The following is a 221,458-nucleotide window of genomic DNA, read 5'->3' on the forward strand; positions in this document are numbered from 1 at the left end:
GGGTGACGCCGGAGCGGGTGCTGCCGGTGGCCGAAGCGAAGGCGGCGCTGGCGCTGGCGGCCGATACCTTGTCGGCCTGCGGGGTGGGCGCGCGGAGGCAGTGAGGCGGCGCGGCGGTCCTTTCGACAACACACTTGCCGCCAATCGCCAACCGCCAACCGCCAACCGCCAACCGCCAACCGCCAACCGCCAACCGCCAACCGCCAGGCAAGGAGCGTGGGACTCGGCCTCGTTCGCCCCGGGGCTCTCCGGCTGCCCTCAGGCAAGGCGCCGTCGAAGCCCGCCCGCAGCAATGCCGCCGGCAAACACGACCGCGGCCAGTGCGGCGAAGCTGCTACCCCGCTGGACTCCGCCGCCCACGCTGGGTGCTGTCTTCACACCTTCACCACCTGCGGCTGCCAGGCCAGGGCGTAGGCGCTGATCAGGTGCTCGCGGGTGGCCTTGTAGCGGTCCCAGTCGAAGCCGGCGAGGAAGGCGCGGGCGGTTTCGGCGCCGCGGCGGAACAGGTCCAGCTTGCCGGCGTCGTCCATCTCGAAGTTCAGCCAGTCGTGGTCGGCGGTGTCGATGTAGGCCACCAACTGCTTGAAGTCCGGGTTCTTGCGGATGAACTCGTAATCCAGGCAGTGGCGGGCGGAGTTGAAGGTCTGGGTGATGAGCTTGGACAGCTTGCCGATCTCGTGGCTGCGGTCGTCCCACTGCAGCTTGGCGCCGAAGGTGGGGCGGCTGGGCACCTTGTAGGTGTTGTGGAAGGCGTCGATGGGGAAGTTGGAGAGCACGCCGCCGTCGATGAAGCAGGCTTGCGGCGGCGGGAAGGGCGGGGCGCGGTCGGGCCGCAGGTCGCCATCGTTGAGGCCGGCCTGTTCGCACCACTGCGCCAGGTGGGCCGGGTCGCGGATCTTCAGCGGCCGGTGGAAGGGGCGGAAGAAGACCGGGATGGACATGGAGCAGCGGGCGTAGTCGGCCGGGTTCACCGCCTCCGGTTCGTCCCAGTACAGCCCGGCCATGCGCGGGAATTCCACCTTGGTCTCGGTGGCGATGTCGGCGGCGACGATGCAGAGGTAGTCCTTCTCCGCGTCCAGCGCGGGCAGCTGGGCCTTGCCGTCCAGCTGCGAGGCGCGCTGCGGGCTGTCCTCGCGCAGATGCCAGCCCGGCGGGGTGGCGGCCATGCGGGCGCGCAGCTGGGCGGTGCTGTGGATGCCGGCCCCGGCCAGCACCTGGGTGAGCCAGGCATGGAAGCGGTCGCCGCGGTTGAGGCCCATCATCTCGTCCAGGTTGTCCAGGATCTGCATGCCTTTCCAGAAGCCCTTGATGAGGCCGGGGCGCTTCAGCATGGTGTTGATGAAGTCGGGCGCGTCGTCGTCGCCGTCGTCCTTGCCGTCGATGAAGCTGGCCATCGGCATGTTGGCGACGACTTCGATCAGGGCATCGCTCTTCGCCTGCGCCGGTTCGTCCAGCGCCGCCAGCGCCAGCGCGGTGATGGAGCCGGCGGAGGCGCCGCCCAGGCAGACGAAGCGCAGCCCGGCCTGCTCCAGTGCGTAGATGTAGCCCAGCAGGGCGACGCCGAGCACGCCGCCGCCTTCCATCACCAGGTCGACGTACTGGTGGCCGGCGCCGTCCAGCACATCGCTGTAGCGCCGCTGGTCCAGTCCTTCCGCCTTCAGGCGCTCGATCACCGGCGCCGCCACCGCATGAAAATCCGCTGCCTTCAGTCCCATTTCCCGCTCCCAGGGTGTCCATGTTCCGCGGAAGTCTAGTTCCACGTCATGGATAGGCAAGGCGGCGTTTCCCCGGCGCTGGCGGTCGGCGCGGAAACGCCGCTGCGGGATTCAACGCGGCTCGATTAGAATCGCCCCTCCCGCCCTGGCATCGCGCCCTCATCTTGCACTCCAGTCCCTATTTCGAGTTGATCGTGCCCATAGGCTTCGGCCTGCTCGGCATCGTCCTGCTCGCTTGCTGGGGCGTGCTCAGGCAGCAGCGTTTCCTGCCCTGGATGGCGGCCGGCTATGTGCTGCCGGCGTTGGGGCTGGCGCTGCAGAGCGCGATGAGCAACGCCGAGCTCGCGCGCTGGTCGCTGTTCGCCGGCCTGCTGCACATGAGCGGATGCTGGTCGCTGGCGCGCGGCCTGACGATGCGGCGCGGACAGGGCCTGCGGCTGTGGCCCGGCCTGCTGATAGGCGCGGCCACGCTGCTGGCGTTGTTCCATTACGGCTGGGTCGACGACCGCATCGGCCAGCGCGCGCTGTGGCTCTCCGCCGGCGTGGCGGCGATGTTGATGCTGCCGCTGGGCAGCGTGATGCGGGGCGGCACCGGCGGCGATCCGCTGGAGCGGCTGCTGAGAATCTTCTACGTGGTGCTGCTTGCCTACAGCGTGTTGCGGGTGGGGCTGGTCGCCTGGGTGATCCCCTTCGAGGAGATTCCGCGCCTCACCCGCTCCGGCTACTGGCAGGTGCTGCTGGCGGGCACGCTGGTGTTCGGCATCGGTTTCATGTGCATCCTGGTGGCCTGCGCGGTGCGCGACGTGATCCGGGTGCTGCGCAAGGAGCGCGACCACGACAGCCTCACCGGCCTGCTCAACCGCCGCGCCTTCACCGAGATTGCCAGCGCCCGGTTGCAGGACCGCCGGTTGGCGCCGTGGACGCTGCTGGCCTGCGATCTCGACCACTTCAAGCAGGTAAACGACGCCTGGGGCCATGCCGCCGGTGACCAGGTGCTGCAGACGGTCGCCCGGGTGCTGCTGGAGCAGGTGCGGGAGGACGACCTGGTTGCCCGCTTCGGCGGCGAAGAGTTCATCCTGCTGCTGGGCCGCGCCGGCCCGGAAGCGGCGGTGGAGGTGGCGCGGCGCATCCAGGCAGAACTCGCCCGGCACCACTTCGACGCCATCTCCGGCGGGGTGACCGCCAGCATGGGCCTGGCCCCGCTGGCCTCGGCGGCGGAACTGCAGCAGGCGCTGGTGGAGGCCGATGGCCAGCTGTACGAAGCCAAGCGCGCCGGCCGCAACTGCATACGCGTGTTGTCGCCGGCCACGGCGTCGCCGGCGGTGGAGATGCACGGCGCCTGAAGTCCGCCTGCCGCGCCTGCGCCGCCTTCCAGTGAGGAGATCCACTTCGGCATGAAATGCCTGGTCGTCATCGCCCATCCGCTCAGCGACAGCCTGTGCCAGGCGCTCGCCCGCAGCGCCATCGAAGCGCTGAGCGCCGCCGGCCACGAAGTGGTGGTCGAGGATCTCTACGCCAGCGCCTTTCCGCCCGCACTGAGTGCCCAAGAGCGGCGCAGCTACTACGCCGCCGGCTTCGACGCCCGGGCGGTGCAGACCCAGGCGGAACGCCTGCTGGCGGCCGAGGCTGGTGCTGGTCTTTCCCACCTGGTGGTTCGGCTTCCCGGCCATGCTCAAGGGCTGGTTCGACCGGGTCTGGGCGCCGGGCATCGCCTACGACCACGCTCGCGATCTCGGCGCCATCCAGCCGCGCCTGCTCAAGCTGCGGCGCGCGCTGATGATCACCAGCCTGGGTTCGCCCTGGTGGGTGGACCGCCTGGTGCTGCGCCAGCCGGTGAGGCGGGTGCTGAAGACCGCGCTGCTGGGCACCTGCGCGCCGGCCTGCCGGCTGCAGGCGCTGTCGCTGTACAAGGCGGAGCGCCTGGACGACGCCAGGGTGGAGGGCTTCCGGCGGCGTATCCGGCGCACCCTCGCGGGCTGGCGGGGGTGATCGCCGTGCCGGTTGCCCATGGGCGTGAAGTCGGGAAATTTCCCGGCATTTGAGATTCCTGCCGAGGATTTCCCCGCCCTGTGCCTGGTGCTGCTTTCCATCAGGCAGGGCCGTGACGGGCTCACCCCGCCTTCGGTGTCGTCGCCGTGCTTGCCGACAGCGCGGCCAAGCTCACCGTCAGCGGCCATACCCTGAGCGCCCCGACTGCTGGCAGTGGCTACGTCCTTTACGGCAACCAGTGGACCGGCTTCGCCGGCGGCTCGGTGGGTCTCAGCAACATCTCCTGTCAGCAAGACGCCGTTCTCGCCCGCGGCGGGGGAAGGACGATGGCTGCACGGCGCGCAGGCGGGAGGTGCCGCTCGCTCTCCGTTGGGCCGGAGTTCCCTGCAGGGAGCGGCTTCCGGCGGAAGAGGACCGGCGCTGATGGCGTGGTTCCTCCCGGACGGGGGCTGCAGTAGATTGGAGGGCTGCCATGCGTGCAGCTGTTGTTCGGCAGGGCGGCAGGGCAGCCAAATACCAAGACCAAGGGGAGAACCGATGCAACAAAAAACAATGACGAAAGAACTGTTCAGGCGCGGCACGCTGTGCGCCGCCCTGGGCGCCCTGTTCCACGCGCCGGCTGCCCTGGCGGTTGCATGCGATGTGACCGGGACGGTCATCACCTTCAGTTGCGACGCCACCTCGGTCAACGTCCAGGCCGAGTCCGCTTCCTCGTCGCTGACGCTGACGGACTTCAGCACCGCCAGCCTGTTCTTTGCGCCCCGCCCCGCCGGCTACGCGAGCCAGCCGTCCTTCGACCAGGTGCTGAACATCCTCGGCAGTTCGGTCATCAACAATTCGGCCGGGGTGGCGATCAACGGCCAGAGCTTCGATCAGGCCAACCGCAACATCGTCGTCAACATCGGCGCCGATGCGCAGATTTCATCCATCGGCGGCGACGGGGCGGTGTGGATACGCAACGACGTGTCCGGCGACATCACCATCGACAATGAAGGGACGGTGGATTACACCGGCAGCGGCGCCGCGATCAGTGCCACCACCAACGATGGCAACGTCACCCTGAGCAACGCCGGCGTGGTGACCGCAACCGGCGGCGCCCGCGGCGTCTATGCCGACGGCGGCTTCAATAGCAGCAGCGCACTGGTGAGCATCGTCAATACCGGTACCGTCACCGCGGATGCGGCCGGGCTTCGCGCGGTGAACTACAACGGGCTGGCCAGCATAGACAACAGCGCCTCCGTGTCCTCGACCGAGCGCCAGGCGCTGGTCGCATGGTCGAGCGATGGGCCGGTGAGCATCACCAACTCAGGCTCGGTTTCCTCGACCGCCGACATCGCCGTGCAGGCGGCGTCCGAATACGGCGACATCACCGTCACCAACAGCGGCCTGATCAATGCGCCGGCGGATGCCGCCGCGGCGGCGCTGGCGGGGCGTTCCGCCATGGGCATCTCCGCGGTGGTGGACATGGTGCCGGCCGACTGCTCCGACTGTTACGGCAATGTCAGCGTGACCAACACCGCCAGCGGCGAGATCAATGCGCTGGGCGATTACGGCATCGAAGCGCAGACGCCGGACGGCAACATCGTGCTGAACAATGCCGGTACGGTGCGCGGCGCTTCCGGCGTCTACCTGAACTCGCTGTCAGGCACGGTCAACGCGACCAACACTGGCAGCATCTACGCGCTGGACGGCGGCGGCAGCGCGCTCCATGTCGAGGGCGCGGACAGCGGTACGGTGAGCAACAGTGGCTTGCTCTATGGCGTGAACACCGCAGTCAGCGTGGCCAGTGGCGCCACGATCACGGTGAACAACGCCGCCGCCGGCCGCGTAATCGGCGGCCTGAGCATGGCCAGCGGCAGTTTCAGCAACAGCGGCCTGCTCGCGCTCAAGACCGGCGTCGATGCAAGTGCCCTTTCCTCCACCGGCAACGTGACTCATGCCACCGTCGCCGGCGACTTCGTGCAGACCGCCAGCGGCACGCTGATGATCGCGGCGCAGAGCGCGAATGCCTCCACCGGTTACAGCACGCTGAGCGTCGGCGGCAGCGCCAGCATCGCCGGCACCCTGTACGTGGACGTGAAGGCGCTGAATTCGCTGGCGGCCGGCGAGACCCTCACCAGCGTGGTCAGCGCCGGTAGTCTCAGCGGCAACTTCGACAGCGTGGTGGACAACAGCGCGATGTTCAATTTCCTCAGCGTTGCCACCACCGGCAGTGGTGGCCATATCGACCTCGCGGTGGTGAATACCCTTACCGCGGAGCAGGCGGTTACCGGCCTGGGTGCGACGCCGGCTATCGGCGCTGCGAGAGTCCTCGACCAGATCATCCAGAACAGCGGCAGCCACCCCGGCATGAGCGGCGTCATCCAGGCGCTGGGCAGCCTGGAGACGGCGGTCGAGGTAGGCGCGGCGGTGTCCCAGACCGTGCCGTTGATGACGGGTGGCACGATGCAGGCGACGCAGGGTGCGCTGGGCGGCATCAACCGCATCGTCCAGGCGCGCATCGACAGCAATCGCGGCTTGTCCTCCGGCGACGGCTTCGTCAGCGACGGCAACATCTGGGCCAAGACCTTCGCCTCCTGGGCGGACCAGGGCGAGCGTGACCGCGTCGAAGGCTACAAGGCCACCACCTACGGCTTCGTCTTCGGTGCCGATGGCGTCGTCTCGCCCACGCTGCGCCTGGGAGCCGCCTTCGCCTACGGACGCAGCGATATCGACGGCAAGTCCTCCACTGCGCCGCAGAGCGCGGATGTCGATATCTACCAACTGATCGGCTACGGCAGCCTCAGCCTGGACGAGCGCACCGAACTCAACTTCCAGGCCGGCATCGGCCGCAACAGCAACGACGGCCGCCGCCGCATCGGCTTCATGGGCGTTACTGCCGACGCTGACTACGACAGCGACACCGCGATGCTGGGCGTGGGCATTGGCCGGGTCTACGCGCTGGATGCCAAGAGCAGCCTCACGCCCTCGGTCCGGCTGGACTACACCTGGGTGAAGGACCATTCCTACCGCGAGAGCGGTGCGGGGGCGCTGAGCCTGGATGTGGATAGCCGCAGCACCGAAGCGCTGGTCATCTCGGCCGAGGGCAAGCTGGCCCACCAGCTGAACGAGCGCACCGCGCTGACTGCCAGCCTGGGGGCCGGTTATGACACCATCAACAAGCGGGCAAGCATCGTTTCCGCCTTTGCTGGTGCGCCCGGCGCGGCCTTCGTCACCCGCGGCGCCCGGCAGGATCCCTGGCTGCTCCGGGGCGGCGCGGGGGCGACGTACAAGACCGCTTCCGGCGTCGAGCTCACCGCGCGCTACGACGCCGAGTACCGCGATGACTTCCTTAACCAGACCGCGTCGGTGAAGGCTAACTGGCCGTTCTGAACCGCACCGCGATTGCGGATTCGCAGGGAGGCGGACTGCACAGGATGCGCAACATTGGCTTTGACTACGACGAGCTGGTGTTGCGCCTCATCAAGGCGCCGGCGAGAAAGCGGAACCTGCCGGCTTTGTGTGCCAGCCTGTTTCGCTTGCGGCGGCGGTGCTCATATGGCGCGGCTTGTTCCTCTGGGCGAAAGTGATTCACATCCCCGACTGAATCTCAGCCCTACCGGCCCCGCTCCTGTTTCCTTCCTGCCTTGCATTTCTCTGCCTGCTGCCGGCCGCATTGCTTGCGGATGAACGGGTGGCAGGGGGCGCGACTGTCGCCCTGGCGGTACTGTTGGCGCCCTTGGTGCTGCTTGCGGCGCATGCGCTGGAGGTAGGGAACCAGGGCGACTCTCTGCTGGGCAACATGGCTTTCCAGTACTTCTGGATCGTTCTGTTCTTCTGCGCCGTCCCGGTGGTTCTTGTTCTGTTAATCCGCGTAGTCACTGATAAGCGCAAGCGGCGGGCCGATGGTGCCGGCCCCGTCTGACTAGGGGGCGTCGGCCGCTGCTCCCGCGCGGCGGAAGGCCACCGGCCCGGGGACTTCGGCTCGTTTGTCCGCGGCGTCGGCGTCCCACACCAGCGGCAGGCTGCCGAAGTGCAGCTGCTCCTTGCCGGATTCGCCGCCGAGCCAGGCGCGCTCATGCAGGACGGTGCCGGCGGCGGCGAAGCGGAAGGCGGTGCAGCGCCGGCCGCTGACCTCGCGGGCGATGCCTGTCTGCCAGTCGCCCAGGCCGCAGCCGATGCTGTCCGGTCTGGCGTTGTACTGGGCGGCGACCCCGGCGTCGATCAGCGTCAGGCTGATCGCGGCGATGCGGTGTTCCAGGGCGTAGCGGCCATCGCCTTCTGCGCGCACTTCCAGCACAACGCCCTGGTAGCGTGCTTCGGCATTCGGCCGGGTGCAGGCGGGGTCGGCGTACAGGGTGGCGCGTGCCTGCACGCTGGCCGGGCTCAGCGCGACGCGGGTCAGGAGGCCGTGGCGGCCATCGCGGCCAACCGGGTGGCAGTCGCTGATCCACTCGCCGGCGATCGGTGTTTCGGTGGCGGTGGCCCTTATCGGCAGGCAGGCCACGGTGAGCAGGCATAGGGACAGCAGGTGGCGGACGGGCAGGGCGGTGACGTGCATGGGCGGACCTCCAGGGGAGGATGAAGGGTTGATGACGGAGGCGAGCCGGCATCATAGCCAGCCGCTGTACGCTTGCGGCTCCTGCCGCGGCAGGCCCAGGGGCGGGATGGTCGGACCGCGGATTGGGCGGTGTCTGGCTTGTCCGGCCACCGCTGGCGCGGCTAAAATCGGGCCCGGGTGTCAGCCGCATGTCGCGGTGGGACAGGTTAAAGATGATGCGCGGTCGGGCCGCCGCGCGGAGTGAATCAAAAACCATGTCCCGACATCCGTCCCGGCAGGATCTGCCGCGCGCGCAGATTCTGGCCGAGCGCGCCTTTTCCACCCTCGAGCGTTTCCTCCACATCGAAGCCTTCAGCGGCGTCGTGCTGCTGCTTGCGGCCGCCATCGCGCTGATCTGGGCGAACTCTCCCGCGGCGCACAGCTATCACGCCCTGTGGCATGCGCCGGTCACGCTGGGCATAGGCGATTACGTCTTCACCCAGACGCTGCATTTCTGGATCAACGATGCGCTGATGACGGTGTTCTTCCTCGTCGTCGGCATGGAGATCCGGCGCGAGATCCACGAAGGCGCCCTCGCCAGCCTCCAACTCGCCGCGCTGCCGCTGGCGGCGGCGCTCGGCGGGGTGGTGGTGCCGGCGCTGATCTTCCTCGCCCTCAATGGCAGCGATCCGCTGCAGCGCCAGGGTTGGGCGGTGCCCACCGCCACCGATATCGCCTTCGCCGTCGGCGTGCTGGCGCTGCTGGGCAAGTCCATCCCGGGCACGGTGCGGGTCTTCCTGCTTGCCCTGGCCATCATCGACGACATCGTCGCGGTGCTCATCATCGCCCTGTTCTACTCCGGTGGCCTGGATTACTCCGGGCTGCTGGTGGCGGCAGTCGGCATCGCCATGGTGGTGGGCCTGCAGCGCATCGGCGTCGGCAGTGCCTACGCCTACGTGGTGCCTGGCGCGGTGCTGTGGGTGGGCCTGCTGCAGACCGGCGCCCATCCCACGCTGGCCGGCGTGGTGCTTGGCATGATGACGCCGGTGCTGCCCGGCTTCTCGCGGGAACGGCCGGTCGATGTCGTCGGTCGCGCCATCAAGGACATCTGCGAGCGGGCGGAGGACACCAGCGCCGGCCCGCAGCCGCTGTTGGAGCCGCTGAAGCAGCTGCGCCGCGCCCAGCGCGACCTGATGCCGCCGGTGACGCGGGTGCAGATGGCCCTGCACCCCTGGGTGGCCTTCGGTGTCATGCCCTTGTTCGCGCTGGCCAATGCCGGCGTCAGCCTGGGGGGCGTGAACCTGGATGCCAGCGGCGCCTGGAGCGTGCTGGCCGGGGTGATGGTGGCGCTGGTGCTGGGCAAGCCGGTGGGCGTGATTGCCGCCAGCTGGCTGGCGGTGCGGCTCGGCTGGTGCCGGCTGCCGGCGGGCGTGAGCTGGTCGGGCGTATGCGTGGTTGGCCTGCTGGCAGGCATCGGCTTCACCATGTCGATCTTCATTGCCATGCTCGCCTTCACCGACGAGAACCTGCTCGGCGCAGCCAAACTGGGCGTGCTGCTGGGCTCGCTGGTCGCCGCGGTGATCGGTATCGTCTGGGGGCGGGTGTATGCGCGGCGTCTGCGGGAGCAGGCGGGGCGGGCCGCTGCGCCGGCACCGGTGGCGGGCTGAGCGCACCCTTCAGGGCTGTTCCTGCAGCCACGCCAGCAGGGCGGCGGCGGCCGGTTTGTGGCGGCCGGCGGCGCTGAGGCGCCCGTGGTACTGGCCGGCTTCCTGCTGCCAGGGGTGGATGGCGCACAGGCGGCCTTGCGCCACCAGCGGTTCCGCTGCCAGCGCCGGGGCGAGCAGGGCACCGGCGCCGGCGAGCGCCGCCTCCATCGCCGCGATGGGGTCGTCTACCTCCAGCCCGCCGGGCGGCGTCAGGCCGGTGCCCAGCGCGCCGCGCAGCCAGCGTTCCCAATTCAGGCCGTGGGCATGGATCAGCGGCAGATCCGTCAGCCGGCCCGCGGCCAGCAGGACGCTGCAGCGTTCCGCCAGGGCGGGCGCAGCATAGGCACCGATGCGCAGGGGCTGCAGCGGTACGCCATCGGCGCGGGGATTGGTTTCCGGGTGGATCATCAGGTCGGCCTCGGCCAGCGGCGCCGGTGCGACCTCCAGAACCAGCCGTGGATGCTGGCGGCGGAAGGTGGCCAGCCGCGGCAGCAGCCAGCGGCTGCCGAACAGCGGAGCCACCTCGATGCGCAGGCGTTCGCCCTCTGCCGTGCGCAGGGTGGTGGCCTGCTGCCGCAGTGCGGCCAGCTGCGCCGCGACCGCCGCGGCATGGCGGGCACCGGCGGCCGACAGGCTCACGCGCCGGCCGCGGCGTTCGAACAACGCGACTCCCAGCTTGGCCTCCAGCTGCCGTACCCGGTGGCTCACTGCCGACTGGCTCAGCGCCAGTTCGCCGGCGGCGGCGGCAAAGCCGCCCAGGCGGGCGGCGGCCTCGAAGGCAATCAGCTCCGGCAGCGGCAGGCGGTGCAGCAGAGGCTGCCTTGAGGCAGGAGTCGAGGCAGGAGTCGAGGCGGAAGCGGGATGGCGGCTCATGATGGCTCCGGGGTTCCAAGGGGATTATCGGCCGCGGCGATTGCGGCGTCATGGTCTGCGCTGCGGCTGTCCTTGCTGTCATGATTGCGGCCGGAGGAAACCGATGGACGCCCGCCTGCCCGAACCGCTGCCGCCTCTGCATGCCCTGCTCGCTTTCGAGGCGCTGGGCCGCTTGCGTTCGGTCGCTGCGGCCACTCGCGAGCTGCGTGTCAGCCGCGCCGCCCTGAGCCGTTCGATCATGCTGCTGGAGCACAGGGTGAAGCTGCGGCTGGTCCTGCGCTATTCGCCCGCGGTGGCATTGAGTACCGCCGGCGAAGCCTATTTCCGCGCGGTGCAGCGCTTCGCGCTCGGACTGGCGGACGAGCTGCAGGCGTTGTCGCCCTCGGCGGTCGCCGAACTGCGGGTGGCCGCCACCCCTGGTTTCGCCCGCTTGTGGCTGGCACCCCGCCTGGCCGGGCTCGCGCACCGGCTGCCGTGGCTGCGCCTGCGGCTGTCGGTGTCGGAGAACCTGGCGGACCTGGCAGGCGGGGAGGCGGAACTGGCGATCCGTTACTGCGAGGCGGTCGACCCGCCTTTCGAAGCGCTGCCGTTGTGGCGCGACGAGGCGATTGCCCTTGCCTGCCCGACGCTGGCTTCCACTGCCCGCTTGTTGTCGCCCGCCGCCTTGGTACGCGAGCTGCCGCTGGTCGCGCATCCTTCCTTTCCCTGGCGCGATTTCGCGCCGGAGGCGGAGGGGCGCCCCCTCCTGATCTGTCACGACCTGGTTTTCGTGCTGGAGGCGGCGGCCCGCGGCGATGGCATCGCCCTGGTGCCCGGCCGCCTCGCCGCTGACTTTGGCCGCGCCCACGGTCTGGTGCAGGCACATGAGCGCCGCGTGCCGGCGCGCCGCTACCAGCTGGTGGCGCCCGTTGGCGCCCTGCAACGGCCGGCGGCTCGTGCCTTCTCCGGTTGGTTGCTGGAGGAGGCGGCCAGCACCATGGCGGAGTGAGCCGGGCGGCCACGCGCATTGCCGGGTCGGGCATGGATTGCCGGGGAGCTTGCCCAGGCCCGGTTCTTCGGTTCATGGGATCTGCTTTCCCGGAAAAAAGAAGGGCTCCCGCCGGGGAGCCCTTGCAAGACGGTGGACGTCGCGGATGAGAGAGGAAGGGCGCCACACCGCCAGGCCGCGAATAAGGCGGCAGGGCAGAGTCTGAACCGTCACGCCCGAGTGCTGGCGAAGCGCGCTTGACGGCCGATACGCAAGAATTCGCCAGCGCGGCGGCGGGACGACGGAATAGTGCAGATGACGGCCGCCTTCATCGGCCGGGAGTCCGCCGATGACTGTCGTCCTGCCGCTGCTCGACCTGACCGCCCTGCCAGTGGAAATCCGCGCAGACGGCGCGGTGCGCCTGATACGCGCCAGCCGCGCGGCCGGGCTGGAACGCCTGGGTTGCATGCTGACCGAGCTTGCGCCCGGCCATGCCGCCTGGCAGCGCCACGCCCACCGCAACAACGATGAACTGGTCTACGTGCTCGCTGGCCGCGGCGAGGCGGAGTACGGCGAGCGCGGCGAACGCCGCATCTCCATCGCCGCCGGCGATCTGCTGTGCTTTCCCGCCAGCGCTGCGGCTGGCGCCCACCGCCTGGTCAATACCGGTGGCGAGATCCTGCGCTACCTGGCGGTCAGCTCCATGCTGGCGCCGGACGTCGTCGAGTATCCGGATGGCGGCAAGCTCGGCCTCTACCTGGGTGCGGCGCCCGGCGGTTCAGCCGAAAGGCGGCAGGAAACGCTGTACTTCCGCCGGCGCGATGCGGTGGCGTACGAGGATTGAGGACGCCTCGCCGGCGCCTGGGTAGTTCGCCATGAATCCCGTTCCCCCCGCCGCCGTTCTGCAGACAAGGGCCGCAGCCGGGCCAGTGCGCGCGGCGCTGGGTTTCCTGCGGCCGACCGACTTGCGCCTCTATCACCATCTCTACCGCCCGCCGGGCGGCCTGCCGCGGCACAATTTCGCCTCGGAGCAGCGGCTCTGCGACATCCGCGACGCGCGCCGGTTGCAGCCCGGCCCGTCGATAGAAGTGGAGGGCTTCGAACTGGTCCGCGGTTGCAGCCCGCCGCCGGATTGCCGGGACGCCGTCGCCCTGCTGCTCGACTACTACCCCGCTTGCGAGGGCTTGCTGCGCCGCCGCCTGGGCGCATGCCGCGCCATCGTCTTCGAACATCGGCTGTGGCAGTGGGGGCTGGCGCGCGGTCTGGCTGCTGCAGACGGCGGGGAGGTGACGCTGGCCGCTCTGGCCCGGTGCGACTGCAGCGAGACCTCCGGCCGCCGCCGCCTGCACTTGGTGCTGCCGCAGGAGGCGGCTTCATTGGCGCGTCGTCGCCACGCCATCGTCAAGCTCTGGCGCCCGCTGGGCGGGCAGGGGCTGGATGCCTCGCTGGCCTTGTGCGATGCCGGTAGCCTGCAGAGGGACGCACTGGTGAGTTGCGATATCTACTCTCCGCGGCCTACCGAGCAGATCTTCCTGCTCACCTGGAGCGCCGGACAACGCTGGTTCCATTGCCCGCAGATGCAGCCGGACGAAGCGCTGATCTTCAAGTGCTTCGATTCCGCCAGCGATGGCCGGGCCCGCTTCACCCCGCATGCGGTTTTCGACCACCCGCGGGCTCCAGCCGATGTGCCGCCTTGCCCCAGCCTGGAGGTGAGCTGCCTGCTGTTGTTCGACTGAGGTGATCGGCGAAGGCGGCAGTGCGGCACCGCCACAGTGCAAGGCGCACCGAAAGCGGGCAGGGTGTGGCCGCCGCCGCCGGCGCTCTGGCATTCGTTCCAATGAAAACAAGGGCTTGAGATGTAGCCTCTGGCTGGCACGGTAATCGCTTTTCTTGAATGCGATCTTGTATTCAAGAAGGTGCACATGAAAACCACACCCGCCCAGCCCCTGACGATAGCCGCCCTGCAGCAGGCCTACCGCGAGGGCAGCCTCGACCCGGTCGAAGTCGTCGACAGCCTGTATGACCGCATTGCCGCCGAGGAAGGCGGCGAAGCCTGGATCCTGCTGCGTGAGCGCGCCGCAGTGCGCGCCGAGGCTGTCGCCAGCGCCGCGCTGCTGGCCGATCCGGCTGCGCGTGCCGCCCGGCCGCTGCTGGGCATTCCCTATGCGGTGAAGGACAACATCGACGTCGCCGGCCTGCCGACCACCGCCGCCTGCGCCGAATTCGCCTACACCGCCGAGGCCGACGCCGAGGTGGTGGCGCGGCTGCGCGCCGCCGGCGCCATCCTCGTCGGCAAGACCAACCTGGACCAGTTCGCCACCGGCCTGGTCGGCACCCGCTCGCCCTACGGCGCGGTGAAGAACCCCTTCGACCCCGCCTATATGACGGGCGGCTCCAGTTCCGGCTCGGCGGCGGTGACCGCCCGCGGCTGGGTGGCCTTCGCCCTGGGCACCGACACCGCCGGCTCCGGCCGGGTGCCGGCGGGCGCCTGCAACCTGGTGGGGGTGAAGCCGACGCCGGGGCTGGTGAGCAGCTACGGCGTGGTGCCGGCCTGCCGCAGCCTGGACTGCGTGTCGGTGTTCGCCCACACGGTGGAAGACGGCTGGACGGTGCTGAGCCTGCTGGCCGGCGCCGACGAGCGCGATCCTTACTCCGCGCCGCCGCCGCCGCTGGGCCCGGTGAGCCGCGAACTGGTGCTGGGCGTGCCGACCGCGCTGGAGTTCTGCGGCGACGCGGTGGCCGAAGCCGCCTGGCGCGCCGCCTTCGACGCCGTCGCCGCCCAGCCCGGCGTGCGCTTCGTCGAGATCGACCTCGGCCCCTTCAACGACGTCGCCCGCCTGCTCTACGACGGCCCCTGGGTGGCGGAGCGCCGCATCGCCGTCGGCGCCTTCATGGACGAGCATGCGGAGCGCATGGAGCCGACGGTGCGCGCCATCATCGGCCGCGCCGACGGCATGCGCCCCACCGACACCTTCCGCGGCCAGTACGCGCTGGAAGGGCTGCGCAAGCGCTGCATGGCCGAGCTGGCCAAGGCCGACCTGCTGCTGGTGCCCACCGCGCCCACCATCTACAGCCACGCGCAGATCGCGGCGGAGCCCATCGCCCTCAACAGCACCCTGGGCGCCTACACCAACTTCGTGAACCTGCTCGGCATGGCCGGGCTGTCCATTCCCGGCCCCTTCCGCGCCGACGGCCTGCCGGCCGGCATCACCCTGCTGGGTGCCGCCGGTTCCGACCACCGCCTGGCCGAGGCTGGCCGCCGGCTGCAGGGCTGCCTGCATCAGCGCTTCGGCATGAGCCTGGCGCAGCCGCCGCTGGCGCAGGCCGCGCTGGCGCCGCTGCCGGCCGCCGAACCCACGGTGGAAGTGGCGGTGGTCGGCGCCCACCTCTCCGGCCTGCCGCTGAACTGGCAGCTGGTGGAGCGCGGCGGCCGCCTGCTGGAAACCACGCTGTCCGCGCCCGACTACCGCCTCTACGCCCTGCCGGGCACCGTGCCGCCCAAGCCCGGCATGGTGCGCGTGGCCGAAGGCGGCGGCGCGCTGGAGGTCGAGGTGTGGGCGCTGCCGCTGCGCAACTTCGGCAGCTTCGTCGCCGAGATTCCGGCGCCGCTGGGCATAGGCACGCTGACCCTGGCCGATGGCCGCCAGGTGAAGGGCTTCATCTGCGAAGCCGCCGCCGTGGCCGGCGCGGTGGACGTCACCGCCCACGGCGGCTGGCGCGCCTACCTCGCCAGCCAGCGCCCGCTGGAGGCGGCCGCCTGAGTTTTCCCGCCGATCAATGCACGCCCAAGCCCTTTTTCACTCCCCCCGCCCGACAACATCCGAACGGAGAACCGCCGCATGAAACCCCTCAGAAACCTGCTGCTCCCGCTGGCCGCCGCCCTTGGCACCACGCTGCTGGCCACCGCCCCGGCCCTGGTCCATGCCCAGGACAAGCGCCTGGAAACCCTGGTCGTCGCCAACGAATTCGGACCCAACATGCTGGACGTGCAGGGCGTGGGCGCCAACCGTCCGGCCTACGGCGTGTCCTGGATCGTGTATGACCGCCTGATGAGCTACGGCCGCAAGCAGCTGGCCGACGGCACCTACAGCTACGACTTCACCAAGCTGGAGCCGGAGCTGGCCGAGTCCTGGGAAGTCGCGCCCGACGGCATGAGCGTGGTCTTCCACCTGCGCAAGGGCGCCACCTTCCATGACGGCAGCCCGGTGACCGCCGAGGACGTGAAGTGGTCCTTCGAGCGCGCGCTGGCCATGGGCGGCTTTCCCACCTTCCAGATGAAGGCCGGTTCGGTCGAGAAGCCGGAGCAGTTCGAGGTGGTGGATGCCCAGACCTTCCGCCTGAAGTTCCTGCGCAAGGACAAGATGACCCTGCCCGACCTCGCGGTGCCGGTGGCCTCCATCTACAACGCCAAGCTGGCCAAGCAGCACGCCACCGCCGACGACCCGTGGGCGGCCAACTGGCTGAAGACCAACGCGGCCGGCGGCGGCGCCTACAAGGTGGCGTCGTGGAAGCCGGGCCAGGAGATCGTGTATGACCGCTTCGACGCCTGGAAGAACGGCCCGCTGCCCAAGCTCAAGCGCGTGATCCAGCGCGACGTGCCCTCCGCCGGCAACCGCCGCGCGCTGCTGGCCCGGGGCGACATCGACATCACCTTCGAGCTGCCGCCCAAGGATTTCAACGAGATGGCGCAGGAGAAGGGCAACGTGAAGGTGGAGAGCACACCCATCGAGAACTCGATGTGGTACCTCGGCATGAACAACGCCAAGCCGCCCTTCGACAACCTGAAGGTGCGCCAGGCGGTGGCCTGGGTGGTGCCCTACGACAAGATCATGCAGAACGCCTTCTACGGCCGCGGCGTGCCGCTGTTCGGCGGCAGCGGCGTCAAGGACGGCAGCTGGATGCAGCCCACCGCGTTCAAGACCGACCTCGCCAAGGCCAGGCAGCTGATGAAGGAGGCCGGCTACGAGAACGGCTTCGAAACCACCATCTCCTTCGACCTCGGCACCGCCACCGTGTCCGAGCCGGCGGTGATCCTGATCCAGGAGGCGCTGGCGCAGATCGGCATCAAGGCCGGCATCGAGAAGGTGCCCGGCTCCAACTGGCGTGCCGCCATCACCAAGAAGGACATGCCGATGATCTTCAACCGCTTCGGCGGCTGGCTGAACTATCCGGAGTACTTCTTCTTCTGGGCGTACCACGGCCAGAACGCGGTGTTCAACACCATGGGCTACCAGAACGAGAAGCTGGACAAGCTGGTGGAAGCGGCCCGCTTCGAAACCGACGCCAAGAAGTACGACCAGGAGGTGAAGGGCTTCATCGACATCGCCTACACCGAGGTGCCGCGCGTGCCCATCGTGCAGCCGATGATGGACGTGGCGATGCAGAAGAACGTGCACGGCTACACCTACTGGTTCCACCTGCAGCCGGACTATCGCCAGATCTACAAGCAGTAAGCCGTACCCGCCGGCCCGGCACCTGACCGGGCCGGCAGCACCAGACGGCAGACGGCGGCAGCCACGGCTGCGTCGCCCGCCAACGCCGCCCCGCCGCCCCCCGCGGCGGCGGCGCGCAACCGGAGTCAGCAGCCATGATCCAGGCCATTCTCAAACGTTTGCTCGGTGCCGTGCCCGCCATCATCGGCGTGGTCATCGTCACCTTCGTCCTCACCCGCGCCCTGCCGGGCGACCCGGCGGCCTACTTCGCCGGCCCCGCCGGCTCCACCGAAGCCATCGAGGAAATCCGGGTGAAGCTCGGCCTCGACCGAAGCCTGCCGGAGCAGTTCGTCTCCTACGTCGGCGACCTCGTCCGCGGCGACTGGGGCAACTCCCTCACCACCGGCCAGCCGGTGCTGGCCGAGATCGCCGACCGCCTGCCGGCCTCGCTGGAACTCACCCTGGTCGGCCTGTTGCTGGCGGTGGTAGTGGCGATTCCGCTGGGCGTGCTGGCCGCCACCCGGCCGGGCTCGTGGATAGACCACCTCTGCCGGGGCATCACCACCGCCGGGGTGTCGCTGCCCACCTTCTTCACCGGCCTGCTGCTGGCCTACGTCTTCTACTTCCTGCTCGGCTGGGCGCCCTCGCCGCTGGGCCGGCTGGACCCCTACGCCACCGCGCCGGACTTCGTCACCGGTTTCTACCTGATCGACAGCCTGATCGCCGGCGACCTGGAGACCTTCGCCTCCGCCGCCAAGCAGCTCATCCTGCCGGCCATCACCCTGGCGCTGTTCGTGCTGGCGCCGCTGGCGCGGATGACGCGCGCCTCCATGCTGGGCGTGCTGTCGGCGGACTTCATCCGCACCGCCCGCGCCTCCGGCCTGCGGCCCACCACCGTGCTGTTCACCTACGCCTTCCGCAACGCCCTGCTGCCGGTGCTGACCACGCTGGGCATGGTGTTCTCCTTCCTGCTCGGCTCCAACGTGCTGGTGGAGAAGGTGTTCGCCTGGCCCGGCATAGGCTCCTTCGCCATCGAGGCGCTGGTGGCGTCCGACTACGCGCCGGTGCAGGGCTTCGTGCTTGCCATGGCGCTGCTCTACGTCTTGCTCAACCTGCTGATCGACGTGGCCTACGGCCTGGTCGATCCGCGTGCCCGCCTGGAGGCCTGAGATGAGTGCCACGCCTTCCGCCGCCACCACGGCCACCCCGGTGGCCGCGACCCAGTCCGGCGCCGTCGCCCTGTGGTGGCGCAACCTCTGTTATGTGTTCGGCGAGAACCCGCTGTCGGCCATCGCCGCCGGCCTGTTCGTGTTCTTCATCCTGCTGGCGGCGCTGGGGCCCTGGCTGGTGCCTTACGACCCGCTGGCCTCGCATGTGGGCGATCCACTGTCGCCGCCCTCGGCCGCGCACTGGTTCGGCACCGACGCCCTGGGGCGCGACATCCTCTCCCGCGTCGTCATCGCCACCCGGCTGGACCTGGGCATCGCGGTGGCGGCGGTGGCGCTGTCCTTCGTCGTCGGCGGGCTGATGGGCGCCTTCGCCGGCTACTTCGGCGGCTGGTTCGACCGCATCAGCACCCGGGTGTCGGACACCATCATGGCCTTCCCGCTGTTCGTGCTGGCGATGGGCATCGTCGCCGCCATGGGCAACACCGTGGCCAACATCGTGCTCGCCACCGCCATCATCAACCTGCCCTTCTACCTGCGGGTGGCGCGGGCCGAGGTGCGGGTGCGGCGCGACGCCGGCTTCGTCGAGGCCGCCCGCCTGGCCGGCAACGGCGAGCTGCGGGTGCTGTTCCACCACCTCATCCCCAACATCCTGCCGCCGATGATGGTGCAGATCTCGCTCAACATGGGCTGGGCCATCCTCAACGCCGCCGGCCTGTCCTTCATCGGCCTGGGCGTGCGGCCGCCGGAAGCGGAGTGGGGAATCATGGTCGCCGAGGGCGCGCAGTACATCGTCTCCGGCGAATGGTGGATCGCCCTCTTTCCCGGCCTGGTGCTGATGCTGGCCGTCTTCTGCTTCAACCTGCTCGGCGACTCGCTGCGCGACCTCATCGACCCGCGGAGAAGAACATGAATGCGCTTTCCAACCCCTTGCTGGAAGTGGACCGCCTGGCGGTCGAATTCCGCACCCGCGGCGGCACCGTGCGCGCGCTGGAGAACGTCAGCCTGGCGCTGGCCGAGGGCGAAACCGTGGGCCTGGTGGGCGAATCCGGCTCCGGCAAGTCGGTGCTGTCCTTCGCCGCCATGGGCATACAGGACGCGGCGGCGCGCATCACCGCCGGCGCCATCCGCTTCGCCGGGCAGGACCTGCTGGCGAAGAAAGGCGCGGCGATGAAGGCGCTGCGCGGCCGCGAGATGGCGATGATCTTCCAGAACCCGCGGGTGGCGCTGAACCCCATCCGCCAGGTCGGCCGCCAGATCGAGGACGTGCTGGCGCGCCACACCGACCTGCTGCCGGCGGCCCGCCGCGCCCGTGCCATCGAATGCCTGGCCGAGGTGCGCATCCCCGACCCGGAGCGGCGCTACGCCGCCTATCCCTTCGAACTGTCCGGCGGCATGTGCCAGCGGGTGATGATCGCCATTGCCCTGGCCTGCAAGCCGCGCCTGCTGATCGCCGACGAGCCCACAACCGGGCTGGACGTGACCACCCAGGCGGCCATCATGCGGCTGGTGCGCGAGCTGTCCGCCGAGCGCCGCATGGCCACGCTGCTCATCACCCACGACCTCGGCATGGCGCGCGAGTACTGCGACCGCATCGCGGTGATGCACGCCGGCCACATCGTCGAGGTCGGCCCCACCGAGGCGCTGTTCGCCGCGCCCCGCCACCCCTATACCGAGCGCCTGATCGCCGCCACGCCGGTGGGCGCCGCCTCGCTCGCCGAACTGGCCGCCATCGACGGCAACCTGCCCGACCTGCGCCGCGCCGACCTGCCGGCCTGCCGCTTCGCCGAGCGCTGCCCGCGCCGCGGCGCCGAGTGCGAACGGCCGCTGGCGCTGGCGCCGGCCGGGGCGTCGTCCGCTACCCATCTCATCGCCTGTCACCGCCCGCTCACCGCCGCTGCCACGGAGGCCCGCCATGCCGCATTTGCTTGAGGCGATTTCGCTGAAGCGCCTGTTCCCGGTCAAGAAGGACGGCCAGACCCGTCAGCTGCACGCGGTGGATGGCATCGACTTCCACATCGCCCCGGGTGAAACCGTGGGCCTGGTGGGCGAGTCCGGCTGCGGCAAATCCACCCTGGTGCGCCTGCTCACCCGCACGCTGGACCCGAGCGACGGCCAGGTGCGCTTCCGCAACCGCGACATCGGCCTGGTGCGCTCGCGGGCGATGGCGCTGCACCCGCAGCGCAAGGACATCCAGATGGTGTTCCAGGACCCGACCGACAGCCTCAACCCACGCTACACCGCGCGCCAGACCATCGCCGAGTCGGTGCGCCTGCTGTGCGGCCTGCGCGGCGCCGAGGCCGCCGCCCGGGTGGAAGAGGCCGCCGGCTGGGTGGGCCTGCCGCTGGCCTTGCTGGACCGCTACCCGCACCAGCTCTCCGGCGGCCAGAAGGCGCGGGTGGGCATCGCCCGCGCCATCGTCAGCCGGCCGGCGCTGCTGGTGCTGGACGAACCCACCGCGGCGCTGGACGTGTCGGTGCAGACGGTGATCCTGCAGCTGCTGGAGCGGCTCAAGCAGGAACTGCAGATGAGCTTCCTGTTCGTCTCCCACGACCTCAACGTCGTCCGCCTGCTGTGCGACCGGGTGCTGGTGATGTATCTCGGCCGGGTGGTGGAGGCGGGGCCGACGGATGCGGTATTCCATGCGCCTGCTCACCCCTATACTCGCGCCCTGATCGCTTCCTTGCCCGGTGGTCTCGCCGGCGGCCAGGCCAGTGCCGCCGACCTGCTGGTGGGTGGCGATCCGCAAAGCCCGATAGACCCCGACCCTAACCGCTGCCGCCTGCTCGGCCGCTGCCCGCGCGGGCTGGCCCGCTGCGGCGAGGTCGGGCCGCAACTCGAAGACATCGGCGGCGGCCGCCAGGTCGCCTGCCACTATCCCGCGGTGGTGCAACATGTCCGACAGTAAATCCGCCGCCGGCAAGGCCAACGCCCTGGCCGGCCAGATCTACCAGCGCCTCAAGGACGACATCTCCAACTTCGCCCTGCTGCCGGGCGACCGCTTCACCGAAACCGAGATGGCCGAGCGCTACGGCGTTTCCCGCACGCCGGTGCGCGACGCCCTCTACCGGTTGGAGCGCGAAGGCTATCTGCAGGTGGCCTTCCGCAGCGGCTGGAGCGTGCGCCCCTTCGACTTCCACCGCTTCGACCAGCTCTACGACCTGCGCATCGTGCTGGAGCTGGCGGCGGTGGCGCGCATCTGCGAGGCCGAGCAGCCGGCCGATCTCTCCGCGCTGCAGGCCATCTGGTCGTTGCCGCGCGAGCAGCGCCTCACCGACGGCAAGCAGGTCGGCGAGCTGGACGAAGCCTTCCACCAGGGCCTCATCCTTGCCACCGGCAACCTGGAGATGGCGCGGGTGCACCAGGAGGTGACCGACAAGATCCGCATCGTCCGCCGGCTGGACTTCACCCGCGCGCCACGCATCGACCTCACCTACGACGAGCACCAGGAGGTGCTGCGCCTGCTCACCCAGCGCAAGGCCGCCCAGGCCGCCATCAACCTGCGCTCCCACATCGAGGCCAGCAAGGCCGAGGTGCACAAGATCACCCTGCACATGATCTACGAGGCGCGCCAGCGCGGGCTGGTGGGCGCGGCGGGCTGAGCGCCGCCGTCGCAGTCTGCGCCTGGGGGAGGGCGGCACGCCGTGCAGGCGGCGTGCCGCCGTCGAACTGCGCCACACCACGTGAAGGCCGGCTGGGCCACGGGCCGCGCCCACGCAGCATGACGCCTGCGCGGCAAGACGCCATGCCGCGCCGGAGCCGCAGCGCATCGGATATCGGGAAGACTGGAGCGCGCAGGACTTTGGCGCGGGGCGTGACGGTAGGCCCGCCTATGAGCGCCCGGCAGAAGACGCCGGGCCAGGCGCGGAGGCCGTTGGCGAACTGCCCATCTGCACCACGGCCATGCCCAGCAGGATCAGCGCAATGCCCGCCACCCGCCACCCGCCGGCAGGCTTGGGCGCCAGCCCCATCAAGCCATAGTGGTCGATCAGCAGCGACGCCAGCATCTGGCCCGCGATCACGCTGACGATGAAGCCGGCTGCGCCCAGCCTGGGCGTCAGCATGAGTGCGGCGGTGACATAGGCCACGCCAGCCACGCCGCCCAGCCACCACCACGCTGGCCCCTGCGCCGCAGTACCCAAAGCCGGCGCCGGGACGCGCATCAGCATCATCAAAGGCAGGACGACGAGCACGCTGACACCCAGCGAAGCCAAGGTGGCCCACAGCGGATGCCCCAGTGCCCGTCCCAATGCGGCGTTGCTCGCGGCTTGGAAGGGCACGGCAGCCCCCGCCGCCACGGCAATCGCCATTGGAAACACGGCGGGAAAAGAAGATGGCCCTTGCATACGAGAACGCCTCACTGCAGATGAAAACATGGCGCATGCTCAGGTATTTTTATAATGAATGGAAATTCTTATTTTGACTGTATATCATTCGTTTCATGGATGATCTACGGCGCATTGACCTCAATCTGCTGCTGACGCTTCATGCCTTGCTGGCGGAAAAGCACGTCACCCGGGCAGCGTTGCGGCTGCACAAAAGCCAGCCGGCGGTCAGCCATGCGCTGGCGCAGTTGCGGGAGACCTTCAAAGACCCCTTGCTGACCCGGCGCGGCGCAGGCATGGCGTTGACGCCGCGCGCCCAGGATTTGCTGCTGCCCTTGGAGGCGGCTCTCCAGCAGCTCAACGGGCTGCTGCACGAGGGGGCTTTCGACCCTGGCCAGGCGGTGCGCCGCTTTCGCCTTGCCATGTCCGACTATGCGGCCCACCTCGTTCTGCCCACGCTGGTAAAACGGTTGCGCGATCAGGCGCCCGGCATCGACATGGTTGTATGCCAGGCCAGTCGTGAAGCCATGCTGGCCCAACTCGCGGACGGCGAGATCGACCTGGGCCTTGGCGTATTTCCGGACACTGCGAGCGGCATCGTCGTCGAAACCCTGTTCGAGGAGCATTTCGTCAGCGTTGCGGACAAACGCTCGCTGCCGCCGCGCGGCAAGCTGGCGCTGGACAAATGGCTGGCGCGTCCGCATGTGCTGGTTGCCACGAGGCCGGACACCGAAAATGAGATCGACGCTGCGCTGGCCGCTCAAGGGCGGCACAGGCGCATTGCGCTGGTCCTGCCGCATTGGCGCGCTTCGACCGAAGTGCTGGCGGGTACCGATCTGATCCTGACCGTTGCCAGCCGCACGCTGGACCATCTGCCTGATGAGCAAGGGCTGACGCGCTTCACGCCGCCGTTCGAACTGCCCGGCTTTGCATTCCAGCAAGCGTGGCATGTGCGCCGAGAAGCCGATTCCGCACATCACTGGTTCAGAAGCGTAGTCATGGATTGCAGCCGGCCCATCCAGCAGGTCGCGAGGAAATAGGCGGCCTCATAAGGGAGGGCCGCGCTGGCACCCCATCTCCCAGGGAGAGCCGCCACCGCGCGCTGTCGCGGCAAGCTGCTTGCCCAGCCGCTGTTCCATCGCCGGCCGCCCAGGCACCCGACCGGGCCTATTCCCATGACGCTGGCGCGGCTATCACTCAAACGATTTTTTGACAAGTGAAAAGTGGCGATACTATGATCCAGATCAAATTTTCAGAGTTTTTTGAAATTTGAAAAGGACAAGAAATATGTCGCCACTGATCCAGTCTTTCGTCCTCCACTTCGGTGAGATGGGCAGCCGCTGGGGTATCAACCGCACCGTCGGCCAGATCTACGCGTTGCTCTACGTCTCGGAAAAGCCGCTGAACGCGGACGAGATCGCCGAAGAGCTGGCCTTCTCCCGCTCCAACGTCAGCATCGGCCTGAAAGAGCTGCAGGCGTGGCGGCTGGTGAAGCTGCAGCACTTCCCGGGCGACCGCCGGGAGTATTTCTCCACCCCGGAAGACATCTGGGCCATCTTCCGCCTGCTGGCGGAGGAGCGGCAGAAGCGCGAGGTGGAGCCGACGCTGACCATGCTGCGCGGCGCGCTGATGGAATCCCCGGCCAATGCCGCCGAGCGCCACGCCCAGGCGCGCATGCAGGCGATGTACGACCTCATCGAACTCATCACCAGCTGGTTCGCCGAGATCCAGAAGCTGGACGCCGAAACCCTGCAGCGGCTGATGAAGCTGGGCTCGCGGGTGCAGAAGCTGCTGCAGATCACCCAGTCGCTGGCGCGCTTCACCCACCGCGACGGCGGCGACAAGGAGGCGAAGGCGGAGAGCCGCGCCGCCCGGCCGGACGACGACGAGCCCGGCACCGGCGGCAACGAAGGGGAGGCACGCTGATGGACCTCGATCCTGTCGTTCTGGCGCGCATCCAGTTCGGCGCCAACATCACCTTCCACATCCTCTTCCCCACCATCAGCATCGCGCTCGGCTGGGTGTTGCTGTACTTCAAGCGCCGCTACGACCGCAGCGGCGACGAGGCGTGGATGGACGCCTACGGCTTCTGGGTCAAGGTGTTTGCGCTCACCTTCGCCCTCGGCGTGGTCAGCGGCATCACCATGAGCTTCCAGTTCGGCACCAACTGGCCGGGCTACATGCAGACGGTGGGCAACATCGCCGGGCCGCTGCTGGCTTACGAGATCCTCACCGCCTTCTTCCTGGAGGCCACCTTCCTCGGCGTGATGCTGTTCGGCCGCCGCAGGGTGTCCAACCGGGTGCATACGCTGGCGACGCTGCTGGTGGCGCTGGGCACAACCGCCTCGGCATTCTGGATCCTGGCGCTGAACTCCTGGATGCAGACGCCGGCCGGCTTCGAAATGGTGAACGGCCAGGCCATCATCACCGATTGGTGGGCGGCGGTGTTCAACCCCTCGCTGCCCTACCGGCTGACGCACATGCTGATCGCCTCCGGCCTCACCGTCTCCTTCCTCGTCGCCGGCCTGTCGGCCTATCGCCGGCTGAAGGGCGATGAATCCGGCGGTGTCACCCGGGCGCTGCGCACCGGCGTGTTCGCCGCCGCCCTGCTGATTCCGCTGCAGATCGCGGTCGGCGACTTCCACGGCCTCAACACCCTGCATCACCAGCCGGCCAAGATCGCCGCGGTGGAAGGGGTGTGGGAGACCGAGCGCGGCGCGCCGCTGACGCTGTTCGCGCTGCCCAACGAGGCCGGGCGCCGCAATGACTACGCCATCGTCGTGCCCAAGCTCGCCAGCCTCATCCTGACCCACGAGTGGGATGGCGAGATCCGCGGTCTCAATGAATTCGAGGGCGCCCATCCGCCGGTGGCCAAGGTGTTCTGGGCCTTCCGGGTGATGGTGGGCGTGGGCGTGCTGATGCTGGTCTGTTCCTGGTTCGCCGCCTGGCAGCTGCGCCGTGGCGGCCTGTCGCGCGGCGGCCTGCGGCTGCTGGTGGGCATGAGCTTCTCCGGCTGGGTGGCGACGGTGGCCGGCTGGTACGTCACCGAGATCGGCCGCCAGCCCTGGCTGGTGCAGGGCGTGCTGACCACCGCCGATGCCGCCGGCACGGTGCCCGCCGGCATGATCGCCACCTCGCTGGCGATGTACCTCACCCTCTATGCGGCGCTGCTGCTGGCCTACGTCTCGGTGCTGTTCCACCTCGCCCGCAAGGCCGGCAAGCCGGACCCGGCCGCCGCCCGCTACCTCGCCAAGGAGATGCCACAATGACGCCCGAGTACTGGTTGCCGGTGGTGTTCGCCGGCCTGATGGCCATCGCCCTGCTGGCCTATGTGATCCTCGACGGCTACGACCTCGGCGTCGGCCTGCTGCTGCCGCTGGGCGACGAGGAGGAGAAGGATCTGATGATCGCCTCCATCGGCCCCTTCTGGGATGCCAACGAGACCTGGCTGGTGCTGGGCATCGGCCTGCTGCTGGTGGCCTTTCCGCTGGCCAACGGCATCATCCTCGGCGCGCTCTACCTGCCGGTGGCGGCCATGCTCGCCGGCCTGATCCTGCGCGGCGTGGCCTTCGATTTCCGCGTCAAGGCGCAGGACAGCCACAAGCCTTGGTGGAACGCCACCTTCGCCGCCGGCTCGCTGATCGCCGCGCTGGCGCAGGGCGTGATGCTGGGCCGCTTCCTCACCGGCTTCGCGCCGGGCGCCGCCGCCTGGGCCTTCGCCGCCCTGGTCGCCATCGGCCTCACCGCCGGCTATGCGCTGCTGGGCGCCGGCTGGCTGGTGATGAAGAGCGAAGGCCGGCTGCAGGCGCGGGCGCTGGCCTGGGCGCGGCCGGCGGTATGGGGCGCGGCGCTGGGTGTGGCGGCGGTGTCGGTGGCGACGCCGCTGGTGAGCGAGCGCATTGCCGCCAAGTGGTTCGAGCTGCCGGAGTTCTTCCTGCTGCTGCCGGTGCCGGCGGCCACGGTGGTGCTGTTCGCGGTGCTCGTCGTCAGCCTGCCGCGGCTGGCGCGGCGCCAGGCGGCGGGCAACGACAACGGCTGCTGGCTGCCTTTCGCCGCGGCCATCGGCATCTTCCTGCTCGCCTTCCACGGGCTGGCTTACAGCGTATTTCCGCAGATCGTCATCGACCAGCTCGACATCTGGCAGGCTGCCGCCCATCCGCAGGGGCTGAAGGTGATCCTGGCGGGCGCGCTGGTGGTGCTGCCGGCCATCTTCGCTTACACCGCGTTCGCATACCGGGTGTTCTGGGGCAAGACGCGGGAACTCTCCTACCAGTAGAATCGTCAGTTGTGAAAACCGGGGGCGGGCTCCACAAGAGCTCGCCCCCGGTCGTTTTCTTCGTCGCCGCGGACCTTGTGAAATGCCGCCCGCCGCGCGCCGCTGCCGGAGACTTGTGCCGTGTTTGCCTGGTTCGAAAAGCTGGTCGATCCCTATCCCGATACCCCGCCGGCGACGCCGCCCAAGGGCTTCTTCGCCTTCCTGTGGGCGGGCACCGAGGGCGTGCGCCCCTTCATCGTCGGCATGACCTGCTTCACCGCGGTGGTGGGCGCTTTCGAGGCGCTGCTGTTCGCGGTGCTGGGGCGGCTGGTGGACTGGCTGGCGGCGGTGCCGCCGGCTGAACTGTGGTCCACCCGCGGCGGCACGCTGCTGCTGATAGGCGCGGTGGTGATGGGCAGCGTCGCCCTGGTGGCGATGCAGACCATGCTGAAGCATCAGACGCTGGCGGGCAATTTCCCGATGCGGCTGCGCTGGAACTTCCACCGCCTGATGCTCGGGCAGAGCATGAGTTTTTACCAGGACGAGTTCGCCGGCCGCGTCGCCGCCAAGGTGATGCAGACCGCGCTGGCGGTGCGCGACACCTGCATGACCATGGGCGACATCCTGGTCTTCGTCATCATCTACTTTGTCACCATGGCGGCGGTGGTGGGCGGCTTCAACGCCTGGCTGCTGCTGCCCTTCCTCGGCTGGCTGGTGCTCTACGTGGCGGCGCTGCGCTGGTTCGTGCCGCGCCTGTCCAAGGTGGGCAGCGCCCAGGCCGACGCCCGCTCGCTGATGACCGGGCGCATCACCGACGCCTACACCAACATCGCCACGGTGAAGCTGTTCTCCCACGCTGGCCGCGAGGCGGGTTACGCGCGCTCGGCGATGCGCGAGTTCATGCGCACGGTGCACGCGCAGATGCGGCTGGTGAGCGGCATCGAGATCGTCAACCACACGCTGAGCATGGGGCTGATCCTGAGCACCGCCGGCGTCACCCTGTGGCTGTGGACCCTGGGCGAGGTGGGCGTGGGCGCGCTGGCGGCGTCCACCGCGATGGCGCTGCGGCTGAACGGCATGTCGCACTGGGTGATGTGGGAGCTGGCCGGGCTGTTCGAGAACATCGGCACCGTGCAGGACGGCATCAACACCCTGTCGCAGCCGCACACCGTGGTGGACCGCGCCGACGCCCGGCCGCTGCAGGTGAGCCGCGGCGAGGTGCGCTTCGACAAGGTGCGCTTCGATTACGGCGGCGAAAGCATGCGCCCGGTGGTGGACGCGCTGACGCTGACCATACGCCCCGGCGAGAAGATCGGCCTGGTCGGCCGTTCCGGCGCCGGCAAGTCCACGCTGGTGAACCTGCTGCTGCGCTTCCACGACGTCGGCAGCGGCCGCATCCTGATCGACGGCCAGGACATCGCCAGCGTCACCCAGGAGAGCCTGCGCGAGAAGATCGGCATGGTGACGCAGGACACCTCGCTGCTGCACCGCTCGGTGCGGGACAACATCCTCTACGGCCGGCCGGACGCCACCGAGGCCGACATGGAAGCCGCCGCCCGCCGCGCCGAGGCGCACGACTTCATCCTCGGCCTGGCCGACCCCACCGGCCGGCGGGGCTACGACGCCCACGTCGGCGAGCGCGGGGTGAAGCTCTCCGGCGGCCAGCGCCAGCGCATAGCCATCGCCCGGGTGATGCTGAAGGACGCGCCCATCCTGCTGCTGGACGAGGCCACCAGCGCGCTGGACTCGGAAGTGGAGGCCGCCATCCAGGCCAGCCTGTACCGGCTGATGGAGGGCAAGACTGTGGTCGCCATCGCCCACCGCCTGTCCACCATCGCGGCGATGGACCGCCTGGTGGTGCTGGACCACGGCCGCATCGTCGAGGAGGGCGATCACCGAAGCCTGCTCGCCCGCAACGGCCTCTACGCCCGGCTGTGGGCGCACCAGAGCGGCGGCTTCCTCGGCGAGGAGGCGGAGGATGATGCGACGGAGGCGTCGGCCGAGCCGGCTTGAGGCGGGCCGCCGCCCGGGCTTGGCGGGGCGGCTTCAGCCCAGCAACAGCGCGTCGTCCGACACCTTCTCGCCGCGGGTGCGCTCGAACATTTCCAGCAGGTCGGGCACGTCCAGCCCGGCGCGCTGCTCGCCGGCCACGTCCAGCACCACCTGGCCACGGTGCAGCATCACCGTGCGGCTGCCGTAGTCCAGCGCCTGGCGCATGCTGTGGGTCACCATCATCGTCGTCAGCTTGTTCTCCTCGACGATGCGGGCGGTGAGTTCCAGCACGAAGGCGGCGGTCTTCGGGTCCAGCGCGGCGGTGTGCTCGTCCAGCAGCAGGATGCGCGAGGGCTGCAGCGAGGCCATCAGCAGGCTCACCGCCTGGCGCTGGCCGCCGGAGAGCAGGCCGATGCGGTCGGTCAGGCGGTTCTCCAGGCCGAGATTGAGGATGGCGAGCTTGTCGCGGAACAGCTCGCGGTCGCCACGGCCGATGGCGAAGCGGAAGCCGCGGCGGCGGCCGCGCGCCATTGCCAGCGCCATGTTCTCCTCGATGCTCAGGGCCTCGCAGGTGCCGGCCATCGGGTCCTGGAACACCCGGGCGACGAGGTCGGCGCGCTGCCAGGCCTGCAGCCGGGTGACGTCGCGGCCGTCTATCTCCACCTTGCCCTGGTCCACCAGCAGGTCGCCGGAGATGGCGTTGAGGAAGGTGGATTTGCCGGCGCCGTTGGAGCCGATCACCGACACGAACTGGCCGGCGGGGATCTCCAGGCTGAGGCCGCGCAGCGCCGGGTTCTCGATCGGCGTGCCGGGGTTGAAGGTGATGCGGAGCTCTTGCGCGCGCAGCATCAGCGGCCTCCGTTGCCGCGCAGGCGGCGCTTGAGGATGGGCAGCACCAGCACCACGGTGACCAGCGTCGCCGCCACCAGGTTGAGGTCCTGCGATTTCAGCCCGATGAGGTCGCTGTTGAGCGCCAGGGCGATGAAGAAGCGGTAGAGGATGGCGCCCAGCACCACCGCCAGCGTCAGCACCACGATGCGGCGGCCGGGCAGGATGCTCTCGCCGATGATGACCGCCGCCAGGCCGATGACGATGGTGCCTATGCCCATGGAGATGTCGGCGCCGCCCTGGCTCTGCGCGAACAACGCGCCGGCCAGCGCCACCAGCGCGTTCGATAGCGCCAGCCCGGCCAGCACCGAGCGCCCGGTGGCCACGCCCTGGGCGCGCGCCATGCGCGGGTTGGCGCCGGTGGCGCGCATCGCCAGGCCGGTCTCGGAGGAGAAGAACCAGTCCAGCGCCAGCTTGGCGGCGATGACGATGACGATCAGCACCAGCGGCCGCTCGATGTAGTCCGGCATCATCTCCGGCAGCAGCATGCTGAAGATGGTGGGCTCGGTGATCAGCGGCACGTTGGGCTTGCCCATGATGCGCAGGTTGATGGAGTACAGCGCCGTCATCAGCAGGATGCCGGCCAGCAGGTCCATGATGCGCAGGCGCACGTTGAACCAGCCGGTGAGCAGGCCGGCACAGGCGCCGGCGGCGAGGGCGGCCAGCGTGGCGAGGAAGGGATCGGTGCCGAGGGCGATCAGCGTGGCGGCGACGGCGCCGCCCAGCGGGAAGCTGCCATCCACCGTGAGGTCGGGGAAGTTGAGGATGCGGAAGGAGATCAGCACCCCGAGGGCGACCAGGCTGAAGATCAGGCCGATCTCCAGCGCGCCCATGAAGGAATACAGGGTCATGTGGATGGCTGCCGCGGCGCCGGGGGGCCGGCGCCGGCGGCTTTCTTACTGGAGGACGGTGGTGGCGGAGGAGAGGAACTCGGGCGCCAGGGTGACGCCCTGCTTCTTCGCCGCGGCGGCATTCACCACCAGCTCCAGCTTGTCGCTGGAGCTGGACGGGATGGCGCCCGGCTGCTCGCCCTTGAGGATGCGGGCGACCACCTTGCCGGTCTGCCGGCCCAGGTCCAGGTAATTCACGCCCAGCGCCGCGATGGCGCCGCGCTTGACGCTGTCGGTGTCAGAGGCGATCAGCGGGATGCGGGCGTCGTTGGCCACCTTGACCAGCGCCTCGTAGGCGGAGACGACGTTGTTGTCGGTGTTGGTGTAGATCACATCCACCTTGCCGACCAGGCTGCGGGCGGCGGCGCCGACGTCTACGCTGCGCGGCGCCGAGGCCTCCACCAGCGTCATGCCGGCGGCCGGCAGCAGGGTCTTGAACTGGTTCACCACCACCGTGGAGTTGGCTTCGCCCGGGTTGTAGACCATGCCGACGCGCTTGGCATTGGGCACCACCTTCTTGATCAGCTCCACCTGCTTGTCCAGCGCCAGCATGTCGGACACGCCGGTGACGTTGGTGCCGGAGGGCTTCCAGTCCTTCACCAGCTGGGCGGCCACCGGGTCGGTGACGCCGGAATACACCACCGGGATGGACTTGGTGGCGGCCACCACCGCCTGCGCCGACGGCGTGGCGATGGCGACGATGACATCCGGCTTGTCGCCGATGAACTTGCGCGCGATCTGTGCCGCGGTGCCGGTGTTGCCCTGGGCGCTCTGGTACTCCCACTTGAGGTTCTTGCCAGCCTCGAAGCCCTCGGCCTTCAGGGTCTCCTGCACGCCGTCGCGGATGGCGTCCAGCGCCGGGTGTTCGACGATGGCGGTGACCGCCACCGACTTGTCCGCCGCCAGCGCGGGTGCGGCGGCCGCGGCGGCCAGCAGGAGGGCGAGTGCGTGTTTGCGCCAGCCTTGCGCGGCGGTGTTCTTGGGCGATTGGGTCGTCATCTTGTTGTCCTCCTGATCGCAAGGAAGGGCCGGCTGCGGCCCCGCGTGCCTATGGTGTCGGTATGTCCCGCAAGTGCGGCTTGGTCGGCCGCCCGCCGGCAAAAGTTCGCGGCAGCCCGCATTTCAGCATCAAACGCCAGGGCTGGGTACACCTGGTTTGCCGCAGGCGGGGCAGATGGGTGTCATGAGGATGCGGCGGCGGACGTGGGGACGCTTTCTCCCCTCTTCCCGCATGCGAAACCTCCCGCTCCGCTTCAGTCTTCCAGCAGCCGCACCCGTATGCGCTTGCCCTTGATGCGGCCTTCGCCCAGGCGGCGGGCGGCCTGCTCCGCGACGTCCGCCGCCACCGCGACATAGGAGACGGCGTCGGCGAGGTCGATGCGGCCGATCTGCCCGCGGCTGCAGCCGGCTTCGCCGGTGAGCGCGCCGAGGATGTCGCCGGCGCGCAGCTTGTCCTTGCGGCCGGCGAGCAGCTGCAGGGTGCGCATGGCGGGTTGCAGCGGGGCGGGGCCGGTGGCTTCGGTGATTTCCAGTTCGGCCAGCGGGTGCCATTCCAGGGTGAAGCCGTGGGTGGCGGCAAGGGCTTCGACCCGGCGGCGTTCGCGCGGGCCGACCAGGCTGAGCGCCCAGCCGTCCGCGCCCCGGCCGGTGCGGCCGATGCGGTGCACATGCACCGCCGGCTCGGGCGCCACATCCACATTGATCACCGCTTCCAGGCCGGCGATGTCCAGGCCGCGGGCGGCGACGTCGGTGGCTACCAGTACCCGGCTGCTGCCGTTGGCGAAGCGCACCAGCACCTGGTCGCGCTCGCGCTGCTCCAGTTCGCCGTGCAGCGCGAGTGCGGCGATGCCGTCGGCTTCCAGCCGGGCGACGAGGTCGCGGCACTGCTGCCGGGTGTTGCAGAAAACCAGCGCGTTCGCCGGCCGGTAGTGCAACAGCAGGCGGGAGACCGCCGCCAGCCGTCCATCCTCGGCGACTTCGTAGAAGCGCTGGCGGATGCGGCCCTCGGCGTGGCCTTCGGCGAGGCGGATCTGTTCCGGCTCGCGCAGGAAGCGGCCGGCCAGCTCGGCGATGCTGGCCGGATAGGTGGCGGAGAACAGCAGGGTCTGGCGGTGGGCGGGGCAGGCGTCGGCGACCGCGGCGATGTCGTCGCGGAAGCCCATGTCCAGCATGCGGTCGGCCTCGTCCAGCACCAGGGTGGAGAGCGCTTCCAGCGCCAGGTTGCCGCGCTGCAGGTGGTCCAGCAGGCGGCCGGGCGTGCCCACCACCACATGGGCGCCGTGGGCCAGGCTGGCGGCCTGCGGCTTCAGCGTGGCGCCGCCACACAGGGTGAGCACCTTGATGTTGTCCTCGGCGCGGGCGAGGCGGCGGATCTCCTTCGCCACCTGGTCGGCCAGCTCGCGGGTGGGGCACAGCACCAGGGCCTGCACTCGGTTGTGGGCGAGATTGAGGCGGCCCAGCAGCGGCAGGGCGTAGGCGGCCGTCTTGCCGCTGCCGGTGCGGGCCTGGGCGATGAGGTCGCGGCCGGCGAGGGCGACCGGCAGCGCGGCGGCCTGGATGGGCGTCATCGCCAGGTAGCCCAGGCGCTGCAGGTTGTCGAGCACGGCCGGCGAAAGGCCCAGCGTGTCGAAGCCGGGGGATGGGGGAGCGGCGGAGTCGGGCGCCGGGGAGGTGTCGGGCGCGGGGGCGTGAGGTGCGGAGGTCATGCCCGATTATAGGCGGTGGGCGGAGCGGGGCTGGAGGGTGGGAGAAATAGGGGTGGGAGGCGGAGAGAGGGGCGTGCTCCCTCCCCCCTTGCGGGGGAGAGCTGGGGAGAGGGGGCGCCCGCCAGGGCGTTGAGGGGGCTCAAGCGCCGTAGCCCCCTCTCCCCCGGCCCCGCTCCGCGCCCCGGCCCAGCGACCTGTCGGCCGCTGGGCGAAGCAGCGCTTCGCTCTTTCCACCTACGCCCCGCGAGGGGAGAGGGGAGAAAACCGCTATGCTCGGGGGGCGTCGAGCCCGTATCGCTCTCCGCGCCCAGCCTCAGCGCTGCGCCTGCGCACCCTGCGCTTCCTTGTAGATGGCTTCGATCACGTCCTTGCCGACGCGGCTGGCCATTTCCTTGTGCACCGGCAGCATGGCCTGGCGCCAGCTCTCCCGTTCGGCGGCGGTGAGGGTGATGACCCTGGTCTTGCCGGAGGCGGCGATCTTCTTCAGCGCTTCGTCGTTCTCCTGCTGGGCGATTTCGTTCACATAGCGGGTGCTGTCCTTCATCGCCTGCTCGAGCAGGGCGCGGATGTCGGGCGGCAGGCCGTCCCAGAACTTCTTGTTGGTGATCACCGCGTAGCCGATGTAGCCGTGGTCGGACACCGTCATGTCGCTCTGCACCTCCGAGGTCTTCTGCGTCCAGTAGTTGGAGGTGGTGTTCTCGGTGCCGTCGACCACGCCGGTCTGCAGCGCCTGGTAGACCTCGGAGAAGGCCAGCATCTGCGGCAGGGCGCCGACCGCGCGCATCTGTGCCTCCAGCACCTTGCTGGACTGGATGCGCATCTTCAGGCCGCGCATGTCCTTTACCTCGCGCAGCGGGCGGTTGGCGCTCATGACCTTGAAGCCGTTGTCCCAGTAGGCCAGGCCGGTGATGCCGCGGGTTTCCAGCTTCTTCAGCAGGGAGGCGCCCACCGGGCCTTCGGTGACGCGGGTCAGCACTTCGGCGTTGGGGAAGATGAAGGGCAGGTCGAAGACTTCGAATTCGCGCACGCCCAGCGGCCCGAACTTGGACAGGGCGGGCGCCAGCATCTGCACCGAGCCCAGCTGCAGCGCCTCGATTTCCTCCTTGTCCTTGTACAGCGTGCTGTTGGGATAGACCTCGACCTTCACCTTGCCGCCGCTGCGCTCTTCCACCAGTTGCTTGAAGCGGTCGGCGCCCTTGCCCTTGGGCGTGTCGGCGGTGGTGACGTGGCTGAACTTGATGACGATGGGGCCGCTCTGCTCGGCGGGCTGGGCGCCGGCCTGGCCGGGCAGCAGCGCCGCGGCGGCGATCGTGGTGATGGCGCCGGCGATGGCGAGCGCACGGTGGATGTGACGGACGGTGTGCATGGTGCTGTCTCCTCCAGTGGAGTTTTATGGGTGCTGCGGAATCGGCGGTGGGGTCGGGGGCAGGGTTGATCGAAGGGTGGAGGCGGTGGCTGGCCTCAGCCGGCGGCGGCGCGTATGCGTTCGGCGCGGGCGATCACCGGCGCATCCACCATGCGGCCCTCCACCTGCACCGCGCCGCCGCCGGCCGAGGCAGCGGCGCTCAGCACCGCTTCGGCCCAGGCGCGCTCGGCGGCGCTGGGGGCGTAGGCGGCCCGGGTGGTGGAAACCTGGGCGGGGTGGATCAGCAGCAGCGCGCCGAAGCCGTGGTTGCGGGCGCGGCGGGCGTAGCGGGCGAGGCCGGCGCTGTCGCCGATGGCGGTGAACACGCCATCCACCGGCAGCGGCAGGCCGGCGCGGCGGCTGGCGAGGGCGAGCATGGCGCGGTAGGGCAGGAAGACCAGCTCTTCGGCGTCGTCCTCGTCCGGCACCAGGTCCAGCTCCACCGCCAGGTCCAGCTTGCCGAACACCAGCCGGGCGCAGCCGGGGGCGGTGGCGATGGCGTCCACCGCGCCCAGGCCGGCGGCGGTTTCCAGGATGGGCAGCACCGCGGTGGCGGCGCTGGCCTCGTGGGCGGCGGCGACGCTGGCGGCGGATTCGGCCTTGGGCAGCATCAGCCCGATCACGTCCGGATGGCGGCAGAGGACGAGGTCGGCTTCGTGCCAGGGCGTGCCGGCGGCGTTGATGCGCACCGCCAGCGCGCTGCCGGGGTGGTGGGCCAGCCAGGCGGCGAGGTGGGCGCGGGCGGCATCCTTGTCGGCCGGCGGCACCGCGTCTTCCAGATCGACGACGACCACGTCGGCGCCGCTGGACAGGGCCTTGGCGATGCGCTCCGGCCGGCTGGCGGGCACGAACAGGAAGCTGCGGGCGGCGGCGAGGCTGGCGGTGGCGTGGGTCTGCATCACACCACCCCCGCGTCGCGCAGTTCGCCGAAATGGCTGGTGTAGCCCAGCTCGGCGAGGATGGCCTCGGTGTGGGCGCCCAGCGCCGGGATGGGCGCCATGCGTGCCGGCCGCTGCGGGCCCATGCCCGGCGGCTGCAGCGCCGGCAGCGGGCCGGCGGGCGAGTCCACCGTGGTCCAGCGGCCGCGCGCCTGCAGCTGCGGGTGGCGCCACAGGTCGGCCATGGTGTTCACATGGGCGTTGGCGATGCCGGCGGCCTCCAGCCGGTCTATGACCTGCTCGGCGTCCAGCGCGGCGAAGCTGTCCTCGATCAGCGCATGCAGGGCTTCGCGGTGGATGTTGCGGGCGGCGTTGTCGATGAAGCGCGGGTCGGCGCGCAGCGCCGGCTGGCGCAGCACCTGGTCGCAGAACAGCGCCCATTCGCGCTCGTTCTGCAGGCCCAGCATCACCGTGCGGCCGTCGCCGGCCTTGAACGGGCCGTAGGGGTAGATGGTGGCGTGGGCGGCGCCGGCGCGCACCGGCGCCGGCTGGCCCTGCCAGGCGTAGTACATGGGGAAGCCCATCCACTCCACCATCGCGTCCAGCATGGCGATCTCGACGCGGCGGCCGCGGCCGGTGCGGCCGCGCTCGATCAGCGCGGCGAGGATGCCGGAGTAGGCGTACATGCCGGCGGCGATGTCGGCCACCGAGATGCCGGCCTTGACGTTGTCCTCCGGCGTGCCGGTGACCGAGAGGAAGCCGCTCTCGCTCTGGATCAGCAGGTCGTAGGCCTTCTTCTCGGTGTAGGGGCCGTCGTCGCCGTAGCCGGAGATGTCGCAGACGATGAGGCGCGGATGCCGGGGCGCCAGCTCCTCGTGGGCGAGGCCGAGGCGGGCGGCGGCGCCGGGGGCGAGGTTCTGCACCAGCACGTCGGCCTGCTCCAGCAGCGCGGCGAGGATTTCCCGCGCCTGCGGCTGCTTGAGGTCCAGCGTGAGGCTTTCCTTGGAGCGGTTCACCCAGACGAAGTGGGAGGCCAGGCCCTCCACCCGGCGGTCGTAGGCGCGGGCGAAGTCGCCGACGCCGGGGCGTTCGATCTTGATGACACGGGCGCCGAGGTCGGCGAGGTGGCGGGTGGCGAGCGGGGCGGCGATGGCGTGTTCCAGCGACACCACGGTGATGCCTTCCAGCGGCAGCGGGCTTTTCGTCGTCATGGCGGGCCTCAGAAGGAGCGCGGCAGCTCGAGCAGGTGCTCGGCGACGTAGGACAGGATGAGGTTGGTGGAGATGGGCGCCACCTGGTACAGCCGGGTCTCGCGGAACTTGCGCTCGACGTCGTATTCGCAGGCGAAGCCGAAGCCGCCGTGGGTCTGCAGGCAGGCGTTGGCCGCTTCCCAGGAGGCCTTGGCGGCGAGGTGCTTGGCCATGTTGGCAGCCGGGCCGCAGGGGAGACCGGCGTCGAACTGGGCGCAGGCGCGCCAGCGCATCAGGTTGGCGGCCTCGATCTCCATGTAGGCCTCGGCCAGCGGGAACTGCACGCCCTGGTTCTGGCCGATGGGGCGGTCGAACACCACCCGGTCGCGGGCGTAGGCGGTGGCGCGGTCGATGAACCAGTAGCCGTCGCCTATGCACTCGGCGGCGATCAGGGTGCGCTCGGCGTTGAGGCCGTCGAGGATGTAGCGGAAGCCGCGGCCCTCCTCGCCGATGAGGTTCTCTGCGGGAATCTCCAGGTTGTCGAAGAAAAGCTCGTTGGTCTCGTGGTTCACCATGTTGGGGATGGGGCGCACGGTGAGGCCCTTGCCCACCGCCTCGCGGAGGTCCACCAGGAAGATGGACATGCCGTCGGTCTTCTTCGCGCACTGTTCGCGCGGCGTGGTACGGGCGAGCAGGATCATGTAATCGGAATGGCGCACCCGGCTGATCCACACCTTCTGGCCATTCACGACGTAGCGGTCGCCCTGCTTCACCGCGGTGGTCTTCAGCCGCGAGGTGTCGGTGCCGGTGGTGGGCTCGGTGACGCCCATGGACTGCAGGCGCAGCTCGCCGGCGGCGATCTTCGGCAGCAGCGCGCGCTTCTGCGCTTCCGAGCCGTGGCGCAGCAGCGTGCCCATGTTGTACATCTGGCCATGCACCGCGCCGGAGTTGCCGCCGCAGCGGTTCACCTCCTCCAGCACCACCGAGGCTTCGGCCAGGCCGAGGCCGGAGCCGCCGTATTCCTCGGGAATCATCGCCGCCAGCCAGCCGGCGGCGGTCAGGGCGCCGACGAAGTCGTCGGGAAAGGCGCGGGCTTCATCCACCTTGCGCCAGTACTCGTCCGGGTAGTGGCTGCAGAGGTCGCGCACCGCGTCGCGGATGTCGGCATGGCTGGCGTCCAGGCGGGCGTCCAGCGGTGGAAAGGTGAAAGTGGCGCTCATGGTGGCTCGTTGTCGATATGCGTTCGGGTTTATGGGAGGCGTGTCGGGGTCGGAGGCGCGTCGGCGGGCTTTCAGGTGTTCAGGGCAAAGGGAAGGCGGCGGTGCGGGCGGTGGCGGGCAGGCTGTACTCCACCTCGGCGCGCATGCCGAGGCGGCCGCCGATGTCGGTCCACAGTTCGCTGCGGCCGCGGGCGTCGTCGCGGCCGCAGAAATCCACCGTTTCGCCCGCATGCAGCGGGCCGAGCGCGCGGAAGGCGAAGCGCTCGACCCGGCGCGCCGGATGCGTCTGGCGGTAGGCCTGCAGCAGCAGGGTGGCGGTCAGCGGGCCGTGCACCACCAGGCCGGGATAGCCTTCTTCGCCGGTGGTGTAGGGCTGGTCGTAGTGGATGCGGTGGCTGTTGAAGGTGAGCGCCGAGTAGCGGAACAGCAGCACCGGGTCCGGCACCCGGCGGATGCGGTAGTCGGCGCCGTCCGGCGCGCTCTCGCCAGCCGGGCGCTGGCCGCTTTGGCCAGGCTGGCGATAGACGATGTCCTGCTCTTCCTCTATGGCCGGGCCTTCGGCATCGGTAATGGTGTGGGCGACGGTGACGAACACCAGCTCGCCGCTGCGGCCCTGCTTGCGTTCGCAGCGCAGGATGCGGGAGCGGCGCTCCACCTCGGCACCCAGCGCCAGCGGCCGCAGGAAGCGGAGCCGGCCGCCGGCCCACATGCGGTTGGGCAGCGCCACCGGCGGCAGGAAGCCGCCGCGCGCCGGGTGGCCGTCGCGGCCCAGCTCGGCGCTGCGGGTGAGCGGGGTGAAATGGATCCAGTGCCACAGCGGCGGTAGCACGCCCTCGGCGAGCACCGCTTCAGGGGCCAGGTCCAGCGTGGCGGCCAGGGCGGCGGTGGGGCGGTGGTCGAGGCGGTCGGCGCGGCTTTCCTCGCGTCCCACCCAGTCGGCCAGGCCGGCCGGCGTCGTCTCTTGCATGTTCTCTCCTCGCGGCTTCTGTGGCCGGTGGTGGTGAGCCCATGGTGGCCACGGCAGGGGCGGCGAACAATTCGCCATTGCGGTAGCCCGCCTTCGGCATTGCCGAATCGCAGTGCAGCATTCGGGGGCTTCGGCGGGCTGGGCGCGCGGCGGGGTCGGCGCGCGGAATGCGGCGGAAAGGCGCGCCGTTCAAGGGGATGGCCGATGCCGGCGGGGGTACGCAGGGCAGGCCGGCGGGCGGAGCGGGTGAAGGCTTGGCCGCAGCGGAAGGCTCGCGAAGGCGCGGACGCTGGAAAAGACGAGGGCGGAAGGCGGCCTGTCAGCCGCCTTCCGCCCTCGGTCCGGGGCGTGCTCAGAGTGCGGCGGGTACCAGCGTGGGGCCGTCCGGCAGCGCTGGCTGCTCCAGCAGCACGCTGGCCAGGTGCAGCTGGAAGGCGCGGCGGGCGGCTTCGTCCGCCTCCACCCGCAGGCTGATGCCGTGGCGCTCCGCCTCGCTGCGCATGACGAAGAGGGCGCCGAGCAGGGAGGCATCCACCCGCGTGCCGGAGGGGATGAGGACATCTACCGCGGTGCTGGTGGGCAGCGCCTCGGCCAGCCGGCTCATCAGCGCGCCGCGCTGGGCGGGGGTGAGCACGCCGCGCAGGGTGATGTTGAGATGGCCGCCGCTGCCCACTTCCAGCGTGGAGGGCACCACTGCGCCGCTACCTCGCTTCCTCGCCGCCAGCGCGGCGGGCAGGGCGTGGCCGGCGAGCAGGCGCAGCAGGGCGTAGCCGTCGTCGGCGTAGCGGCGCAGCAGCTTGGGTTCTTCCTTGATGCGCCACAGCCATTCCAGGCCGGTGCGCTGCATCCACGCCGGCGCGCGGCTCACCGAGCCGGCGACGAAGTTGATGACCGCGCCCAGGTGGCTGATCACCGGCGCTTCCAGCTGGGCGCGGTTGTGCTCTATCCAGGCCTGCCCCTTGGCCGCGCCCAGGGCGACGACGACGAAGTCGGCGCCGCTGGCGTTGATCTCGGCGATGCGCTCCGGGCTGCTCATCTCTTCCACCGTGCCGAAGCCGGGGCAGTGCTGGCCCACGCATTGCACCGGTCCGCCGAGCGCGGCGAGGCGCGCGGCGGCGCGTTCGCCGACGCCGGGTTCGCCGCCGAAGAAATACACCTTCACCGGTCCGGCGGCGCCGGCCATCAGCGCCTCGAACAGATCGGAGCCGGCCACCCGCTGCGGCACGGGCGCGCCCAGCAGGCGGGCGAGCCAGACGATGGGCATGCCATCGGCAATCGAGAGGTCGCTGTGCAGCACTGAATCCTGGAAGGCGCGCTTGCGCTGGCTGGCGATGAGGAAGTTGAGGTTGGGCGTGGACAGGAACAGGCGCTGGCGCTCCCGTATCGCCAGGGCAATGCTGCGCAGCGCATCGTCGCGCGTCACCGCGTCGAAAGGCAGGCCGAACAGCCAATATACCGGGCGCATGGTTTTGTTCTGCATGGGCGGGGGACTCCGGGGGGAACGCCCGATGCTATCCCATCGCCCCTGCCGGCTTCCACGCCCGGCGGAATGCATTGGAAAGAAATTGTTATGGTTGGTGCGGCGTCCCGGCGTCCCGGCGTCCCGGCGTCCCGGCGGCCGGGTGTGGTGGCGGCGCATAATCGGCCTATCGTCTTTTCCCCCGGCCCACCGCGCCATGCACTTCGATCTCACCGACCTGCGCCTCTTCGTCCACGTGGCCGAGAGCAAGAGCCTGACCAAGGGCGCCGAGCGCAGCCATCTCTCGCTGCCGGCCGCCAGCGCGCGCATGAAGGAGCTGGAGCGCCAGGCCGGCGTGCGCCTGCTCTACCGCGCGCCGCGCGGGGTGGCGCCGACACCGGCGGGGCAGAGCCTGCTGCAGCATGCGCGCACCATGATGTCGCAGATCGAGCACCTGAAGAGCGACCTGCAGCGCTTCGGCCAGGGGGTGAAGGGCCACATCCGCATCTTCGCCAACACCACCGCCGTCACCGAATTCATGCCCGAGGTGCTGGCCACCTTCCTGGCGGAGCATCCGCAGGTGGACGTGGATCTGCAGGAGCGCCAGACCGGCGAGATCATCCGCGGCGTGCTGGACGGCACCACCGACCTCGGCATCGTCGCCGGCCCGGTGGATGTGGACGGCCTGGAGAAATACCACTTCAGCACCGACCGCCTGGCCCTGGCGGTGCCGCCCGGCCATGCGCTGGACCGCGCCGGCGCGGTGCACTTCGCCGAAACCTTCGCCCACGATTTCATCGGCCTGCACCAGGGCAGCACGCTGCAGCGCTTCCTCGACGGCCTGCTGCAGGGCGCCGGCGGCCGCCTCAACACCCGGGTGCAGGTGAGCAACTTCGAATCGGTGTGCCGCATGGTGGAGGCGGGCGTGGGCATAGGCGTGGTGCCGGAGTCCGCCGGCCTGCGCCACAGCCGCACAATGAAGATCGTGCTGAAGGCGCTGGACGAACCCTGGGCGGTGCGCGAGCGCTACATCCTCACCCGCCGCGGCGACTCGCTGCCGGCCTTTGCCCAGGCGCTGATCGACACGCTGTTCCGGCACCCGGGGCATGCGGCGTCGCTGGGCGTGCGGAGCGGGGGGAAGCGCAAGCGGGGGGTGTGAAAGAGGGGCGGGGAGGGGGTAAGGCGCGCCTCTTCGGCGTGATCAGTTGCCCTGGAGAGGAGGAGAAGCGGCGGCCACCTCCGCCACCTCGCCGATATCGGCGAACAACTCGCCCGCAGCCAGTCGCAGGTCCACGCTGGCGAACTCCACCGCTTCCTCGCCGGCATAGGGATGCAGCACCCACAGGCCGTCGCTGCCCTTGCGATAGACGTCGGTGGCGCGGCGGTCGATGTCCACCAGCACGTATTCGCGCAGGCTGGCCAGGCGGCGGTAATGGGCGAACTTGTCGCCGCGGTCGTAGTTGCCGGTGGCCGGCGAGAGCACTTCGACGACCAGTAGCGGATGCGCCTTGAACAGGCGGCTGGCCTGGTCGGCCGGGTCGCAGGTGACCATCACGTCGGGATAAAAATAGGCCTTGGCGGCCTCGACGTGCAGGCGCATGTCGCTGATGTAGGTCTGGCAGGCGCTGCCGCGCAGGTGCTGGCGCAACGCCATGGCGATGTTGAGCGCCACGGTGACATGGCGATCCTCCGCGCCGGCCATGGCGAAGACCTCGCCGTGGAGGTATTCGTGGCGCTGCTCCTGGGTTTCTTCCCAGGCCAGGTATTCGGCCGCGGTCAGCGGCGAGCCTTGCTGTGCGTATCCCATGGTCGGCCTCGCGGGCGTGGTGCTCGGGTGATTATGCGGCAAGTGGCGGCCGGGCCGCAGCAGGGGGGCAGCCGCTCAGGCCGTGCCCTCGCCGCCGCAGGCCAGGCCCTCCGCCTCCACCGGCACATACACCAGCAGGCGCTCGCCGTTGCGCGGGGCAGACCACCAGTTCATCTGCTGCAGCTCGACGAAGCTGCCGTCGGCGCGGCGGAAGCGCTTGCGGTGGTTTTCCACGCTGCGGACTTCGTAGCGCTGCCAGGTCTCGCGGAATTCGTCGGAGATGGCGAGGTAGCGCTGCAGATCGGCGTTCCAGACGGGGTCGTCCAGGTGGTCGGCCATGGCGGCGCGGAAGGAGGCGACCAGCTGCGGCATCACCTGCTCCCAGTCGGCGAGGTGGGCGCGCCAGGCGGGGTTGGTGAAGGCCAGGTAGATGCAGTTGCGCTCCTCCGCCGGCACGCTGGCGAGGTCCACCCCGACCAGCTCGCAGTAGGCGGCGTTGAAGCCGAGGATGTCGTAGCGCGGGTTCTGGATCACCGCCGGCAAGGGCTGCAGGCGGTCGAGGATGACCCGGGCGGCGGCGGAGAGCCGGGTGCATACGCGGCTCTTGGGCAGGCCGGCCTGGGGGAAGCCGGCCAGCGACAGCAGGTGACGGGTCTCGGCCTCGCTGCATTGCAGGGCTTCGGCGATGGCGTACAGCACCTGCATCGAGGGATTCACCGGCCGGCCCTGTTCGAGCCAGGTGTACCAGGAGGCGCTGACGTTGGCGAGCTGGGCCACTTCCTCCCGCCGCAGGCCGGGCGTGCGGCGGCGGCCGATGCGCGGCAGGCCGACGCGCGCCGGTTCCAGGTTCTCGCGCCGGGCGCGCAGGAAGGCGCCCAGCTCGTGGTTGCGGGGGGTGATTTCCGTGGCGGCCGACGGGGTGGCCGCGCTGGAAGAAGAGGCGGGCTGGGAGGCGACGAGGCTCATGGCGGTGGTCCGTATGAATGAGCGTGGGAGGGAGACGAGCCCGCGAAGACCCTGGCGATTGATGCGCTGTTCCGGCTGGGTTTCGCGGCCTGCATCGGCTCCATCGCAGCGCTGACTGGTAGTGCCAGTCCTAGGATGGACAGAGACTGGTACCAGTTTACCGCGCCGCGCATACTCCAGGCCATCTTGCCGGAAACGGCATTCCGAGTTCGCCGCCATGTCCCGAATCGCCCCCACATCCACGACTGCTCAGGCCGCCGCGACGCCCGGCCTGAGCATGGCCGGCCTGACCGTGCTGCTGGCCGGCCAGCTGCTGCCGCAGATCGACTTCACCATCGTCAACGTGGCGCTGGACGCCATCGCCCGTTCGCTGAACGCCGACGCCACCGGGCTGGAGCTCATCATCGCCGCCTACGGCGTGGCCTTCGCGGTGTGCCTGGCGATGGGCGGCCGGCTGGGCGACAAGCTGGGGCGGCGGCGGGTGTTCGAGTGGGGCGTGGTGCTGTTCTTCGTCTCCTCGCTGCTGTGCGGGCTGGCGCAAGCGGTGTGGCAGCTGCTGGCGGCGCGGGCGCTGCAGGGCGTGGCGGCGGCGCTGATCGTGCCGCAGATCCTCGCCACCATCCATGTGACGCTGCAGGGCCATGCGCACTCGCGGGCGCTGGGTTACTACGGCGCCATCGGCGGCCTCTCCTTCATCGTCGGCCAGGTGCTGGGCGGCTTCCTGATTTCGGCCGACGTCGCCGGCCTGGGCTGGCGCAGCGTGTTCCTGATCAACCTGCCGCTGTGCCTCGGCGTGCTCGCCTGCAGCCGGCGCTGGGTGCCGGAGACGCGGCGCGAGGGCTGCGCTGCCATCGACTGGCCGGGCACGCTGCTGCTGGCGACCTTGATCGTCTGCCTGCTGCTGGCGCTGACGCTGGGCCCCGGCCTGCGCTGGTCCTGGCCCTGCCTGGCCTTGCTGGCGGCGGTGCTGCCGCTGCTGGCGGCGCTGTGGCGGGTGGAGCAGGAGCAGGCGCGCCGCGGCGGCCATCCGCTGCTGCCGCCGGAGTTGCTGCGCCTGCCCAGCGTCGGCTTCGGCCTGCTGGTGGCCGTCCTGTTCTTCTCCGGCTGGAGCGGCTTCATGTTCGCGGTGGCGCTGACGCTGCAGAGCGGCGCCGGGCTGTCGCCTTTCGAATCCGGCAACGCCTTCATCGCGCTGGGCGCCTCCTACTTCGTCTCTTCGCTGCTGAGCGCGCGGGTGTCGGCGCGGCTGGGGCAGGTGCGCACGCTGATCGTCGGCTGCCTGATCCAGATGAGCGGCCTGCTGGCGCTGATGCTGACCTTCGAGCTGGTGTGGCCGCAGCCTGGCGTGTTCAACCTGATGCCGGCGACCTGCCTGATCGGCTTTGGCCAGGCCTTCATCGTCGGCAGCTTCTTCCGCATCGGTCTGTCGGACGTGCCGCAGCAGCAGGCCGGCGCCGGCGCGGCCATGCTGTCCACCGTGCAGCAGGCGGCCTTCGGCCTGGGCGCGGCGCTGATAGGCGCGGTGTTCGCCCAGGTGTTGCACGGCGGCGGGGACTACCGCCAGGCGGTGTTGGCGGCGCTGGGCAGCGAGCTGGTGTTGATGCTGATGCTGGTGAGCAGCGCGCTGGTGTTCCGCGGCCGGCGCAGCCGCCGCTGCCTGGCCTGAGCTTCAGCTTTCCGCGATGTCGGCCAGCAGCGCCGCCAGCGCCTGCGGTTGCGACATGAAGGGCGAGTGGCTGGCGTCCAGCGTGTGCACCCGGGTGGGATGGGCCGGCACGAAGGCGTCGGCGGCGGCGATGAAGCGCTGCTGCAGCGCCGGGCGTATCGCCTGGTCCTGCAGGCAGCGGATGTAGTGCCGCGGCACCGCGCCCCAGCGCGCGGCGGTGGTGGCGACCGGCGTGGCGAAGGGCGCGACCGGCACGTCCGGTGTCAGCAGGTTGGCGACGGCGGCGTAGGCGATGTCGTCCACATCGCCGTAGAAGGCCGCCTTGCTGGCGGCGCGGTAGGCCTCGTCGGCGCTGCGGTGGTTGATGCGCAGCGCGCCGACCGCGCTGGGGTCGGCCACGAACAGGCCGCCGACCCGCTGGCCCTCGTTCTCCGGCGCATCGATGTAGCTCACCGCCGGCACGCCGGATTCCGGCATGAAGGCGGTGAGATAGACCAGGTGGGCGATGGCCTCCGGTGCCCGCTCCGCCACCGCGCTGGCGACGATGCCGCCCATGCTGTGGGCGACCAGCACCACCTTGTCGTAGCCCAGGCCGCGCAGGCGCTGCAGCGTGGCGAGGGTGGCGTCCACGTAGTCGTTGAGCGTGACGCCGGCCACCGGCGAGGTTTCGGTAGCGAGCTTGGCCGGCCGCTGCGGCTGCTCCAGGTAGGTGGCGGGGAAGCGGGCGTTGAGGCCGTGGGCCGGCAGGTCGCAGGCGACGGCGGCATGGCCGCGCGCGGCCAGCAGCGGGATGATGCGCTCATAGGTCCAGGCGCCGTGCCAGGCACCGTGGACGAGCAGGAAGGGCAGGGCGGAAGAAGGGCGGCGGGTATCGCTCATGGTTTTGTCTCCTGTTGTCGTCGGCCTTGTCGGTGGCCGCTGGTGTGACAGCAGGATAGCCCCAAGCAGCGCCGCGGTGCATCGCGGCGCGTGCTCACACCGCCAGCTTGCGGCTCCAGCGCTGGTACAGCCGTTTCATCACCGCATGCATGGCGGCGCTGCGGTTGTCGGCGTCGCGCAGGGTTTCGGCGCGGCTGCTGACCGCCGGGTTGCCAGCGGCGAGTTCGCGGTCGATCTCATGGCCGTTGCGCTCCACCGACAGTTCGATGAGGGCCGGCGTCATCTCCAGGTGGCATTGCATGCCGAGGTGGCGGTCGCGGGCGACGAAGACCTGGTGGGGGCAATCGGCGCTGCTCGCCAGCAGAACCGCGCCCGGCGGCAGCTCGAAGGTGTCGCCATGCCACTGGAACACTGGGATCTCGGCGCCGGCGTCGCCGCCGAACCATTCCGCCGCGTAGGGAACGGCGGCAACCTTGATGCGCTGCCAGCCGATTTCCCGCCGCGGGTTGCGCCGCACCTGGGCGCCCAGCGCATGGGCGAGGATCTGGCTACCGAGGCAATGGCCGGCCACCGGGATGCCCTGGCGGTCGGCTTCGCGGATCAGCTGGAACTCCTGCTCCATCCACGGCAGGCCGTCGTTCACGCCCATGTAGCCGCCCATGAACACCAGGCCGGAATAGGCGGAGGGGGACTCCGGCACCGGCGCGCCATCCACCAGCGGAATCACCACCGAGGGGATGCCGAGCTGCTCCAGCACCGCCGGCAGCGCGCCGGGCGCGCCCACCTCGGTGTGCTGAAAGATGGCGACCGGCTTCATGGCTGGCCTCCCCGGCGAACGGATTGCTGCGACATCAGGCGAACCCCATCAGTTGATTCAGATGGTCCGGATTGTGCAGCAGAGTGTCGCTGGCGCCGTCGTAGATGATGCGGCCGCGGTCCATCACCACCGCCTTGCTGGTCAGCTCCAGCGCCTGGCGGGCGTGCTGCTCGACCAGGATGAAGGAGAGGTCGCGGTCCAGCGTCATCTGGCCGATGGCGCGCACCAGCTCCTCCACCACCACCGGGGCCAGGCCTTCCAGCGGTTCGTCCAGCAGCAGCAGGCGGGGGTTGAGCAGCAGCGCGCGGGCGATGGCCAGCATCTGCTGTTCGCCGCCGGAGAGCTGGGTGCCCATGTTGTCCTCGCGTTCCTGCAGGCGGGGGAAGAGTTCGTACACCCGCTCCAGCGTCCATTTGCCCGGCCGGGCGGTGACGGCGAGGTTCTCGCGCACCGTCAGCGAAGGGAAGATCCAGCGTTCCTGCGGCACCCAGCCGAGGCCGGCGGCGGAGCGGCGGTGCGCCGGCACGGCCACCAGGTCGCCGCCGCGCCACTGCATGCGGCCGCCGCGCAGCACGGTGGCGCCCATCAGGGTGGCGATCAGCGTGCTCTTGCCGACGCCGTTGCGGCCCAGCAGGGCCAGGGTTTCGCCCTCGGCCAGGGTGAGGTTGATGTCTTCCAGGATGACCGCGCGGTCGTAGCCGGCGCTCACGCCCTCCAGGCGCAGCAGCGGCGTGTCGCCGGCGGCGCTTGCCGCCGGCGCGGGGGAAACAGCGGTGCTCATCAGGCGTGGCCCTCCGAATTGCCGAGATACACCGTGCGCACCTCGGGATTGGCCATGATCTCGGCCGGCGTGCCTTCGGCCAGGATGCCGCCGGCCACCAGCACGGTGACGCGGCTGGCGAAGCGCGACACCAGGTGCATGTCGTGCTCGATGAAGAGCAGCGAGATGTCTTCCGGCAGTTCGGCGATCACCTCGAACAGCTCGGCGCTCTCGCCGGAGGGAATGCCGGCGGCCGGCTCGTCCAGCAGCAGCACCCGCGGCCGCAGCGCCAGCGCCACCGCCACTTCGACGATGCGCTGCTGGCCGTAGGGCAGGGTGCGGGTGAGCAGGTGGCCGACGTGGCCCAGGTGCAGCCGCGCCAGGATTTCCGCGGCCTCGTCCAGCGCCGCGCGGTGCTCGCCGGTGCGCTTGTACCAGCGCGCGGTGAGGCCCAGGCGCTCGCATACCGCCAGCGTCACCGACTGCATCGGCGTCAGCTCCGGGAACAGCGAGGTGACCTGGAAGGTGCGCGCCAGCCCGCGCTTGACGCGCTGGTCCGGCCGCTGGCCGGTGATGTCCTCGCCCAGCAGGGTGATGCTGCCGCTGGTGGCGGGCACGGTGCCGGTGAGCAGGTTGATGAAGGTGGTCTTGCCGGCGCCGTTGGGGCCGATCAGCGCATGGCGGGCGCCCACCGGCAGGCTGAAGTCCACCGCGCGGGTGACCTGCAGCGCGCCGTAGTTCTTGCTCAGACCGGCAGTGGTGAGGGCAATGCTCATGCCGCACCTCCCTTGGTTGCCGGGGTGGCGGGCGCCGCTTTGGCGGTGCTGGTCCTGGCCACCGGCAGCAGGCGCTGGCGCAGCGAGCGCAGGATGCCGAGCACGCCGCCGGGGGCGAACAGCACCACCAGCACCATCACTCCGCCGACGCCGAACTGCCAGTACTGCGGGTTGAGGTCGGACAGCAGGTCGCGGGCGATCACGAACACCGCCGCGCCCACCAGGCCGCCGTAGCGGTGGCCGGCGCCGCCCAGCAGCAGCATGATCAGCACCTCGGCGGAGAGGCCGAAGGACAGCGTTTCCAGCGCCACGAACTGGCTGGTCTGCGCCATCAGCGCGCCGGCGATGCCGGCGAAGACGGCGGCGAACACATAGGCCTGGCGCAGGCGGGCGGCGGTCGGCGTGCCGATGGCCGCCATCCGCTTCGGGTTCTCGCGCAGGCCTTCCAGGGTGAGGCCGAAGGGCGAGTCTATGACCCGGGTGGCGACGATGAAGCACAGCGCCAGCACCACGAAGGTGTAGAAGAAGGCGGTCTGGCCGAACAGGTCGAACTCGAACAGGCCCAGCACCGGCGATACCACCATGCCCTGCAGGCCATCGTCGCCGCCGGTGAGCCAGCGCGCGCGGTTGGCGGCCTCGAACACCAGCAGGCCGAAGCCCAGCGTCACCATCAACTGCGCCAGGTGCTGCACCCGCACTACCGCGAAGCTGGTGATGAAGCCGACCAGGCCGGCTACCAGGGCCGCAATCAGCAGGCCGGAGATGGGCTCGCCCCAGCCGTGCACCGCCAGCAGGCCGGCGGTGTAGGCGCCGATGCCGAAGAACATGGCGTGGCCCAGCGACAGCAGGCCGGCGTAGCCCACCAGCAGGTCCAGCGACAGCGCGAACAGGCCGAGCGCGGCGACGTGGGTGGCGAGCAGGTAGTACTCGGGGAGGAACAGGGCGACCGCGAGCGGTACCGCGAGCCACAGGGCGATCTCGCCGCCGCGCCGCCGCAGCCAGCCGGCCTCGGCGGTGGAGGGGGGACAGGATGGGGTCACGATTTCTTTCCCAGCAGGCCGTGCGGACGCCACATCAGCAGGGCGACCATGACTGCGTAAATGATGAAGGAGCCGATTTCCGGCAGGAAGTACTTGGTCATCATGTCGATGACGCCGACCACGCAGGCCGCCAGCAGCGCGCCGCCGACCGAGCCCAGGCCGCCGACCGAGACGACGATGAGGAAGAGCACCAGGTACTTCAGCGGGAAGGCCGGGGTGAGGCCGAGGATCTGGATGCCCAGCGCCCCGCCCAGGCCGGCCAGGCCGCTGCCGATGGCGAAGGTGAGGGCGAACACGCCGCCGACATTGATGCCCAGGCCGGTGGCCATCACCGGGTTATCCACCGCGGCGCGGATCTTGGCGCCGAAGCGGGTGCGCTCCACCCCCAGCACCACCGCGGCGGCGACCAGCAGGCCGACGGCGACCAGGAACAGGCGGAAGATGCCCACTTCCAGGCCGAAGAGGCTGACCTGGCCCTGCAGGAAGGCGGGCAGCACCACCGGTTGCTGGCTGGGGCCGTAGAACCAGGTGATGCCGGCCACCGACATGAAGGTGAGGCCGACGGTGAACAGCACCTGGTCCAGCGGGCCGCGCCGGTACAGGCGCTGGTACAGCAGGCGCTCGACGACGATGCTGGCGAGCGCCACCAGGGCGAAGGCGACGGGCAGGGTGACCAGGAAGGGCACCCCGGCCCGCTGCATCAAGGTGGTCGCGACATACCCACCGAACATGGCGAAGGCGCCATGGGCGAGGTTGACGAACCCCATCATCCCCATCGTCACGGAGAGGCCGATGCTGATCAGGAACAGCAGCATCCCGTAGGCCAGACCGTCGAACAGGACGGTGAGCAGTATCGCAAGCATCTGGTGCGTGCCTCCGTATGACGGTTACTGGGCTTCCTTGGCCGGGTCCTTGACCCGCTCGAACTTGTCGAACTCGACGTTCACCAGTTCGCCGTCGACCTTCTCCACCTTGCGGATGTAGACCGTCTGCACGATGTCGCGGGTGGCGGCGTCGATCTCGATCGGGCCGCGCGGGCTTTCCAGCTTCAGGCCCTTGAGCGCTTCCATGACCTTGTCGCCGCTAACGTCGCCCTTGGTCTTCTCCAGCGCGCCGGCGATGGCGGCCATGCCGTCATAGGCGCTGACGGCGAAGTAGCTGGGGCGCATTTCCTTGCCGAAGGCGGCGTAGAAGTTCTTCACGAACTTCTTGTTCAGCTCGGACGGGTGGGCGTAGGAGTAGTGGTGGCTGGTGATGAGGCCCAGCGCCACGTCGCCGGTGGCCTGCAGGTAGCTGTCGTCGGTGGCTTCGCCGGTGGCGAAGAGCTTGATGCCGGCTTCGTCCAGGCCGCGTTCCTTCCAGGCCTTGAGGAAGGCCGGGGGCATCACGCCGGAGGGGAAGAAGAAGAACACCGACTGCGGCTTCTCGTCCTTGATGCGCTGCACGTAGGCGGAGAAGTCCGGGTTGTTCATCGGCGTGCGTACGCTGCCGACCACCTTGCCGCCGCCGGCGGCGAAGGCTTTCTCGAAGGCATTGTGGGCGTCGGTGCCGGAGGCGTAGTCGGCCACCACCACATAGGTTTCCTTGATGCCGTTCTTCAGCATCCACTGCGCCATCGGCGCGGAATCCTGCTGCACGGTGAAGGATACGCGGGCGATGTAGGGCGAGCTGGTGGTGATCGCCGAGGAGGAGGCGTTCATCACCACCGTCGGGATCTTGGCCTGGGTGACGATGGGGGCGATGGCGTAGGCGTTGGGGCTGAAGTCCAGGCCGGTGATGAAGTTCACCTTGTCGCGCACGATCAGCTCCTGGGCGAAGCGCTTGGCTGCGTCCGGGCCGGGGCCGGCGGTGTCCTTCTTCACGACCTCCACCTTCTTGCCGGCGATCTTGCCGTCATGTTCCTTGAGGTAGAGCTGGATGCCGGCGTCGAACTGACGGCCGTAGTCGGCGTAGGGGCCGGAGAAGGTTGCGATGACGCCGATGCGGAGAGGATCGTCGGCGGCAACGGCAACGTTCGCCAGGCTCGCACCCGCGAGCGCGAGGGCGGCCAGCAGGCCTGCTTTCTTCATCATGGGAATCTCCACTTCATGATGCCCCTATCTCTGTGGGGCGGGGGTTGGCGGCCCGGCGGAGGTCTTCCGCCGGTACATCGTCCTGCGCGCTAGCGTGGCGGCAGGATCGCTTGTTCCCTCGTACCGGCGCGCCTCAGGCGAGCAGGGACTTGAGATCGAAGGATTCGTCTGCCAGCTGCGCTGCGCTGGCGCTGGCGCTGGCGCCGGCGGCAACCAGCTTGCGGCCCAGCATGTGCTCGGCCGGGCGGCTGGCAGTATGCACCGCCGCCATGCGTCCCTTGCGCAGGCAGAACACGGTGAAGCGGCCGCCGGCGGGATCGCCGCGGACCACGACTTCGTCGTCCGCCGCCATCAGGCCGGCCATCTGCAGCTTGGCGTCGTACTGGTCGCTCCAGAACCAGGGCACCGCGGCGTAGGGCTGTGGCGCGCCCACCAGCAGGCTGGCGGCGGCGCGGGCGAGGTCGTTGGCGGCCTGGATGGATTCCAGCCGTATCGGCAGCGCCGGATCGGGCGCATAGGGGTTGGGGAAGGCGGCGCAGTCGCCGGCGGCCAGCACGCGGGGCGCGGAGGTCTGCCCCAGGCCGTCGGTGAGGATGCCGTTGGCGCAGGCGATGCCGGCGGCTTCGGCCAGCCCGGTGTTGGGAATCACGCCGATGCCGACCACGACCAGGTCGCAGTCGATGCGCTCGCCGCTGGCCAGTTCCACCGCACACACCTTGCCGTTGTCGCCTTGCAGGGCGGAAACGGCCTGGCCGAAGGCAAAGCGGACGCCGTTGCGGCGGTGCAGGTCTTCGACGAAGGCGCTCATCTGCGGCGTGACCGCGCGGGCGAGCAGGCGCGGCAGGGCCTCGACCACGGTGACGTCCAGCCCGCGGCCGGCGAGGGCGGCGGCGACTTCGAGTCCAATGAAGCCGCCGCCGATGATACAGGCGCGGCGGGCGCCGCCCGCCGCGGCATCCAGCCGCAGCGCGTCATCCACCGTGCGCACTTCCAGCACGCCGGCGAGGTCGGCGCCGGCCACCGGCAGCGGCCGGCAGCGGGCGCCGGTGGTGAGCGCCAGCCAGTCATATTCCAGGCGGCTGCCATCGTCCAGCGCGACCTGCTGCCGCTCCGGCGCCAGCGCGGCGACGCGGCGGCCGAGCAGCAGTTCGATGCCGCTCTCGCGGTAGAACGCCTCGCTTTTCACCGGCAGCGATTCCACCGTGCTCTTGCCGGTGAGCAGGCCCTTGGACAGCGGCGGGCGCTGGTAGGGCGGCAGGGCTTCGTCGCCGATCATGACGATGCGGCCTTCGAAGCCGAGGTTGCGGGCGCTGGCGGCCAGCTGCAGGCCGGCATAGGAGGCGCCGGCGATGAGCAGGGCGGCACGTGCGTTCATGGCGGTCTCCACGGGGCGTCGCCGTTCAGGCCTGGGTGGCAGGCACGGTGATGATGATGCCGTCCAGCTCGGCGCTCATCGGCAGCTGGCAGCTCAGGCGGCTGGTGGGGCGGCGCTCGGCGGTCACGCCTTCCAGCAGCTCCTGCTCCATGTCGTCGGCCGGCGGCAGGCGGTCGAGGAAGGCCTCGTCTACGTACACATGGCAGGTGGCACAGGAGCAGCAGCCGCCGCATTCGGCGTCGATGCCGCGGATGTTGGCGCGGATGGCGGCTTCCATGACGCTGAGGCCGGCGGGCGCATCCACCGCGCGGGTGCTGCCGTCCTTGAGGATGTAGTTGATCGTGGGCATCAGAACATCTCGAAATACTCGCGGTGCTCCCATTCGGAGACCTCGAGGTTGAATCGGGCGATCTCGGCGTGCTTGATGTGGCACAGGTAGTCCACGAAGCGCTGGCCGAGTTGTTCGCAGAGGTAGGCGTCGGCGCGCAGGCAGTCGAGCGCGTCGCCCAGGGTGCGGGGCAGCTGCTCCGCCGGGGTTTCGTAGGGCGCGTCCGCCGAGGGGCCGGGGTCCAGCCTGCGTTCCAGGCCGTCCAGCCCGGAGAAGAGCTGGGAGGCGAGGTAGAGATAGGGATTGGCGGTGGGTTCGCCGATCCGGTTCTCGATCCGGGTGCCGGCATCGCCGACGCCGCCCAGCACCCGCAGCATGGCGCCGCGGTTGTCCCGGCCCCACACCGCGCGGTCGGGCGCCAGGGAGAAGGGGCGGTAGCGGCGGTAGCCGTTGATGGTGGGGCTGGCGAGCGCGGCGGAGGCGCAGGCGTGCTTGAGCAGGCCGCCGAGGTAGTGGCGGCCGGCGTCGCTCAGGTCCTGGCCGGCGGCTTCCGGGATGAAGGCGTTGGCGCCGCTGCTCTTGTGGCGCAGGGACTGGTGCAGGTGCCAGCCGCTGGACATCACGTTGGGGATCTTGGGCCGGCACATGAAGGTGGCGTGGTAGCCGTGGCGGCGGCACACCTGCTTCACCGCGCTGCGCAGCAGCACCATGGCGTCCGCCGGGGCGAGGCCGACGGTGGGGCCGAAGGTGAGCTCGAACTGGCTGGGGCCGAATTCGATCTCCAGGGAGCGCAGCGGCAGGCCCAGGCCCTGCAGGTTGGTGCGCAGCAGTTCCATCACCGCGTCCACATCGTCGTAGCGCTGTTCGGTGAGGTACTGGTGGCCGTGCGACAGCAGCGACACCGCCGGCGGCGTGCCGGGCTGGCCGGAGTCGGCCAGGTTCATGCGCTTGTCGTCAAGGCGGAAGACGTGGAATTCCACCTCCAGCCCGGCGACGAACTCCAGCCCGTGGGCGTCCAGCCGCTGCACCGCGCGGCGCAGGATGTTGCGGGTGGACAGCGGCGAGGGCCGGCCGTCGCTCATGAACATGTCGCACAGCAGCCAGCCTGTGCGGTTGGCCCAGGGCAGCACCTTGAAGGTGGCCGGGTCGGCCACCATGGTGAAGTCGGCGCCGCCCTGCATGCCCTCGAAGTCGAAGCCGCCGCCGGTGGCGAACACCGGGAAGACGGTCTTGTGCGAGGTGTCCTTGGCGAGCAGCGTGGTGGTCATGTTCACCCCGCTGCGCAGGGCCGACTTGGCCTCCGCCGCAACCAGGGTCTTGCCGCGCAGCACGCCGTGCTGGTCGGGGAAGGCGAAGCGCACGAGCTCCAGCCCGTCGGCGTCGATGCGGCGGATGACTTCATCCGCCGCGGCCGCCTGCTCCGCCGTCCACACGTCGAATCGATCGACAAAGCTGGCCATGCCGGCTCCTTACTTCGCCAGCCGCGCAGCGGCCCAGGTGGATTCCCGGCGGCGCTTGAGGTCGGCCTCGCGCCAGTAGGTTTCCGGCTCGCTGCCGCTGGTGTTGACGCCGTCGATGGAGGGCGGGCCGCTGAAGGTGGCGGCCTGCGCCTGGTCGATCAGCATGGGCACGCTGTCGCCGGCCTGGGTGCGCTCGATGGCATCCACCAGGATGCGGCGGTAGGCGATGATGCCCTTGTCGGTGGTGCCCAGGTGCTCGCGGGTGCGGTCCTGGATGGTGCCCTGGGATTCGATCGCCCACTGGTCGTGCACATTGATGTCCATGCCCATGCCGGTGTAGGTCTGGGTGTTCTGCTCGGCGACGCTGTAGCCGTAGTTGTTGCGCTTGTTCTGGCGCGAGGTGTAGTCCGGCAATTCGTACAGCTTCAGGCGCTGCTCGCGCATCTGTTCCTTGTTCACCGGGCCGGTGAAGCTGGTGAAGATGGCGTACCAGTAGCAATTGTGGTCATCGACCGGTACATGCCACTGGGAGATGGTCATCTCCGAGCTCATCGGGATCACGAAAGCCTGCGGGAAGACGACGTTGGTCACCCGCACGTGGGTGGTGTTCTCGTTCAGCTCGCGCAGCGTGGTCAGGCGCAGGCCGTAGTCGGTGCTGTCCACCTTGATCTCGGGGCGGTCGTACTCGCGCAGCACTTTGGTGATCGGGATCTGGGAGTCGGCGGAGGCGCCGCGGAACTGCTTGCCGTAGCTCTCGTCGGTGCTTTCGTCTTCGAAGAAGCGGTGCAGGTAGGAGGCGTGGGCGGGGTCGATGCCGACTTCCAGCGCCTGCAGCCAGTTGCACTCGAACAGGCCCTTGAAGGCGAACACATGGCTGTCCGGGGCGACGAAACAGTCGAACTCCGGGAAGGCCGGCGGCTCGCCCTCGCCCAGGTAGGCGAAGATGATCCCGCTCTTCTCCACCACCGGGTAGGCGGACTGCTTGATGCGGGTGCACAGCTTGCTGCCCACCGGCTCGGCCGGCGTTTCCAGACAGGTGCCCTTGGTATCGAACAGCCAGCCGTGGAAGGGGCAGCGCAGGCCGCCACCCTCGAGGCGGCCGTAGGCCAGGTCGGCGCCGCGGTGCGGACAGTCGCGGTCCAGCATGCCCAGCTCACCCTTCTCATCGCGGAACAGGACGAAGTCCTGGCCCATCAGGCGCACCGCGCGCACCGGGCGCTCGCCCGCCAGCTCATCGGTGAGCGCTACCGGCTGCCAGTAGCGGCGCAGCAGTTTGCCGGCGGGCGCTTCAGGCCCGACGCGGGTGATCAAATCATTCTGTTCGGCACTGATCATGGTGTTCTCCAGCGTTGGTCATGTACTGCATGCAATTGCATGCAATGATAGACAGCACTTGATCCAGGTCAACAAAAATTGCATTTTCGTGACTGTCGGCTATCAGGTATACACATGACCGGATATCCTGCGGCACAGTCGGGAATGGGCTTGCCTCTGGCGTAAATGCTCGGTTTTCCCGGGATTTTGCTGAGGCGCTTCCTTCCAGTGCAGCGTTTGCTTGCATGTTGTTGCATGCAAAATCCAAGCCAGTGATTCTCCGTGCTGTATGCTTGCATGCAAAGACGATGCGCAAGGCTTGCAGCTGGCTGAAAACGCGGGCCTTGTGGCGACTTGAGCGCTTGTATGCAATGGCCTGCAGCGCGGCTCGGGCAGGCGCTGGTGGCTGCACCGCCGTGGGGCATGCCGGCACCCGGCCGGTGCGGTGAAATGCGGGCGGGGCGGCCGGCGAGCGGCAGGGCGAGGGCCGGGTAGAATCCGCCGCTGGCTGCTGCCGTGGCCAGCGTACGCGAGGCGCGGGCGCGGCCTTCCGGTCCGCGTCGGGCGGTAGTGCCCGGATCGTGCTTCGTGGAGCCGATCCGGCGGGCCGCGGCCCGCCGGGCATGTCCGGTAACCATGAATCCCAGGGAAGAAATCCCATGATGCAGTCTCAGCAGTCCCGCGTTCTGGTGCAGTTGCGCGATCTCATCCTCAAGGGTGCGTTTTCGCCCGGAGAACGCTTGGCGGAGATCCCTCTGGCCGAGCGGCTGGAATCCTCGCGCACGCCGGTGCGCCTCGCGCTGGCCACGCTGGAGCACGAAGGCTTGATCGAGCCGCTGGCCGGCGGCGGCTACCAGATGCGCCGCTTCACCGCCCAGGAGGTGGCCGACGCCATCGAGGTGCGCGGCATGCTGGAGGGCATGGCGGCGCGCCTGCTGGCCGAGCGCGGCGCTTCCCGCCAGCTGATGCGCGAGTTCGAGGAATGCCTGGAACAGGGCGACGAGGCGGTGAACAAGCCCACCATGGATTTGGACGACTACGCCATCTACCAGGAGATGAACAACCGTTTCCACGAGCTGCTGGTGCAGGGCTGCGGCAATTCCGCGCTGATCCGTACCATGGACACGCTGAACGGCTTGCCCTTCGCTGCCGCCAGCGCCACCCTGCCGATGCAGTCGGCCTACAACGAGGAGGGCCACCAGTGGATGCGCTACGCCCATCGCCAGCACCACGGCATCATCGATGGCATCAGGCGCAACCAGGGCGCGCGGGTCCAGGCGCTGGCGCAGGAACATGTGCAGATCGCGCGCATGAACGTGGATGAGGCGCTCGAGCGGCCGGAGCGGGTGGCGGACGTGCTGCCGGGCATCCGCCTGATGGCCGAGGTCGGCCGCCTGCCGCGGCCGTGAAGGAGGCGCGCATGACGATCACGCGTTGCAGCTGGGCCGGCAGCGACCCGCTCTACATCGACTACCACGACAAGGAATGGGGCGTACCTGAGCGCGACCCCGCCAAGCTCTTCGAGCTGCTGCTGCTGGAAGGCGCCCAGGCGGGCCTGTCCTGGATCACCGTGCTGCGCAAGCGCGAGCACTACCACAAGGTGTACGACGGCTTCGACATCCAGCGCATCGCCCGCTGGGACGACGCCAAGCGCCAGGCGCTGCTGGCCGATCCCGGCATCATCCGCAACCGCGCCAAGGTCGAGGCGGCCACGCTGAACGCCCAGGCGTGGCTGAAGATGCAGGAGGCCGGCGTGGATCCGGCGCAGTGGCTGTGGAGCTTTGTCGACGGCAAGCCGCTGCAGCGCGAGGTGGGCGGCACGGCCGGCCTGCCGGCATCCACGCCGGTATCCGATGCCATGAGCAAGGCGCTGAAGGCGCGCGGCTTCAAGTTCATCGGCAGCACTATCTGCTATGCCTTCATGCAGGCCAGTGGCATGGTCAACGATCATTTCGAGTCATGTTTCCGCTGCCGCGAAGTCGCCATGCTGGGTAGGTGAGGGGGGCGACGCCCGGTGTGCGCCGCCTGCAAGGGCGGGCCCGCTTGCAGCGCGCGATGACGCGCGCCGGGGACGGTGTTAGCATCAGGCCCCAGTAGTGCGCGCTGTGCCGTTCAGGCCGGCCGCCGGGCCGTCCGGCCCATTCGAGCAACCTAGCGGACGAGGAGATGCGTGGAGCAATCGGGTAGGACCGTCGTGTTCGCCGACCTGACCGGCAGTACCGGTCTGTTCGAGTCGGCTGGCAACGTCGCTGCCACCCACGTGGTCACCCGCTGTACGCAGGCCGTGGGTTCTCACCTGGCGCGTTCAGGCGGGCGCGTGGTCAAGTATCTCGGCGACGGCGTGCTGGTCCTTTTCGACGACACGGTTGCGGCGGTGGACGCCTGTGCCCGGGTGCAGGACGTGCTGCGCGACCTCAATTTCGGCGAACTCCGCTCCGCGCCGCTGGGCTTCAAGGTCGGCATCGAATATGGCTCCATCGTCGAGCACGACGGCGACAGCTACGGCGACGCGGTGAACGTGGCCGCCCGCTTGTCCGACCGGGCCGAGGCCAACGAGATCCTGATCGGCGAATCCGCCTTCAATCGCCTGCCCGAGTTCCGCCGCATCGCCTGCCACAGCCTGGACCGCATCAAGGTCAAGGGCAAGGCGGCGCCCATCCGCGTCTGGCGCATCGATTGGGCGCGCACCGCCGAGAGCACGCTCACCATCCCGATCGAGTTGCTGGAAGCCCAGAGCCAGCTGCGTTCCATGCAGCGGCTGGACCTGGACCGCCTCGACCAGCACCTGGAACTCGCCCCGCCGGATGGCCCGCTGGTGCTGGGGCGTGGCGAGGGCGCCGGCTTCATCGTCAACGATCCACGGGTGTCGCGCCGCCACGCCCGCATCGAGTGGAGCGGCGGCCAGTGCGTGCTGACCGACTTCAGCAGCAACGGCACCTGGGTGCGCTTCCCGGCCTCGCCCACCGCGGTCATGCTCAAGCGTGACAGCTGCGTGCTGCATGGCCAGGGCGAAATCGGCCTGGGCGCGACGCCGGACGACTTCACCGCCCCCACGCTGACTTTCCAGGTCATCAACGACGTTTGATCCCGCTTCATGCCACCGCCGCGGGGAAAGCCACCGCGGCTGGGCATCGTTTCCCGTGGTCCCCCGTGCCACGCCAGACAAGGAGAACCCGCATGAGCCGAGCCTGCCGCTTCCTGCCCCAGGCTATCGCCTCCACCCTCGCCCTGCTCGCCGGCCAGGCGCTCGCCGCCGGCCCGGCGCCCGGCCACTACGCCGCGGTGCTGCCCTGCGCCGACTGCCCCGGCATCGAGGTACAGCTGGATATCGCCGCCGACGGCAGCTACGCGCTGCGCGAGCGCTACCGCGACCGCGAGGAGGCCGGTCGCGATCACATCGGCCGCTGGATCATGGCCTCGGACGAACGCACGCTGGTGCTGCGCGGCGGCCACGAGCAGCCGCTCTACTTCGCAGTGGAGGACGATCGCACCCTGGTGCAACTGGACCGCGAGGCTCAGCCCATCGTCTCCAGCCTGGACTATCACCTGCGCCGCGACGACGCCCTGCCGCCGCTGGTGCCGCGGTTGACGCTCACCGGCCTGTTCCACCGCGGCAAGGGGCCGGCCACTTTCCAGGAATGCGGCATCGGCCAGCCGCTGCCGGTGGCCGGCGCCGAAGGCTATGCGGCACTGGAGCAGGCTTACGCCAGGGCCAAAGGCCCTGAGGACGTGGCGCTGATGACCCAACTGCGTGGCCGCATCGAGCCGCGCCCGGCGGCCAACGGCGGCGCGGCGGTGCCCACGCTGGTGGTCGAGGCCTTCGACAGCTTCCGCCCCGGCGTCAGCTGCCTGCCGCCGCTGGCGAACGCGCCGCTGGCCGGCACCCACTGGAAGCTGACCCGCCTGGGCGATACGCCGGTGCAGGAAGGGCTGACACAGGAGCCGCACGTGGTCTTCGACCCCACCGGCCGCGTCATCGGCGCCACCGGCTGCAACCGCCTGGTGGCGCGTTACATCACCGAGGGGCGTTCACTGCGCATCGAGTCCGGCTTCACCACCCGCATGGCCTGCGCCCAGGGCATGGAAGTGGAGAAGAGCATGATGGCTGCGCTGGCTGCCGCCCGCAGCTGGCGTGTCGCCGGCGGCATGCTGGACCTCTACGACGAGGGCGACCGCTTGGCGGGCCGCTTCATGGCGGTGGCGGAAGAGAGAAACTGAGCTTCGCAGGCGGGCGGGAACGCCCACCGCCGGCGAGTGCCAGGAAAGCAAAAGGCCCGCGGGATACGCGGGCCTTTTTTCTACGCCTTGTGGGCGAAGCCGGCGGACGAAGCCGCCTTGAAACGGTTGCTGCTCAGCGAGCTGCCAGCTTTTGCTGAGCCAGCGCGGTGTTGGTGTCCTTGTGCAGCGCGTTGCGAACCGCGCGCTTGAGTGCATTCCAGCCGGCGCTGATCATGTCGCCGGTCGCTTCGGCACGCAGGCCGCGGGCTTCCATGATGAGGGCGGTGAGGTCGTTGGCGTTGAAGTCGTCTTTGCGCATTTTTGATGCTCCTTGAATCGGCTGGCCCGTCGTGGGGGTACGGTGCTAATGTAGGAGTATTGTTGCGTCGCAACAAACGACGTTTTATCACGCGACGAAAGAGAAAAATTCATTCATGGCCTACCGCCTCCCCCCACTGAATGCGCTGCGCGCTTTCGAGGCTGCCGCCCGACACCTGAGCTTCAAGCATGCCGCCGAAGAGCTCTCGGTGACGCCTACCGCGATCAGCCACCAGATCCGAGGCCTGGAAGAAGCGCTGGGCGTGCCCCTGTTCCGCCGGCTGACGCGGGCCCTGGAACTGACGCCGGAAGGCGAGGCGATGCTGCCCAAGATCACCGCTGGGCTGGACTGCTTCGCTGCCGGGGTGGAAAAGGTGAGGGAGATGGCCGGCACGCCCGGTGGCCGGCTGGACGTGATTGCGCCGCCGTCCTTCGCCTCGCGCTGGCTGGTGCCACGGCTGCACCGTTTCTATGCGGATCATCCGGCGGTCGAACTCCACCTGGCGAGCGCGCTGCGCGCCATCGACGGCTCTGCCGGCCGCGATGGCCCGGGGGAAGACTTGCGCGGCGAGCGGCCGCAGCTGTGGATACGTTTCGGCGCCGGCCGCTATCCCGGTTTCCGCACCGAGTTGCTGTTCCGCCCCGGCTACACGCCGGTGTGCAGCCCGCGCCTGCTGCACGCCCGCACGCCGCTCAAGGAAGCGGCCGACCTGCGCTTCCACAACCTCATCCATGACGACACCATTCTCGACCTGCGTGAGCGTCCGTCCTGGGCGGAATGGTTGAAGGCGGCGGGGCTGGAGGAGGGCATCGGTACCCGCGGCGGCCTGCACTTCACCGACCCGGCGCTGGCGATCGCCGCCGCGATGGATGGCCTGGGCGTGGCGCTGGTACCCAAGCCCATGGTGTCGGCCGAGCTGGCGGACGGCCGCCTGGTGGCGCCTTTCGATGTGGCGCTGGCGAGCTCGGCCGGCTACCACCTGGTGATGCAGCATTCCGCCGCCGAACTGCCGGCGGTGAAGGTGTTCCGCGAGTGGCTGCTGAACGAGGTACATGCCGACGCCATCGCCATGGAGGGCGCCGGCTTTTAGCGGCGGCGAACTGGCCGGGCTTCCGCCGCGCGGCTTCATTCCGCCTCAGTAGGCCACGCTGAAGCGGCGGCGGCCGTGGGCGGGGCGCTCCAGTTCGTCGACGAAGGCGATGGCGTAGTCCGCCACCGACACGCGGCTCTTGCCTTCGGCGTCGGTCAGCAGGCTGTCGCCGCCCAGGCGGAAATGGCCGGTGCGCTCGCCGGGGAAAATGTCTGCTGCCGGCGACAGCATGGTCCAGTCCAGGGTCTGCTCTTCCTGCAGCAGCTTCAGCGCCGCCCGCGCGCCTTCCGCGGTGCCCTTCCACTGCGCCGGGAATGCCGGCGTATCCAGCAGTTGCACGCCCGGCGCCACTTCCAGGCTGCCGGCGCCGCCGACCACCAGCAGACGCGGCACGCCGGCCTTGCGGGTGGCATCGATGATGTTGCGCATGCCAGCGACGTAGTAGCCATAGACGTCGGCCTGGGCATGGCCGCTGAAGGCGCTGAGCACCGCGTCATGGCCAGCGAGCACGCCGGCGAGGGCGGCGGCATCCTGTACGTCCACCGCCTGGGCGCTAAGGCCGGGCTGGGCGGGCAGTTTCTCCGGGTGGCCGACCAGCGCAGTGACCTGGTGGCCGCGGGCGAGCAGCTCTTCGCGCAGGCCGGAGCCGATGTAGCCGGAAGCGCCGATGAGTGCGACTTTCATTTGATTCTCTCCACTGAGGTTGGGACGCCGTTCGGCGTTGGTGGGGAGATCATGCGCTTCGGAATTGAGGCGATAAACGCGTAAATGGATAATGGATTGTTATTCATTCAAGAACAAACCCGGCCGGAGCCCTCTCATGAACAAGCCCACCACGCTGGACCTGAACGCCTTGCAGATCTTCGCCGCCGTGGCCGAGGCCGGCGGCTTCACCGCGGCCGCGCTGCGCCTGGGCATGACCAAGGGCCAGTTGAGCCTGCAGGTGCGGCGGCTGGAGGCGCGGCTGGGCACCGCATTGTTCACCCGCACCACCCGGCAGGTGGCGCTTACCGCCGCCGGCCAGTCCCTGTTCGAGGAGTGCGGGCCACTGCTGGATCGACTGCGGGAGGCGGTGGACCGGATTGCCGCCGGCGAGGCGGAACTGGCCGGGCTGCTGCGCATCTCCACCTCGGTGGACCACGCCGCCCAGTCGCTGGCGCCGGCGGTGGCCCGTTTTGTTGCCCAGCATCCGGGCGTACAGGTGGAAATCCGCAGCAGCGACAAGGTGGTGGACATGGTGAAAGAGGGCATAGACCTCTCCATCCGCCTGGGCTGGCTGCGGGATTCGTCCCAGCGCGCGCTCTACTTGCGCGCCTTCGACCAGTACATCGTCGCCGCGCCGGCCTACCTGCGGCGCAAGGGCATGCCGATGCAACCGATGGATCTGGCGGAGCATGAGTGGATCGCGTTGACCCTGCTGCCAACGCCGCTGACCTGGACGCTGGAGCAGCGGGGCGGGGAGCCGGAGACGGTGCAGGAGACAGTACAGGTGAGCGCCCGCTTGAAGGTGGATTCCCCGGCGGCCCTGCGGGCGCTGCTGGTGGAGGGCGCCGGCATCTCAGTGCTGGACGAAAGCTCGGCGATGCCGGAGCTGGCGGCCGGCAGATTGCAGCGGGTGCTGGAGGGCTGGCAACTGAAGCGCGGCGGCATCCATGCCGTGCTGCCGCCGGGCCGCCATGTGCCCGCGCGGGTGCGGGCCTTCATCGAGTTCTATCGCAACTGGCTGGGGGCGGCCGGCTGAAGCGCACGGCGCCGCTGCACGGACGCTGCGGCTGCCCGCCCCGCCGCCGGCAGGGCAAGGCAGCCGGGCGCGGCATCAGGCGCTGACGGTGATGCTGGAGCCGATCAGCTTGTCCGTCGCGTTGGCGCCCATGGTTCCATAGGAAGACGCGAGTTGCAGCAGGCGGGCGAACAGCTGGCCGTCGCTGCTGCTGCCGCTGGTGCTGGTGCCGGTGGCGGCCGCGCTGGCGCTCTGGCTGGTGCTGCTGCCGGTGGATTCTCGGTAGGCGGCGGCTTCCGAGGCGGTGACACGGCCATCGCCGTTGGCGTCCGCCGCTTCGAAGTTGGTGGCCAGCGTGCTGAACAGGCTGCTGGCGGCGCTGTCGCTGGCCTCGCTCGCCATCGCGCTCAGCTCGTCCTGGGTGAAGCCGGTGTCTTCCTCGCCGGAGCCCTGGGGCGGCGGCGGGGGCGGCATGCCGCCCTGTTCCATGCGCATGCGGTTGAATTCGCCGTCCAGCTGCTGGCTCAGTTTCTCCAGCGTGGCGCTCATCTCGTCCTGCGTCACCTTGCCGTCGGCGTCGCTGTCCATAGCGTTGAACAGGTCTTCGGCGCTGGCACCCTCGGTGCCCAGGCTGGCGATGGCGGACTCCAGGTCGCTCTGTTCGATGTAGCCCTGGCCGTCGGTGTCCAGTGCCGAGAAGAGGTTCTCGGCCATCTTGGAAGCCCGGCTGCTCGAGGATGAGCTGCCCCAGGCGGTGTAGCCGTAGCTACTGGCGCTGCTGATCGAGGTCATGATGGTGCTCCTGAACGGTGGTGGGCGCCCGTCGGAGACAGCGGCGGACGATACGCGCGCACTTTAGGCCCACTGCCGTGTCAGGGTTTGTCCGCTTGGTATCGTGCTGGATACACAGGTTTTTCAGCTTTGGCGGGGGAGTGCCAGGCGGGCGATGAGGCCGCCTTCCGCGGCGTTGCGCAGCACCAGCTCGCCGCCATTGCGCCGCGCCGCATCGCGGGCGATGGACAAGCCCAGGCCGACGCCGCCGGAGTTGCGATTGCGCGAGCCTTCCAGCCGCACGAAGGGCTCCATGACCTGGGCGATGCGGTTCTCCGGGATGCCGGGCCCCTGGTCGCGCACCTCGACGACGAGCTGCGTGGGCTGGTCGTCCAGCACGATGGTGGCGCGCTGGCCATAGCGCACCGCGTTGTCCACCAGATTGTCCAGGCAGCGGCGTAGTGCGGTCGGCTGGCCTTGTATCGGCCGCGCGGTGCCGCGCACCTCCACTTCGGCGCCATGCTCGCGGGCGTCTTCCGCCACCGAGTCGGCCAGCGCCTGCACGTCCAGCAGCTGCCAGGGCTCGCTGTGGGCTTCGCCGCGCAGATAACCCAGGGTGGCGTCCAGCATCGCGGCCATCTCGGCGATGTCCTCGCGCAGGCGGCCGCGGTTTTCTTCGTCCACCGGCGCTTCGATGCGCAGCTTCATGCGGGTGAGCGGCGTGCGCAGGTCGTGGGAAACGGCGGCGAGGAAGCGCTCGCGTTCTTCCAGCTGGGCGCGGATGCGGTTCTGCATGTGGTTGAACACCCGCGCCGCCTGCCGCGCCTCCTCCGGGCCTTGTTCGGCCACCGGCGGGCTGTTGAGGTTGTCGCCGAGGCGGGCGGCGGCGTTGGCCAGCTGCTGGATGGGGCGGGCGATCATGCGTGCGCCGATGCCGGCGGCCAGGGTGACGGCGATGAACTGGATGGTGAGCCCCACCCACAGGCCCAGCGGCGCGCCGGGGAGGGCGCGCGGCGGCCCGTCCGGGTCGAAGGGGCGGGGTTCGGCGCCATCGCCGCCGCGCGGGCCGGGCGGCTGGCCGTCCTGGCGCGCTTCCGGCGGGCGCATGTCGCTGCCTTCGAAGCGCGGCGGCGGGCCGCGGAAGGCGGGCGGGGCGATGAAGACCAGCAGCGCGGCGGCGATCAGGTGGCTGGCGACCAGCGCCAGGGTGACGAGCCCGAACAGGCGGCCGAACACCGAGTCCGGCAGCAGCCGCCGCATCAGCGCGTCACCTCGGCGTCGAACAGGTAGCCCTCGCCGCGTATGGTCTTGAGCAGGCGCGGCAGGCGCGGGTCTTCACGCAGCTTCTGGCGCAGGCGGGAGACCAGCAGGTCGATGCTGCGGTCGAAGGCTTCGGCGGCCTTGCCGCGGGCGGCGTCCATCAGCTGATCGCGGTTGAGCACGCAGCGCGGGCGCTGGATGAAGGCCCACAGCAGGCGGAACTCGGCGTTGGACAGGGGCACCGCCAGCTTGTCGGGCGAGGTCAGCAGCCGGGTCAGCGGGTTGAGGCGCCAGCCGTCGAAGCGGATGTCGCCGCTCTGGGGGTCCTGCCCGGCGGCGTGCGGCGACTTGCCGTTGGCGCGGCGCAGGATGGTGTGGATGCGGGCGACCAGCTCGCGCGGGTCGAAGGGTTTGACCACGTAGTCGTCCGCGCCCAGTTCCAGGCCGACGATGCGGTCGGTGATCTCGCCGCGGGCGGTGAGCATCACGATGGCGATGTCGCTGCTGGCGCGCAGCTTGCGGCACAGGGCGAGGCCGTCCTCGCCCGGCAGCATGAGGTCGAGGATGACGAGGTCGGGCGGGCGTGCCGCCATGCTGGCCTGCATGGCCGCGCCGTCGGCCGCTTCCGCGGTGTCGAAGCCGAAGCCGCTGAGGTAGTCGCTCAGGAGGCGGCGGATCTGCGGGTCGTCGTCGACGATGAGGATGCGATGGGGGGTGTTCAAGCGGGCTCCTGCGCGGTGCGCTGCTGCTCAGGGAGCGGATTGTGGTGCGGCGGCGGCGGGCTGTGTTGGCGGCTTTGTGCCTTGTATTAGGCTTGATACAAATCGCCATACATGGCGAAAGCCCGGGCGCCAGGAGGGGCGCGGCGTGCGCGGGGGTGGCGCTCGCGGCCGCCCGAGCAAGGTTTACCTGAATTTACTCGGCCGGCTGTATCTCGGTGACGATGAAAGCGCCGTCCACCCTGTCGGCGCGGAACTTCACCCTGGCGCCGACGGCGGCGCGCTCCAGCAGGGCGGGGTCGGCGGCGGTGAACACCATGGTCATCGCCGGCATGCCGAGGTTGGCGAGCGGGCCGTGGGCGATGGTGATCTTGCCGGCGCTCTTGTCGATGCGGCGCACGGTGCCTTCGCTGAGGGGCTCGCCTGCTTCGCCGGCCGCAGCGGGCGGCTGAGCCGCGCCGTGGTCGTGCATGGCGCCGTGGCCGCCGTGGTCGTCATGCTGGGCGAGGGCGGGGAAGGCGAGCAGGGCAAGGGTGGCGAGTGCGGCAAGGGAAGCGGTGCGGGCCATGGTTTCTCCTGGGGCGGGTGTCTGTTTGGTTTTGAAGGGGCGAGCCGGCCGCGCTCAGCGCGGCACTACTTCCACCGTGCCGCTCATGCCGGCTTCGAAGTGGCCGGGCAGCAGGCAGGCGTAGGTGTAGAGGCCGGGGCGGTTGAAGGTCCACACCAGCTCGCCCTGGTCGCCCGGGGCGAGATGCACCGCGTGGGCGTCGGCATGCGCCATGGCGGGGTTCTGCCGCATGGCGGCGGCGTGCTCGCGCAGGCTGGGCTCGGTGCCCAGCACCAGCTCGTGCATCACCTTGCCCTCGTTGGTCAGCTTCAGGCGCACGGTTTCGCCTTCGCGTACTTCCAGCCGCTCCGGCGAGAAACGCATGCTGTCGTGCAGGCCGATGGCGATCTCGCGGCTCACCGCGACGGCGTCGCCGGCGATGCCCCAGGCTTGCTGGGCGGCGGTGGCCGCGCCGCCGTGGCCGGCGTGGTCTTCATCGCCGTGGGCGAGGGCGGCGGCGGGCGCCAGCGCAGCGGCCAGGGCCAGCAGCAGGGCGGGGTGGGAAAACAGTGGCTTCATGGTGGGTTCCTGTCTGGTGGACCGGCGCATCTGCGCGGGCCTGCGGGCCTGCGGGCCTGGGGCGTGGGCTCAGTGGCCCTCGTGGCTGCCGTGGCCCTGCGGCTTGCGTACCTGCATTTCCACCTTGCGGCCGTCGGTGGATGAGCCGGATTGGGCCGGTGCGCGCGGCGCCGGGGCGGGCTCGCCGGTCCATTCGCGGGCGACGGTGCCTTCCGGGTGGCGGTACCAGCCGGGGTCGCTGTAGTCGCCCGGCTTCTGGTCGCGGCGCACCTTCAGCACCGAGAACATGCCGCCCATCTCCAGCGCGCCAAAGGGGCCGCGACCGGCCATCATCGGCAGGGTGTTCTCCGGCAGCGGCATTTCCATCTCGGCCATGTCGGCCATGCCGCGCTCGCCCATCACCATGTAGTCCGGCACCAGCTTCTGGATCTTCTCCACCAGGCCGCGGTGATCCACGCCGATCATGGTCGGCACCTCGTGGCCCATGGCGTTCATGACGTGGTGGGACTTGTGGCAGTGCAGTGCCCAGTCGCCCTCCTCGTCGGCGATGAACTCGATCTGCCGCATCTGGCCGACGCCGACGTCGGTGGTCACCTCCGGCCAGCGCGCGGCCCGGGGCACGGCGCCGCCGTCGGTGCCGGTGACTTCGAACTCGTGGCCGTGCAGGTGGATGGGGTGGTTGGTCATGGTCAGGTTGCCGATGCGGATGCGCACCCGGTCGCCGCGCTGCACGTTGAGGGTGTCGATGCCGGGGAAGGCGCGGCTGTTCCAGGTCCACAGGTTGAACTCGGTCATGGTGTTCACCCGCGGGACGTAGCTGCCCGGCTCGATGTCGTAGGCGTTGATGAGGAAGCAGAAGTCGCGGTCCACCCGGGCGATGTCGGGGTTGCCGCCCTTGGGGTGGGTGATCCACAGGCCCATCATGCCCATCGCCATCTGCACCATTTCGTCGGCGTGCGGGTGGTACATGAAGGTGCCGGGGCGGCGGGCGGTGAATTCGTAGACGTAGGTCTTGCCCGGCGGGATCTGCGGCTGGGTGAGGCCGCCGACGCCGTCCATGCCGTTGGGCAGGCGCTGGCCATGCCAATGCACGGTGGTGTGTTCCGGCAGGCGGTTGGTGACGAAGATGCGCACCTTGTCGCCCTCCACCACCTCGATGGTGGGGCCGGGCGACTGGCCGTTGTAGCCCCACAGGCGGGCGACCATGCCGGGGGCGATCTCGCGCTCCACCGGTTCGGCGACGAGGTGGAACTCCTTCACGCCGCCGTTCATGCGCCAGGGCGCGCTCCAGCCGTTGAGGGTGACCACCGGGTCGTAGGGCCGGCCGGTGGACGGCCGCAGCGGCGGCGCGGTGGCGGCGCCCTGCTGGCTGGCAGGTTCGGGCAGGGCGGCGAGGGCACCGCGGCCAACGGCGGCGGAGGCGGCCGCGGCGCCGATGAGGCCGGCGCGGGCGAGGAAATGGCGTCTGGCGTTGCTCATGCGGGCGTCCTGTGTCAGTGGCCGGCGGCGGCTTCGGCCGGCGCCGCCGCGGTGGTTTCGGTTTGCGGCAGCAGCGTGGGCGCGCCCAGGCGCTCGGCCTGCAGCGCCGCGTCGGCGAGCCAGAAGTCGCGCTGGGCGTCCAGGGCCTGGGCGACGGCGGCCACCTGGCTGCGGGCGTCGGCGAGCAGCTCGAACACGCCGATCAGCATGCCGTTGTAGGCGTAGGCCATTTCTTCCGACACCCGCTTGCGCAGCGGCACCACTTCGTCGCGATAGTGGCGCGCCAGCTGCCAGTTGCTGCGGTAGACGGCGTAGCTTTCGCGCAGGCGGGAATGGGCTGCCACCGCGGCCTGGGCGTTGCGGTTGAGGGCGGCGAGGTAGCGCGCCTCGGCGCCGGCGCGGCGGGCGTCGCCGAAGTCGAACAGCGGCAGCGGCACTTCGACTTCGTAGCCGCGCTGGGTGGGCTTGCCGGTTTCGTCGTTCACCGCGCCGCCCAGGGTGAGGCCATCGACGATGCTGGTGACGCGGCTCACGCCGGCGTCGCGGGCGATGCGGTCGAGGTCGGCGCGCAGGATGCGCAGGTCCAGGCGCTGGTCCAGTCCGGCCTGGCTGCTTTCCTGCTCGCTCGCGATCTGCGCCGGCAGCTCGGGCAGGCGCTCCGGCAGGCGCAGCCGGGCGGCCTGTTCCGGCGGCAGGCCGAGCAGGCGCACCAGGGCTTCGCGGGCAGCCAGTGCCTGCTGGCGGGCGCGGGTGGTCTCCGCCACCGCCTCGGCATGGAAAGCCTGTTCGCGGGATTGCTGCAGCAAGCTGAAGCTGCCGGTGGCGCGCATGCGGCGGGCGAGTTCGGCACCGGCCTCGGCGGCCTCGCCCACCTGCTCGCGGTAGCGCAGCGCCTGCTCCGCCGCCACCGCTCTTACCCAGGCCTGGCGGGCATCCGCCGCCTGCATGACGAGGGTGGCGGAGAGCTGGGCACGCAGGCGGCGCTGGGTGGATTCGGCCTGCTTCATCCGCGTTGGCAGCAGCACCAGGTCGAGCAGGGAAACGGACAGGCTGCGGCCGATGTCCAGCTCCGCCTCGCCGCCTTCGCGCCGTACCAGGCGCTCGAAGGCGAACACCGGGTTGGGCAGGCGGGCGCCGGCGGTGGCGTCGGCCGAGGCGGCGGCACTGTCGGCCAGCAGGGCCTGGAAGGCCGGGCTGTAGCCGAGAGCGATGCGCACCGCGTCGTCCGCGCTCAGCGGCTGCGTCAGCATGCGGTCCACCGCGGCGGCGGCGTCGTGGCGGCTGGCGTCGCCGCGCAGCCAACGGGCTTCGGTGCCGCCGTGTTCGCGGCTGAAGCTTGCGGCTTCGTCGAAGTTGTCGTCCAGCGTCAGCGAAGCGCAGCCGCTGGCGAGCAGGGCGGCGGCGAGGGCCAGGGCGAGGGCGCGCGGCGTGCGGCGGCTCGGCTTGGGCGTCATGGGCGGGCCTCGTGGTCGTGGTGGGCATGGCCGCTGCCGTGTGAGCCGTGCGCGCCGGGCGCAGTGGCGTCGTCGGCCGGAGCCAACTGGCCGGCGTGGCCGCCGAGGCGGCCGGCTTCGTCGTTGGCGGCGCGCCAGTCCTGCAGCGGGGCGTCGGCCGACCAGCTGCGGTAGTTCTCCAGCGCGGCGCCGGTCTGCGTCGTTGCGGTGGCTGAGGCAGGCGAGCCCGCATGGCTGTGGTCGTGCTGCTGGGCGGCTGCCGGCAGGGCCAGCGCCAGGGCGGCGAGCGGCGGCAGGAGAAGGGCGGACTTCATGCGCGGCGGACCTTGCGGAAGGAGATGGGGCGATGATGGCGGCCACCGGCAAACCGCATCCTGACGCAGGGATTACATCTTTGTAATCTTGTCGCCCCCGCCGGCGGCGGGGGCAGAATGGCCGCCAACCGCCCGCTGCCGGGCAAGCGAGATGAAAGCGTGAAGATCCTGATCGTCGAGGACGAACCCAAGACCGGCGACTACCTGAAGCAGGGCCTGTCCGAGGCCGGCTTCGTCGTGGACCTGCTGCGCGACGGCATAGACGGCCGCCATGCGGCGCTGAGCGAGAGCTGGGACCTGCTGATCCTGGACGTGATGCTGCCCGGCGCCAGCGGCTGGGACATCCTGCGCGCGGTGCGCGCCGCCGGCCGCGATCTGCCGGTGCTCTTCCTGACCGCCCGCGACCAGGTCGAAGACCGGGTGAAGGGCCTGGAGCTGGGCGCCGACGACTACCTGGTGAAGCCCTTCGCCTTCGCCGAACTGCTCGCCCGGGTGCGCACCCTGCTGCGCCGGGGCAAGGTCCAGGCCACCGACGTGCTGCGCGCCGCCGATCTGGAACTGGACCTGATGCGCCGGCGCGCGGTGCGCGGCGGCCGCAGGGTGGAACTCACCGCCAAGGAGTTCGCCCTGCTGGAGCTCTTCATGCGGCGCCAGGGCGAGGTGCTGCCGCGCTCGCTGATCGCCTCCCAGGTGTGGGACATGAACTTCGACAGCGACACCAATGTGGTGGAGGTGGCGGTGCGCCGGCTGCGGGTAAAAATAGACGATGGCTTCGAGCCCAAGCTAATCCGCACCCTGCGCGGCATGGGCTATGTGTTCGAGGCGCCGGAGGGCGTATGAGCGGTGCGCTCCTGCTGGGCGCGGCACGCCGGCCGCTGTCCCTCACCGCGAGGCTGGCGCTGGTGTTCGCCGCCTTCGCCGCCAGCCTGCTGCTGGTGGTCGGCCTGGTGCTGGGCAAGGCGGTGGAGGACCACTTCGACGAGCTGGACGACCACGACCTCTCGGCCAAGCTGGCGATGATCGGCCACCTGCTCGGCCAGGTGGATTCCGAGGCCGCGCGAGAGGCGCTGCCGCGGCGGCTGGATGATGCCCTGGTGGGCCATGACACGGTGTCGGTGGAGCTGCTGGATGCCGCCGGGCAGGTGTTCTACAGCGCCCGCGCCGAAGGTTTTGCCGCCCAGCCGCATCAGCACGGCGCGGATACCGGCTGGCGCAGCGCGGACCACCGCCTGATCGGCCGCGAGGCGGTGTTCACCATGCCGCTGCCGCAGCCACAGGCGGTGACGGCGCGGGTCGGGCTGGACATCTCCCATCACCTGCATTTCCTGGAGGCGGTCCGGCTGCGGCTGTGGTTCGGCATCTCGGTGGCGGCGCTGTGCGCCGGCGCGCTGGGCTGGCTGGCGGCGCGCAAGGGGCTGGCGCCGCTGGGCCGGGTGACCGCCACCGCGCGCGGCTTGTCGGCCCAGCGCCTGGGCGAGCGCCTGTCCGAGCGCGACGCGCCGGCCGAGGTGCTGGCGCTGGTGGAAGCCTTCAACGGCATGCTGGACCGCATCGAGGCGGCTTTCCGCCGGCTGTCGGAGTTCTCCGCCGACCTCGCCCACGAGCTGCGCACGCCCATCTCCAACCTGATGACCGAGACGCAGGTGGCGCTCAGCCGCAGCCGCGGCGCCGACGATTATCGCGAGGTGCTGGCCTCCAACCTGGAGGAGTTCGAGCGCATCGCCCGCATGGTGGGCGACATGCTCTTCCTCGCCCAGGCGGAGAACGGCCTGCTGCCGCGACCGGCCGAAACGGTGGAACTGGCCGACGAGGCGCGGGCGCTGGCGGACTTCTACGAGGCGTTGGCGGAGGAGCAGGGCGTGGCCATCGCGGTGGCGGGCGCCGGCCGCGTCACCGGCGACCGCTTGATGCTGCGCCGCGCGCTGTCCAACCTGCTGTCCAACGCCCTGCGCCACGCCGAACGCGGCAGCACGGTGGAGATAGGCATCGCCGAGGCCGGCGGCCGTGTCGCGCTGGCAGTGCGCAATGCCGGCGACACCATCCCGCCCGAATTGCTGCCGCGCCTGTTCGAGCGCTTCCACCGCGGCGGTGCTGCGCGCGAGCGCCACGGCGAGGGCGCCGGCCTGGGGCTGGCGATCACCCGCTCCATCGTCCAGGCCCACGGCGGCGAGGTGGAGGTCGAATCCGCTGCCGGCCTCAGCACCTTCCGCCTGCTGCTGCCAGCGGTCGGGAACTCCGCCGCCGGCCGCCCACCCAATCCCGTGATCAGCCCAGACGAGGCCCCGCCATGAAAACCGCTTTCCGTTCCCGTGCCCTTGCCGTGCTGCTGTGCGCCGGCACTGCGCTTCCCGCCCTCGCCGCCGAAACGGTGACCATGTACAAGGACCCCAACTGCGGCTGCTGCGGCAAGTGGGCGGAGCACATGCGCGCCAACGGCTTCGAGGTGAAGGAAGTGGCGAGCAGCCAGATGGCGGAAATCAAGCAGACCGCCGGCCTGCCCGCCAAGCTGGCTTCATGCCACACTGCAAAGGTTGGCGGCTACGTGGTCGAAGGCCACGTACCGGCGGCGGATGTGAAGCGCCTGCTGGCGGAGAAGCCGGCGGTGGCGGGCATATCAGCCCCCGGCATGCCGCAGGGCTCGCCGGGCATGGAAGGTCCGTACCCGGCGGATCGCTACGAGGTGGTGAGCTTCGACCGCGACGGCAGGCAGGCGGTGTTCGCGCGGCACTAATTTCCGTCATCGGGGTCCGCCACTGACGCACTCATCGTCGAACAGGAGGCCTTTATGTTTGCGCTCTCTCCCCGCCGCGTGCTGCTGCACACCTGCGCCGCGGCCCTACTCTCGGCAGCCGCGGTGGCGCCGGCGCTTGCGCAGCAGGACGACACCGTGACCGGCGACCGTGGCGGCGACATGGTGGCCGACCTGGTGATCGTGCGCCCGGTGGGCCTGGTCGCCAGCGTGCTCGGCACCGCCGGCTTCGTCATCTCGCTGCCCTTCACCCTGCTCAGCGGCTCGGTGGGGGAAAGCGCGCATGAGCTGGTCGGCAAGCCCATCGAGTACACCTTTGCCCGCCCGCTGGGCGACTTCGACCACTGCGGACGGGAGCGGAGACCCTGCGGACAACGCTGATATCCGCTTCCCGCCCTTCGCACCGCCAGGAAATCGCCCCGCCAGGGGCGATTTCCGTTTCTGGAAGCAATTTGTCACCGTGTATACGACTTAAGGCTGACTCTCCTGGTCAGGCCGTGATCTATGGCGCGGTCCGCCACCCGGCTTTCCGCGATCATGCGATCGCCTGCAAAGTCTGGCGACGTGGGCACCGGCGCACCGGGCCATGCGTCCACCGTCCCGCCCCACGAGGGCGGGCGGCCCCGGGTATGGCCACGACGGCCCAGCGGATGCACCGCGCCAACCTGATCGGATAACGATGAACACCATGCCTTCCCGGCCCCGCTGCGGCGGCGGCCGGCCTGCCGGAGTGGCGCGATGAGCGCGCTCGACACCTTCTTCGTCTTCGAGCCGATCGCCGCCGACCGCCTGATCGACCCGAGCTACTCGCCATGGCTGGTGCTGCTGTCGCTCGCCATCGCCACCTTCGCCTCTTGGATGGCACTGCAGACGGTGGGGCTGGCGCGGCGCTCCACCAAGGGCAGCGTGCGGGCCGTCATGCTCGCCACCGGCAGCTTCGCCCTGGGCGGCGGCGTATGGGCGATGCACTTCGTCGGCATGCTGGCGGCGGATCTCTGCGTCACCGTGCATTACGACTTTGCTGTCACCCTGCTGTCCGCCCTGCCCAGCATGCTGGCCTCGGCGGTGGCGCTGAACCTGCTGGTGCGCTCCGAGATCAACCGTGCTCAGCTGCTGTACGGCGGCCTGCTGGTGGGGGCCGGCATCGGGGCCATGCACTACAGCGGCATGGAAGCGATGGACATGGTGCCGGTGCTGCGTTACGACCCCTGGTTGTTCCTGCTTTCCATCGCGGTGGCCGTCGTCCTTGCCACCCTGTCGTTGTGGCTCAAGTTCCGCCTGCGCAGCCTGAGCCGGCGGGTGGGCGACAGATGGGTGGTCATCGCCTCCGCCGTCGTCATGGGCATGGCCATCTCCGGCATGCACTACATGGGCATGGTGGCGGCGCGCTTCATCGGCGTGCAAGAAGCCAGCGCCACCGTGTCCGGCAACGCCAACTTCCTCGCCATCATCATCGCCATGGGCACCATCCTGCTGACGGTGAAGGTGCTGGCGGCCAACGCGCTGCTGCGCCACCGCGAGATGCTGGCCGAGGTGGGCGACCGCGAGCTGCGTCTGCGCGCCATCATGGAAACCGCGGTGGACGCGGTGGTGACCATAGACGCCGCCGGCCTCATCCACGAGTTCAACGCCTCCGCCGAGCGCATCTTCGGCTGGCGGGCGGAGGAGGTCATCGGCCGCAATGTGAACCTGCTGATGCCGGAGCCTTTCCGCGCGGGCCACGATGGCTACCTCGCTTCCTACCTGCGTACCGGCGAGGCCAAGATCATCGGCAAGGGCCGCGAGGTGGTCGGCCTGCGCAAGGACGGCAGCACGCTGCCGATGCGGCTGGCCATCGGCCACGCCCGCCTGCCGGGGCAGGATCTGTTCGTCGGTTTCATCAGCGACATCACCCAGCGCAAGCAGATGGAGCAGGCGCTGCGGGCGAGTGAGCAGCAGTACCGCTCGCTGATCACCAACATGCCGGGCATTTCCTACCGCTGCCGCTTCGATCATGACTGGAGCATGGTCTTCATCAGCGATGCGGTGGAGACGCTCACCGGCTATCCGGCCGCCGATTTCGTCGGCGCCGCACGCCAGCGCAGTTTCAACGAGCTCATCCACCCGGAAGACCGCGAGAAGGTGCGGCAGGAAGTGGATGCCGCGCTGCGCCGCGGCCGCGACTTCGTCATCGAATACCGGCTGGTGCACCAGGACGGCAGCGTGCGCTGGATGTGGGAGCACGGCAGCGCCGAGAGCACCATCGACGGCAGCGGCTCCGTCTGGCTGGACGGCGTGATCCTGGACATCAGCGCCCGCCGCGAGATGGAAGAAGCGCTGCGCCACGCCAAGGTGGCGGCGGAGCATGCCGCCGCGGCAAAGTCCGCCTTCCTCGCCAACATGAGCCACGAGATCCGCACGCCGATGAACGCCATCATCGGCTTCACCGAAGTGCTGCTCAGTGGCGAGCTGGCGCCGGAGCAACGCCGCCAGCTCGACATCGTGCGCGATTCTTCGCGCTCGCTGCTGCGCCTGCTCAACGACATCCTGGACACCGCCAAGCTGGAGCGCGGCGTGGTGGAGCTGGAGATGCTGGACTTCGACCTGCCCGAACTGCTGGCCCAGCTGGTCGCCAGCCTGGGCGTGCAGGCGCGCGGCAAGGGCCTGGAGCTGGAACTGGTGCTGGACCCGGCCCTCGCCACTCATTACCGCGGCGATTCGCTGCGCATCCGCCAGGTGCTCACCAATCTCATCGGCAACGCCCTGAAGTTCACCGAGCGTGGCCATGTCATCGTGAGGGCGGCGGCCTGCCCTGGCAGCGTGCGTTTCGCCGTCGAGGACAGCGGCATCGGCATCGCGCCGGAGCGCCTGGCGCGCATCTTCGAGCCCTTCACCCAGGCCGACGCCAGCATGAGCCGCCGCTTCGGCGGCACCGGGCTGGGCACCTCCATCAGCAAGCAGCTGGTGGAGCTGATGGGCGGCCGTATCGAGGTGGAGAGCATCCAGGGCAGGGGCAGCGTGTTCAGTTTCACCCTGCCGCTGCAGCCGGGTTCCGATCTGCGGCCTGAGGTGGTGGAAGAGGTGACGCTGCCGCCCTCGCGCATCCTGGCGGTGGATGACGTGCAGCAGAACCTGGAACTGCTCGCCACCCTGCTGCAGCGCGCCGGGCACGAGGTGGTCACCACCGCCGACGGTGCCGAAGCGGTGACGATGGCGTGCACCCAGCACTTCGACCTCATCCTGATGGACCTGCACATGCCCGGCACCGACGGGCTGGAAGCCACCCGCCGCATCCGCGAAGACGAACGCCGCATGGGTCGGCCGCGTACGCCGGTGATTGCGCTGACCGCCAGCGTGCTGGAGGAGGACCGCCGCGCTGCCTCCAGCGCCGGCATGGACGGCTTCGCCGCCAAGCCGATAGACCTCGACCAGCTGTACGCGGAGGCCGCCCGCCTGATGGGGCTGGCCACCACCGTGCGCCGCACCCTGGTACCGGCTGCGCGGCAGGAGAGCGCCCTGGATGTGGAGCGTGCGCTGCGGCTGTGGGGCGACATTGCCTCCTATCGCACCGCGCTGCAGCGTTTCGTCGCCGACAACGCCATGTTGCCCGCGCAGCTGCAACAGCACCTGGACCTGCAGCAGGCCGAGGCGGCCGGCCAGCTGGCCCATCGCGCCCGCGGCGTGGCCGCCAACCTGGGGGCGGACGCCGTCGCCCGCCTGCTCGGTGACGTCGAGCGCGCGCTGCGACTGAAGGAAAACGCCCCCTTCGGCACCTGGCTCGCCGAGCTGGAGCGCCTGCTGCGCCAGCTCGGCCGCGAGGTGGTGGAACTGGAGGAAGACAGGCCGGCCGCGGCCCCTGCGGGCGAGGCGCCTGACGTGGCCGGACTGATGCCGCTGCTCAAGCGCCTGCGCGACGAACTGAAGCGCGGCGCGCTGGACGATGGTCTGGTCCGCCGCATCCGCGAAGGCATAGGCGGACACGCCTGGGCGAGCGACTACGCGGTGGTGGAATACGACATGAGCGATTTCGATTTCGATCGCGCCGCAGAAGGGCTGGAGAGGATGTTGCAGCAGATGGGTGAAGCCGCCGGGAGCAGGGCGTCATGACGACTTCTTTTGAAACCCGGGACGAACGGCCGGTGCTGCTGTGCGTGGACGACGAGCCCGCCAACCTCCAGGTTCTGCGCCAGGTGCTGCAGCAGGATTACCGCCTGCTGTTCGCCCGCGATGGCGCCCGCGCGCTGGAGCTGGTGGCCGCCGAGCGGCCGGCGCTGATCCTGCTCGACGTGATGATGCCGGGCATGACCGGCTACCAGGTCTGCAGCGCCCTCAAGGCGGATGCCGCCCTGGCCGCCATCCCGGTCATCTTCGTCACCGCCCTCAGCGAGATGGACGACGAGGCGCGCGGCTTCGAGGTCGGCGCGGTGGACTACATCGTCAAGCCGCTGCGGCCGGCCATCGTCCGCGCCCGGGTGCGCACCCACCTCTCGCTGGTGCGGGTGGAGGAGCTGCGCGAAACCCGCCTGCAGATCATCCAGCGCCTCGGCCTCGCCGCCGAGTACAAGGACAACGAGACCGGCCTCCACGTCATCCGCATGAGCCACTACAGCCGGCTGCTGGCGCTGGCCTGCGGCTGGTCGGAGGCGCGCGCCGACGATCTTTTCCATGCCGCGCCCATGCACGACATCGGCAAGATCGGCGTGCCCGACAACATCCTGCGCAAGAACGGCGCGCTGACGCCGGAGGAGTGGGACGTGATGCGCAGCCATGTGGACATCGGCGCCCGCATCATCGGCGAGCATGATGGCGGCCTGCTCGCCATGGCCGCCGTCATCGCCGGCTCCCACCACGAGAAGTGGGACGGCAGCGGCTACCCGCAAGGCCTGGCCGGCGAGGCCATCCCCATCGAAGGCCGCATCGTCGCGGTCGCCGACGTGTTCGACGCCCTCACCAGCGTCCGCCCCTACAAACCGGCCTGGACGGTGGAGGATGCCTGCGCGCTGCTGCGCGACCAGCGTGGCCGCCACTTCGATCCCGCCCTGGTGGACCGCTTCCTCGGCTGCCTGCCGGCGGTGCTGGAGGTCAAGGCCCGCTGGGCCGAAACGGAGGCCTGAGGTCCGCTCCGCCGCGCTGCAGCGGCCGTCGTGTGCGTTTGTCATGCGGGGCAGGCGGATGCACTTCGCCGCGGTTTGCAGGTGGGCATGGCGGGGCCTAAAGTCAGACGTAAGGCCGCCGCCATCCGCTGGCGGCCAGTCTCTAGAGGCGAGGAAGCGAAGCTATGTCCGCCATGGCCGGGTTGCGCGTTTTCCACTTGCCGCGGCTGGCGCTCGGCACCGCCCTGCTGCTGTTCTGCATGGCTGCTGCCGCCGAGGTGCGCGTGGCGGAGTCGGCGACGGCCGCCTCCCCGTGTGGCGCCGGCTCTTCCGCCTGCCTCACCCAATCCGCCCACACAGCCGCCAGCGCGGCCAGCGGGCTGACGCCGGCGGACGCTCCCGCCGCCGCCGTATGGCGCGGCACGCCGCTGGCCGGCCTCGCTCCCCTTCAACCGATGATGGCGCTCGATGAGGCCGCGCCCAGCCTGGGTGGCAGCATGCTGCCATCCGGCTGGCTGGCTGAAGGTGTGGCTTCACCGCTGCCGGTGTTGCTGCCCTTGGCGCTGCTGGGTGTGCTGGCGATTGTCGCGGCGCTGGGCTACGCCGGTTGGCGCCGGCGCCGCCAGGCCGGCAACCTGCCGCCGCTGCCGCTGCCGGCCCAAGGCCTGGTCGCGGCGATAGGGCGGTCGGTTGAGATGGCTGACCGCCAGGAGCAGACCCTGGAGACGCGCCGCGCAGAGATCGCCGGCGCGGCGGCGGAGCTACGGGAGCTCGCGGCGCAGACCCGGCTGATGGCCTTGAATGCCCGCACCGAAGCCGCCTGTGCCGGCCCCGGCGGCCTGCCGATGGCACGGGCGGCGGAGCGGGTGGACCGGTTGGCCTGCCAGGTGGCCCGCACCGCGGATGAAATCGGCCAGGCCATCGCGGTGCTGGATGGTGAGGGCGGAGAGCCGCCGGAGACGCCGGGCAAGGCCAGGGCCAGCGAAGGCTGGCCGGCCGGAATCGCGCTGGCGCGGGTGCACGAAGCTGCGCTGGCAACCCGTGAGCAGGGCGGCGGCAGCGAGGTGGCGGCGCGCAAGCTGGAGAGCGTCGCCCACGTCATTGAGCAGGTCGGCGCCTCCCTGCGCCAGACCGCCGCGGTGCTGGATGAAACGATAGGACAGGCGCGGCATTGACTGGGGCCGGGGGCGCATAGCGGGCTCCGGTATCCAGCCCAAGCGCCCATGCTCTGACGGGCGCCCCTCTTTCCAGCCACACTCTCCAGCCCGGCTGTGCGCCGACCCTGCGGCCTGCCGCGTCGCCAGGGCGCTCAGGCGGGCCGGGCTTCGCTTTTCCACCAGGCCCCGCGCAGGGAGTAAGGGTATTGCTGCGGATGCGGGCTGTAAGGCTGGCTGGGAGCGCCGCCTGCCCAGCCGATCCGGCTCACCCGGCGGCGACGGTATCCGTCTGCCGCTTCAGCAGCGCGGCCAGCCAGCGCTTGGCGTCCCGCTGGGTGCGCTCCTCGGTGAGGCGCTGGCACAGCGAATCGGCCACCTCCTCGAAGCTCAGCATGCGCTCCGGGCTGATGGCATCGCAGCGCACCAGGTGGAAGCCCAGCTCGGATTCCACCGGCGCCGACAGCTCCCCCGGCCGCAGTGCGAACAAGGCCTCGTCCAGCTCCGGGTAGAGATGGCCGCGCGGCACCTCGCCCAGCAGACCGCCGTTGAGCGCGGTGGGGCATTCGGAGTGCTTGGCCGCCTGCTCTTCGAAGCGCTCCGGCTTGTTGCCCAGGCGGCGGGCGATCTCCTTGATGCGGTGCTGCACCCGCTCGCGGGTGTTGTCGGTGTAGTCCTCGTTCACCGTGATCAGGATGTGGCGGGCGGTGCGGCGCTCCGGGCTGTGGAAGCGCTCGCGGTGGTTGAGGTAGAAGATCTCCGCCTCGGTGCGGCCGACCTCGCCGGCGCGCGAGCCCACGCGGGACAGCACCGCCTCCACCAGCAGGTCGCGCTGCAGCGCGGCGCTCAGGGCGGTCTCGTTCAGGCCGACCGCGTCCATCGCGGCGTTGAAGGCCTCCACCTCCGGGAAGCTGCCGCGGATCTCCTCCAGCGAGCTGGTGACCGCGTCGGGCGCCAGGCACACGCCCTGGGCTTCATCGCTGGCGAGGACAACGGCCTCGATCTGCACGTAGCGCCGGGCAACGGATTGCACCCGTTCCCGGTCGGCGCCTTCCAGCGAGCTGGCGTCGCGGCCGAACAGGGCGAGGGCGGCTTTCAGTTCGTAGTAGGCGGTGTTGCTCATGACCTCATGCTCCCGGAACTTGCCGTACTGCCGCCGTACAGGCGGCGGGGTGAAGAAGGGTGTTCATGCGCTTTCCTCTTCGTCGGCGTCCGCGTCGTCCTGGGCCGAGAGCTGGCGCTTGCGCACCGGCGGCGCCGGCAGGGGTTCCAGCGAGGCTTCGGGAATACAGAGGAAGCGGTTGGGGAAGGAGACGTGGTAATGCACGCCGCCGGGCATGTCGCGCAGCACGCGGATGACCTCGCCCACCGTGCCCTTGGGCACGACCACCTCGCCATCCACCGCGAAGCTGCGGCCGGCGAGCACTTTCTCGCGCGACTCGTAGCGGCTGGGGTTCCACGCCTCGTCGGCGCCGATCAGCTCTTCCTGGCGGCAGCCGACGATGCGGTCGATCTCGAGGAAATGCACGGTGTAGATGATCTGGTCCTGCAGGAAGGTGCCGATCTCGATCACCGTGCCTATGCTGCCGCGGCGCACCAGCAACTCGCCCACGTCCATGCCGGGGAAGGTGCCGTCGTCGCGCACATTGCGGGTGACGCGGACGCGGTCGCCGTAGTCGAACTCGGGGCGCATGGTCGGCCGGGCTCCTGTGTGTGCCTTGCGGGGATCAGCGCTTGACGTCGCCGAGGGAGACGAAGGCGGTGCCGCTGGCCTTCTTGAACACCGCGAAGACCTTCTCGGTGACCGCGTCGGACACGGTGAAATCCTGGTAGGCGAGTTCCAGGAAGCGCTTGTTGTGGGCGCGCACCGTGTCTTCGTCGTCCGCCTCGGGGGCGTTGTGGGCGAGGTAGTCGTGGAAGCGCTGCAGGATGTGCAGGCGGTTCACATGCACCACCGCCGGGTCGTAGTCGACGCCGAAGTAGTTCAGGAAGTCTTCGGCGGACGACAGTTCTTCCATTGCTTCGTCCAGGGTGAGTTCGTCCATGAGGGGCTCCGCTTGGCTGTCAGTTGACGGGGGCGACGATAAGGGGTGGATCGATTTCGGCGGCGCGGGCGATGTCGAGCAGCGCCTTGCCGCCCATGCGGTCGGCGTCGTCCACCCGTACCAGGGTTTCCAGCAGGCCGACGGCGTCGTGGATCTGGCCCAGCCGCAGCTTGATGTAGGCGGCGGCCTTGAGGGCGGAGAGGTAGAAGCGGGTCAGCGTCATCGACTCGCGGGCGGCGGCCACGATCAGCGCTTCGTCCAGGCCCTGGCCGTCGGCCGGCAGGCCGACGCGGGCGCCGCTGACGGCGATGGAGCGCCAGACGATGGCTTCCGACTTGTCCATCTGGTGGCGGTAGAAGTGGTAGCGGTAGAGCGCCACCAGCACCATCAGGTGGTCCGGTGCGGCCTCGGCGGCCCGGGCCAGCAGGCCCTCGGCCTCCGGCTCGCCGTAGCAGGCGCCGGCGCCTTCGATCAGCTCCAGCACGCCGTCGGGCAGCGGGTCGTCGAAGTACAGCGGTTGCGGGTCGAAATGCAGCAGGTCCATCACTTCACCTCGGCGGTCTCGGGTTGGCAGGCACAGGTGGGACAGGCGCCATCGGTATTGGCGTTGCAGTCGATCGCGCCTTGCGCCAGCAGCGGCACCACCGCGTGGGCGGCCGGCGCCGCGGCGGCGGCGCGCAGCCCGGCCAGCTCGGATTCCAGCGACTTGATGCGGTCCACCAGGCAGTTCAGCGTGTGCCCGACCGGGTCCGGCAGCAGGTGATGGTCGAGGTTGAGTTCGTCGGTGGCGGCCAGGATGGGGGCTTCGCGCCTCACCACCCGGGCGGGGATGCCGACCACCGTGCGGTCGGCCGGCACGTTCTTCACCACCACCGAGTTGGCGCCCACCCGCACCCGCGGGCCTATGGTGATGGCGCCGAGGATCTTGGCGCCGGCGCCGACCACCACATGGTCGCCCAGCGTGGGATGGCGCTTGCCCGGGTTCCAGGTGGTGCCGCCCAGGGTGACGCCGTGGTACAGGGTGACGTCGTCGCCGATCTCGGCGGTCTCGCCCACCACCACGCCGGCGCCGTGGTCGATGAAGAAGCGGCGGCCGATGCGGGCGCCGGGGTGGATGTCCACATTGGTGAAGACGCGCGCCAGGAAGCTCACCAGCCGCGCCGGGTAGCGCCAGCCGCGGCGCCACAGGGCATGGGCGATGCGGTGGGACATCACCGCATGCACGCCGGGATAGGTGGTGAGCACTTCCCAGGCGGTGCGGGCGGCGGGGTCTCGGCCGAAGACGCAGCGCACGTCCTCGCGCAGCAGGGCGAACAGGCCCGGCTCGGCGGTTTCTCCAGTCATGGCGGCGGATTTCGTGTTCATGGCGTCAGGCTCCGGCCAACGGCAGACCGTCCGCCTCCAGGCGGGCGTGCAGGCCGGGCAGCAGGTCGGCGGGCCGGGTGCTGCTGGCACGCAGCTCGGCATGGAAGGCGAGCAGGTCGGCGCTGTCCGGCGTGCGCTTGGCCTGGCTGGCGAAGTCGCGGATGCGGGCCAGCAGGCAGGCGGTTTCGGCGTCGTTCAGGGCGATGCCCAGCGCGGCGTAGGCGGTGACCACGCCACGGCCGCCGGAGTGCTTGCCCAGCAGCAGGCGGTGGCTGCGGCCGAGCAGGGCGGGGTCTATGCCCTGGTAGTTGGCCGGGTCCTTCAGCAGGCCGTCCACATGGATGCCGGCCTCGTGGGTGAACACGCCCTCGCCGACCACGCTCTTGTGCCAGCCCACCGGCCGGCCGGAGGCATGCGCCACCGCCTGGGAGGCATCCAGCAGGCGGCGAAAGTCGATCAACTCGCCGACGCCGTGGAACTGGCGCAGGCCGAGGGCGACTTCTTCCAGCGCGGCGTTGCCGGCGCGCTCGCCCAGGCCGTTCACCGTGGTGTTCACATGGGTGGCGCCGGCCCGCACCGCCGCCAGGGTGTTGGCGGTGGCCAGCCCGAGGTCGTCGTGGGCATGCATCTCCAGCTCCAGCGTACAGGCGGCGCGCAGGGCGGCGATGGCTTCGAAGGTGGCGAAGGGGTCCAGCACGCCCAGGGTGTCGGCGAAGCGGAAGCGGCGGGCGCCGGCGGCCTCGGCGGCCTGCACGACTTCGGTGAGGAAGGCCGGATCGGCACGCGAGGCATCCTCGCCGCCGACGCCGACATCGAAGCCGGCCTCGCGCGCCACGGGCACCCAGCGGGCGATGCGCGCCAGCACCTCGTCGCGGTCGGCGCCCAGCTTGTGGCGGATCTGCTGGTCGGACACCGGCACCGACAGCTCCAGCATGTGTACCGGCAGGCTGCGGCAGGCGTCGATGTCCTTGCCGGTGAGCCGGCCCCAGACGATGAGCCGGGTATCGTGGCCAGCATCGGCCAGGGTGGCGGCCATGGCGCGGATGTCACCGGCCTCCTCCGCGCCCATGGCGGGGATGCCGATCTCCAGCTCCGGCACCCCGATCTCGGCCAGGATGCGGGCGATCTCGCACTTCTCGGCGCGGGTGAAGGCTACCCCGGCCGATTGTTCGCCGTCGCGCAGCGTCGTGTCGTCGATCACCACTGTGGCAGCCATTGCCGCTTCCTCCTGGGCGTGGGTCAGGCGTAGGTGGGGGCGAAGGCCTTTTCCGGGTCCGTCACCGGCCCGTTCTCGCCCCAGTAGGGCGACAGCTTGCGCAGCTGGGCGATGATGGGCGGCACCGCGGCGATCACGCGGTCGATCTCCGTCTCGGTGTTCTCGTGCGACAGCGAGAAGCGGATGGTGCCGTGGGCGGCGGTGTAGGGAATGCCCATCGCCCGCATCACGTGGGAGGGTTCCAGCGAGCCGGAGGTGCAGGCGGAGCCGGAGGAGGCGGCGATGCCCTGCTTGTTCAACAGCATCAGGATGGCTTCGCCTTCCACGTATTCGAAGGCGATGTTCAGCGTGTTGGGCAGGCGGTTGTCCACATCGCCGGTGGCGAAGGCGTGCGGCACGGCGGAGAGGATGCCGGCCTGCAGCTTGTCGCGCAGGGCGCGCACATAGGTGTTTTCCAGCTCCATGCGCTCCAGCGCCAGTTCGGCGGCGACGCCCAGGCCGATGATGGAGGGCACGTTCTCGGTGCCGGCACGGCGGCCGCGCTCCTGGCCGCCGCCGCGCAGCAGCGGGCGGAAGCGGGCGCCGCGGCGCAGGTAGAGCGCGCCTATGCCCTTGGGCGCGTGCAGCTTGTGGCCGGACATGGAGAGCATGTCAATGGCAGAGTTGGCCAGGTCCAGCGGGATCTTGCCCACCGCTTGTACCGCGTCGGTGTGGAACAGGATGCCGGCGGCGTGCGCCATCTCGGCCATCTGCTTCACCGGGAAGTAGGTGCCGGTCTCGTTGTTGGCCCACATCACCGACACCACCGCCACTTTGTCGCTCAGCAGCGCGGCGTACTCGTCCAGGTTCAACCGGCCCTTGCCGTCCACCTTCAGGCGGTGGATGGTGTAGCCCTCTTTTTCCAGCTGGTCGCACAGGTGCAGCACCGCGTGGTGCTCCACCGTGGTGGTGATGATTTCCTTGCGCTCCGGGTTGGCCTTGAGCGCCGACAGGATGGCGGTGTTGTCCGCCTCGGTGCCGCCGGCGGTGTAGATGATCTCGGAGTCGTACTCCGCCCCCAGCAGCTTCTGCAGCGAGGCCCGGGCGCTCTTCACCGCGTGGCCGACCTTGGCGCCGAAGCTGTGCATGGACGAGGGGTTGCCGAACTGCTCGGTGAAGTAGGGCAGCATGGCCGCGACCGCTTCCGGCGCGCAGCGGGTGGTGGCGTTGTTGTCGAGGTAGATCGGGGTCGGGCTGGGGATGCTCATCATGCTCTCCGCTGGGCTGCGCCGCGCCGGTCCGGGGTGGCCGGCCAGTACGGTGCAGAGGCTGTGTCGCTGGCGGTCGCGGTTGGCGCCGCCGGTGTCTGGCCTGCCCCGCCCGCCAGGGGTGGGGCAGGGGGAGTCGGTCAGGCGGGCAGGGTGTTGGGGGCGAACTTGGCGGTGGCCTTCACCGGGATGACCTTCACCAGCTCACCCAGGGCTTCGACCATCTGCGCCTGCACGCCGCCCAGCGTGGCCGCTTCCATCTGGCAGCCGGCGCAGGCGCCCTTCATGGACACGTAGATGTTCTTGCCATCCACATCCACCAGCTCGATGTCGCCGTGGTCGCGCTGCAGGTTGGGGCGGGCCTTCTCGATGACCTGCTCGATCTTGCGGATGCGCTCCAGCGTGGTGAGCTTGCCCGGCACCTTCTTCTCCGGCGGCGGCGCCGGCTTGAAGTCTTCGCCGCGCTCGGCCAGCACCTTGGCGAGGATTTCCTCTATGCCTTCGTGGCAGGAGGAACAGCCGCCGCCGGCCTTGGTGTAGTTGGTCACCTGCTCGACGCTGCACAGGTTGTTGGCGCGTATGGTCTCTTCGATCATCACCGCGTCCACCGCGAAGCACTTGCAGATCAGCGCGCCTTCCTCGTGGTCGTCCTTCCATTCCTCGCCGCGGTAGTTGGCGACGGCGGATTGCAGGGCTTCGCGGCCCATCACCGAGCAGTGCATCTTCTCGGGCGGCAGGCCGCCGAGGAAGTCGGCGATGTCCTGGTTGGACACTTCCAGCGCCTGCTCCAGGGTCTTGCCCTTGATGATCTCGGTCAGCGCCGAGCTGGAGGCGATGGCCGAGCCGCAGCCGAAGGTCTGGAAGGAGGCGTCGAGGATGGTTTCGTTGGCCGGATCCACCTTCAGCATCAGCCGCAGCGCGTCGCCGCAGGAGATGGAACCCACCTCGCCGATGGCGTTGGCATCCGGCAGCGGGCCGGCGTTACGCGGGTTGTAGAAGTGTTCCTTGACGGTATCGGAGTAGTCCCACATGGCGTTCTCCCGGTATCAGGCGGAGAAGGACTGGCCACAGGCGCAGCCGCCGGTGGCATTCGGGTTTTCGAACTTGAAGCCGGAGCCGGACAGGGAGTCGACGAAATCGACGGTGACGCCGTCCAGCATCGGGGCGGAGTAGGGATCGACCAGCAGGGTCACGCCGCCCATCTCGACGACCATGTCGTCTTCTGCCTTCTCGGCTTCCAACTTCATGCCGTACTGCAGGCCGGAGCAGCCGCCGCCCTGCACATGGATGCGCAGACCGGCAACCGGGTCGGCGGAGGTGGAGATGAAACGGCTGACAGCCTGCAGCGCGCTGGGGGTGAGGTTGATCATGTTCGGTTCTCCTGGGGAAGAGGGTGTGTCGCCGAACATGGTGCAAAGGCTATGCCATCGCGAAGGAAAACGTATCTAGCTGGTTTTAAAGGATTTGTCGTGCTCGTGCCATGTCGCGAAGGGGACGCGCTCCGGCCATTGTCGGTTTTGTGACAAGCAGGCGAAAAACCCTTTTGTCAGCATGCCTTATGGCTTCCGCCAGCACACTAGAATGTGGCCACGCAGTCGCGCCGGAAACGAATCGCCGGCGCTTCGTACAAACAATAAACAGCCGGCGGCCGGGCATCCTGTTTGCGGCAGTAGTGTCCGAAAAGGTAATACGTAATACGCTGACCGCCTGGCAGTGGAGGGACGACCTATGGTTCTGCTCGACATGATGGGTGGGGTGGCCCTGCTGCTGTGGGGGCTGCACATGGTCCACAGCGGCATCGTGCGTGCCTTCGGCGCCGACCTCAGGCGCGCGCTGGGCGGCGCGCTGCGCAACCGCTTCCAGGCGCTGGCCGCCGGCCTCGGTATTACCGCATTGCTCCAGAGCAGTACCGCCACCGCGCTGATGCTGACTTCCTTCGCCGCCGGCGGCGTCATCAGCCTGGTGCCGGCGCTGGCCACCATGCTGGGCGCCAACATCGGCACCAGCCTCATCGTCCAGCTGCTGTCCTTCAACGTCTCCGCGCTGGCGCCCATCCTGCTGGTGGTGGGGGTGGTCGCCTTCCGCCGGGGCGCGCGCACCCGCACGCGGGATCTCGGCCGTGTCGCCATCGGCCTCGGGCTGATGCTGCTGTCGCTGCACCTGCTGCTGAATAGCCTTGCGCCGGTGGAGCATTCGCCGCTGGTGCGGGATGTGTTCGCCGCCGCCACCGACGAGGCCCTGGTCTGTCTGGTGATAGGCGCGCTGTTGACCTGGGCGGCGCATTCCAGCGTGGCGGTGGTGCTGCTGGTGATGTCGCTGGCGCAATCCCAGCTCATCGGCGTGGAGGCGGCGCTGGCGATGGTGCTGGGAGCAAACCTTGGGGCCGCCCTCAACCCGCTGTTCGAAGGTGGTGCCGCCGGCAACCCGGCTTCGCGCCGCCTGCCGGTGGGCAACCTGCTCAACCGCATCGTCGGCTGCCTGTTGCTGCTGCCCTTCCTCGGCCCGGTGGCGGACTGGCTGGCCAGCGTCGATCCCCAGCCGGTGCGGGTGGCGGCGGACTTCCACATTCTCTTCAATCTGGCGATGGCGCTGCTCTTCCTGCCGCTGCTCAACCCGCTGGCGCGGCTGCTGGAGCGCTTCCTGCCGGAGCGGGCGGCGCCCGCCGACCCCGGCACGCCGCTCTACCTGGATGCCGCCGCCCTCGACACGCCGGCGGTGGCGCTGGCCTGCGCCGCCCGCGAGACGCTGCACATGGGCGACGTGGTGGAAGGCATGTTCCACCGCGGCATGAACGCCCTGCTGAGCAACGATCGCAAGCTGGTGGCCGAAGTGTCGGCGATGGACGACGCAGTGGACCGCCTGCACGAGGCAATCAAGCTCTACGTGATCCAGCTCACCCGCGGCAGCCTGGAGGAGCACGAGGGCCAGCGGGCGATGGAGATCATGTCGCTGTCCATCAACCTGGAGCATGTCGGCGACATCGTGGACAAGAACCTGATGGAGCTGGCGGCGAAGAAGATCAAGCACCGCCTGGAATTCTCCCGCGAGGGCGCAGCCGAACTGGAGGCCATGCACCAGCACATCGCTGCCAACTTCAAGCTCGCCGCCAGCGCCTTCCTCACTGGCGACGCCCGGGTGGCGCGCCAGCTGCTGGAGGAGAAGACGCGGCTGCGGGAGATCGAACAGGCCGCCGGGGAGAGCCACATGGCGCGCCTGCGCGAGGGCCGGCCGGAGAGCCTGGAGACCAGCTCGCTGCACCTGGATGTGCTGCGCGACCTCAAGCGCATCCACTCTCACCTGTGCGCCGCGGCCTACCCGGTGCTGGACGCGAGGGGTGAGCTGCGGGACAGCCGGCTCAAGCCGGCAGCGAAGCCGAGCGGGGAGCCGGTGGCCGCGGAGGAACTGCGGCCGCATTCGTCGGGTTGAGGGGTTGGGGGTTTCTCCCTCTTGCGGGAGAGGGGGAAGCCGGCGGCGGGATCAGCGGGATTGCAGCGTGATCGACCCATCCGCGGCGTATTCGGCGGGACTCCAACAAGAGTCCGGAAGCCTTTGCCTCCACTCTCCAGCCTTGCTTCAAAGGACTGCTCCGCATCCTTACTCTCACCCGAGGATGTGCTCATACACATCCCGCATCACGTCCCGCTCGGTATCCGGGATGCCCGCCAGCTCGGTCAGCAGCGCGAAGCGGCCGCCGGCTTTGTCCACCGCCTCGAAGGGCGGGTCGGTGGCGGTGAGTTCGCCCAGCCACACGGTGGCACTGCCTTCCGGCATCAGCATGCGGGAGCGGAACTCCGGATCGACGCGCAGACCACCTACCGGCAGGCCGAGGCGGCTGGCGGCCTGGTTGACCAGCGGGCCGGGGTGCGGCGAGACGATGGCCGGGTCGCCCTCGACCTCCAGGCTGGCGGCGATCACCGATTGCGGGAAGCGGACGAAGCGCAGGCGGGCGCTGGTGGCCTGCTTGTGATAGACGATGAGGGTGAGTAAGCCCATGGCATTCCATGCTGAGGCAATGCGGGAAAGGCGACCGGCGCGAGGGCGCGGTCGCCGGGAAGGTGCGGCGAGGCGGGTGTGGCGGCGCCGGGGCCGGCGGGGGCTGGTCCTGGCGGGCGCTGACGGCTCCGGCGGCACTGCGGAGGGACGCGCGCCGGCGCGCCCCCTGCCGCGCCCGCCGCTCAGGCGGTGGCAGTCGCCGCCGACAGGCGCTTGCTGGCGTCCGCCCAGGCCTTGCAGGCGTCGTAGGTGGACTGCGCGATGCCGGGAATTTCCTCGTAGCCCGCCGGTAGGCGGTCTTCGACCAGGTCGTGCAGCTGCGAAGCCCATTCCTGCGAAATGCGCTTCAGCTTCTTCACTTCCTTCTCGAGGTCCTTGATTTCCTCTTCCGTCATGGTGGTCTCCTCCGTGATCAGAGCCCGGCGACTTCCGGGTACTTGCCGATGAGTTCCAGCGCGACCGACAGGAATTTGTCGGCCTCGTCCTTCATCTTCGAGTAGCTGTCGAAGCCGAAGCGGTGCACATCGCGCAGGGTGCGGTCCAGCACTACCAGCTTGCCGACGGTGATCACGCCGCGGCCGAAGCCTTCGTGGGTGATGTTGATCATCGGCACCGCCATCAGGCCGCATTCCTTCTCGATCAGCGCGGCGATGGCGTTGTGGAAGGCCTTGACGCGGGAGATGGTGACGTCGTCCGGGTCGCCCACCACCGGGATCTGGCGGCGTTGTTCCTTGGTCAGGATGTAGGGTGCCAGCACCTTGTCGGTGGGCCAGCCGTCGTAGGTGCCGTAGCTGTCCAGCGCGCGGGTCTGGCGGTTCATCTCCTTGATGAAGTCGGTTTCGGCCAGGTCGGGGCTCAGCTCGGCCGCGGGGGCGGTGTTGGTATCGATGGTGATCATCGTGGCGACTCCTTGTCGTCGGGTTCTGTTGCAGCGGTTGGGATTTGTTCCAGCAGCGCAGGCTGCGGACGCAGGCCGGGCAGGCGGGAGAGGCGGCGCGAGAGCAGGAAGCCGGCGCCCAGGCCGCCGAAGCTGGAGAGCGCGATCGCACTCTCGGCCAGCGCGAGCTGGGAGGCGATGGCCATGCCCAGCAGCAGGCCGGCCAGCGGCAGCAGGTAGGCCACCGCGATGGCGCGGTAGGTGGTGCCGCTGTCCAGGTTCACCTGCACGGTTTCGCCCACGCGGTGGGCCTGGGCGTCGCTGGCGGGGACCACCAGTTCGGTGGCGTTGCTGCCGGCGCAAACGTGGGAGGAGCGGCAGTTGCCACAGGCCGAGGCGCGCTCGAAGCGCACCACCAGGCTGTGGTCGGCGATGGCGATCACTTCGCCGCTGCGCGTCATCATTCCTGCCAGCCCTCGGCTTCCATGGCGTCGAAGCGGCTGCTGTCCACCGGCTGGCGGGCTTTCACCGCCTTGGCCAGCCAGCCGCCGGGGCCGCTGGCGAGTTCGCCTTGCAGGTCGCCGATCAGCCGGTCTATGCAGGCGCCTTCTTCCACCCGTATCGGTTGCACGCCGGAGGCCAGCAGCTGCTTCACCGCCGAGGCGCCGACCGCCAGGCAATACACGGCGGCGCAGCCGCTGAGGGTGGCGATCTTGGCCGGCAGCTTGTTCTCGTTGCCGTCCTGCGCGGTGTCGAGGAACTCGGTGACTTCCACCAGCTGCGAGGAGCCGGGGCCGATCTCGTAGATGGCGAAGGCTTCGGTGGCGCCGAAGTGCTGGTTCACCGTGCTGCGATCGGTGCTGGCGAAGGCGACGCGCACGCCGTCCATGACCGGGGCCGCCACGTCAGTGCCCACCAGCCGCAGCTGCCGCCGGCGCGGGGTCGTTTCGCAGGTTGTATCGAGATCGATGGGGAGCGATGGACTCATGATGTTGCAACACCAGGTTGGCCAGATCGAACAGGGCTTGCCGGGTACCCCGGTAGCCCACCCATGTCTTGCAGTAGCCGCCGACCAAGTCGTATTGCGGCATGCCGGCGCGCAGCAGCGGCACGCCCAGCCGCTCGGCGGTGGCGGCTGCGTGTGAATTGGCGATGATGAGTTCTGCCTGGCCGGCGCGGGCCAGGTCTTCCAGGTCTTCCAGGTCGCCGATGTGGGCCTGGGTGGCCGGCAGGTCGGCGAGGCAGGGCGCCTTCACCGGCGCCACCGCGGCGACGATCTCGCTGCCCATGCCGTGGACCAGGGTGGCCAGCTGCAGCAGCAGGTCGGCGTCGGCGGCGATGGCGACGCGGCGCAGGCCGGTCATGAAGTGGGTGTCCACCATCGCGTCCTGCAACTGGGCGCGGTGGCGCTCCAGTTTCTCCGGCACCGGCACGCCTGCGATCTCGGCCAGCAGCGCGGTGAAGCGGTCGCAGGCCTCCAGCCCGACCAGGCCGTCGAAGCGGTGGTCGGGCACGCCGGTGCGGCTGGCGAGCACATCGGCGGCGGCGTTCAGCGAGCGGCCGACGACGATGGTGGCGCGGGCCTCGCCCAGGGTCGGCAGTTCGGATACCGGCGTGCCGCCCAGGGTCACCGGCGTGGTGTCTTCCGGGATCAGGTGGCCGTCCAGCGAGTCGGCGAGGTCGGGCACCGCCACCGGCCGCAGGTTGAACAGCTCCACCCATTCCTTGATGGCCTCGACGTCGCCCGGCGTCAGGTGGCTGCCCAGCAGCAGGTTGATCTGGCGCGGGCGGCGGCCGACGATGCCGGTGCCGGCGGTGGTGGGCACGGTGGCCTCCAGCATGCCCTTCACCGCGGCGGCGTAGCCGGTTTCCAGGCAGCCGGTGAAGTCCGGCGTGTTCACCGCCGCCACCGGGATGTGGTCGTACTGCGGGTAGCGGCTGCGGAAATCCTTGACCAGGCGATGGATGTCGGTGCCCTGGGTTTCCGACAGCGCGGTGGTGGCGAGGCCGACCAGCGCCGGCTTGCTCTTGCCGCACACGGTGGCCAGCGCCTGCACCACGTTGTCGTCGGCGTTCATCACGGTGGCGACCTGGTCCATCGCGGTGGTCTGCAGCGGCACCGGCTCGCGGAAGTGGCGCACGAAGAACACCTTGGCGAAGGCGGTGCAGCCCTGCGAGCCGTGGAAGATGGGCATGCCGCGGTTGATGCCGAGGAAGGCCAGCGCCGCGCCGGCGGGCGCGGAGGACTTCAGCGGGCTGACCGACAGGGCCTTGGGGTGGCGGACGATCTCGGCCATCGCGGCGTCCTCAGGCGGCGGCGCCGGCGGGCGCGTGGTGGTGATCGTCGTGGTCGTGGGCGTGCTCGTCCGGGCCATCGCCGGCATCCGGGCTGTCGCCCATCTCCGGCCCGGCGATCACCATGGCCTTGTTCGACCACGGCGCCGGCTTGCGCACCGCGTCCCACACCGGCGATTCCAGCGTCAGCGCCAGCTGGCGCACCAGCTCCTTCATGCCCTCGTAGCCGGCGTAGCCGAATTCCCGTTCCTGGTTGATGTCGAGGAAGGGCAGGCGGGCCTTGAGCGCGGTGTAGAGGTTGCGGCCGCCGGCGATCAGGATGTCGGCCTTGAGGTTGTACACCGCGTTCAGCAGGTCGCGGGCGCCCTCGCTCTCCAGCATGATGGTGTTGTCGCCCATCAGCTCCAGGATGCGGGCCTTGTCTTCCTCGGTGGATTTCTTGGTGCCGCTGGCGACCACGTTCATGCCCAGGTCCTGCAGCGCCGAGACCACCGACCAGGATTTCACCCCGCCGGTGAACAGCAGCACCCGCTTGCCTTCCAGCCGCGGCCGCCACACGTTCAGTTCGCCGCGCACCCGGGCCTCCTCGCGGGCGATCAGCTTCTCGGTGCGGTCGATGAGGTCGGCGTCGCCGATGATGCGGGCGATGTCGCGCAGCGCCTGCGAGGTGTCGGTGATGCCGTAGAAGCTGCCCTCGAACCAGGGCACGCCATACTGCTCTTCCATCTTGCGGGCGACGTTGATCATCGCCTTGGCACACACCAGCATGCTCACCTCGGCGCGGTGCATGGTTTGCACCTCGTGGAAGCGGGCGTCGCCGGACAGGGTACAGAGCACCCGCAGGCCCAGTTCCTCGAACAGCGGGGTGAGGTACCACAGCTCGCCGGCGATGTTGTATTCGCCGATGAGGTTGATGTTGTGGATCTTGATGCCGGGCGGGATGGCCTCCGGCGGTACCGGCTCCGGCTCGCGGGTGCCGATGACGTGCTTCACCATGGCTTCGCCGGCGATGCGGTTGCCCAGGTTCTTGGTGCCGTAGAAGCCGGCGCAGTCGATGGGCACCACCGGCACGCCCCAGCGCTCGGCGGCGGCCTTGCACACCGCCTCGATGTCGTCGCCGATCAGCGCCGGCACGCAGGTGTTGTAGACGAACACCGCCGGCGGCTGGTAACGCTCGATGGCCTGCTTGATGCCATGGAACAGGCGCTTTTCCGCCTTGCCCATGATGATGTCCTGCTCGGACAGATCGGTGGTCATGCCGATCTTGAACAGCGTGGGGCCGGACGAGCGGGTGCCGCGGTTGTCCCAGGAGTTGCCGGCACAGGCGATGGGCCCGTGCACCACGTGGGCGACGTCGGCGATGGGCAGCAGGGCGATCTGCGCGCCGTCGAAGGCGCAGCCGCCGGCGGAAGCGCCGGGCTTGGGCCGTGCGCAGCCGGATTTCTCCTTCTTGTTGTGCGCACAGGCGGGTTCGTCCATCAGGGCGGCGATATCGGAGGCTTTCATGTCGGGGGACTCCGTCGGCAGTAGTGGAGGTCGATGTGCAAGCTCCGTGCCGCCTCGATGCTTGTTCCTAAGTGGATGAAAAGAAAAAGCTATTCATGCTAGGGCGGCTGTCGCGAAGCCGACAATGTGCGGCCGGCCACACGACAGCCGCGGGGCTTACAGCGCGTAGGGCTCGTGCATCCACTGCCGCACCAGCGCGGCATCGCGTTCCGGCAGGTAGGCCAGGCCGTCTTCCAGGTCGGCGAACACTTCGGCCGTCAGGTTGCGCGGCACCCGGCGGCCGGCCAGCAGGTGGAAGTACCAGGCGAAGCCATAACCGGCGGCGCGGTCGAACTCGTGCAGCTGCTGTGCCAGCGCGGTGCCGCGGCTGGGGGTGGCGGGCGCGCTCCAGGCCGGCGCCTGGACGGCCACCGGCGAGGCGGCGTAGCGGGTCTGGCGGTAGCGGTCCAGGTGCTCGGACAGGGCCAGCACCCAGCGATCGCAGAAGCGCGTCTGCTGGCCGGCGCTGCTGGCCTGCCATTCGCCGAGGAAGCGCAGCACCGGTGCCGGCTTGCCGCTCTGTTCGGCCATGCGGCCGAGATAGGCAGCGATGTCGACCAGGCGGCGGAAGTTGTAGCGGGAGGGGCCCAGCGGCAGCGGTGGCGGGCTGTCGGCCGGGCGGTCGAGCAAGGCCTCGGCGGTGGCCGGCGTGTCGGTGATGGCGGTGAGGCGGTGGCTGGCGACTTCCTGCAGCTCCTCGATCTCCAGCTGCAGGTAGTCTGCCGGGCCGCTGCCCCAGGGGGCGACGAAGTAATGGCTCACGCCCTGCTCCAGCGTCACCGTGAGGCCGGCGTCGACATGGCGTTCGAGGAACACGTCGCCATCCTCACCGCACTCGGCCCAGGCCTGCTCCAGCCAGGCCAGCGCATCGTCGGCCACCGTGGCGCCGCTGGCGTCCAGGATGCGGCCGGGCCGGAACCAGCCGCCGCGCGACAGCCGCGGCACGAACTCCGGGCCGCCCTCGCGCCGCAGGGCGTCGAGCAGGGCGGCGTGCCCCGGCACCGGGGCAACGGTGGCGCTCAGGCGGAACACCGTCTCGGTCAGCGTGGCGGGAAACTTGCCGCTGTCGGCCGCGGTGGCGGAAACGGGCAGGGTGGCGGGGGCGTCGGTCATGGCGCGGTCCTCGGTTAGGCGTGGTGCATCGGAAACGGGTGGGGCGCGGGCGCCCTCAGGTCGGGCCGGCGGCGAGGCGCTCGGCGGCGAGCAGGCGGACGTCCGGTTCGGGGTCGTCCAGCACCGCGGAGAGCGCCTCCAGCGGGGCCTGCTGCACGGCGGCGGCGCGTACCAGCCACTCCGGGTCGGCGAGCAGCTGGGCGGCGTCGGCCGGCAACATGCGGCTGGCCGCCAGGGCGCGCACTTCCGGCTCCGGGTCGGCGGCGAGCTTGCTCAGGGCGAAGGCCGGCAGGCGGCGGGCGATCTCCTTGCGCACCGCCGGATCGGGGTCGTCCACCATCTGCGGCAGCTGGCCGTGGGGCAGGCGGCGGGCGACATGGATGCGCACGCCGTAGTCCGGGTCGTGCAGCATGCGGGCGAGGCCGGCCGGCGGCATGCGGGTGGCGACGGTGATGCGCACCTCGCGGTCGGGGTCGCGCGCCATGCGCTCCAGCACCGCGCCTTCGGCCCGCACCGCCACCGCGCGGCGCACCACTTCATCCTCGTCGCGCTCCAGCCGCATCGCCGCGTCCTGCGGCGCATAGCGCACGGCGATGGCGCGCCGCTCCCAGAAGGGATCGTCCAGGCAGAACTCCGCCCATTCGGGATTGCGCGCGAGGAAGCGGTCGATCTGGCGCCCGCTGTAGACGAACAGACAGGCGTCGCCCGGCCCGCAGCGGCCCTTGGGCAGGGTGTCCTCGCGCAGCTCGCACTGCGTACAGGGGTTGGCGGGGGGCGCGTAGTCGCCGTGGCCAGCCGGCGGGGCGTCGGATTGGTAGTCCAAGGCGATGGGGAGCGTGCGCTCTGCGTAGGTGGGTTGACGTTCGCCGATGCCAGCCGCAAGCGGCATGCCAGCTGCGATAAGCCTTTGTCCTTCAAGGTTTGGCCACCTGCCGGCCGATGGTTTTGGGGGAATTGCGACAAAGCGCGGGGTGGATTGTGGCGATTGCGCTAGAGGCGGCCTGCCGCCGGTGGCGAACGTGCCAGCCCGCGACGCCGGCCGGCCGCCGCTGTCCGATTCTCGGACGCCCGCTTTGCCTTCTCCGCCCGGCGACGGCTGCCCAAGCCGCGCCGGGCCTGGGCCTGCGCCCCCGCTTCCGGTTTGGCGCGGCCTTTGCAATGGTAGGAGCAAGCGCTGCCACAGGCGCCGTCGATTCCACAGGAGACTGCAATGCGATCAGCGCTTTCGCGCCAAGGCCGGCCGGGCGGGGCAAGGCCATGACGGACATCAGGCTGCGGGGGATTCCCGCCTTCGACGACAACTACATCTGGTTGATGAGCCTGGGCCGGCAGGCGGTGGTGGTGGACCCCGGCGACGCCGCGCCGGTGCTGGCGGCGCTGGAGGGCGGCGGGCTGAAGCTGCGGGCGGTGCTGCTCACCCACCACCATGCGGACCATGTCGGCGGCGTCGCCGGCCTGGTGGCGGACCACCCGGTGCCAGTGTACGGGCCCGCGCTGGAAGGCATTTCCACGGTTACCCGGCCGTTGAAGGACGGCGACCGGCTGGCGCCCTTCGACGGCCACGCCGGCTTCGAGGTGCTGGCAGTGCCCGGCCATACCCGCGGCCACATCGCCTATTACGACGGCGCGCGCCTGTTCTGCGGCGACACCCTGTTCCCCTGCGGCTGTGGCCGGGTGTTCGAGGGCACCCTGGCGCAGATGCATGCCTCGCTGGCGCGGCTGGCAGCGCTGCCGCCGGCCACCCAGGTTTACTGCGCCCATGAGTACAGCCTGGCCAACGCCCGCTTCGCCCTCGCGGTGGAGCCGGACAACCGTGCGCTGCAGGCGCGCCAGCGCTGGATGGCGGCGCGGCGCGAAGCCGGCCTGCCCACCGTGCCCTCGCTGCTGCACGACGAGCTGGACACCAACCCCTTCCTGCGCTGCGGCGCCGCCTCGGTACGCGAGCGGGTGGCCGCCCGCGGCGGCCGCATGCCGGCGGATGAGGCGGAAACCTTCGCGCTGCTGCGGGAGTGGAAGAACGTGTTCTAGGCCGGCGGGCCGCGTCGCGTTTTCGGACAGCGCCGCGGCATCGCCGCCGCCGGGGCGTCCGATTCTCGGACAGGGCGGCCGGGCTTCCCGTCAGCTGGCAGCGATCCGTCAAATAAAGTCATTTAAATACAGTTGGTTGTTTCATCTTCTCCTCGCCTGCGCGGCATGGCTTGGAAGTTGCTGAGCAGGCGGCACAGCGCAGTCCATGCGCGGGAGGAGACGATGAAAGCAGCCAACAGAGAGGCGGCGGGGGCGGGCATCCCCGCCGGGGCCGGAGTGCGGCCATGCTGAGCGCGGCCGAACTGGCGGAATGCAGACCGCATGCGCTGGACCTCGCCGGCCGGGCGCACTGGCGGGTGCGGCTGGTGGCGGAGCTGGTGGAGATCAACGCCATGCATCTGCGCGCCGAAACCCGCCGCGCCGGCGCCGACATCGAGCTGCAGGGGGCGCTGGAGCAGGGCTCGCTGCTGCGCGGCGCCGGCGCGGTCACCGAGTTGCGCCAGGCGCTGAGCGCCGCCGAGGCGCAGCTGGACGCGCTGGAACAGCAGCGCGAGGAACTGCTGGCCATGCTGGATGCGGTCAATGCCGCCGAGGCCGGCGGGAGGCTGTCATGAGCGCCGCGCCGGAGCGCCTGCCGGTCACCGTGCTCACCGGCTTCCTCGGCGCCGGCAAGACCACCCTGCTCAACCACCTGCTGCGCACTAGCGGCCGGCGCTACGCCGTCATCGTCAATGAGTACGGCGAGATCGGCATAGACGGCGAGCTGGTGGTCGGCGCCGAGGAAGAGGTGCTGGAACTCAACAACGGCTGCATCTGCTGCAAGGTGCGCGGCGACCTCATCCGGGTGGTCGGCGGCTTGCTCAAGCGCCGCGGCCGCTTCGACGGCATCCTGATCGAGACCACCGGCCTGGCCGACCCGGCGCCAGTGGTGCAGTCCTTCATGGCGGACGACGAGATCCGCCAGTCCGCGCGGGTGGATGGCGTGGTCTGCGTGGTCGATGCCCGCCACTTCCTCGCCAGCCTGGCGCGCACCCGCGAGGCCGGCGTGCAGCTCGCCCACGCCAGCTGCGTGGTGGTGAACAAGGCCGAGCTGGCGGAGGCCGACACGCTGGCGGCGGTGGAGGCGGAGATCGCCCGCCTCAACCCCGGCGCCAGCCTGCTGCGCAGCGTGGGCGGCGCGGTGCCGGCGGCGCAACTGCTGGACCAGGGCGCTTTCGAACTGCCGCGGCTGGCGCTGCCGGCCGGCGGCGAGCGCTACTACCGGGCGGTGGCGCCCGGCCGCCACAGCGCCGGGCTGGAGTGCGTGTCGGTGGTGCTGCAGCGGCCGCTGGAGCGCCAGCGCTTCCTCGGCTGGCTGCAGCGGCTGGTGGCCGAATGCGGCGACCGCCTGCTGCGCAGCAAGGGCATCGTCGCCCTCGCCGGCGCGGAGCGGCGCTTCGTCTTCCAGGGCGTGCACATGATGATGGACAGCGACTTCGACCGCCCCTGGCACAGCGGTGAGGCGCGCGACAGCCGGCTGGTGTTCATCGGCCACGACCTCGCCGGCCTGGCGCTGCAGGCCGGGCTGGACGCCTGTCAGGTGGCGGCATGAACGCGCCCGCCGCAATGCCGCCGCTGCTGGAGCTGCTGGGCGAGCGCTGGCGGCTGGAGGTGCCGGTGGTGGCGCTGGCCTGGGCGCGCCGGGGAGGCCGGGTGGCCTTCGCCCTGGGCGACGGCGCGGTGGCGCTGGGCGGCCCGCTGCAGCCGCGCGGCGGTCGGCCGCCGGCGGTGCCGCGCGAGCTGCAGCGCGTTCCCGCCCATGAGGGCGCCTGCCTGGCGCTGGCGGCCGGCGCCGACGGCTGCTTCCTCAGCGGCGGCGACGATGGCCGCCTGCTGCGCATCCTGCCGCCGCGCGCCTACGCCGAGGAACTGGCGCGCCATCCCGGCGAGTGGCTGGACCGGGTCGCCGCCGGCGCCCGCGGCCTGCGCGCCTGTGCCAGCGGCAAGCGGGTGTGGCTGCAGGGGCCGGAGCTGGAGGACGAGGTGATCGAGCTGGCGCTGCCCAGCGGTGTCACCGCGCTGGCCTTCGATCCTGCTGGCGGCAGGCTGGCCATCGCCGGCCACGGCGGCGTTTCCCTGTGGTCGGCGGCGGACCGCTCGCTGCGCCGGCTGGACGCGCCCGGCTATCACCGCAGCCTGGCCTGGAGCGCAGACGGCCGCTTCCTCGCCAGCGGCCTGCAGGAGAACGCGGTGGGCTGCTGGCGGCTGGGCGACGGCCGCCATTTCCTGTTCGAAGGCCACGCCGGCCAGCCGCGCGGCCTCGCCTTCGCCGCCCGCGGCCATCTGCTCGCCGCCGGCGGCGGCCCCATGGTGGCCGGCTGGGATCTGGACCAGCGGCGGCCGGCCGCCGGCCGCATCGAGTTCGGCTACCCCAGCCGGGTGCCGGTCACCGCGCTGGCCTGGCATCCGGTGCGGGCGGTGGCGGCGGTGGGCTACCACAACGGCGCGGTGCTGCTGTGCCGGCCGGGCGGGCAGCACAGCAGCCTGTTCGTCAAAGGCTCGGGCGGCGGGCCGGTGGACGCGCTGGCCTGGGCGCCGGATGGCGGCGCGCTGGCGCTGGGCACGCAGCAGGGCGAGGCCGCGGTGGTGGCGGTACCGGCCGAAATCCTGACCATGGCCCGCGCGGCCTGAGGCGGTGCGGGCCGGACAAGACAACAAGTCACACCCATAAGAAACCAAGAGGAGACAGCGATGGACAAGCAGACCTTCACCCCCGGCGCCCAGGACATGGCCGAAGCCGACGCCAAGGACGCCTTCTTCGAGCAGGTGGCGGCGATCTCGGAACAGATGATCGCCGCCTACGGCCGCGACTTCGCCATGGGCGTGCTGCTGCTGGCGGCGCGCTACATCGCGCAGAACCGGCCGGCCGAGGCCGAGCCGCCGCAGATCGTCACCCAGCCCTGAGGACCGCACCCCGCGCAGCCGCGGGGCCGGCCGAGCACGGCGCGAACCGGGAGACAGCGCGCCGGCCCCGCAGAGGGCCGCGCCGCATCGCGGGTGGCTACGCCTGCCCGCGCACGCCAACAGCTAGAGGAGTCGAAGATGGCTATACACAGCCAAGGGGAAGTCATGCCCGGCGCGCGGCGCACGCTGGAGCCTGGCGGGGGATCGCCGGGCCGGCCGGCGGCGGGCGCGCTGGGCGCCGCAGCGCGTGCCGCCGGCCTGGCGGCGGGCCTGGCCGCGGCCAGCAGCGGTGCCTGGGCGCTGGAGATGGACGCCGGCGACGATACCGCGCTGCCGGAAGGCACCAATCTGGCGGTGCTCTACTACCAGCATGTGGAGCGCGACCGCCTCTATGTGGACGGCGACAAGGCGCCGGGCCGCAACAAGCTGGATTCGGACATCGGCATCGCCCGCTTCGTGCACTACACCAAGTTCGCCGGCATGACGATCAACCCCCAGTTCCTGCTGCCCTTCGGCCGCATGCACCTGGGCGGCGACCTTTCCGGCAGCGCCAGCGGCGTCGGCGATCTCATCCTCGCCTCGGTGTTCTGGCTGGTGGAAAAGCCGGAGAGCAACACCTACTTCGCCATCACGCCCTACGTCTACCTGCCCACCGGCAACTACGACAAGAACGATGCCCTCAACCTCGGCGAGAACCGCTGGAAGGGCACGCTGCAGCTGGGCTACATCACCGGCCTCACCGACAAGCTGCTGCTCGACCTCTATGCCGACGTCACCGTGTTCGGCAACAACAACGAGTACGGCCCCAACTCCGCCACGCTGAAGCAGGACCCGCTGTACCAGGTGCAGGGCTGGCTGCGCTACAAGCTCAGCGACGCCTGGGACGTGCGCGCCGGCTACTTCCACACCTGGGGCGGCGAAACCAAGGTGGATGGCGTATCCAGCGACGACCGCGTGCGCACCTCCAAGTACCAGGTGGGCACCGCCTGGTTCTACGAGCCTAAGGGTCAGCTGATCTTCACCTACGGCCAGGACGTGGCGGTGGAGAACGGCTTCCGCGAGCGCAGCCGGCTCAACTTCCGCTGGCTGAAACTGTTCTGAGGCGAGCGCTGGCCGAGACGATCCCGTTCGCGCCCCGGGTGGGCGCCTGGTGCCGGGGCAGCCGCCCCGGCGCCCTTTTTCTTCCGCTTCCCTTTCCGCTTTTTTCCGCCACGGCCCCAGGGCGCCGCCGGCGCATGCCAAGGAGTTCCGCAATGTCCCGACTCGCCGCTCTCTCGCTCAGCATCGGTCTGCTCGGCGGTTTCGCCACCTGGCTCTTCCTCACCGTGGGCGGGGTGCTCATCTGGGCCGCCTTCGTCGCCTGGGGCTGCTACTTCCAGGCCGGCGGCAACGCTCAGGCGCTGCGCAGCACCCTGGTGTGCAACACCTTCGGCGCCGCCGTGGCCTGGCTGGCCGCCATCGTCATCCTCGCCGTGCCGCTGGGCGAGCTGCTGACCCCGCCGGGCTGGGCGGCGGCGGTGGTGTTCGCCACCGCCTGGCTGGTGTGCATGGCCGCCGGCATTCCGGCGCTGGCCACCATCCCCGCCAGCTTCTACGGCTACGCCAGCGCCTTCGCCTTCCTGCTGCAGACGCCGGAGAAGATGAACCTGGCGGCGCTCACCAGCCCGGGGCTGGAGAACGCCTTCATCGTCACCGCCCTGTCCATGGCCCTGGGCGCACTGTTCGGCTACGCCTCCGGCCGCCTGGGCGGGGCGTTGATGGCGCGGGCGGCCTGAGGCGCGGCGCATGGCTACCCGGCTGCGTCCCAGAATCGGTCAGCGCCGGCCGGCCGGCGTCCCAAAGCGGGACGCGGCAGCGGCCGGGGCGTGGCCGTTCTGGCTCGTGTCCGGGCTGCCCTGCAGCCTGCCCGCGGCCCCGCAAGCCCGGCGGCGCAAGGCGAAGGGGCGCTGGGTGATGTGAGCAGGGGCGCCGCGGCCATCGCGCCGCCGCCCTGGTCCGCCTCTTGCGATGGCGGCGGAAAAACGTGGCCCGCCCGCTGGAGGCGAGTCCGACCGGAGGAGAGCCGAGCATGCTGCGCTTGTGGTGCTGCGTCCTGTTCTGTCTGTCGCTGCTGGCGCCAGCCTGCCGTGCCGCGCCACCGCTGGAGGTGGTGACCACGCTGGCGCAGATCGCCGAGCCGCTGGGCTGGATCGCCGGCCCGCGCGCCCGCGTCAGCAGCCTGCTGGGGGCGGGCGTCGATCCCCATCTCTATCGCCCCACCCGCAGCGACGTCGCCCGCCTCGCCACGGCCGACCTGGTGTTCTACAACGGCCTGCACCTGGAAGCGCAGATGGAGGGCATGCTGCAGGCGCTGGCGGCGCGCAAGCCGGTGGTGGCGCTGGCGGACGGGGTGGAGGCCTCGCGGCTGCGCGGCGCCGGCGCATCACCCTCCGCCGCAGCGCGCGATCCCCACCTGTGGATGGACCCGGCGCTGTGGCGCAGCGCGCTGGAGCATGCGGTGGCAGCGCTGATCGCCGCCGATCCGGCCGGCGCCGAGGGCTACCGCAGCCGCGCCCGCGCTTACTTCCTGCGCCTGCAGCGGCTGCAGGCCTACGTCACCCGGGTGATGGCGACGGTGCCGGCGCAGTCGCGGGTGCTGGTCACCGCGCATGACGCCTTCGGCTACTTCGGCCGCGCCTTCGATCTGGAAGTGCTGGCCATCCAGGGCCTGAGCACCGAGAGCGAGGCCGGCCTGCGCCGCATCGAGGAGCTGGTGGAGGTGCTGGTCAGCCGCCGCATCGCCGCGGTGTTCGTCGAAAGCTCGGTGTCGCCGCGCAGCGTGCAGGCGCTGATAGACGGTGCCGCCGCCCGCGGCCACCGGGTGCGCATCGGCGGCGAGCTGTACTCGGATGCCATGGGGCCGCCCGGCGACTACACCGGCAGCTACCTGGGCATGCTGGATCACAACGCCTCCACCATCGCCCGCGCCCTGGGCGGCCGGGTGCCGGCCGGCGGCCTGCGTGGCGAACTGGCGGAAATGGCCGGCGCGGCGCCGCCGGCCGCCGCGCGCTGAGCCGGAGCCCCGCCCATGGTGGCCCTGCTCAAATTCAGCCCGCGCCGGCCGCCACCGCCGCCGCTGTCGCGCAGCCCGCTGGCGGTGCAGGGCCTCACCGTCGCCTATGGCGGCGAGCCGGTGCTGCGCGGGGTGGATTTCGTTGCGCCGGAGGCGGCGCTGGTGGCGGTGGTCGGCCCCAACGGCGCCGGCAAATCCACCTTCCTCAAGGCGGTGCTCGGCCTGCAGCCGCGGCTGGCCGGCCGCATCTCCTGTTACGGCTACCCGGTGGAGCGCCAGCGCCGCCTCATCGCCTACGTGCCCCAGCGCAGCAGCGTGGATTGGGATTTCCCTGCCTCGGCGCTGGACGTGGTGGCGATGGGCCTGTACCGCCGCATCGGCTGGTGCCGGCCGGTGGGCGCCCGCCACCGCGAACAGGCGCTGGCCTGCCTGGCGCAGGTGGGCATGGCCGACTTCGCCCGGCGCCAGATCGGCCAGCTCTCCGGCGGCCAGCAGCAGCGGGTCTTTCTCGCCCGCGCGCTGGCGCAGGACGCCCGCCTCTACCTGATGGACGAGCCTTTCGCCGGCGTGGATGCCGCCACCGAGCGCGCCATCATCGAGGTGCTGCGCAGCCTGCGGCAGCGCGGCCGCACCGTGCTGTGCGTGCACCACGACCTGCACACCGCGCCGGACTACTTCGAGCACCTGCTGCTGCTCTCCGGCCGGGTGGTGGCGGCCGGCGCCATGGCCGAGGCCTGTACCGCGGCGGCGCTGGAAGAGGCCTACGGCGTGCGCCTGCCGGCCGGCGGCGCGGCCGTGGGGCGCGCAGGCTAGGGCGGGCGCGGCGGGAGATGAACATGACCGCCCGGCTCGTCGATCTCCTGCTGCTGCGCGCCGGCTACAACAGCGCGGTGGTGGTGGCCGGCGCCGCCGCGCTGGGGCTGGCGGCCGGCGTCGTCGGCAGCTTCGTGCTGCTGAGGCGACGGGTGCTGGTCAGCGACGCCATCGGCCATGCGGCGCTGCCGGGCGTGGCGCTGGCCTTCCTCGCCGGCGTGGCGCTCACCGGCAGCGGCCGCCATTTCGGCCTGTTGCTGCTGGGCGCCGTCGCCTCCGGCACGCTGGGGGTGCTGCTGGTGCAGGCGATACGCGACCACACCCGGCTGCCGGAAGACAGTGCCATCGCCACCGTGCTCAGCCTGTTCTTCAGCGTCGGCGTGGTGCTGCTGTCCCACATCCAGACCCTGCCGGCCGGCGGGCAGGCCGGCCTCAACGCCTTGCTGCTCGGTTCGGCCGCCACCATGAGCCTGGACGAAGCCCGGCTGGTGGGCGGCGCGGCGCTGGCGGTGGTGGCGGCCTGCGCGCTGCTGACCAAGGAATTCGGCCTGCTGTGCTTCGACGCCGGCTACGCCGCCGCGCTGGGCTGGCCGGTGCGCCGGCTGGACTTGATGTTGTCCCTGCTGTTGCTGGCGGTGGTGGCGATAGGGCTGAAGACGGTGGGCCTGATCCTGATCGTCGCGCTGGTGGCGCTGCCGCCGGTGGCGGCGCGCTGCTGGACCGACCGACTGGGGCGGATGGCGGCGCTGTCCGGCGGTTTCGGCGCGCTGGCCGCCTGGCTGGGCGCGGCGGCTTCCTCGCTGTGGCCGCGGCTGCCCACCGGTGGCCTCATCGTGCTGGTGGCCGGCGGCCTGCTCATGCTCTCGCTGCTGTGCGGGCCGGCGCGCGGGCTGTCGGCGCGGCGGCGGAGCCGGCCGCCGTGAGCGCCACCGAAGCCTTCCTGAGCATAGACCTGCCGGCATTGCTGGCGGCGATGCTGGCGGCGCTGGCCTGCGCGCTGCCGGGCAACTTCCTGGTGCTGCGGCGGCAGGCGCTGATGGGCGACGCGATGTCGCATGTGGTGCTGCCGGGTATCGTCTGCGCCTATCTGGCGGTGGGGGACATCCTGCCGCTGGCGATGGTGGCCGGCGCGCTGGGCGCGGCGCTGCTGGCGGTGGCGCTGATCCACCTGCTGCAGCGCCTGGGGGGGCTGGAGCCGGGCGCGGCGATGGGCGTGGTGCTCACCCTGATGTTCGCCGCCGGCCTGGTACTGCTGGAGCAGAGCGGCGCCAGCGGCGCCCACCTGGACGTGGAGCATGCGCTCTACGGCAACCTGGAAGGCACGCTATGGCTGGGGCCGCGCCAGTGGGCGGACCTGCTGGACCCGGCCAGCTACCGCAACCTGCCGCGGGTGCTGGGCACGCTGGCGCTGGTGGCGGCGGCGATGGTGGTGCTGGCGGTGCTGTTCTTCAAGGAGCTGGCGGTGACCACCTTCGACCCCGGCTTCGCCGCCGGCCTGGGCATCTCCAGCCGGGCGATCAGCCTGGGCCTGCTGGGCATGACCGCGCTGGCGGCGGTGGCGGCCTTCGAGGCGGTGGGCTCCATCATCGTCATCGCCATGTTCGTCTGCCCGGCGGCCACCGCCCGCATGCTCACCGACCGCCTGTCGCGGCAGCTGTGGCTGAGCGCGTTTTTCGCCCTGCTGGCCGGTGCCGGCGGTTACTGGCTGGCGGCCTTCCTGCCGCCCTTCCTGGGCCATCCGCAGGCGCTCAACGCGGCCGGCATGGTCGGCGCTACGGCTGGCGGCATGCAGTGCGCCGCCATGCTGCTGGCGCCGCGCTACGGCGTGCTGCCGCGGGCCTGGCGGGCACACTGGCGGAGGCAGGCGGCGACCGCCGCGGAGCGGGGGCGCGCGGGATGAGGATCGCCGTCGTGGCCGCGCCGTTTGCCGTGCCGCGCGGTGGCGCCGCAGCCCTTTCCGCCCTTCCTTTCGCGGCCGCCAGCCGCATTTCCGCCGCCGGTTTTTCCGCCCGTGCTTTCCGTTTCCCGGCAGCAGGAAAAGCCCGCTGGGCGCCCGTCCCAAAATCGGACGAGGCCCGTTGCGGCCGAGTCGCAGAACACAACATGCTGCAGTGCATGAAGCCGGCTTTTGGCCGGTTTTTCGCCGAAAAAGCCTGCAAAACGGCCCGGATGCGAGCTGGCACGCATGTCGCTAAAGAAGTTGCAGCTCGATCGGCGACGGTTGCGCGGGCCAGGGCGGCAGGAGGCTCCGGCGGCGATCGGCACGCTGCGCGTTCCCAGCGGACGCCCACACCAATACGAGAGTGAAAGGAGACTGGAATGACTGCTGGATTGACCCTGAACAAGATCACCTCCCAGCGGGGTGTGAGCATCGGCGAGGCGGCCCGCCGCATCGCCGACCTCGGGTGGAATCCGTCCTACGTGCAGGAGGCGATGACCTTCCCGACCGACTACAAGATCGGCCGGCAGCCCAAAGATCCGATGAAGCAGGTGCTGCGCTCCTACTTCCCGATGCAGGAGGAGAAGGACAACCGCGTCTATGGCGCGCTGGACGCAGCGCTGCGCGGCGACATGTTCCGCAACGTGGAGGCGCGCTGGGTGGAGTGGATGAAGCTCTTTCTGGCGATCATCCCCTTCCCGGAGATTTCCGCCGCGCGCTCCATGTCCATGCTCGCGCGGCTGGCGCCGGGCGAGGAGCTGCGCACCGGCTTCACCATGCAGATGATCGACGAGTTCCGCCATTCCACCATCCAGATGAATCTGAAGAAGTGGTACATGGAGAACTACATCGACCCCGCCGGCTTCGACATCACCGAAGCCGCCTTCGGCAAGTGCTACGCCACCACCATCGGCCGCCAGTTCGGCGAAGGCTTCCTGACCGGTGACGCGGTGACCGCGGCCAACGTCTACCTGCAGGTGGTGGCGGAAACCGCCTTCACCAACACGCTGTTCGTGGCCATGCCGTCCGAAGCCGCCCGCAACGGCGACTACGCGCTGCCCACGGTGTTCCTGTCGGTGCAGTCGGACGAAAGCCGCCACATCGGCAATGGCCACTCGCTGCTGATGTCCATCCTCAACGATCCGGACAACCACCTGCTGCTGGAGCGCGACCTGCGTTACGCCTTCTGGCAGAACCACTGCATCATCGATGCGGCGGTGGGCACCCTGATCGAATACGGCACCACCAACCGCGATAAGAGCAAGGAGTCCTACGTCGAGCTGTGGCACCGCTGGATCTACGAGGACTACTACCGCACCTACATGCTGCCGCTGGAGAAGTACGGCATCAAGGTGCACCACGACGACGTCGCCGCCGCCTGGGACCGGCTGGTGAAGAAGAACTACCACCACAAGGTCGCCCAGTTCTTCTCCGTCGGCTGGCCGGTGAACTTCTGGCGCATCGAGGCCCAGACCGACAAGGACTTCGAGTGGTTCGAGCACAAGTACCCCGGCTGGTACGCCGAGTTCGGCGACTACTGGCGCTGGTACGGCAAGAAGAGCGTGCCGGGCGAGACGCCGATGCTGTTCGACCAGGAGAACGGCTATGTATATCCGCACCGCTGCTGGAGCTGCATGGTGCCCTGCCTGATCCGCGAGGACTTCGTCGTCGATGAGGTGGACGGCAAGCTCTACACCTACTGCTCCGAGCTGTGCCGGTGGACCCACAAGGTGGCCTTCAGCGCCGAGTACGAGGGCCGTTCCACCCCGGCGATGGGCCGCTTCAGCGGCCGCCGCGAGTGGGAAGAGTGCTACCACGGTTGGGACCTGGCGGACTGCATCAAGGACCTCGGCTTCGTCCGCTCCGACGGCAAGACGCTGGTGCCGCAGCCGCACCTGCGCTTCGACGACAAGGAGATGTGGACCCTGGACCACGTCAAGGGCAACACCATCCAGAGCCCGCTCGTCTTGCTGCGCAACATGACGCCGGAGCAGCGCGAGAAGCACATCGCCGACTACCGCGCCGGCTTCACCATCCGGCCCTTCCAGTAAGCAAGCCCGAAGGGCACGGGCGCAGCCGCGTCCGTGCCCCCAAGCCCGCCCCTCGCCCGCGGCCTGCGCGCCAGCGCCCGGCCGCGGGCGGAGAGGAAGAACACGGAAGAACAGCAAGGAAGATCAGCATGTCCGAAACCCCTGTACACATCGTCCGCTTCGAACCGGTCGGCGTCGAGATGGAGGTCGCCGAAGGCGAGACCGTGCTCGACGCCGCCTTCCGCCAGGGCGTGGCCGTGATGCACGGCTGCAAGGAAGGCCAGTGCAGCAGCTGCAAGGCGCTGCTGCTCGAGGGCGACATCGAGTTGCTCAAGTACTCCACCTTCGCGCTGCCCGACTATGAGCGCGACTCCAACCGCGTGCTGCTGTGCCGCACCCTGGCCTACAGCGACATCACGGTGGAGCTGCTGAACTACGACGAAGACCTGATGCGCCGCTCCATCGCGGTCAAGGACTTCGCCGCCAAGGTGGTGGGCATACAGGCGCTCACCCACGACATCCGCCGGCTGGAGGTGGAGCTGGACCAGCCCATCCGCTTCTGGGCCGGCCAGTTCGTGGACGTCACCCTGCCGGAGAAGGGCATCACCCGCTCCTACTCCATGGCCAGCGTGCCCAGCAGCCCCGGCCGGGTGTCCTTCATCATCAAGAAGTACCCGGACGGCGCCTTCTCCAACGAGTTGGACCACGGCCTCAAGCCGGGCGACCCGGTGCGCATCAAGGGCCCTTACGGCGGCTGTTTCCGCCGCGAGGAACGGCCTGGCCCGATGGTGCTGGTGGGGGGCGGCTCCGGCATGTCGCCGCTGTGGTCCATCCTCAACGACCACATCGAGAGCGGCGAGCGCCGGCCGGTGCGCTTCTTCTACGGCGCCCGCACCCGGCGCGACCTGTTCTACCTCGAACAGTTCGCCGAGTTCGAACGCACGCTGCCCGACTTCCGCTTCATCCCGGCGCTGTCCGCCGCCGAGCCGGAAGACGCCTGGAACGGCGAAACCGGCTTCATCCACGAGGTGCTCGCCCGCCGGCTGCGGGAGGAAGGCTTCGACGGCGAGGCCATAGACGCCTACACCTGCGGCCCGGCACCCATGATCGACGCGGTGACCCCGGTGCTGCAGATGGCCGGCGTGCCGCCCGACCAGATGTTCTTCGACAAATTCACCCAGGCCGTGCGCTGAGGCCAGGGCAGCAGGGACCGTCCCGCAGCACCCATCCACACCGCAATACCAGGAGACTCACGTGAACGCATTCACCCAGGAAGCCATCGCCCAGCCCCCCCGATCCGGCGCCGCAGGCGCCGCGCAGTTCGCCGGCTGGGACAGCCGCAAGTACACCTACTACAAGCCCAAGGGCCGCCACGCCACCCACTACGAAGACGTGACGGTGGACGTGCAGCCGGACCCGAAGCGCTACCTGCTGCAGGACTTCATCATCTCCTTCCCCGACGGCACGCCGACCTACTCCGAGAACTGGACGGCCGCCAAAAGCTCGGACTGGCACCAGTTCCGCGCGGTGGACGAGGAATGGGAGCGCACCCACTACCAGCGCCAGTCCACCATCTGCGGAATGATAGGCAACGTGGTGGAGAACGCCCGCCGCGCCGGCGCCCCCAAGCGCCTGGACCGCACCTGGGTGAAAGTGCTGGAGCAGTACCTGGGCGCCTACAAGCACGCCGAGTTCGGCCTGGGGATGGCGACCATGCACGCCCAGCGCTACGGCTACACCCAGATGATCAACAGCGCCATCCTCACCAACTCCTCCTACAAGCTGCGCTTCGCCCAGGACCTGACCCTTTACCTGGCCGAGCTGGCGCTGGACCTGCCGGAGATCAACCTCGACCTCGGCAAGCAGCACTGGCTGGAGAACCCGGCCTGGCAGGGCACCCGCGAGGCGGTGGAAGCCATCAACGGCACCAGCGACTACCTGGAGAAGTACTTCGCGGTGAACCTGGTGTTCGAGCCGCTGGTGGCCGAGCTGGTGCGCAGCGGCTTCTTCATGCAGGTGGCGGCGGCGCAGGGCGACTTCACCACGCCGACGGTGATCTCCGCCGCCGAGGGCGACTACCAGCGCAACCTCGCCAACACCGCCGAGCTGGTGCACATCCTGAGCCAGGACGCGGAGCACGGCGCCCACAACCGCGCCCTGTTCAACCGCTGGCTGGCCGAGCACGGCAAGCGTGCCCTCGCCGCCGCCCGCCAGCTGCAGCCGATGTGGTCGCTGCCCCACCACAAGGTCGCCCAGTTCCCGGAAGCGCTCAACCGCGCGCTTGAGCGCATCCGCAGCATCACCGGCGAACTCGGCCTCGAACTGCCGGCCGAGCTGAAGGCCGCCTGAGCGCCTCGCAAGCCGGGCCCGCCGGCCCGGCGCCTCCCTTTCTCCCCTCCCTTATCGAGGACAGAGCATGAGCACCTATCACAACGACAACATCTTCCAGTCCCTCAAGGACGTGAAGTTCAACCAGACCATCTCCCACCAGTGCGGCGTGACCATGAACGACAGCGTGGAAGCGCGCGCCATCGCCGAACTGATGGCGACCAAGCCGGGCATCAAGGTCACCTACCTGCCGGCCATGATCCGCATCGACGGCGAAGGCAAGATCGAATTCAGCATGCCGGAGATCACCGAGGCCTTGGGCCGGGAGATGACGCCGCACATGTTCGAGATCTTCACCTCCACCCACTACGGCCGGATGGTGATGCTGGACGACGACACCGTGGTGCTGTTCGGCGACATGGACGCCGCGCTGGCCTACGAGTAAGCGCCGCCGCGCCCCGCGTCCGCCCTGGCGCGCGGGGCCGCCGCGGACAATGCACCGGATAACGCAGCCAGCAAGGCTGCGACCGAGGAGGAGAGAGACATGCCCAACATCATGCTGCATGACGACGAGGCCCGCGCCGCCCTGGCGCGCGGCGTCGCCAAGATGGCCCGCGCGGTGCGCGGCACCCTGGGGCCGCGCGGAATGAACGCCATCATCGACCGCCCCATAGGCACGCCCATCATCTCGCGCGACGGCGTCAGCATCGCCGCCGAGATCGAACTGGAAGATCCCTTCGAGAACATCGGCGCCCAGGTGCTGCGCGAAGTCTCGCGCCAGACCAACGAGGTCGCCGGCGATGGCACCACCACCGCCACCGTGCTGGCCGACGCCCTGGTGCAGGACGGCCTCGCCTGTGTGCAGGCCGGCGCCCGCCCGGTGGAACTGGTGAAGGGGCTGGAGCTGGCGGTGGAGGAAACCATGGCGGTGCTCAAGGCCATGGCGATCCCGGCGCGCGGCCGCGACGACGTGTTCGCGGTGGCGGTGGTGGCCGCCAATGAGGAAAGCACCGGCGCGCTGGTGGCCGAGGCGCTGGAGCGGGTGGGCCAGGACGGCATCGTGGACGTGGAATACGGCACCACGGTGGAGACCACGCTGGAGGTGCTGGACGGCATGGCCTTCGACCGTGGCTACCTCTCTCACCACATGGTCACCGACGTCGAGAAGATGCAGGTGGTGCTGGACGAGCCCTACATCCTGATGACCGACCAGCGCCTGCAGAGCCAGGAGGAAGTGGCGCTGCTGCAGCGCCTGCTCGCCGGCAGCAAGCGGCCGCTGCTCATCATCGCCGAGGAAGTGGCGCCGGCCTGCGTGGTCAGCCTGATGGCCTGGCGCGAGAAGAGCGGCGTGCCGGTGGCCGCCATCCACCCGCCGGAGTACGGCCACTGGCGCAAGTCCATGCTGGAGGACATCGCCATCGTCACCGGCGGCAAGGTGGTGGCGCGCGACCTCGGCGGCATGCTGAGCGACGTCACCCTGGCCGACCTCGGCAGCGCCCGGCAGGTGCGCATCTCCGCCAACCAGACGGTGGTGTCCGGCGGCGGCGGCAGCCACGAGGCCATCGCCGCCCGGCGCAAGCAGGTGCAGCGCCAGTACGAGCTGGCGCCGCAGAACATCGAGCGCGACAAGTTCCAGGACCGCCTCGCCAAGCTCACCGGCGGCACCGCGCTCATCCTCGCCGGCGGCGCCACCCCGGTGGAGCAGAAGCGCCGGGTGCTGCTGATCGAGGACGCCATCCACGCCGCCCGCGCCGCCATCGCCGAAGGCATCGTGCCCGGCGGCGGCACCACCCTGCTGCAGGCCGCCGGCCGGCTGGAGGAACTGGCGGCGCGCACCAGCGGCGGCGTGCAGCAGGGCGTGAAACTGCTGCAGCGCGCGCTATCGCGGCCGCTGTACCACATCGCCGCCAACGCCGGCCTGGATGGCCGGCAAGTGGTGGACCAGGCGATGCGCGCCCAGCCCGGCCACGGCCTGGACGTGCGCAGCGGCGACTTCGTCGATCTGATCGCGGCGGGGGTGATAGACCCGGTGCGGGTGAGCTACACCGCGGTGCGCAACGCCGCCTCGGTGGCCGGCCTCATCCTCACCACCCAGACCCTGGTGGCGAAGAAGCCGGAGGTGGTGGACCCGACGGCTGGACCGGCCACGGGTGGCGGCGCCGAGCACTACGGACGCGACTGAGCTGGCACGCGCCCTTCGCGTTTCGTTCCCCGGGGAGAACCGCGAGCTTCCCCCCGGGGTCTTTCGTGCAAGCTTCCGGGAGGCCGCCATCATGAAGCCGACGACCCACCGCCGCCCCCGCGCGGCCCTGTGTTCCGCCTTCGCCTGTCCGCGCAGCCCCCTACGCCGCATGCAGCGGGCGCTAGGGCTGCTGATCTCCACCGCCGGGCTGCTCATCTGGCTGTCCGGCAGCATGCCCGGCTGAGCGCCGTCTCCCTGCGCAGGGCGGGTTCCACTACGCAATGCGGACTAGGCCGGCCGACATACCGGCGGGGCGAAGGGGTATATGATCCGACAGCTGGCGCAGGCCGGCGAGATGCACTTCAGATGCATTGAGCAAAATAAAGGAGGGCGGACAGGCCGACGGCAGATCGACCAAAGTCCACCCGCTCCAAAGGAGTGAGACATGCGGGAGCTTTCCTACCGAAAGTCCGGCGCACCGTTTCCGGCGGAGGTCGGCCAGGCCGGCCTGCTCGCCGGGCGCGTGGGCGGCGCGGTCGACCGCGCCACCTACGACGCCTGGGAGCGCTTCGTCACCGGTGAGCCGGTGGCCGCCAGCGCCGTCGAGGAGCCGGTACTCGATTCCTGGCGGCGCAGCCGCGCCGCTGGCGTTGACCCCATAGGGCGGGCGGCACCGGTGGCGGCCGACGGCGACGACATGGAGCGCCTGCGCAGCCGCCACCGCGAGCTGATGGCCGCCGCCTCCAACCTCTTTGCCCACACCGGGGAGCTGATGGCGGGCTCGCGCTCCATCGTGCTGCTCACCAGCCCCGACGGCGTGGTGCTGGATGCCGCCGGCGACATGGTCACGCTGGATGCGGCGCGCGACATCCACCTGATGACCGGCGGCAACTGGCGCGAGGAAGTGGTCGGCACCAACGGCATAGGCACGGCGCTGGCCACCCGTCGGCCGGCGCAGATCCACGGCGCCCAGCACTTCTGCGAAGGCATCAAGGGTTGGACCTGTACCGCCGCGCCCATCCTGGAGCCGGGCACGCAGGAGATCCTCGGTGTGCTCGACATTTCCGGCCCGCCGCAGACCTACCAGCGCAACAACCTGCTGCTGGCGGTATCGCTGGCCCACCAGATCGAGATGGTGCTGTCGCAGAGCGAGCTGGGCGAACGCCTGCGCCTGCTCGAACAATGCATGGGCCGGCTGTCGCTGGCCGACGCCGCCGGCATGGTGGCGATAGACCGCCGCGGCCGGCTGATCCATGCCACCGGCCGGGTGCCGCTGGCGGCGGGCGTGGGCGAGCGCCTGCCCGGGCTGCGGCCGCATGCTGACATCGAGGAATGGGCGCGCAACCTGCCCGAGGGCCTGCGGCCGGAATGGCTGCATCCGGTGGTGGCCGGCGGCCGCACGGTGGGCGCGATGGTGCTGGTGCCGGCAGCCGGCGCCGGCCGCGGCGGGCGGGCCACGCCGGTGACGCGGCTGGCGGAGCAGAGCTCCGAGGCCGACCCGCGGCGCTCCTGTTTCGACAACATCCTCGGCCGCAGCCCGGCGATGCGGGAGGCCACCGAGCTTGGCCGCCGCCTCGCCAGCAAGCGGGTGCCGGTGCTGGTGGAAGGCGAAACCGGCGTCGGCAAGGAACTGTTCGCCCGCGCCTTGCACGGCGGCGAGCACCTGGGCGGGCCCTTCATCACCTACAACTGCGGTGCCGCCTCCAAGGAACTGATCGCCGCCGATCTGTTCGGCCATGTGCGCGGCGCCTTCACCGGCGCCACCAGCGAGGGCCGCCCCGGCCGCTTCGAGCTCGCCCACGGCGGCACGCTGTGCCTGGACGAGATCGGCGAGATGCCGCTGGAGCTGCAGCCGGTACTGCTGCGGGCGCTGGAGGAGGGCATCGTCTACCGCCTGGGCGATACCCAGCCGCGGCGGGTGGATGTGCGCCTGATCGCGATGACCAACCGCAACCTGCGCGACGAAGTGGCGGCCGGCCACTTCCGCCGCGACCTCTACTACCGCATCGGCGTCACCCGCCTGCGCATCCCGCCGCTGCGCGATCGCCATGGCGACATGGCGCTGCTCGCCAACCATTTCTGCGACCAGCTGGCCGAGCGCCACGGCGTGGTGCGGCGCCAGCTCGGCGCCGACGTGCTGGAGGCGCTGGAGGCCTACGACTGGCCGGGCAATGTGCGCGAGCTGCGCAACGTGGTCGAGTCCCTGCTGCTGATGTCCTCGGCGCCGCAGGTGAGCGTGGCCGAGCTGCCGGAGGAGATCCTGGGCGCGCTGCCGCAGCGGGCGGCGGCAGCGCCCATCGCCGGCCTGGTGCCGGAATGCCCCAGCCTGGAGGCGGCGGAGCGCTGCGCCATCCAGCGGGCGGTGAGCAACTTCCAGGGCAACCTCGCCCAGGCGGCGCGCCAGCTCGGCATCTCGCGCAGCACCTTGTACCGCAAGGTGGAGCGCTACGGGCTGGAGGACTTCGTGCGCGCCGCCGGCGGCAGCATGGAGGCGGAGGGGCCGTTGCCGCCGGAGTGAGGCCAGCGGGCTGTGCAGGCTGTTTGTCACCGGCCGCCGGGGCTTCTCCGGCGGCCGTTTTCATTTCCGGCCGGATAGCGGTGGATGAGGTGTGAAGGGCGCGCGGATGGCCTGGGGATGGGGCCCGCGCGGAACCGCGCTGCGGCTGTCCCAATATCAGTCGCGCTGCGCGGCGCGCTCCGGCGGTGGCGTCCGATCTTGGGACGGCGCTCGCGGCAGGTGTCCCGGAGGTATCGCGCCACGATCCATTAAGTGTATTCAATTCAATGGCTTGATGCGTATTCCCCTATGCCGGCCAGCTTTGGCACAGGCGTTGCAATAAGGCTGGCTGCAAGCGCCGTGGCGCGCCGGGACGGTCTCTCCTCCTTGCTGCGCATCCGCCGCGTCCGGTGCTTGCTCCCACACCCACAGAGGGAGACGCCCATGCCAAAGCCAAAATTCATCCACGCCATGATCCGGGTGCTGGACCTGGACAGATCGCTGGCCTTCTACCGCGACGCCTTCGGGCTGGAAGAGAACTACCGCCTCGACTTCCCCGACTTCGCCCTGGCCTACCTGCGCAACGCCGAGAACGACTTCGAGCTGGAACTCACGCTCAACAAGGGCCGCAGCGAGGCCTACACCCACGGCAGCGGCTACGGCCACCTCGCCGTCTGTGTGGACGATCTCGAAGCCGAGCACCGCCGCATGAGCGGGCTGGGCATCGCGCCCACCGACATCAAGCGCTTCGCCGACGGCGACAGCCTGATCGCCCGCTTCTTCTTCGTGCAGGACCCCGACGGCTACAAGGTCGAGGTGCTGGAGCGCCACGGCCACTACCAGTGATTGCCGCGCGGGCCGGCCGCAACTGCCCGCATCCATACCAATAAAGGAGAGAGACATCATGTCCGAACACCCCGTATCCCTGGGCGCCCTGGCGCAGCCGCGGGTGAGCCGGCGCGCCTTCCTCAAGGGCAGCGGCCTGCTCGTCGGCACCCTGTGGGCCAGTTCCAGCGTGTTGCTGGCGCTGGCGCCCAGCCCGTCCTGGGCGCTGGAGCTGAAGAGCCTGGACCAAGCCAGCGCCACCGCGCTGCTGCAGTTCTGTCGCCGCATCTTCCCCCACGACAAGCTGGACGATGCCGTCTATGCGCTGGTGGTGAAGGAACTGGACGAGGCGGCGGCCAAGAGCGCCGAGACGCGCACCCTGCTGACCGAGGGCGTTGCCGGCCTGAACCGCGCGGCCGGCGGCAACTGGGCCGCGGCGCCGGTAGAGAAGAAGGACGCCGTCACCGCCAGCCTTGCCGGCACCCCCTTCTTCCGCAAGGTGCAGGGCACCGCGGTGGTGGCGCTCTACAACAATGAAATGGCCTTCGCCCACTTCGGCTACGAAGGCAATGCCTTCCAGCACGGCGGCGGCTACCTGATGCGCGGCTTCAACGATCTGAAGTGGCTGCCCAACCCGACCGTCCAGGCCAGCCCGGCCGCTTTCGGCGTCTGACCCCGCGGAGACCAAGCAAATGACGAGCTACAAGCACGACGACAACTCGGTGGTGGTCATCATCGGCTCCGGCGCCGGCGGCGGCACCCTGGCCAACGAGCTGTGCCAGCAGGGCGTGAAGGTGGTGCTGCTGGAGGCCGGCAGGCGCCAGTCCATCGGCACCTTCATCAACGACGAATGGGCCGCCTTCAGCCAGCTGACCTGGAACGACAAGCGCACCACCTCCGGCTCCTGGCGGGTGGCGCGCGACTTCCCCAACCTGCCGGCCTGGATCTGCAAGACGGTGGGCGGCACCACCACCCACTGGGCCGGCGCCTCGCTGCGCTTCCAGGAGCATGAGTTCCGCGCCCGCAGCGTGTATGGCGGCCTGGCCGGCGCCAACCTGCTCGACTGGCCGCTGACGCTGCAGGAGCTGGAGCCCTACTACGCCCGCGCCGAAGACAAGATGGGCGTGACCCGCACCAACGACATCCCCGGCTTGCCGGGCAACAACAACTTCAAGGTGTTCTACAACGGCGCCACCAAGATCGGCTACGGCGCCACCACCGGCCGCATGGCCATCAACAGCCAGCCGCGCGCCAACCGGGCGTCCTGCCAGCAGTTCGGCTTCTGCTTCCAGGGCTGCAAGACCGGCGCCAAGTGGTCCACCCTCTACACCGAGATCCCGGCGGCGGAGGAAACCGGCAGGCTGGAACTGCGCGAGGGCTGTCATGTGGCGCGTATCGAGCACGATGCCGCCGGCAAGGCCACCGGCGTGGTCTATTTCGACGCCAACGGCAAGGAGCAGCGGCAGAAGGCCAGGGTGGTGTGCGTGGCCGGCAACGCCATCGAGACGCCGCGCCTGCTGCTGATGTCGGCCTCCGCCAAGTTCCCGGACGGCCTCGCCAACTCATCCGGCCAGGTCGGGCGCAACTACATGCGCCACACCACCGGCTCGGTGTACGCCACCTTCGAGCAGCCGGTGCACATGTATCGCGGCACCACCATGGCCGGCATCGTGCAGGACGAAGCCCACCTCGACACCAAGCGCGGCTTCGTCGGCGGCTACGAGCTGGAGACGCTGTCGCTGGGCCTGCCCTTCATGGCCGCCTTCCTCGACCCGGGCGGCTGGGGCAAGGGTTTCGCCGAGGCGATGGACAACTACGTCAACATGGCCGGGCTGTGGATCGTCGGCGAAGACATGCCGCAGGAGTCGAACCGCATCACCCTGCACGCCACCGAGAAGGACCAGTGGGGGCTGCCGGTGCCGGACGTGCATTACGACGACCACCCGAACGACATCGCCATGCGGCGGCACGCCTACCGCCAGTCCACCGCGCTGTACGAGGCGGTGGGGGCGAAGAAGGTGTACGAGGTGCCGCCTTACCCCTCCACCCACAACCTGGGCACCTGCAGGATGAGCGCGCGCCCGCGCGATGGCGTGGTGAACAAGTGGGGCCAGACGCACGACGTGCCCAATCTCTTCATCTCGGATGGCAGCCAGTACACCACCGGCGCGACGGAGAACCCGACGCTGACCATCGTCACCCTGGCGATCCGCCAGGCGGAGTACATCGCCCGGCAGATGAAGTCGCGTTCGCTGTGACCGCAGCCGGCGGGCCGCGCTGGTCCGCCGGCGAGGTCATTGCCCATCGAGCTTTCGATCGCAGAGCAGGGGGCCTCCCTCCTTGGCGCCGGTGTCGTCCGGCGCTCTTTTTTTGCGGCGGCCACTCGTGGGCAAGGAGGGAAAAGGGCGCCGCAAAAGAAAAGGCCAGATCCGGAGATCTGGCCTTGGTATTTTGTGGTGGGGGCACAAGGATTCGAACCTTGGACCTACTGATTAAGAGTCAGCTGCTCTACCAACTGAGCTATACCCCCGATGCCTTTGCAGGCTGCTGCCGGCGGTTTTTCTGGGTGCCGTTCAGCAAGAGGCGCGCATAATAGCGCGCCGTTTTTGCTTGCGCAAGTCAGAGCGAAAGAATTCTTCCGGCGCGGCGCCGGCCGCCCACGCCGGCCATGCCGCCCAGGCCGCGCCCGCCGTGGGCGTGGCAGATGGCGCAGGCGAGGGCGTCGGCCGCATCCGGGCTGGGGTTGCCTTCCAGTTCCAGCAGGCGCTGCACCATGTGCTGCACCTGTTCCTTGGCCGCCTTGCCGTAGCCCACCACTGCCTGCTTCACCTGCAGCGCGGTGTATTCCGCCACCGGCAGATCGCAGGACACCGCGCCGCAGATCACCGCTCCGCGCGCCTGGCCGAGCAGCAACGTGGATTGTGGATTGACGTTGACGAAGACCTTTTCCACCGCGACCGTGTCCGGGGCGTAGGTCTGCACCACCTCGCGCACGCCGTCGAGCAGGATCTTGAGCCGACCGGGCAGCTCGCCCTCGCCCGTCTTGATGCAGCCGCTGGCGACGTAGCGCAGCTGGCTGCCGAGCACGTCGATGAGGCCGAAGCCGGTGATGCGCAACCCCGGGTCCAGGCCGAGGATGCGGGTGGCGACGATGCTGCCTGCGCTGCTCACTGGCCAGGGCTCCCCGCGCCGTGGGCGCCGGCGGCTTTCGCGGAGACGCTCAAGCCGTCACCACGGCGGTGCCGCTGACGCACACCATCAGCATGCCGTTGTCGTTGCCCAGCACCTCGTAGTCGATGTCGATGCCGACGATGGCATTGGCGCCCAGCCGCTGCGCCTGCTCCTCCATCTCCTCCATCGCCACCTTGCGGGCGTCGGCCAGCGAGCGCTCGTAGGCGCCGGCGCGGCCGCCGACCACGTTGCGGATGGAGGCGAACATGTCCTTGAGGATGTTGGCGCCGATGATGGCCTCGCCGGTGACGACACCGAGGTACTGGCGGATCGGCTGGCCTTCCAGCGTGGGCGTGGTGGAGAGTTGCATGGCGGCGTGCTCCTTCGCGGTCGGGAAGGCCGATTCTAGCCCTTGCGCGCCAGCCACACGCCGGCCACCGCCACCGCCATGCCGAGCAGGGCCAGCGGCGTCAGCGTCTCGCCGAAGGCGGCCCAGGCGATCAGTGCGGTGGTGGGCGGCGTGAGGTAGAACAGACTGGCGACATTCACCGCGCTGCCGCTGCGGATCAGCAGGTTGAGCAGGCTGATGGCGCCCACCGACAGCACCACCACCAGCCACAGCAGGGCGAAGACGAATTCGCCGCTCCAGTGGATCTCCAGCGTTTCCGTCTGCGCGGCGAGCAGCAGGGTGAGGATCAGCGTGGGCAGGAACTGCACCACCGAGCCGGTGCGCAGGTCGAAGCGCGGGCAGAAACGCTTCTGGTAGAGCGTGCCGGCGGTGATGCCGGCCAGCGCCGCCAGCGCCGGCGCCAGCATGTGCGGCAGATCTTCGCCCTGGCCATCACCCAGCGTGGCCTTGCTGCCGACCACCAGCACGACGCCGGCCAGCCCCAGCAGCAGCCCCAGCCACTGCGCGCGCGACACCCGTTCGCCCAGCAGCAGGCCGGCGCCCAGCGCGGTGAGCAGCGGCTGCATGCCCACCACCAGCGCGGTGATGCCTGCCGGCAGACCGTGGCTGATGGCGACGAAGACGCCGCCGAGGTAGACCGCCTGCATCAGCACGCCGGTCAGGCCGATGTGGAACCACTCCCGCGGCGTGCGTGGCCAGGGGGCGCGCATGGCGAGCGCCACTGCCGTCATCAGCAATACCACCAGCACGTAACGCGCGCTGAGGAAGGTCAGCGGCCCCGCGTAGGGCAAGCCGTACTTGGCGCCGATGAAGCCGGTGCTCCACAGCACCACGAACAGCGGCGGCGTGGCGCGGCGGGCGAGGTCGGGGAAGGGCATGGGCGTCCCTGCGTGTTGTTATGGGGGAGCGGCAAAGAAAAAGCGGCGCTGGGCGCCGCTTCATCTTCCCGGCCGGGCGAGGGGAGCTTACTCGCCGATCACCGCGGAGGTGTAGACCTCCTGCACGTCGTCCAGGGATTCCAGCGCGTCCAGCAGCTTCTGCATGCGCGCCGCGTCATCGCCGGTCAGCTCGGTCTCGTTCTGCGCTTTCATCGTCACTTCGCCGAACTCGGCGGTGAAGCCGCCCTTCTCCAGCGTTTCCTTGACGGAGGTGAATTCCCACGGCCCGGTGATGACTTCGAGAGAGCCGTCGTCATTGGCGATCACGTCTTCGGCGCCGGCTTCCAGCGCGGCCTCCATCAGCGCGTCCTCGTCGGTGCCGGGGGCGAACAGCAGCACGCCGCAGTGCTTGAACTGGAAGGCGACGCAGCCGTCGGTGCCCATGTTGCCGCCGTACTTGGAGAAGGCGTGACGCACGTCGGCCACGGTGCGGGTCTTGTTGTCGGTGAGGCAATCCACCATTACCGCGGCGCCGGCGATGCCGTAGCCCTCGTAGCGCGCTTCCTCGTAGCTGACGCCTTCCAGCTGGCCGGTGCCGCGCTTGATGGCGTTCTCGATGTTGTCCTTGGGCATGGACTCGGCGCGTGCCTTGTCGATGGCCAGGCGCAAACGCGGGTTCGCGTTCGGGTCGCCGCCGCCCATCTTCGCGGCGACGGTGACTTCCTTGATCAGCTTGGTGAAGACCTTGCCCCGCTTGGCGTCCTGACGCCCTTTGCGGTGCTGGATGTTGGCCCATTTGGAATGACCAGCCATATACCCCTCGATGCAGCCGTAAGCGATTGAAAATCGCGCCATTATACAGGTGGGGCGAGTGTCTGCCCCGGGCGCCTCTGGTAGATTCCGCCATCATGGTGGCGACCGGGAGAGCGGGATGAGGCGATGGATGCGGGCCCTGGCGGCCGGTCTGCTGGCGATGCTGACGGCGGCCGGCGTGCAGGCGCAGGAGGAGGAAACCCTGTACGGCGGCTGCACCGATGCCCGCGGCGGCAAGGTGATGACGCTGCGCACGCCCGGCCTGCAGGCGGTGGTGGCATTGAGCGTGGAGGGCGGCCAGGCGGTGATCCGCTACGACGACCAGGCCCTGCCCCGGCTGCTGCCGGAGAGCCGGCTGTTCCTGTTCGCGCGGACCTGCGCCCGCCTCAACCTCGGTTATTCCGCCCAGGGCGAGCTGGACGAAACCCAAGCCCGCCGCGCCGACTGTGCCGGCCTGGCGATGCTCAGGCGGGCCGGCCAACTGGGCAACGTGACGCCGGCTGCACTGGAGGCGGATCTGCGCCTGTCCGACGCCGAATCCGCCTGGCTGCCCGGTCCGCGCCGTGCCATCACCTTCGCCGGCTGCGCCGACCCCCGGCCGCGCGGCAACCTGGCGGTGCGGGACGAAGGCGAGCGGCCAGGCTGGAATGCCTGCATCCGCGCCTGCGCCGCGCCGCTGTACCAATGCCAGTCGCGCTGCGCCGCTGGTGCCTGCGGCGAATGCGAAAGCCGCTACCAGGCCTGCAGCCGCGGCTGCGAGGCGCAACGCTAGGCCGCCGACCCCGCGGGCGGCGCCAGGCGCGCTGCTAAACTCATCCCACTCCATCCTCGCCCTGCGCGTGCCCAAATGACCGAACCCATGCTGATCGCCAAGAATGCGGACAAGGAGCTCTTCCTGCTGCCGCGCCTTGCCAACCGCCACGGCCTCATCACCGGCGCCACCGGTACCGGCAAGACGGTCACCCTGCAGAAGATGGCGGAATCCTTCGCCGCCATCGGCGTGCCGGTGTTCCTGGCGGACGTCAAGGGCGACCTCTCCGGCATCGGCGCCGCCGGCGTCGCCAGCCCCAAGCTGCTGGAGCGCCTGGCCGCCATCGACATCCACGACTTCCAGCCGCGCGCCAACACCGCGGTGTTCTGGGATGTGTTCGGCGCTGGCGGCCACCCGGTGCGCGCTACCATCTCCGACATGGGGCCATTGCTGCTCGCCCGCCTGCTGAACCTGAACGACACCCAGGCCGGCGTGCTGCAGCTGGTGTTCAAGATCGCCGACGACGACGGCCTGCTGCTGCTGGACCTGAAAGACCTGCGCGCCATGGTCCAGTACGTGGGCGAGAACGCCAAGCGCTACACCACCGAGTACGGCAACATCTCCGCCGCCTCCATCGGCGCCATCCAGCGCAACCTGCTGGCGCTGGAGGAGCAGGGCGGCGACGTGTTCTTCGGCGAGCCCATGCTGGACATCGCCGACCTGATGCAGACCGATGCCGAGGGCCGCGGCGTCATCAACGTGCTGGCGGCGGAGAAGCTCTACCACTCACCCAAGCTCTACTCCACCTTCCTGCTGTGGCTGCTGTCCGAGCTGTTCGAACACCTGCCCGAGGTGGGCGATGTGGACAAGCCCAAGCTGGTGTTCTTCTTCGACGAAGCCCACCTGCTGTTCGCCGATGCGCCCAAGGCCCTGGTGGAAAAGGTGGAGCAGGTGGTGCGGCTGATCCGCTCCAAGGGCGTGGGCGTCTATTTCGTCACCCAGAATCCGCTGGACGTGCCGGAGACGGTGCTGGGCCAGCTCGGCAACCGGGTGCAGCACGCGCTGCGCGCCTTCACCCCGCGCGACCAGAAGGCGGTGAAGACCGCCGCCGACACCATGCGCGCCAACCCCGCCTTCGATGCGGCGGCGGCGATCACCGAGCTGGGCGTGGGCGAGGCGCTGATCTCCTTCCTCGACGAGAAGGGCCGGCCGGAAATGGTGGAGCGGGCGGCGGTGATCGCGCCCGCCTCCCGCCTCGGGCCGCTGACGCCGGAGGAGCGCAAGGCGGCGATCACTGCCTCGGTGCTCTACGGCCACTACGAGGCGGTGGTGGATCGCGAGTCCGCTTACGAGCGCCTGCGGGCTGCCGCCCAGGCTTCGGCGGAGGCGGCGCCGGCTGCCGGTGGGGGTAGCAGCGCCGGCACACCGGCCGAGGGCAATATGGTGAACGACATCCTGTTCGGTTCCACCGGCCCGCGCGGCGGCCGCCGCGACGGCCTGGTGCAGATCGCCGCCAAGACGGTCACCCGCACCATAGGCAGCACGCTGGGCCGTCAAATCGTGCGCGGCCTGCTCGGCTCCCTGCTGGGGGGCGGCAAGCGGCGCTGATTCCTTCGGGCCGGGCCCGATTCAGTCCGGCGGCAAACCCACCACCGCGTCCGCATAGCCCGGCTGCAGTGCCTTGCAGTCCTCTCCTGCGTCCCAGGGCAGGAAAGTGCGGACCTGTCCGACGCCCAGGTCGGCCAACTGGCGGGCGACGCCGTCGCCGCCACGCAGGTGGCCGTTGCCGATCAGCGCCACCACCAGCGTGCCCGGGCGGGCGTCCAGCACGCCGCGTATGCCCTGGGCGAAGGCGCGGTCCCATACCAGCTGGGCTTCGACGAAGCGGGCGGCGGCCTCCGCATCCGGCTTGCCGCCGTGGGCGCTGGCATGGCTGGCGTGGATGGCAGCCAGCCAGTCGCGGTAGGCGCCGCTGGCCGGCGCCGGCGCGCTCAACCCCTCGCGGGCGTCTTCCTCCACCCGGGCAAAGCCTTCGCGGGTGACGCGGCGTATCAGCTCGCGGTCCACATTCAGCGCCTGCAGCGGCAGGCGGGTGTCGCGGGCATAGCGCAGGATGGGCAGGTAGAGCCCGGCATCCATGCGCCACACCGTGTTCCAGTTGCTGCGCTCCAGGAAGGCCGCTTCGTCCAGCTCGCCTGCGACCCAGGCTTGCAGTGCCGGCTGAGCGCGGCGGGGGAACATCTCCAAGGCCAGCGTGAGGTCCGGCCGTCTTGCCCGCAGTGCCTTCAGCGTCTCCAACTGCCAGCGGTGGTGAGCGTGGCTGTCATGGCGCTCGCCGAGCAGCACCACCTGGCCGGCCGCCGCTGCGGCCAGCGCTGCATCGGCGGCCACCGCACCCTTGCCGGGCACCAGCCAGGTTCCCGGCGGTACGCAGGCGGCCTCTTCGGCTGCCGCCGGAAAAGGCAGCAAGGCCAGGGCGAATACGCCCGGCAGGCGGTTGAGCAGGGTGCGGCGGGAGATGTAGTTGTTTGTCATGGTCGCGGCCTGCTGCGGGGGAAAACCATATTGGATGCAAGGACTTGGCTGCCGTTCCCCGCCACCTGGGAGCGCTTTGTATCCATATTGACCACAACATGCCCCCCCTCTACCATCCTGCGCCATGGACGCCGAACTCACCCAGCTCGAAACCCAGGTCGAACAACTCATCGGCCTCTACGAAAGCCTCAAGGCGGAGAACCGCGAGTTGCGCGCGCGCGTGGGCCGGCTGGAGGCCGACAACCACAGCCTTTCCGACAAGGTCAAGCTTGCCGCAGACAAGCTCGAAGCCATGCTGGAAAAATTGCCCGAGGCCTGAGGACCTGTAAATGGAATCACTGGACATCATGCTGCTGGGCAAGGAGTACCGCGTCTCCTGTCGTCCCGAGAACCGCGAGGGACTGCTGGCCGCGGTGGCCTATCTGGACGACAAGCTCGTCGAACTTGCAGAGAAAACGCACTCTTCCGGCGAGAAACTGGCGGTCATGACCGCGCTCAACATCGCCCATGAATTCCTGCAGCACCAGCGTGGCAACGGGTTTGACATGCCTGCCGCGAAGCGTAGAATCGAACTCATGAAAGCGCGCCTCGACGGGGTGCTCGGCCAGCAAGAAAAGCTCTTCTGAGGCCGGGCCTGGGGCGCCAGGATCAATCCCCTGCAGTGTTCGTCGAAGTCGTAGATTCCTTGAACCAATAGTCGAGAGACTCGGTTGCCTACCTGATACGCCGCTGGTGTGCACGCCCCTTGCCGGGTGAGCCTGATGCGGAAGGAAAGCGACCTCCCTGAACCCTAGGTTCAGGATGCCCGACGGAGACGGCACAGGCGGGGGGCCATACAAAGGCGCGGGAAGCCGCGCCTTTTTCTTTCGCCGCAGCGGCGGAAGGCCAAAAGGGCGACCGGCGCAATGCACCGGTCGCCCTTTTCTTTGCGCCTGCTTGCCTGCACTCCCCGGATATCGGCGCCGTCCCCGGCTCGTGGGTGGTGGTTCTCCATTCTTCCGTGTTTCAGCAGTAGCGTTTGCCGCCCTCCGGGCTTTCGCTTCGCTTGCGGTGCTCAGCCGTCGACGAACTGCAGTCCTGCAGGGGGAACTGCACCATATGCAATGGTCAGGTCGGCGGCGCGGACCTGGGGGCTGAGCAAGGCCGCGAGGAGCATGCCGGCGGCGAGGCCGAGTGTGCGGATGAATCTCATCTTGTCTTGTCTCCGTCTGTTGTTGTTTGTTGTCATGGGCCGGGCTGCCGGATAGGCGCGGATCTTGTGTCCCTGCGACCCGGGGAGGACTTTGCGCCTGCTTGCGCATGGCAAGCCATTCGCGTTTGCCCGTATCGGGGATCAGGGAGAAGTCTGCAAGAGATGGACAGACGGGCCTCGGGGAAGTGGCGACAATGCGGCTGACCGGGGCCCGCGACGGGCCGCCTCCCGAATGCACTTTCTGTCTGATTCCGTGCGAGGAGCTAGCCTATGACTGCGACCCGAGCGGGCGTGCGAGCCCGTATGGATGGCCTGCTGGCGGTGGCCCGCTGCCGAAGTATCGAGGCGCTGCAGGGCGAGTGCCTGGATTACCTGCGGAGCCAGTTGCAAGGCCCGGCGGCCGGCGCGCCGGCCGCCGGTTTCTACCTCTTCGGCTCCGATGCCTCTGCGCCCATGTGTCGGGCCGTGGGGGTGGAGGACGGTTTCCTGCACGAGTACGAGGATGAGGTGCGCCGTGCTGATCCTGTGCTGCAGCGCCTGGTGGCGGAGCGCCGCTGCCTGACCGGGAGGGGCGTCCTCGGCGCAGACTGGCCTGCCAGCCGCGCTGGCGCCCATCTGCGGCGCTGGGGTTACGGTCATAACATTCAGGGGCCGCTGGTGGTGGACGGCGGGGTGGCGGGTACGCTGAACGTGGCGGCCGCGCGGGGCGCAGGGGCTTTCCGGCCGCAGCAGATACAGCGCCTGGACTGGCTGTGTGCCGCCGCATCGGCCGCGCTGGCCGGCATCATCGAGCGGGATGCGCTGCGCGACGCGCTTGCCCAGTGGCGGGTGGCGCTGGATGTGCTGCCGGTTCCCGTCGTGGTCAGCGATGCAAAGGGTCGGGCGACCTTGCTCAATCGTCTGGCGCTGGCCCGGCTAGCACCCGGCGGTGCCCTGCCACGCGCCCTGTCCGCCTATCTGGAGGCGGCGGCCGCCACGGGAGAGCGGCCGGTGCCCGCATTGCCGGTGGATGCGCCCACGCTGACGGTGCCGCTGGCCGATCTGGACGACCACTTCCTGAGCGCCTGGCTGCCGCAGGCCGGGATGACGGCCCCCCGGGCGGAGCCGCTGCCGCCCCGCGCGGCGGCGGTGGCCCGTCTGCTCTGCGCAGGCGCCTCCAACAAGGCCATTGCCCGTGCGCTCGGCATTTCCGAACACACCGCCAAGGAGCATGTCGCCCACCTGTGTCGCCGTCTGGCGGCGCGCAACCGCACGGAGCTGGTCAGCAAGCTGCTCGCCGGCTGAGCCATCCCCCCGGATGGCGGGATTGTTCCTCTTTCGCTGCCTTCCTACATTGGGCCGGACCGCCGATGGCGGTTTCCCGACCCACGAACAGGAGAGCACGACAATGAGCGCAGCCCTGGCAGCAGTGTCCACCACCGAGACCAAGGACCCGGTCCAGCACTGTAGGTTGAACGACGGAGGCTTCATCACCCGTACCGAGCAGATCCCCTGGACCCGGCTGAACAAGCCCGGCCTGGAAGGCATCTGCTACAAGATCCTCAATTTCGATGAGAACCGCGGCTACATGGTGGTGCTGAACACCTTCGACCCCGGTTCCCGCTTCGTGCCGCACAAGCACCTGGGCGCGGTCGAGATCTTCATGCTGTCCGGCTCCTTCTTCTACGACAACGGCCAGGTGTTCACCAACGACTTCATGCTGGAAGCCGGCGGCGTCACCCATGCGCCGGGTTCGGACGAGGGGGCGCTGATGCTGGCGATCTTCCACGGCCCGCTGCAGGTGCTGGACGGCGAAGGCAATGTGCTGGTCACCGTCGGCATCGACGAGATGTACGAACTCGCCAAGGAGGCCGGCGCGGTTGCCCACCTGCCCAAGACCGAACACCGGGTGGCGCTCACCGCCGGTCGCTGATCCCGCTTTCGCGGCGTGGGGATGGCGGGCAAGCCGCCAGCCCATCCTGCCGCCCGCCCCGGCCGGGCAGGGACGCCCCTTCGCCGGCCGGGCGCGTTAAGCTTCGCTCCCTTGGCGCGTTCGCGCCGCAAGTGCTGCCGTCATACCCTGCGGCCGCGGAGGGAGCAAGCAATGCGCTACTGGCTGATGAAGTCCGAACCGGACGATGTTTCCATCGACGATCTCGCCGCCCGGCCCGGCGGCACCGTGCCCTGGTATGGGGTGCGCAACTACCAGGCGCGCAACCTGATGCGGGATGCGATGACGGTGGGCGATCCGGTGTTCTTTTACCACTCCAGCTGCGCCGAGCCGGGCATCGCCGGCATTGCCCGGGTCGCCAGCGCCGCCTACCCGGACGCCACCCAGTTCGATGCCACCAGCCCCTACTACGACGCCAAGGCCACGCCGGAGACGCCGCGCTGGCTGAATGTGGATGTGCAGTTCGTGCGCAAGACCCGGCTGATCGGCCTGGCCGAGTTGCGAGCCCAGGCGGAACTGGCCAACATGCGTGTCCTTGCGCGCGGCAACCGGTTGTCGATCACCGAGGTCGAGCCGGCCGAGTGGCGCTACATCACCCGCGAGCTGATGGGTTTGCGGGAGGACTGAGCGGCGCGGCGGCGGCGGCTGCCAAGGCCGATCGGCGGAAAAGAACCAGGGAGGAAACAGGGTGGAATTCGATCTGTGGTGGCTGAGCTATCCCCTGCTCGGCGCGGTGGTGGGTTTCTTTGCCGGCCTGCTCGGCGTAGGCGGCGGCGGTATCACCGTGCCCATCCTCACCAGCCTGTTCGTGGCCCAGGGCTTCCCCCACGAGCAGGTGGTGCACCTGGCGCTGGGCACCTCGATGGCGGCCATCGTCATGACCTCCATCTCCAGCATGCGCGCCCACCACGGCCACGGCGCGGTGCGCTGGGACGTGGTGCGCAATATCACGCCGGCAGTGCTGGTTGGCACCTTCGGCGGCACCTTCGTCGCCTCGGCGGTGGATACCGTGCCGCTGGCCATCTTCTTTGCCCTGTTCATGAGCTATGTGGCGGTGCAGATGTTGCTCAACGTCAAGCCCAAGCCCAGCCGCTCGCTGCCCGGCGCGGTGGGCATGAGCGTGGCGGGGCTGGGCATAGGCGGGGTGTCGGCGCTGGTCGCCATCGGCGGCGGTTCGCTGTCGGTGCCCTTCCTCACCTGGTGCAACGTCAAGGTGCACAACGCCATCGGCACCTCCGCCGCCATCGGCCTGCCGATCGCGGTGGCCGGCGCCGTCGGCTACCTGGTGAATGGCTGGAGCGTGGAAGGGCTGCCGCGCTACTCCGCCGGCTTCGTCTATCTGCCGGCGCTGGTGCTGATCACCGCGGTCAGCACCTTCACCGCGCCGGTCGGCGCCCGGCTGGCCCATACGCTGCCGGTGGCGACGCTGAAGAAGGTGTTCGCCGGTGTCATCGTGCTGCTGATCGTGAAGATGCTCTATGGCCTGCTGGGCTGAGCCAGCGCCGCGGCCGCGACGCCGGCATCGGCCGAGGCGGCGGCACCTTCCACCAGCTGCATGCGCGAGGCCGGCAGCGAGACGGCGATGCCTTCCGCGTTGAGGTGGCGCAGCAGCTCGAGGTTGATCGCCTGCTGCACGTCCATGTAGCGGTTGAAGTCGGCCACCAGCACGTAATACACCACCTCGAAGTTGAGCGCGGCGGCGCCGAAGCCCTGGAAGTGGGCGCGGTCGAAGCGCACCTCGTCCTGGCTTTCGACGATCCGCCGCAGCACCTGCGGCAGGCGCGCCACCTTGTCCGCCGGGGTGTCATGGCCGATGCCGAAGTTGAACACGATGCGCCGTTCCTGCATGCGCTTGTAGTTGCGGATGCGGCTGCCCAGCAGGTCGGCGTTGGACATCACCACCTGCTCGCCGGACAGGCTGCGGATGCGGGTGGTCTTGAGGCCGACGTACTCCACCGTGCCCAGCACGTCGCCGACGATGATGAAGTCGCCGACGACGAAAGGCTTGTCCAGCGCGATGGAGAGCGAGGCGAACAGGTCGCCGAGGATGTTCTGCACCGCCAGCGCCACCGCGACGCCGCCTATGCCCAGCGAGGCCACCAGCGCGGTGACGTTGAAGCCGAGCTGGTCCAGCATCAGGATGAGTACCACCGACCACAGCGCCAGCCGGGCGATGAAGCCGAGCAGGGCCATGGAGGTGATGCTGTCGCCATCGCCCCGTTCACGCTGCTCCTGCTGGCGGCGGCCCAGCCAGGCGCGTACCGCGCCGTTGCCCCACAGGCCGCACTGCAGGAACAGCAGCGCCATCACCACCCGGCTCAGCAGCGTTTCCAGGCTGCCCGGCAGATCCAGGTTCATGCCGGCGACCAACACTGACACGGCGGCCAGCATCCAGCCGCGGGTGGCGGCCAGCAGTTCCACCACCAGGGCATAGAGGCGGTAGCTGCTTTCGCGTGCGCGGGCGGCGAGGCGGCTGCGGATGAAGCGCCGCAGCGTCACCAGCAGCAGGAAGAGGCCGCCGCCCAGGGCGAGGGCGAGCCAGACGGTCTCGGCGGAGTTGTGGGCGATCAGATGCTGGAAGAAAGGCATGCCGGATGGGTCTCCTGGAGGGGGTGAGGGCGGGCGCCGGCCCGCCGCAAACGATGGAAGGAAGTGAGGGCGCTACCGGCGTGTAGTGGACATGCTCGTGCCCCCTGCCTTTTACGAGGTCACTGGCTGCAGATGGTTCAGGCCGGTGTGCAATCGGGCGGGCGGGGCGCGTGCCGGACGACGGCTGGGCGGCCTGGAACGTTGGCGCGATGCTTGCTGTGGCAGGCATGCACTTCAACCAAAAACCAGCCAGAACCCCATCCCCATGAGCCCGGTACCCAATCTCCACGATCTCCTCGAACTCGCCACCACCGATCTGCTGACGCTTACCGAAGGCCTGGACGCCGGTGAGTTGGCCGGCAGCCGGCTGACCCGCGCCGAAACCGAGAAGCGCCTGCGCCGTGTTGCCGCCATCGCCGTCGGCCTGCCGGAAGAGGCGCGTGCCGCCTTGCCGGAGCTGAACTGGCCGGCCTGGCGGCAAGTGGGCGCGGAGCTTGCCGCTGGCCCGCTGCCGGCCGAGGCGCTATGGGCGGCAGCGCGGGAGCTGGCCACCGAAACGCTGCAGTGGCTGCGGGTCTATCGCGAAGCCAATCCCGCCTGGTGGCAGTCGGCGGCCTGAGCGATGGTGAAGGACGACATTGTCGGGAAGACGACAGCGCCAACCGTGAGCGGCAGCCTGCGTACGCAACTGGATTGGTCGGCCTACGAAGGGGGTGGCTTCGGCGACAGTTTCGGCGATCCCTTCGGCGGTTTCGGCATGCCGGCCGCGACCGCCAGCCCGGGAGCCGACAACGGCTACCTCCGCGCGGCGGCGCTGTGCCAGGGCAAGGGCCAATGCCAGCGCAAGGATGGGGCCGGCGTGATGTGCCCCAGCTTCCGCGCCACCGACGATCCGCTGCATTCCACCCGCGGGCGGGCGGCAGCGCTGCGTGAGTTGCTGGAGATGGAAAGTGGCGCGGGGGAGGGGATCGACTTCGCCTCGCCGCGGGTGGCGGAGGCGATGGCGCTGTGCCTGGGCTGCAAGGGCTGCAAGCGGGAGTGCCCGAACGGGGTGGACATGGCGCTGCTGCGCACCGAGTTCCTCGCTCAGCGCGCGGCCCGGTTGGGCGTGCCACGGCGGGATCGCCTGTTCGCCGGCATCGCCCGCCAGGCCAGGGGGCGGGCCTTGCTGCGGGCCATCGTCGCCCTGCGCAACCGCCTGCCACTGCTGGCCGGGTGGACGGAGCGCCTGTTCGGCATCGCCCGCGACCGCAGCCTGCCCCTGCCGGCGGCCCGGCCCTTCACGCCGGCTGCGTCCGCGGCCGCAAGCGATGGCCGCGAAGTGCTGCTGCTGGTGGACAGCTTCAACCGCGGCTTCGAGCCGGAAGTGGCGCAGGCGGCGCTGGAAGTGCTGCAGGCGGCGGGCTATGCAGTGCGGGTGCTGGCGCCGGCGGCCGACGATGCCGAGCCGCGGCGGTCATTGTGCTGCGGCCGCTCGCTGCTGTCCTACGGCCTGGTGGAAGAGGCGCGGGCGGAAGCGCGGCGGATGATGGCGGCGCTGGCGCCGGCGATTGCCACCGGTACGCCGGTGATCGGGCTGGAGCCCTCCTGCCTCTACATGCTGAAGGACGAGTACTTCAGCCTCGGTCTGGGCGAGGCGGTCGGTAGGCTGACGCCGCAGGTCTTCCTGCTGGAGGAGTTCCTCGCCAGCGAGCAGGCGGCGGGCCGCTTGAAGCTGGCGCTGAAGCCGCTGCCGGGGCCGGCGGCGCTGGTGCACGGCCATTGCCACCAGAAGGCGCAAGGCGGCATGGAAGCGGTGCAGGCGGTGCTGGGCTTGATCCCGGGTTTCGAGTTCAGGCTGGCCGAGGCCGGCTGCTGCGGCATGGCCGGCAGCTTCGGGCTGGAGGCGGAGCATGCGGCGCTGTCACGGCGCATCGGCGAGGCTGCCTTGCTGCCGGCGGTGCGGGCGGTGGCGCCGGGTGCGCCGGTGCTGGCGGATGGTTTCTCCTGTCGCCACCAGATCCGCGACGGTGCTGGCCGGCGAGCCGAGCATGTGGCGCTGCTGCTGCGGCGGGCGCTGGCGTGAGCATCCCGGCGGTGCCGGAATGAAAACGGGGCGCCTGGGGAAGGCGCCCCGTGCGGGGATCAGGCTGACGACCGGGGCTTAACGCGCTTCGTAAGGCAGCAGGGTGGGTGCGCTCTGGTCGGCGCCGGTTGCGGCGGATCTGGCCGGATCGGAATCCAGGCTGGCGTCGAAGCCGAACAGGCTGCCGGCCCACAGGAACACCAGCCACACCAGCAGGCCGAAGGGCATGTAGCCGAAGTAACCCAGCAGCGGCATCTCGGCGAAGATGTGGATGACGTTCACGTAGGGGATGTCATACACCCAGTAATTCGGATTGGTGGCCGGCACCGGGTTGGGATTGGCGCTGCCCCAGTTCCACAGCTCCCAGAAGAAACCGTTGCACAGCGAGGCGAGCGCGATCAGCACCAGCGGCGTCCAGTTGCCCTGCGCCAGCGTAGTGAAGGGCGTCCACACGCCCTTGCGGATCAGCTGGCCGCCGATGACCACCATGGGCCCTATCCACAGCACCCAGAACAGCGGCAGCGGCAGGAACACCATCAGCACGATCAGCGCGAAACCGGCCACCAGCAGCAGCGTGCCCGGCAGCGGCAGCCTGGGGCCGTTGGCATAGCGTGCGCCCAGCTTCGGGAAGGTGCGCAGCAGCGAGTACCACTCGAAGATCGCCGGCCACACGGTGGTGTAGGCGATCAGGAACAGCAGCACCACGGTGGAGTGGGCGAGCTCCGGCATGTGGCCGTTGGGGTAGTACCAGTTGCTGAAGACGAAGTAGTTGTAATACTCGAAGTAGTACCAGCCGCCGACCGACACCAGCGCCGACAGCAGCAGCGTCTTCGGCTTCTTCGCCAGCAGCGAGTTGCCGTTGGAGCGGCGGTAGGCGATGCCGTCCAGCACCAGGATGAAGCCCCACCACATAGGGCTGAAGGCGTAGTAGACGAGGTCGCCGAAGGGCGTCACCCGCGCCCACATCAGCCACCAGAAGAACAGGGTGAACACCAGGCCGAGCCAGAACCACGCCGGGAAGGGCGCCTTGGGCGAGGGCGCCGGCGGTGTCACCGGGCGGAAGCCGAACAGCCGGGGGAAGAGCAGCAAGGCGCCCACTGCCAGCTCGGCCAGCAGCACCGCGAGGAAGTAATAGAGGTTGAAGGCCGGCTCCTGGGTGACGAACTCCGGCGGGAACACGCCGAACTTCGGCGGCAGATGGGTATCCGGGTAGGCGAACCAGGCGGCGACCAGCGGCAGCACGATGGTGGCGAGCACCGGCCACAGCAGGCTCCATTTGGATGGCGTATGCATCTTGGGCTCCGAGGGGTGGAGCTGGATTATCTGTTCCGGGTTATGTCGGGTGTCTAGTCGGCTTTTGGGTCGGATGTCGAATAGATCACGGTGCGGTTCCGGTGAGGCCGTCGGCCAGGCCATCGCGCAGCTTGCGCCGCCGCTTGTGCTCGTACATCCGCATGTCGGCCAGCTGCTTCAGCTCGTCCTTGCCGGGGTTCTCCAGCACCCGCACCGAGCCGTAGCTGGCGCCGCTGAAGACGAAGCCGCTGTCGCGCAGTCCCTCGGCGGTGGCGCCTATCAGGGCTTCCACCCGGACGAAATCCCCGTCGGGCGCGGTGATGGCGAACTCGTCGCCGCCCAGGCGATGCAGGGTGGCTTCCTCGCCCAGCCGTTCGGCGAGGCTCACGGCGAACAGGCGGATCAGTTCGTCGCCGCGGTGGTGGCCGAAGGTGTCGTTGTAGCGCTTGAGACCGTCCAGGTCGACGAAGGTGAGGCTGCCGGCGGCCGGCAGTTCGGCCATCGCCAGTTCCAGCGCATAGCGGTTGGGCAAGCCGGTGAGGGCGTCGGTATAAGCCACCCGCAGGTTCTCCTCGGCACGCACCAGCGCCTCGTCCTTCTCGCGGTGCAACTGGGCGAACTGGTAGGACAGCACCAGCGCCAGCAGCAGCACCTCGATGGCCACCGCCAGCAGGCCCAGGTGTTCCACGTAGAAGGCTTCGTAACCCTCCAGCCGCAACAGGGTGATGGAGGTGACGCCGGGCATGAAGAAGGCGATGTTGGCCACCAGATAGAGGCGGGCGGAGGGATTGCCGCGCAGCGCGCAGACGCTGCCGGCGCCGAGGCCGTACAGCAGGAACAGGCCGACGCCGTAGCGGTCCAGCTCCAGCGACCAGTTCGGGCGGAAGGCTGCCGCTACCACGAACATCGCCAGCACCATCAGCAGGATGCGGCTGAGGCGATGGAGGTGGGGATGGTTGTCGCGGCGTATCTCCAGCAGCGCCCGCACGAACAGGATGTAGGCGATGTTGGAGAACAGGATGGGCACGCTGATGAGGTAGAACCAGCGGATGCCGAACAGGTCCGGGAACACCAGCAGCGCGCTGCCGTTGTAGAGCAGGTTGCCGAGGATGAAGAGGGCGTACATGCCTTCCACCGCGCGGCGGCGGGCGACGGCCAGGCTGGCGTAGTACAGGCCCAGGCCGAGGAACACGCCCAGGCACGCCAGGGTGAGGGCGTTGCCCGGCTTGATCGATGCGCGGTAGTGCGCCTGCGGCGCGAGGTAGGGCTCCGGCTGGGCAAGGAAGAAGGGCGAATCGACCTCGGTGACCAGCAGGTATTCGCCGGCGTCCAGCTCGAAGTCGCGCCCGTGGCGGAGGAAATAGGGGTTCTCTACGCGGGAGCGGATGCCGCCCTCGGCCACCTGGGTCAGTCCCTCGGCGCCGTACAGGTGATGGCGGAAGTTGCCGATGACGCTGGAGTTGCGGAAGTCCAGCACGTAGTGGCCGGGGGTGCTCACCTGCACGCGGGCGACATACCAGAAGCGGCCACCGGTGGCTGGCAGCCGCTCCACCGCCGGCAGGCCGCGCAGTTCGGGCGGGAAGGGCCTGTCCTGTTGCAGGGTGGCGGTGGGGCGGAACCAGTTGCCGGCCAGATCCAGCGCCGCGGCGCTGGCACTCGCCGGCAGCAGCGCGAGCAGCGCCGCCGCCAGCATCAGCAGGGCGCACAAAAACGCGCCGGCGGGAGGGCGCCGGCGCGGCAGGGCTGCGGCAACGAAGGTCATGACTTCAATGATGGCCGAGAGGCCGGCGCTCCCGCGTGATCCAGGTCATGAATCCTTCTTCGTCATCGGCGCAAAAGCAATAGCGGGATTCCGATTGGATGGCTGCCGGCTGTGCGCGCGTTGTAGAAAAGCCGCGAGGACATGCGGAGGCCGGGGGGCGCGGGCGGCATTGGCGCGGCAAAGGCCGCTCGCCGGTGGCCGCGGCGGGGGAAGGCCGCAGGATGACCGGGGGCGGGGCGGCTTACTTGCCGCCGACCAGCGCCCGGCTCATCACGTCCAGGTTGTGCCGCATCATCGAGATGTAGTCCGGCGCCGGGCCGCCGGCGGGCGACAGCGCGTCGGAGTACAGGGTGCCGCCGACGCGGGCGCCGCCTTCGCTGCGGATGCGCTCCAGCAGGCGGGGGTCGGTGACATTCTCCAGGAACACCGCCGGCACCTTCTCGCGGCGGATCTGGGTGATCAGGCTGGCGACGCCGCGGGCGGTGGGTTCAGCGCTGTTGGCGACGCCCACCGGCGCAAGGAAGCGGATGCCGTAGGCGCGGCCGAAGTAGGCGAAGGCGGCGTGGGAGCTGACCACCTTGCGCCGTGCCGGCGGCAGCGCGCCCAGGGTGCGGCGGATGTCGGCATCCAGTGCCTGCAGGCGGGCGTCGTAGCTGGCGGCGCTGGCACGATAGGCCTCGGCGCCGGCCGGGTCGGCAGCGACCAGCGCGGCGGCGATGTTGGCGACATAGCGCCGCACGTTGGCCACGTCCTGCCAGGCGTGGGGGTCGATGCCGTGTTCGCCGTGCTGGTGGCCATGGTCGTGATCGTGGCCGTGTTCGTCCCCCGGCGCTTCCTCGGTCGTCAATGTGGCGACGCCATCGCTGGCGACCACCAGCGGGCCGCGGTAGCCGGCAGCACCGGCCAGGCGCACCAGCCAGTCGTCGAAGCCCAGGCCGTTCACCACCACCACTTTGGCGGCGCCTACCTGGCGGGCGTCCGAGGGCCGGGGCTGGAAGGAGTGGGCGTCCTCGTCCGGGCCGACCAGGCTGCGCACCGCGACGCGCTCGCCGCCTACCTGCTGCACCAGATCGCCCAGCAGGCTGAAGCTGGTGACCACCTCCAGTGGCGCCGCCTGGGCGTTGCCGAGCATGAACGGCAGCAGGGCGAGGGCGAGCAACTGGGCGCGGCAGCGGGCGAGGGCGCGGCGGAAGGCGGTCATGGGCGTAGGCTCAGGATTCGAGGTGGCGGCGCAGCGGCAGGCGGCCGGCGAGCAGGCCGCCGGGTGCGGCCAGCAGGGAGGCGAAATAGACCAGGCCGCACATCAGCACGATGGCGGGGCCGGCGGGCACGTCGGCGTGGTAGGAAACCAGCAGCCCGGCGACGCCGCTGCCGAAGGCGAACAGCACCGCCAGCAGCAGCAGCGCCGGCAGGCCGCGCGCCCACAGCCGGGCGGCGGCGGCGGGCAGGATCATGATGCCCACCGCCATCAGCGTGCCCAGCGCATGGAAGCCCGCCACCAGGTTGAGCACCACCAGCACCAGGAAGCCGTAGTGCGCCACCGGCGACCAGCCGCTGACCGCGCGCAGGAAGGCGGGGTCGAAGCACTCCAGCACCAGCGGGCGGAACAGCAGGGCGAGGCCGAACAGGGTGACGGTGGCGATGCCGGCGATGAGCAGCAGCGAGCCGTCGTCCAGCGCCAGCACCGAGCCGAACAGCACGTGCAGCAGGTCCAGGTTCTTGCCGCGCAGGGAGACGATCATGACGCCGGCGGCCAGCGACAGCAGGTAGAAGGCGGCCAGGCTGGCGTCCTCCTTCAGCACCGAGCTGCGGGTGACCAGGCCCGCGGCGAACACCACCACCAGGCCGGCGACGATGCCGCCCACCGTCATCGCCCCCAGCGACAGGCCGAAGGCGAGGTAGCCGAGCGCGGCCCCGGGCAGGATGGCGTGGCTCATCGCATCGCCCATCAAGCTCATGCGCCGCAGCATCAGGAACACGCCCACCGGCGTCGCCCCCAGCGACAGCGCCAGGCAGCCGGCCAGCGCGCGGCGCATGAAGCCGAAGTCGGCGAAGGGGGACAGCAGCAGTTCCGTCATTTGTCGTCCCGGCGGCAGGCGGCGGCGTGGTCGTCGAAGGCTTCGGAGAGGTGGCGGGCGCGGTGCAGCAGCGGCTCGGTGAGCACCTCGGCGGTGGGGCCGCTGGCCACCAGCTCGCGCGCCAGCAGCAGGCAGCTGGGGAAATGGCGGCGCACCTGCTCGAAGTCGTGCACCACCGCCAGCACCGTGCGGCCTTCCGCATGCCAGCCGAGGATGATGGCGACTAGGTCTTCCACCGTGCGCACATCGATGGCGGCGAAGGGCTCGTCCAGCAGGATCACCGGCGCGTCCTGAAGGATGAGCCGGGCGAAGCGGGCGCGTTGCAGCTGGCCGCCGGACAGCGAACCGATGGGGCGCGACTCGAAGCCGGAGAGGCCGACCGCCGCCAGGGCCGCCAGCACGCGGCGGCGGCGCCCGCCGTCTAGCCGGCCGAAGGCGCCGAGTTCGCGCCACAGGCCCATGGCCACCATATCGAATACCGAGACCGGGAAGCTATGGTCCATCTCGCCGCGCTGCGGCATGTAGGCGACGTCGCGATGCGGATCGCAGCCGAGGCGGATGGTGCCGCCTATTGGCCGCAGTTCGCCGGCCACGCCCTTCAGCAGGGTGGACTTGCCGGCGCCGTTGGGGCCGATGACGGCTACCAACGCGCCGGCAGGTATCTCGGCGCTGAGGTGATGCACCGCCGGGTGGCGGTCGTAGCCCAGCGTCAGGTCGTCGAAGGCCAGCACCGGTGGGAGGACGGGAGCGGCGTGCGCCAAGGGCAGGGCGGCGTTCATGCGCGCATCGCCCAGTGCAGCGTCAGCCACAGCAGGCCGCTGGCCGCGACGGCGATGGCCAGCCGCGCCGCCAGCCCGGTGCCCAGCAGGCTGCGCTTCACCTTGGGCCGTGCCGGCCGGCGCGCGTGGCTGTGGCCATGCTCATGCCCGTGGGCGTGCGGGGAAGCGGGAGACGGAGCGGCGGGAGGGGTGGGCATCGGGAGGGCGCCGGAGCTGGGGAAGGAGCTGAAAGGACGGGGAAAGCGGCTGGTCAGTCGGCTGGTCGGGCGATGGGGGCGTGCAAAAACGGGGGGCGAATGATGCAACAGTGTTGCAGTAAAGGCAATCCCGTCCGTCCTCAGCGCCGCGGCGCCGCCGCCGGGCTGGCCCGCTCCACGCCACAGTCCGGACAGGCGCCGTGGATGACGAGCTCGGCGCGGTCCAGTTGGAAGCCGGCCGGCAGCGCTACCGCCACCGCCGGCTCCAGGCCTTCCAGGCAGATCACCTGGCCGCAGCGGTCGCAATGGAAATGGGCGTGGCGATGGCCGTCGGCGCGCAGCAACTCGAAGCGCCAGGCGCGATCGTTGCCGCTGCCGGCGATGCGCCGCGCCAGCGCCTGCTCCACCAGCCAGTCCAGCGCGCGGTAAAGGGTCACGCGGTCGTGGGCGATGTCGGCGGCGGCCAGCTCGGCGGCCAGCTCGTCGTGGCTCATCGGATGGTCGCTGGCCTGCAGGATCTCCAGCACCGCCACCCGGGTGCGGGTAACGCGGCCGCCGCGGGCGGCGATCAGCGCGCGGGCATCGGTGGGCGCGGCGTGCGTGTGGCGTGCTTCGGTCTGGGTCATGGCAGGGGCAATTTGCGGGCGGTATTGCAACATTGTAGCATTTGCCTCCTTTCCCGCCATGTCCTTCCGGTGCCGCCATGAGACTGCCGCTCGCCCTCCTGCTCACCTGCTTCTGTTCTGCCGCCCATGCCCAGCATGCCGCCCATGAGCACGGGGTGGCCGAACTGCGGGTGGCGCTGGAGGGCAGGATGCTGCAGATCGAATACGCCAGCCCGCTGGATACCCTGGTGGGCTTCGAGCATGCGCCCAGCGACGAGCGCCAGCACCGCCTGCTGGCCGAGGCGGAGGCCACGCTGCGCAACATCGGCCGCTTGTTCCGTCTGCCCGCCGCCGCCGGTTGCGTGCTGAAGACGGTGGAGTTGTCCTCGCCCTGGGCGCTGGCGCGCCAGGCGCCTGCCGCCGAGGCGGAGCATGAGCATGACCACCCGCATGCCGCCGGAGGCCATGCCGAGATGGAGGCGGCCTACACCTTCGAATGCGACCGGCCGCAGGCGCTGGACACGCTGGAGGTGCTGGTGTTCGACGCCTTCCCGCGCACCCGCGAGGTCCGCGCCGAGCGCGTCTCCGGGCGCGGCCAGGCGGCGCAGGTGCTGAACCCGCAGCGCCGCCAGCTGCCGCTGTGACGCCGGCCATGCGGCATGGCGAGGGACGAGGGCCGGGGCAGCCGGGCCGCCACCGGAGTAGCGCCGGATGAGCGAGGCAGTGATGGTGCAGGGGCTGCGCTTCCGCTGGCCGGGCGCGGCGGCGGACTGCCTGGCGGTGGCGGATTTCCGCCTTGCCGCCGGGGAGCGGGTGTTCCTGCGCGGCCCCAGCGGCAGCGGCAAGAGCACCCTGCTGTCGCTGATCGGCGGCGTGCTGCTGCCGGACACCGGCACGGTGGCGGTGCATGGGCAGGACCTGGCGGCGCTGCCGGCGGGCCGGCGCGACCGCTACCGGGCGGACCACGTCGGCTTCGTCTTCCAGCTCTTCAACCTGCTGCCTTATCTCTCGGTGCTGGACAACATCCTGCTGCCCTGCCGCTTCTCGCCGTTGCGGACGCGGCGCCTGGCCGAGGCCGGTACCACGCCTGTAGCGGAGGCGCTGCGGCTGGCGGCGCGGCTGGACCTGGACGAGGCGCTGCTGGGCCGCAGCGCGGCGGCACTGTCCGTGGGCCAGCAGCAGCGGGTTGCGGCGGCGCGGGCGCTGATCGGCCGGCCGGCGCTGGTGGTGGCGGACGAGCCGACCTCGGCGCTGGACGCCGACCGCCAGCAAGCCTTCCTCGATCTGCTGCTGGGCGAATGCGCGGCCGCCAGCGCGGCGCTGCTCTTCGTCAGCCACGATGGCCGGCTGGCCGGGCATTTCGACCGCGTCGCCGATCTCGCCGCACTCAACCGTGCCGACGCCGGAGCGCCGCGATGAAGCCGCGCTTCGGCCTGTTGTGGCACCTGTGCTGGCGCAGCATCCTCAACCGCCGGCTGTCGGTGGCGCTGACGGTGGTCGCGGTGGGGCTGGCGGTGGCGATGCTGATCGGCGTCGAGCGCCTGCGCGGCGACGCCCGCGCCGCCTTCGCCCAGACCATCTCCGGTACCGACCTGGTGGTCGGCGCCCGCGGTGGCGGCGCGCAACTGCTGCTCTACTCGGTGTTCCACATCGGCAACGCCAGCAACGAGATTTCCTGGGACAGCGTGCAGCGCATCGCGGCGATGCCGCAGGTGGACTGGGTGGTGCCGCTGGCGCTGGGCGACTCCCACCGCGGCTTCCGGGTGGTCGGCACCACGGCGGCCTACTTCGAGCACTACCGCTACGGCGAGCGCCGCAGCCTGGCCTTCGCCGAGGGCCGCGCCTTCGCCGACGTGTTCGAGACGGTGCTGGGCGCCGAGGTGGCGGCGCGCCACGGCTACCGCGTCGGCGACCGCATCGTGCTCAGCCACGGCGCCGGCGCCGACGGCACCCGCTTCGCCGAACATGCGGACAAGCCCTTCACCGTGGTCGGCATCCTGGCGCGCAGCGGCACGCCGGTGGACCGCTCGGTGCTGGTGAGCCTGGAGGGGATCGCCGCCATCCATGTGGACTGGGCCGGCGGCGCGCCCATTCCCGGCCTCAGCATCGCGCCGGAGCATGTGCGCAAGTTCGACCTCCGGCCGAAGACGGTGACCGCCGCGCTGGTCGGGCTGAAGAGCCGCATCGCGGTGTTCCGGGTGCAGCGGGCGATCAACACCGACACCGCCGAGCCGCTGTCAGCGGTGCTGCCGGGCGCCACGCTGCAGGAACTGTGGAACCTGGTGGGCCTGGCCGAGCAGGCGCTGCTGGCGGTGTCGGCGCTGGTGGTGGTGGTCGGCCTGGCCGGTCTGGTGGCGGTGATGGTGGCCGGCCTGGGCGAGCGGCGGCGGGAGCTGGCCATCCTGCGCGCGCTGGGCGCCGGGCCGCGGCAGGTGTTCGCCCTGCTGGCACTGGAGAGCATCGCAGCCAGTGCCGCCGGCATCGCCCTCGGCCTTGCGCTGGTGTATGGTGCGGCCGCGCTGGCCGGCCCCTGGCTGCAGGCCGAATACGGGCTGGCGCCGAGCCTGGGCTGGCCCGGCGTGGCGGAACTGCGGCTGCTGGCCGCGGTGTTGGCTGCCAGCCTGCTCGCCAGCGTGCTGCCCGGCTTGCGGGCCTACCGTTACTCGCTGGCCGATGGCATGACGATCAGGATCTGACCATGAAACGCTTCCTCAGACTTTCCTCGCTGCGCCGCCTTTCCGCCGTGGCGCTGTTGTGCCTCGCCGCCGCTGGCCTGGCGCTGGGCGGCCGCGCCGCGCTGGCGGAGAAGCCGGCGCCGGCCGCCGACTACAAGGTGGGCGACCGCCTGGCGCCCAAGGGCGCCGCCGCCGGCGCCTTCCGCGAGATCAGCTGGGACGACCTCATCCCCGCCGACTGGAACCCGGAGAAATTCTTCGCCACGCTGGATCTCTCCGACCTGCAGGACAACGACCCGCGCGCGCTGGAGGCGATGAACCGCATCCGCGCCGAGTGGGACAAGGCGCCGGTGGTGGAGAAGCTGGCCGGCAGCCGGGTGCGCATCCCCGGCTTCATCGTGCCGCTGGAGAGCGATGGCAAGACCATCAAGGAATTCCTGCTGGTGCCTTACTTCGGCGCCTGCGTGCATGTGCCGCCGCCGCCGGCCAACCAGCTCATCCACGTGATCCCGGACAAGCCGGTGCCGGCGGCCTGGAACATGGCGCCGGTGTGGGTGAACGGGGTGATGGCGATCAGCCGGGTGGAGTCCGACATGGGCACCGCCGGCTACGCGATGCGCGGCATCAAGGTGGAGGAGTACAAGGAGCCGCTGCCGCGCTGAGCGGCGGGCGGTCGGCCGGACGCGAGCCCCGGTCCGGCGGGGAAGCGCGGCAGCGGCGTGCGCCGCCCTCAGTCGGCGATCAGGGCCGAGAATTCCCGGTTCAGCAGCGCGGCATCGCCGAGGTTGAGTTCCAGCAGGCGGCGCAGGTGGGTGATGCTGTCGAGGTCGATCTCGCGGCACACCAGCCCGAGGCGGCGGCCTTCGCGGTGGGCCACATCGCCCTCCATGCGCACCGCGGTGCCGGCGTCGTCCAGGCGCAACTCCAGCATGCAGCGGCCGCCTACCTCCAGGCTGGCCGGCGTGCTTTCCTCCTGCAACACCAGCAGCGCGCCCTTCAGCGACAGGTCGCAGATCTCGCAGGCGGTCTCAGTGTCATCCACCAGCAGATGAGCGCCACTCTGGAAGCGGATGCGGGAAAACTTGCGCTGTTCGGTTTGCATGCAGGGAGCTCCGCGGAATGGCCGCAGCAGGCCGGGGTGGATGTCTCTCATTGTGGAAGGGGCGGGCAAGGCCCGCAAGCCGTGGATATGCATGATGCAGACCCGGATGCACCCGCGATGTGGGCTGAAACCGGAAACCCGTCACGATGGGGAAGGCCCATGCATGCGAGAATCCGCGCGCTCCCTGGGCCGCCGCGACAGCGCGGCCCGATGACGATGCCCTAAGACAGGACGGCGGATCACGTGGCGGAAAGCGACAATACGATGGTGCTCGAAGGCGTGCCGCAGGCGGCGGGCACGGACACGGGGCGCCGCGCCGCGCCGAGGCTGGACTCCCTGCTCGAATGCCTGTTGCTGGTGGTCCGCGCCCACGGCGGCGCGCTGACGGCGGACGCGGCGCTGGCCGGCCTGCCGGTGGAGAACGGCCGGCTGACGCCCTCGCTGTTCGAGCGCGCTGCGCGCCGCGCCGGCATGAACTCCCGGGTGGTGGCCAGTGGGCTGGACGGCGTCAACGCCGCGCTGCTGCCCGCCATCCTGCTGCTGGACGGCGAGCAGGCCTGCATCCTGCTGCGCCGCGACGCTGCCGCCGGCAAGCTTGAGGTGATCTTTCCCGAGCTGGGCGAAGCGGCGGTGACGCTGCCGGAGGCCGAACTGCTCGCCCGCCATACCGGCCATGTCATCTACCTGCGACCGGGCTTCCGTTTCGACGCCCGTGTGCCCGGCGTCAAGAAGGACCCGCGCAAGCACTGGTTCTGGGATGTGATCGCCGACAACCGCCAGCTCTACCGCGACGTGCTGATGGCGGCGGCGATGATCAACCTGTTCGCGGTGGCGATGCCGCTGTTCGTCATGAACGTGTACGACAGGGTGGTGCCGAACGCTGCCACCGACACCCTGTGGGTGCTGGCGGCCGGCGTGTTCATCGTGCTCTGCGGCGACTTCGCGCTGCGCTCCATGCGCGGCCATTTCGTCGACCTGGCCGGCAGCCGGGCCGACGTGAAGCTCTCCGCCTACATCATGGAGCGGGTGCTGGGCCTGCGCATGGCCGCGCGGCCGGTGTCGGCCGGCTCCTTCGCCGCCAACCTGCGCGCCTTCGAAACGGTGCGCGACTTCATCAGCTCGGCCACGGTGGTGGCCTTCATCGACCTGCCCTTCGCGGTGGTCTTCCTCGTCGTCATCGGCTGGATCGCCTGGCCGCTGCTGCTGCCCTTCCTGTTCGGCGTGGCGGCGCTGCTGCTGTATGCGATGTCGGTGCAGGGCCGCATGCACGAGCTGGCCGAGCGCACCTACCGCACCGGCGCGCAGCGCAACGCGGTGCTGGTGGAGGGCCTGGTCGGCCTGGAAACGGTGAAGGCGATAGGCGCCGAGGCCGCCATCCAGCGCAAGTGGGAGCAGAGCGCCACCCACCTCGCCAACGTGTCCACCCGCATGCGCCTGCTGTCCGCCTCCACCACCAATGGCGCGATGTGGGTGCAGCAGGTGGTGAGCGTGGTGGTGATCCTGGGCGGCGTCTACATGATCGGCGAAGGCCTGCTGACCATGGGCGGGCTGGTGGCCTGCTACATGCTGTCGTCGCGGGCGATGGCACCGGTCGGGCAGGTGGCTGGCCTGCTGGTGCAGTACTACAACGCCTCCACCGCGCTGGCCTCGCTGGACTCGCTGATGGGGCAGGAGGTGGAGCGGCCGGAGGGCAGCAACTTCGTCAGCCGCCAGGGCTTCGCCGGCGCGATCGAGTTCCGCGATGTCTCCTTCACCTATCCCGGCCAGGAAGTGCCGGCGCTGCGCAACGTGTCGCTGCGCATCCGCCCGGGCGAGCGCATCGCGGTGCTGGGGCGGGTCGGCTCCGGCAAGACCACGCTGGAGAAGCTCATCCTCGGCCTCTACCAGCCGGACGATGGCGCGGTGCTGATAGACGGCATAGACCAGCGTCAGCTGGATCCGGCCGAGCTGCGCCGACACATCGGCTACGTGCCGCAGGACATCACCCTGTTCTACGGCAGCCTGCGCGAGAACATCACCCTGGCGTCGCCGCTGGCGGAGGATGCCGCGGTGCTGCGCGCTGCCACCGCCGCCGGCATCACCGAGTTCGTCAATGCCCATCCGCACGGTTTCGACATGCTGGTGGGCGAGCGCGGCGAGTCCCTCTCCGGCGGCCAGCGCCAGGGCGTGGCCATTGCCCGCGCACTGATCAACGATCCGCCCATCCTGCTGCTGGACGAGCCCACCGCGGCCATGGACCACACCAGCGAGGAAGAGGTGAAGCGCCGCCTCGGCGAGGCGGCGCGGGGCAAGACCATGATCATCGTCACCCACCGCACCTCGCTGCTGGACCTGGCTGACCGCATCATCGTCGTCGATGGCGGCAAGATCGTCGCCGACGGGCCCAAGGCGCAGGTGGTCGAAGCGCTGCGCCAGGGCCGCATCGGGAGGGCTGCCTGATGGGCGATCTGCCTTCCCAGCGCGCCTTCGAGCGCGTCGGCCATGTCTCCCAGCGCCTGGCGAAGCCGGTGAATCCGCTGCTGGACCGCTTTTTCACCCGCTTCCTACCGATGCCGCGCGAGCGCCTGGACTGGGCCGGCGATGCCGACTGGGCACAGCTGCAGCAGGAGCCGCTGCGCGCCCGCCTGCTGTTGCGGGTGATCTTCGGCCTGCTGCTGCTGTTGCTGCTGTGGGCCGCCTTCGCCCCGATAGACGAGGTGACGCGCGGCGAGGGCAAGGTGATTCCCTCGTCCCAGTTGCAGGTCATCCAGTCGGTGGATGGCGGCGTGGTGGAAGAGATGCCTGTGCGCGAAGGCCAGGTGGTGAATGCCGGCGATCTGCTGCTGCGCATAGACCCGACCCGCTTCGTCTCCTCCCTGCTGGAAAGTCGCGCCACCTACTGGGCGCTGCAGGCCAAGGCGGCGCGGCTGCAGGCGCTCACCTCCGGCACGCCGCTGAACATGCCGGCGGAGGTGCTGAAGGAGGTGCCGGAGATCGCCGCCCACGAACGCCAGCTGTACGAATCCAGCCGGGCGGAGATGGAGGCCCAGCTCTCCATCGCCCGCCAGCAGCTCAGCCAGCGCGAGCAGGAGCTGAACGAGGTGCGGGCGCGGCGCGAGCAGGCCGGCCGCGCCTTCGACCTCGCCACCCAGGAGCTGAACGTGACCAAGCCGCTGATGGCCTCCGGCGCGGTCTCCGAAGTGGACCTGCTGCGGCTGGAGCGGGACGTCGCCCGCCTGCGCGGCGAGCGCGACCAGTCCTCGGCGCAGATCTCACGCATCCAGGCCGCCATCACCGAGGCCACGCGCAAGATCCAGGAAGTGGAGCTGAACGTGCGCAACCAGCTGCGCAACGAGCTCTCCGACACCATGGGTAAGCTCGGCAGCCTGTCCGAAGGCAGCCGCGCGCTGGCGGACAAAGTGAAGCATGCTGAGGTGCGCTCGCCGGTGCGCGGCACGGTCAAGCGCCTGCTGGTCAACACCGTGGGCGGCGTCGTGCAGCCGGGCAAGGAAGTGGTGGAGATCGTGCCGCTGGACGACGCCCTTGTACTGGAGGCCAAGGTGAAACCCAAGGACATCGCCTTCCTGCGTCCTGGCCAGCCGGCGGTGGTCAAGTTCACCGCTTATGACTTCTCCATCTACGGCGGCCTGGAGGCGGAGCTGGAGCACATCTCCGCCGACACCGTGGTCGATGACAAGGGCAACGCTTTCTACGTGATCCGGGTGCGTACCAGGAACGCCAGCCTGGGCGACAACCTGCCCATCATCCCCGGCATGGTCGCCGAGGTGGACATCCTCACCGGCAAGAAGACGGTGCTCTCCTACCTGCTCAAGCCCGTGCTTCGGGCCAAGGCCAACGCGATGACGGAACGATGAGCGTGCATCACTTCATCACCCCCGAGGGCGCGCTGCAGCCGCGCTGGCAAGAGGCTTTTCCGGAGGCGCTGGCCTCGGCTGGCGAGGCTGCCTCCGTCGATTCGAACGGCATCGTCTGGCTGCTGACCACACTGCCTGAATGGCGGGCGGGGCTTGCCCGCCAGCTGGCGGCTCATCCGGCCGTGCCCTGCGTGGTACTGGACCCGCAGCCGGAGGAGCGCCGTGCCCTGCTGGCGCTGGATGGTGGCGCGCGCGGCTACTGCCATGCCCAGGCCACGCCGGCACAGCTGCGCGAGGTCGCGCTGGTGGTGCGGCACGGCGGATTGTGGATAGGGCCGGAGCTGATGTCGCGGGTGGTGGGCGCCGCCCGCCGCGCCTTGCCGCCAGCGGCGGAGGCGGGCGAGGAGCGCTTCGCCATGCTGTCGCCGCGGGAGCTGGAAGTGGCCAGGGCGGTGGCCGACGGCCTGTCCAACAAGGAGGCCGCGCTGCGCCTGGGCATCACCGAGCGCACTGTCAAGGCCCACCTCGGCGCCGTCTTCGAGAAGCTCGGCGTGCGCGACCGCCTGCAACTCGTTCTGCTTATGTCCGGCGCCACCGAACCCCGCGAAGCCACGGCCTGAATGGCTTCGCGTGACGCAGGTCACGACCTGTCCACTAGTCCAATATGTGGCCGGCCTTGCCCTCGCTAAGCTGCGATCCGTCGATAAACCGTTCCGGCCGCTTTCTCTTCGCAGCGCGGCCGACTGTCCGAGGATCCAGCCACCATGGCCACTGCCCAACCCGTCGCCACCGTCGTCGCCGTCACCGGTACCGCCTACGCCCGCGATGCGGAAGGCAGGATGCGCCTGCTGCGCGCCGGCGATGCCATCAACGAGGGTGAAACCGTCGTCACCTCCAGCGGCGGCCGGGTGGAACTGGCATTCGAAGATGGCAGCGTGCTGCCGGTCGAGCAGAACCAGAGCATCGCCGTTACTGCCGAGCTGTCCGAAACCTCCCGCCCGCAGGCGCTGGACGCCCAGCTGGGCGACGCCTCCATCGCCCAGGTCATCCAGGCGCTGAATGACGGCGGCAACCTGGACGACGCGCTGGAAGCCCCGGCTGCCGGTCTGGCTGGTGGCGGTGGCGGCGAAGGCAACAACTTCGTCCGCCTGCTGCGCATCACCGAAGGCGTGGATCCCCTGGCCTTCGATTTCGCCCCGACCGAGCCGGACCGCATCGACGAGCGCCTGCCGGGCGCCCCGGAAGCGGACGACGGCACTCCCGCTACCACTACAACCACGCCGCCCAGCACCGTTCCCGCGGTGACGGTTGACCTGGAGCTGGGCGTGGATGGCAGTTCGCCGACGCTCACGGTGGACGCGAAGAATGCGACCAGCGTGACGCTGACGATCACGGGCAGTGACGGGTCGGAGCAGACCGCGCCGGTGACGCAGAAGGCGGATGGCACATGGACTGTGGATACCAGCGGCCTGACCTTCAACGAAGAAGTCAGCTACACCGCCACCGCGATCGCCAAGGACAACGCTAACAACACCGCGACCGACACGGACACCGACAGCTTCGACCTGAAGCCGGAGGTGGAGGTTGATCTGGAACTGGGCGTGGATGGCAGTTCGCCGACGCTCACGGTGGACGCGAAGAATGCGACCAGCGTGACGCTGACGATCACGGGCAGTGACGGGTCGGAGCAGACCGCGCCGGTGACGCAGAAGGCGGATGGCACATGGACTGTGGATACCAGCGGCCTGACCTTCAACGAGGCGGTTACCTACACCGCCACCGCGATCGCCAAGGACAACGTCAACAACACCGCCACCGCAGTCGACAGCGACAGCTTCGATCTACCGCCGGCTGCCGACGGTGGTGCGGTAGCTGGCGTCGAAGACAGCAGCTACGTCTTCCAGTGGTCCGACTTCAAGGTCAGCGACGGCGCCACGCCGGCCAGCTCGCTGGGCATCGTCATCAACACCCTGCCGGTCAATGGCAAGCTGGAATACCTGAATGCCGCCGGTGACTGGGTGGCCGTTTCCCAAGGGCAGGAAGTAAGCCAGGCGGACATCGCAGCCGGCCACCTGCGCTTCACCCCCGCCGCCAACGAGTCCGGCAGCGATGCCTACGGCGGCACCGGCGTGGGCGACCAGCAGGGCGATTACGCCCGCTTCGAATACTCGCCCACCGACGGTACCCAGGTCGGCGACTCGGCCACCATGGTGGTGGACATCGCGCCCGTGGCGGATGCGCCAACGCTGTCGGTCACGGTGGGCGCGGCTCATGAGGTGACGGTGACGCCGGCCGGCACCTTCAGCGGCACGCTCAATGCGTCCAACCTGCTGACGACCAGCGGTGTCAGCGTCAGCGCCAAGAACTTCGTGCATAACCCGGATGGCACTTACTCACTGTCGAGCGCTTCTTCCGGCAACATCTACCTGGAGAACACCAGCACCACCGGCAGGATCGGCGTGGCGGGCAACCATCCGGGCGCGTCCAGCCAGGAGGTTGCCACTGGCAACCAGATCGGCTACAGCTACACCACGCACGAGTCGGAAGAGCTGATCTTCACCTTCCAGAGCACGGTGACGACGGCTTCGGCCACCATCTCCAACCTGTGGATCAAGGACAATGGCAAGAACGCCACCGAGGTCGGCATCTACGAGTTGTACCGCGATGGCGTGCTGGTGGGCACCGGCACCTTCAACGGCACCTCCAGCGGCAACCTCACGGTGAGCATGACAGCCAACGACGGCCTGGGCTTCGATACCGTGGTGTTCAAGGCGGCCAGTTCCTACCTGAACATGACGACCGCGCAGTCGGTTGCCACTGGCGACGGCAGTGACTACTACATCACCAGCCTCACCTACCAAGGCACCACCGCGCCGGTGAAGGCCTACACCTATGCGCTCGACATCGATGCCGCGCTGGTGGATGCCGACGGCTCCGAGTCCCTGTCCGGCGTCAGCATCAGCGGCATACCCAGCGGCGCGACGCTGACCGACGGCACCCACACCTATACCTCCACCGACAGCAGCCACAGCCTGCTGCTGGATGGCTGGAACCTGGACAGCCTGGTGATCACCACTTCGGCGGGCAGCACCACCGACTTCACGCTGCAGGTGTCGGTGTCCTCCTCCGAGCATGCCAATGGCGACACCGCCACCACCACCACGGCGGTCACCGTCGTGGTCGGCGCCGCGGACGCGGTCGCCCCGGCGGTGCATCTCACTGGCGGCGCGGGTGACGATCACATCACCGGCGGCATCGGCGACGACGTCATCGCCGGCGGTGCGGGCAGCGACATCCTGGCCGGCGGCCTGGGTGCGGATACCTTCATCTGGTCCTTCGGCGACCAGGGTGCAGAAGGCAAGCCGGAGGTGGATCGGGTGCTGGACTTCGACACCAGCTCCGACAAGCTGGACCTGCACGATCTGCTGCAGGGCGAGAGCGCCAGTGGCGGCAACCTCGGCTCCTTCCTCTTCGTCGAGCATCAGGGGGCCGATACGGTGATCCACGTCAGCACCCAGGGCGGCTTCACCTCGGGGTACGATGCCGGCAAGGAAGATCAGACCATCGTGCTGCAGGGGGTGGATCTGGTTGGTGGCCTCAGCAGCCAGGCGCAGATCCTCCAGAACCTGGTCGATCACGGCAAACTGATCACCGACTGAGCATCCGGGGCCGGTACGCCGGCCCTGTTCCTTTTGGCGGCCGGCGCGGCGACTGGCCGGCGGCAACGGGAATGGGAGCAAGAAACTGGGCGTCTATGTGAAACGCGACGGCGAGGGGCGCATCCTCGCCATCAGCCGGCAGGCGGAGGCGGGTTTCGACGAGTCTCTTCCCGCCGATTCGCCGGAGATCGCCGGCTTCATCGGCGGCAATGGCCGGGAGGCACTGGCCTCCACCGACCTGCGGCTGGTGCGGGTGCTGGAGGACGTGATCGACCTGCTGATCGCCCGCGACCTCATCCGCTTCACCGACCTGCCGCAGGAAGCTCAGGACAAGCTGCTCCAGCGCCGCACGCTGCGGGCCAAGCTGGGCGGGCTGGATCTGCTGGACAGCGACGACGGACTGATCTGAGGCGGCTCGCTGCCGGGCCGGTCCCGCGCTCGGCCGGCGAGCGCCTCCGCAACATCTGGGGCTGCGGGGAAACACGCCGCCGCCACTTGCTACCCCGCTGCCGGCGCGCCCTCTCCCCGCGCTTTTCCCTCGACCTGCCGTGCGATTGCTTGCGGGGAAACCTGCGGTCTCAACTCCCGCGGCCGACAGCTCCCCGGCATTCAGCGGTCCCGGGATCGGTCATCAGCGCGCCTGCATATCCTGGAGCATCTGCCCCCATCGCCGGCCAGCCCGCTTCGTCCTGAGCCAGCCGGGCAGGGCCTGCCCGCTCAGGCCGTCGGCCAGACGATGGCCGGGCCGGTCATGCCGTCTATGCCCAGCGCCGGCAGCGTGGCGCGTTCGGCCTCGCTGGCGACGCCGGAGGCCAGCACCGACAGGCCGATGGAGTGGGCCAGGGTGCACAGGCCGCGCAGGATGGCCTGGTTGCCCGGGTCGGCCTCGATGCTGCGCACGATGCTGGCATCCACCTTCACGTAATCCAGCCCCATGTCGTGCAATTCGGCGATGCGCTCGAAGTCCGCGCCCACATGGTCTATGCCCAGCCGGCAGCCGAGCGGGCGCAAGGCCACGCACAGGGCCCGGAACTCCGCGGCGTGGCGCAGGGCGCCGTGGGCCGGCAGTTCCAGCCACAGGCGGCGGGCCTGTTCCGGCGTCTGCTGCAGCAGGCTGTACAGTTCGCTGCGGCGGGCGGCGTCGCCCAGGGTGTCGGGCGACAGGTTGATGCCCAGCGCCTCGCCGCCGGCGGCCAGCGCGGCCAGGGCGCTGCGCAGCACCGCCAGATCGATGGCGCCGGTCATGTCCTGGCGTGCGGCCCAGGGCATGAAATAGCCGGCGTTGCGCCATTCGCCGTCCAGGCGCAGCCGCACCGGCGCTTCCATATGCAACAAGGCTCCGCTGGCGGCGACCACCGGGTAGTGGCCCAGGCGCACGCCATCTTCCGCCAGGGCCTGGACCAGCGCTGCGCGCCATTCGCTCTGGGCCAGGCGGGCCGGCGCTGCGGCGGTCGCGACCTCGCAGGCGCGCGGGCCGGCCTGTTCGGCGGCGGCCAGGGCCCCGTCGGCGCGGGCGAGCACGGTGCCGCGCGCCTCGCCGGCGAGGTAGCTGCAGGCGCCCACCGGCAGGGCCTGCAGGGTGTGCATGCCGCCGGAATCGAGCCAGCCGTGCAGGTCCAGCGCCACCGCGCTAGCCAGCGCCGGCGGGTGGTCGCCGGCCGGGGCGAGCAGGGCGAAGTCGGTGCCGTTGAGGCGGCCCACCGTCCAGTCGGAATGCTCGCCGATGTGCCGGCGCAGGCGCTGGGCGAGCTCGGCGAGCAGGGCATCGGCCCCGGCGCGGCCCAGGCGGCGGTTGAGATCCACCAGGTGGCCGACGCGCAGGATGAGCAGCACGCCGCCGGCGCTGGCGTCTTCCCGTTCGAGGGCGGCGTCCAGCCGCTTGAGGAACTGCTCGCGGTTGAACACCCCGGTGAGCGGATCCAGCTGGGTCTGGCGGCGCAGTTGCTCCAGGCGGGCGGATTCCTCCGCCATCATGGAGCGCACCCGCTCGGACAGCGCGTTCATCGCCCGCACCACGCTGCGGAACTCGCGGGTGGCCGGCTCTGGCGTGGTGATGAAACGGCGTCCGCCTATGGCTTCGGCCTGTGCCACCACCCGGTCCAGCGGGCGGGTGATGAGCTTGATCACCAAGGTGCCGATCAGGCCGGTGAGCAGGCCGCCGACGGCGAACCACAGCAGCATCTGCAGGGTGCCGCGCCACAGGGTTTCGTAGGCGTAGTGGCTATGGCTTTCCAGCGTCAGCGTGCCGAACTGGCGCCAGCCGTCCTGCACCTGGGCGACGCCCGGGTGGGTGACAATGGGGATCAGGCGCATGAACCAGCCTGGAACGTCCGCATCCGCGCCGCTGTACTCGCGGGCGGCGATCTCGCTGCCGTCCGGCGCGGTGAGCAGGATGCGGCGGTAGTGGCCGGCGTCGAACTGGGCGGCGATCTGCATTTCCACCGCCACCGGGTCCTTGTCCATCTGCGACAGCGACAGCGCCAGCGAGGTGGCGTTGTCCAGGTTCTTCACCGTGAGCTGCTGCTCCAGGTAGCGCTTGGCCGCCAGCGTGCTCACCACCAGGCTGCCGCCCAGCGAGAACACCGCGACCAGGATGATGGCGATCCAGAGTTGCTTGATCAGTGACATGTAGTCAGTTTTCCGTGCCTAAGACAAAAGGGATGCCGGAGCATGCATCATTGCAGGCCCTCGTTGCGCATGCGCTCGAGTACGTCGCGCCAGCGTGACAATCGGGCGGTGGGATCGGCCGAGGAAGTAGCGGCGCCACCCACCCACAGGCCTTCGCTGTTGAAGCTGAAGACCGGCACCAGGTCGGTCCGGCGCGCGGCCGGGCGGACGTCGCCGATCAGATTGTCCAGCACCAGCGGCTCACCGCCGGGCGTGGCGAAGTAGCCGACCACCATGTGGGCCTGGCTGAGGGTGCTCTGCGGGCCGCCGATGCGGGCGCGCACATAGATCAGCCGCAGCTTCTCCGCCGGGATGCCCAGCAGGCGCAGGCTCATGTACTTGGCGATGGCGAAATCCTCGCAGTCGCCGGCGGCGCGGCCCATGGTCTCCAGCGGCGTCGCCCAGTAGTCCGGCTGCTTCCAGACGACGATGTCGTCCTCGAAGGCGATGCGGCGGTTGAAGAAGGCATTGACCCGCGACAGCCGCTCGACCTCGTCCGCCTCCTGCGCCTCCGCCATCATCCGCCGCCAGTCCGCCACCGTCTCCTCGGCGGCGTTGCCATAGCGTTCCCGCGCCAGCTGCTGCATGCGGTCCAGCTTGGGCTCCGCCGGCACGAAGCCGGCGACGACCACCAGGCATAGCGCCAGCCCGCGCAGCAGGCGGCCGAGCGCGGCGGGCACGGGCCGGGTCTCGGACAGCGGGAGGCACAGGGGTGGGGCAGGGAGCATGGGCATGGGATGGAGAGGGCCGCGGCCATTATCCGTGATCGCGGCCCGCTGGGCGTCCCGTGTCGCAGGGAGAGCGGAGTGTGACGATTTTGAGACGCTTTTGTGCTCTAGTTCGCATCCGGGGCCGCCGGCATTTCATTATCATCGGCGCTCACCGCCGCACCGTCCGGGAAGCCCGCAGCACGGGCATCTAAGAAAAACCCACGGTACCTGCCGCCCCCAATTCGCCTGGAGAGAACATGAAGAAGGTCTGCTTGCTGGTTTCCCTTGCCGTGCTCGGCTTCTCGAGCGCCGCCACGGCCGCTGCCCCGGAAGCGCTGCGCGAGGCCGCGCGCAAGGCCGTGGTGACGAACCCGGAGGTGCAGGCCCGCTGGCACGCTTTCCAGGCCGCCGACGCCGAGCGCGACGTGGCCCGCGGCGGCTACCTGCCGAGGCTGGACCTCACCGCCAGCGTCGGCCGCGAGAGCCAAGTGCGGCCGGACGTCAGCACGCAGAACTACACCCACCGCAACGCCACGCTGACGCTTACGCAGATGGTGTATGACGGTTTCTATACCAAGAACGAGGTTGCCCGCCTCGGCTACAGCAAGCTCGCCCGCTACTACGACCTGCTGGACGCCTCCGAGAGCGCCGCGCTGGAGGCGGTGCGCGCCTATGGCGACGTGCTGCGCTACCGCGAGCTGGTGCGCCTGGCCAAGGAAAACTACGTCCAGCACAAGCAGATCCACGACCAGATCGCCGAGCGTGCCGGCGCCGGCGTCGGCCGCCGGGTGGACCTGGAGCAGGCCACTGGCCGCCTGGCGCTGGCCGAGTCCAACCTGCTGACCGAAGTCTCCAACCTGCATGACGTCAGCGCCCGCTACCTGCGCATCGTCGGCGAGCAGCCGGCGGATAACCTGCCGCTGTTCGGCGATCGCAACGTTTTCGGCGCCCTGCCGCCGAACGCCAACGAAGCGCTGCGCACCGCCTTCAACACCAACCCGGCGCTGAATGCCGCAGTGGAAGGCGTGCGCGCCGGCCAGTCCGCAGTGGCGGCGCAACGCGCGGCGAACCACCCGCGCGTGGATTTCCGCGCCATCCAGGCGCTGGACAACAATCTCGACGGCATGGACGGCCACTCCCGCGACAGCGTCGTCGAGTTGGTGCTCACCTACAACCTGTTCCGCGGCGGCTCCGACCAGGCGCGCATCCGCCAGGCCGCCGAGTCGCTGAACCAGTCCAAGGACCTGCGCGAGAAGGCCTGCCGCGACCTGCGCCAGACCCTGTCCATCGCCTACAACGACACCCAGCGCCTGCAGGAACAGCTCGGCTACCTGGACCAGCACCAGCTCTCCATCGAGAAGGCGCGCGAGGCCTATCGCCGCCAGTTCGACATCGGCCAGCGCACCCTGCTCGACCTGCTGGATACCGAGAACGAATACTTCCAGGCCCGCCGCGCCTACGTCGGCGCGGTATACGACCAGGTCATCGCCCAGGCCCGCACCCTGTCCGGCATCGGCCGCCTGATGCCGGCGCTGGACGTGACCCGCGACGACCTGCCGACCCCGGCCGAGGCCGGCCAGGACCGCAGCGGCATCGACCCGGAGAGCATCTGCCCGGCCGACGCGCCTAACCCGCTGAAGATCGACAAGGACGCCCTGCTGGCGGAAACCCTGCGCGAAGCCGGCGCCGCGCCGCGCCGCTAAGGTCGTCGATACCGCTGGCCGCGGGCTGGCGGCAGCACCGGACGCCGGGTGAGCCGAGAGGCCACCCGGCGTTTTCATGTGGACCGCGAGGCGGGGGGCCGGGCAAGCCGGCATGCGGGACGCGGGCGCCTCTGCGCCATGCAGTCGCCGGCGCGGGAGTGGTTCATTCAACTGCCGGTTGAATAGAATGCGGCGAGGGGCGCGACCGGCCGGAGACCATGCGACGCAAGGCCGGGCCGGCCTTGATCCCCGGCTGGCGCGGGCCACTGCCTGCGAGGCCGGCAGCCAGCCGTCCTCCTCTGGCGCTATCTTTCGTCTTCGTGCCCCTGGCCGTCCTTCCCGACCCCTTCGCCCATGACCCCGACCCCTTCCCCTGTTCCAGCCTCCTTGCCCGAGGGCGACGCCGTCCAGCGGGTGGTCAAGGTCAGGCGCGACTACAACACCTGGGTCGCCAACGAAACGCTGGAGGACTACGCGCTGCGCTTCACCCCGCGCAGCTTCCGCAAGTGGACCGAGTTCCGCGTCGGCAACACCGCCTTCGGCGCCGCCTCCTTCCTGGTGCTGGAAGCGGTGGGCGCCACCATGCTGGTGGCCTATGGCTTCGTGAACACCTTCTGGGCGGTGCTGGCCATCGGCCTCATCATCTTCCTCACCGGCCTGCCCATCAGCCTCTACGCCGCCCGCCACGGTGTGGACATGGACCTGCTGACGCGCGGCTCCGGCTTCGGCTACATCGGCTCCACCATCACCTCGCTGGTCTACGCCTCCTTCACCTTCATCCTGTTCGCGCTGGAGGCGGCCATCATGGCCTACGCGCTGGAGCTGGCGCTGGGCATACCGCCGGCCTGGGGCTACCTCATCTGCGCGCTGGTGGTGATCCCGCTGGTCACCCACGGCATCACCGCCATCAGCAAGCTGCAGACGCTGACCCAGCCGCTGTGGCTGTTCCTGCTCGCGCTGCCCTTCGTCTTCCTGCTGCGGGAAGACCCGCAGGCGCTGGCCGGGCTGTGGCAGTTCGCCGGCGAGAAAGGGCAGGGCGGCGTGTTCGACGTGCATCTCTTCGCCGGCGCGATGACGGTGGGCATTGCCCTCATCACCCAGATGGGCGAGCAGGCCGACTACCTGCGCTTCATGCCGGCGCGCACCGAGCAGAACCGCTGGCGCTGGCTGGCCGGCGTGGTGCTGGGCGGGCCGGGCTGGGTGCTGATCGGCGTGGTGAAGATGCTGGGCGGCGCGCTGCTGGCGTGGATGCTGCTGCGCGACGGCCTCAGCCCGGCCAAGGCGGTGGACCCCAACCAAATGTACCTGCTGGGCTTCTCCCAGGTGTTCGACAGCGCCTTCTGGGCGGTGGCGGTGACGGCGCTGTTCGTCATCGTCTCCCAGCTCAAGATCAACGTCACCAACGCCTACGCCGGCTCGCTGGCCTGGTCCAACTTCTTCTCCCGCCTCACCCACAGCCATCCGGGGCGGGTGGTGTGGGTGGTGTTCAACATCCTCATCGGCCTGCTGCTGATGGAGATGAACGTGTTCCAGGCGCTGGGCCAGGTGCTGGGGCTGTATTCCAACATCGCCATCTCCTGGATGGTGGCGGTGGTGGCGGACCTGGTGATCAACAAGCCGATGGGCTGGTCGCCGCCGGGCGTCGAGTTCAAGCGCAGCCACCTCTACGACATCAACCCGGTGGGCGTGGGGGCGATGCTGATCGCCTCGGTGCTGTCGGTGAGCACCTTCGTCGGCGTCTTCGGGGCGGACTGGCAACCCTTCGCGCCCTTCGTCGCGCTGGGGGTGGCGCTGGTCGTGTCGCCGCTGATCGCCTGGGCCACCAAAGGCCGCTACTACCTCGCCCGCGAGCCGGAGCGCATCGCCACCGCCGGCCGCGCCTGGGTGCCGACGCGCACCTGCTGCGTCTGCGGCCAGGCCTTCGAACCGGAGGACACCAGCCACTGCCCGGCCTACCAGGGCACCATCTGTTCGCTGTGCTGTTCGCTGGACGCCCGCTGCGGCGACCTGTGCAAGCCGCAGGCCCGGCTGTCGGCGCAGTGGAGCGGCTTCCTGCAACGGGTGCTGCCGCGGCGGGCAATGCCTTACGCGGATTCCGGCCTTGGCCACTACCTGCTGTTGATGCTGGGCGTCAGCGGCTTCCTGGTGCTCTTCCTCGGTACGCTGTACTACCACGAGGTGCTGGCGCTGGGCCCGGTGGTGGCCGACGGCGTGCTGAAGGGCGTGCTGCTGAAGACCTTCGCCGCGCTCTTCCTGGTGAGCGGCATCGGCGCCTGGTGGATGGTGCTGACGCACAAGAGCCGGCGGGTGGCGCAGGAAGAGTCCAACCGCCAGACGCGGCTGCTGATGCAGGAGATCGAATCCCACCGCCGCACCGACGAGCAGCTGCAGAACGCCCGCCGCGTCGCCGAGCAGGCCAACCAGGCCAAGAGCCGCTATGTCACCTCCATCAGCCACGAGCTGCGCACGCCGCTGAACAGCATCCTCGGCTACGCCCAGATCCTGGACGGCGACGAAGCCATTCCGCCGCACCGGCGCCAGGCGGTGAGCGTGATCAAGAAGAGCGGCGAGCACCTGCTGTCGCTGATCGAGGGCACGCTGGACATCGCCCGCATCGAGAGCGGCAAGTTCGCCCTCGACATGCGCGCGCTCGCCTTCCCTGGCTTCATCCGCCAGCTCGTCGGCATGTTCGAGCTGCAGGCGCGCAACAAGGGCCTGGCCTTCCGTTTCGACTGCACCGGCACGCTGCCGGAGGTGGTGCGGGCCGACGAGAAGCGGCTGCGCCAGATCCTGATCAACATCATCGGCAACGCCATCAAGTTCACCCCGCGTGGCAGCGTGCGCCTGCACCTCACCTACCGTCGCGAGATGGCGCTGTTCGAGGTGGAAGACAGCGGCCCCGGTATCGCCGCCGACGAACTCGCCCATGTGTTCGAGCCCTTCGCCCGCGGCAGCAGCGCCCGGGCCAACACCACCACCGGCACCGGCCTGGGCCTCACCATCAGCAAGATGCTCACCGACCTCATGGGCGGCGAACTGACGGTGGAAAGCCGTCCGGGCGAAGGCAGCACCTTCCGCGTGCGCCTGTTCCTGCCGCAGCTGCACGACATCCAGGCCGCCGAGGCGCTGCCGCGCATCCAGCGCATCGGCTACAAGGGCGTGCGCCGGCGCATCCTCACGGTGGATAACGAGCGGGTGGACCGCGAGTTGCTCGTCAGCCTGCTGGAGCCGCTGGGCTTCGAGGTCGGCCAGGCCGGCTCGGGCGAAGACTGCCTGGAACTGCTGCCCGCCTTCCGCCCCCACCTGGTGTTCATGGACCTCGCCATGCCCGGCATAGACGGCTGGGAGACCATACGCCGGCTGCGCGCCGCCGGGCTGGACAGCATGCCGCTGGCGGTGATCTCCGCCAACGCCTTCGACAAGGGCCTGGACAACGACGCCGGCATCGCGCCGGAAGACTTCATCCTCAAGCCGATCCGGGTCGAGGAGCTGCTGGACTGGATAGGTCGCAAGCTGGGCCTGGAATGGGTGTGGGCGGATGCGCCGCAGGCCGCCACCGACCCCGCGCCCGCCGCCGGCGCGCCCACGCTGGTGCTGCCGCCGGCCGAGGCGCTGCAGGGGCTGGACGAGCTGATCGAGCTCGGCTACCTGCGCGGCATCCTCGCCCGCCTGGCCGAGATCGAGCGCGCCGACCCCGCCCATGCCGAGTTCGTTCGCGTGCAGCGCGAGCTCGCCCGCCAGTTCCAGTTCGACGCCATGCGCGAGATACTCCGCCAGACCGAAACCCCGCCATCATGATGACGCCCATCGACCCCGCTGGCCTGCCCGCCGCCGCCGGCATCGTGCTGATCGTGGACGACGTGCCGGAGAACCTCTCCCTGCTGCACGACGCCCTGGACGAAGCCGGCTACACCGTGCTCGTCGCCACCAACGGCGAGAGCGCGCTCGCCCGCGCTCGCCAGAGCCTGCCCGACGTCATCCTGCTCGACGCGATGATGCCCGGCATGGATGGCTTCGAGGTCGCGCGCCGGCTCAAGGCCGAGTTCGCCACCCGCGCCATTCCGCTGATCTTCATGACCGGCCTCACCGAGACCGAACACGTGGTGGCCGCCTTCGCCGCCGGCGGCGCCGACTACGTCACCAAGCCGATACGCCCGGCCGAGGTGCTGGCGCGCATCGCCGCCCATGTGCACAACGCCCGCGAGGTGAAACAGGCGCGCAGCGCGCTGGACGCCTTCGGCCAGGCCACCGTCGCCGTGCGCGCCGCCGACGGCAGGCTGGTGTGGCAGACGCCGCTGTCGCGCAAGCTCATCGCCGCCTGGTTCCCGCCCGCGTCCGGCGAGCCTGAGGAGCGCACGCCGCCGCGCCTGCTGGACTGGGTGCGCGCCGCCGTCGCCGCCCGCCGCGAGCGCCGTGAGGTGCCCGCCCTGGTCGCCAGCGACGGCCCGCGCCGCCTGCTCGCCTCTTTCCACGACCAGACCGGCGAAGAGGAATGGCTGGTGGTGCTGCGCGAGGAGAACGACGCCAGCGCCGCCGAAGCCCTGATCACCGCCTTCCGCCTCACCGCCAAGGAGGCGGAGGTGCTGTACTGGGTCACCCGCGGCAAGACCAACCGCGACATCGGCGACATCCTCGGCTCCAGCCCGCGCACGGTGCACAAGCACCTGGAGCATGTGTTCGAGAAGCTGGGCGTGGAGACCCGCACCGCGGCGGCGTCGATGGCGATGGCCAAGCTGCGCGGGGCGGGCGAGGGCGGCTGAGCGGCCCGGGCTTGAACATCAGCAAGCTGTTCGACAGGGTTTGTCGGGCCGGGCTGGAAGCGCGAGGCATGGAGTGCCCAGCCGCCAAGTGCTGAAGCGTCCGCTCAGCAGCGATTCCCGTTCATCCGGGTGAAGCCCATGCCGCCGCCTTCGCTGGTTCCCGGGCGGATGCAGATGGTGATGGCCATGGAGCGGGCGGCGCGGTCTATGTCCGGCGGGAAGGGCGAGAAGGGCACGGAGCGCTCCACCACCAACCGGATGAAGGCGATCTCCGCCGCCTGGTCGCCGGCGTTGAGGACGACGAAGCTCTGCAGCGAGCCGTCCGGGTTCAGCCGGAAGCGGATGGCGGCGGGCTGGATGCCGGGGTCGCCTTTTTCGCGCTGGACGAAGCCGGCGCTCTGGTTGAGGCGGCGCAGCAGGCCGTTGAGATAGCTCTCCAGGCTGAAAGGATGGATGGGCGGCGCGTTGGGGCGGGCTTCCAGCAGGGCTTCCTCGCTGGCGTCGTCCCGCGCCATCTGCCGGCCCTGCTCGCGCGCCATTGCACGGGCGCGCTGGGCGAGCGTCGGCTGCGGCTGGCGGGCGAGTTCGTCCAGGAAGTTGTTCATCTCGGCCTTTTCGGCCTCGGTCCAGGTCGGTTCCTCTTCCGGGGCAGTGATGGCCCGGGGGCTGGGCTGGGTCAGTCGCGGCTGCGGCCGGGCGGTGCTGGGCGGCGTCGTTCGCCTCGGCTGGGGGCGGGCGGCCGGAGCTGCGGGCCTGGCCGGAGGCGGCGGGGTGACGGCGGGCGCCGGCGTGGCCCGCGCTGCCGGTGGAGGCGGCAGCAGGCGCGCCTGAATGGAGGGCGCTGGCGAGGAGGCGGGTGGTTCCAGTACCGGGTCGGGGCTGGGCGCCAGGAACAGCAGCAGGTGCAGCGCGAGCGACAGCAGCAGCGCCAGCAGGGAGGTGCGTTGTTGTCGGTTCAGGCGCGCTCGGAACATCGTCCGCATTCTAGCCGCGCTGCACAATGGGCGCTTTCTGGCTCCGGGGGCCGAGGGTGGGATAGGTCGCGGGCGTGGCGGGGCGGTATGGTTTGCTCCCTCCCCTCTTGCGGGGGAGGGCCGGGGAGAGGGGGCGCCCCATAGGGGCGCTGGCGCTTATCCGGGCGCCGTTCCCCCTCCCTTCCGGCGCGAAACGTATGGCGAGCAGCAGCGGCGGGAGGCCGCGCTCACTCCTGCCGCTGCGCTTCCTCCCGTGGCGTGCCGCCCACCAACGCCGGCAGCACATGCGGCCCGCCGTGCTTTTCGGCCAGGCGATGAGCGTCGGCGAGGTCGGGCAGGCGGTGGGCGATGCCGATGTGGCAGTCGATGCAGGTGCGTTCGCCGCTGGCGAGCGAGGTGGAGTGGGCGGTCTGGGCGCGCGGGCTCTGGCGGGTAAAGTCCATGGACTGGAAGTCGTGGCAGTTGCGGCATTCCAGCGAGTTGTTGGCCTTGAGGCGGCGCCATTCGTTCATTGCCAGCGCCAGGCGCATGTTCTCGAACTTCTCCGGCGTGTCCACCGTGCCGAAGATCTTGCCCCACACCTCCTTGGAGGCCTGCATCTTGCGCGCGATCTTGGCCGTCCACCGGTGCGGCACGTGGCAGTCGGGGCAAGTGGCGCGCACGCCGCTGCGGTTGCTGAAGTGGATGGTGGGCTGCAGCTCGCGGTACACGTTGTCGTGCATCTCGTGGCAGCCGATGCAGAAGGCTTCGGTGTTGGTGGCTTCCAGGGCGGTGTTGAAGCCGCCCCAGAACAGCACGCCGCCGATGAAGCCGCCGACGGTGAGGAAGCCCAGGCTGTAGTGCACGCTGGGCCGGCGGATCACCCGCCAGTAGCGTTTCAGCAGTCGGATCATGGGCCGCGCCTCCTTATTCCCGGCCGGGCAGGGTGGAGGCGGAGCCGCCGCGACGCAGCATGGTCTCGACGTCGATGTAGCGGTTCTCCACCAGCGGCTTCACCGGCACCTGCGGCACGTGGCACTGCAGGCAGAAGTAGCGGCGCGGCGACAGTTCGGCGAGGAAGTTGCCGTCGCGGTCGGTGAAGTGGGAGACGCTGATCATCGGCGCCTGGCTCTGCTCGGTGCGGGTGCGGGCGTGGCACATCATGCAGCGGTTGGCGTTGCGGTCGGTCTGATAGCCCTCGATCTTGTGCGGGATGATGGGCGGCTGCATGGCGTAGGCGCGCTGGCGGCGCACGTCGCTGTTGTCCGGGTTCTGCAGCGGTGGCGGGGCGTGCTCTTCCATGACCGGCACCGGACCGCGGGCGTTGTCGATGTGCTGGGCGAGGGCGGCGGTGGCACAGAGCGCCGCCAGCCCGACGGATATCAGGATGCGCATGGCGTGGGCCCTCCTAGACCTTGCGGATCTGGACCGCGCACTTCTTGAAGTCGGTCTGCAGCGAAATCGGACAGGTGGCGTCCAGCGTGACCTTGTTGATCAGCTGGCCGGCGTCGAACCAGGGCACGAAGATGAGGCCGGGCGGCGGTTTGTTGCGGCCGCGGGTTTCCACCCGGGTACGCATGGCGCCGCGGCGGGAACTGATCTCGATGTCGTCGCCGCGGCGCAGGCCGAGGCGGCGGGCGTCGTCCGGGTGCATGTAGCAGACGGCGTCGGGGAAGGCCCGGTAAAGCTCCGGCACCCGCCGCGTCATCGAGCCGGAGTGCCAGTGCTCCAGCACCCGGCCGGTGCACAGCCAGAAGGGATAGTCCTTGTCCGGCTCCTCGGCGGCGGGCTCGTAGGGCAGGGCGTAGATCACCGCTTTGCCGTCGGGCATGCCATAGAAGTTCACATCCTCGCCGGCCTTCACGTAGGGGTCGTAGCCTTCGCGGTAGCGCCAGCGCGTTTCCTTGCCGTCCACCACCGGCCAGCGCAGGCCGCGGGCCTGGTGGTAGGCATCGAAGGGGGCGAGGTCGTGGCCGTGGCCGCGGCCGAAGCGGGCGTATTCCTCGAACAGGCCTTTCTGCACGTAGAAGCCGAAGGCCTTGGCCTCGTCGTTGGCGTAGCCGGCCTCCACCTGGCTGGCGGGGAACTTGTCCACCTCGCCGTTGCGGAAGAGCACGTCGTAGAGGGTCTTGCCGCGGTAGTTGGGGGCCTTGTCCAGCAGCTCCGCCGGCCACACTTCCTCCATGCGGAAGCGCTTGGAGAACTCCATGATCTGCCAGAGATCGGAGCGCGCCTGGCCGGGGGCGGATACCAGCTGGTGCCAGAACTGGGTGCGGCGCTCGGCGTTGCCGTAGGCGCCTTCCTTCTCCACCCACATGGCGGTGGGCAGTACCAGGTCGGCGGCCACGGTGGTCACCGTGGGGTAGGCGTCGGAGACGACGATGAAGTTGTCCGGATTGCGGTAGCCGGGCCAGGCTTCCTCGACGATGTTGGGCGCCGCCTGCATGTTGTTGTTGCACATGACCCAGTAGGCGTTGAGCTTGCCGTCCTTGAGCATGCGGTTCTGCTGCACCGCGTGGTAGCCGGGTTTGTCCGGGATGGTGCCCGGCGGCAGCTTCCAGATGGTTTCGGCGGTTTCGCGGTGCTTGGGGTTGGTGACCACCATGTCCGCTGGCAGGCGGTGGGAGAAGGTGCCGACCTCGCGCGCGGTGCCACAGGCGGAGGGCTGGCCGGTGAGGGAGAAGGGGCCGTTGCCGGGGGCGGCGATCTTGCCGGTGAGCAGGTGCAGGTTGTAGAGCAGGTGGCTGCACCAGGTGCCGCGGGTGTGCTGGTTGAAGCCCATGGTGAACAGCGACATCACCGGCGTCTTCGGGTCGGCGTACAGCTGTGCCAACTGCTCCAGGCGCTGCCGGGGCACGCGGGAGAGTTCGGCCACGCTGTCCAGGTCGTAGCGCGAGACGAAGGCGGCGTATTCCTCGAAGGTGGCCGGTTTGCCGCCGCCGGGGTCGGCCACGTTGCGCGCCTTCTGCAGCGGGTTCTCCGGCCGCAGGCCGTAGCCGATGTCGGTGTTGCCCACCATGAAGCGGGCATGGCGGTCTACGAAGCCGCGATTCACCGCGCCGCTGCGGATGATGTGGTTGGCGATGTAATTCATGATCGCCAGGTCGGTCTGCGGGCGGAAGGTGAGGGTGAGGTCGGCGAGGTCGTAGCTGCGGTTCTCATACACCGACAGCGTTACCACCCGCGACTGCGGCGAGGACAGCCGGCGGTCAGTGATGCGGCTCCACAGGATGGGGTGCATCTCCGCCATGTTGGCCCCCCACAGCACGAAAACCTGGCCGTTCTCGATGTCGTCGTAACAGCCCATCGGCTCGTCCATGCCGAAGGTGCGCATGAAGCCGGCCACCGCCGAGGCCATGCAATGGCGGGCGTTGGGGTCGATGTTGTTGGAGCGGAAGCCGGCCTTGAGCAGCTTGGCGGCGGCATAGCCCTCCCAGATCGTCCATTGGCCGGAGCCGAACATGCCGACGCTGGTCGGCCCCTTGTCGCGCAGGGCCTTCTTGAACTGCTCGGCCATGACGTCGAAGGCGCGATCCCAGCTCACCGGTTGCAGCTCGCCGTTCTTGTCGTACTTGCCGTCCTTCATGCGCAGCAGCGGCTCGGTGAGGCGGTCGGCGCCGTACATGATCTTGGACAGGAAGTAGCCCTTGACGCAGTTGATGCCGCGATTCACCTCGGCGTTGATGTCGCCGTGGGTGGCCACCACCTTGCCGTCGCGCACCGCCACGTTCACGCCGCAACCCACGCCGCAGAACCGACAGGGCGCCTTGCTCCACTGCAGCTTGGTCAGCGCCGCGTCGGTCACGATGTTGGCCGCGCCCGCGGTGGCCGGAATGCCGGCAGCGGTGGCGGTGCTCAGCGCGGCGGACTGCTTAAAGAACTCGCGTCGAGTCAGCTTCATCTGAGATCTCCTCTTCCATGGCGCTGCGGCTTTCGGCGTGCTGGTAGACCAGCGCGACGTTGGCCACGCCGGGCAGTTCGCGGATGGCGGCGAGCAGGGCGAGCATGGCGTCGGCGCCCTCGCTCTCGCAGACGACGACCAGCTTGCCGCCCTCGCCCTGGGCGCAGACCTCGGCGTTGGGCATGGCGGCGACCTGGCGGCTGACGGTGGCGGCATGCTCCGGGCGCACCTGCACCAGGATGCCGGCGATGTGGATTTCCTCGTGGACTTCTTCCATGGCGAACCTCTGCGGGTTGCTTCCGATGGCGGATACGCCGCCGGGGGTGTGGCTGGCTGCTATGCGCTTGGGGAGCGCGGGCGGTGGAGGCCGGTCTCAGTGCGTCGGCAGGTGCCCGCTCAGCAGCTGGTAGAACCACACGACGAAGCCGTAACTGGCAACCAGCAGCACTGCCAGTACCGGCGCCATGACGAAGGCGAGGAAGAGGAAGGAGCGCTGCTCTTCCTGGTGGGTGGAAGGGGGCTCGGGCTGGGTCATGGGCATCTCCGTTCCTGGATGTGCGCCCGGGGCGCGGGAAGCGAGCGTGCTGCATGCGTGGGCGGCAGTATGCATGCCTCGATTCCCTTCGCAAACAATCATTTACGCTGCATTGCCGCAATCCGGCGGGGCTTGCGTTCGAGCGGCAGGGCGGGTGCAGGGCCTGCCTAAACCATGGTTGCGGCGCACTGGGGGTACCGACCATTCTTGCCGTTGGCATGGCAGCGAAACACGTGCCTGTTGCCGGTTTTGGGGGAAGGGGAAAGGCTGGAAAAGGCTTGCGGTGCACGGGTGCGGCGACGGGGTACGCCATCTTGCGTATTCCTGCGCATGGGGGGCGGCGCCTAATCTGCATTCGTGCACTGCAACGTGGCTGACGCGATCCGCCACCTTCAAAAACGCCGTTCTAGGGGACTTCACATGCAAACCCGTCGCAACTTCATCAAGGCCCTCGCGCTGTCCGCCTCCATCGCCGCGATCGGTGCCCCGCTGGGCGCCCATGCGGCCGACACCATCAAGGTGGGCATCCTGCATTCCCTGTCCGGCACCATGGCGATCTCGGAAACGGCGCTGAAGAACGTGGCCCTGATGACCATCGAGGAGATCAACGCCAGCGGCGGCGTGATGGGCAAGAAGCTGGAGCCGGTGGTGGTGGACCCCGCCTCCAACTGGCCGCTGTTCGCCGAGAAGGCGCGCCAGCTGATCAGCCAGGACAAGGTGGCGGCGGTGTTCGGCTGCTGGACCTCGGTGAGCCGCAAGTCGGTGAACCCGGTGTTCAAGGAACTCAACGGCCTGCTGTTCTACCCGGTGCAGTACGAAGGCGAAGAGCTGGAGAAGAACGTGTTCTACACCGGCGCCGCGCCCAACCAGCAGGCGATTCCGGCGGTCGAGTACCTGATGAGCGAAGAAGGCGGCGGCGCCAAGCGCTTCGTGCTGCTGGGCACCGACTATGTGTACCCGCGCACCACCAACAAGATCCTGCGCGCCTTCCTGAAGAGCAAGGGCGTGGCTGATGCGGACATCATGGAGGACTACACCCCCTTCGGCCATTCCGACTACCAGACCATCATCGCCAACATCAAGAAGTTCGCCTCCGAAGGCAAGAAGACGGCGGTGGTCTCCACCATCAACGGCGACTCCAACGTGCCCTTCTACAAGGAACTGGGTAACGCCGGCCTGAAGGCGACCGACGTGCCGGTGGTGGCGTTCTCGGTGGGTGAGGAAGAACTGCGCGGCGTGGATACCAAGCCGCTGGTCGGCCACCTGGCGGCGTGGAACTACTTCATGTCGCTGAAGAACCCGCAGAACGACGCCTTCATCAAGAAGTACAAGGACTGGGCGAAGAAGAACGGCGTGCCCAATGCCGACACCGTGGTCACCAACGACCCGATGGAAGCCACCTACGTGGGCATCCACATGTGGAAGCAGGCGGTGGAGAAGGCCAAGTCCACCGACACCGACAAGGTCATCGCCGCGCTCGGCGGCCAGACCTTCAAGGCGCCCTCCGGCTTCACCCTGACCATGGACAAGACCAACCACCACCTGCACAAGCCGGTGTACATCGGCGAAGTACGCGCCGACGGCCAGTTCGACGTGGTGTGGAAGACCAAGGAGCCGATCCGCGCCCAGCCGTGGAGCCCGTTCATCGCCGGTAACGAAGGCAAGCAGGGTCTGTAATTCCGCAGTACCGCCGGGCGGGGCGCTGCGCTCCGCCCCGGCGCGAGTTTCTCCTCTTTCTTGAAGTGCCTTCGGTGCCGGTGCTGTCCGCCGGCCCGTTTTTTCCTGCTGTTCCCGCTTCTCTCCCGAATTCCCGATCTGCCCGTAGCGCTTCGCCCCGTCCGGCGGAGGCTGCGATGGAGCCTGCAATGAATCGACTGCTGCTGCGGCTCGTTCTCTTCTGCGCCGCGCTCGCCTGCCTCGCCGGGCCGGCCCGCGCTGCCCTGGATCCGGCGCTGCTCGCTGGTTTTCATGGTGACTTCTCCAGCCGCGTTGCCGCCATCGAAGCCCTGGGCGTGGCTGGCGGCGATGATGCCCGCCGGGTGCTCGCCGCGCTGGAAGAAGGCAACCTGGGCGTCGTCGGCGAGCGCGTCCTCATCGTCGATGGCGACACGGTGCGCGATGCCGCCACCGGCGAAGCCGCCGAGGTGGCCGCCGCCGATGTGGATCTCATCACCGTGAACAACCGGGTGCGCCGCGCACTGTCGGCCGCCCATGCGGCGCTGTCGCTGCTGGCGGGCGAGCGCGGCGAGCGCCTTGCCGCCGCCCAGAACCTCAGCGAAAACGCCTCCGAAACCCTGCTGCCGCTGTTCGAGCGCGCCCTCGCCGCCGAGAAGGATGAGGCGGTGCGCGGCGTGCTGACCCGCGCCATGGCCAAGGTGAACCTGGGCGCCGCCAACCCGGCCAAGCGCCTGCAGGCGGCCGAGGCGCTGGGCGAATCCTCCGACCCGGCGGTGAAGAACATGCTGGCGGTGCTGCTGCAGAAGAATGGCGACACCTGGGCCGAACCGGACATCGCGGTGCGTACCGCAGCCGAGGCTTCCATCGCCGCCATCGACCGCCGCGTCGCCACCGCCCAGCATATCGGCACCGTGTTCTCCGGCCTGTCGCTGGGCTCCATCCTGCTGCTGGCGGCGCTCGGGCTGGCGATCACCTACGGCGTCATGGGCATCATCAACATGGCCCACGGCGAACTGCTGATGGTCGGCGCCTACGCCACCTTCATGGTGCAGACGCTGTTCCGCAGCTACCTGCCGGGCTGGCTGGACTGGTACGTGGTGGCCGCCATTCCGGTGGCCTTCTTCGCCGCCGCGCTGGTCGGCGTGGCGATGGAGCGGCTGGTGCTGCGCCACCTCTACGGCCGTCCGCTGGAGAGCCTGCTCGCCACCTGGGGCCTGTCGCTGGTGCTGATCCAGGCGATGCGCATCATCGTCGGCCCGCAGAACGTGGAGCTGGCCAACCCGAGCTGGATGTCCGGCGGCATCGAGCTGGCCGCCGGCGTGGTGCTGCCGTGGAACCGCATCGTCATCATCGGCTTCGCGGTGTTCGTGCTGGTGCTGATCTGGCTGACCATGCAGAAGACCCGGCTGGGCATGTTCGTGCGGGCGGTGACGCAGAACCGGCCGATGGCCGGCTGCGTGGGCGTGCCGACCGCGCGGGTGGATACCCTGGCCTTCGCCATCGGCGCCGGCATCGCCGGCCTGGGCGGCCTGGCGCTGTCGCAGATCGCCAACGTCGGCCCGGCCATGGGCCAGGGCTACATCGTCGATTCCTTCATGGTGGTGGTGCTGGGCGGCGTCGGCCAGCTTGCCGGCGCGGTGTGGGCGGCGCTGGGCCTGGGCATCGTCTCCAAGTTCCTGGAAGGCTGGGCCGGCGCGGTGATCGCCAAGATCCTGGTGCTGGTGTTCATCATCGTCTTCATCCAGAAGCGTCCGCAGGGCATCTTCGCCCTCAAGGGCCGCTTCGCCGACAGCTGAGCGAGGCACGCCGATGCGCACTCCCTTCACCGTACGCCTGATCCAGTCCATGCCGCGGGGCGGCTGGATCGCCCTGGCGATCTTCGCCCTGGTCGCCTGGGTGGGCATTCCCTTCGCCCACCTGGCGCTGCCGGAAAGCCACCCGCTGCATGTGTCCGCCTACACCGTGAGCCTGCTGGGCAAGATCCTCTGCTACATGGTGGTGGCGGTGGCGATGGACCTGATCTGGGGCTATGCCGGCATCCTGTCGCTGGGCCACGGCCTGTTCTTCGCCCTCGGCGGCTACGCCTTCGGCATGTACCTGATGCGCCAGATCGGCCGCGACGGCAGCTACGGCGCCGACCTGCCGGACTTCATGGTCTTCCTCGACTGGAAGGAGCTGCCCTGGTACTGGGGCGGTTCGGATTCCTTCGCCTGGGCGCTGTTCCTGGCGGTGGCCGCGCCCGGGCTGATCGCCTTCGTGTTCGGCTACTTCGCCTTCCGCTCGCGCATCAAGGGCGTGTATTTCTCCATCATCACCCAGGCGCTCACCTACGCCGCCATGCTGCTGTTCTTCCGCAACGAGACCGGCTTCGGCGGCAACAACGGCTTTACCGACTTCAAGCGCATCCTCGGCTACGCCATCACCTCGCCGGAAATGCGCACCCTGCTGTTCGCGCTGTCGGCGCTGCTGCTGATGGCCTGCCTGGTGCTGGGCCGCTACCTCGTCACCTCGCGCTTCGGCCGGGTGCTGGCGGCCATCCGCGACGCCGAGAGCCGGGTCATGTTCATCGGCTACAACCCGCTGCACTACAAGCTCTTCATGTGGACGCTGTCGGCCATGCTGTGCGGCCTGGCGGGCGCGCTCTACGTGCCGCAGGTGGGCATCATCAACCCGTCGGAAATGAGCCCGGCCAACTCCATCGAGATCGCGGTGTGGGTGGCGGTGGGCGGCCGCGGCACCCTGGTGGGCGCGGTGCTGGGCGCCGGCATCGTCAACCTGCTGAAGAGCTGGGCCACCGTGTCCTTCCCGGAATACTGGCCCTTCTTCCTCGGCTTCCTCTTCATCGCGGTAACGCTCTACCTGCCGGATGGCGTGGTCGGCCTGTGGCGCAAGCTGCGCGCCGGCCGCAAGGCGGCGCCAGTGGCGGAGCAGCCGCTGCACACGCCGCCGCCCGGCTCCACCACCGATCCGCTGCCGGAGGGCGCCACCGCGCCCCAGCACGCAGCCCCCGCCACCGCCGCCAAGGGAGCCGCCGCATGAGCGCCGTGACCGAACTCGAACGCCCGGACGCAGCCGACCGCGAGAACTGGGACGGCGGCGCCAACACCGGCCACCCGGTGCGCCCCGGTGAACTGGACCTGTCGCACAACGTCATCCTCTACCTGGACGACATCAGCGTCAGCTTCGACGGCTTCCGCGCGCTGAACAAGCTGTCGCTGACCATAGACGCCGGCGAACTGCGCTGCATCATCGGCCCCAACGGCGCCGGCAAGACCACCATGATGGACGTCATCACCGGCAAGACGCGGCCGGATTCCGGCAAGGCCTACTTCGGCCAGACGCTGGACCTCACCCGCATGACCGAGCCGCAGATCGCCCACGCCGGCATTGGCCGCAAGTTCCAGAAGCCCACCATCTTCGAGCACCACACCGCCTTCGAGAACCTGGAACTGGCGATGAAGGCGGACAAGCGGGTGCGCCGCAGCCTGTTCGCCGCCTTGTCCGACGACGAGCGCGACCGCATCGCCGAAGTGCTGCGCCGCATCCGCCTCGACCGCGAGGCCGACCGCCTCGCCGGCCTGCTCTCCCACGGCCAGAAGCAGTGGCTGGAGATCGGCATGCTGCTGATGCAGGAGCCCAGGCTGCTGCTGCTGGACGAGCCGGTGGCCGGCATGACCGACGACGAGACCGAACGCACCGCCGAACTCTTCGTCAGCCTCGCCGGCAGCCACTCGCTGATGGTGGTGGAGCACGACATGGCCTTCGTCGAAGCCCTGGGCGGCAAGGTGACGGTGCTGTGCGAAGGCTCGGTGCTGGCCGAAGGCGACCTCGCCACCGTGCAGGCCGATCCGCGCGTCATCGAAGTCTATCTGGGGCGCTGAGATGGAAAAGCGCCCAGCCTGGCGGGGAGCGCCTCGCCACGACGACACCCCCTCATCCGAACACGCTTGCCGCAGGGGCGCATACCGCCCGGCAGGAGGCCTGACATGCTGAAAGTCGACAACCTCAACCAGTACTACGGCGGCAGCCACATCCTGCGCGGCCTCTCCTTCGACGTGCCGCTGGGCAAGGTCACCACCCTGCTGGGGCGCAACGGCGTGGGCAAGACCACGCTGCTGAAGACGCTGATGGGCCTGGTGCCCTCCGCCAGCGGCGCGATTTCCTTCGATGGCCGGGACATCACCCGCGCCCCGTCCTACAATCGGGTGCGCGCCGGCATTGGCTACGTGCCCCAGGGCCGCGAGATCTTCCCCCGCCTCACGGTGGAAGAGAACCTGCTGATGGGCCTGGCCACCCGGCCGCGCGGCGAAGCGGTACCGGCCCGCATCTTCGAGATGTTCCCGGTGCTCAAGCAGATGATGGGGCGGCGCGGCGGCGACCTCTCCGGCGGCCAGCAGCAGCAGCTCGCCATCGGCCGGGCGCTGGCCTTCGGCCCGCGGCTGCTGATCCTGGACGAGCCGACCGAGGGTATACAACCCTCGATCATCAAGGACATAGAGCGCGCCATCCGCGCGCTGGCGGCCACCGGCGAGATGGCCATCCTGCTGGTGGAACAGTATTACGATTTCGCCAAGTCGCTCGCCGACCACTACCTGGTGATGGAGCGCGGCGAGATCGTCATGCGCGGCGAAGGCCGCAACATGGACGCCGATGGCGTCCGCGAGGCGTTGGCGGTGTAAGGCTCCCGGCGCTTCGCTCGACTAGGAGAAAGACGTATGGCGAGCGGATGCGCCTGGGATTCACTGGATGCCCACCTGTTGCGCGTGCTGCATGTGCTGCTGACCGAAGGCAGCGTGTCGCGCGCCGCCCGGCGCCTCAACCTCTCGCAGCCGGCGGTCAGCACCGCGCTGAAGCGGCTGCGCGACATCACCGGCGACAAGCTGCTGGTGCGCTCCCGCGGCGGCATGACGCCCACCGAGCGCGGCGCCTCGCTGCTGGAGCCGGTGCAGATCGCGCTGGAGCAGCTGGAGCGCATCGCCGCCGGCCCCACCGGCTTCGATCCCGCCACCTCCCGCCGCAGCTTCAACCTCGCCACGCCGGACTACCTCAACGCCCTGCTGCTGGGCGAAGTGGTGGCGGATGTGCACCGGCTGGCGCCCCATGTGCAGGTGGCCTTCCATTCCATGACCCGCAGCACCGATTACCCCGGCGCGCTGGAGGCGGGCGAACTGGACGTGGTCATCGGCAACTGGCCCAACCCGCCGGACCATCTGCGCACCACGCCGCTGTTCGACGACCGCCTGGTGGTGATGATGCGCGCCGGCCACCCACTGTCCGGCGCGCCGCTGACGATGGCGGACTGGCTGGGTGCCGAGCATGTGGTGCCCACGCCCTATTCGGTGGGCCAGCGCGGCGTGGTGGATGTCTTCCTCGCCCGCGAGCGCATGCGGCGCAACATCGTCGCCCAGGTGCCTTACTTCCACATGGCGCCCTACATGCTGCTGCAGTCCGACCTGGTGTTCACCGCGCCCAGCCGCTTTGCCGCTCAGTACGCCGACTTCCTGCCGCTGGCGCTGGCCGCCGCGCCGGAGGAACTGCCGCCCATGGCCTACTACCTGCTGTGGCACGACCGCAGCCACCACTCCGAGGAATGCCGCTGGTTCCGCGAGCGCATCGTGCGCATCGCCCGCGGTGAGGCCACGCCGGTGCCGGCACGCAGGGTTGCCTGAGTTCAGGCGGCGATGATCCGGGGAGGGCGTTGCGGCGTCCTTCGTCTTTCCCGGGCGCGGCAGGCGCTGCGGATGCCTTCCGGCCGCCGCCCGCTCAACGGCACAGCGCCGTCGCCGCCACCTCCCAGGCGGCCTTCTCGGTCGCATAGTCGAAGGAATACAGCACGGTGACGCCATCCGGCAGCAGGTTCTGCAGCGCCGGGCCGCAGCGTCCGCAGGGGCTCATCCCGATATAGACGCCGACGATGGGCAGCAGCCCCGAGGTATTGCCGCTGCGGGCGATCGCCTCTATCGCCTGGCACAGGCCGGACAGCTCGCCGTGGTACTTCACCCACTGGTTCTTGTAGGGCGAATACTCCAGGTCGCTCTTCATCTGGCTGCAACCGGTCTGGAGGCCCATGCGCGTGCCGGTGAAATAGGCCACGCCCGCCCAGCAGGAATGCGGGCCTATGCCGGGATGGACCTGGCTCATCTTCTTGGTCTGCAGCGTGCCCCGCACCAGCTCGTTGTCGGCGTTGAGGTCGTAGGGGACTTTGCTCAAGGTGATCATGGCGGTTCCGGAGGGAGGGCAGGGGTATCCGCTCCACACAGGAGGGACGGCGCGGAATGTCGAATGGATGAAGACGCCGCCGGTCGGGCGGCGAGGAGCGAACCGGGGGCCGGGGCCTGAGCAGGGCGCACTGGCGCCGCTCCTGGCGAGGTCGCAAGAGGCTGGCCGGGAAGCTGACAAAACCATACAGGCGAGGGCCGATGTGAGCGAGCTCGCACCAGGGCGTAAAAGGCTTTTAGGCTTGATTAGGCGCAGTTCCGCCCTATATCGCCGGTGTTAGGATTGCGCCCAACTCGCGGGCCTTTCGCTTCGCGGAAGTCTCGGAGAGAGCAGCATCGTGAAGCGTCTTTGGAACGCAATCTGCCAGCACATCGTCGCGCCCACCCAGTTGAGCAGCGACCAGCTTCCCCGCCTGCTGGCGCCCTTCAACCGCTCGCCGCAACTGCGGCGGCATGCCGCCGCGGTCATCATCGCCCGCGTCCAGCTCATCTGCGCCCTGTTCGCGGTGCTGGTGCCGCTGTGGGCGGTGGTGGACCTGCTGGTGTTCGAGTGGCCGGTCGCCTGGCCGCTGGTGCTGATGCGGCTGGCTTCCGCCGCGGTGTTTGCCACGCTCGCCTGGCCGCGCGGCATCTCGATGGAACGCCCCTATCTGCAGGCGATGGCGATGCTGGTCACCATGATGTTGGTGCCGCCGCTGTTCTACCTCGCCTCGCTGCAGGTCATCGACGTCTCCCGGCTCAGCGGCTGGCCGCGGCTGGTCGGCGAGCTGTACGGCTTCATGCCCACGGTGGTGCTGGGCGGCCTCGCCATCTTTCCGCTCACCGCGTTGGAGGCGCTGCTGCTGTCGCTGCCGGCGATCGCCATAGCGGTGTTCGGCATGGCCGCCAGCGGGCTGGAATTTTCGCTGCAGCAGCACGGCGCCGCGCTGTGGTTCATGCTGCTGATGCTGGGCGTGGCCATGTTCTCCGGCATGAGCCAGACCCACTACATGGAAAGCCTGGTGCACAAGGCGATGACCGACCCGCTCACAGGCGCCTTCTCACGCCGTTCCGGCGCGGAGGCGCTGGAACTGATGTTCCGGCTGTCGTCCATGTCCTCCCGCCCGCTCACCGTGGTCTTCTTCGACCTCGACCACTTCAAGGCCATCAACGACGGCTACGGCCATGATGCCGGCGACCAGGCCCTGATCGCCTTGGTGCAGACCCTGCGCGGCATTCTGCGCCGCGGCGACGTGCTGGCGCGCTGGGGCGGCGAGGAGTTCGTCGCCGTGCTGCCGGACCTGCCGGTCGCCCAGGTGCCCGCCTTCCTTTCCCGCCTGCGTGCCGCCGGCCTGGGCATCCGCCCCGACGGCAAGCCGCTGACCGCCTCCATCGGCGTCGCCGAAAGCCTCGTCGACGGAGTCGGCGACTGGGCCAAGCTGGTCGAGCTTGCCGACCAGCGCATGTACCGCGCCAAGCACGAAGGCCGCGACAGGGCGGTGCTGCCGGGTGGAGCGGTGATCGGGTTTTCCGCCGCCTGAGCTTACAGCCGAAGAAAAGGCCACCCAAAGGGTGGCCTTTTTCACATCCAGCGCTGCGGGCAGGCTTACAGCGCCCCGTTCGGATTCCGGTGTGCCCAGCCGGTCAGCCGGCGCTCGGCGAAGGCGAAGAGCTCGTACATCACCACGCCCATGATGCCGATGACGATGAGGCCGGCGAACACCAGGGCCATGTCCATCGACGAGCTGGCGGCCATCATCAGGTAGCCGATGCCGAGGTTGGAGGCCACGGTTTCGGAGATCACCGAGCCGACGAAGGCCAGCGTGATGGCGACCTTCAGCGAGGCGAAGAAGTAGGGCATGGCGCGCGGCAGGCCGACCTTCTTCAGGATGTCGAGGCGGGAGGCGCCCAGCGAGCGCAGCACGTCTTCCAGCTCCGGCTCCAGCGTCGCCAGGCCGGTGGCGACGTTCACCACCACCGGGAAGAAGGAGATGAGGAAGGCGGTAAGGATGGCGGGGATGGTGCCGATGCCGAACCACACCACCAGCACCGGCACGAAGGCCACCTTGGGAATGGAGTTGAAGCCCACCAGCAGCGGGTAGAGCGCCTTGTAAATGACCGGCGAGGAGCCGACCGCGGCGCCCAGCACCAGGCCGACGACCACCGCGATGCCGAAGCCGGCCAGGGTGGTGAGGAAGGTCTGGGTGGCGTGCATCATGATCGGGTCCCAGTGCGTCAGCGTGGAGCGCCACACCGCGGACAGGGAGGGGAACAGGAACTCGGGCACCTGGAAGCCGACGACCACCGCTTCCCAGAGGATGCCGAGCGCGAGGATGACCAGCCAGGGCGCGAGCCGGATGAGTGTTTTCTGCGACAGCATGGGGATGTCCTCCGGGCTCAGGATTCGCGGATGTGGCCGATGTGCTCGCGCAACTCGTGCACATAGGCGGCGAAGGGTTCGGTGTAGGTGACTTCGAGGTCGCGCGGGCGCGGCAGGTCGATCTCGCGCTTGACCAGGATGCGGCCGGGGCGCTTGCTCATCACATAGACGGTGTCGGCGAGGAAGACCGCCTCGCGCAGGTCGTGGGTGACCAGCACGACGGTGAAGGGCTCTTCCTGCCACAGGTCGCGCACCATGCACCACAGTTCTTCGCGGGTGAAGGCGTCCAGCGCGCCGAAGGGCTCGTCCAGCATCAGCAGGCGGGGCTTGTGGATGAGGGCGCGGCAGATGGAGGCGCGCTGCTGCATGCCGCCGGAAAGCTCCCACGGAAATTTGTTCTCGAAGCCGGCGAGGCCGACGCGCTTCAACAGCGCGCGCGCCTGCTCCTCGTACTCGGCGCGCCGGGCGCGCAGGGTGGAGCGATAGGGCTCGACGATCTCCATCGGCAGCATCACGTTCTGCAGCGTGGTGCGCCAGGGCAGCAGGTTGGAGGCCTGGAAGGCCATGCCCACGCATTTCTGCGGGCCGCCGACCTCGCGGCCGTCCACATAGACATAGCCCTTGCTCGGCGGCTTGAGGCCGGTGACCAGTTTCATCACGGTGGACTTGCCACAGCCCGAGGGGCCGACGAGGGAGATGAATTCGTTTTCGCGGATGCTCAGGCTGACATCCTCGATGGCGAAGGGGCTGCCCGGCTGGTAGGCGAGGCTGACGTTCTCGAAGCGGACAAAATCCATGATGTATTCCGCCCGGCGCCGCGGGTGAGGCGGGCCGGGCGTCCTCCTTGTCGTTTCGGGTGACTTACTTGACGGCGCGGTCGGCGGCGGGCGGCAGGTAGGCGGAGGTGAACAGCGCGCCCGCGTCCGGCGTGGCGGGCAGGCCGAAGGCGGCAACCACGTCGGCAACCGAGCGCTTCAGGCGGGCTTCATCCACCGCGCCCAGGCCCAGCCTGGCGGTTTCAGGCGTGACCACCACCATGTCCATCGCCATCTTCAGGCGGCGGGTTTCCAGCGCCACGTTGATCAGCGGATCGCGTTCCTTCACGTAGGCCACCGCGGCTTCCGGGTTGGCCAGGGTTTCCTTCAGCGCTTTGTTGAAGGCGCGCACGAAGCCGGCCACCGCCTGCGGCTTCTCGGCCAGGAACTTCGGGCTGGCGATGATGGCGTTGCCGTAGAACTCGACGCCGTGGTCCGGGTACTTCAGCGCCACGATGTCCTCGGTCTTCACGCCGCGGGCTTCCAGGTTGAGCACGCTGGTGAAGTAGAAGCCGGTGATGCCGTCCACATCGCCGCGGGCGAGCAGGGTCTCGCGGATGGCCGGCTCCACCGTCTGCCACTTCACCGCGTCCAGCGCCAGGCCGTTGGCCTTGGCAAAGGCCGGCCAGGCCTTGCGGCCGCCGTCGAACACCGGCGCGGCCAGGGTCTTGCCCACCAGGTCGGCCGGCTTGCTCACGCCGGATTTCTTCAGCAGCACGATGGCGGCTGGGGTGCTGTTGTAGACCATGTAGACGCCCTGGATCTTGGTGCCGGGCGTCTTGGCTTCCTGTTCGATCAGCGAGTTGAAGTCGGCGAAGCCCATTTCGTAGGCGCCGGTGGCGACGCGGGTGACCGCGCCGGCGGAGCCGTTGCCGGCGTCGATCTCCACGTCCAGGCCTTCGGCGGCGAAGTAGTTCTTCGCCTTCGCCAGCAGGAAGGGGGCCGCCGGGCCTTCGAAGCGCCAGTCCAGGGTGAACTTGATCTTCACCGGGTCGGCGGCGTGCGCGGCGCCGCCGGCGAAGGCCAGGGCGGTGGCGGCGCAGAGGAAGAGACGGCGGGAGATGGAGGTCTTGCGGGTCATGAGCTGCTCCGTTTGCATGGATGGATCGGTTTCGGCCCAGCAATTGGCAAGCGCCGTGCCACCGGAAAGTGGCAAAAACGGCGGATTATCGCGCCCGATCCGGGTGCTGCACGTTCCCTCGTGGTGCGTGCGCCGGAGCGACGCCCGTAACGACTTGTTTCGGCACATTTTTGCGATGCACCGAAGTTGGGCGGGAATGGCATAAATGCGCCAACAAAGGGAATGCTTTTTGAATATCGAGGAAAGGATATTCCTTTTATAAACAGAAGGATGTGAATTGGTGGTCTTATATGGCAAACGTAATACCCATTATTCGCCAAAGCCCTTTCGGCTCCTGTTAGCGTCTAAAAAAGCGCGGCAATCCGGTGCGCAGCAGCATTCACAGCAGACCACTCAGGAGTCCCATCAATGAAGTCCTCCCCCACCCGCGGCAAGAAGCTGGCGCTCGCCTGCGCCATCGCCGCTCTGCCCGCCCTCGTGCCGAATGCCGCCCAGGCTGCCACCTGGAGCGATACCTTCATCGGCTACCGCTTCGGCACCGATTTCCGCGAGCCGAACAACCGCGACGAGGTGCGCAAGCATGTGCTGCAACTGACCCACGCCAGCGGCTACTCGATCGGCCAGAACTTCGTGAACCTGGACGTGCTGCAGTCCGACGGCAAGGACCCGGCGAGCGGCAGCGACAGCGGCGCCACCGAGTTCTACCTGACCTACCGCCACCAGTTCCACCTGGGCAAGATCTTCGACAAGGACATGTCCTTCGGCCCGGTCAAGGAAGTGGCGGTGACCGCCGGCTTCGACCTCAACACCAAGAACACCCGCTTCGCGCCGCGCAAGCGCCTGCTGGTGGTCGGCCCCACGCTGAAGTTCGACGTGCCGGGCTTCCTCGACCTCAGCCTGCTGTACGGCCGCGAGCAGAACCACTGCGGCCTCGGCTCCCCCGCCTGCCCGAAGAGCGACATCACCTTCGATCCGCAGTGGATCGTCAGCGCCTCCTGGGGCATTCCCTTCCAGGCCGGCCCGGTGCCGCTCAAGTTCCAGGGCTTCATCAACTACATGAGCGAGAAGGGCAAGGACTACGCCGGGGTGAAGACCAAGGAAGAAACCCTGATGCGCACTTCGCTGATGGTGGACGTCGGCCAGATGGTCAGCGGCAAGAAGAACACCTTCCTGATGGGCGTGGGCTACGAGCTGTGGCGCAACAAGTTCGGCAACCACAGCAACGCCGCCGGCGTGACCAAGCCGGGCATAGACACCAACGCGCCGACCTTCCAGATGGAATGGCACTTCTGATCCGCCCTGCCTGAGCGGAGCCGGGTGCGCACCGCGCGCACCCCCGCGCCGGACCTGCTGGCCTGCATCCGCAGGCAAGCGGTCCGGCGTGTGCTTTCTGGTGCCCGCCGCCAGGCTGCGCCAGCCGGCGGTGCCCGCCGCAAAGGCGGCCGCATGCAATTGGGAAATCAGGAAATTTTCCTGTTTTGCACGGACTTTCCCCCGCAAAACGTTAGCAGCTAAACTGCCCGGCTTCTGTCGGCCGCGGGCGCAATGGCGCGCTTGTGCAACTGGCTACGCACAGGGTGGGAGGGATGCCTCCCGTTCACGAGGAATCCCGATGCACCGTCTAATGTTCCGCCGCCTGCGTTACCTCCTGGCCGGCGTGTTCTTCTTCTTCCTGCTGTTCGCCTTGCTGCGGGCAGGCTTCTATCTCTGGTCGTCCGAAGTCACGCTGGGCGAGGGTACGCATGCTGCCGAAGTGCTGAAGACCCTGGGCGTGGGGCTGCGCTTCGACCTGCGGCTGGCGATCCTGCTGATGCTGCCGCTGGCGGTGCTCGCCATCCTGCCGCGCTTCAACCTCGCCACCTCGCGGCCGCTGCGGTGGATCGGCCGGCTATGGCTATTGGCCGCCAGCCTGGCGGTGACGCTGATCTACATCGTGGACTTCGGCCACTACCAGTACCTTGGGCTGCGGATCAATTCCAGCATCCTGCGTTTCTTCTCCGACGCCCAGATCTCCGCCGACATGGTGTGGCAGAGCTACCCGGTGGTGTGGCTGACGCTGCTGTGGCTGGTGGCCAGCTTCTCCATCTTCGGCATCATGCTGGCGCTGGAGAAGCGCACGCTGGACCGCCCGCCGCGGCCGGTGGGCGTGCTGCCGGCGGCGCTGGCGCTGGCGGCCACCGTGGTGCTGGGCTTCCTCGGCATCCTCGGCCGGCTGGAGGACATCAACCCCCGCAACCCGGTGCCGCTGCGCTGGGGCGACGCCTTCTTCTCCGGCAGCACCCAGGTTGGCGCCCTCGGCCTCAACCCGGTGATCTTCCTGTGGGACACGGTGCGGACGCCGCTGGAGCGCTATGACCTTGCGGCGGTGCGCGAGTACTACCCGGAGGTGGCCAACTACCTCGGCGTGGAGGCCCCCGCGGCCGGTGCCGGCGACGTCCAGCCGCGCTTCGACCGCCACATCGGGGTGCAGCCCCACCACCTGCAGCGCCCGCGCCCGCCCAACGTCGTCTTCATCATGCTGGAGTCCTTCGGCGCCAGCGTCACCGGCATCCACGGCAACCCGCTGGACCCGACGCCCCACCTCGACTCGCTGGCGCGCCAGGGCTGGTTCTTCCCCAACCTCTACGTGCCGGTCACCGGCACCGCCAAGACGGTGTGGGCGACGATCACCGGCATTCCGGACGTGTCCCGCGCCGAGAGCGCCACCCGCAACCCCTTCATCGTGCCGCAGCACACCGTGGCCAACGCCTTCCGTGAGCACGACAAGTTCTACGCCATCGGCGGCAGCGCCGGCTGGGCCAACATGAATGCGCTCATCGTCAGCAGCGTGGACGGCATCCAGCTCTACGAGGAAGGTCACTGGAAGTCCCAGAACGCCGACGTTTGGGGCGTCTCCGACCTCAATATGTTCAAGGAAGTGGATGCGATGCTGCGCGACATGCCGCGCGACAAGCCTTTCTTCGCCTTTCTGCAGACCGCCGGCAACCACCGCCCCTTCACCATTCCGCCGGACAGCGACGATTTCGAGGTGAAGCGCATCAGCGACGCCGAGGCCGATCCCGCCGGTTTCCGCGGCGCCGACCAGTACAACGCGGTGCGCCTGCAGGACTACAGCGTCGGCCGCTTCATCGAGATGGCGAAGAAGAGCGGCTACCACGACGACACCATCTTCGTGCTCTATGGCGACCACAACGGCCGCATCTCCCGCCTGCCCTTCATGCCGCCCGCCTACGAGGCGCTGAACCTGGAGAGCCTGAACGTGCCGGCGGTGATCTACGCCCCCAGGATGATCGCCCCGCGCGTCACCGCCGAGGCCACCAGCCTGCTGGACCTGCTGCCCACGGTGGCCGGCCTGGTCGGCGTGGAATACACCAACACCACCATGGGCCGCGACATCCAGCTGCCGGCGCCGGAAGGCGAGCGGGCGGTGCCGGTGGTGCTGCGCGAAGGCAACTTCCCGCTCATCGGCGTCGTCACCCAGCACTACCTGGTGCAGATGAACGCCGACGGCAGCAGCCCCTCCATGCACGAGATCGCCTCCAAGACGCCGCTGGACAACGTCGCCGAGGCCAACCCGGCGGAATACCAGCGCCTCTACCGCCTCGCCCGCGGCCTGCATGAAACCGCCCGCCTGATGCTCTACAGCAACAAGGTGGAAGACAGTTCGCAGGCGGTGCCGGTGCACAGCCCCCTGCCGCAGACGGCGCCCCACGGCGCTCACTGAGCGCCCGCCGCCGGCACAGATGACGCAAGGAACAGGCATGACGGAAAGACATGGCGCCGAGGCCTCGCCGCTGGGGCGCACGGTCAGCTACCGCGATACCTACGCGCCGGAGCTGCTGTTCCCCATCCCGCGCCAGCTGAAGCGCGACGAGCTGGGCCTGCGCGAGGAGGCGCTGCCCTTCGTCGGCGCCGACCTGTGGAACGCCTACGAGCTGTCCTGGCTGAACCCGCGCGGCAAGCCGGTGGTGGCGCTGGCGTGCTTCCGGGTGCCGGCGGAAACGCCGCGGCTGGTGGAGTCCAAGTCGCTCAAGCTCTACCTCAACTCCTTCAACCAGCATGTGTTCGCCGACCATGACGCGGTGGCGGCCACCATCGCCGCCGATCTCTCCGCTGCCGCCGGCGGCCCGGTGGGCGTGGAGGTGACGCCGCTGTCGCAGCGGCCGCAGCGCGCCTTCGGCTATCCGGAAGGCCTCTGCCTGGATGAGCTGGATGTCGCCATCGACAGCTACCAGCCGGCGCCGGAACTGCTTTCCGCCGGCGGCGCCGAGGTGGAGGAAACGCTGTATTCCCACCTGCTGAAGTCCAACTGCCTGGTCACCGGCCAGCCGGACTGGGGCATGGTGGCGCTGCGCTACCGCGGTCCGGCCATCGATCGCGCCGGCCTGCTGCGCTATATCGTCTCCTTCCGCGGCCACAACGAATTCCACGAGCAGTGCGTGGAACGCATCTTCTGCGACGTGTTGGCGCGCTGCCAGCCGCGCGAACTCTCCGTATGGGCGCGCTACACCCGCCGCGGCGGGCTGGACATCAACCCCTGGCGCGCCACCTCCCTGGCGCTGGTGGCGGATGAGCGCATGGAAGTGCGGCAGTAGGGCCGACACATGGTCGAGGTCGGGGCGCGGCATGCTGCGCGGGCACCGGCCTGGTGCGCGGGGTGCGCTCCGCGGCGCAGGATGTCCGCGGCATCGCCCGGCGAGGGCCGCAACCGCGGGCGCCCGGCCGCGGGCTGCGAACTGGAATGCCAATTGCTAAAACGAAAGTCATGAACGCCGTCGTCGAATGCCCCAGCCTGACGCCCTCCGCACACGGCTGGCAGGCCGAGCTGCACCTCGGTTTCCGCCGCCGCGGCGACCGCAGCGTGCTGGCCGAGCGCCGCCACGTCGGTCCGTTGGTGGTGCAGCGTGCGCTCTACCCCGAGGGGGGCGAGGTGTGCCATGCCATCGTCGTGCACCCGCCGGCCGGCATCGTCGGCGGCGATTCCCTGACGCTGAACGTGGACGTGGGCGCTGGTGCCCATGCGCTGCTGACCACGCCGGGCGCCGGCAAGTGGTACCGCAGCGAGGGCCGCGCCGGCCGCCTCAGCCAGCGCATCGCGGTGGCTGAAGGCGGGGTGTGCGAATGGCTGCCGCAGGAGAGCATCGTTTATGAAGGCGCGGTCGGCGAACTGCTGACCGAGGTGGAGTTGGCGGGCGACGCCTGCTTCATCGGCAGCGAGATGAGCTGCTTCGGCCGCACCGGCTCCGGCGAGCGCTTCGGTCGTGGCACGCTGGCATTGGCCACCCGCATCCGCCGCGATGGCAAGAGCCTGTGGCTGGAGCGCGGTCGGGTGGAAGGCGGCGGCAGCCTGATGGATTCACCGGTCGGCCTGGGCGGCCACCCGGTCGTCGGCACCCTGCTGGCGGCGTCGCCGCGGGTGGATGGCGAACTGCTCGCCGCCTGCCGCGGGATCGCGCCGGCGGTGGGTGAGGGCGCGGTCACCCTGCTGCCCGGCCTGCTGGTCGCCCGTTATCTCGGCCCCGGCTGCGAGCCGGGGCGCATCTGGTTCAACCGCCTGTGGGCGGTGTTGCGGCCGGCGCTGGCCGGGCGGCCGCTGGCCATCCCGCGCATCTGGAACACCTGAGTGGAATACCCGAATGGAACACACGAGGACTAGCGTATGGAATTGACTCCGCGCGAGAAGGACAAGCTGCTCATCTTCACCGCCGGCCTGCTCGCCGAGCGCCGCCGCGCCCGCGGCCTCAAGCTCAACTACCCGGAGGCGGTGGCGCTGATCACCTGCGCCATCCTCGAAGGCGCGCGCGACGGCCGCACGGTGGCCGAGCTGATGAGCTTCGGCACCACCCTCCTCGCCCGCGAGGACGTCATGGACGGCGTCGCCGAGTTGATTCCGGAGATCCAGGTCGAGGCGACCTTCCCGGACGGCACCAAGCTGGTCACGGTACACAACCCCATCGTCTGACAGCGCGGGCGGCGCCGCGCCGGACGGCGCGGCCTGCACGCAAACGTTCGCGGCGCGGCCGCGGGAGGTTGCGATGCACGAAGCGGAAGTGGAACGCAAGGAACTGGAGCGGGCGGGCCTGCTTTCCCGCCTCAGGCTGCAGCTGCGCCGCCGGGGCGCCAGCCTGGACCCGGCGGCGCTGGTCGAGCCCGCCCGGGCTGAGCAGGTGCTGGCCGCGCTGGAGGCGGATGGCGACGGCATCGTGCGCGAACTGGCCGGCCGCCTGCGCCAGCTGCTGCAGGCGCCGCCGCAGGCCGAAGCCGCGACCATCATGCCGCCGGCAGACGCGCAAACGGACAAACCCGCCGCCCGGGCCGCCGTCCGGGACTACCGCTACGGCGCCCGTGGCGGTTGGGGCATACAAGGATAAGAAAGGAGCAAGCACATGATTCCGGGTGAACTCATCCCCGCGGCCGGCGAGCTGGAGCTGAACGCCGGCCGCGCCACGCTGACCCTGTCGGTGACCAACACCGGCGACCGCCCGATCCAGGTCGGCTCGCACTACCACTTCGCCGAGACCAACGCCGCGCTGGATTTCGACCGCAAGGCCGCCCGCGGCTTCCGCCTCAACATCGCCGCCGGCACCGCGGTGCGTTTCGAGCCGGGCCAGGCGCGCACGGTGGAACTGGTGGCGCTGGCCGGCGCGCGCAAGGTGTATGGCTTCAACGGCGACGTCATGGGAGCGCTTTGAGATGGTGAAAATTACCCGCCGCGCCTATGCGGAAATGTTCGGCCCCACCACCGGCGACAAGCTGCGCCTGGCCGACACCGACCTCGTGCTCGAGGTCGAGAAGGACCACACCATCTACGGCGAGGAAGTGAAGTTCGGCGGCGGCAAGGTCATCCGCGACGGCATGGGCCAGGGCCAGCAGCTGGCCGCCGAGATCGCCGACACCCTCATCACCAACGCGCTGATCGTCGACGCGGTGACCGGCATCGTGAAGGCGGACGTCGGCCTCAAGGGCGGCAAGATCTGGAAGATAGGCAAGGGCGGCAACCCGGACATCCAGCCGGGCGTCACCATCCCGGTCGGCGCCGGCACCGAGGTCATTGCCGGCGAGGGCATGATCCTCACCGCCGGCGGCATCGACAGCCACATCCACTGGATCTGCCCGCAGCAGATCGACGAAGCGCTGATGAGCGGCGTCACCACCATGCTGGGCGGCGGCACCGGGCCTGCCACCGGCACCTACGCCACCACCTGCACGCCGGGGCCGTGGCACATCCACCGCATGCTGGAAGCGGCGGACGCCTTCCCGATGAACATGGGCTTCTTCGGCAAGGGCAACGCCAGCCTGCCGGGGCCCTTGCGCGAGCAGGTCGAGGCCGGCGTCATCGGCCTGAAGCTGCACGAGGACTGGGGCACCACCCCGGCCGCCATCGACAACTGCCTGACGGTGGCGGACGAGATGGACGTGCAGGTCGCCATCCACACCGACACCCTGAACGAATCCGGCTTCGTCGAGACCACGCTGGCCGCCTTCAAGGGCCGCACCATCCATACCTTCCACACCGAAGGCGCCGGCGGCGGCCATGCGCCGGACATCATCAAGGCGGTGGGCGAGGCCAACGTGCTGCCGTCCTCCACCAACCCGACGCGGCCCTACACGGTGAACACCATAGACGAGCATCTGGACATGCTCATGGTCTGCCACCACCTCGACCCGTCGATTGCCGAGGACGTCGCCTTCGCCGAGTCCCGCATCCGCCGCGAAACCATCGCCGCCGAGGACATCCTGCACGACACCGGCGCCTTCGCCATGATGTCGTCCGATTCCCAGGCCATGGGCCGCGTCGGCGAAGTCGTCATCCGCACCTGGCAGACCGCGCACAAGATGAAGGTGCAGCGTGGCCCGCTGGCGGAAGACGCCGGCCGGGGCAACGACAACTTCCGCATCAAGCGCTACATCGCCAAATACACCATCAACCCGGCCATCACCCACGGCATTGCGCACGTGGTCGGCTCCATCGAGGAAGGCAAGCTGGCCGACCTGGTGCTGTGGAAGCCGGCATTCTTCGGCGTCAAGCCCAGCCTCATCCTCAAGGGCGGCATGATCGCCGCCGCCGCCATGGGCGACGCCAACGCCTCCATCCCGACGCCGCAGCCGGTGCATTACCGGCCGATGTTCGGCAGCTTCGGCAAGGCGCTGAAGACCTCGGTGACCTTCGTCTCCCAGGCTGCGCTGGCCAACCCGGAGGTGGCCGCGCTCAAGCTCGACAAGCCGCTGGTGGCGGTGCAGGGTTGCCGCAGCGTGCAGAAGGGCGACATGGTGCATAACGGCGCCCGGCCCAAGATCGAGGTGGACCCGGAAACCTACGTGGTGCGGGCCGACGGCGAGCTGCTGGTGTGCGAGCCGGCCTCGGTGCTGCCCATGGCGCAGCGCTACTTCCTGTTCTGACGACACGCGCGACTGCCGGTCGCGGTGGCGGGCGCAGGGTGGCTTGGCTACCCTGTGCCACTTCCCATCGCGCTGGCTCGCGCGGTCCATCGATACCCGTTTCCGGAGACATTCCATGACCACGGCCTCCTCAGCTGGCCCGACGGGCGGCGACATGCTGCTGATCGAAGCCCTCTACGAAGGCAACCGTAACGCCACCGACACGCTGGAGCTGGACTTCGGCTACCGCACCAAGAGCCGCCTGCGTGCAAAGCTGGGCTCGGGTGCCGAAGTCGGCCTCTTCCTGCCGCGCGGCACCATCCTGCGCGGCGGCAACCGCCTGCTCGCCAATGACGGTCGGGTGGTGGAAGTGGTCGCCGCGCCGGAAGACTTGATGGAAGTGCGCTGCGCCGATGCCCTGGAGCTGGCGCGCGCCGCCTACCACCTGGGCAACCGCCACGTCGCCGTCGAACTCGGGGAGGGCTGGCTGCGCATCCAGGCCGACCATGTGCTGGAAGGCATGCTCACCGGCCTGGGCGCCGACGTCGAAGCGCTACGCGCGCCCTTCGAGCCGGAAGCCGGCGCCTACGCCCACGGCCACCAGCACCCGGGTGACGGCAGCGGTGCCCGCATCCACATGATGGACGGGCAGTGAGCGAAGCCGCTCCCGCCGCCGCGGTGCTCGCCCCGGCCGCCCTCGGCCAGTTGCAGCTGGTGCGCCTGCTGCAACTGGCCAGCCCGGCGCTGCCGGTGGGCGCCTACACCTATTCGCAGGGCCTGGAGTGGGCGGTGGAATGCGGCGCGGTGCGCGACGAAGCCGACGCCGGCCGCTGGATAGGCGACCTGCTGAGCCACGGCGCCGGCCGTTTCGAAGCGCCGCTGCTGGCGCGGCTGGTGCAGGCCTGGGCGGTTGGCGAGGATGCCGAAGTCGCCCGGCTCAACGACGATTTCGTCTGCAGCCGCGAGACCTCGGAGCTGCGCGCCGAGACGCTGCAGATGGGCTATTCCCTGGTGCGCCTGCTGACCGAGCTGGACGCTTTCGCTGGCTTGCCGGGCTGGCGCGAACGCCTGCGCGGCATCGACTCCCCCGCCTTTCCCACCGCCTGGGCCGCGGCTGCCGCCGCCTGGAACATAGACGCCGGGGCCGCGCTGGCGGCCTACCTGTGGGCCTGGCTGGAAAACCAGGTGATGGCGGCGGTGAAGGCGGTGCCGCTGGGCCAGAGCGCCGGCCAGCGCTTGCTCGCCGGCCTGGGCGCGCGGCTGCCGGAGCTGGCGGCCGCGGCGCTGGCGTTGCCGGAGGCGGAATGGAGCAACTTCACCCCCGGCCTGGCCATCGCCAGCAGCCGGCATGAAACCCAATACACGAGGCTGTTCAGATCATGACTTCCCAGACTTCCCACGCCCTGCGCGTTGGCATCGGCGGCCCGGTCGGCTCCGGCAAGACCGCGCTTACCCTGGCGCTGTGCCGCGCGCTGCGCGAGCGCTACAACATCGCGGTGGTGACCAACGACATCTACACCGCCGAGGACGCCCAGTTCCTGGTGCGCAACGAAGCGCTGGCGCCGGAGCGCATCATCGGCGTGGAAACCGGCGGCTGCCCGCACACCGCCATCCGCGAGGACGCCTCCATCAACCTGGAGGCGGTGGATCGCCTCAACCAGCGCTTTCCGGGGCTGGAGATCATCTTCGTCGAATCCGGCGGCGACAACCTGGCGGCCACCTTCTCGCCGGAGCTGTCCGACCTCACGCTGTACGTGATCGACGTTTCCGCTGGCGACAAGATTCCGCGCAAGGGCGGCCCCGGCATCACCAAGAGCGACCTGCTGGTGATCAACAAGATCGACCTCGCGCCCTTGGTCGGTGCCTCGCTGGAGGTGATGGACCGCGACGCAAAGAAGATGCGCGGCGAGCGCCCCTTCGTCTTCTCCAACCTCAAGACCGGCCAGGGCCTGGACGAGATCATCGGCTTCATCGAGCGCCAGGGCCTGCTGCGCCCCGCCGCCTGAGGTCGGGCCGGCGGCGCGCCGCCGTGGGCAAGCCCTGCCCGGTCGTTTAGTATCGCGGCGGTTCCGTCCCTTGCCAGAGGAGTAGGTATGAAGTTGCCCGCCGCCGCGCTAAGCGCCGCACTCGCCGCCTGTACGCTGTCCGCCGCGCCGGCGTTTGCCGATGAGGCGCTGGCCAAGGCGAAGAACTGCACCGGTTGCCATGTGCTGGACCAGAAGCGGGTGGGCCCGGCCTTCAAGGACATCGCCGCCCGCTATGCGAAGCAGCCCGGCGCGGTGGACAAGCTCATCGGCAAGGTGCTCAACGGCAGCGTGTGCGAGTGGAGCGTGGTGCCCATGCCGCCGAACAAATACCACGTGAATGAAAGCGAGGCGCGGGAGCTGGTGCAGTGGATATTGAGCACCAACCCGGATGGCAGTGGCTGGGCCAAGGCGGGCACGCCGGTCGGCTGCACGCCCAAGCTCAACTAGCCCTGCGGACAGCGGCCCCGGCGCTCCACGCCTGTTCAGGCGGGCCTTGCCTGAAATGGCCGGGCAGGCCTGGCCAGGACGGTTGCGGGAGGCGGACTCCGCCGGCTGGTGGCGTCCTGGCTGGGTGGCCGTCGTCGCGGGCAAGCAGCAAGTCGGGGCGCCGGTGCTCCGCCTCAGCACGCCCCGCAGGGCACCGCCCGCAGCCAGCCGCCGGCTTCTGCCGCCGGAGCGGGGCGGGCGAAGAAGTAGCCCTGCATCACGTCGCAGCCCAGGGTGCGCAGGGTTTCCACCTGTTCGGCGCGCTCCACCCCCTCGGCGATCAGCTGCAGGCCGAAGCCGCGGGCGATGCCGGTGATGGCGGAAATGATGGGGTTGGTCGCCGGGCCTTCCAGGTCGCGCACGAAGCTGCGGTCTATCTTCAGCGTGCTCACCGGGAACTTCTGCAGGTAGGCCAGCGCCGAGTAGCCGGTACCGAAGTCGTCTATCGCCACGCTGAGGCCGGCCTCGCGCAGCTGGCGGACCTTGGCGGCGACGCCGGCGGCGTCCTGCATCATCATGCTCTCGGTGATCTCCAGCTCCAGCTGAGAAGGCGGCAGGCCGTGGCGGGAGACGCAGTCGGTGACCATGCCGACCACGTCGGCGCTGTCGAAGTCGTGCGGTGAGAGGTTGAGCGACATGCGCAGTTCGTCATGGCCGGCTTCGCGCCAGTCGGCGAGCTGGCGGCAGGCCTGCTCCAGCACCCAGCGGCTGATGTCGCCGATCAGCCCGGCCTCTTCGGCCACCGGCACGAAGGCCGCCGGCCCCACCATGCCATGCACCGGATGGTTCCAGCGCAGCAGCGCCTCCATGCCCACCACCCGCTGGCGGTGCAGGCTGATCTGCGGCTGGTAGTGCAGTTCCAGCTCGCCGCGCTCCACCGCGCCGCGCAGGTCGTTCTCCAGCGCGATACGTTCGCGGTAGTGGCTATTGAGGTCGGGGTCGAAGAAGCGGAAGCCGTTCTTGCCGGAGCGCTTCACCTGGTACATGGCGATGTCGGCGGCGCGGGTCAGCTCCTCGGCGTCGTTGCCGTCGCGGGGGAAGAGCGCGATGCCCAGGCTGACGGTGGCGCGGAAGTCGCCGTGGCTGAGGCGGAAGGGGGGCGCCAGCACCTCCAGGATCTTGCGCGCGATGGTCTCGGCATCCTCCGGCTGGGCGACGTCCGGCAGCAGCACGGTGAACTCGTCCCCGCCCAGGCGGGCCAGGGTGTCGCCGCGGCGCAGGGTGGCGGACAGGCGCTCGGCGATGCCGCGCAGCAGGGTGTCGCCCTCGGCGTGGCCGAAGGTGTCGTTCACCAGCTTGAAGCGGTCCACATCCACGAACATCACCGCCAGCGAGCCGCTGCGGCGCTGGGCCTGGGCGATGGCCAGTTCCAGGCGGTCCTTGAACAGCACCCGGTTGGGCAGGCGGGTGAGCTGGTCGTGGTAGGCCTGGAAGGAGATGATCTCCTCGGCGCGCTTGCGTTCCGAGATGTCGCGGGCGACGCCGTAGAGGCCGCTGGCCTGACGGCCGCCCTCGCGCCCCATCATCGGGATGCCGGTGAGGGAGACGGTGATGGATTCCGGGCCGTCTTGCCCGCTCTTGTCATCGACGGCGCGGCGCAGCCGCAGTTCGACGTTGAAGCTCTCGGTGGGTATGCCGCGCGGTGACAGCAGCAGGGAGCGCATGCGCTCCATGTCTTCCGGCATCACCAGCGAAACGAAGGGGCTGCGCATCAGCGCACTGCGCTCGTAGCCGAGCAGGGCCTGCACCCGTGGGTTGATGTAGTTGAAGCAGCCTTCCGCATCCAGCGTGAAGATGAGATCGGGCGAGCTTTCCACGAGGTAGCGGTGCAAGCGCTCCGAGGCCCGCAGGCGCTGGCTCATGGCGCGGTTGGCGCGCTCCAGCGAGGTCTTGTGCAGGGTGCCTTCCACCGCGCGCTGCAACTGGGCGACATGGTAGGGCTTGCGCACATAGTCATCCGCGCCGCGGCGCAGCGCGCCTATGGCGGCGTCTATGGCGTCTTCGCCGCTGATCATGATGACCGCCTCTTCGCGCTGGTTCTCCGACAGCCAGTCGAGCAGGGCGAGGCCGGTGGCGTCCGGCAGGCGGTAGTCCAGCAGGATGAGATCGTAGTGCTGGTGTTGCAGCAGGGCGATGGCGGCGGCGACGCTGCCGCAGTCGTCGAAGCTGCGGCCGCTGCGGGCGAGGACGTGCGGCAGCGTCCGGCGCAACGACGCATCGTCGTCGACGACGAGAATCCGGCAAGCAAGCTCCGGGTCGGGGCGGACCTCGGAAGCCGTGCCGAAAAAGGGCTGCTCTCCCGGGATAACCATGACCTCCCTGGTGGTCGGTGGTTGTCGTTTGGTCGGTCTTATAGGTCTTTCGACATAATGCAACAGTCAGCGGGATTGTTCCAGAGGGACGAAGACCTGGAAGCTGGTGCCGCTACCCGGCTGGGTACGGCAAAGAATGGACGCCTTCCATTGCACCAGGATGTCGCGGATCACGCTCAGCCCCACGCCCTGGTGGCCACCGCCCTTGCTGGAGGGACGCGGCGAGAAGAGGTCGGTGGCGCGTTCCGGCGGCAAGCCGGGGCCGTTGTCTATCAGGCGGATTTCAACGCAGTTGCGGCCATCCACGCTGACCTGCCCAACCAGGGCAACCGACAGCCGCCCGCCGGGCTGCAGTGCCTCGGAGGCGTTGCGGAAGAGGTTGAGCAGCACCTGCTTGAGCGCGGAGGCCGGCATGGCGGCCGGTGCCACGCCGTCGGCGATGCGGAGTTCGAAGTGGATGTCGCGGCTGGCGAACAGGGCGTCGCCATAGACGGTGCGCATGTCCTGCAGAAGTTCGCCGACACGGCAGCGCGGCAGTTCGCTTTCGTCGGCCGGCAGGTCGCCGGCGCGGCGCAGCAGGTTGCCGATGCGGTCCAGTTCGGCGTTGAGCAGGCCCATCTCGTCCTGCAGCGCCTCGTCCTCCGGCTGGTTCTGGGCCATCAGGCCGAGCCGCGTCTTGAGCACGGTGAGCGGATTGGTTGCCTCGTGGGCGATGCGCCGCACGTGTTCGCGGAAGCGGCCCTTGAGCGCGTCCTCGCGGGCGCCGGCTTGCTCCTGGATGCGGCGCGCGCCAACGATGGCGCGGGCGCCGGCGCCCAGCAGTTCGTTCAGCAGCCAGCGTTCGGCGGCACCCAGCTCCTGCTCCCTGTCCAGCCCCAGCAGGGCGACCGCATGGCGGCCGTCGGCCAGCGGCAGCGGCAGGCAGCAGAAGCCGCGCCGGCCCAACCAGCGGCCGATATGCCAGTCGGCCATGCTGCGGCCGGGGGCTGCGGCGGCGGGAAAGTAGCTGGCGGGCCGGCCGCTGCGCAGGGCCAGGGCGATGACGCTGCTTTCATCTTCTTCGCGCAGCCGCAATTCCTGGATGCGGGCGGCGGCGGTACCGGCTGCGCAGGGCAGCAGCGGATGCAGCAGGCCGTCGTCCGCCGCGGCGAGCAGCAGGAACTGGCGCTGGCCGGTGAGTAGCGGCGTGGCGATGCGCAGGCGGGCGGCGGTGGCTTCTTCGGACTGATCGGCGAAGGCGGCGGTGACCAGCCCGTGCAGCGCGGCGCTGCGGAAGGGGTCGTCGGCGATGCTGGGGGCGCTGGCTGGCAGCGTGGGCAGCCGCGGCGCCGGCGGCGGGTAGGCGGCGTGGCCGGAGACGATGTAGCCGACGTCGGTGCGCAGGCTGTTCAGGCTGCCCGTCGTGAGGCCGGTGAGGCTGGCGATGCGCTCGCCGCGCGTCTCCCAGCCTTTGCCGGCGAGCGAGTCGGCGGCCTTCAGCAGGCGTACCAGCGGATGCGCGGCCAGTGCCTGTTCGTCCAGCAGCGGACCGAGTTCGACGGCGTCGGCCAGGGTGTCCGGCAAGCCACAGGCATGCACCAGCCGGGCAAGGTGGCTGCGGCCATCGTCGGCGAGGAAGAGCGGGCCGGGGTCTTCACTATCGCCGCCACGCTGGCCGAGGCCCAGCACCGAGGGCGTGAGCCAGAGGCCGCCGAGATAGGCTTCGTCCGGCCGCGGATAGCGGGTTTCCAGCGCCAGGTGCAGCGCGCACTCGGCCACCAGCAGGGCGCGTTGGCCGTCGCCGCCGTCATCCGTCTGCGGCAGCCCGAGCAGCCAGGCGCGCAGGAGGTCGGCGCCCAGGGTGGAGAGGCGCTGGCGCAGCGCCAGGTCCAGCCCGCCATCCAGTTCACCCTCCACCAGCGGTGCAGCCAGCAGCAGGAGCAGGCAGAGCGCCGGATCGCGCGCAGCCACCATCGCCACCTCCGGCCAGTTGGGCGTTGCGGCGGCGAGCAGGCGCAGCAGCGTGGCGCTGCTTTCCGGCAGGGGCTGAGGGCGGAACGCGCTGGGCGCGGCGGGGGTCATCGGAGGCGCTGAGCCGGTCGTTGGAATTTGGCCGGATTGTAACCAGCGCCCCGGCGTGGGGATGTGAACGAAGTCGCGTTGCCGAGGGGATATGCAACTTTAGTTGCATCCGGAGCGCGCTGTGCGCTCAGGTCGGTGTCGCGTAAGCCTCAGTTCACGCGGAAAAAACGTACCGTTTCCTGCAGCCGGCTGGCTTGGGCCTGTAGTTCCTCGGCGGTAGCGGCCAGTTCCTCGGAGGAGGAGGCGTTGTGCTGGGTAGCCTGGCTGACCTGGTTCACCGCCATGCTGATCTGGGCGGCGCCGCCCGCCTGTTCCTCGGAAGCGAGTGCGATCTCCTTCACCAGCGCGGCGTTCTTCTGGATGCTGGGCAGCAGTTCCTCGAACAGGCTGCCGGTGCGCTCGGCCAGCCTGACGCTGGAGCCGGCCAGTTCGCCGATCTCGCGTGCGGCGACCTGACTGCGTTCGGCCAGCTTGCGCACCTCGGCGGCGACCACGGCGAAGCCCTTGCCGTGCTCGCCGGCGCGGGCGGCCTCGATGGCGGCGTTCAGCGCCAGCAGATTGGTCTGGTAGGCGATGTCGTCCACGATGCCGATCTTCTGCGCGATGGCCTGCATGGCGCCCACGGTTTCGCTGACCGCCTCGCCGCCGGCCTGGGCGTCGGTGGCGGCGCGGGCGGCGATGGCTTCGGTGGCGCCGGCGTTCTCGCGGTTGTGGGCGATGGAGGCGGCCATCTGTTCGACCGAGGCGGTGGTCTCCTCGATGTTGGCAGCCTGTTCGCTGGCCGCCTGCGACAGCGATTGGGAGGTGAGGCTGACCTGGGCGGAGGCGTTGGCCAGCGACGCGGTGGACTCCAGCACTTCGATCAGCGTGCCGCGGGTGCGCTCTATCATCCGCTCGGTGGCCTTCATCATGCGGCCGACCTCGTCGTTGCCGGTGCTATCCGCATGCACCGTGAGGTCGCCTTCGGCCAGGGCTTCCATCACCGCCTGCATCTGCTGCACCGGCCGCACCACGCTGCGCATCACCACCACGCCGAAGGCCACCATCAGCACCAGGATGAGGGTGGCCAGGCCGCCCTGGCGCAGCGCGCTGCCGCGGAACACCGCATCCACGTCATCCACGTATATGCCCGAACCGATCACCCAGTTCCACGGCTTGAAGCCGGCGACATAGGAGATCTTGGGCACGGGCTCGGTGCTGCCGGGCTTGTTCCAGTGGTATTCGACGAAGCCGGCGCCCTGGTCGCGCACCACCGCGGTCATGTCGGCGAACAGGCGCTTGCCGTTGGTGTCCTTGAAGTCGGTGAGGTCCTTGCCCAGCAATTGCTGCGAGGTCGGGTGCATCACCATGCGGTTCTCGCCGCTGTGGATCCAGAAGTACTCCTGGCCGTCGTAGCGCAGTTCCTGCAGCGTCTGCATCGCCCCCTGCTGCGCCGCCGCCTCGCTCATCTCGCCGGCCTGCGCCTGGGCGTGGTAGCGGGTGACCACGCCCAGCGCCACTTCGACCACGTTGCGGGTCTTGAGCTTGCGGTCCTCCACCAGGTTGTCGCGCAGGCTGGTGAGGCCGATGGCGATGTTGATCAGGTAGCCGAGCACCGCCAGGGCGATCAGCAAGCCGATCTTGTGACCGATCTTCAGATTCTTCATCACGCCTCCCCGGGCGTTGTTGGGTGGAAGTCAGGCTTGCAGGCTGTCGGCGAAGCCGAGGGCGATCAGCTGGGCGCGGTTGAGCTGTTCGCGCTCCAGGTGCAACTCCTCGGCGGCGGCCAGCAGGTTGGCGGCGTCGAAGCTCTCGCAGTGGCGCGCCAGGCGCAGGAAGGGAGCGAACTCGCCCTGGTCGTGGAGCAGGGCGTCGATGACTGGCGCGGGCAGCAGCATCTCGTTGAGCAGGGTCTGCATGGAGGTGCCGAGCAGCACGTGCAGCAGGGAGAAGGCGCCGGTGATGAAGAGGTTGTCGCGCTCGGACTTGTCGAAGTAGGCAGAGCCTATTTCTTCCATGAAGCGGCCGCGGGCAATGGCGGTCTGCATCATCGCCGGGGCGCCGGGGTCGCGGCTGGCGGTGACCAGCAGCAGCGACAGCCACTTGTTGAGGTTGGTGTAGCCGAGGATGCTGACCGCGTGGCGGAAGGACTGGATTTCGCACATCAGGCCGAAGCCGGCGGAGTTGATGTAGCGCAGCAGCTTGTAGGACAGCGCCACGTCCTGCTTCAGCACCGCTTCGATTTCCTTGATATCGCCGTTGTTGCGGACGAGGTTGAGCAGGCGGACGATCTGCGCATGGCCGGGCGACAGCGACTTCGCCACCGGGTTGCCGTTGAGGAAGAACCAGCCGGAGGCGCCGTCGTAGCCCTTGCCCACTGCCTCGCGGAAGGCCGGCACGTCGGCCAGGCCCCAGGCCAGCGCCAGGCCGGGCGCGCCATCCGGCGCCGGATGCTTGCGCGCGTCCATCAGCGAGAAGCGCCAGTCGGCGCCCGCCGGCACTACGCCGCCCGGCGTATGCCAGGTGAGGCAGACGCTGTTGCGGGTTTCCCGCAGCTGTGGCAGCAGCGCCTGGGTCTGCGGGTGATTCAGCGCCTGCGCGGGAATCTCGATCATGGCGTTGGCCGGGATCTGCCAGGCCAGCAGATCGGGCGTGGGCACCAGCCGGCCCAGGCTGACGAAGACGGTGTGGTGGCTGGGCCAGACGTCCGCCAGTTCGTTCAGGGTTTCCGTCACCGCCGCAATGTTGGGCCCGTGGGCGACCAGCCGGTTGGCGGTGATCGCCCGGTTCTTGTTGACCACGGGCTCGCGGGTGAGGACGGTCATCTGGCTCATGCGTTTGGCGTCAGCTCGCTGCGTTGGCGAAGGTGAAGGCGTCGGCGTGGAAGGCGCCCTCAGGCAGGCCGCGGGTGCCGACGAAAGCCTGGCGGGCCGCATCCACCATGGCCGGCGCGCCGCAGACGTACACCTCGTGGCCGGAGAGATCGGCGAAGTCGGCCAGCACCGCTTCGTGCACCAGGCCGCGGCGGCCGTCCCAGGCTTCATCCTTCGCTTCCGACAGCACCGGAATATAGCGGAAGCCAGAGAGCATGGCGGCCCAATCTCGCGCCAGCGTGTCCATATACACGCCGGCAGCGTTGCGCGCGCCCCAGTAAAGGGTGATGGGCCGCTGCAGGCCGACGTGGATGGCGTGCTCCACCATGCCCTTGATCGGCGCGAAGCCGGTGCCGCCGGCCACCAGCACGATGGGGCGCTGGCTGTCCTCGCGCAGCCAGAAGCTGCCCAGCGGTCCCTCGAAGCGCAGGATCTCCTTCTCCTTCATGCCTTCGAAAACGTGGCCGGTGAAGCGGCCACCGTCGATCCTGCGCACATGCAGCTCAAGCCGGCCGGCGTCGTGCGGCGCGTTGGCGATGGAGAAGCTGCGGCGCTGGCCGTCGGCCAGCAGGATGTCGATGTACTGGCCGGCGCGGAACTGGAAGGCCTCGCTGGCGGGCAGCTTGAGCTCGATGATCATCACGTCCGGCGCTGCCAGTTCCAGCTTCTGCACCCGGCAGGGCAGCTTCTTCACCGGGATGTCGCCAGCGCGGGTGACGTTGCGTGCTTCCAGCATCAGGTCGGAACAGGCGCGGGCGCGGCAGAACAAGGCATAGCCGGCGTCGCGGTCGGCGGGCGACAGCGCGCCCTCGGAGTACAGGCCGCGGTCCAGCTCGCCGCTCAGCACCTTGCCCTTGCAGGCACCGCAGGCGCCGTCGCGGCAGCTGTAGGGCAGCAGCAGGCCGGCCTGCAGCGCCGCTTCGAGTATGGTCTGGTCGGAAGCGGCCTCGAAGGTCTGGCCACCGGGCTGGAGCGTGATCTGGAACGACATGGGCGTGGGATAGAATGGATCGATGAAAAGACTGTTGATCGTCGGTGGCGGCGACGTCGCCAGGCGGGCCATCCCGTGGCTGGTGCGGCGTTTCCGCGTGTATGTGCTGTCGCGCCGGCCCGAGGGTGCCGCGGCACTGCGGGCGGTGGGCGCGCTGCCCATCGCCGGCGACCTCGACGATCGCCGCAGCCTGCAGCGCTTGAGCGGCCTGGCCGATGCGGTGCTGCACTTCGCGCCGCCACCCGCGCAGGGCGAGGGCGATCCTCGCACGGTGCGCCTGGTTGCGGCGCTGGCGGGTCGGCGGAGTCTACCACCACAGCGCCTTGTATACATAAGCACGACAGGGGTTTACGGCGACTGCGCCGGGGCCTGGACGGACGAGTGCCGGCCCTGTAAACCGGCCAGTGCGCGGGCGCGGCGGCGGGTGGCGGCCGAGGACGCGCTGCGCCGCTTTGGTCGTCGCAACGGTGTTGCCGTCGGCATACTGCGCGCGCCCGGCATCTACGCCGCCGACCGCCTGCCGCTGGAGCGCCTGCAGCGCGGCGACCCGGTGTTGAGCGCCGAGGACGACGTGCATACCAACCACATCCACGCCGAAGACCTTGCCCGCCTCGCCTGTGCGGCGCTGTTCCGCCTGCGCGGCGGCCGGGTGGTGAACGCGGTGGATGACAGCGCGCTGAAGATGGGCGACTACTTCGATCGCGTCGCCGATGCCTTCGGCCTGACGCGGCCGCCGCGGCTGGCCCGGGCGGCGATCAGCCAGGTGCTGTCGCCGCTGACGCTGTCCTTCATGGCCGAGTCGCGCCGCCTGCGCAATCACAGGCTGAAGCGCGAGTTGCGGCTGGCGTTGCGCTATCCCACGGTGGACGATGGCCTGCGCGCCGCCCTCGCCGAACGCTGAACATCCCTTGCCTGGAGCTTTTCCCCGATGCTGGTGCTGAAGTCGCTGCACATCATTTTCGTCGTCAGCTGGTTCGCCGGCCTGTTCTACCTGCCGCGCCTGTTCGTCAATCACGCCATGGTGGAGGATGCCGCCACCGCCGAGCGGCTGGCGCTGATGGAGCACAAGCTCTACCGCTTCATGACGCCGCTGGGCATCCTCGCCGTTGGCCTCGGCCTGTGGCTGTGGTTCGGCTACGGCTTCAGCGGCGGCTGGCTGCACGCCAAGACCACGCTGGTGGTCGGCCTCATCGCCTATCACCTCTACTGCGGCAGGCTGATGCGCGACTTCGCCGCCGGCCGCAACCGCCGCAGCCACCGCTGGTACCGGGTGTTCAACGAGGTGCCGGTGCTGGTGCTGTTCGCGGTGGTCTTCCTGGTGGTGTTGAAGCCGTTCTGAACTTGCTCAGGGCGCGGGCGGCCGGCCGGCGGCGGCCAGCTCCTCCGGCGTGTTGATGTTGCGGAAGGCCGCCGCCACATCGTCGAAATCCACTTCCACCGCCTTCACCGCCGCATGCCACTGCGACACCTTGCGGCCGCCGCCGTCGAGGAAGGCGCGCAGCGAGCCGGCCAGCTCGCGCCGGCACAGGCAGAACACCGGCTGGCTGCGGCCCTCGGTGCGCGCCACCGCCAGCCCGGCGCCAGCGGCGAGCAGCGCGGCGGAGAGGCGGGCGACCAGGTCCGTCGGCAGGAAGGGCGAGTCGCAGGGCGCGGTGGCCACCAGCGGATGGCGTGCCTGCAACAGCGCCGCATGCAGGCCGGCGAGCGGGCCGGGCTGGCCGGGAATGTCGTCGCCGAACACCGGGTAGCCCAGCGCCGCATAAGCCTCGGCATTGCGGTTGGCGTTGATCAGCAGCTCATCCACCTGCGGCGCCAGCCGCGCCAGCGCCCAGGCCGCCATCGGCTTGCCGTCCAGCGTCACCAGCCCCTTGTCGACGCCACCCATGCGGCTGCCCTGGCCGCCGGCGAGCAGTACGCCGGTAATGGCGGGCAGGGAAGAAGGGGGGGCGGTGCTGGACATGGCGGTGGGGACCGTGCGATGGGGGTGCGCTCCGGATTCTAGCCCGGCACGGTGTGCGGCCTGCGCCCGCCGGCCCGGCGCTGTTCTTCCTCCGAAGCGGAGGCGTCGCCAGCCCGCCCGAACGCCGCCCCGCCACGGCGATACAATGCCGCCTTTTCGCGGGTCCGCCCGCCGTCACCGGAGTCCGCCATGGCCGAACACTTCTTCTCTCCTTGCCCGCGCGGCCTCGAAGCGCTGCTGGTGGAGGAACTGCGCGATTGCGGCGCGAGCGCGGCGGAGGCGGTGCATGGCGGGGTTACCTGGCAGGGCGACTGGAACGCCTGCTATCGCGCCAACCTGGAGAGCCGGCTGGCGACGCGGGTGCTGTGGCGGGTGGGCATGGGCCGCTACCGCGGCGAGATCGACATCTACAAGCTGGCCTACAGCCTTACCTGGGCGAAGTGGTTCACCCCGGACGACACCCTGCGCATCTACGTCACCGCGCAGAAATCGCCGCTGAAGAGCCTGGAATTCATCACCCTGAAGATCAAGGATGCGGTGTGCGACCATTTCCGCACCGTGGCCGGCCGCCGGCCCAGCGTGGATACCGCCAACCCGGCGGTGCGCATCCATGCCTTCCTCACCGCCGATACCGCCACCCTCTACATCGACACCTCCGGCGAGCCACTGTACAAGCGCGGCTTCAAGCCGGCCGCGGTGGAGGCGCCGCTGAAGGAGAACCTGGCCGCCGGCATCCTGCGCCTGTCCGGCTGGCAGCCGGGCGAAACCCTGCTGGACCCGATGTGCGGCAGCGGCACCTTCCTGCTGGAGGCGGCGCAGATGGCGCTGGACATCGCCCCCGGTCTCGGCCGCCATTTCGCCTTCGAGCGCCTGCGCCACTTCGACCGCGCCGCCTGGGCGGCGCTGCGCGGGGCGGCGGAGCAGCGCCGGCAACCGGCGCGGCCGCTGCCCATCTTCGGCTCCGACATCGTCGGCGAGCTGGTCCGCCGCAGCCGCGAGAACCTGCAGGCCGCCGGCCTGGCCGACTGCGTGACGCTGGAGCGCGCCGACCTGCTGGAACGCCAGCCGCCGGCCGCCGAGGGCGTGATGGTGAGCAATCCGCCCTACGGCGTGCGCATCGGCGAGGCGGAGGAGCTGGCCGCTTTCTACCCGCGCCTGGGCGACGCGCTGAAGCAGCGCTGGAGCGGCTGGCGCTGCCTATTCTTCAGTGGCGACACCGCGCTGCCCAAGCTCATCGGTCTCAAGGCCAGCCGGCGCACGCCGCTGTTCAACGGCGCGCTGGAATGCCGGCTGTACGAATACCGCATGATCGCCGGCAGCATGCGGCGGCGCCCGGCGGAGGACGGCTCAAGTTCCTGAGGCTGCGGCCGACATAAGTTTTCGCCACCAGAAAAAAGGAGAACAGCGATGGCGAAGTACCGGGCGACCCCCACCGCCCTGGAGCGGACGATGCGGGAGAACGACTTCATCGTCTCCAAGACCGACCTCAAGGGCCGCATCACCTACTGCAACCGCATCTTCATCGAGTTCGCCGGCTACGCCGAACACGAGTTGCTGGGCGCGCCGCACAACCTCATCCGTCATCCGGACATGCCGCGCGGCGTGTTCAAGTTCCTGTGGGACAGCCTGCACGCCGAGCGCGAGTGCTTCGCCTACGTCAAGAACATGAGCAAGGACGGCGGCTTCTACTGGGTGCTGGCCAACGTCACCCCCTCCTACGGCGAGGACGGTCGCGTCGAGGGCTACTTCTCGGTGCGGCGCAAGCCGCCCGCCGCCGCGGTGCAGGCTTGCACCGCGCTCTACCGCGACATGCTGGCGGTGGAGCAGAAGGCCGGCCCGCGCGACGCCATGTCGGCCTCGCTCGCCCTACTCACCGAGGTACTTGCCGCCAAGGGACTGAGCTATGAGCAATTCGTCCTTTCTTTCTAAGCTGCGGCTGCAGCTTCTCGCCCTCAACCTGCTGCTGGCCGGCGCCGTACTGGCGGTGCTGGCGCTGCGCGGCTGGCAGGGCGTGGACTTCGCCTGGACCGGCTGCCTGGTGGCAGTGGCCGTCGCCTCCAGCCTGCTCTACCTGCGCGCTGCGGCCGCCGCGCTGCGGCCGCTGGAGGCGGTGTCGCGGGTGCTGCGGGAAGCGGCGGCCGGCAAGGTGGGCGGGCGTGTCACCGGCATCGGCGAGGGCGAGTTCGCCGCCTTGTGCTGGGACATGAACGACATGCTGGATCAACTGGAGACCTGCTTCCGCGAACAGCGCAGCGCGCTCGCCAGCGCCGGCCGCGGCGAGTTCCACCGCCCTGCCCAGTCCGCCGGCCTGCATGGCGTGTTCCGCCAGGCGCTGGAAGACAGCAACCAGTCGCTGGCGGTAATGGAGCGCACCTGGCGCGAGGACAGGCGCAACCACCTGCTGTCGCGCACCGGCCAGCTCAACTCCACCAACCTGCTGAACAACATGCGCACCAACCAGCAGGACATGCTGGGCATCGTCTCCGCCACCGAGGAGCTGGAGCGGCTGGCCGCGAGTACCGCCGGCGAGGCCGACAGCAGCCGCGCATCCATGCGGGTGGTGGTGGATGACCTCGCCGCCATCGCCGCCAAGGTGGAGCGTGTGGGCGGCGAGGTGGAGCAGCTCAACGCCCGCAGCGGCGAGATCACCCGCTCGGTGGATCTGATCAAGGGCATTGCCGACCAGACCAATCTGCTGGCGCTGAACGCCGCCATCGAAGCCGCCCGCGCCGGCGAGGCTGGCCGCGGCTTCGCGGTGGTGGCGGACGAGGTGCGCAAGCTGGCGGAGAACACCATACGCGCCTCGAACGAGATCGCCGGTGTGATGACCGCGTTGCGCGAGGACGCCGCGCAAATGCAGGAGGACGCCGCCCAGATGCGGCAGATGGCCGAGTCTTCCCGCGGCAGCGTCGCCGAACTGGAGGCGCGCTTCACCGCCTTCGCCGACGGCGCCCGGCAGTCGCTGGCTCGCATCGACTATGTGCATGACGTCAGCTTCACCTCGCTGGCCAAGGTGGATCACTTCGTGTTCAAGCAGAACGCCTACCTGACACTGGACCACGGCACCGCTTCCGAGCAGGCCGCTGCGGTACACGTCGGCAGCGACGACTGCCGCCTCGGCCGCTGGCTGGCCTCGGCTGATGCGCAGCGCTTCGCCGGCCTGGAAGCCTACCGCCGCCTCGCCCAGCCCCACGGCACGGTACATAGGCGCATGGCCGAGGCGGTGGCGCTGATGGCCGGCGGCTGGGAGACGGACGCCAGCGTGCAGGAGGACATCCTCGCCGCCTTCCGCGACGCCGAACAGGCCAGCGAACAGGTGGTGGAACTGCTGGACCGCATGGTGGCGGAGCGGCACAGCGACGCCGTCCCCGGCTGAGCCGCGCGCCGCCGGCGGAGCGCACGCGCAGTCCTGCGGTGGAGCGAGCGGTGCTCGCGGCGGATGGCATCCTTCTTCCGGCTGTGCGTCCGCACCTCCCGTTTCCTGCCCATCGAACGGTGGGCGCAGGCGCCGAAGCGCGCCAGAATACCGGCGCGGCCGGGTTGAGGGGGCGGCCGCCCCCGGCGCGGCCGCAGCCAAGAGGACCTTCCATGCAGCTCTACTACGCTCCGACCTCGCCCTTCGTGCGCAAGGTCATGGTCTGCGCCCACCTGCTCGGCGTCGCCGGCAGCATCGAACAGCTCGCCGCCGCCGCCCACCCGGTGAAGCGCGACAAGCGCATCGGCAGCTTCAATCCGCTGGCCCAGGTGCCGTCGGCACAGATTGAGGATGGCGCGCCGCTCTACGACAGCCGGGTGATCTGCGAGTACCTGGACACCACCCACCGCGGCGGCCTGTTTCCCGCCGCCGGCCCGGCGCGCTGGCAGGCGCTGACCCGCCAGGCCCTGGGCGACGGCCTGCTCAACGCCGCGGTGCTGACCCGCTACGAGCGGGTCGCCCGGCCGCCGGAGCTGCACTGGCAACCGTGGGAAGACGGCCAGCTGGAGAAGGTGCGCGATGCGCTGGCAGAGATGGAGCGCCAGGCGGCGGCGCTGGCGGTGGAGGGCTGCGCCATCGGCGAGATCACCTTCGGCTGCGCCCTGGGCTACCTGGATTTCCGCTTCCCGGAGCTCGATTGGCGTGGCGCCCATCCGCAACTCGCCGCCTGGTTCGCCCGCTTCGACGCGCAGCCGGCGATGGCGGCGACCCGGCCACACGATTGAGGGGTTCCGGGCGCGCTCATCGAGTCTGCGCTGGCCGTATCAACCAAGCCGGCAGCACTGCGAGTGCGCCCTCTCCCCCGGCCCCGCTCCCTCGAGGGCAGAAGGGGGGCCCGTACTCGCTCGATCCGGGCGTGATCACCCACCCGCGTGCCGGAACTCCTCCGCATGCATGCCCAGGCGGGCGAGCTTGTCGTACAGGGTCTTCTTCGGCAGTTGCAGCCGCTCCGCGGCGGTGGCGACGTTGCCGCCGCATTCCTGAAGGGCTTCGCTGATGAAGCGGCGCTCGGCCTGCTCCAGGCGGCGGGCCAGCGGCAGGGCGCGGTCGTCGCCGGCGGCGGGGGGCGCGGCCGGGCCGGGGCGGTCCAGGCCGAGGCAGAAGCGCTCGGCGGCGTGCTTGAGCTCGCGCACATTGCCCGGCCAGTCGTGCGCCTGCCAGCGGGCGAGGTCGGCGGCGCTCCAGGCCGGTAGCTCGCGGCCGAAGCGGGTGGCGGCTTCGCGCAGGAAGTGGGCCATCAGCAGCGGGATGTCCTCGCGGCGCTCGCGCAGCGGCGGCAGGTCTATGGTGACGACGTTGAGGCGGTAGTAGAGGTCGGCGCGGAAACCGCCGGCGTCGGACAGGGCCTTGAGGTCTGCCTTGGAGGCGGCCACCACCCGGCAGTCCACCGCCACCGGCGCGTTGCCGCCCAGGCGCTCTATGCTGCGTTCCTGCAGCGCGCGCAGCAGCTTCACCTGCAGGTTGAGCGGCATGGACTCGACCTCGTCCAGGAACAGGGTGCCGCCGTGGGCATACTCGATCTTGCCGATGCGGCGCTTGGTGGCGCCGGTGAAGGCGCCGGCCTCGTGGCCGAACATCTCGCTCTCGAACACGGTTTCCGGCAGCGCGGCGCAATTGACTGCGACGAAGGGGCCGCGGCGGCCGCTGGCGGTGTGGATGGCGCGCGCCACCACCTCCTTGCCGCAGCCGGTGTCGCCGTTGATCAGGATGTCCACATCGGTGGGGGCGAGCGCGGCTACCAGCCGCCGCACTTCCTGCATCGCCGCCGTCTGGCCGATCACCGGCAGGCCGTCCTGCGCCGGCAGCGCTTCCTTGAGGCGGCGGTTCTCCAGCAGCAGGCGGCGCTTGTCCAGCGCCTGGCGCACCACCCGCACCAGCTGTTCGGAGGCGAAGGGCTTCTCGATGAAGTCGTGGGCGCCGTCGCGCATCGCCTGCACCGCCATCGCCACGTCGCCATGGCCGGTAACGAGGATGACCGGCAGCTCGCGGTCCTGCTGCTGCAGCTCGTGCAGCAGCGCGAGGCCGTCGCGGCCGGGCAGGCGCACGTCGCTCACCACCGCGCCGGGGCGTTCGCGCGCCAGCGCGGCGAGAGCGCTCTCGGCGTCGGCGTAGGGTTGTACCTGCAGGCCGGCGATGCTGAGGGCCTGGGCGCTGCCCATGCGCACCGCGGCGTCGTCCTCCACCAGGAATACCGGCAGCGCGCTCGGTTCAGCCATGACGGTACTCCTTGGCGTAGCAGTCCGCCTCTATTTCCTGCAGCTCGACGCACAGCTGGGTTTCCAGGCCGGGGGAAGAAACCTGGGCGGACAGCGCCGCCAGCAGCGCATCCGCCAGGTGGCGTTTGCTGGCGGCGTCGCGGCCGGGCATCAGCGCCAGGCGGGCGTGGGCGAAGGCGCGCGGAGTCGCCGCGGTGCCGCTGCGGAAGCTGTGCAGCGGCACCGCGCGGCTCTTGATGTCCGCTTCCTCGAACAGGCCGGAACCGGCCAGGGCGTGGTTGAGGGCGAGCAGCGCGGCGTCGGCATCCAGGCCGAGGTTGGCGGTGTATTCCAGCGTCAGGTGGGGCATGGGTGGTCTCCCGCGGGGGTGGCGGTGGCCGTTGCCGCGTCCAGGATGATGGTGAATTCGGCGCCGCCTTGCGGTGCGTTGCCGCCCTCCAGGCGGCCGCCGAAGCCTTCGATGATGGTCAGCGAGATGGCCAGCCCCAGGCCCAGGCCTTCGCCGGCCGGCTTGGTGGTGTAGAAGGGCTCGAACAGGTGGCTGCGCACTTCCTCCGGCAGGCCGGTGCCCTCGTCGCGCAGGGTAATGCGCACTTCGTCGCCGCGCTGTCCGGCGGCCAGGTGCAGGCGCGGCGAGGGTTGGCCCTGCATGGCGTCCAGGCCGTTGCGCAGCAGGTTCACCAGCACCTGCTCCAGCCGGGTGGCGTCCGCCTGCACCGCCAGCCCGGCCGGCACCGGCGCCAGTTCCACCGTGGCCCGTAGTTCGCGGCGGCGCGGCTCCAGGATGAGCAGGGCGTTGTCGATGGCGCTGGCCACGTCCACCGCCCGCTTCTCCGCCGGCCCCTTGCGGGCGAAGGACTTGAGTTGGGCGACGATGCGGCCGAGGCGGGCGGTGAGCTGGCGGATCATCACCAGGTTGTCGCGCAGCTCGTCCAGCCGGCCCAACTCCAGCAGCGCGGCGGCGTTGTCGGAGAAGGTCTGCAGCGCCGCCAGCGGCTGGTTGAGTTCATGGCTCATGCCGGCGGACATCTGCCCCAGCACCGCCAGCTTGCCGGCCTGTACCGCGGTGTCGCGGGTCTGGCTGAGGATGGCCTGGGTGCGGCGCAGGGCGGCGACCTTGTCGGTGAGGTCGGCGGTGCGCTCGGCGATGGCTTGTTCCAGCTCGGCCTGGGCGCGGCGCAGTTCCTCGCGGCGGGTGCGGTGCAGGCGCTGGTGCGCGAGCACCGCGAGCACGAAGGCCAGCGCGAAGGCGGCGGCGAAGCCCACGCCCAGCGCGCTGCGGTGGGCGTCCGCCGGGTCGGCGAGCAGCACCGCGCGCCAGCCCAGGCTGCCCACCGGCCGACTCTGCATGATGAGTTCGCGGGTGAAGCGGCTGCCGTCGTCCAGCCTCACGGTGCCGTCGTGCAGTGGATGGGAAGGGGCCAGCGGCTGCAGCGGGCTGTCGCCGTACTGGCGGGTGGCGGCCAGCGCGGCGCGGGTGGCCGGCGGCAGCGGTGCCAGCGTGCGGTAGCGCCAGGCCGGTTCGGCGGCGAGAAAGACGACGCCGGCGGCATCGGCCAGCAGGATGCTGTCGCCGCCGCCGGAGAGCTCCGCTTCGGAGGCGGCCAGGTTCACCTTGATGGTGATGACGCCGCGCACCGCGCCGCCCTCGCGGCCGCCTTCGCGTACCGGCGCGGCGAGGAAGTAGCCCGGCTCGCCGGTGGTGACGCCGACGGCATAGAAGCGGCCCAGCCCGCCGGCTGCCGCTTCGCGGAAGTAGGGGCGGAAGCCGTAGTTGTGGCCGACGAAGCTGCCGGGTTGGTTCCAGTTGCTGGCGGCCAGGGTGTGGCCCTGCAGGTCGATGAGGTAGGCGACGCTGATGCCGGCGCCGGCCTGGGCGCGCTGCAGGTAGGCGTTGCAGGCGGCCACCGCGGCGGCATCCTGTGGATGGTCCAGCAGTTGGTGCAGGCGCGGCTCCAGCGCCAGCAGGCCGGGCAGGGCCTCGTGGCGGGCCAGCGCGCCTTCCAGTGACAGCGCGTAAAAGGCCAGCCGGCGGCTGGCGGCCTCGCGCTCGCCGTCGAGGAAGGCTGCCAGCGCCAGCTGGTAGGCCAGCGCCGCGAACAGCAGGCAGGCCAGTGCCAGCCCGCCGACCAGCAGCAGGCGGCGCGGAGGGGGAAGAAGGGGAGGAAGGGAGGGGATGCGCATGGACTCCACCCGCCTATGCTAATCCGGCGGCGCCCGGCGCAGGCCCGCTGCCGGGGCTGCGCCGGGGGACCGGGATGCAGCGCTCAGTCCACCGCGGCCAGCTTCATCTCGTCGTCGGCATGGCGCTGCTGCTCTTCCATCACCAGGCGGCCGAGTTCGCGCTTCAGCTCGTTGAAGGCGTGGCCGGAGGGGTCGCGCGGGCGCGGGATATCCACCCGCTGGTCGCGCTTGATGGTGCCGGGCCGGTAGGTCATGACGACGATGCGGTCGGCCAGGTAGATGGACTCCTCGATCGAGTGGGTGACGAAGAGGATGGTCTTGCCCAGCCGTTCCCACAGCCGCAGCAGCTCGTCCTGCAGGTTGCGCCGGGTGAGGGCGTCCAGCGCGCCAAAGGGTTCGTCCATCAGCATGATGGGCGAATCCAGCGCCAGCACCCGGGCGATGGCCACGCGCTGGCGCATGCCGCCGGAGAGGTCCTTGGGGAAGCGGTCGCGGAAGTCCTTCAGGTTCAGCATCTCCAGCAGCTGCGACACGGTGGCGGCGATCTCCGCCTTCTGCTTCTTCTGCACCTGCAGCCCGAAGGCGATGTTCTCCGCCACCGTCATCCACGGGAACAGGGCGTACTCCTGGAACACCATGCCGCGGTCCGGCCCCGGCCCTTGCACCGGCTTGCCATCCACCGTGATGACGCCGCCGGTGGGCAGGGAGAAGCCGGCGACCGCGTTCAGCAGGGTGGACTTGCCGCAGCCGGAGGGGCCGAGCAGGCAGACGAACTCGCCCCTGGCGATCTCCAGGTCGATGTCCTTCAGCGCCACCACCTCGCGGTCGGCGGTCTTGAACACCTTCTGCACGTTGCTTGCGACGATCTGCGCCATGTCAGTGCTCCAGGCCGCGGTGCCAGCGCAGCAGATGGTTGTTGAGGCGGCTGACGCCGGTGTCTATGGCCAGCCCGAGCAGGCCGATGGCGAGCATGCCGGCGATGATCTTGTCCGACCACATGAACTCGCGCGCCTCCAGGATGCGGAAGCCGAGGCCGTTGTTCACCGCGATCATCTCGGAGACGATGACGACGATGAAGGCGGTGCCGATGCCGATGCGTACGCCGGCGAGGATGTAGGGCGTGGCGGCGGGCAGGATCACCCGGGTGAACAGCGTCCATTGATTCACCCCGAGGTTGTACGCCGCCCGCAGGTAGATGCCGTCCACCTGGCGCACGCCGGCGATGGTGTTCATCAGCACCGGGAAGAAGGCGCCCAGCGCGATCAGGAACACCGAAGGCGGGTTGCCCAGCCCGAACCACAGGATGGAGAGCGGGATGAAGGCGATGGGGGGAATCGGCCGCAGCACCTGCACCAGCGGGTTGAGCAGGGCGTAGGTGCGCTTGTTGGCGCCCATCAGCAGGCCGATGGGCAATGCCAGTCCAGCGCCGACCAGGAAGCCCACCACCACCCGGTAGAGGCTGGCGAAGGCGTCGTGCACCATCTCGCCGGAGAGGGCCCAGGCGAGCCGGGACTGGCTCGTCGGGTCGTAGGCAGCGGCCGGCATCAAGGCTTCCCACCACTTCACCACCACCGCGCTGGGCGCCGGCATGACGATGGGCGAGATCCAGCCGGCGCGCGCCACCGCCTCCCAGACGACGATCAGCAGCAGCGGCACCGCGCTGCCTTCGCACAAGGCCTTGAGCTTGGTCGTCATGGCGGCCTCACTCCACCTTCAGGTCGGCCTTGGCCTTCTGCAGCAGGTCCAGCTTCACCCACTCGGCGGCCTTGGGCGGCTTGGACATGCGGCCGACGCCGTACTTCTGCATGAAGTCGGTGGTGATGTCGATGTGCTCAGGCGTGACGTCGTAGGTGTAGTCGGCGTTGTCCATCGCGTCCTTGAAGTCCTGCGAGCTGATCTGGCCCTTGAACATCTGCTCGCGCACGTATTTCTCCGCCAGCGCCGGATCGCGGATGAACAGCGCGGTGGATTCGACGAAGCACTCCATGGTGCGCTGGGCGAGATCCTTGTTGCCGTAGAGCTTCTCGGTCATCACCAGCAGGCGGTAGGGCTCGCCCATGGCGGTGTCGTAGGGCTTGCTGATCTCGACGCCGAATTTCTTGTTCAGCGCCTGGGAGGATTGGGGCTCCGACTGGCACATGGCGTCGATCTGCTTGGCCGCCAGCGCCTGGTTGAGGTCGGCGAAAGCGAGGAAGACGATCTGCACGTCCTTGCCCGGCTTGTCCGACCACGTGAGGCCGTGCTTCTCCAGCTCGGCGTAGAGCAGCAGTTCCTGGGCGCCGCCGCGAGTCACGCCCACCTTCTTGCCCTTGAGGTCGGTGACCTTGCTGATGCCGGTTTCCGAACCGGCCACCAGCCGCGCGCCGCCCTTGGCGAAGCCGGCCACGGTGTAGATGGGCACGCCGTTGGCACGGCCGGAGATGGCGCCGTCCGAGGCCAGCGCGGCGATGTCGATCTCGTTGGCGACGATGGCCGGCATGATGTCCGGCCCCTTGGGGAACATGCGCTCTTCCAGCTTGATGTTGTACTTGGCGCAGACCTCCTTCATGTAGGACACCGCGCCGTAGTGGGCGAACTTGAGGTTGCCCAGGCGCACCACGTCCTCGGCCTGGGCCGGCGCGGCGAACAGGGCGGAGGTGCACAGGGAAGCGATGGCCGAAGCCAGGATGGCGTTCTTCTTCATGGATGTCTCCTCGCAGGGTGGGTGCGCCCGGCTGCAGTGCCGGGTCGCCCGCCTGGCATACAGCAGAGGGCGTGCCAGGTCGGGCGGGGAGAGCTATCTGTTTGTTTTTGCTGAAGAAGGCGGCGAGGCGCAGCCCGCGGGCGGGGCGGGGGCGTGCGGAATCCCGGAATCGGAGCGGCGGATTTCCGGAATTCCGCAGTCGGGTGCGGGCTTAGGCTGGCGCCTCGCACGCGCGCCGGAGCAATCGGGAACGAGCGCTCAGACGATGTCCAGGTGCTGGATGCCTGCGTTCATGTCACGGTCGGCGTGCTTGCTGTTGAGCTTGATCTGCAGCCGCAGGTCGTTCACCGAGTCGGCGTTGCGCAGGGCGTCCTCGTAGGTGATGAGGTCGGCCTCGTAGAGGTCGAACAGCGCCTGGTCGAAGGTCTGCATGCCGAGCTCGCGCGAGCGCTTCATGATGTCCTTGATGCCCGGCACCTCGCCCTTGAAGATGAGGTCGGAAATCAGCGGCGAGTTCAGCAGGATTTCCACCGCCGGTACCCGGCCCTTGCGGTCTTTCATCGGCAGCAGGCGCTGGGAGACCATGGCCCGCAGGTTCAGCGACAGGTCCATCAGCAGCTGCTGGCGGCGGTCTTCGGGGAAGAAGTTGATGATGCGGTCGATCGCCTGGTTGGCGCTGTTGGCGTGCAGGGTGGCGAGGCAGAGATGGCCGGTTTCGGCGAAGGCCACCGCGTAGTCCATGGTCTCGCGGTCGCGGATCTCGCCCATCAGGATCACATCCGGCGCTTGGCGCAGGGTGTTCTTCAGCGCGGCTTCCCAGGATTCGGTGTCTATGCCGACTTCGCGCTGGGAAATGATGCAGTTCTTGTGCTGGTGCACGTACTCCACCGGATCTTCCACCGTGATGATGTGGCCGTAGGAGTTCTCGTTGCGGTAATCCACCATCGCCGCCAGCGAGGTGGTCTTGCCGGTGCCGGTACCGCCAACGAAGATCACCAGGCCACGCTTGGCCATGGCGATGTCGCGCAGCACGGCCGGCAGGCCCAGCTCATGCAGCGTCGGAATCTTCTGCGCGATGGTCCGCAGCACCAGCCCGACCCGCCCCTGCTGGATGTAGGCGTTGGCGCGGAAGCGGCCTATGCCCGCCGGAGAGATGGCGAAGTTGCACTCCTTGGTGGCTTCGAATTCGGCGGCCTGGCGGTCGTTCATAATGGCCCGCGCCAGCTCGGCAGTGTGCTGCGGCGCCAGGCTCTGATTGGACTGGGGCACGATGCGGCCGTCGATCTTGATCGCGGGCGGGAAGCCGGCGTTGATGAAGAGGTCGGAGCCGTTCTTCTGCAGCATCAACCGCAGCAGATCGTGCATGAACTTGAGGGCCTGATCGCGTTCCATCGAAAAACTCCTGGCCGGTGGCCTGCGGGCGCTGCCCGGGAAGCGGCCATTATCCTTCAGCGCGGCGCGCCGGAGGGCGGAAAACGGCGGGCGGTCGCGCGCTCGCGGAAGCGCCTGGAGGCGGAGGCGGCAAGCCCACCGCGGCGGGCTGGCGCGCCTGTCGCCGGGGGCTGTGGCGCGGGCGCGGATGCAGCCCGGCTCAGCCCCGTTCAGCCGGCGAAGCTGTCCTTGTTCTGCGCCCGCACCCGCGCTTCGGCGGCGGAGACGACGTTGCGGCGGACGAGGTCGGTCAGGCACTGGTCCAGGGTCTGCATGCCCACCGTCTGGCCGGTCTGGATGGCGGAGTACATCTGCGCGATCTTGTTCTCGCGGATCAGGTTGCGGATGGCCGGCGTGCCTATCATGATCTCGTGCGCCGCCACCCGGCCGCTGCCGTCCTTGGTCTTCAGCAGCGTCTGCGAGATCACCGCCCGCAGCGATTCGGACAGCATGGAGCGCACCATGTCCTTCTCCGCCGCCGGGAACACGTCGACGATGCGGTCTATGGTCTTGGCCGCCGACGAGGTGTGCAGGGTACCGAACACCAGGTGGCCGGTCTCGGCCGCGGTCAGTGCCAGACGTATGGTTTCCAGGTCGCGCATTTCGCCCACCAGGATCACGTCCGGGTCTTCCCGCAGCGCGGCGCGCAGCGCGTTGTTGAAGGACATGGTGTCGCGATGCACTTCGCGCTGGTTGATCAGGCAGCGCTTGGACTCGTGCACGAACTCGATCGGATCCTCGACCGTGAGGATGTGGCCGTATTCGTTCTCGTTGACGTAGTCGATCATCGCCGCCAGCGTGGTGGACTTGCCCGAGCCGGTGGGCCCGGTCACCAGCACGATGCCGCGCGGCTGGTCGGCGATCTCCTTGAAGATCTTCGGGCAGTTCAGTTCCTCCAGCGTCAGCACCTTGCTCGGAATGGTCCGGAACACCGCGCCGGCGCCGCGGTTCTGGTTGAAGGCGTTGACCCGGAAGCGGGCGAGGTTGGGCACCGCGAAGGAGAAGTCGCACTCCCAGGTTTCCTCGTACTGCTTGCGCTGGGCGTCGTTCATGATGTCGTACACCATGGCGTGGACGTCCTTGTGCTCCATCGGCGGCAGGTTGATGCGCCGCACGTCGCCGTGCACCCGGATCATGGGCGGCAGGCCGGAGGACAGGTGCAGGTCGGAAGCCTTGTTCTTGACCGCGAAGGCCAGCAGTTCGGTGATGTCCATGGAGGCGGGCTGGGGGCAGGAGAAAGGGGCGGGAGGGCGCTGGGATGACCGGGCTGGCGGGAAGCCGGGGGAGGGGCCGGTGCTATACTTTTGCCGCATCATTCCTAGGAACGGGCTGCGGCAATATGACATCAATCTCCGCCAACTTGCAAGCCGTGGGCGAGCGCATCCGGCAGGCTGCGCGGGCGGCGGGGCGGGCACCCGAAAGCGTGGCCCTGCTGGCGGTGAGCAAGACCTGGCCGGCCGCCGCCGTGCGCGAGGCCGCCGCCGCCGGACAGCGCGCCTTCGGCGAGAACTACGTGCAGGAAGGCTGCGCCAAGGTGGCGGAACTGGCTGGCCTGGACCTCGAATGGCACTTCATCGGCCCGCTGCAGAGCAACAAGACCCGGCCGGTGGCGGAAGCCTTCGATTGGGTGCACAGCGTTGACCGGCTGAAGATCGCCGAGCGCCTGTCGGCCCAGCGCGACGTCCATCGGCCGCCGCTGCAGGTCTGCATCCAGGTGAACGTCAGCGGCGAAGAGAGCAAGAGCGGCGTCGCCCCGGCAGAGGTGGAGGCGCTGGCGCGGGCGGTGGCGGCCCTGCCGCAGCTGCGATTGCGCGGCCTGATGGCCATCCCCGAGCCCAGCGTTGACCCGGCGGTGCTGCATGCGCGCTTCGCCGAACTGCGCAAGCTGCGTGACCGCCTGGCCGAGGCAGGCCTGGCGCTGGATACCCTGTCCATGGGCATGTCCCATGACCTCGAGGCGGCGGTGGCGGAGGGCGCCACCATGGTGCGGGTGGGCACCGCCATCTTCGGCGAGAGGCGTAAGGCCTGAGGCATGGCGGCTGCCAGGCTTCAGGCCTCACTCCTCACCCGTGACAAGAACATGAAGATTACCTTCCTCGGCGGCGGCAACATGGCCGCCGCATTGATAGGCGGCCTGATCGAGAAGGGCTTTTCCGCTGGCGAGTTGCAGGCGGTGGACCTCAGCGCCGAAAGCCGCGAGCGGCTGGCGGCGCGCTTCGGCGTGCGGGCGGTGGAGGCGCTGGACGATGCCGCGCTGGCTTGCGACGTGCTGGTGCTGGCGGTGAAGCCGCAGCAGATGAAGGCGGCGCTGGCGCCGCTGGCAGGCCGGCTCGGAAAGCAGATCGTCATCAGCATCGCCGCCGGCCTGCGCCTGGCGGACATCGGCCGCTGGCTGGGCGGCTACACGCAGCTGGTGCGCTGCATGCCGAACACGCCGGCGCTGATCGGCGCCGGCGTCACCGGCCTGTATGCCGATCCTTCGGTGGACGAGGCCGGCCGCGAGGCCGCCGGCCGGGTGCTGTCCGCCGTCGGCAGCATTGTCTGGATCGCCGACGAGGCGCGCATGGACGCGGTCACCGCGGTGTCCGGCAGCGGCCCGGCCTACGTGTTCCACTTCATCGAGTCGCTGGAAGCCGCCGGCCGGGCGCTGGGGTTCGACGAACAGCAGGCGCGCCGCTTCGCGCTGGATACCACGCTGGGCGCCGCCCGCCTCGCAGTCGCGTCGGAGGAGTCGCCGGCGGTGTTGCGCGAGCGCGTCACCTCCAAGGGCGGCACCACCCAGGCGGCGCTGGAGAGCCTGGCCGCCTCCGGCTGGCACGATGCCATGCTGGCCGCGGTGGCGGCGGCCGAGGCGCGCGGCCGCGAGCTCGGCGATCAGCTGGGCAAGGATTGAGGCGCGCGTGCCGGCCGCCGCCTTGCTGCCGCAGTCCGTCCGCTGCCACTTTCCGGCATTGCGCTTGTCTGTCCGATCGCTCATGGCCGCCCTGCCGCATGCCTTGCCGGCCGCGGCACCGGCCCGTTCTTCCCTCTTGCTAGGTTGAGACCATGCTCGCCAATGTGCTGCTGCTGATCCTCAATACCGTGGTCGGTTTCATCACCCTGATGCTGCTCGCACGCTTCTTCATGCAGTGGCAGCGGGTGTCCTTCCGCAACCAGATCGGCCATTTCGTGGTCACCACCACCGACTGGGTGGTGCGGCCGCTGCGCCGCTTCATTCCCGGCCTGTTCGGCCTGGACATGGCCAGCCTGCTGCCGGCCTGGGCCTTCCAGACCGCGCTGGTGTTCGTCGAGCTGGTGCTGCGCGGCGTGCCGCTGGCCGACAACCCGGCCAGCGTGCTGCTGGGCGTGTGGGGCCTGGGCCTGGTGGAGTTGCTGCGGATGATGATCTACCTCGTCTTCGCCATCGTGCTGGTGTCGGCGGTGCTGTCCTGGGTCAGCCCCTATTCGCCCGCGGCGCCTATCGTGAATGCCCTGGCCGAGCCCTTCCTGCGGCCTTTCCGCCGCATCGTGCCGACCATCGCCAATGTGGACCTGTCGCCGCTGGTGTTGCTGCTGGTGCTGCAGATCCTGCTGATGGTGCTGGGCAATCTGCGCGGCGGTTTCACGCCGCTGCTGATCGGCCTGTGAGCATGCCGCGCAGGCTCAAGCCGCCGTCTCCATGGCGGAGCGCCGCTTGAGTGACTGGCTGCGCGAGGCCGCCGACGGCAGCCTCACGCTCACCCTCCATATCCAGCCGGGTGCCAAGCAGACCGGCTTCGCCGGCCCGCACGGCGAGGCGATGAAGCTGCGCCTGGCCGCGCCGCCGGTGGACGGCAAGGCCAACGCCGCGCTGTGCGCTTTCCTCGCCGAATTCTGTGGCCTGCCCAAATCGGCAGTCGAGCTGGTGAGCGGCGAGACCTCGCGGGCGAAGCGGATCCGCCTGCGCGGGGCCGGGGCAGACGCGCGCGCTCGGCTGCGCGCGCTCGGCTGAGGCCGGGGCACTCCGCTTTTCTTTCTTCCAGTTGTGCCTGTATCGGCGTAAGCCGAGGCTTTTTGCCGCCCCTTCTGTCCGCTGTTCTCTCCATGGGGTGATACCTCAGCCGCAGACATCCATTGGCAGGCGGACAGGCCGGCGCCTGGTTTTCACCTTTGGGTCAGCCCCGGCCGTGGTGTTCTCAGAACGTCGTGCATGCAATCTAGGGTTGTTTCTGGCCTTTCATGCTATTTTTCCATGCACGCTATTGGTACGTCCTGCTGCGGTGCAGCACCGTAACTGTGCGTGAGCCCACGGGAAGTCCGCTTTTGTATCAGCGCAAAACAATGCAATCGCTGGATCTGTGGCGATTAATCATCGACTTGGAAAAAACATTAACAAAAGGTTAATTGCTGGCATGTTGCATGCAATCCGTAGGGGGCTTCCCTCGATTTCTCACCCCCTACGGAGGTCTTAGATGCTCTCTCTTCGCAAGCGCCTGCTCCCCTGGCTGGCCCTGGCCCCGATCGCGCTCGCCGCGTCCACTGGCGCCTGGGCGGAAACGGTTGCCCGCTACGGCATTTCCATGGCGGACATCCCCCTCACCACCGGCCAGCCCGACCGCGGAGCTGGCGCTTACCAGTTCACCGGCCACACCCTGTACGACCCGCTGATCGCCTGGGAATCCAACGTCGGCGACCGTCCGGGCAAGCTGATCGCCGGCCTGGCCACCGAGTGGAAGCCGGACGCCAAGGATCCGAAGAAGTGGCTGTTCACCCTGCGCCAGGGCGTGAAGTTCCATGACGGTTCCGCCTTCGACGCCGATGCGGTGATCTGGAACCTGGAGAAGGTGCTGAACGACAAGGCGCCGCAGTTCGATGCCAAGCAGAGCGCCCAGGTGCGCCCGCGCATCCCGTCCATCGCCTCCTATCGCAAGGTGAATGCGACCACCGTCGAGATCACCACCAAGGAACCGGACGCGCTCTTCCCCTACCAGCTGCCCTGGTTCCTGATCGGCAGCCCGGCGCAGTGGGAGAAGATGGGCAAGGACTGGAACAAGGTTGCCTCCCAGCCCTCCGGCACCGGCCCCTTCAAGCTGGACAAGCTGGTGCCGCGCGAGCGTGCCGAGCTGGTGCGCAACGCCGACTACTGGGACAAGAGCCGCGTCGCCAAGACCGACCGCATCGTGCTGCTGCCGATTCCGGACGCGGTGACCCGTGGCAACGCGCTGCTGAACGGCCAGGTGGACATCATCGAGACGCCGGCGCCGGACATGGTGCCGCAGCTGCAGGCGGGCGGTTTCAAGATCGTCAAGAACGTGACTCCGCACGTCTGGCCCTACCACTTCAGCACCTACCAAGGCTCGCCCTGGACCGACATCCGGGTGCGCAAGGCCGCCAACCTGGCGGTGGACCGCAGCGCCATCGTCCAGCTGCTGAACGGCCTCGGCCAGCCGGCCAAGGGCCAGGTGGACGCGACCAGCCCCTGGTTCGGCAAGCCTTCCTTCGACATCAAGTACGACCTGAAGACCGCCAAGGCGCTGATGGCCGAAGCCGGCTACTCGCCGCAGAAGCCGCTGAAGGCCAAGGTGATCATCGCCCAGGGCGGCACCGGCCAGATGCTGTCGCTGCCGATGAACGAGTTCGTCCAGCAGAGCCTGGCCGAGGTCGGCATCCAGGTCGAGTTCGAAGTGGTCGAGCTGGAGAACCTCTACCTGCACTGGCGTTCCGGCGCCAAGGGCGACATCAACGCCAGCAAAGGCATCACCGCGATCAACCTCGGCTACGTCACCGCCGACCCGTTCTACGGCATCACCCGCTTCGTCAACAGCAAGTACGTGGCGCCCAACGGTGTGAACTGGGGCGGCTACGCCGACAAGGAAGTGGACGCCAAGATCGAGCAGCTGAGCACGACCTTCGACGTGCCGACGCAGAACAAGCTGCTGGCCGACATCCACCAGAAGATGGTGGACGACGCCCTGATGCTGTGGGTGGTGCATGACGTCAATCCGCACGCCCTCTCGCCCAAGGTGAAGGAGTTCATCCAGGCGCAGCACTGGTTCCAGGACCTGACCACGATCCGCATGTAAGACCACGGGCCGGCGCGGCGCCGCTGCTGGCGGCGCGCCGGCGGGCGGCGGTGCCGCCGCCCTTTCCCGACACCGAATTTCCGAGGCCTTCCCATGTTTGCCTACATCATCAAGCGTCTGCTCTACGCGGTGCCGATCGCGCTGGCGGTGACGCTGGTGGCCTTCCTGCTGGTGCACATTGCGCCGGGCGACGCGCTCAACGCCATCGCCCCCGCCGACGCGCCGGCCGAGACCATCGCCGCCCTCAAGGCCGCCTACGGACTGGACCGGCCGCTGCCGGTGCAGTACGGCCTGTGGCTGGGGCGCGCGCTGCAGGGCGACCTCGGCGCTTCCATCGCCACTGGCCGCAGCGTCACCAGCGAAGTCATGGCGGCGGTGGGCAACACCCTTTCCCTGGCCGGCGTGGCCGCCATCATCGGTGTGCTCGCCGGCTGTGTGCTCGGTGGTATCGCCGGCTACCGCCACGGTGGCTGGGTGGACCGCATCGCCACCTTCATCTCCGTCATCGGCGTCAGCGTGCCCCACTACTGGCTGGGCCTGGTGCTGACCATCGTGTTCTCCATCACCCTGGGCTGGCTGCCGGCCATGGGCGCCGGGCCGGAAGGCGGCTGGTTCCTGGATGGCGCGCACCTGCCCTACATCGTGCTGCCGGCGCTGACCATGGCGGTGGTGCCCATGGGCATCCTCACCCGCACGGTGCGCGCGGTGGTGGTGGACATCCTGGCGCAGGACTTCGTCCAGGCGCTGCGCGCCAAGGGCCTGGGCAACCGCCGCATCTTCCGCCATGTGGCGAAGAACGCCGCACCCACGGTGCTGGCGGTGGCCGGCCTGCAGCTGGGCTACCTGATGGGCGGCTCCATCCTGATCGAAACCGTGTTCGCCTGGCCGGGCACCGGCTTCCTGCTGAACACCGCCATCTTCCAGCGCGACCTGCCGCTGCTGCAGGGCACGCTGCTGGTGCTGTGCCTGTTCTTCGTCCTGCTCAACCTGCTGGTCGACATCGCCCAGCCCTTCATCGATCCGCGCATGCGGCGGACCTGAGGACCACGCCATGTCACTCGCCCTGGATGCCGGCAGCGCGCCGGCCACCCTTCCCGCACAGCGCTCGCGCGGCTACTGGTCGCGGGTGCTGCGGCGCCTGTCGCGCGACCCGGTCACGCTGGCCTGCGCGGCCATCCTTCTCCTCATCCTGCTGGCGGCGGTGTTCGCGCCGCTGATCGCGCCGGCCGACCCCTTCAAGGGCAGCATGATCAAGCGCCTGCAACCCATAGGCGCCGAAGGCTTCCTGCTCGGCACCGACGAGCTCGGCCGCGACATGCTCACCCGCCTCATCTATGGCGGCCGCCAGTCGCTGCTGATGGGCGTGCTGCCGGTGGTGCTGGCCTTCGGCATCGGCACCACCATAGGCGTCATCGCCGGCTACGTCGGCGGCCGGGTGAACATGGTCATCATGCGCACCCTGGACGTGTTCTACGCCTTCCCCTCGGTGCTGCTGGCGGTGGCCATTTCCGGCGCGCTCGGCGCCGGCCTCAACAACTGCCTGCTGGCGCTCACCCTGGTGTTCGTGCCGCAGGTGACGCGGGTGGCGGAGAGCGTCACCACCCAAGTGCGCCAGCTCGACTACATCGAGGCGGCGCGCATGAGCGGCGCCGGGCCGTGGATGATCGTGCGCGAGCAGGTGCTGGGCAATGTGCTCGGCCCGGTCTTCGTCTATTCCACCGGCCTCATCAGCGTCTGCATGATCCTGGCCTCCGGCCTCTCCTTCCTCGGCCTGGGCGTGAAGCCGCCGGAGCCGGAGTGGGGCCTGATGCTCAACACCCTGCGCCCGGCCATCTTCCAGAACCCGCTGGTGGCCGCGCTGCCGGGGGCGATGATCTTCATCACCTCCATCTGCTTCAACCTGCTCGCCGACGGCATCCGCTCGGCGATGGACATCCGGAGCTGACGCCATGAGCGCGCTAGAACAATCCGCCGTCGCCGACCGCGGCGGCCCTGCCCAGCCGCTGTTGAGCGTCAAGGGCCTGCAGAAGCACTTCCCGGTGCGCGAGAGCGGCGCCCTGCCGTGGGTGAAGAAGGGCCCGGCGCGCAAGGTGCACGCGGTGGACGGCGTGGATTTCGCCGTCGCCAAGGGCGAGACCCTGGGCATCGTCGGCGAGTCCGGCTGCGGCAAGAGCACCACCGCGCGGCTGATCGCCCGCCTGATCGACGCCGACCAGGGCAGCCTGGTGTTCGACGGCGAGGGCGTGGCCGAATTCGGCGGCATGGCGCTGAAGGACTACCGCCGCAACCTGCAGATGGTGTTCCAGGATTCCTTCGCCTCGCTCAACCCGCGGCTGACCATGGAAGAGGCCATCGCCTTCGGTCCGCGCGCCCACGGCCTGCCGGCCAAGGAGGCGAGCGCACGGGCGCGGGCGCTGCTGGCCCGCGTCGGCCTCGCGCCGGAGCAGTTCGGCGGCCGTTACGCCCACGAGCTGTCCGGGGGGCAGCGCCAGCGGGTGAACATCGCCCGCGCGCTGGCCTTCGAGCCGCGCCTGCTGATCCTGGACGAAGCGGTGGCGGCGCTGGACAAGTCGGTGCAGGCCCAGGTGCTCAACCTGCTGCGCGAGCTGAAGGAAGAGCGCGGCCTCACCTACCTCTTCATCTCCCACGACCTGCATGTGGTGCGCTACTTCAGCGACCGGGTGATGGTGATGTACCTCGGCCAGGTGGTGGAGATCGGCCCGGTGGAAGCCATCTACGGTGCCGCCCGCCATCCCTACACCGGCGCGCTGCTGTCGGCGGTGCCCTCCATGGACCCGGCCAACCGCACCCAGCGCTCGCCGCTGGCGGGCGATCCGCCCAACCCGATCGATCCGCCGGCCGGCTGCCGCTTCCGCGACCGCTGCGTGAATGCGCGCGCCGTCTGTGCCGAGCAGGCACCGCGCATGCTGCCGCTGGATGCCGACGGCCGCCACTTCGCCCGCTGCCACATGAACGACCCCGCCTCCGGCTACGCCAGTTCGGCGCCGGCGGCCAACCCGGAGGCTGTGCAATGAGCAAGCCCCTACTCAGCGTGCGCGACCTCAACGTGCGCTTCCACGGCGAACGCAACGCCAGCGCCCTGAACGGCGTCAGCTTCGATCTCGCCGAGGGCGAGGTGCTCGGCCTGCTGGGCGAATCCGGCTCCGGCAAGAGCGTCACCCTGCGCACCCTGCTGAAGCTGCATCCGCCGGCGCGCACGAGCATGAGCGGCCAGATCCGCGTCGGCGACACCGACGTCATGGCGCTGCAGGGCCGCGCGCTGGAGCAGTACCGCGGCGGCATGGTGTCCATGGTGTTCCAGGACCCCGGCTTGGCTTTCGACCCGCTGTACACCGTGGGCGAGCAGATCGTCGAAACCATCCGCGCCCATGAGCGCATCGACGCCGATACCGCCCGCGCCCGCGCGCTGGAGCTGATGGAGCGGGTGCAGATTCCGCAGGCCCGCCGGCGGCTGGACGCCTACCCCTTCGAGATGTCCGGCGGCATGCGCCAGCGCGCCATGATCGCCCTCGCCTTGGCCTGCCGCCCCAGGCTGCTGCTGGCGGACGAGCCCACCACCGCGCTGGACGCCACCGTGCAGATCCAGGTGCTGTTGCTGCTGCGCGAGCTGCAGCGGGAGTTGGGCATGTCGGTGATCTTCGTCACCCACGACATTGGCGCCGCGGTGGAAGTCTCCGACCGCCTGGCGGTGATGTATGGCGGCCGCATCGTCGAGGAAGGCAGTGTGGCCGACGTCGTGCAGCGCCCCGCCCATCCGTATACTGCCGGCCTGCTCGCTTCCACTGTGGTGGATGTGCCGCGCGACCAGGCGCTGCCGGCGATTCCCGGCGCGCCGCCGGACCTCGCCGCGCTGCCGCCCGGCTGTGCCTTCGCCCCGCGTTGCGCCCATGCGAGCGCCCAATGCCGCGAGCAGGTGCCGGCGCTGCAGGCGATGGCGGGCGACGAACGCCACCGCGCCGCTTGCTGGCACGCCTTGCTGCAGCCGGCCCACGCCTGAGGGAGACCATGGAAAACGCGCCCGAAACCGTAGACAAATCCCGCGGCCGCCTCACCGACGAGGTATGCAAGCGCATCGCCGACGACATCGTCCTCGGCCACTTCGCACCGGGCGCGCGGCTGGAGGAGTACGCGCTGGCGGAGCGCTACGGCGTCTCGCGCACGCCGGTGCGGGAGGCCATCAAGCTGCTCGCCATCTCCGGCCTGGTGGTCTACAAGCCCAACCGCGGCGCCTCGGTGGCACAGATGACGCCGGAGCAGCTGGACTACACCTTCGAGGCCATCGGCGAACTTGAAGCCGCCTGCGCCCGCCATGCCGCGCTGCGCATGAACGAGGCCGAGCGCGCCCGGCTGGCGGCGCTGCACGAAGCCAGCCGCGCCGCGCTGCAGAGCCGCGACATGGAAACCTACTCAGCGCTCAACGTCGAGTTCCACGAGCTGATCATGGACGCGGCGCACAACCCGGTGCTGAAGGAGGTGACCGCGGCGCTGCGCACCCGTGTTACCCCCTTCCGCCGCACCCAGTTCCGCGATTTCGAGCGCATCGGCGCCTCCTTCGCCGAGCACGCCACCATCGTCGAGGCGCTGCTGGCGGGCGATGCGCTGGGCGCTTTCCGGGAGATGCGTGCCCATCTGCTCTCCGCCCGCAGCGCCTCCCAGCGGCTGTCGCCGCTGTGGGGCAAGGGCGAGGCCGTCTGAGGTGGACCGGCATGCGGCCGTGCGGTGCTTGAAGTGATGACCCCAAGGGCGGCAGCGGGCCGCCGATGACAACAGAGCAACAGAGAGACGAGCAATGAAAGTCCTTACCGCCTTCCCCGGGCGCATGGCGCCAGCCGCCGGCCGCCTGCGCTTTCCCCAGAGCCTTTTCCTTGCCGCCATGCGGCGGGAGGCCGGGCGATGAAGCATTTCAAGTTCGACTGGTTCATGAAGGGCATGGTGGTGGCGGTGCTGCTGGCCAGCCTCTGGCCGGAGCCCGGCGCCCACGGCGGCTGGCTGCAGCCGGAACTGCTCAACAAGATCGGCGTGGCGCTGATCTTCTTCCTCAACG

210 protein-coding genes, 1 tRNA gene, 1 other RNA gene and 1 pseudogene (1 of these 213 cut by a window edge) are annotated in these 221,458 nt (G+C 69.6%); 116 read left to right on the forward strand and 97 right to left on the reverse strand.

Going from position 1 to position 221,458, the window contains the following annotated elements; genetic code table 11:
* Positions 1 to 374 precede the first annotated feature (374 nt).
* The gene (locus C7389_RS07195) at positions 375 to 1,715 is read right to left on the reverse strand and encodes a patatin-like phospholipase family protein (protein WP_133589845.1); all 1,341 of its coding nucleotides are present in this window, start codon (positions 1,713 to 1,715) and stop codon (positions 375 to 377) included.
* Positions 1,716 to 1,879: 164 nt separating this feature from the next.
* On the opposite strand from C7389_RS07195, the gene C7389_RS07200 reads away from it, so the two are divergent.
* The 4 genes and pseudogenes from C7389_RS07200 (at position 1,880) to C7389_RS07215 (ending at position 7,608) form a co-directional block, all read left to right on the forward strand.
* Positions 1,880 to 3,058, forward strand: coding sequence for a GGDEF domain-containing protein (locus C7389_RS07200; RefSeq protein ID WP_133589848.1), 1,179 nt, complete (start codon positions 1,880 to 1,882; stop codon positions 3,056 to 3,058).
* A 51-nt stretch (positions 3,059 to 3,109) separates the two neighbouring features.
* Positions 3,110 to 3,704, forward strand: a pseudogene (locus C7389_RS25380) (NAD(P)H-dependent oxidoreductase).
* A gap of 552 nt (positions 3,705 to 4,256) precedes the next feature.
* Positions 4,257 to 7,076: an autotransporter outer membrane beta-barrel domain-containing protein gene (locus tag C7389_RS07210; protein WP_162851693.1), complete on the forward strand. Its 2,820-nt coding sequence runs from the start codon at positions 4,257 to 4,259 to the stop codon at positions 7,074 to 7,076.
* A gap of 283 nt (positions 7,077 to 7,359) precedes the next feature.
* Positions 7,360 to 7,608: a hypothetical protein gene (locus tag C7389_RS07215; RefSeq protein WP_133589852.1), complete on the forward strand. Its 249-nt coding sequence runs from the start codon at positions 7,360 to 7,362 to the stop codon at positions 7,606 to 7,608.
* Here the strand turns inward: C7389_RS07215 and C7389_RS07220 are convergent, their stop codons facing one another.
* Complete coding sequence (locus C7389_RS07220) at positions 7,609 to 8,244, reverse strand: hypothetical protein (protein ID WP_133589854.1); 636 nt, start codon at positions 8,242 to 8,244, stop codon at positions 7,609 to 7,611.
* A gap of 254 nt (positions 8,245 to 8,498) precedes the next feature.
* Here C7389_RS07220 and nhaA point away from each other — a divergent pair, with 254 nt between their 5' ends.
* Positions 8,499 to 9,890 (forward strand): Na+/H+ antiporter NhaA, encoded by a 1,392-nt coding sequence (gene nhaA / locus C7389_RS07225; protein WP_133589856.1) that lies wholly within the window; start codon positions 8,499 to 8,501, stop codon positions 9,888 to 9,890.
* 9 nt (positions 9,891 to 9,899) lie between these two features.
* On the opposite strand, the gene C7389_RS07230 is transcribed toward nhaA, so the two are convergent.
* Complete coding sequence (locus C7389_RS07230) at positions 9,900 to 10,802, reverse strand: LysR family transcriptional regulator (RefSeq protein WP_133589858.1); 903 nt, start codon at positions 10,800 to 10,802, stop codon at positions 9,900 to 9,902.
* A 103-nt stretch (positions 10,803 to 10,905) separates the two neighbouring features.
* On the opposite strand from C7389_RS07230, the gene C7389_RS07235 reads away from it, so the two are divergent.
* From C7389_RS07235 to C7389_RS07280, 10 genes are all read left to right on the forward strand, one after another.
* Positions 10,906 to 11,790 (forward strand): LysR substrate-binding domain-containing protein, encoded by an 885-nt coding sequence (locus C7389_RS07235; RefSeq protein WP_162851694.1) that lies wholly within the window; start codon positions 10,906 to 10,908, stop codon positions 11,788 to 11,790.
* Positions 11,791 to 12,118: 328 nt separating this feature from the next.
* Positions 12,119 to 12,613 (forward strand): cupin domain-containing protein, encoded by a 495-nt coding sequence (locus C7389_RS07240; protein ID WP_133589863.1) that lies wholly within the window; start codon positions 12,119 to 12,121, stop codon positions 12,611 to 12,613.
* An 85-nt stretch (positions 12,614 to 12,698) separates the two neighbouring features.
* Positions 12,699 to 13,505, forward strand: coding sequence for a CmcJ/NvfI family oxidoreductase (locus tag C7389_RS07245; protein ID WP_168977676.1), 807 nt, complete (start codon positions 12,699 to 12,701; stop codon positions 13,503 to 13,505).
* 186 nt (positions 13,506 to 13,691) lie between these two features.
* Positions 13,692 to 15,530 (forward strand): allophanate hydrolase, encoded by a 1,839-nt coding sequence (gene atzF / locus C7389_RS07250; protein ID WP_133589867.1) that lies wholly within the window; start codon positions 13,692 to 13,694, stop codon positions 15,528 to 15,530.
* Positions 15,531 to 15,608: 78 nt separating this feature from the next.
* Positions 15,609 to 17,222, forward strand: a complete 1,614-nt coding sequence (locus tag C7389_RS07255; RefSeq protein ID WP_133589869.1) for an ABC transporter substrate-binding protein — start codon at positions 15,609 to 15,611, stop codon at positions 17,220 to 17,222.
* A gap of 134 nt (positions 17,223 to 17,356) precedes the next feature.
* Positions 17,357 to 18,370: an ABC transporter permease gene (locus tag C7389_RS07260; RefSeq protein WP_133589871.1), complete on the forward strand. Its 1,014-nt coding sequence runs from the start codon at positions 17,357 to 17,359 to the stop codon at positions 18,368 to 18,370.
* A 1-nt stretch (position 18,371) separates the two neighbouring features.
* The gene (locus C7389_RS07265) at positions 18,372 to 19,280 is read left to right on the forward strand and encodes an ABC transporter permease (RefSeq protein WP_133589873.1); all 909 of its coding nucleotides are present in this window, start codon (positions 18,372 to 18,374) and stop codon (positions 19,278 to 19,280) included.
* Positions 19,277 to 20,299, forward strand: a complete 1,023-nt coding sequence (locus tag C7389_RS07270) for an ABC transporter ATP-binding protein (protein ID WP_133589875.1) — start codon at positions 19,277 to 19,279, stop codon at positions 20,297 to 20,299. The genes C7389_RS07265 and C7389_RS07270 overlap by 4 nt, the downstream gene beginning before the upstream one ends.
* Entirely contained in the window at positions 20,283 to 21,275 is a 993-nt protein-coding gene (locus C7389_RS07275) for an oligopeptide/dipeptide ABC transporter ATP-binding protein (protein WP_133589877.1), read from the forward strand. The genes C7389_RS07270 and C7389_RS07275 overlap by 17 nt, the downstream gene beginning before the upstream one ends.
* Positions 21,262 to 21,969, forward strand: coding sequence for a GntR family transcriptional regulator (locus C7389_RS07280; protein WP_133589879.1), 708 nt, complete (start codon positions 21,262 to 21,264; stop codon positions 21,967 to 21,969). The genes C7389_RS07275 and C7389_RS07280 overlap by 14 nt, the downstream gene beginning before the upstream one ends.
* 228 nt (positions 21,970 to 22,197) lie before the next feature.
* Here C7389_RS07280 and C7389_RS07285 read toward each other — a convergent pair whose 3' ends face one another.
* Complete coding sequence (locus C7389_RS07285) at positions 22,198 to 22,743, reverse strand: DMT family transporter (RefSeq protein ID WP_342773498.1); 546 nt, start codon at positions 22,741 to 22,743, stop codon at positions 22,198 to 22,200.
* A gap of 65 nt (positions 22,744 to 22,808) precedes the next feature.
* On the opposite strand from C7389_RS07285, the gene C7389_RS07290 reads away from it, so the two are divergent.
* From C7389_RS07290 to C7389_RS07310, 5 genes are all read left to right on the forward strand, one after another.
* Entirely contained in the window at positions 22,809 to 23,732 is a 924-nt protein-coding gene (locus tag C7389_RS07290; RefSeq protein ID WP_133589883.1) for a LysR family transcriptional regulator, read from the forward strand.
* Positions 23,733 to 23,979: 247 nt separating this feature from the next.
* Entirely contained in the window at positions 23,980 to 24,618 is a 639-nt protein-coding gene (locus C7389_RS07295) for a GbsR/MarR family transcriptional regulator (RefSeq protein WP_133589885.1), read from the forward strand.
* A complete protein-coding gene (locus tag C7389_RS07300) occupies positions 24,618 to 25,961 on the forward strand; it encodes a cytochrome ubiquinol oxidase subunit I (RefSeq protein WP_133589887.1) in 1,344 nt (447 codons plus the stop codon). Before C7389_RS07295 ends, C7389_RS07300 begins: the two co-directional genes overlap by 1 nt.
* Positions 25,958 to 26,968, forward strand: coding sequence for a cytochrome d ubiquinol oxidase subunit II (locus C7389_RS07305; RefSeq protein ID WP_133589889.1), 1,011 nt, complete (start codon positions 25,958 to 25,960; stop codon positions 26,966 to 26,968). Before C7389_RS07300 ends, C7389_RS07305 begins: the two co-directional genes overlap by 4 nt.
* A 120-nt stretch (positions 26,969 to 27,088) precedes the next feature.
* Positions 27,089 to 28,960, forward strand: a complete 1,872-nt coding sequence (locus C7389_RS07310; RefSeq protein ID WP_133589891.1) for an ABC transporter ATP-binding protein — start codon at positions 27,089 to 27,091, stop codon at positions 28,958 to 28,960.
* A gap of 33 nt (positions 28,961 to 28,993) precedes the next feature.
* Here the strand turns inward: C7389_RS07310 and C7389_RS07315 are convergent, their stop codons facing one another.
* The 10 genes from C7389_RS07315 to C7389_RS07360 form a co-directional block, all read right to left on the reverse strand.
* Positions 28,994 to 29,788 (reverse strand): ABC transporter ATP-binding protein, encoded by a 795-nt coding sequence (locus tag C7389_RS07315; RefSeq protein WP_133589893.1) that lies wholly within the window; start codon positions 29,786 to 29,788, stop codon positions 28,994 to 28,996.
* Entirely contained in the window at positions 29,788 to 30,678 is an 891-nt protein-coding gene (locus C7389_RS07320; RefSeq protein WP_133589895.1) for an ABC transporter permease, read from the reverse strand. The genes C7389_RS07315 and C7389_RS07320 overlap by 1 nt, the downstream gene beginning before the upstream one ends.
* A 45-nt stretch (positions 30,679 to 30,723) precedes the next feature.
* Positions 30,724 to 31,716 (reverse strand): ABC transporter substrate-binding protein, encoded by a 993-nt coding sequence (locus C7389_RS07325; protein WP_133589897.1) that lies wholly within the window; start codon positions 31,714 to 31,716, stop codon positions 30,724 to 30,726.
* A 254-nt stretch (positions 31,717 to 31,970) separates the two neighbouring features.
* Positions 31,971 to 33,422, reverse strand: a complete 1,452-nt coding sequence (gene dbpA / locus C7389_RS07330) for an ATP-dependent RNA helicase DbpA (protein WP_133589899.1) — start codon at positions 33,420 to 33,422, stop codon at positions 31,971 to 31,973.
* A gap of 313 nt (positions 33,423 to 33,735) precedes the next feature.
* Positions 33,736 to 34,788, reverse strand: coding sequence for a TRAP transporter substrate-binding protein (locus tag C7389_RS07335; RefSeq protein WP_133589901.1), 1,053 nt, complete (start codon positions 34,786 to 34,788; stop codon positions 33,736 to 33,738).
* A gap of 95 nt (positions 34,789 to 34,883) precedes the next feature.
* Positions 34,884 to 35,726 (reverse strand): HpcH/HpaI aldolase/citrate lyase family protein, encoded by an 843-nt coding sequence (locus C7389_RS07340; protein WP_133589903.1) that lies wholly within the window; start codon positions 35,724 to 35,726, stop codon positions 34,884 to 34,886.
* Positions 35,726 to 36,916, reverse strand: a complete 1,191-nt coding sequence (locus tag C7389_RS07345) for a CaiB/BaiF CoA transferase family protein (RefSeq protein WP_133589905.1) — start codon at positions 36,914 to 36,916, stop codon at positions 35,726 to 35,728. Before C7389_RS07345 ends, C7389_RS07340 begins: the two co-directional genes overlap by 1 nt.
* Before the next feature lie 8 nt (positions 36,917 to 36,924).
* Positions 36,925 to 38,115, reverse strand: a complete 1,191-nt coding sequence (locus C7389_RS07350) for an acyl-CoA dehydrogenase family protein (RefSeq protein ID WP_133589907.1) — start codon at positions 38,113 to 38,115, stop codon at positions 36,925 to 36,927.
* A gap of 79 nt (positions 38,116 to 38,194) precedes the next feature.
* A complete protein-coding gene (locus C7389_RS07355) occupies positions 38,195 to 39,082 on the reverse strand; it encodes an HTD2 family dehydratase (RefSeq protein ID WP_133589909.1) in 888 nt (295 codons plus the stop codon).
* Positions 39,083 to 39,434: 352 nt separating this feature from the next.
* Positions 39,435 to 40,562, reverse strand: a complete 1,128-nt coding sequence (locus tag C7389_RS07360) for a WecB/TagA/CpsF family glycosyltransferase (RefSeq protein WP_162851695.1) — start codon at positions 40,560 to 40,562, stop codon at positions 39,435 to 39,437.
* A 196-nt stretch (positions 40,563 to 40,758) separates the two neighbouring features.
* On the opposite strand from C7389_RS07360, the gene C7389_RS07365 reads away from it, so the two are divergent.
* Positions 40,759 to 41,700, forward strand: coding sequence for a LysR substrate-binding domain-containing protein (locus C7389_RS07365; RefSeq protein ID WP_133589911.1), 942 nt, complete (start codon positions 40,759 to 40,761; stop codon positions 41,698 to 41,700).
* A 42-nt stretch (positions 41,701 to 41,742) separates the two neighbouring features.
* Here C7389_RS07365 and C7389_RS07370 read toward each other — a convergent pair whose 3' ends face one another.
* Positions 41,743 to 42,348, reverse strand: a complete 606-nt coding sequence (locus C7389_RS07370; protein WP_133589913.1) for a Uma2 family endonuclease — start codon at positions 42,346 to 42,348, stop codon at positions 41,743 to 41,745.
* Between the two features lie 75 nt (positions 42,349 to 42,423).
* Complete coding sequence (locus C7389_RS07375; RefSeq protein ID WP_133589915.1) at positions 42,424 to 43,314, reverse strand: helix-turn-helix transcriptional regulator; 891 nt, start codon at positions 43,312 to 43,314, stop codon at positions 42,424 to 42,426.
* 217 nt (positions 43,315 to 43,531) lie between these two features.
* Here C7389_RS07375 and C7389_RS07380 point away from each other — a divergent pair, with 217 nt between their 5' ends.
* Positions 43,532 to 44,980 (forward strand): MFS transporter, encoded by a 1,449-nt coding sequence (locus tag C7389_RS07380; protein ID WP_133589917.1) that lies wholly within the window; start codon positions 43,532 to 43,534, stop codon positions 44,978 to 44,980.
* A 3-nt stretch (positions 44,981 to 44,983) separates the two neighbouring features.
* Here the strand turns inward: C7389_RS07380 and C7389_RS07385 are convergent, their stop codons facing one another.
* From C7389_RS07385 to C7389_RS07435, 11 genes are all read right to left on the reverse strand, one after another.
* Complete coding sequence (locus C7389_RS07385) at positions 44,984 to 45,859, reverse strand: alpha/beta fold hydrolase (RefSeq protein ID WP_133589919.1); 876 nt, start codon at positions 45,857 to 45,859, stop codon at positions 44,984 to 44,986.
* 94 nt (positions 45,860 to 45,953) lie between these two features.
* The gene (locus C7389_RS07390; RefSeq protein ID WP_133589921.1) at positions 45,954 to 46,676 is read right to left on the reverse strand and encodes a type 1 glutamine amidotransferase; all 723 of its coding nucleotides are present in this window, start codon (positions 46,674 to 46,676) and stop codon (positions 45,954 to 45,956) included.
* A gap of 34 nt (positions 46,677 to 46,710) precedes the next feature.
* Positions 46,711 to 47,457: an ABC transporter ATP-binding protein gene (locus C7389_RS07395; protein WP_133589923.1), complete on the reverse strand. Its 747-nt coding sequence runs from the start codon at positions 47,455 to 47,457 to the stop codon at positions 46,711 to 46,713.
* Positions 47,457 to 48,212: an ABC transporter ATP-binding protein gene (locus C7389_RS07400; protein ID WP_133589925.1), complete on the reverse strand. Its 756-nt coding sequence runs from the start codon at positions 48,210 to 48,212 to the stop codon at positions 47,457 to 47,459. Before C7389_RS07400 ends, C7389_RS07395 begins: the two co-directional genes overlap by 1 nt.
* On the reverse strand, positions 48,209 to 49,252 hold the full coding sequence (locus C7389_RS07405) for a branched-chain amino acid ABC transporter permease (RefSeq protein WP_211168332.1): 1,044 nt from the start codon (positions 49,250 to 49,252) through the stop codon (positions 48,209 to 48,211). Before C7389_RS07405 ends, C7389_RS07400 begins: the two co-directional genes overlap by 4 nt.
* Positions 49,249 to 50,115 carry a branched-chain amino acid ABC transporter permease gene (locus C7389_RS07410; protein WP_133589927.1) on the reverse strand — a complete coding sequence of 289 codons (867 nt, stop codon included), beginning with the start codon at positions 50,113 to 50,115 and terminating at the stop codon, positions 49,249 to 49,251. The genes C7389_RS07405 and C7389_RS07410 overlap by 4 nt, the downstream gene beginning before the upstream one ends.
* A gap of 24 nt (positions 50,116 to 50,139) precedes the next feature.
* Positions 50,140 to 51,324 carry an ABC transporter substrate-binding protein gene (locus tag C7389_RS07415; protein WP_211168333.1) on the reverse strand — a complete coding sequence of 395 codons (1,185 nt, stop codon included), beginning with the start codon at positions 51,322 to 51,324 and terminating at the stop codon, positions 50,140 to 50,142.
* A 133-nt stretch (positions 51,325 to 51,457) separates the two neighbouring features.
* The gene (locus C7389_RS07420; RefSeq protein ID WP_133589929.1) at positions 51,458 to 52,699 is read right to left on the reverse strand and encodes an NAD(P)/FAD-dependent oxidoreductase; all 1,242 of its coding nucleotides are present in this window, start codon (positions 52,697 to 52,699) and stop codon (positions 51,458 to 51,460) included.
* Positions 52,700 to 52,724: 25 nt separating this feature from the next.
* Entirely contained in the window at positions 52,725 to 53,048 is a 324-nt protein-coding gene (locus tag C7389_RS07425) for a 2Fe-2S iron-sulfur cluster-binding protein (protein ID WP_133589931.1), read from the reverse strand.
* Positions 53,048 to 54,487, reverse strand: coding sequence for a glutamine synthetase family protein (locus C7389_RS07430; protein ID WP_133589933.1), 1,440 nt, complete (start codon positions 54,485 to 54,487; stop codon positions 53,048 to 53,050). Before C7389_RS07430 ends, C7389_RS07425 begins: the two co-directional genes overlap by 1 nt.
* Positions 54,488 to 54,496: 9 nt before the next feature.
* Positions 54,497 to 55,822, reverse strand: coding sequence for an aromatic ring-hydroxylating dioxygenase subunit alpha (locus C7389_RS07435; RefSeq protein ID WP_133589935.1), 1,326 nt, complete (start codon positions 55,820 to 55,822; stop codon positions 54,497 to 54,499).
* Between the two features lie 638 nt (positions 55,823 to 56,460).
* Between C7389_RS07435 and C7389_RS07440 the strand changes: the two genes are divergently transcribed.
* The 4 genes from C7389_RS07440 (at position 56,461) to C7389_RS07455 (ending at position 60,019) form a co-directional block, all read left to right on the forward strand.
* Positions 56,461 to 57,210 (forward strand): GntR family transcriptional regulator, encoded by a 750-nt coding sequence (locus C7389_RS07440; protein ID WP_211168334.1) that lies wholly within the window; start codon positions 56,461 to 56,463, stop codon positions 57,208 to 57,210.
* Positions 57,211 to 57,221: 11 nt separating this feature from the next.
* Complete coding sequence (locus C7389_RS07445) at positions 57,222 to 57,800, forward strand: DNA-3-methyladenine glycosylase I (protein ID WP_133589937.1); 579 nt, start codon at positions 57,222 to 57,224, stop codon at positions 57,798 to 57,800.
* 195 nt (positions 57,801 to 57,995) lie between these two features.
* On the forward strand, positions 57,996 to 58,886 hold the full coding sequence (locus tag C7389_RS07450) for an adenylate/guanylate cyclase domain-containing protein (RefSeq protein WP_246034672.1): 891 nt from the start codon (positions 57,996 to 57,998) through the stop codon (positions 58,884 to 58,886).
* Positions 58,887 to 58,978: 92 nt separating this feature from the next.
* The gene (locus tag C7389_RS07455; RefSeq protein ID WP_133589941.1) at positions 58,979 to 60,019 is read left to right on the forward strand and encodes an META domain-containing protein; all 1,041 of its coding nucleotides are present in this window, start codon (positions 58,979 to 58,981) and stop codon (positions 60,017 to 60,019) included.
* Between the two features lie 133 nt (positions 60,020 to 60,152).
* On the opposite strand, the gene C7389_RS07460 is transcribed toward C7389_RS07455, so the two are convergent.
* Positions 60,153 to 60,338, reverse strand: a complete 186-nt coding sequence (locus C7389_RS07460) for an RSP_7527 family protein (protein ID WP_133589943.1) — start codon at positions 60,336 to 60,338, stop codon at positions 60,153 to 60,155.
* A gap of 115 nt (positions 60,339 to 60,453) precedes the next feature.
* Between C7389_RS07460 and gcvA the strand changes: the two genes are divergently transcribed.
* Positions 60,454 to 61,428, forward strand: a complete 975-nt coding sequence (gene gcvA / locus C7389_RS07465) for a transcriptional regulator GcvA (RefSeq protein WP_133589945.1) — start codon at positions 60,454 to 60,456, stop codon at positions 61,426 to 61,428.
* Positions 61,429 to 61,473: 45 nt separating this feature from the next.
* On the opposite strand, the gene C7389_RS07470 is transcribed toward gcvA, so the two are convergent.
* Entirely contained in the window at positions 61,474 to 62,112 is a 639-nt protein-coding gene (locus C7389_RS07470) for an NAD(P)-dependent oxidoreductase (RefSeq protein WP_133589947.1), read from the reverse strand.
* A gap of 136 nt (positions 62,113 to 62,248) precedes the next feature.
* Between C7389_RS07470 and C7389_RS07475 the strand changes: the two genes are divergently transcribed.
* Entirely contained in the window at positions 62,249 to 63,169 is a 921-nt protein-coding gene (locus C7389_RS07475) for a LysR family transcriptional regulator (protein WP_133589949.1), read from the forward strand.
* Between the two features lie 75 nt (positions 63,170 to 63,244).
* Here the strand turns inward: C7389_RS07475 and C7389_RS07480 are convergent, their stop codons facing one another.
* The 8 genes from C7389_RS07480 to C7389_RS07515 all read right to left on the reverse strand — a co-directional run bounded on the left by C7389_RS07480 (position 63,245) and on the right by C7389_RS07515 (position 70,271).
* Positions 63,245 to 63,940 carry an EF-hand domain-containing protein gene (locus C7389_RS07480; protein ID WP_133589951.1) on the reverse strand — a complete coding sequence of 232 codons (696 nt, stop codon included), beginning with the start codon at positions 63,938 to 63,940 and terminating at the stop codon, positions 63,245 to 63,247.
* A 123-nt stretch (positions 63,941 to 64,063) separates the two neighbouring features.
* Positions 64,064 to 65,179 carry an ATP-binding protein gene (locus C7389_RS07485; RefSeq protein WP_133589953.1) on the reverse strand — a complete coding sequence of 372 codons (1,116 nt, stop codon included), beginning with the start codon at positions 65,177 to 65,179 and terminating at the stop codon, positions 64,064 to 64,066.
* Entirely contained in the window at positions 65,179 to 65,901 is a 723-nt protein-coding gene (locus tag C7389_RS07490; RefSeq protein WP_133589955.1) for a response regulator, read from the reverse strand. Before C7389_RS07490 ends, C7389_RS07485 begins: the two co-directional genes overlap by 1 nt.
* A 193-nt stretch (positions 65,902 to 66,094) precedes the next feature.
* On the reverse strand, positions 66,095 to 66,466 hold the full coding sequence (locus C7389_RS07495; RefSeq protein ID WP_133589957.1) for a copper-binding protein: 372 nt from the start codon (positions 66,464 to 66,466) through the stop codon (positions 66,095 to 66,097).
* A 54-nt stretch (positions 66,467 to 66,520) separates the two neighbouring features.
* On the reverse strand, positions 66,521 to 67,024 hold the full coding sequence (locus tag C7389_RS25385) for a cupredoxin domain-containing protein (protein WP_133589959.1): 504 nt from the start codon (positions 67,022 to 67,024) through the stop codon (positions 66,521 to 66,523).
* Positions 67,025 to 67,093: 69 nt separating this feature from the next.
* Positions 67,094 to 68,503: a multicopper oxidase family protein gene (locus C7389_RS07505; protein ID WP_133589961.1), complete on the reverse strand. Its 1,410-nt coding sequence runs from the start codon at positions 68,501 to 68,503 to the stop codon at positions 67,094 to 67,096.
* 14 nt (positions 68,504 to 68,517) lie between these two features.
* On the reverse strand, positions 68,518 to 69,957 hold the full coding sequence (locus C7389_RS07510) for a TolC family protein (RefSeq protein ID WP_133589963.1): 1,440 nt from the start codon (positions 69,955 to 69,957) through the stop codon (positions 68,518 to 68,520).
* Positions 69,954 to 70,271 carry a hypothetical protein gene (locus C7389_RS07515; RefSeq protein ID WP_133589965.1) on the reverse strand — a complete coding sequence of 106 codons (318 nt, stop codon included), beginning with the start codon at positions 70,269 to 70,271 and terminating at the stop codon, positions 69,954 to 69,956. Before C7389_RS07515 ends, C7389_RS07510 begins: the two co-directional genes overlap by 4 nt.
* A 159-nt stretch (positions 70,272 to 70,430) precedes the next feature.
* Between C7389_RS07515 and C7389_RS07520 the strand changes: the two genes are divergently transcribed.
* From C7389_RS07520 to C7389_RS07550, 7 genes are all read left to right on the forward strand, one after another.
* Positions 70,431 to 71,111 (forward strand): heavy metal response regulator transcription factor, encoded by a 681-nt coding sequence (locus tag C7389_RS07520; RefSeq protein WP_133590287.1) that lies wholly within the window; start codon positions 70,431 to 70,433, stop codon positions 71,109 to 71,111.
* On the forward strand, positions 71,108 to 72,562 hold the full coding sequence (locus C7389_RS07525) for a heavy metal sensor histidine kinase (protein WP_133589967.1): 1,455 nt from the start codon (positions 71,108 to 71,110) through the stop codon (positions 72,560 to 72,562). The genes C7389_RS07520 and C7389_RS07525 overlap by 4 nt, the downstream gene beginning before the upstream one ends.
* Complete coding sequence (locus tag C7389_RS07530) at positions 72,559 to 73,002, forward strand: DUF411 domain-containing protein (protein WP_133589969.1); 444 nt, start codon at positions 72,559 to 72,561, stop codon at positions 73,000 to 73,002. The genes C7389_RS07525 and C7389_RS07530 overlap by 4 nt, the downstream gene beginning before the upstream one ends.
* A 54-nt stretch (positions 73,003 to 73,056) precedes the next feature.
* Positions 73,057 to 73,401, forward strand: coding sequence for a hypothetical protein (locus C7389_RS07535; protein WP_133589971.1), 345 nt, complete (start codon positions 73,057 to 73,059; stop codon positions 73,399 to 73,401).
* Positions 73,402 to 73,758: 357 nt separating this feature from the next.
* Positions 73,759 to 77,106 (forward strand): PAS domain S-box protein, encoded by a 3,348-nt coding sequence (locus C7389_RS07540; protein ID WP_133589972.1) that lies wholly within the window; start codon positions 73,759 to 73,761, stop codon positions 77,104 to 77,106.
* Entirely contained in the window at positions 77,103 to 78,113 is a 1,011-nt protein-coding gene (locus C7389_RS07545; protein ID WP_133589974.1) for an HD domain-containing phosphohydrolase, read from the forward strand. Before C7389_RS07540 ends, C7389_RS07545 begins: the two co-directional genes overlap by 4 nt.
* Before the next feature lie 164 nt (positions 78,114 to 78,277).
* On the forward strand, positions 78,278 to 79,267 hold the full coding sequence (locus C7389_RS07550) for a methyl-accepting chemotaxis protein (protein WP_133589976.1): 990 nt from the start codon (positions 78,278 to 78,280) through the stop codon (positions 79,265 to 79,267).
* A gap of 247 nt (positions 79,268 to 79,514) precedes the next feature.
* On the opposite strand, the gene nifM is transcribed toward C7389_RS07550, so the two are convergent.
* The 9 genes from nifM to C7389_RS07595 form a co-directional block, all read right to left on the reverse strand.
* Entirely contained in the window at positions 79,515 to 80,369 is an 855-nt protein-coding gene (nifM, locus tag C7389_RS07555) for a nitrogen fixation protein NifM (RefSeq protein WP_133589978.1), read from the reverse strand.
* Positions 80,370 to 80,432: 63 nt separating this feature from the next.
* Positions 80,433 to 80,939: a nitrogen fixation protein NifZ gene (locus C7389_RS07560; RefSeq protein WP_133589980.1), complete on the reverse strand. Its 507-nt coding sequence runs from the start codon at positions 80,937 to 80,939 to the stop codon at positions 80,433 to 80,435.
* Between the two features lie 34 nt (positions 80,940 to 80,973).
* Positions 80,974 to 81,291, reverse strand: coding sequence for a nitrogenase-stabilizing/protective protein NifW (nifW, locus tag C7389_RS07565; protein WP_133589982.1), 318 nt, complete (start codon positions 81,289 to 81,291; stop codon positions 80,974 to 80,976).
* Positions 81,292 to 81,310: 19 nt separating this feature from the next.
* Positions 81,311 to 81,835, reverse strand: a complete 525-nt coding sequence (locus C7389_RS07570; RefSeq protein WP_133589984.1) for a hypothetical protein — start codon at positions 81,833 to 81,835, stop codon at positions 81,311 to 81,313.
* Positions 81,835 to 82,656, reverse strand: coding sequence for a serine O-acetyltransferase (gene cysE / locus C7389_RS07575; RefSeq protein ID WP_133589986.1), 822 nt, complete (start codon positions 82,654 to 82,656; stop codon positions 81,835 to 81,837). Before cysE ends, C7389_RS07570 begins: the two co-directional genes overlap by 1 nt.
* 4 nt (positions 82,657 to 82,660) lie before the next feature.
* Positions 82,661 to 83,872, reverse strand: a complete 1,212-nt coding sequence (gene nifV, locus C7389_RS07580; protein ID WP_133589987.1) for a homocitrate synthase — start codon at positions 83,870 to 83,872, stop codon at positions 82,661 to 82,663.
* Positions 83,873 to 83,895: 23 nt separating this feature from the next.
* A complete protein-coding gene (gene nifS / locus C7389_RS07585) occupies positions 83,896 to 85,122 on the reverse strand; it encodes a cysteine desulfurase NifS (RefSeq protein WP_246034673.1) in 1,227 nt (408 codons plus the stop codon).
* Between the two features lie 137 nt (positions 85,123 to 85,259).
* Positions 85,260 to 86,150, reverse strand: a complete 891-nt coding sequence (gene nifU / locus C7389_RS07590; protein WP_133589989.1) for a Fe-S cluster assembly protein NifU — start codon at positions 86,148 to 86,150, stop codon at positions 85,260 to 85,262.
* Positions 86,151 to 86,165: 15 nt separating this feature from the next.
* Entirely contained in the window at positions 86,166 to 86,489 is a 324-nt protein-coding gene (locus C7389_RS07595; RefSeq protein WP_133589991.1) for a HesB/IscA family protein, read from the reverse strand.
* Positions 86,490 to 86,847: 358 nt separating this feature from the next.
* On the opposite strand from C7389_RS07595, the gene C7389_RS07600 reads away from it, so the two are divergent.
* Entirely contained in the window at positions 86,848 to 88,545 is a 1,698-nt protein-coding gene (locus C7389_RS07600; protein ID WP_133589993.1) for a Na/Pi cotransporter family protein, read from the forward strand.
* Positions 88,546 to 88,719: 174 nt separating this feature from the next.
* Here C7389_RS07600 and C7389_RS07605 read toward each other — a convergent pair whose 3' ends face one another.
* The 9 genes from C7389_RS07605 to C7389_RS07645 form a co-directional block, all read right to left on the reverse strand.
* Complete coding sequence (locus C7389_RS07605) at positions 88,720 to 89,112, reverse strand: hypothetical protein (protein WP_133589995.1); 393 nt, start codon at positions 89,110 to 89,112, stop codon at positions 88,720 to 88,722.
* 182 nt (positions 89,113 to 89,294) lie between these two features.
* Positions 89,295 to 89,507: a CCE_0567 family metalloprotein gene (locus C7389_RS07610; RefSeq protein WP_133589997.1), complete on the reverse strand. Its 213-nt coding sequence runs from the start codon at positions 89,505 to 89,507 to the stop codon at positions 89,295 to 89,297.
* Positions 89,508 to 89,524: 17 nt separating this feature from the next.
* On the reverse strand, positions 89,525 to 90,010 hold the full coding sequence (locus tag C7389_RS07615; RefSeq protein WP_133589999.1) for a NifX-associated nitrogen fixation protein: 486 nt from the start codon (positions 90,008 to 90,010) through the stop codon (positions 89,525 to 89,527).
* Positions 90,007 to 90,453, reverse strand: a complete 447-nt coding sequence (locus C7389_RS07620) for a SoxR reducing system RseC family protein (RefSeq protein ID WP_133590001.1) — start codon at positions 90,451 to 90,453, stop codon at positions 90,007 to 90,009. The genes C7389_RS07615 and C7389_RS07620 overlap by 4 nt, the downstream gene beginning before the upstream one ends.
* Positions 90,450 to 90,893, reverse strand: coding sequence for a NifB/NifX family molybdenum-iron cluster-binding protein (locus C7389_RS07625; RefSeq protein ID WP_246034674.1), 444 nt, complete (start codon positions 90,891 to 90,893; stop codon positions 90,450 to 90,452). The genes C7389_RS07620 and C7389_RS07625 overlap by 4 nt, the downstream gene beginning before the upstream one ends.
* A gap of 1 nt (position 90,894) precedes the next feature.
* Complete coding sequence (gene nifN, locus C7389_RS07630) at positions 90,895 to 92,364, reverse strand: nitrogenase iron-molybdenum cofactor biosynthesis protein NifN (RefSeq protein ID WP_246034675.1); 1,470 nt, start codon at positions 92,362 to 92,364, stop codon at positions 90,895 to 90,897.
* Positions 92,297 to 93,790, reverse strand: a complete 1,494-nt coding sequence (gene nifE, locus C7389_RS07635) for a nitrogenase iron-molybdenum cofactor biosynthesis protein NifE (protein WP_133590004.1) — start codon at positions 93,788 to 93,790, stop codon at positions 92,297 to 92,299. The genes nifN and nifE overlap by 68 nt, the downstream gene beginning before the upstream one ends.
* A 156-nt stretch (positions 93,791 to 93,946) precedes the next feature.
* A complete protein-coding gene (locus C7389_RS07640) occupies positions 93,947 to 94,942 on the reverse strand; it encodes a hypothetical protein (protein ID WP_133590006.1) in 996 nt (331 codons plus the stop codon).
* Positions 94,943 to 94,997: 55 nt separating this feature from the next.
* Entirely contained in the window at positions 94,998 to 95,831 is an 834-nt protein-coding gene (locus C7389_RS07645) for a 4Fe4S-binding leucine-rich repeat protein (RefSeq protein WP_133590008.1), read from the reverse strand.
* Positions 95,832 to 96,199: 368 nt separating this feature from the next.
* Between C7389_RS07645 and gloB the strand changes: the two genes are divergently transcribed.
* The 21 genes from gloB (at position 96,200) to C7389_RS07745 (ending at position 117,837) form a co-directional block, all read left to right on the forward strand.
* The gene (gloB, locus tag C7389_RS07650) at positions 96,200 to 96,970 is read left to right on the forward strand and encodes a hydroxyacylglutathione hydrolase (protein ID WP_133590010.1); all 771 of its coding nucleotides are present in this window, start codon (positions 96,200 to 96,202) and stop codon (positions 96,968 to 96,970) included.
* A 284-nt stretch (positions 96,971 to 97,254) separates the two neighbouring features.
* Complete coding sequence (locus tag C7389_RS07655; protein ID WP_133590012.1) at positions 97,255 to 97,584, forward strand: MerR family transcriptional regulator; 330 nt, start codon at positions 97,255 to 97,257, stop codon at positions 97,582 to 97,584.
* Entirely contained in the window at positions 97,581 to 98,561 is a 981-nt protein-coding gene (locus C7389_RS07660; protein WP_133590014.1) for a CobW family GTP-binding protein, read from the forward strand. Before C7389_RS07655 ends, C7389_RS07660 begins: the two co-directional genes overlap by 4 nt.
* Complete coding sequence (locus C7389_RS07665; protein WP_133590016.1) at positions 98,558 to 99,640, forward strand: WD40 repeat domain-containing protein; 1,083 nt, start codon at positions 98,558 to 98,560, stop codon at positions 99,638 to 99,640. Before C7389_RS07660 ends, C7389_RS07665 begins: the two co-directional genes overlap by 4 nt.
* A gap of 60 nt (positions 99,641 to 99,700) precedes the next feature.
* Entirely contained in the window at positions 99,701 to 99,913 is a 213-nt protein-coding gene (locus C7389_RS07670) for a hypothetical protein (protein WP_133590018.1), read from the forward strand.
* 138 nt (positions 99,914 to 100,051) lie between these two features.
* Positions 100,052 to 101,014, forward strand: coding sequence for a transporter (locus C7389_RS07675; RefSeq protein WP_133590020.1), 963 nt, complete (start codon positions 100,052 to 100,054; stop codon positions 101,012 to 101,014).
* Between the two features lie 152 nt (positions 101,015 to 101,166).
* Entirely contained in the window at positions 101,167 to 101,688 is a 522-nt protein-coding gene (locus tag C7389_RS07680) for a DUF1097 domain-containing protein (RefSeq protein ID WP_133590022.1), read from the forward strand.
* A 293-nt stretch (positions 101,689 to 101,981) separates the two neighbouring features.
* On the forward strand, positions 101,982 to 102,965 hold the full coding sequence (locus C7389_RS07685; protein WP_133590024.1) for a metal ABC transporter solute-binding protein, Zn/Mn family: 984 nt from the start codon (positions 101,982 to 101,984) through the stop codon (positions 102,963 to 102,965).
* A 15-nt stretch (positions 102,966 to 102,980) separates the two neighbouring features.
* Entirely contained in the window at positions 102,981 to 103,778 is a 798-nt protein-coding gene (locus C7389_RS07690; protein WP_133590026.1) for a metal ABC transporter ATP-binding protein, read from the forward strand.
* Between the two features lie 23 nt (positions 103,779 to 103,801).
* Complete coding sequence (locus C7389_RS07695; RefSeq protein ID WP_133590027.1) at positions 103,802 to 104,701, forward strand: metal ABC transporter permease; 900 nt, start codon at positions 103,802 to 103,804, stop codon at positions 104,699 to 104,701.
* Positions 104,698 to 105,678 (forward strand): metal ABC transporter permease, encoded by a 981-nt coding sequence (locus tag C7389_RS07700; RefSeq protein ID WP_246034676.1) that lies wholly within the window; start codon positions 104,698 to 104,700, stop codon positions 105,676 to 105,678. Before C7389_RS07695 ends, C7389_RS07700 begins: the two co-directional genes overlap by 4 nt.
* Before the next feature lie 419 nt (positions 105,679 to 106,097).
* Entirely contained in the window at positions 106,098 to 107,768 is a 1,671-nt protein-coding gene (locus C7389_RS07705) for an aromatic/alkene/methane monooxygenase hydroxylase/oxygenase subunit alpha (RefSeq protein WP_133590029.1), read from the forward strand.
* Positions 107,769 to 107,896: 128 nt separating this feature from the next.
* A complete protein-coding gene (locus tag C7389_RS07710; RefSeq protein WP_133590031.1) occupies positions 107,897 to 108,940 on the forward strand; it encodes an FAD-binding oxidoreductase in 1,044 nt (347 codons plus the stop codon).
* A gap of 61 nt (positions 108,941 to 109,001) precedes the next feature.
* On the forward strand, positions 109,002 to 110,096 hold the full coding sequence (locus tag C7389_RS07715; protein WP_133590033.1) for an aromatic/alkene monooxygenase hydroxylase subunit beta: 1,095 nt from the start codon (positions 109,002 to 109,004) through the stop codon (positions 110,094 to 110,096).
* 67 nt (positions 110,097 to 110,163) lie between these two features.
* On the forward strand, positions 110,164 to 110,520 hold the full coding sequence (locus C7389_RS07720) for an MmoB/DmpM family protein (RefSeq protein WP_133590035.1): 357 nt from the start codon (positions 110,164 to 110,166) through the stop codon (positions 110,518 to 110,520).
* Positions 110,521 to 110,619: 99 nt separating this feature from the next.
* A complete protein-coding gene (gene groEL / locus C7389_RS07725; protein ID WP_133590037.1) occupies positions 110,620 to 112,257 on the forward strand; it encodes a molecular chaperone GroEL in 1,638 nt (545 codons plus the stop codon).
* 91 nt (positions 112,258 to 112,348) lie between these two features.
* Positions 112,349 to 112,501, forward strand: a complete 153-nt coding sequence (locus tag C7389_RS24835) for a hypothetical protein (RefSeq protein ID WP_162851696.1) — start codon at positions 112,349 to 112,351, stop codon at positions 112,499 to 112,501.
* A 201-nt stretch (positions 112,502 to 112,702) separates the two neighbouring features.
* Positions 112,703 to 114,775: a sigma-54-dependent Fis family transcriptional regulator gene (locus C7389_RS07730; protein WP_133590039.1), complete on the forward strand. Its 2,073-nt coding sequence runs from the start codon at positions 112,703 to 112,705 to the stop codon at positions 114,773 to 114,775.
* A 423-nt stretch (positions 114,776 to 115,198) separates the two neighbouring features.
* Positions 115,199 to 115,600 (forward strand): VOC family protein, encoded by a 402-nt coding sequence (locus tag C7389_RS07735; RefSeq protein ID WP_133590041.1) that lies wholly within the window; start codon positions 115,199 to 115,201, stop codon positions 115,598 to 115,600.
* A gap of 58 nt (positions 115,601 to 115,658) precedes the next feature.
* Positions 115,659 to 116,252, forward strand: coding sequence for a twin-arginine translocation signal domain-containing protein (locus tag C7389_RS07740; RefSeq protein WP_133590043.1), 594 nt, complete (start codon positions 115,659 to 115,661; stop codon positions 116,250 to 116,252).
* A gap of 19 nt (positions 116,253 to 116,271) precedes the next feature.
* Positions 116,272 to 117,837 (forward strand): GMC family oxidoreductase, encoded by a 1,566-nt coding sequence (locus C7389_RS07745; RefSeq protein WP_133590044.1) that lies wholly within the window; start codon positions 116,272 to 116,274, stop codon positions 117,835 to 117,837.
* Positions 117,838 to 118,033: 196 nt separating this feature from the next.
* Here C7389_RS07745 and C7389_RS07750 read toward each other — a convergent pair.
* The 5 genes from C7389_RS07750 to C7389_RS07770 form a co-directional block, all read right to left on the reverse strand.
* A tRNA-Lys gene (locus C7389_RS07750) sits at positions 118,034 to 118,109 on the reverse strand.
* An 89-nt stretch (positions 118,110 to 118,198) separates the two neighbouring features.
* Positions 118,199 to 118,750, reverse strand: a complete 552-nt coding sequence (gene ruvC / locus C7389_RS07755) for a crossover junction endodeoxyribonuclease RuvC (RefSeq protein WP_133590047.1) — start codon at positions 118,748 to 118,750, stop codon at positions 118,199 to 118,201.
* Positions 118,751 to 118,799: 49 nt separating this feature from the next.
* Positions 118,800 to 119,120 (reverse strand): heavy metal-binding domain-containing protein, encoded by a 321-nt coding sequence (locus C7389_RS07760; RefSeq protein WP_133590049.1) that lies wholly within the window; start codon positions 119,118 to 119,120, stop codon positions 118,800 to 118,802.
* Positions 119,121 to 119,155: 35 nt separating this feature from the next.
* Positions 119,156 to 120,037, reverse strand: a complete 882-nt coding sequence (locus C7389_RS07765; RefSeq protein ID WP_133590051.1) for a DMT family transporter — start codon at positions 120,035 to 120,037, stop codon at positions 119,156 to 119,158.
* 87 nt (positions 120,038 to 120,124) lie between these two features.
* Complete coding sequence (locus C7389_RS07770) at positions 120,125 to 120,850, reverse strand: YebC/PmpR family DNA-binding transcriptional regulator (RefSeq protein WP_133590053.1); 726 nt, start codon at positions 120,848 to 120,850, stop codon at positions 120,125 to 120,127.
* 130 nt (positions 120,851 to 120,980) lie between these two features.
* On the opposite strand from C7389_RS07770, the gene C7389_RS07775 reads away from it, so the two are divergent.
* Both C7389_RS07775 and C7389_RS07780 read left to right on the forward strand, forming a co-directional pair.
* A complete protein-coding gene (locus tag C7389_RS07775; RefSeq protein ID WP_133590056.1) occupies positions 120,981 to 121,622 on the forward strand; it encodes a hypothetical protein in 642 nt (213 codons plus the stop codon).
* A 75-nt stretch (positions 121,623 to 121,697) separates the two neighbouring features.
* The gene (locus C7389_RS07780; RefSeq protein ID WP_133590058.1) at positions 121,698 to 123,209 is read left to right on the forward strand and encodes a helicase HerA-like domain-containing protein; all 1,512 of its coding nucleotides are present in this window, start codon (positions 121,698 to 121,700) and stop codon (positions 123,207 to 123,209) included.
* A gap of 21 nt (positions 123,210 to 123,230) precedes the next feature.
* On the opposite strand, the gene C7389_RS07785 is transcribed toward C7389_RS07780, so the two are convergent.
* Entirely contained in the window at positions 123,231 to 124,136 is a 906-nt protein-coding gene (locus C7389_RS07785) for a ChaN family lipoprotein (RefSeq protein WP_133590060.1), read from the reverse strand.
* Positions 124,137 to 124,260: 124 nt separating this feature from the next.
* On the opposite strand from C7389_RS07785, the gene C7389_RS07790 reads away from it, so the two are divergent.
* The 3 genes from C7389_RS07790 to ssrS all read left to right on the forward strand — a co-directional run bounded on the left by C7389_RS07790 (position 124,261) and on the right by ssrS (position 124,970).
* The gene (locus C7389_RS07790) at positions 124,261 to 124,455 is read left to right on the forward strand and encodes a hypothetical protein (RefSeq protein WP_133590062.1); all 195 of its coding nucleotides are present in this window, start codon (positions 124,261 to 124,263) and stop codon (positions 124,453 to 124,455) included.
* A gap of 10 nt (positions 124,456 to 124,465) precedes the next feature.
* The gene (locus C7389_RS07795) at positions 124,466 to 124,762 is read left to right on the forward strand and encodes a cell division protein ZapA (RefSeq protein WP_133590064.1); all 297 of its coding nucleotides are present in this window, start codon (positions 124,466 to 124,468) and stop codon (positions 124,760 to 124,762) included.
* Positions 124,763 to 124,786: 24 nt separating this feature from the next.
* Positions 124,787 to 124,970, forward strand: a non-coding RNA gene (gene ssrS, locus C7389_RS07800) — 6S RNA.
* 220 nt (positions 124,971 to 125,190) lie between these two features.
* Here ssrS and C7389_RS24840 read toward each other — a convergent pair.
* On the reverse strand, positions 125,191 to 125,328 hold the full coding sequence (locus C7389_RS24840; protein WP_162851698.1) for a hypothetical protein: 138 nt from the start codon (positions 125,326 to 125,328) through the stop codon (positions 125,191 to 125,193).
* Between the two features lie 270 nt (positions 125,329 to 125,598).
* On the opposite strand from C7389_RS24840, the gene C7389_RS25115 reads away from it, so the two are divergent.
* The 4 genes from C7389_RS25115 to C7389_RS07820 all read left to right on the forward strand — a co-directional run bounded on the left by C7389_RS25115 (position 125,599) and on the right by C7389_RS07820 (position 128,753).
* Positions 125,599 to 126,612 (forward strand): helix-turn-helix transcriptional regulator, encoded by a 1,014-nt coding sequence (locus C7389_RS25115; RefSeq protein WP_211168336.1) that lies wholly within the window; start codon positions 125,599 to 125,601, stop codon positions 126,610 to 126,612.
* A gap of 103 nt (positions 126,613 to 126,715) precedes the next feature.
* Complete coding sequence (locus C7389_RS07810) at positions 126,716 to 127,240, forward strand: cupin domain-containing protein (protein WP_162851699.1); 525 nt, start codon at positions 126,716 to 126,718, stop codon at positions 127,238 to 127,240.
* 171 nt (positions 127,241 to 127,411) lie between these two features.
* Complete coding sequence (locus C7389_RS07815) at positions 127,412 to 127,885, forward strand: EVE domain-containing protein (RefSeq protein WP_133590068.1); 474 nt, start codon at positions 127,412 to 127,414, stop codon at positions 127,883 to 127,885.
* 61 nt (positions 127,886 to 127,946) lie between these two features.
* Positions 127,947 to 128,753, forward strand: a complete 807-nt coding sequence (locus tag C7389_RS07820) for a sulfite exporter TauE/SafE family protein (protein ID WP_133590069.1) — start codon at positions 127,947 to 127,949, stop codon at positions 128,751 to 128,753.
* Here the strand turns inward: C7389_RS07820 and C7389_RS07825 are convergent.
* Positions 128,735 to 129,847 carry a mechanosensitive ion channel family protein gene (locus tag C7389_RS07825; RefSeq protein WP_133590071.1) on the reverse strand — a complete coding sequence of 371 codons (1,113 nt, stop codon included), beginning with the start codon at positions 129,845 to 129,847 and terminating at the stop codon, positions 128,735 to 128,737. The two genes, C7389_RS07820 and C7389_RS07825, sit on opposite strands and share 19 nt — an antisense overlap.
* A 265-nt stretch (positions 129,848 to 130,112) precedes the next feature.
* Here C7389_RS07825 and C7389_RS24845 point away from each other — a divergent pair, with 265 nt between their 5' ends.
* Together C7389_RS24845 and C7389_RS07835 are read left to right on the forward strand one after the other, a co-directional pair.
* Positions 130,113 to 130,466, forward strand: a complete 354-nt coding sequence (locus C7389_RS24845; RefSeq protein WP_162851700.1) for a hypothetical protein — start codon at positions 130,113 to 130,115, stop codon at positions 130,464 to 130,466.
* 45 nt (positions 130,467 to 130,511) lie between these two features.
* Positions 130,512 to 131,912, forward strand: coding sequence for a (Fe-S)-binding protein (locus tag C7389_RS07835; RefSeq protein WP_246034677.1), 1,401 nt, complete (start codon positions 130,512 to 130,514; stop codon positions 131,910 to 131,912).
* A gap of 78 nt (positions 131,913 to 131,990) precedes the next feature.
* On the opposite strand, the gene C7389_RS07840 is transcribed toward C7389_RS07835, so the two are convergent.
* The 7 genes from C7389_RS07840 to C7389_RS07870 all read right to left on the reverse strand — a co-directional run bounded on the left by C7389_RS07840 (position 131,991) and on the right by C7389_RS07870 (position 138,647).
* The gene (locus C7389_RS07840; protein WP_211168337.1) at positions 131,991 to 133,205 is read right to left on the reverse strand and encodes a hypothetical protein; all 1,215 of its coding nucleotides are present in this window, start codon (positions 133,203 to 133,205) and stop codon (positions 131,991 to 131,993) included.
* A gap of 85 nt (positions 133,206 to 133,290) precedes the next feature.
* Positions 133,291 to 134,967, reverse strand: coding sequence for a sensor domain-containing diguanylate cyclase (locus C7389_RS07845; protein WP_211168338.1), 1,677 nt, complete (start codon positions 134,965 to 134,967; stop codon positions 133,291 to 133,293).
* A 241-nt stretch (positions 134,968 to 135,208) separates the two neighbouring features.
* Positions 135,209 to 136,168: a metal ABC transporter solute-binding protein, Zn/Mn family gene (locus tag C7389_RS07850; RefSeq protein WP_133590073.1), complete on the reverse strand. Its 960-nt coding sequence runs from the start codon at positions 136,166 to 136,168 to the stop codon at positions 135,209 to 135,211.
* A gap of 10 nt (positions 136,169 to 136,178) precedes the next feature.
* The gene (locus C7389_RS07855) at positions 136,179 to 137,045 is read right to left on the reverse strand and encodes a metal ABC transporter permease (RefSeq protein WP_133590075.1); all 867 of its coding nucleotides are present in this window, start codon (positions 137,043 to 137,045) and stop codon (positions 136,179 to 136,181) included.
* Positions 137,042 to 137,824, reverse strand: coding sequence for a metal ABC transporter ATP-binding protein (locus C7389_RS07860; protein ID WP_133590077.1), 783 nt, complete (start codon positions 137,822 to 137,824; stop codon positions 137,042 to 137,044). The genes C7389_RS07855 and C7389_RS07860 overlap by 4 nt, the downstream gene beginning before the upstream one ends.
* Entirely contained in the window at positions 137,821 to 138,021 is a 201-nt protein-coding gene (locus C7389_RS07865) for a hypothetical protein (RefSeq protein ID WP_133590079.1), read from the reverse strand. Before C7389_RS07865 ends, C7389_RS07860 begins: the two co-directional genes overlap by 4 nt.
* Positions 138,022 to 138,161: 140 nt before the next feature.
* A complete protein-coding gene (locus C7389_RS07870) occupies positions 138,162 to 138,647 on the reverse strand; it encodes a Fur family transcriptional regulator (protein WP_133590081.1) in 486 nt (161 codons plus the stop codon).
* A gap of 77 nt (positions 138,648 to 138,724) precedes the next feature.
* On the opposite strand from C7389_RS07870, the gene C7389_RS07875 reads away from it, so the two are divergent.
* The 4 genes from C7389_RS07875 to C7389_RS07890 all read left to right on the forward strand — a co-directional run bounded on the left by C7389_RS07875 (position 138,725) and on the right by C7389_RS07890 (position 141,963).
* On the forward strand, positions 138,725 to 139,270 hold the full coding sequence (locus C7389_RS07875) for a DUF2796 domain-containing protein (RefSeq protein ID WP_133590082.1): 546 nt from the start codon (positions 138,725 to 138,727) through the stop codon (positions 139,268 to 139,270).
* A 67-nt stretch (positions 139,271 to 139,337) separates the two neighbouring features.
* Positions 139,338 to 140,045: an ABC transporter ATP-binding protein gene (locus C7389_RS07880; RefSeq protein WP_133590084.1), complete on the forward strand. Its 708-nt coding sequence runs from the start codon at positions 139,338 to 139,340 to the stop codon at positions 140,043 to 140,045.
* Positions 140,042 to 141,322: an ABC transporter permease gene (locus tag C7389_RS07885; protein ID WP_133590086.1), complete on the forward strand. Its 1,281-nt coding sequence runs from the start codon at positions 140,042 to 140,044 to the stop codon at positions 141,320 to 141,322. Before C7389_RS07880 ends, C7389_RS07885 begins: the two co-directional genes overlap by 4 nt.
* Before the next feature lie 2 nt (positions 141,323 to 141,324).
* Entirely contained in the window at positions 141,325 to 141,963 is a 639-nt protein-coding gene (locus C7389_RS07890; protein WP_133590088.1) for a DUF3299 domain-containing protein, read from the forward strand.
* 68 nt (positions 141,964 to 142,031) lie between these two features.
* On the opposite strand, the gene C7389_RS07895 is transcribed toward C7389_RS07890, so the two are convergent.
* On the reverse strand, positions 142,032 to 142,403 hold the full coding sequence (locus C7389_RS07895; RefSeq protein ID WP_133590090.1) for a PilZ domain-containing protein: 372 nt from the start codon (positions 142,401 to 142,403) through the stop codon (positions 142,032 to 142,034).
* A gap of 264 nt (positions 142,404 to 142,667) precedes the next feature.
* Here C7389_RS07895 and C7389_RS07900 point away from each other — a divergent pair, with 264 nt between their 5' ends.
* The 5 genes from C7389_RS07900 to C7389_RS07920 all read left to right on the forward strand — a co-directional run bounded on the left by C7389_RS07900 (position 142,668) and on the right by C7389_RS07920 (position 150,325).
* Positions 142,668 to 144,842, forward strand: coding sequence for a type I secretion system permease/ATPase (locus C7389_RS07900; protein WP_133590301.1), 2,175 nt, complete (start codon positions 142,668 to 142,670; stop codon positions 144,840 to 144,842).
* Complete coding sequence (locus tag C7389_RS07905; RefSeq protein ID WP_133590092.1) at positions 144,842 to 146,257, forward strand: HlyD family type I secretion periplasmic adaptor subunit; 1,416 nt, start codon at positions 144,842 to 144,844, stop codon at positions 146,255 to 146,257. Before C7389_RS07900 ends, C7389_RS07905 begins: the two co-directional genes overlap by 1 nt.
* Positions 146,254 to 146,877 (forward strand): helix-turn-helix transcriptional regulator, encoded by a 624-nt coding sequence (locus C7389_RS07910; RefSeq protein ID WP_133590094.1) that lies wholly within the window; start codon positions 146,254 to 146,256, stop codon positions 146,875 to 146,877. The genes C7389_RS07905 and C7389_RS07910 overlap by 4 nt, the downstream gene beginning before the upstream one ends.
* 144 nt (positions 146,878 to 147,021) lie before the next feature.
* A complete protein-coding gene (locus C7389_RS07915) occupies positions 147,022 to 149,916 on the forward strand; it encodes a retention module-containing protein (protein ID WP_133590096.1) in 2,895 nt (964 codons plus the stop codon).
* A 97-nt stretch (positions 149,917 to 150,013) separates the two neighbouring features.
* Positions 150,014 to 150,325 carry a hypothetical protein gene (locus C7389_RS07920; protein ID WP_246034678.1) on the forward strand — a complete coding sequence of 104 codons (312 nt, stop codon included), beginning with the start codon at positions 150,014 to 150,016 and terminating at the stop codon, positions 150,323 to 150,325.
* A 308-nt stretch (positions 150,326 to 150,633) separates the two neighbouring features.
* Here the strand turns inward: C7389_RS07920 and C7389_RS07925 are convergent, their stop codons facing one another.
* Both C7389_RS07925 and C7389_RS07930 read right to left on the reverse strand, forming a co-directional pair.
* Complete coding sequence (locus tag C7389_RS07925) at positions 150,634 to 152,544, reverse strand: bifunctional diguanylate cyclase/phosphodiesterase (protein ID WP_133590100.1); 1,911 nt, start codon at positions 152,542 to 152,544, stop codon at positions 150,634 to 150,636.
* A gap of 47 nt (positions 152,545 to 152,591) precedes the next feature.
* Entirely contained in the window at positions 152,592 to 153,263 is a 672-nt protein-coding gene (locus C7389_RS07930) for a transglutaminase-like cysteine peptidase (RefSeq protein ID WP_342773499.1), read from the reverse strand.
* Between the two features lie 287 nt (positions 153,264 to 153,550).
* Here C7389_RS07930 and C7389_RS07935 point away from each other — a divergent pair, with 287 nt between their 5' ends.
* The 3 genes from C7389_RS07935 (at position 153,551) to C7389_RS07945 (ending at position 159,756) form a co-directional block, all read left to right on the forward strand.
* A complete protein-coding gene (locus C7389_RS07935; RefSeq protein ID WP_133590102.1) occupies positions 153,551 to 154,996 on the forward strand; it encodes a TolC family outer membrane protein in 1,446 nt (481 codons plus the stop codon).
* A 354-nt stretch (positions 154,997 to 155,350) separates the two neighbouring features.
* Positions 155,351 to 158,794 carry a hybrid sensor histidine kinase/response regulator gene (locus tag C7389_RS07940; protein WP_133590104.1) on the forward strand — a complete coding sequence of 1,148 codons (3,444 nt, stop codon included), beginning with the start codon at positions 155,351 to 155,353 and terminating at the stop codon, positions 158,792 to 158,794.
* Positions 158,791 to 159,756, forward strand: a complete 966-nt coding sequence (locus C7389_RS07945; RefSeq protein WP_133590105.1) for a response regulator transcription factor — start codon at positions 158,791 to 158,793, stop codon at positions 159,754 to 159,756. The genes C7389_RS07940 and C7389_RS07945 overlap by 4 nt, the downstream gene beginning before the upstream one ends.
* Positions 159,757 to 159,860: 104 nt before the next feature.
* Here the strand turns inward: C7389_RS07945 and C7389_RS07950 are convergent, their stop codons facing one another.
* The 6 genes from C7389_RS07950 to C7389_RS07975 form a co-directional block, all read right to left on the reverse strand.
* On the reverse strand, positions 159,861 to 160,730 hold the full coding sequence (locus C7389_RS07950; protein ID WP_133590107.1) for a hypothetical protein: 870 nt from the start codon (positions 160,728 to 160,730) through the stop codon (positions 159,861 to 159,863).
* Positions 160,731 to 160,957: 227 nt separating this feature from the next.
* Entirely contained in the window at positions 160,958 to 161,623 is a 666-nt protein-coding gene (locus C7389_RS07955; RefSeq protein WP_133590109.1) for a cytochrome c3 family protein, read from the reverse strand.
* A gap of 13 nt (positions 161,624 to 161,636) precedes the next feature.
* The gene (locus C7389_RS07960) at positions 161,637 to 162,104 is read right to left on the reverse strand and encodes a nitrate reductase cytochrome c-type subunit (RefSeq protein WP_133590111.1); all 468 of its coding nucleotides are present in this window, start codon (positions 162,102 to 162,104) and stop codon (positions 161,637 to 161,639) included.
* Between the two features lie 13 nt (positions 162,105 to 162,117).
* Positions 162,118 to 164,610, reverse strand: a complete 2,493-nt coding sequence (napA, locus tag C7389_RS07965) for a periplasmic nitrate reductase subunit alpha (RefSeq protein WP_133590113.1) — start codon at positions 164,608 to 164,610, stop codon at positions 162,118 to 162,120.
* A complete protein-coding gene (locus C7389_RS07970; RefSeq protein ID WP_133590115.1) occupies positions 164,582 to 164,887 on the reverse strand; it encodes a chaperone NapD in 306 nt (101 codons plus the stop codon). Before C7389_RS07970 ends, napA begins: the two co-directional genes overlap by 29 nt.
* 96 nt (positions 164,888 to 164,983) lie before the next feature.
* Positions 164,984 to 165,145 (reverse strand): periplasmic nitrate reductase, NapE protein, encoded by a 162-nt coding sequence (locus C7389_RS07975; protein ID WP_133590117.1) that lies wholly within the window; start codon positions 165,143 to 165,145, stop codon positions 164,984 to 164,986.
* A 420-nt stretch (positions 165,146 to 165,565) separates the two neighbouring features.
* Between C7389_RS07975 and urtA the strand changes: the two genes are divergently transcribed.
* From urtA to C7389_RS08005, 6 genes are all read left to right on the forward strand, one after another.
* Positions 165,566 to 166,822: an urea ABC transporter substrate-binding protein gene (gene urtA, locus C7389_RS07980; protein ID WP_133590118.1), complete on the forward strand. Its 1,257-nt coding sequence runs from the start codon at positions 165,566 to 165,568 to the stop codon at positions 166,820 to 166,822.
* A 188-nt stretch (positions 166,823 to 167,010) separates the two neighbouring features.
* Positions 167,011 to 168,618 carry an urea ABC transporter permease subunit UrtB gene (gene urtB / locus C7389_RS07985; RefSeq protein WP_246034679.1) on the forward strand — a complete coding sequence of 536 codons (1,608 nt, stop codon included), beginning with the start codon at positions 167,011 to 167,013 and terminating at the stop codon, positions 168,616 to 168,618.
* 13 nt (positions 168,619 to 168,631) lie between these two features.
* Positions 168,632 to 169,861, forward strand: coding sequence for an urea ABC transporter permease subunit UrtC (gene urtC, locus C7389_RS07990; protein ID WP_133590122.1), 1,230 nt, complete (start codon positions 168,632 to 168,634; stop codon positions 169,859 to 169,861).
* Positions 169,858 to 170,703, forward strand: a complete 846-nt coding sequence (gene urtD / locus C7389_RS07995; RefSeq protein ID WP_133590124.1) for an urea ABC transporter ATP-binding protein UrtD — start codon at positions 169,858 to 169,860, stop codon at positions 170,701 to 170,703. Before urtC ends, urtD begins: the two co-directional genes overlap by 4 nt.
* Positions 170,704 to 170,808: 105 nt before the next feature.
* The gene (gene urtE / locus C7389_RS08000; protein WP_133590126.1) at positions 170,809 to 171,501 is read left to right on the forward strand and encodes an urea ABC transporter ATP-binding subunit UrtE; all 693 of its coding nucleotides are present in this window, start codon (positions 170,809 to 170,811) and stop codon (positions 171,499 to 171,501) included.
* Between the two features lie 36 nt (positions 171,502 to 171,537).
* Positions 171,538 to 172,491 carry a LysR family transcriptional regulator gene (locus C7389_RS08005; RefSeq protein ID WP_133590128.1) on the forward strand — a complete coding sequence of 318 codons (954 nt, stop codon included), beginning with the start codon at positions 171,538 to 171,540 and terminating at the stop codon, positions 172,489 to 172,491.
* 94 nt (positions 172,492 to 172,585) lie between these two features.
* On the opposite strand, the gene C7389_RS08010 is transcribed toward C7389_RS08005, so the two are convergent.
* Positions 172,586 to 173,041, reverse strand: coding sequence for a hypothetical protein (locus C7389_RS08010; protein ID WP_133590129.1), 456 nt, complete (start codon positions 173,039 to 173,041; stop codon positions 172,586 to 172,588).
* Between the two features lie 337 nt (positions 173,042 to 173,378).
* Here C7389_RS08010 and C7389_RS08015 point away from each other — a divergent pair, with 337 nt between their 5' ends.
* Complete coding sequence (locus C7389_RS08015) at positions 173,379 to 174,560, forward strand: GGDEF domain-containing protein (protein WP_133590131.1); 1,182 nt, start codon at positions 173,379 to 173,381, stop codon at positions 174,558 to 174,560.
* Between the two features lie 65 nt (positions 174,561 to 174,625).
* Here the strand turns inward: C7389_RS08015 and C7389_RS08020 are convergent, their stop codons facing one another.
* The 3 genes from C7389_RS08020 to C7389_RS08030 all read right to left on the reverse strand — a co-directional run bounded on the left by C7389_RS08020 (position 174,626) and on the right by C7389_RS08030 (position 177,295).
* Complete coding sequence (locus C7389_RS08020) at positions 174,626 to 175,399, reverse strand: ABC transporter permease (protein WP_133590132.1); 774 nt, start codon at positions 175,397 to 175,399, stop codon at positions 174,626 to 174,628.
* A 17-nt stretch (positions 175,400 to 175,416) separates the two neighbouring features.
* On the reverse strand, positions 175,417 to 176,196 hold the full coding sequence (locus C7389_RS08025; protein ID WP_133590134.1) for an ABC transporter ATP-binding protein: 780 nt from the start codon (positions 176,194 to 176,196) through the stop codon (positions 175,417 to 175,419).
* Between the two features lie 64 nt (positions 176,197 to 176,260).
* On the reverse strand, positions 176,261 to 177,295 hold the full coding sequence (locus tag C7389_RS08030; protein WP_133590136.1) for an ABC transporter substrate-binding protein: 1,035 nt from the start codon (positions 177,293 to 177,295) through the stop codon (positions 176,261 to 176,263).
* A gap of 408 nt (positions 177,296 to 177,703) precedes the next feature.
* On the opposite strand from C7389_RS08030, the gene C7389_RS08035 reads away from it, so the two are divergent.
* The 12 genes from C7389_RS08035 (at position 177,704) to C7389_RS08090 (ending at position 188,148) form a co-directional block, all read left to right on the forward strand.
* A complete protein-coding gene (locus C7389_RS08035) occupies positions 177,704 to 178,588 on the forward strand; it encodes an outer membrane protein OmpK (RefSeq protein ID WP_133590138.1) in 885 nt (294 codons plus the stop codon).
* Positions 178,589 to 178,907: 319 nt separating this feature from the next.
* A complete protein-coding gene (locus tag C7389_RS08040; protein WP_133590140.1) occupies positions 178,908 to 181,019 on the forward strand; it encodes an LTA synthase family protein in 2,112 nt (703 codons plus the stop codon).
* Between the two features lie 37 nt (positions 181,020 to 181,056).
* Positions 181,057 to 181,890, forward strand: coding sequence for an NADPH-dependent 7-cyano-7-deazaguanine reductase QueF (queF, locus tag C7389_RS08045; protein WP_246034680.1), 834 nt, complete (start codon positions 181,057 to 181,059; stop codon positions 181,888 to 181,890).
* A 170-nt stretch (positions 181,891 to 182,060) separates the two neighbouring features.
* Positions 182,061 to 182,918, forward strand: coding sequence for an urease accessory protein UreD (locus tag C7389_RS08050; RefSeq protein WP_133590144.1), 858 nt, complete (start codon positions 182,061 to 182,063; stop codon positions 182,916 to 182,918).
* Between the two features lie 36 nt (positions 182,919 to 182,954).
* On the forward strand, positions 182,955 to 183,257 hold the full coding sequence (gene ureA, locus C7389_RS08055; protein WP_133590146.1) for an urease subunit gamma: 303 nt from the start codon (positions 182,955 to 182,957) through the stop codon (positions 183,255 to 183,257).
* A 73-nt stretch (positions 183,258 to 183,330) separates the two neighbouring features.
* A complete protein-coding gene (locus tag C7389_RS08060; protein ID WP_133590148.1) occupies positions 183,331 to 183,666 on the forward strand; it encodes a hypothetical protein in 336 nt (111 codons plus the stop codon).
* A gap of 15 nt (positions 183,667 to 183,681) precedes the next feature.
* A complete protein-coding gene (locus C7389_RS08065; protein ID WP_133590150.1) occupies positions 183,682 to 183,987 on the forward strand; it encodes an urease subunit beta in 306 nt (101 codons plus the stop codon).
* A gap of 1 nt (position 183,988) precedes the next feature.
* The gene (ureC, locus tag C7389_RS08070) at positions 183,989 to 185,695 is read left to right on the forward strand and encodes an urease subunit alpha (protein ID WP_133590152.1); all 1,707 of its coding nucleotides are present in this window, start codon (positions 183,989 to 183,991) and stop codon (positions 185,693 to 185,695) included.
* A 115-nt stretch (positions 185,696 to 185,810) separates the two neighbouring features.
* A complete protein-coding gene (gene ureE / locus C7389_RS08075) occupies positions 185,811 to 186,329 on the forward strand; it encodes an urease accessory protein UreE (RefSeq protein WP_246034681.1) in 519 nt (172 codons plus the stop codon).
* Complete coding sequence (locus C7389_RS08080; RefSeq protein WP_246034682.1) at positions 186,326 to 187,057, forward strand: urease accessory protein UreF; 732 nt, start codon at positions 186,326 to 186,328, stop codon at positions 187,055 to 187,057. Before ureE ends, C7389_RS08080 begins: the two co-directional genes overlap by 4 nt.
* Positions 187,054 to 187,680: an urease accessory protein UreG gene (gene ureG / locus C7389_RS08085; RefSeq protein ID WP_133590153.1), complete on the forward strand. Its 627-nt coding sequence runs from the start codon at positions 187,054 to 187,056 to the stop codon at positions 187,678 to 187,680. Before C7389_RS08080 ends, ureG begins: the two co-directional genes overlap by 4 nt.
* Before the next feature lie 87 nt (positions 187,681 to 187,767).
* Positions 187,768 to 188,148, forward strand: a complete 381-nt coding sequence (locus C7389_RS08090; protein ID WP_133590155.1) for a c-type cytochrome — start codon at positions 187,768 to 187,770, stop codon at positions 188,146 to 188,148.
* A 173-nt stretch (positions 188,149 to 188,321) separates the two neighbouring features.
* Here the strand turns inward: C7389_RS08090 and C7389_RS08095 are convergent, their stop codons facing one another.
* The 5 genes from C7389_RS08095 to C7389_RS08115 form a co-directional block, all read right to left on the reverse strand.
* Complete coding sequence (locus C7389_RS08095; RefSeq protein WP_133590157.1) at positions 188,322 to 190,499, reverse strand: EAL domain-containing response regulator; 2,178 nt, start codon at positions 190,497 to 190,499, stop codon at positions 188,322 to 188,324.
* A gap of 66 nt (positions 190,500 to 190,565) precedes the next feature.
* Complete coding sequence (locus C7389_RS08100) at positions 190,566 to 192,560, reverse strand: ATP-binding protein (RefSeq protein ID WP_133590159.1); 1,995 nt, start codon at positions 192,558 to 192,560, stop codon at positions 190,566 to 190,568.
* Between the two features lie 149 nt (positions 192,561 to 192,709).
* Positions 192,710 to 194,206: a methyl-accepting chemotaxis protein gene (locus C7389_RS08105; protein ID WP_133590161.1), complete on the reverse strand. Its 1,497-nt coding sequence runs from the start codon at positions 194,204 to 194,206 to the stop codon at positions 192,710 to 192,712.
* 30 nt (positions 194,207 to 194,236) lie between these two features.
* Positions 194,237 to 195,373 carry an EAL and HDOD domain-containing protein gene (locus C7389_RS08110; protein WP_133590163.1) on the reverse strand — a complete coding sequence of 379 codons (1,137 nt, stop codon included), beginning with the start codon at positions 195,371 to 195,373 and terminating at the stop codon, positions 194,237 to 194,239.
* Positions 195,374 to 195,383: 10 nt separating this feature from the next.
* Positions 195,384 to 196,403: a CDP-6-deoxy-delta-3,4-glucoseen reductase gene (locus tag C7389_RS08115; RefSeq protein ID WP_133590164.1), complete on the reverse strand. Its 1,020-nt coding sequence runs from the start codon at positions 196,401 to 196,403 to the stop codon at positions 195,384 to 195,386.
* A 22-nt stretch (positions 196,404 to 196,425) separates the two neighbouring features.
* Between C7389_RS08115 and C7389_RS08120 the strand changes: the two genes are divergently transcribed.
* Both C7389_RS08120 and C7389_RS08125 read left to right on the forward strand, forming a co-directional pair.
* Positions 196,426 to 197,304, forward strand: coding sequence for an NAD-dependent epimerase/dehydratase family protein (locus C7389_RS08120; RefSeq protein WP_133590166.1), 879 nt, complete (start codon positions 196,426 to 196,428; stop codon positions 197,302 to 197,304).
* Between the two features lie 27 nt (positions 197,305 to 197,331).
* Complete coding sequence (locus C7389_RS08125; RefSeq protein WP_133590168.1) at positions 197,332 to 197,742, forward strand: CopD family protein; 411 nt, start codon at positions 197,332 to 197,334, stop codon at positions 197,740 to 197,742.
* A 6-nt stretch (positions 197,743 to 197,748) separates the two neighbouring features.
* On the opposite strand, the gene mobA is transcribed toward C7389_RS08125, so the two are convergent.
* Positions 197,749 to 198,363, reverse strand: a complete 615-nt coding sequence (gene mobA, locus C7389_RS08130; protein WP_133590170.1) for a molybdenum cofactor guanylyltransferase MobA — start codon at positions 198,361 to 198,363, stop codon at positions 197,749 to 197,751.
* Positions 198,364 to 198,552: 189 nt separating this feature from the next.
* On the opposite strand from mobA, the gene C7389_RS08135 reads away from it, so the two are divergent.
* The 4 genes from C7389_RS08135 to C7389_RS08150 all read left to right on the forward strand — a co-directional run bounded on the left by C7389_RS08135 (position 198,553) and on the right by C7389_RS08150 (position 202,563).
* Positions 198,553 to 199,722 (forward strand): THUMP domain-containing class I SAM-dependent RNA methyltransferase, encoded by a 1,170-nt coding sequence (locus C7389_RS08135; RefSeq protein ID WP_133590172.1) that lies wholly within the window; start codon positions 198,553 to 198,555, stop codon positions 199,720 to 199,722.
* Positions 199,723 to 199,770: 48 nt separating this feature from the next.
* A complete protein-coding gene (locus tag C7389_RS08140) occupies positions 199,771 to 200,292 on the forward strand; it encodes a PAS domain-containing protein (RefSeq protein ID WP_133590174.1) in 522 nt (173 codons plus the stop codon).
* Complete coding sequence (locus C7389_RS08145) at positions 200,267 to 201,739, forward strand: methyl-accepting chemotaxis protein (protein WP_133590176.1); 1,473 nt, start codon at positions 200,267 to 200,269, stop codon at positions 201,737 to 201,739. Before C7389_RS08140 ends, C7389_RS08145 begins: the two co-directional genes overlap by 26 nt.
* 212 nt (positions 201,740 to 201,951) lie before the next feature.
* Complete coding sequence (locus C7389_RS08150) at positions 201,952 to 202,563, forward strand: glutathione S-transferase family protein (protein ID WP_133590178.1); 612 nt, start codon at positions 201,952 to 201,954, stop codon at positions 202,561 to 202,563.
* 135 nt (positions 202,564 to 202,698) lie between these two features.
* Here the strand turns inward: C7389_RS08150 and C7389_RS08155 are convergent, their stop codons facing one another.
* The 8 genes from C7389_RS08155 to C7389_RS08190 form a co-directional block, all read right to left on the reverse strand.
* The gene (locus tag C7389_RS08155) at positions 202,699 to 204,054 is read right to left on the reverse strand and encodes a sigma-54-dependent transcriptional regulator (protein WP_133590180.1); all 1,356 of its coding nucleotides are present in this window, start codon (positions 204,052 to 204,054) and stop codon (positions 202,699 to 202,701) included.
* Positions 204,047 to 204,403: a 5-carboxymethyl-2-hydroxymuconate Delta-isomerase gene (locus tag C7389_RS08160; protein ID WP_133590182.1), complete on the reverse strand. Its 357-nt coding sequence runs from the start codon at positions 204,401 to 204,403 to the stop codon at positions 204,047 to 204,049. Before C7389_RS08160 ends, C7389_RS08155 begins: the two co-directional genes overlap by 8 nt.
* Positions 204,391 to 206,238, reverse strand: a complete 1,848-nt coding sequence (locus C7389_RS08165) for a sensor histidine kinase (protein ID WP_133590184.1) — start codon at positions 206,236 to 206,238, stop codon at positions 204,391 to 204,393. The genes C7389_RS08160 and C7389_RS08165 overlap by 13 nt, the downstream gene beginning before the upstream one ends.
* A gap of 83 nt (positions 206,239 to 206,321) precedes the next feature.
* Entirely contained in the window at positions 206,322 to 207,113 is a 792-nt protein-coding gene (locus C7389_RS08170) for an ABC transporter ATP-binding protein (protein WP_133590185.1), read from the reverse strand.
* Position 207,114: 1 nt separating this feature from the next.
* Positions 207,115 to 207,933, reverse strand: coding sequence for an ABC transporter permease (locus tag C7389_RS08175; protein WP_133590187.1), 819 nt, complete (start codon positions 207,931 to 207,933; stop codon positions 207,115 to 207,117).
* A gap of 7 nt (positions 207,934 to 207,940) precedes the next feature.
* Positions 207,941 to 208,921 (reverse strand): ABC transporter substrate-binding protein, encoded by a 981-nt coding sequence (locus tag C7389_RS08180; protein WP_133590189.1) that lies wholly within the window; start codon positions 208,919 to 208,921, stop codon positions 207,941 to 207,943.
* Between the two features lie 258 nt (positions 208,922 to 209,179).
* Positions 209,180 to 210,313: a PilT/PilU family type 4a pilus ATPase gene (locus tag C7389_RS08185; protein ID WP_133590191.1), complete on the reverse strand. Its 1,134-nt coding sequence runs from the start codon at positions 210,311 to 210,313 to the stop codon at positions 209,180 to 209,182.
* Positions 210,314 to 210,522: 209 nt separating this feature from the next.
* Positions 210,523 to 211,566 (reverse strand): type IV pilus twitching motility protein PilT, encoded by a 1,044-nt coding sequence (locus tag C7389_RS08190; protein ID WP_133590193.1) that lies wholly within the window; start codon positions 211,564 to 211,566, stop codon positions 210,523 to 210,525.
* Between the two features lie 125 nt (positions 211,567 to 211,691).
* Between C7389_RS08190 and C7389_RS08195 the strand changes: the two genes are divergently transcribed.
* From C7389_RS08195 to C7389_RS08245, 11 genes are all read left to right on the forward strand, one after another.
* Entirely contained in the window at positions 211,692 to 212,381 is a 690-nt protein-coding gene (locus C7389_RS08195) for a YggS family pyridoxal phosphate-dependent enzyme (RefSeq protein ID WP_133590195.1), read from the forward strand.
* Positions 212,382 to 212,432: 51 nt separating this feature from the next.
* Positions 212,433 to 213,245: a pyrroline-5-carboxylate reductase gene (proC, locus tag C7389_RS08200; RefSeq protein WP_133590197.1), complete on the forward strand. Its 813-nt coding sequence runs from the start codon at positions 212,433 to 212,435 to the stop codon at positions 213,243 to 213,245.
* Positions 213,246 to 213,397: 152 nt separating this feature from the next.
* Entirely contained in the window at positions 213,398 to 213,979 is a 582-nt protein-coding gene (locus tag C7389_RS08205) for a YggT family protein (RefSeq protein WP_133590199.1), read from the forward strand.
* A gap of 31 nt (positions 213,980 to 214,010) precedes the next feature.
* Entirely contained in the window at positions 214,011 to 214,322 is a 312-nt protein-coding gene (locus C7389_RS08210; protein WP_133590201.1) for a DUF167 domain-containing protein, read from the forward strand.
* Between the two features lie 460 nt (positions 214,323 to 214,782).
* Positions 214,783 to 216,393 (forward strand): ABC transporter substrate-binding protein, encoded by a 1,611-nt coding sequence (locus tag C7389_RS08215; protein WP_133590203.1) that lies wholly within the window; start codon positions 214,783 to 214,785, stop codon positions 216,391 to 216,393.
* A 93-nt stretch (positions 216,394 to 216,486) separates the two neighbouring features.
* Positions 216,487 to 217,434: an ABC transporter permease gene (locus C7389_RS08220; RefSeq protein ID WP_133590205.1), complete on the forward strand. Its 948-nt coding sequence runs from the start codon at positions 216,487 to 216,489 to the stop codon at positions 217,432 to 217,434.
* 10 nt (positions 217,435 to 217,444) lie between these two features.
* Positions 217,445 to 218,338, forward strand: coding sequence for an ABC transporter permease (locus C7389_RS08225; protein WP_133590207.1), 894 nt, complete (start codon positions 217,445 to 217,447; stop codon positions 218,336 to 218,338).
* A 4-nt stretch (positions 218,339 to 218,342) separates the two neighbouring features.
* Complete coding sequence (locus C7389_RS08230) at positions 218,343 to 219,428, forward strand: ABC transporter ATP-binding protein (RefSeq protein ID WP_133590209.1); 1,086 nt, start codon at positions 218,343 to 218,345, stop codon at positions 219,426 to 219,428.
* Positions 219,425 to 220,411: an ABC transporter ATP-binding protein gene (locus tag C7389_RS08235; RefSeq protein WP_133590211.1), complete on the forward strand. Its 987-nt coding sequence runs from the start codon at positions 219,425 to 219,427 to the stop codon at positions 220,409 to 220,411. Before C7389_RS08230 ends, C7389_RS08235 begins: the two co-directional genes overlap by 4 nt.
* Before the next feature lie 8 nt (positions 220,412 to 220,419).
* Positions 220,420 to 221,109, forward strand: coding sequence for a GntR family transcriptional regulator (locus tag C7389_RS08240; RefSeq protein ID WP_133590213.1), 690 nt, complete (start codon positions 220,420 to 220,422; stop codon positions 221,107 to 221,109).
* Between the two features lie 198 nt (positions 221,110 to 221,307).
* Positions 221,308 to 221,458 carry the start of a bile acid:sodium symporter family protein gene (locus tag C7389_RS08245; RefSeq protein ID WP_133590215.1) on the forward strand. The gene runs 863 nt beyond the window's last position, so 151 of the gene's 1,014 nt are visible here — the first part of the coding sequence; its start codon is at positions 221,308 to 221,310; its stop codon lies off the right edge, out of view.

It is taken from the genome of Azoarcus indigens (genome assembly GCF_004361735.1).
In the GTDB taxonomy this organism is placed as follows: domain Bacteria; phylum Pseudomonadota; class Gammaproteobacteria; order Burkholderiales; family Rhodocyclaceae; genus Azoarcus; species Azoarcus indigens.

Excerpts from the sequence above, each read along its gene's own strand:
- C7389_RS07195 (WP_133589845.1), bottom strand. The coding sequence starts at position 1,715 with ATGGGACTGAAGGCAGCGGATTTTCATGCGGTGGCGGCGCCGGTGATC.
- C7389_RS07210 (WP_162851693.1), top strand. The coding sequence starts at position 4,257 with ATGACGAAAGAACTGTTCAGGCGCGGCACGCTGTGCGCCGCCCTGGGC.
- C7389_RS07220 (WP_133589854.1), bottom strand. The coding sequence starts at position 8,244 with ATGCACGTCACCGCCCTGCCCGTCCGCCACCTGCTGTCCCTATGCCTG.
- nhaA (WP_133589856.1), top strand. The coding sequence starts at position 8,499 with ATGTCCCGACATCCGTCCCGGCAGGATCTGCCGCGCGCGCAGATTCTG.
- C7389_RS07230 (WP_133589858.1), bottom strand. The coding sequence starts at position 10,802 with ATGAGCCGCCATCCCGCTTCCGCCTCGACTCCTGCCTCGACTCCTGCC.
- C7389_RS07235 (WP_162851694.1), top strand. The coding sequence starts at position 10,906 with ATGGACGCCCGCCTGCCCGAACCGCTGCCGCCTCTGCATGCCCTGCTC.
- C7389_RS07240 (WP_133589863.1), top strand. The coding sequence starts at position 12,119 with ATGACTGTCGTCCTGCCGCTGCTCGACCTGACCGCCCTGCCAGTGGAA.
- atzF (WP_133589867.1), top strand. The coding sequence starts at position 13,692 with ATGAAAACCACACCCGCCCAGCCCCTGACGATAGCCGCCCTGCAGCAG.
- C7389_RS07255 (WP_133589869.1), top strand. The coding sequence starts at position 15,609 with ATGAAACCCCTCAGAAACCTGCTGCTCCCGCTGGCCGCCGCCCTTGGC.
- C7389_RS07260 (WP_133589871.1), top strand. The coding sequence starts at position 17,357 with ATGATCCAGGCCATTCTCAAACGTTTGCTCGGTGCCGTGCCCGCCATC.
- C7389_RS07265 (WP_133589873.1), top strand. The coding sequence starts at position 18,372 with ATGAGTGCCACGCCTTCCGCCGCCACCACGGCCACCCCGGTGGCCGCG.
- C7389_RS07270 (WP_133589875.1), top strand. The coding sequence starts at position 19,277 with ATGAATGCGCTTTCCAACCCCTTGCTGGAAGTGGACCGCCTGGCGGTC.
- C7389_RS07275 (WP_133589877.1), top strand. The coding sequence starts at position 20,283 with ATGCCGCATTTGCTTGAGGCGATTTCGCTGAAGCGCCTGTTCCCGGTC.
- C7389_RS07280 (WP_133589879.1), top strand. The coding sequence starts at position 21,262 with ATGTCCGACAGTAAATCCGCCGCCGGCAAGGCCAACGCCCTGGCCGGC.
- C7389_RS07285 (WP_342773498.1), bottom strand. The coding sequence starts at position 22,743 with ATGTTTTCATCTGCAGTGAGGCGTTCTCGTATGCAAGGGCCATCTTCT.
- C7389_RS07290 (WP_133589883.1), top strand. The coding sequence starts at position 22,809 with ATGGATGATCTACGGCGCATTGACCTCAATCTGCTGCTGACGCTTCAT.
- C7389_RS07295 (WP_133589885.1), top strand. The coding sequence starts at position 23,980 with ATGTCGCCACTGATCCAGTCTTTCGTCCTCCACTTCGGTGAGATGGGC.
- C7389_RS07300 (WP_133589887.1), top strand. The coding sequence starts at position 24,618 with ATGGACCTCGATCCTGTCGTTCTGGCGCGCATCCAGTTCGGCGCCAAC.
- C7389_RS07305 (WP_133589889.1), top strand. The coding sequence starts at position 25,958 with ATGACGCCCGAGTACTGGTTGCCGGTGGTGTTCGCCGGCCTGATGGCC.
- C7389_RS07315 (WP_133589893.1), bottom strand. The coding sequence starts at position 29,788 with ATGCTGCGCGCGCAAGAGCTCCGCATCACCTTCAACCCCGGCACGCCG.
- C7389_RS07320 (WP_133589895.1), bottom strand. The coding sequence starts at position 30,678 with ATGACCCTGTATTCCTTCATGGGCGCGCTGGAGATCGGCCTGATCTTC.
- C7389_RS07325 (WP_133589897.1), bottom strand. The coding sequence starts at position 31,716 with ATGACGACCCAATCGCCCAAGAACACCGCCGCGCAAGGCTGGCGCAAA.
- dbpA (WP_133589899.1), bottom strand. The coding sequence starts at position 33,422 with ATGACCTCCGCACCTCACGCCCCCGCGCCCGACACCTCCCCGGCGCCC.
- C7389_RS07335 (WP_133589901.1), bottom strand. The coding sequence starts at position 34,788 with ATGCACACCGTCCGTCACATCCACCGTGCGCTCGCCATCGCCGGCGCC.
- C7389_RS07340 (WP_133589903.1), bottom strand. The coding sequence starts at position 35,726 with ATGCAGACCCACGCCACCGCCAGCCTCGCCGCCGCCCGCAGCTTCCTG.
- C7389_RS07345 (WP_133589905.1), bottom strand. The coding sequence starts at position 36,916 with ATGACGACGAAAAGCCCGCTGCCGCTGGAAGGCATCACCGTGGTGTCG.
- C7389_RS07350 (WP_133589907.1), bottom strand. The coding sequence starts at position 38,115 with ATGAGCGCCACTTTCACCTTTCCACCGCTGGACGCCCGCCTGGACGCC.
- C7389_RS07355 (WP_133589909.1), bottom strand. The coding sequence starts at position 39,082 with ATGCAAGAGACGACGCCGGCCGGCCTGGCCGACTGGGTGGGACGCGAG.
- C7389_RS07360 (WP_162851695.1), bottom strand. The coding sequence starts at position 40,562 with ATGCAGAACAAAACCATGCGCCCGGTATATTGGCTGTTCGGCCTGCCT.
- C7389_RS07365 (WP_133589911.1), top strand. The coding sequence starts at position 40,759 with ATGCACTTCGATCTCACCGACCTGCGCCTCTTCGTCCACGTGGCCGAG.
- C7389_RS07370 (WP_133589913.1), bottom strand. The coding sequence starts at position 42,348 with ATGGGATACGCACAGCAAGGCTCGCCGCTGACCGCGGCCGAATACCTG.
- C7389_RS07375 (WP_133589915.1), bottom strand. The coding sequence starts at position 43,314 with ATGAGCCTCGTCGCCTCCCAGCCCGCCTCTTCTTCCAGCGCGGCCACC.
- C7389_RS07380 (WP_133589917.1), top strand. The coding sequence starts at position 43,532 with ATGTCCCGAATCGCCCCCACATCCACGACTGCTCAGGCCGCCGCGACG.
- C7389_RS07385 (WP_133589919.1), bottom strand. The coding sequence starts at position 45,859 with ATGAGCGATACCCGCCGCCCTTCTTCCGCCCTGCCCTTCCTGCTCGTC.
- C7389_RS07390 (WP_133589921.1), bottom strand. The coding sequence starts at position 46,676 with ATGAAGCCGGTCGCCATCTTTCAGCACACCGAGGTGGGCGCGCCCGGC.
- C7389_RS07395 (WP_133589923.1), bottom strand. The coding sequence starts at position 47,457 with ATGAGCACCGCTGTTTCCCCCGCGCCGGCGGCAAGCGCCGCCGGCGAC.
- C7389_RS07400 (WP_133589925.1), bottom strand. The coding sequence starts at position 48,212 with ATGAGCATTGCCCTCACCACTGCCGGTCTGAGCAAGAACTACGGCGCG.
- C7389_RS07410 (WP_133589927.1), bottom strand. The coding sequence starts at position 50,115 with ATGCTTGCGATACTGCTCACCGTCCTGTTCGACGGTCTGGCCTACGGG.
- C7389_RS07415 (WP_211168333.1), bottom strand. The coding sequence starts at position 51,324 with ATGATGAAGAAAGCAGGCCTGCTGGCCGCCCTCGCGCTCGCGGGTGCG.
- C7389_RS07420 (WP_133589929.1), bottom strand. The coding sequence starts at position 52,699 with ATGAACGCACGTGCCGCCCTGCTCATCGCCGGCGCCTCCTATGCCGGC.
- C7389_RS07425 (WP_133589931.1), bottom strand. The coding sequence starts at position 53,048 with ATGCCCACGATCAACTACATCCTCAAGGACGGCAGCACCCGCGCGGTG.
- C7389_RS07430 (WP_133589933.1), bottom strand. The coding sequence starts at position 54,487 with ATGGCCAGCTTTGTCGATCGATTCGACGTGTGGACGGCGGAGCAGGCG.
- C7389_RS07435 (WP_133589935.1), bottom strand. The coding sequence starts at position 55,822 with ATGATCAGTGCCGAACAGAATGATTTGATCACCCGCGTCGGGCCTGAA.
- C7389_RS07440 (WP_211168334.1), top strand. The coding sequence starts at position 56,461 with ATGATGCAGTCTCAGCAGTCCCGCGTTCTGGTGCAGTTGCGCGATCTC.
- C7389_RS07445 (WP_133589937.1), top strand. The coding sequence starts at position 57,222 with ATGACGATCACGCGTTGCAGCTGGGCCGGCAGCGACCCGCTCTACATC.
- C7389_RS07455 (WP_133589941.1), top strand. The coding sequence starts at position 58,979 with ATGAGCCGAGCCTGCCGCTTCCTGCCCCAGGCTATCGCCTCCACCCTC.
- C7389_RS07460 (WP_133589943.1), bottom strand. The coding sequence starts at position 60,338 with ATGCGCAAAGACGACTTCAACGCCAACGACCTCACCGCCCTCATCATG.
- gcvA (WP_133589945.1), top strand. The coding sequence starts at position 60,454 with ATGGCCTACCGCCTCCCCCCACTGAATGCGCTGCGCGCTTTCGAGGCT.
- C7389_RS07470 (WP_133589947.1), bottom strand. The coding sequence starts at position 62,112 with ATGAAAGTCGCACTCATCGGCGCTTCCGGCTACATCGGCTCCGGCCTG.
- C7389_RS07475 (WP_133589949.1), top strand. The coding sequence starts at position 62,249 with ATGAACAAGCCCACCACGCTGGACCTGAACGCCTTGCAGATCTTCGCC.
- C7389_RS07480 (WP_133589951.1), bottom strand. The coding sequence starts at position 63,940 with ATGACCTCGATCAGCAGCGCCAGTAGCTACGGCTACACCGCCTGGGGC.
- C7389_RS07485 (WP_133589953.1), bottom strand. The coding sequence starts at position 65,179 with ATGCGGCGGCTGCTGCCGGACTCGGTGTTCGGCCGCCTGTTCGGGCTC.
- C7389_RS07495 (WP_133589957.1), bottom strand. The coding sequence starts at position 66,466 with ATGGCCCGCACCGCTTCCCTTGCCGCACTCGCCACCCTTGCCCTGCTC.
- C7389_RS25385 (WP_133589959.1), bottom strand. The coding sequence starts at position 67,024 with ATGAAGCCACTGTTTTCCCACCCCGCCCTGCTGCTGGCCCTGGCCGCT.
- C7389_RS07505 (WP_133589961.1), bottom strand. The coding sequence starts at position 68,503 with ATGAGCAACGCCAGACGCCATTTCCTCGCCCGCGCCGGCCTCATCGGC.
- C7389_RS07510 (WP_133589963.1), bottom strand. The coding sequence starts at position 69,957 with ATGACGCCCAAGCCGAGCCGCCGCACGCCGCGCGCCCTCGCCCTGGCC.
- C7389_RS07515 (WP_133589965.1), bottom strand. The coding sequence starts at position 70,271 with ATGAAGTCCGCCCTTCTCCTGCCGCCGCTCGCCGCCCTGGCGCTGGCC.
- C7389_RS07525 (WP_133589967.1), top strand. The coding sequence starts at position 71,108 with ATGAGCGGTGCGCTCCTGCTGGGCGCGGCACGCCGGCCGCTGTCCCTC.
- C7389_RS07530 (WP_133589969.1), top strand. The coding sequence starts at position 72,559 with ATGAAAACCGCTTTCCGTTCCCGTGCCCTTGCCGTGCTGCTGTGCGCC.
- C7389_RS07535 (WP_133589971.1), top strand. The coding sequence starts at position 73,057 with ATGTTTGCGCTCTCTCCCCGCCGCGTGCTGCTGCACACCTGCGCCGCG.
- C7389_RS07540 (WP_133589972.1), top strand. The coding sequence starts at position 73,759 with ATGAGCGCGCTCGACACCTTCTTCGTCTTCGAGCCGATCGCCGCCGAC.
- C7389_RS07545 (WP_133589974.1), top strand. The coding sequence starts at position 77,103 with ATGACGACTTCTTTTGAAACCCGGGACGAACGGCCGGTGCTGCTGTGC.
- C7389_RS07550 (WP_133589976.1), top strand. The coding sequence starts at position 78,278 with ATGTCCGCCATGGCCGGGTTGCGCGTTTTCCACTTGCCGCGGCTGGCG.
- nifM (WP_133589978.1), bottom strand. The coding sequence starts at position 80,369 with ATGAGCAACACCGCCTACTACGAACTGAAAGCCGCCCTCGCCCTGTTC.
- C7389_RS07560 (WP_133589980.1), bottom strand. The coding sequence starts at position 80,939 with ATGCGCCCCGAGTTCGACTACGGCGACCGCGTCCGCGTCACCCGCAAT.
- nifW (WP_133589982.1), bottom strand. The coding sequence starts at position 81,291 with ATGGACGAACTCACCCTGGACGAAGCAATGGAAGAACTGTCGTCCGCC.
- C7389_RS07570 (WP_133589984.1), bottom strand. The coding sequence starts at position 81,835 with ATGGACCTGCTGCATTTCGACCCGCAACCGCTGTACTTCGACGACCCG.
- cysE (WP_133589986.1), bottom strand. The coding sequence starts at position 82,656 with ATGAACACGAAATCCGCCGCCATGACTGGAGAAACCGCCGAGCCGGGC.
- nifV (WP_133589987.1), bottom strand. The coding sequence starts at position 83,872 with ATGGCTGCCACAGTGGTGATCGACGACACGACGCTGCGCGACGGCGAA.
- nifS (WP_246034673.1), bottom strand. The coding sequence starts at position 85,122 with ATGATGAGCATCCCCAGCCCGACCCCGATCTACCTCGACAACAACGCC.
- nifU (WP_133589989.1), bottom strand. The coding sequence starts at position 86,150 with ATGTGGGACTACTCCGATACCGTCAAGGAACACTTCTACAACCCGCGT.
- C7389_RS07595 (WP_133589991.1), bottom strand. The coding sequence starts at position 86,489 with ATGATCAACCTCACCCCCAGCGCGCTGCAGGCTGTCAGCCGTTTCATC.
- C7389_RS07600 (WP_133589993.1), top strand. The coding sequence starts at position 86,848 with ATGGTTCTGCTCGACATGATGGGTGGGGTGGCCCTGCTGCTGTGGGGG.
- C7389_RS07605 (WP_133589995.1), bottom strand. The coding sequence starts at position 89,112 with ATGGGCTTACTCACCCTCATCGTCTATCACAAGCAGGCCACCAGCGCC.
- C7389_RS07610 (WP_133589997.1), bottom strand. The coding sequence starts at position 89,507 with ATGACGGAAGAGGAAATCAAGGACCTCGAGAAGGAAGTGAAGAAGCTG.
- C7389_RS07615 (WP_133589999.1), bottom strand. The coding sequence starts at position 90,010 with ATGATCACCATCGATACCAACACCGCCCCCGCGGCCGAGCTGAGCCCC.
- C7389_RS07620 (WP_133590001.1), bottom strand. The coding sequence starts at position 90,453 with ATGATGACGCGCAGCGGCGAAGTGATCGCCATCGCCGACCACAGCCTG.
- nifN (WP_246034675.1), bottom strand. The coding sequence starts at position 92,364 with ATGGCCCGGACGAGCACGCCCACGACCACGACGATCACCACCACGCGC.
- nifE (WP_133590004.1), bottom strand. The coding sequence starts at position 93,790 with ATGAAAGCCTCCGATATCGCCGCCCTGATGGACGAACCCGCCTGTGCG.
- C7389_RS07640 (WP_133590006.1), bottom strand. The coding sequence starts at position 94,942 with ATGACCGACGCCCCCGCCACCCTGCCCGTTTCCGCCACCGCGGCCGAC.
- C7389_RS07645 (WP_133590008.1), bottom strand. The coding sequence starts at position 95,831 with ATGCCGCTTGCGGCTGGCATCGGCGAACGTCAACCCACCTACGCAGAG.
- gloB (WP_133590010.1), top strand. The coding sequence starts at position 96,200 with ATGACGGACATCAGGCTGCGGGGGATTCCCGCCTTCGACGACAACTAC.
- C7389_RS07655 (WP_133590012.1), top strand. The coding sequence starts at position 97,255 with ATGCTGAGCGCGGCCGAACTGGCGGAATGCAGACCGCATGCGCTGGAC.
- C7389_RS07660 (WP_133590014.1), top strand. The coding sequence starts at position 97,581 with ATGAGCGCCGCGCCGGAGCGCCTGCCGGTCACCGTGCTCACCGGCTTC.
- C7389_RS07665 (WP_133590016.1), top strand. The coding sequence starts at position 98,558 with ATGAACGCGCCCGCCGCAATGCCGCCGCTGCTGGAGCTGCTGGGCGAG.
- C7389_RS07670 (WP_133590018.1), top strand. The coding sequence starts at position 99,701 with ATGGACAAGCAGACCTTCACCCCCGGCGCCCAGGACATGGCCGAAGCC.
- C7389_RS07675 (WP_133590020.1), top strand. The coding sequence starts at position 100,052 with ATGGCTATACACAGCCAAGGGGAAGTCATGCCCGGCGCGCGGCGCACG.
- C7389_RS07680 (WP_133590022.1), top strand. The coding sequence starts at position 101,167 with ATGTCCCGACTCGCCGCTCTCTCGCTCAGCATCGGTCTGCTCGGCGGT.
- C7389_RS07685 (WP_133590024.1), top strand. The coding sequence starts at position 101,982 with ATGCTGCGCTTGTGGTGCTGCGTCCTGTTCTGTCTGTCGCTGCTGGCG.
- C7389_RS07690 (WP_133590026.1), top strand. The coding sequence starts at position 102,981 with ATGGTGGCCCTGCTCAAATTCAGCCCGCGCCGGCCGCCACCGCCGCCG.
- C7389_RS07695 (WP_133590027.1), top strand. The coding sequence starts at position 103,802 with ATGACCGCCCGGCTCGTCGATCTCCTGCTGCTGCGCGCCGGCTACAAC.
- C7389_RS07705 (WP_133590029.1), top strand. The coding sequence starts at position 106,098 with ATGACTGCTGGATTGACCCTGAACAAGATCACCTCCCAGCGGGGTGTG.
- C7389_RS07710 (WP_133590031.1), top strand. The coding sequence starts at position 107,897 with ATGTCCGAAACCCCTGTACACATCGTCCGCTTCGAACCGGTCGGCGTC.
- C7389_RS07720 (WP_133590035.1), top strand. The coding sequence starts at position 110,164 with ATGAGCACCTATCACAACGACAACATCTTCCAGTCCCTCAAGGACGTG.
- groEL (WP_133590037.1), top strand. The coding sequence starts at position 110,620 with ATGCCCAACATCATGCTGCATGACGACGAGGCCCGCGCCGCCCTGGCG.
- C7389_RS24835 (WP_162851696.1), top strand. The coding sequence starts at position 112,349 with ATGAAGCCGACGACCCACCGCCGCCCCCGCGCGGCCCTGTGTTCCGCC.
- C7389_RS07730 (WP_133590039.1), top strand. The coding sequence starts at position 112,703 with ATGCGGGAGCTTTCCTACCGAAAGTCCGGCGCACCGTTTCCGGCGGAG.
- C7389_RS07735 (WP_133590041.1), top strand. The coding sequence starts at position 115,199 with ATGCCAAAGCCAAAATTCATCCACGCCATGATCCGGGTGCTGGACCTG.
- C7389_RS07740 (WP_133590043.1), top strand. The coding sequence starts at position 115,659 with ATGTCCGAACACCCCGTATCCCTGGGCGCCCTGGCGCAGCCGCGGGTG.
- C7389_RS07745 (WP_133590044.1), top strand. The coding sequence starts at position 116,272 with ATGACGAGCTACAAGCACGACGACAACTCGGTGGTGGTCATCATCGGC.
- C7389_RS07760 (WP_133590049.1), bottom strand. The coding sequence starts at position 119,120 with ATGCAACTCTCCACCACGCCCACGCTGGAAGGCCAGCCGATCCGCCAG.
- C7389_RS07765 (WP_133590051.1), bottom strand. The coding sequence starts at position 120,037 with ATGCCCTTCCCCGACCTCGCCCGCCGCGCCACGCCGCCGCTGTTCGTG.
- C7389_RS07770 (WP_133590053.1), bottom strand. The coding sequence starts at position 120,850 with ATGGCTGGTCATTCCAAATGGGCCAACATCCAGCACCGCAAAGGGCGT.
- C7389_RS07775 (WP_133590056.1), top strand. The coding sequence starts at position 120,981 with ATGCGGGCCCTGGCGGCCGGTCTGCTGGCGATGCTGACGGCGGCCGGC.
- C7389_RS07780 (WP_133590058.1), top strand. The coding sequence starts at position 121,698 with ATGACCGAACCCATGCTGATCGCCAAGAATGCGGACAAGGAGCTCTTC.
- C7389_RS07785 (WP_133590060.1), bottom strand. The coding sequence starts at position 124,136 with ATGACAAACAACTACATCTCCCGCCGCACCCTGCTCAACCGCCTGCCG.
- C7389_RS07790 (WP_133590062.1), top strand. The coding sequence starts at position 124,261 with ATGGACGCCGAACTCACCCAGCTCGAAACCCAGGTCGAACAACTCATC.
- C7389_RS07795 (WP_133590064.1), top strand. The coding sequence starts at position 124,466 with ATGGAATCACTGGACATCATGCTGCTGGGCAAGGAGTACCGCGTCTCC.
- C7389_RS24840 (WP_162851698.1), bottom strand. The coding sequence starts at position 125,328 with ATGAGATTCATCCGCACACTCGGCCTCGCCGCCGGCATGCTCCTCGCG.
- C7389_RS25115 (WP_211168336.1), top strand. The coding sequence starts at position 125,599 with ATGACTGCGACCCGAGCGGGCGTGCGAGCCCGTATGGATGGCCTGCTG.
- C7389_RS07810 (WP_162851699.1), top strand. The coding sequence starts at position 126,716 with ATGAGCGCAGCCCTGGCAGCAGTGTCCACCACCGAGACCAAGGACCCG.
- C7389_RS07815 (WP_133590068.1), top strand. The coding sequence starts at position 127,412 with ATGCGCTACTGGCTGATGAAGTCCGAACCGGACGATGTTTCCATCGAC.
- C7389_RS07825 (WP_133590071.1), bottom strand. The coding sequence starts at position 129,847 with ATGCCTTTCTTCCAGCATCTGATCGCCCACAACTCCGCCGAGACCGTC.
- C7389_RS24845 (WP_162851700.1), top strand. The coding sequence starts at position 130,113 with ATGAGCCCGGTACCCAATCTCCACGATCTCCTCGAACTCGCCACCACC.
- C7389_RS07840 (WP_211168337.1), bottom strand. The coding sequence starts at position 133,205 with ATGCATACGCCATCCAAATGGAGCCTGCTGTGGCCGGTGCTCGCCACC.
- C7389_RS07845 (WP_211168338.1), bottom strand. The coding sequence starts at position 134,967 with ATGACCTTCGTTGCCGCAGCCCTGCCGCGCCGGCGCCCTCCCGCCGGC.
- C7389_RS07850 (WP_133590073.1), bottom strand. The coding sequence starts at position 136,168 with ATGACCGCCTTCCGCCGCGCCCTCGCCCGCTGCCGCGCCCAGTTGCTC.
- C7389_RS07855 (WP_133590075.1), bottom strand. The coding sequence starts at position 137,045 with ATGACGGAACTGCTGCTGTCCCCCTTCGCCGACTTCGGCTTCATGCGC.
- C7389_RS07860 (WP_133590077.1), bottom strand. The coding sequence starts at position 137,824 with ATGAACGCCGCCCTGCCCTTGGCGCACGCCGCTCCCGTCCTCCCACCG.
- C7389_RS07865 (WP_133590079.1), bottom strand. The coding sequence starts at position 138,021 with ATGCCCACCCCTCCCGCCGCTCCGTCTCCCGCTTCCCCGCACGCCCAC.
- C7389_RS07870 (WP_133590081.1), bottom strand. The coding sequence starts at position 138,647 with ATGACCCAGACCGAAGCACGCCACACGCACGCCGCGCCCACCGATGCC.
- C7389_RS07875 (WP_133590082.1), top strand. The coding sequence starts at position 138,725 with ATGAGACTGCCGCTCGCCCTCCTGCTCACCTGCTTCTGTTCTGCCGCC.
- C7389_RS07880 (WP_133590084.1), top strand. The coding sequence starts at position 139,338 with ATGAGCGAGGCAGTGATGGTGCAGGGGCTGCGCTTCCGCTGGCCGGGC.
- C7389_RS07885 (WP_133590086.1), top strand. The coding sequence starts at position 140,042 with ATGAAGCCGCGCTTCGGCCTGTTGTGGCACCTGTGCTGGCGCAGCATC.
- C7389_RS07890 (WP_133590088.1), top strand. The coding sequence starts at position 141,325 with ATGAAACGCTTCCTCAGACTTTCCTCGCTGCGCCGCCTTTCCGCCGTG.
- C7389_RS07895 (WP_133590090.1), bottom strand. The coding sequence starts at position 142,403 with ATGCAAACCGAACAGCGCAAGTTTTCCCGCATCCGCTTCCAGAGTGGC.
- C7389_RS07900 (WP_133590301.1), top strand. The coding sequence starts at position 142,668 with ATGGTGCTCGAAGGCGTGCCGCAGGCGGCGGGCACGGACACGGGGCGC.
- C7389_RS07905 (WP_133590092.1), top strand. The coding sequence starts at position 144,842 with ATGGGCGATCTGCCTTCCCAGCGCGCCTTCGAGCGCGTCGGCCATGTC.
- C7389_RS07910 (WP_133590094.1), top strand. The coding sequence starts at position 146,254 with ATGAGCGTGCATCACTTCATCACCCCCGAGGGCGCGCTGCAGCCGCGC.
- C7389_RS07915 (WP_133590096.1), top strand. The coding sequence starts at position 147,022 with ATGGCCACTGCCCAACCCGTCGCCACCGTCGTCGCCGTCACCGGTACC.
- C7389_RS07925 (WP_133590100.1), bottom strand. The coding sequence starts at position 152,544 with ATGTCACTGATCAAGCAACTCTGGATCGCCATCATCCTGGTCGCGGTG.
- C7389_RS07935 (WP_133590102.1), top strand. The coding sequence starts at position 153,551 with ATGAAGAAGGTCTGCTTGCTGGTTTCCCTTGCCGTGCTCGGCTTCTCG.
- C7389_RS07940 (WP_133590104.1), top strand. The coding sequence starts at position 155,351 with ATGACCCCGACCCCTTCCCCTGTTCCAGCCTCCTTGCCCGAGGGCGAC.
- C7389_RS07945 (WP_133590105.1), top strand. The coding sequence starts at position 158,791 with ATGATGACGCCCATCGACCCCGCTGGCCTGCCCGCCGCCGCCGGCATC.
- C7389_RS07950 (WP_133590107.1), bottom strand. The coding sequence starts at position 160,730 with ATGTTCCGAGCGCGCCTGAACCGACAACAACGCACCTCCCTGCTGGCG.
- C7389_RS07955 (WP_133590109.1), bottom strand. The coding sequence starts at position 161,623 with ATGATCCGACTGCTGAAACGCTACTGGCGGGTGATCCGCCGGCCCAGC.
- C7389_RS07960 (WP_133590111.1), bottom strand. The coding sequence starts at position 162,104 with ATGCGCATCCTGATATCCGTCGGGCTGGCGGCGCTCTGTGCCACCGCC.
- napA (WP_133590113.1), bottom strand. The coding sequence starts at position 164,610 with ATGAAGCTGACTCGACGCGAGTTCTTTAAGCAGTCCGCCGCGCTGAGC.
- C7389_RS07970 (WP_133590115.1), bottom strand. The coding sequence starts at position 164,887 with ATGGAAGAAGTCCACGAGGAAATCCACATCGCCGGCATCCTGGTGCAG.
- C7389_RS07975 (WP_133590117.1), bottom strand. The coding sequence starts at position 165,145 with ATGACCCAGCCCGAGCCCCCTTCCACCCACCAGGAAGAGCAGCGCTCC.
- urtA (WP_133590118.1), top strand. The coding sequence starts at position 165,566 with ATGCAAACCCGTCGCAACTTCATCAAGGCCCTCGCGCTGTCCGCCTCC.
- urtB (WP_246034679.1), top strand. The coding sequence starts at position 167,011 with ATGAATCGACTGCTGCTGCGGCTCGTTCTCTTCTGCGCCGCGCTCGCC.
- urtC (WP_133590122.1), top strand. The coding sequence starts at position 168,632 with ATGCGCACTCCCTTCACCGTACGCCTGATCCAGTCCATGCCGCGGGGC.
- urtD (WP_133590124.1), top strand. The coding sequence starts at position 169,858 with ATGAGCGCCGTGACCGAACTCGAACGCCCGGACGCAGCCGACCGCGAG.
- urtE (WP_133590126.1), top strand. The coding sequence starts at position 170,809 with ATGCTGAAAGTCGACAACCTCAACCAGTACTACGGCGGCAGCCACATC.
- C7389_RS08005 (WP_133590128.1), top strand. The coding sequence starts at position 171,538 with ATGGCGAGCGGATGCGCCTGGGATTCACTGGATGCCCACCTGTTGCGC.
- C7389_RS08010 (WP_133590129.1), bottom strand. The coding sequence starts at position 173,041 with ATGATCACCTTGAGCAAAGTCCCCTACGACCTCAACGCCGACAACGAG.
- C7389_RS08020 (WP_133590132.1), bottom strand. The coding sequence starts at position 175,399 with ATGCTGTCGCAGAAAACACTCATCCGGCTCGCGCCCTGGCTGGTCATC.
- C7389_RS08025 (WP_133590134.1), bottom strand. The coding sequence starts at position 176,196 with ATGGATTTTGTCCGCTTCGAGAACGTCAGCCTCGCCTACCAGCCGGGC.
- C7389_RS08030 (WP_133590136.1), bottom strand. The coding sequence starts at position 177,295 with ATGACCCGCAAGACCTCCATCTCCCGCCGTCTCTTCCTCTGCGCCGCC.
- C7389_RS08035 (WP_133590138.1), top strand. The coding sequence starts at position 177,704 with ATGAAGTCCTCCCCCACCCGCGGCAAGAAGCTGGCGCTCGCCTGCGCC.
- C7389_RS08040 (WP_133590140.1), top strand. The coding sequence starts at position 178,908 with ATGCACCGTCTAATGTTCCGCCGCCTGCGTTACCTCCTGGCCGGCGTG.
- queF (WP_246034680.1), top strand. The coding sequence starts at position 181,057 with ATGACGGAAAGACATGGCGCCGAGGCCTCGCCGCTGGGGCGCACGGTC.
- C7389_RS08050 (WP_133590144.1), top strand. The coding sequence starts at position 182,061 with ATGAACGCCGTCGTCGAATGCCCCAGCCTGACGCCCTCCGCACACGGC.
- ureA (WP_133590146.1), top strand. The coding sequence starts at position 182,955 with ATGGAATTGACTCCGCGCGAGAAGGACAAGCTGCTCATCTTCACCGCC.
- C7389_RS08060 (WP_133590148.1), top strand. The coding sequence starts at position 183,331 with ATGCACGAAGCGGAAGTGGAACGCAAGGAACTGGAGCGGGCGGGCCTG.
- C7389_RS08065 (WP_133590150.1), top strand. The coding sequence starts at position 183,682 with ATGATTCCGGGTGAACTCATCCCCGCGGCCGGCGAGCTGGAGCTGAAC.
- ureC (WP_133590152.1), top strand. The coding sequence starts at position 183,989 with ATGGTGAAAATTACCCGCCGCGCCTATGCGGAAATGTTCGGCCCCACC.
- ureE (WP_246034681.1), top strand. The coding sequence starts at position 185,811 with ATGACCACGGCCTCCTCAGCTGGCCCGACGGGCGGCGACATGCTGCTG.
- ureG (WP_133590153.1), top strand. The coding sequence starts at position 187,054 with ATGACTTCCCAGACTTCCCACGCCCTGCGCGTTGGCATCGGCGGCCCG.
- C7389_RS08090 (WP_133590155.1), top strand. The coding sequence starts at position 187,768 with ATGAAGTTGCCCGCCGCCGCGCTAAGCGCCGCACTCGCCGCCTGTACG.
- C7389_RS08095 (WP_133590157.1), bottom strand. The coding sequence starts at position 190,499 with ATGGTTATCCCGGGAGAGCAGCCCTTTTTCGGCACGGCTTCCGAGGTC.
- C7389_RS08100 (WP_133590159.1), bottom strand. The coding sequence starts at position 192,560 with ATGACCCCCGCCGCGCCCAGCGCGTTCCGCCCTCAGCCCCTGCCGGAA.
- C7389_RS08105 (WP_133590161.1), bottom strand. The coding sequence starts at position 194,206 with ATGAAGAATCTGAAGATCGGTCACAAGATCGGCTTGCTGATCGCCCTG.
- C7389_RS08110 (WP_133590163.1), bottom strand. The coding sequence starts at position 195,373 with ATGAGCCAGATGACCGTCCTCACCCGCGAGCCCGTGGTCAACAAGAAC.
- C7389_RS08115 (WP_133590164.1), bottom strand. The coding sequence starts at position 196,403 with ATGTCGTTCCAGATCACGCTCCAGCCCGGTGGCCAGACCTTCGAGGCC.
- C7389_RS08120 (WP_133590166.1), top strand. The coding sequence starts at position 196,426 with ATGAAAAGACTGTTGATCGTCGGTGGCGGCGACGTCGCCAGGCGGGCC.
- C7389_RS08125 (WP_133590168.1), top strand. The coding sequence starts at position 197,332 with ATGCTGGTGCTGAAGTCGCTGCACATCATTTTCGTCGTCAGCTGGTTC.
- mobA (WP_133590170.1), bottom strand. The coding sequence starts at position 198,363 with ATGTCCAGCACCGCCCCCCCTTCTTCCCTGCCCGCCATTACCGGCGTA.
- C7389_RS08135 (WP_133590172.1), top strand. The coding sequence starts at position 198,553 with ATGGCCGAACACTTCTTCTCTCCTTGCCCGCGCGGCCTCGAAGCGCTG.
- C7389_RS08140 (WP_133590174.1), top strand. The coding sequence starts at position 199,771 with ATGGCGAAGTACCGGGCGACCCCCACCGCCCTGGAGCGGACGATGCGG.
- C7389_RS08145 (WP_133590176.1), top strand. The coding sequence starts at position 200,267 with ATGAGCAATTCGTCCTTTCTTTCTAAGCTGCGGCTGCAGCTTCTCGCC.
- C7389_RS08150 (WP_133590178.1), top strand. The coding sequence starts at position 201,952 with ATGCAGCTCTACTACGCTCCGACCTCGCCCTTCGTGCGCAAGGTCATG.
- C7389_RS08155 (WP_133590180.1), bottom strand. The coding sequence starts at position 204,054 with ATGGCTGAACCGAGCGCGCTGCCGGTATTCCTGGTGGAGGACGACGCC.
- C7389_RS08160 (WP_133590182.1), bottom strand. The coding sequence starts at position 204,403 with ATGCCCCACCTGACGCTGGAATACACCGCCAACCTCGGCCTGGATGCC.
- C7389_RS08165 (WP_133590184.1), bottom strand. The coding sequence starts at position 206,238 with ATGCGCATCCCCTCCCTTCCTCCCCTTCTTCCCCCTCCGCGCCGCCTG.
- C7389_RS08170 (WP_133590185.1), bottom strand. The coding sequence starts at position 207,113 with ATGGCGCAGATCGTCGCAAGCAACGTGCAGAAGGTGTTCAAGACCGCC.
- C7389_RS08175 (WP_133590187.1), bottom strand. The coding sequence starts at position 207,933 with ATGACGACCAAGCTCAAGGCCTTGTGCGAAGGCAGCGCGGTGCCGCTG.
- C7389_RS08180 (WP_133590189.1), bottom strand. The coding sequence starts at position 208,921 with ATGAAGAAGAACGCCATCCTGGCTTCGGCCATCGCTTCCCTGTGCACC.
- C7389_RS08185 (WP_133590191.1), bottom strand. The coding sequence starts at position 210,313 with ATGGAACGCGATCAGGCCCTCAAGTTCATGCACGATCTGCTGCGGTTG.
- C7389_RS08190 (WP_133590193.1), bottom strand. The coding sequence starts at position 211,566 with ATGGACATCACCGAACTGCTGGCCTTCGCGGTCAAGAACAAGGCTTCC.
- C7389_RS08195 (WP_133590195.1), top strand. The coding sequence starts at position 211,692 with ATGACATCAATCTCCGCCAACTTGCAAGCCGTGGGCGAGCGCATCCGG.
- proC (WP_133590197.1), top strand. The coding sequence starts at position 212,433 with ATGAAGATTACCTTCCTCGGCGGCGGCAACATGGCCGCCGCATTGATA.
- C7389_RS08205 (WP_133590199.1), top strand. The coding sequence starts at position 213,398 with ATGCTCGCCAATGTGCTGCTGCTGATCCTCAATACCGTGGTCGGTTTC.
- C7389_RS08210 (WP_133590201.1), top strand. The coding sequence starts at position 214,011 with ATGGCGGAGCGCCGCTTGAGTGACTGGCTGCGCGAGGCCGCCGACGGC.
- C7389_RS08215 (WP_133590203.1), top strand. The coding sequence starts at position 214,783 with ATGCTCTCTCTTCGCAAGCGCCTGCTCCCCTGGCTGGCCCTGGCCCCG.
- C7389_RS08220 (WP_133590205.1), top strand. The coding sequence starts at position 216,487 with ATGTTTGCCTACATCATCAAGCGTCTGCTCTACGCGGTGCCGATCGCG.
- C7389_RS08225 (WP_133590207.1), top strand. The coding sequence starts at position 217,445 with ATGTCACTCGCCCTGGATGCCGGCAGCGCGCCGGCCACCCTTCCCGCA.
- C7389_RS08230 (WP_133590209.1), top strand. The coding sequence starts at position 218,343 with ATGAGCGCGCTAGAACAATCCGCCGTCGCCGACCGCGGCGGCCCTGCC.
- C7389_RS08235 (WP_133590211.1), top strand. The coding sequence starts at position 219,425 with ATGAGCAAGCCCCTACTCAGCGTGCGCGACCTCAACGTGCGCTTCCAC.
- C7389_RS08240 (WP_133590213.1), top strand. The coding sequence starts at position 220,420 with ATGGAAAACGCGCCCGAAACCGTAGACAAATCCCGCGGCCGCCTCACC.